The organism is Pantoea coffeiphila (genome assembly GCF_016909495.1).
Classification (GTDB): Bacteria; Pseudomonadota; Gammaproteobacteria; order Enterobacterales; family Enterobacteriaceae; genus Erwinia; species Erwinia coffeiphila.
The window spans coordinates 1-230,686 of the sequence record NZ_JAFBFW010000003.1 but is presented as its reverse complement, the minus strand read 5'-3'; the positions used below and the strand labels follow the sequence as shown (position 1 = coordinate 230,686).

Sequence of the window (230,686 nt, the reverse complement as noted above, 5' to 3'; positions counted from 1 at the left end):
TTCGGGCCGAAGATCTGGTTTTCCCGCATTCTGGTCACCTGGGGCATCATCACCATTCTGATGGCTTTCGTGCAGGGTCCATGGTCGTTTTACGCGCTGCGCTTTTTACTCGGCGTGGCCGAAGCCGGGTTCTATCCGGGTATTATCTACTTCATCACGAAATGGTTCCCGCCTTCGCGCTGCGGCCAGGTCATCGGCATCTTCTTCCTCGCCAATCCGCTGGCGCTGGTGATCGGTAGCCCGCTCTCGGGGCTGATTATGCAAATGGACGGCCTGTATCAGCTGGCGGGCTGGCAGTGGCTGTTTATTCTGATGGGCCTGCCGCCGGTGCTGCTGTCGCTGATTGTCCTGCGCTCGCTGCCGAACACGCCGCAGCAGGCGCACTGGCTGAACGACCAGGAGCGCAGCCAGATCGCCAGCGATATTCAGCAGGAGCAGCAGCAAAACGGCGTCACCGACGCGCCCGGTCCACACCAGCACCCGCTGCGGGTGATGAAGGATCGCCGCATCATGATGCTGATTGCCTTCCTGATGTGTTATCCGATTGTTGGCTATGGCCTGATGCTGTGGCTACCGAGCATTATCAATAAATTCAGCACCTCGGTGATGATGACCGGCCTGCTCTCTGCTCTGCCGTGGCTGGCGGCGGCCGTGGCGGTGATCGTGGTGCCGCGATCCGCAGCCAGGCACAATACGCCGTTTCTGCATATCGGCGTGACGCTGGCGCTTAGCGTGGCCGGCCTAATCCTCAGCGTGATATTTAACGATCCGCTGTGGCGCATGCTGGCACTGTGCCTGGCGGCCTTTGGCATCTTTGCCGGGCAGCCGATTTTCTGGAGCTTCCCGGCGCGACTGCTGAAAGGCACCGATGCGGCGGTGGGCATCGCCTGGATTAACGCCTTCGGCATTGTGGGTGGTTTTATCGGCCCGTACGGATTTGGCGTGGTGGCCCAGCTGACCGGCAGCAATGAAAACGGGCTGGTGTGGTTTATCGGCTGGGGCATTTACGGCCTGCTGATGCTCTACCCGCTGCGGCGGATGATGCGCCGCCAGCGCGGGATGAGCGGGGAAACGGCAGCGGTTCCACATCATCTGTAAACTCAAATGCCGCTGGCCAGCAGATCACTATTACGCGCTGAACGGCGGCAGAAGTCGGGTCGGTTGAACAAACGGCAGAATCGGCAGGGCCATCGCCCCTTCAGCTGCCTTCTCAACGACCGGCGAACATGGCGATCCGGCCATGCCCGGATCAGCCATTAAACCCCAGCTCGGCAGAGATGGCTCTGGCGGTAGCCACCACCGGCGCCATCAGCTTCTTCACCCCAACCTGCTGTAGCTTGGCGGTCGGCAACGACACCGAAACGGCAAACGGCACCCGCTGCTGGATATCAAACACCGGTGCCGCCAGGCAGGACACACCCAGCTCATTCTCTTCTCTGTCCATCGCGGTTTGCTGCTGGCGAATCACCTTCAGTTCGTCCAGCATTTCCGGCAGCGTGGTGATGGTATTTTTCGTCAGCTGCTGGATCGTATCCTGATGCGTTTCCCAGTAGTGCGCCGGATACTCTTCACTGCCCCAGGCCATAAAGATTTTACCCATCGCCGAGCAGTACAGCGGCATATGCTGGCCGATATACGCTCGGGTTCGCAGCATACCGGTCGTCGGCTCCAGCTTGTAAATCAGAATCACATGATCGTCTTCACGGCTGGAGAAATTTACCGTTTCACCCACTTCCAGATTGAGTTTTTCCAGATGCGGGGCCGCAACGTGAATGATGTTCAGCGACGACAGCGCCTTCTGCCCCACCGAAATAAACTTAGTGGTCAGCCGGTAGCTGCCGGGCGACGGCGCCTGGGTGACATAGCCGCTGCTGTGCAGCCCCTGCAACAGTCGGTGGACAGTACTCTTATTCATTCCGGACAGTTCTGACAGATTCGCCAGCGGGCAACCGTTGGGGTAATTACTCAATATCTCAATCAGCTGCAGGCCACGAAACAGACTCTGGGTGCCAGCCGGCTGATCCTTTTTATCATCCTTTGCGGTATCCGCCTTTACGCTCATTCACGCTTCCTCTTAATGTCCCGCACACCCTTTACGGGGCTTTGTCTGATGGTAACTCATGCCTCTGCGGCTGTGAATATGGAACGACGTTTCAACACTGACAATGCTCCATATTAGACGGTTAAAAGCGCAAAAGCGAAGTGAGCGATTCATCACAGATCTATAACATTAAAAATAAATTACTGATTTATATAAATAAATAAAACTTCCTCACCTTTGCTTTCCGTCCGCAGTAAGAATACTATTTTTGAAACTTGATTTCGCATGTTGGAACAAGCGGTGTTTTTATTAAGCTGTCGCCGCCGTTGATACTTGTCTGTTGTTGCAGGAGACTGTTATGCAGAATACACCCGGGGCAGCGGTTCTGACGCTGAGCCATATCACTAAACGCTTTGGCGGCAACATCGCCGTCAACGACGTCAGCCTGGAGGTTCATCCCGGTGAAGTCCTGGCGCTGCTGGGCGAAAACGGTGCCGGCAAATCCACGCTGATCAAAGTCCTCGCCGGAGTTTACCCACGCGACGGCGGCGATATCCGCTTCCACGACGACACCATTACCTCCGCCGCCGCGCTGAAAACCGCCCAGCGCCAGCCCATCGCCTTTATTCATCAGGATCTCGGACTGATCGAGTGGATGACGGTGGCCGAAAATATGGCGCTGGTGATGGGCTTTACCCGTCGGCTGGGGCTGATTGACTGGCGTGCGGTGCGCGAGCGCTCCCGCCAGGCGCTGGAAGAGGTCGGTATCGCCCTCGACCCGGACTCACGCGTGTTCGAACTGTCGCGCACCGAAAAGTCTCTACTGGCTATCGCCCGTGCGGTGGCCGTCAATGCCGAGGTGCTGGTGCTGGATGAGCCCACCGCTTCGCTGCCTGCCAACGACGTCCGCCATCTGTTCAGCGTTATCGAACGCCTGAAAAGTAAAAAAGTGGGAATGATTTACGTCACCCACCGCCTGGACGAAGTGATCGAAATTGCCGACCGCGTCTGCGTAATGCGCGACGGGAAACGCGTAGCGGGCGGCTTCACCCGCGACTACAGCCTGCGCAACCTGGTGGAAATGATCGTCGGCGAAGCGGTAGAGGGAAACCAGCGCGAGCCGCTGCCGGAAAAAGCCGATCCGGTTCTGGCCTTCGACAGCGTCTGCATTGATGAAGTGGGCCCCGTATCCTTCAACCTGCAGCCCGGCGAGATGCTGGCGCTGGCCGGGCTGCGCGGTGCCGGGCAGGAGGAGATTGGCCGACTGCTGTTCGGCCTGCGTCAGCGTACCGGCGGCAGCATTACCTTCCGCAAGCAACACTATCAGGCCAGCTCGCCGCAGCAGGCGATGGCGGCGGGCGTGTCGCTGGTGGCCGGGGATCGCACCGGCGAAAGTCTGGTGATGTCGATGAGCGTGCGTGAAAACCTGTTCATCAATCCCTGCGCCAGCGGCCATCGCCTGCTTTCCCACTACGGACGCCGTGCCGAACTGGGGGCCAGCTGGTGGAAAATGCAGCTGTTCGACGTCCGTCCGAAGGACGTCAGCCTGGATATCAGCGCCCTCTCCGGCGGCAACCAGCAAAAGGTGGTGATGGCGCGCTGGATGCACCTTAATGCGCCGCTGCTGATCCTGGAAGATCCGACTGCGGGCGTCGACGTGGGTGCACGTGAAGAGATCTATCACCTGCTGAACAAAGCGCTGGCTGAAGGCGTGGCGGTGCTGGTGATCTCCAGCGACTTCGAGGAGATCGCCCATATCTGCAACCGGGCGCTGGTCTTCAACCGCGGGCAGATCGTCGGCGAGTTGAAAAACGATCGCGTCAGCTTTGCCAACCTACTTGAGCTGGCCTCCGCCAGCAGCGAATCCACCGTCGCCACCGTGTGAAATTTAACGCCACCCCGCAGGCGGTGGCAGGAGAAGATCTATGTCTAAAACGTCCGTCAAATCGACCGCGCTGGAGCAGCGGGTCAGTCTCAGCCAGCACGGTGCAGGCCCGTGGTCGATGCAAATCGTCACCCGCTACGGCCTGCTGCTGCTGTGCGTGCTGCTGGTGGCGATGTTCTCGGCGCTGTCGCCGTCGTTCGCCAGCATGCTGACCCTCCAGGCGATCCTCTCCAGCAAGGCCAAGATCGCCCTGCTGGCGCTGGCCGCAACGATCCCGATGATCGTCGGCAAAATCGATCTTAACGTCGGTTTCGGGATCGTGCTGTGGCACATCCTCGCCATTACGTTACAGGTGCAGTACGGCTTCTCCTGGCAGATGGCGGTACTGACCGTGCTGGCCATCTCCGCACTGTACGGCCTGCTGAACGGCATTCTGGTGGCGCTGGCGGATATCGACAGCTTCGTCGCCACCCTGGGCTCCGGTACCGTGCTGTACGCCATCGCGCTGTGGCACTCCGGCGGCCGTCAGATCGTCGGCGATCTGCCCGACGCCTTCACGGCCCTGCACTACACCGAAATTTTCGGCATCCCGATTGGCGCGTTCTACGTGCTGGCGGTGGCCATTATCCTGTGGCTGATCACCGAACACACCCCGCTTGGCCGCTGCATGTACGCGGTGGGCGGTAACCCGGCGGCGGCACGGCTGAACGGCATTGCGGTGAATAAATTCACCATCGGCGCGTTTATCGCCTCCAGCGTGCTGACCGGCTTCAGCGGCGTATTGATCGCCGCCGAACAGGGCGTCGGCCAGGCCAGCGTGGGGATGGACTACCTGCTGCCCGCGCTGGTCGGGGCCTTCCTCGGCAGCACCACTATTCGTCCGGGACGGGTCAACGTCTGGGGTACGGTGGTCGGGATTGCCATTCTGGCGATTGGTATCGCCGGTATTCAGCAGTTTGGCGGTGAGTTCTGGGTTGAACCGCTGTTCAACGGTGCCACCCTGCTGCTCTCCATTAGTCTTGCCGGCTACGCCCAGCGCCGCCGGATGTTAAACCAGAAAGCCGTCGTTCGCAGCCAGAGCGCCCCGGCAACGCCTCCTGACAATAACCAAAACGCCACTACAGGAAGTCAGCTATGAAAATTCACGTTCTTGCCTTAACCCTCAGTACTCTGCTGGCCGCAGCCCTACCGGCACACGCCGACAGTTATCTCGACCAGGCCACAGCGGCAGTGACTAAAGCCACCGCCAGCGTGACCGAATGGGACGGCCCGACTACCGGCCCTAAGCTACAGGCGAATAAAAAGGTGATTTTCATCGCCTCCGACATGAAAAACGGCGGCGTGCAGGGCGTGCAGCAGGGGCTGAGCGAAGCCGCGAAGGCGGCAGGCTGGAAGCTCGATACCCTGGACGGCGGCGGCTCGGTAAAAGATCAGCTTGCCGCGCTGAATCAGGCGATTGCCCAGCGCCCGGACGGCATCGTGATCGGCGGCTGGAACCCGAACGTGGCGAAGGTGCTGCTGAAGAAGGCCGCGCAGCAAAAAATCGTGCTGATGGCCTGGCACGCGGTGCCGCAGCCGGGGCCGATTCCGCAGTACGGCGTCACCACCAACATCACCTCGGATTCAACCGAGGTGGCGCGTCTGACCGCACAGTATGCGGTGGTGCATTCCGGCGGCAAGGCCAGCGTGCTGATCTTTACCGACTCGCTGTATCAAATCGCGCTGGATAAAGCGAATACCATGAAGCAGGAGATCGAGAAGTGCAGCGGCTGTCAGGTCGTGGAGTTTATCGATACGCCGCTGGCCGACACCGCCAACCGCATGCCGTCAATGACCTTCAGCCTGCTGCAAAAATATGGCGATAAGTTCCAGTACGCGCTGGCGATTAACGATCTCTACTTCGACTTTATGGCCCCGGCGCTGAAAACCGCCGGTAAAGGCGGCAGCAACGCGCCGTTTAACGTCTCCGCCGGTGACGGATCGGTTTCCGCCTTCCAGCGCATTCGCAGCGGCGACAGCCAGATCGGCACCGTCGCCGAGCCGCTGAAGCTGCACGGCTGGCAGCTGCTGGACGAGTTTAACCGCACCTTTGCCGGGCAGCCGCCGTCAGGCTACGTCACCCCGGCGCACCTGATCACCAAAGAGAATATCGGCAGCGACGGCGGTCCACAGAACCATTACGACCCGCAGAACGACTACCAGGGCCACTACAAAACCATCTGGGGCGTGAAGTAACGGAGGCAGAACAATGGCAATCACCGACGATCTGGTTATTGAGACGCTTTGCTCCCCGGCGATCTGGGCGGAAGGGCCGGTATGGCTGCCGCAGCAGGATGCGGTGGTGTTCAGCGACGTTAAGGGCAACCGCATGTTTCGCTGGCAGCGCAACGGCGAGCTGGAGGTATGGCGTTCACCTTCCAACTTCGCCAACGGCAACGCACGGGATGCCGAGGGGCGGGTGATCAGCTGCGAGCACGGCCGGCGCGGCATCAGCCGTACCGAACACGACGGCAGTGTCACCATGCTGGTGGAGAAGGTGGACGGCAGGCGCTTTAACTCGCCTAACGACGTGGTGGTGCGCTCGGACGGCACCATCTGGTTTACCGATCCGCCGTACGGCATCACCAGCGATGACGAAGGCTATCACGCCCACAGTCAGGTGATCGGCTGCTATCTCTACTGCTTCGATCCGGTCAGCGGCAAACTGACCATCGCCGCCAGCGATTTGCAGCGCCCTAACGGGCTGGCTTTCTCGCCCGACGAAAGCCTGATGTACGTGGCGGATATGTCGGTGATTGATTTTCCCACTCTCGGTCGCCGCGAGCTGCGGGTGTACCAGGTCGAGGGAGATCGGCTGAGCCACGGCAGATGGTTTACCGAAGTCGCTCCCGGAATTCCGGACGGTTTCTGCGTTGACCGCCGGGGCAACGTCTGGTGCAGCTGTGCCGACGGGGTGATCGCCTTCGACAGCAGCGGCAACCGCATCGGCAAGATCCCGCTGCCGGAGTGCGTGTCTAACTGCACGTTCGGCGGCCCGGACGGCGACGAGCTGTATATCACCGCCACCCGTTCGCTGTACCGGGTACGTATCAGGCTGTAAGGGGGAAACGGTGGCGCTTACCGAATTACTGGCTGTACCGGACGCGCCGCAGACCTCAGTCATCATCACGTAGCCGACGGCAGAGGAAACTTTGCTGTCGGCTTTGCCATGCCCGTTTTTGACCGGGTGTGGCGACGATCACAGAAGCTGACATTAATTTTATCTATCTGTTTTTTAACACTAAATTCACCCCCCGTTTTTTTGACTTCATTCCGATAACCTCATAGGATTTATTTGGAACGACATTCCACATATTGAAATACACACCAGCGGGGAGTAACAGCAGCATGAGAATCAGCTACCAGCAGTTAAAGCAGGAGTTCCTGCGCGTTTTACTGGCGCGCGGCGTGGCGGCGGAGAAGGCCGAAGCCTGTGCCACCCTGTTTGCCGATACCAGTGAAAGCGGCGTTTACTCCCACGGCGTGAACCGCTTCCCCCGCTTTATTCAGCAGCTGGATGCCGGGCATATCGTGCCGACGGCAACCCCGGAAAAAATTCTCTCACTGGGCGCGATTGAACAGTGGGATGCACATCGTGCTATCGGCAACCTGACCGCCACCGAGATGATGGATCGCGCGATGGAGCTGGCCGACAGCCACGGCATCGGCCTGGTGGCACTGCGCAACGCAAACCACTGGATGCGCGGCGGCAGCTACGGCTGGCAGGCGGCAGAGAAAGGCTATGTTGGCATCTGCTGGACCAACTCGATTGCGGTAATGCCGCCGTGGGGCGCCAAAAACTGTGCAATCGGCACCAACCCGCTGATCGTTGCCGTACCGGGCGAGCCGATCACCATGGTAGATATGTCGATGTCGATGTTCTCCTACGGCATGCTGGAAATTAACCGTCTGGCGGGCAAAACCCTGCCGGTCGACGGCGGCTTTGATAACGACGGCAACTACACCCGCGACCCGGCCACCATTGAGGAAAACCGCCGCATTCTGCCGATGGGCTACTGGAAAGGCTCCGCGCTCTCCATCGTGCTGGATATGCTGGCCACCCTGCTCTCTAACGGCTCATCGGTCACCGAAGTGACCCAGGACAACGGCGACGAATTCGGTATTTCCCAGGTGTTTATCGCCATTGACGTCGACCGACTGATCGACGGCCCAACCCGCGACGCCAAGCTGGCTCGCATTATTGAATCCATCAGCGGTGCCGAACGCGCCAACGGCGAGCAGGCCATCCGCCTGCCGGGCCATAAATTCCCCGGCATCCGCGCTGAAAACCAGCAGCAGGGCATTCCGGTCGACGAGCGCGTCTGGGCACGTATTCAGGCGCTGTAACAGGAGCAACGCGATGATTTTTGGACATATCAACAATACCGAAGCGCACCACTATCCTGTCGCCGTTGCCCGTGCCGTGGACTATCTGGCCCGTCACGATCTGCGGGCGATGGCCGCCGGACGCTATCAGCACGATAAAACCGGCTGGGTAGTTCAGGTGCTGGATTTACAGACCGGTCCCCACAGCGAGAGCTTCCCGGAAGCCCATCGCCACTTTGTTGACGTGCAGTTTCTGGTGGACGGTGAGGAGCTGATTGGCGTGGCGACGGAGAAAGCCGAGCTGGCCATCCACCAGCCGTACAACGCCGATCGCGACATTATTTTCTATCGCGATGCGCCGAACGAAACCCTGTTGCTGATGAAGCCCGGCAATTTCGCCGTGTTCTTCCCGCAGGATCTCCATCGGCCAAACCTGATGATCGACGGCCCGCAGGCGATCCGCAAAGTGGTGGTCAAGATCCCTCTTACCGAGTTCGTTAATTCCGGGAGTACGCTATGAGCCTGACCTCAAGTTCTGTGGCATCCGGCGCGTCCATTCCTAACACGCGCTGGCTGCGTATTATTCCGCCGATCCTGATCACCTGCATTATCTCCTATATGGACCGCGTGAATATCGCCTTTGCTATGCCGGGCGGTATGGATGACGAGCTGGGGATCAGCGCCTCAATGGCCGGTCTGGCGGGCGGCATCTTCTTTATCGGTTATCTGTTCCTGCAGGTTCCCGGCGGCAAGCTGGCGGTCTACGGCAACGGTAAACGTTTTATCGGCTGGTCGCTGCTGGCCTGGGCGGTCATCTCCATCCTTACCGGTATGGCGACCAATCAGTATCAGCTGCTGGGACTGCGCTTCCTGCTGGGTGTGTCCGAAGGGGGCATGCTGCCGGTGGTGCTGACCATGATCGGCAACTGGTTCCCCGATTCTGAACGCGGCCGCGCCAACGCGATTGTGATCATGTTTGTGCCGATCGCCGGAATACTGACCGCTCCGCTCTCCGGCTGGATCATCAGCAGCTGGGACTGGCGCATGCTGTTCTTTGTGGAAGGTGTGCTGTCGCTGGTGGTAATGGCGCTGTGGTCCTTCACCATCAGCAACCGCCCGCAGGAGGCGAAGTGGATCTCGGAGGCCGAAAAGAACTATCTGATCAAAACGCTGCACGACGAACAGCTGCAAATCAAAGGTAAAAATAACCGTAAGGCCTCGCTGCGCCAGGTGATGCGTGAACCGGTGATGTGGCGGCTGATCATGGTTAACTTCTTCTATCAGACCGGGATCTACGGCTATACCCTGTGGCTGCCGACCATCCTGAAGGGGCTGACCAACGGCAACATCGAACAGGTGGGCTGGCTGGCGATCCTGCCGTACGTCGGTGCGATCTTCGGCATGTTTATCTTCTCGTCGCTGTCCGATGCCACCGGGCGCCGCAAGCTGTTTGTGGCGCTTCCGCTGGCCGGATTTGCCATCTGTATGGCGCTGTCGGTACTGCTGAAAGCGCATATCTGGTGGTCCTACGCCGCGCTGGTCGGCTGCGGGGTGTTTATTCAGTCGGCGGCCGGGGTGTTCTGGAGTATTCCGCCACGCCTGTTTAACGCTGAAGTGGCGGGCGGCGCACGCGGCGTGATTAACGCGCTGGGCAACCTTGGCGGCTTCTGCGGTCCGTATATGGTCGGCGTGCTGATTGCCGAATACAGCAAAGACGCCGGCGTTTACAGCCTGGCGATCTCACTGGCGATTGCTTCGGTACTGGCGCTGACGCTGCCCGCACGCTGCGATGCACCGCAGAAGGGGGCCGCATGAGTTACTGGCTGGGGCTGGACTGCGGCGGCACCTTTATTAAGGCCGGGCTGTATGACGCATCAGGCCGTGAACAGGCGGTGGCGCGGCAAAACCTTGCGGTGCTGGTGCCGGAACCGGGCCGGGCGGAACGCGATATGAACCAGCTGTGGCAGGTGGCTGCCACGGTGATTCGCCAGGTGCTGGAAAACGGCGGGATCGATGCAGCAGACGTGCGCGGTATGGGGATCTCCGCTCAGGGTAAGGGCCTGTTTATGCTGGATAAGCAGGGCCAGCCGCTGGGCAACGGCATACTCTCTTCCGACCGCCGCGCGCTGGAGCTGGTTCAGCGCTGGCAGCGTGAGGGCGTACCGCAGGCGCTCTATCCGGTGACTCGCCAGACGCTGTGGACCGGTCATCCGGTTTCGCTGCTGCGCTGGGTCAAGGATCACGAGCCGGAACGCTATGCGGCGATCGGCAGCGTGATGATGGCGCACGACTATCTGCGCTTTTGCCTGACCGGCGAACGGGCCTGCGAAGAAACCAATATTTCTGAATCCAATCTCTATGACATGCAGCAGGGCGACTGGTCGCCCGCGCTGGCGGAGATGCTGGAGATCGCGGAGATCCTGCCCGCCCTGCCGCCAATCGTCGGCTCGAGCGATGTTGCCGGGCACATTACGGCCGCCGCCGCCGCGCAGTGCGGGCTGGCGGAAGGCACGCCGGTGGTGGGCGGACTGTTTGACGTGGTGTCCACCGCGCTGTGCGCCGGGCTGTACGACGACACGCGGCTCAACGCGGTGATGGGCACCTGGTCGGTGACCAGCGGCATTACCGACCGCCTGAGCGATGAAGTGGACTATCCGTTCGTGTATGGCCGCTACGCCATTGACGGCCAGTACATCGTTCACGAAGCCAGCCCGACCTCCGCCGCTAATCTGGAATGGTTCTGCCAGCAGTGGGGCATTGACGACTACGCACAGCTGAATCAGTGGGTGGCGGAGCTGCCTCCGGCAGCCAGCTCGCTGCTGTTCGTGCCGTTCCTCTACGGCAACAACGCCGGGGCCAACCTGCACGCCAGTTTCTACGGTTTGCAGGCCGGCCACCAGCGCGGCCATCTGGTGCAGGCAATTTATGAAGGCGTGGTGTTCTCGCATCTGACCCACCTTAACCGCATTCTCAAACGCTTCCCCAACGTCAGCGCCCTGCGCCTGACCGGCGGGCCAACGCGCTCGGCCGAGTGGATGCAGATGTTTGCCGATATCAGCGGCCTGCCGGTGGAGATCCCGCAGATTGAAGAGAGCGGCTGCCTGGGAGCGGCGCTGGTGGCGATGACCGGAACCGGCGCGCAACCGTCGCTACAGCAGGCGCAGCGGGCGCTGGACCCGGCGATCGTCAGCTATCAGCCAAACGCCGAAAACCACGCGCTTTATCAGAAAAAATACCATCGCTATCAAAAACTTATTACGGCGCTGATTGCCGCCAACCAGGAGTAACTCATGAGCCGTACCTCTGTTCCTCAACTGCAGCTGGCGCTGGATCATACCCGGCTGGATGCCGCCCTTGATGCCGCCGATCGCCTGCACGAGCACGTCGATATCGTGGAAGCCGGCACCATTCTCTGCTTCAGCGCGGGCGTGGACGCGGTGCGCCAGCTGCGCCAGCGCCTGCCGGAGAAAACTCTGGTGGCCGATTTTAAGGTCGCCGATGCCGGATCGACGCTGGCCGAACTGGCGTTTGAGGCCGGGGCTAACTGGATGACGGTGATCTGTGCCGCGCCGCTGGCGACCTTTGCCAGTGCCCATGAGGTGGCGCAGCGCTACCAGGGCGAGATCCAGATTGAGCTGTTCGGCAACTGGACGATGGATGACGCCCGCAGCTGGCGCGCCCTCGGTCTGAAGCAGGCGATTTACCACCGTGGCCGCGATGCGCAGGCGCAGGGGCAGCGCTGGAGCCAGCAGGATCTCGACGCGATGCAGGCGCTTTCCGACCTTGGCTTCGGGCTGTCGGTGACCGGCGGCATCACCCCACAGGAGCTGCCGCAGTTCAAAGAGATCGACGTGCGCGCCTTTATCGTGGGCCGCGCGCTGACCGAAAGCGCCAACGGTCTGGCCACCGCCGCCGAGTTCCATCAGGCCATCGACAGCATCTGGGGGAAATAACATGCGTCAGCACCCGTTAGGTATTTATGAAAAAGCCCTGCCCGCGCACCTGAGCTGGCCGGAACGTCTGGCGCTGGCGAAGGCCTGCGGCTTTGACTTTGTTGAGATGTCGGTGGATGAAACCGATGCCCGCCTGGCGCGCCTGGACTGGACCAAAGCCCAGCGCCTGTCGCTGGTGGACGCGATGATTGAAACCGGGGTCAACATCCCATCGATGTGCCTGTCCGGCCATCGTCGCTTCCCGTTTGGCAGCCGCGACCCGGCCGTTCGCCAGCAGGCGTACGATCTGATGGATCGCGCCATCCAGCTGGCAAAGGACACCGGCATCCGCACCATCCAGCTGGCGGGCTACGACGTTTATTACGAATCGCACGATGAAGGCACCGTGACCCGCTTCGCCGAAGGGCTCGCCTGGGCAGTGGAACGCGCGGCGGCGGCACAGGTGATGCTGGCGGTGGAAATCATGGACACCGAGTTTATGAACTCCATCAGCAAGTGGAAGCACTGGGATCGCCAGTTGGCCTCGCCGTGGTTCACCGTCTACCCGGACGTCGGCAACCTCAGCGCCTGGGGCAACGACGTCAGCGCCGAGCTGGCACTGGGCATCGATCGCATCGCTGCGATCCATCTGAAGGACACCCTGCCGGTCACCCCTGATTCGCCGGGCCAGTTCCGTGACGTGCCGTTTGGCGAAGGCTGCGTCGATTTTGTCAGCGTGTTCCGCACGCTGAAGCAGATTAACTATCGCGGCGCGTTCCTGATTGAAATGTGGACCGAAAAAGCCGAAGAGCCGGTCGCCGAGATCGTGCAGGCGCGGCGCTGGATTGAACAAAAAATGCAGGAAGGAGGATTACTGTGAGCTTAACGACTCTGAAAGAACAGGTGTTCGAGGCCAACCTCGCCCTGCCGCGCCATAATCTGGTGACCTTTACCTGGGGCAACGTCAGCGCAATCGATCGCGCCAGCGGCCGCGTAGCGATCAAGCCTTCCGGCGTGGATTACGACGTGATGACGGTGGACGATATCGTGGTGGTGGATCTGGAGAGCGGCCGCGTGGTGGAAGGCAGCAAGAAGCCCTCTTCCGATACGGCAACGCATCTGGCGCTGTATCGCGCCTTTGAAACCATCGGCGGCATTGTGCATACCCACTCGCGCCACGCCACCATCTGGGCGCAGTCCGGGCTGGATCTGCCCGCCTGGGGCACCACCCATGCCGACTATTTCTACGGCAAAATTCCCTGCACGCGGCTGATGACGGCGCAGGAAATTGCCAGGGATTACGAGCACAATACCGGCGAAGTGATTATTGAAACCTTCCGCTCGCGCGATATCAGTCCGGCAGCCGTTCCGGCGGTGCTGGTCAACGCCCACGGTCCGTTTGCCTGGGGCAGCGATGCGGATAACGCGGTGCACAATGCGGTGGTGCTGGAGGAAGTCGCCTATATGGGTATCTTCTCGCGGCAGCTGACGCCGGGGATTACTGATATGCAGCAGGTGCTGTTGGATAAGCACTATTTACGTAAGCACGGGGCAAATGCGTATTACGGGCAGTGAGTGACGGTAGCAGGATCGTGCCCCGTTATACGTTACGGGGCACGATCGATTGAAGCACCGCTGTCAGATCAGCACGGCAAAGAGCAGGCGAATGTCAAAATCAGCACATTCCTTCGTTTCCTCATCCGACATCATGCCTGACGTTTCTGCGTATGCTCTGCCAGCTGCTGGTTGAAATGTACCGGCGTCCACTTCTCTCGCAGCGCCTGTAACAACAGGGCCTGCTGGGTCTGCGGCACCAGCCCGCCCAGCGGCGGATCGGTATCCAGATTGGTTGGAAATGAGTAGCCCTCCGCAGCAGATGCAATAACGGCACTGAGCTTATCTTCCGGCAGTTCGCGCTGAAGCAGGGCCGGATAAATACTTTGCAGCACCTTGATATGGTTAACCTTCTCCATCGTTTTGCCAAAGCTGGATGACACCTGCAGCAGGTTGGCGGTGCGCACGCGATCCTGCGTGACGTTATTGCCCGCCGCATGGAACAGCGCCGGGTTGAAGAACAGCCCGTCGCCTTTGTGCAGCGGCAGCTGGATGGCATGCTGCTGGAAATAAGCAATAAACTCCGGGTCCCGCCAGGCCAGATAGCCCGCCTGATACTGCTGTGACCACGGCAGCAGCTGGGTCGGTCCGGACTCAATCGGCATATCGGTGTGCGCCACCGCGCCCTGCAACGTCAGATACTGCGACAGAATTTGCAGCGGCAGCGGGAACTGTTCGACCACCTCATTACTCTGGAAGCCCAGATGGTAGTCACGATGCGGCTGCTGCGCCTTGCCGCCGGGGCGTACCTGGTTCACCTGGGCGGTCATCTCGTAGCCCGGCCCCAGCCAGCTTTCACAAATTATCGCCAGCAGCGGATTGTCGTAATAATCAATAAAGGCGTCGGCATCGCGCTCCGCGACTTTTTGCAGCGCGTTCCAGATGCGGCCATTGCTGCCCGCTTTGGCGAAGTGATCGCCACCGCCGCCCGCTGCGGCTTCATCTTTCAGGATCGCTTCAAACAGCTGGCTGCTGCGGTCCACCGCGGCCAGGTTGTCATACAGTCCTTTCACCACAAATACGCCGGGGCCGGAAGAGAGTGCGCGGTGCAGCTCGCTCAGTACCGCTTTCCGATCGTCACGCGCGGCGCTTAACAGCGAATCGGCGCGGTAAATCAGCACGTTCAGCTCACTGCTTGCCGCCAGTGGATAATCATCCTGGCGCAGCGTCTGGCGGCAAACCGCCGCAAACTCATCAACCTTCAGCTGCTTTTCCTGCAGATAGATAGCGTTCATATCGGCTCCTTACAGACTCAGCGGCTGCTGGGGTTTTGGCGCGCCGTCATCGCCGCAGCCGACTACGTTCTGATCGAAATCAATCACCGCGCCGGTCATCATCCCGGACTCTTCAGAGAGTAAAAACGCCACGCCGCGCGCCACTTCCCGCGGTTTCAGCAGGCGGCCAAATGGCTGTTCGCGCTCGGCTTTTTCCAGCCAGTCGTCGGAGGCCTGGTGATACTGCTTTTGAATATCATCTTCGTGCGGGGTGTCCATCCAGCCAATGTTCAGGCCGTTGACCCGGATGCGGTTGCGCATGGCGCTGAAGGCGACGTTTTTCGTCAGCGTCACCAGCGCCCCTTTGGAGGCGGCATAGGTGGTGAGGAAGCTCTGACCGCCGTGGGAGGTCATGGTGATGATATTAACGATGCTGCCTTCCGTGCCGTTCGCCACCATCAGTTTGATTGCCGCCTGCATCAGGAAGAACGGTGCGCGGACGTTAACGGCGAAAATGGCGTCAAACAGCTCCGGGGTGGTGTTGAGGATGGTGCCGCGATCGGACATCCCGGCGCAGTTGACCAGGCCATGCAGCACGCCAAAGCGGCTTTCCGCTGCGGCGATCACCTGCTCGCAGGCGTGCGGATCGGTCAGGTCGGCGGCGACAAAGCCGGCATCGCAGCCCAGCGCCCGCAGTTTTGCCACCTGCTCTTCACCTGCCCGCGCATTTCGACCGCAGATAATCAGGCCGCGCGCGCCGCGTTCTGCCAGCAGCTCGGCCACCGCCGCACCCAGGCCCTGGGTACCGCCGGTCACCACATACACTTTGTTCTTAAACTGATTGTTGAAATCTGAACTCATGATTAAGCGCCTTTCTTGTTTTTTGTCGGATACAGGGTGAGGAACATTTGCTCTTAACCACCTTATCACTTACATTTTTTTAACAACACGCACCGATAACCTCAAAAAGACCTCAAATAATGAAGTTCTCCATTAAACAGATTGCCGCGCAGTCGGGCGTCAGCAAGGCGACGGTGGATCGCGCGCTGCACAAACGCGGCAGCGTACATCCGCAAACCGATCGGCGGATTGCCGCCGCAATTCGCGATCTTGAGCTACAGCAGCGGGTGAATCTGGCGAGTGGCAGAACGCTGAATATTGACGTGGTGCTGCATACCCCCGAGCGCTTCAGCTCGCTGGTCAGCGCCGCCCTGCTCAGCCAGCTCGGCAGCCTGGCACCGTTCCGCCTGATGCTGCGTTTTCACGTCTTTGAACAGATCGATGCGAAGGCCCTCCAGCAGTTACTTTTGCGCTGCGGCAGCGACAGCTACGGCGTTATTCTCAAGGTCAGTGATGAGTCAGCGCTGAATGCCAGCGTGGAAGAACTGCTGCGCCAGCGGGTGCCGGTCGTCACGCTGGTCACCGATCTGCCCGACAGCGCGCGTATTCGCTATGTGGGCATGGATAACGGCAGCGCCGGGCGCACGGCGGCTTATCTGCTGTCACGCTGGCTGGGGCCGCAGCCCCACTCGGTGGCGGTGGTGCTGAGCAGCGCCGGATTTCGCGGCGAAGAGGAGCGGGTTGCGGGCTTTGCCGAAGGGCTGCACCAGCTTGCACCGCAGCATAAAGTGGTGCGCATCAGTGAAGGCTACGGCGTCGACAGCCTGACGTTTGAGCGGGTGAGCCAGGTGCTGGATCGCGATCCGGTTATCAGCGCAGTTTACTGTGTTGGCGGTGGTAATCGGGCCATCTTCCGCGCGTTTACCAGCCAGCAGCGCCCGTTGCGGGCGTTTATTGCCCACGATCTGGACGAGGAAAACCGTGAAATGCTGGCCGCACGGCAGCTGGATGCGGTTATCGATCACGATCTGCGCGCCGATGCCCGCAGTGCGTTACAGGCGATCCTGCGCTTTCACGGTTTTTTACCGCCGGAAGAGGAAATCGGGGAGTTTTCGCGGGTCAACGTGGTGACGCCTTTTAATCTGTAGGCGTCACCCGTAGGATTCAGTCTTTCAGACGTGCCATAAACAGTGCATCGACCTGCACACCGTTACGCACGCCAAAGCGTACGCCGCGCCCTTCGGTCACGAAGCCAAATTTCTCATACAGCGCAATGGCCGCCTGATTATCGGCGTAAACGGTAAGTTCAATGCGATCCACCTGTAGCCAGTTATCGCAGAGATCGACTATCGCCGTCATCATCGCCTTCGCCACGCCCTTGCCGCGATGGCGAATGTCCACGCCCAGGCCGAATGTCGCCGTATGGCGGCGGCGCGCCGGGGTATTCAGCGCCACGAAACACTGACCGACGATCTGGCTATCGATGCAGGCCACCAGCATATGCTGCCCGTCCGGCGTATTTTTTAGCTTCTCCTGCCAGCGCTGTAGTGAAGGGTAAGGGAGCTGAAGCGTATCGCTGTAGGTTTCCGGCTGGCTGTACATCTGATGCAGCGCCGCAGCGTCATCAGGCTCGGCGTGTCGAACGATAATTTCACTCACCTTTACTCTCCTTAGTGTTAGAAAACCTCTTTAAAATCAGGGTTTTTTATCATCAAATCAAGTAAAAAATAATCAGAAAAGAGCTTTACAAGTGCGAATGATAATGATTATTATTGCTATGCGTTTTCAGCAGAGCTCTGCTACTGGCTGAGAAGGCACGACATTGCTCACATTGCTTCCAGTGTTTCTTAGCCAGCTCGGGTGCTGGCTTTTTTTTTGCCTGCGTTTTGCCCGGCCCTCCAACTCTTCCCCAGTTATCCAGTTATCCAGTTATCCATTCCATCGTTTCACACCGATTACCCCACTGCTGCGATATCCACTGCCGCCGTGGCTACCGCGGTCATTTTTACCGTTGCGGGTGCCGCCCTCACTTTCAATATTGCTGTCACTTTTCTCCATGAAGCCTTTCCCTCCTGAAAGACCGGGTTGTCACGCTATCCCAATCTGACTGTTGTTACCGCCACCATTTATTCGAAAATTTTGAACAGAGGAGACAATTTTCTCCGCTATCAACGCGGGCTGTTCGGGCGCAGACTACGTTAAAACATTGAGGAGAATTGAATATGATTTACTTACGCAAAGCACAAGATCGTGGCCATGCAAACCATGGCTGGCTGGACAGTTATCACACCTTCTCTTTCGCTAACTATTATGATGCCAACTTTATGGGCTTCTCCGCGCTGCGGGTGATTAACGAAGACGTGATCGATGGCGGCCAGGGTTTTGGCACCCATCCGCATAAAGATATGGAAATCCTGACCTACGTGCTCTCCGGCACCGTGGAGCATCAGGACAGTATGGGTAACAAAGAGCAGATCCCGGCGGGTGAGTTCCAGATTATGAGTGCGGGCACCGGCGTACGTCACTCCGAGTACAACGGCAGCAAAGACGTGCCGCTGCACCTGTATCAGATCTGGATTATCCCAGAGAAAAACGGCATTGAGCCACGCTACGCACAGCGCCGCTTTGATGATGTCCAGGGCCGCCAGCTGGTGCTGTCGCCGGATGCCCGCGACGGTTCACTGAAGGTTTACCAGGATATGACGCTGTCCCGCTGGGCGTTTAAAGCAGGCGAACAGGGTACAGCAGAGGTCGCCGAAGGCCGCAAAATCTGGATTCAGGTAGTGAAAGGCGATGTCACCGTGAACGGTGAAGCCGCCACAACCAGCGACGCGTTTGCCATCTGGGATGAAGCGGCTCTGGAGATTACCGCCAGCAGCGACGCGGAGATCCTGCTGTTCGATCTGCCGCCGGTTTAAGCAGCGCGAAGATAGCTGCATCACACTTTGGGCGCGGGAAACCGCGCCCTTTCTCTTTTTCCCGCGCATATTTGTTACACTCAGCCGGATACCGTCCAACCAGCTGAAGCCAAATGAAGAAAAAAAGACCGGTACTTCAGGATGTTGCCGATCGTATCGGCATCACCAAAATGACCGTCAGCCGCTATCTGCGTAACCCCGAGCAGGTTTCCGCCGCGCTGCAGGGCAAAATTGCCGCCGCGCTGGATGAGCTGGGCTACATTCCCAACCGTGCGCCGGATATGCTCTCCAACGCCACCAGCCGGGCGATTGGCGTGCTGCTGCCGTCGCTGACCAACCAGGTGTTTGCCGACGTGCTGCGCGGCATTGAAACCGTCACCGATGCGGCGGGCTACCAGACGCTGGTCGGCCACTTCGGCTACAGCCCGGAGAAAGAGGAGCTGCAGCTGCGCTCCCTGCTGGGCTGGAATATCGACGGCCTGATCCTGACCGAACGCACCCACACCGCCGCCAGCCTGCGGATGATCGAAACCGCCGGCATTCCGGTGATTGAGATGATGGACAGCGTTTCCCCCTGCCTGGATATGGCGGTGGGATTCGATAACGTTGAGGCCGCGCGGCAGATGACCCAGGCCATTTTGCAGCGCGGCCATCGACACACGGTTTACCTCGGCGCACGGCTGGACGAACGAACGCTGCAAAAAGAGCGCGGCTATGCGCAGGCGATGCGCGAGGCCGGACTGGAGCCAAAAACCGTGATGATGGAAGCGGCCTCGTCGTTTACCGCCGGTGCGATGCTGCTGCGCGAGGCGCAGAAGCGCTATCCGCAGACCGACAGCCTGTTCTGTACCAACGATGACCTGGCGGTGGGCGCAATGTTTGAGTGCCAGCGGCAGGGGCTGCGGGTGCCGGAGCAGATGGCAATCGCCGGTTTTCACGGCCACGATATTTCCAAGGCCACTACCCCGCAGCTGGCTACCGTGCAGACCCCGCGTGAGCAGATGGGCCAGGAAGCGGCGTCAATGCTGCTGGCGCGTATTCGCGGTGAAGATGTCGATTGCGGACCGCTGGATATCGGCTTTACGCTCTCCATCGGCGAAAGTATTTAACCCCGACGGGCGCAATCGCGTCCGTTATCTCTTTGTGCCTCCCTCACGCTGTTTTTGCCGTTTTTTTGAAGCACCTCACATTTACCAGCTTTTCCCGCCGCAGCTGTTGCCATAATTTGTACAGCACCAGACAATGTTACCGATAACAAATTGCCGTTCACACCTGCTTATGACTCTGACGGAGCAAAAATAATGACCTCATCTACCCCGTCCAATCACGTATTCGTACTGATGGGCGTATCCGGCAGCGGCAAATCCGCCGTGGCCAATGCCGTTGCACATGAACTCAAAGCCGCTTTCCTTGACGGTGACTTCCTGCACCCGCGTGCCAACATTGAAAAAATGGCCGGTGGTCATCCGCTGGACGACGCCGACCGCAAGCCGTGGCTGAAGGCGATTAACGACGCCGCGTTCGCCATGCAGCGCACCAATGACGTGTCGCTGATCGTCTGCTCGGCGCTGAAAAAGCACTATCGCGACATCCTGCGCGAAGGGAATCAGAACCTCTCCTTCGTCTACCTGAAGGGCGATTTCGACACCATCGAATCCCGCCTGCGCGCGCGTAAAGGCCATTTCTTCAAGCCGCAGATGCTGGTTACCCAGTTCGCCACGCTGGAAGAACCGGGCAGCGAAGAGAAAGATGTGTTGGTTGTTGATATTAATCAGTCCCTTGATGACGTCATTGCCTCAACGCTGAAAACCATCGACGGTGCCATCAACAAGACGAAGTAAGTAGGGTGTAATGAGTACTGCAACACTGGTTTTGACCGCAGCAGGTTCGGTATTACTGCTGCTGTTTTTAGTGATGAAGGCGCGTATGCACGCCTTCGTGGCGCTGATGTTAGTGTCAATTGGTGCCGGTCTGTTCTCCGGCATGCCGCTGGATAAAATCGCCCAGACGATGGAAAAAGGGATGGGCGGCACGCTCGGCTTCCTCGCCATCGTCGTGGCGCTGGGGGCGATGTTTGGCAAGATCCTGCATGAAACCGGCGCGGTCGATCAGATCGCCATCCGCATGCTGAAAGCCTTCGGTGAAAGCCGTGCGCATTACGCGATGGGCATTGCCGGGCTGATCTGCGCGCTGCCGCTGTTCTTCGAAGTGGCGGTCGTACTGCTGATCAGCATCGCCTTCGCCGTGGCTCGCCGCACCGGGGATAACCTGGTGAAGCTGGTGATTCCGCTGTTTGCCGGGGTTGCGGCAGCGGCGGCGTTCCTGCTGCCGGGGCCTGCGCCGATGCTGCTGGCTTCGCAGATGCATGCCGATTTCGGCTGGATGATCCTGCTGGGGCTGTGTGCGGCGATCCCGGGCATGCTGATTGCCGGTCCGCTGTTTGGCCGCTTTATCAGCCAGCACGTGCAGTTCACGCCACCGGCGGAAAGCGAGCATCCCGAATTTGATGAGAGCAAGCTGCCATCGTTTGGTTTCAGCCTGTCGCTGATCCTCTTCCCGTTAGTGCTGGTGGGGCTGAAAACCATCGGCGCGCGCTTTACCGAACCCGGCTCCCGCCTGTATGAATGGCTGGAGTTTATCGGTCACCCGTTTACCGCAATTCTGCTGGCCTGCCTGGTGGCGATTTACGGCCTGGCTTACCGCCAGGGCATGGACAAAGAGCGCGTGATGCAGATCTGCGGAGCGGCCCTACAGCCAGCGGGAATTATCCTGCTGGTGATCGGTGCCGGTGGCGTATTTAAGCAGGTGCTGGTGGATTCCGGCGTCGGCCCGGCACTGGGCAACGCACTGACCGGCGCGGGGCTGCCGGTTGCGCTGGCCTGCTTCGTGCTCTCCGGCGCAGTGCGCATTATTCAGGGTTCGGCGACCGTCGCCTGCCTGACCGCTGTGGGGCTGATTATGCCGGTGATTGAACCGCTGCATTATTCCGGTGCCCAGCTGGCCGCGCTGTCGATCTGTATTGCCGGCGGCTCGATTATCTTCAGCCACGTCAACGACGCCGGTTTCTGGCTGTTTGGCCGCTTTACCGGCGCAACGGAAGGGCAAACGCTGAAGACCTGGACGATGATGGAAACCATCCTCGGCACGGTTGGCGCGGTGATTGGCATGATTGCGTTCGAACTGCTGTCGTAATAAATCAGAAGGGGCAGCGGAAACTGCCCTGCCCCTTCTTCGATTCTGTATATTACCGCTCTATGACGATGTTTCGGCTCCTGATACGCAAAACCCCCTATAATCATCGGTAAAACCCGCTTTAATCGCCAATTTAACAACGATAATAGGGCTGCCGCCGTTATCAGATACTCGCGTTAATCCTCCTGTTTCACACCGCCTGGCGTGGATTATTAGTCCTTCTGCTAAAAAAATTCTCTCAATCGATTTAATTCACTTGCCACTTTTGCTGCACCTTGTAGATTTGGACAGAGTACATTCCGGTGATTTTAACTGAATTACGGGCGTTATCAGTGCGGGCCCGAGGTAAAGGTAGATATGAAAACTGTAGGACTTGTCGGTTGGCGTGGCATGGTTGGTTCCGTGCTGATGCAGCGTATGATCGAAGAGCGTGACTTTGACGTTGTACGCCCGGTGTTTTTCTCCACTTCCCAGCACGGTCAGGCCGCGCCGGAGTTCGGCGGCCGCTCTGCCGGTACGCTGCAGGATGCGTTTGATATCGATGCGCTTAGCGCGCTGGATATCATCATCACCTGCCAGGGTGGCGATTACACCAGCGAAGTCTATCCAAAACTGCGTGCCGCTGGCTGGCAGGGTTACTGGATTGACGCTGCTTCCACGCTGCGCATGAAGGACGATGCGATTATCATCCTCGACCCGGTGAACCACCAGGTTATCCACGACGGCCTGAACAACGGCATTAAAACCTTCGTTGGCGGTAACTGCACCGTCAGCCTGATGCTGATGTCGCTGGGCGGTCTGTTTGCTAACGATCTGGTGGAGTGGGCTTCCGTTGCCACCTATCAGGCGGCGTCCGGCGGCGGCGCGCGCCATATGCGTGAACTGCTGGCTCAGATGGGCATGCTGCATGACCACGTAGCAAAAGAGCTGCACAACCCGGCATCGGCGATTCTGGATATCGAACGCCGCGTGACCGAGCTGACCCGCAGCGGCACCCTGCCAACCGATAACTTCGGTGTACCGCTGGCCGGTAGCCTGATCCCGTGGATCGATAAGCAGCTGGAAAACGGCCAGAGCCGCGAAGAGTGGAAAGGTCAGGCTGAAACCAACAAAATCCTGCGTACCGACAGCGTGATTCCGGTTGACGGTCTGTGCGTGCGCGTCGGTGCACTGCGCTGCCACAGCCAGGCGTTTACGCTGAAGCTGAAAAAAGACGTGCCGCTGGACGAAGTCACTCAGCTGCTGGCTTCCCACAACGAGTGGGTGAAAGTGGTGCCAAACGATCGTGAGCTGACCATGCGTGAGCTGACGCCTGCGGCGGTCACCGGCACGCTGAATACCCCGGTGGGCCGTCTGCGCAAGCTAAATATGGGGCCGGAATATCTTTCCGCCTTTACCGTTGGCGATCAGCTGCTGTGGGGTGCGGCTGAACCGCTGCGCCGTATGCTGCGCCTGCTGGTGGGCTAAACGGCTCGCTTTCCCCTGTCGCCTGCGGCAGGGGAAAGTATCTGTTTGTTATATTCTGATTCAGTAATTATCACTAACGGCATCACCCGCTATTACCCGTTTTTCTGAATACCCGATCCACCGTTTTGAGTTTTTCCGCCTGATTCGGGGCTTTTCCCAACTGGCGCTTAAGAAGCTTCTGACGTTCCTGCCTTATGCCCTAACAGCAGTACAGTTTGATGTGAAAGAAATATTTTTACGCTTTCGTACCCGGCTATTGTTGTCACCTGGCTATGCTTAAATCAGTCATTGTTCCATCAGCAAATAAAAGTTTCGCTTAAGGGTTTATTATCGCGTGCTGCGATGGTTTTTCCAGCGGATGGTCATATCCCCTGCAGCATGCCATTAAGCTCAATGAAGAGCAGAGCATGTCCGAAACGTTTTTAACGTTCGGTCATCGCCTGCCGTCTATCATGGGAAGAAAGTCATGTCAGAGCTTGCCGATCGCCGTGTGATTAATGCTTTACTTTCTGGTCACCTCGCTGACCCTTTTTCTCTGTTGGGTATGCATCAAACCGACAAGGGCCTGGTAGTTCGCGCGCTGCTGCCGGACGCCAGCGAAGTCTGGGTGATTGAAACCAGCACCGGGCGCAAATGCGCGCAGCTGGAGTGCCTGGACGGGCGCGGTTTTTTTCAGGGGGTGATCCCGCGGCGGAAAAACCTGTTTCGCTATCAGCTGGCTGTCACCTGGCACGGCCAGCAAAATCTGATCGATGATGCCTACCGTTTTGGCTCGCTGCTGCCCGAAATGGACAGCTGGCTGCTGGCGGAAGGTACGCATCTGCGGCCGTACGAAAAAATGGGCGCGCATGCCGATGTTATTGATAACGTCATCGGCACACGCTTTTCCGTCTGGGCACCGAATGCCCAGCGCGTTTCCGTCGTGGGCGAGTTTAACTATTGGGACGGCCGCCGCCATCCAATGCGCTTCCGTCGCGAACTGGGCGTATGGGAGCTGTTTATTCCGGCCGCCCGGCCCGGCCAGCTGTACAAGTTCGAAATCGTCGATGCTCACGGCCAGCTGCGGCTGAAAGCCGACCCGTATTCCTTTGAAGCCCAGATGCGCCCCCAGACGGCCTCGATGATCTGCGGCCTGCCGGAAAAAACCGAAATCGCCCCGGAGCGCCAGCGTGCCAACGGCTTTGATGTTCCTATCTCAATTTATGAGGTGCATCTGGGTTCCTGGCGTCGCCATACCGATAACAACTTCTGGCTGAGCTACAAAGAGCTGGAGGAACAGCTGGTCCCTTATGCCGTGGAGATGGGCTTTACCCATCTGGAGCTGATGCCGATTAATGAGCATCCGTTTGACGGCAGCTGGGGCTATCAGCCGCTGGGCCTCTACGCGCCAACGCGCCGTTTTGGTACGCGAGACGATTTCCGTTCGTTTATTGCGGCAGCGCACAACGCCGGGCTTAACGTGCTGCTCGACTGGGTGCCAGGCCACTTCCCCTCTGATGAATTTGGCCTGTCGAATTTTGACGGCACCAATCTGTATGAACACAGTGACCCGCGTGAAGGCTATCACCAGGACTGGAATACCCTGATTTACAACTTTGGCCGCCGGGAAGTGAGCAACTACCTGGCGGGCAATGCGCTGTACTGGATCGAACGCTTCGGCATTGACGGCCTGCGCGTGGATGCCGTGGCCTCGATGATTTATCGCGACTACAGCCGCGCCGAAGGCGAATGGGTGCCGAACTACTACGGCGGGCGGGAAAATCTGGAGGCGATCTCCTTCCTGCGCTACACCAACCGTACGCTGGGCCATGCCGCGCCGGGTTCGATTACCATCGCTGAAGAGTCCACGGATTTTAACGGTGTCTCGCGCCCGCCGGAAATGGGTGGCCTGGGCTTCTGGTTCAAGTGGAACCTTGGCTGGATGCACGACACGCTCGACTATATGAAACTGGACCCGGTGCATCGCCGCTATCATCACGATCTGATGACCTTCGGCATGATTTACAACTACACCGAGAATTTCGTGCTGCCGCTGTCGCACGATGAAGTGGTTCACGGTAAACGTTCGATTCTCGACCGCATGCCGGGAGACGCCTGGCAGAAATTTGCTAACCTGCGCGCCTACTACGGCTGGATGTTCGGTTTCCCCGGCAAGAAACTGCTGTTTATGGGGAACGAGTTTGCCCAGGGCCGCGAGTGGGATCACGACAGCAGCCTGGACTGGCACCTGCTGGAAGGGGGAGACAGCTGGCATAACGGCGTGCAGCGGCTGGTCCGCGACCTCAACCACACCTACCGCGCTCATCCCGCCCTGTATCAGCTCGACTTCGAACCCGCCGGTTTTGAGTGGCTGGTGGTGGATGACTTTGAAAACTCGGTGTTTGTCTACGTGCGCCGCGACCGCGACGGCAACGAGCTGATCGTCGCCAGTAATTTCACCCCGGTGCCGCGCTATGACTACCGTTTTGGCGTGTCGCAGGGCGGACGCTGGCGTGAAGTGCTGAACACCGATTCCGGCCACTATCACGGTGGCAATCTCGGTAACTGCGGCACTATCGATACCGACGACTGGGGAAGCCACGGCCGCAGCCACTCGCTGAGCCTGACGCTGCCACCCCTTTCCACTCTGTGGCTGGTTCGGGAGGCGTAATGGCACCGATACGTTCGGGTAAACCGCAGCCCCTCGGGGCCAGCTACGACGGCAAAGGCGTTAACTTTACGCTGTTCTCTCAGCATGCGGAGCGCGTAGAACTGTGTCTGTTTGATGAGAAAGGCCGCGAGAAACGTATCGATCTGCCCGCACGCAGCGGCGATATCTGGCACGGGTATCTGCCTGCCATCCATCCGGGCCAGCGCTACGGCTATCGGGTACACGGTCCGTGGGCACCGGCGCAGGGTAAACGTTTTAACCCTGCGAAGCTGCTGGTCGACCCCTGCGCGCATCAGGTAGAGGGTGAAGTCTGTGACGACCCGCGCTTCCAGTGCGGCGAAGCAGAACCGGACGCGGCGGATAACGCCAGCATCGCGCCTAAATGCGTGGTGCTGGCCGATGACTTCGACTGGGAAGACGACGCGGCACCGCGTGTTCCCTGGGGCAGCACGGTGATTTATGAGGCGCATGTTCGCGGCCTGACCTGCCAGCATCCCGATCTCCCGCCGGAAATTCGCGGCACCTACGCCGCGCTGGGGCATCCGGTGATGATTCGCTATTTTCAGCAGTTGGGTATCACCAGCCTTGAACTGCTGCCGGTGGCCTGCTTCGCCAGCGAACCGCGCCTGCTGCGCATGGGGCTGACCAACTACTGGGGCTATAACCCGCTGGCCTGCTACGCGCTGGATACCCGCTATGCGGCGAGTGACAATGCTCGGCAGGAGTTTCAGCAGGCGGTGAAAGCGCTGCATCAGGCGGGGATCGAGGTGATTCTGGACGTGGTGTTTAACCACACCGCAGAGCTGGAAGAAACCGGCCCGATGCTGTCGATGCGCGGCATTGATAACCAGAGTTATTACTGGCTGACGGAACAGGGTGAGTACCAGAACTGGACCGGCTGCGGCAATACGCAAAACCTCAGCCACCCGCAGGTGATGGCCTGGGCACTCGACTGCCTGCGCTACTGGGTGCAGGTGTGCCACGTTGACGGTTTCCGCTTCGATCTGGCCACGGTGCTGGGCCGCACGCCGGACTACCGGCGCGATGCGCCGCTGTTCCAGGCGATTGCCGCCGATCCGCTGCTGTCAAAATGCAAACTGATCGCCGAACCCTGGGATATCGGGCCGGGTGGCTATCAGGTGGGCGATTTCCCCTGGCCGTTTGCCGAATGGAACGATCACTTTCGCGATGCTGCCCGCCGCTACTGGCTGCATAGCGACCTTTCCAACGGTGAGTTTGCCCGGCGGTTTGCCGCTTCCAGCGATGTTTTTCAACGTGACGGGCGGCCACCTTCCAGCAGTATTAACCTGATCACCGCACACGACGGTTTTACCCTGCGCGACGTGGTCAGCTTTAACCAGAAACACAATGAGGCCAACGGTGAAGATAACCGTGACGGCAGCAGCAGCAATTTCAGCCATAACCACGGTGTGGAAGGGCTGCACGCACCGCTGTTGGTTACGGAACATCGCCGCCGCAGTGTGCATGCGCTGCTGACCACACTGTTGCTGGCGCAGGGAACGCCGATGCTGCTGGCAGGCGATGAGCACGGCCACAGCCAGCACGGAAATAATAATGCTTATTGCCAGGATAACCCGCTGACCTGGCTCGACTGGCTGCACTGTGATAGCGGGTTATTTTCCTTCACTGCCGCGTTAATCCATCTGCGCCGCCGCATCCCGGCGCTGCAAAGCGATCGCTGGTGGCAGGAAGGTGATGGGAACGTTGAATGGCTGAACCAGCAGGGTAAGCCGCTCAGCGCCAGTGAGTGGCAGCAGGGAGCGCATCGTTTGCAAATCCGGCTTTCGCAGCACTGGCTGATCGTGCTCAACGCCACCGAAGAAGTGTGTGACCTGATTTTACCTCAGGGAAATTGGCACGCCATTCCGCCCTTTGCCGGGGACGATAATCCGATCCGGTCAACTGTCTGGCATGGTGCAGCGCACGGTGTGTGCGTGTTCCAGGAAAAATAATACCAGGAGTATTGCATGGCCAAACTCAATAAGAACGACTCCCTGATGCTGGCAAGACAGCTGCCAACGCAAACCGTTGCGCTGATCCTTGCCGGTGGACGCGGTACCCGGTTACGCGATCTCACCGCCAAGCGCGCCAAACCGGCGGTTCACTTCGGCGGTAAGTTTCGTATTATCGACTTCGCACTCTCTAACTGCCTGAATTCAGGCATCCGCCGCATCGCGGTGATCACCCAGTATCAGTCGCACACGCTGGTGCAGCATATTCAGCGCGGCTGGTCGTTCCTGAATGAAGAGATGAATGAGTTCGTTGATCTTCTGCCTGCCCAGCAGCGGCTGTCGACCGAGCACTGGTATCGCGGGACTGCCGATGCGGTCACGCAGAACCTCGATATCATCCGGCGCTACCGCGCGCAGTACATCGTTATTCTGGCAGGCGATCACATCTATAAGATGGACTACTCCCGCATGCTAATCGATCACGTCGAAAACGACGCGCGCTGCACCATCGCCTGCCTGCCGGTACCGCTGGAAGAAGCCAGTTCGTTTGGCGTAATGAAAGTGGATGAAAATAACCGCGTGGTGGAATTTCTGGAGAAACCCGCCGATCCGCCGTCGATGCCCGGTGATGACAGCAAGGCGCTGGCCAGTATGGGCATCTACGTATTTGACGCGGACTATCTTTATCGCCTGCTGGAAGCCGACCAGGAACTGCCGGAGTCCGACCACGACTTCGGCAAAGATTTGCTGCCGAAGATTGTTGCCAGCGGTGAAGCACTGGCTCACTCCTTCAACCTGTCCTGCGTGCAAAGCGGGGAAGCCGTTGAGCCCTACTGGCGCGATGTCGGTACGCTGGAAGCCTACTGGAAGGCAAACCTCGATCTGGCTTCGGTCACCCCGGAGCTGGATATGTACGACAGTACCTGGCCAATTCGTACCCATATGGAGCCGCTGCCGCCGGCGAAATTCGTGCAGGACCGTTCCGGCAGCCATGGTATGACAATGAATTCACTGGTGTCGGGAGGCTGCATTATCTCCGGCTCGGTGGTAGTGAACTCGGTGCTGTTCTCCCGCGTTCGAATCAACTCCTTCTGCAATATTGAGTCGTCGGTATTACTGCCGGATGTGGAGGTAGGACGCTCCTGCCGCCTGCGCCGCTGCGTGATAGACCGCGCCTGCGTGCTGCCAGAAGGGACGGTGATTGGCGAAAACCCGGATGATGATGCCCGGCGTTTCCACCGATCGGAAGAGGGAATTGTTCTGGTCACAAGGACCATGCTGGCGAAGCTCGGCTGGATCAGCTAGGCGGAAAAACGTGATGACCTGACGGCATCACGTTCTGGCACTGTTTAGGAGCCGATAATGCAGGTGTTACATGTCTGTTCAGAGATTTTCCCGCTGCTAAAAACCGGCGGGCTTGCTGATGTTGTTGGGGCATTACCGGCGGCGCAGATTGCGGAAGGAATGGATACACGCGTATTACTTCCGTCATTCCCCGATTTGAAAAAGGGAATTACCGATGCGGTTGTGGTGGCGAAACTGCAAACTTTTGCCGGCTATGTCGAATTACTGTTTGGGCACTATGACGGCGTGGGGATCTATCTGATCGATGCGCCGGGTCTTTACGATCGCCCGGGCAGTCCGTATCACGATGAATCACAGTTCGCCTATACCGATAACTATCTGCGCTTCGCGCTGCTGGGCTGGATGGGCTGCGAAATGGCCTGCGGGCTGGACACCTTCTGGCGTCCGGATGTGGTTCATGCACACGACTGGCATGCCGGGCTGACCTGTGCCTATCTGGCCGCGCGCGGGCGTCCGGCAAAGTCGGTGTTTACCGTGCATAACCTGGCGTATCAGGGGCTGTTTAACGCGCACCACATGGAGCAGATCCAGCTGCCACGCTCGTTTTTCAATATGTACGGGCTGGAGTTTTACGGCCAGATCTCCTATCTGAAAGCGGGCCTGTACTACGCCGACCATATTACGGCGGTCAGCCCGACCTACGCCCAGGAGATTACTCAACCGGAGTTTGGCTACGGCATGGAAGACCTGCTTAAGCAGCGCCAGCTGGAAGGCAGGCTGAGCGGTATTCTTAACGGCGTCGACCCGGCCATCTGGGACCCGCAGCATGATCCGCTGCTGACGGCCCGCTATAACCGTGATGTTCTGGATACCAAAGTTGAGAACAAGCGCCAGCTGCAAATTGCGATGGGGCTAAAAATTGATGAAAAAGCGCCGATTTTTGCCGTGGTCAGCCGCCTGACCAAACAGAAAGGTTTGGATCTGGTGCTGGAAGCCCTGCCGGGCCTGCTGGAACAGGGGGGGCAGCTGGTGCTGCTGGGTGCCGGAGATGCGGTTCTTCAACAGGGATTCCTGGCCGCCGCCGCCGAGTATCCGGGCCAGGTCGGCGTGCAGATCGGCTACCACGAGGCGTTTTCCCACCGCATTATGGGCGGTGCAGATGTGATTCTCGTACCCAGCCGCTTTGAGCCCTGCGGCCTGACCCAGCTCTACGGCCTGAAATACGGCACCCTGCCGCTGGTGCGACGCACCGGTGGGCTGGCCGATACGGTAAATGATTGTTCGCTGGAAAACCTCGCAGACGGTATCGCCAGCGGTTTTGTGTTCGAAGATAGCAACGCGTGGTCACTGCTGCGCGCTATCCGACGTGCTTTCGTCCTCTGGTCCCGTCCTTCGCTCTGGCGCTATGTTCAGCGGCAGGCTATGGGGATGGATTTTAGCTGGCAGGTGGCTGCTGTTGCCTACCGCGATCTCTATCAACGTTTGTTGTAACCTGACGATGGGAAACTGATATGAACGCACCTTTCTCCTATGCCTCACCGACGCTCAGCGTGGATGCGCTTAAGCATTCAATAGCCTATAAGCTGATGTTTACCATTGGTAAAGATCCGTCCATTGCGAATAAACACGAGTGGCTGAACGCCACATTACTGGCGGTACGCGATCGTATGGTGGAGCGCTGGCTGCGTTCAAATCGTGCCCAGCTGTCGCAGGATGTCCGACAGGTTTACTACCTGTCGATGGAGTTTCTGGTTGGCCGCACCCTCTCCAATGCCCTGCTGGCAATGGGAATTTATGAGGATGCGCAGACGGCGCTGGAAGAGATGGGTTTCGACCTTGAGGAACTGATCGAAGAAGAGAACGACCCGGGGCTGGGCAACGGCGGCCTGGGGCGTCTGGCGGCCTGCTTCCTGGATTCCCTCGCCACGCTCGGCCTGCCGGGGCGCGGTTACGGCATCCGTTACGACTACGGTATGTTTAAGCAGAATATCGTCGACGGCCAGCAGGCGGAATCACCGGACTACTGGCTGGAATACGGCAACCCGTGGGAGTTTCAGCGCTTCAACACCCGCTATAAGGTGCGTTTCGGCGGCCGTATCCAGCAGGAAGGCAGCCGTGCACGCTGGGTGGAAACGGAAGAAGTGCTGGCGATGGCCTACGATCAGATCATTCCAGGGTTTGATACCGATGCCACCAACACCCTGAGGCTGTGGGGCGCTCAGGCCAGTAACGAAATCAACCTCGGTAAATTTAACCAGGGTGATTACTTCGCGGCGGTGGAAGATAAAAACCATTCCGAAAACGTGTCCCGCGTGCTGTATCCCGACGACTCGACCTATTCAGGGCGTGAGCTGCGCCTGCGTCAGGAGTACTTCCTGGTCTCATCCACGGTGCAGGATATCCTCCATCGCCACTGGGCGATGCACCAGACCTTTGACAATCTGGCGGATAAAATCGCCATCCACCTGAATGATACCCATCCGGTACTGGCGATCCCCGAGCTGATGCGGGTGCTGATCGATGAGAGCAAGTTTAGCTGGGATGACGCGTTTGGCGTGGCCTGCCAGGTATTTTCCTACACTAACCACACGCTAATGCAGGAAGCGCTGGAAACGTGGCCGGTGGATATGATTGGCAAAATCCTGCCGCGCCATCTGCAAATTATCTTTGAGATCAACGACTACTTCCTGAAAACCATCCAGGAGCAATATCCGGAAGACTGGGAACTGCTGTCGCGTATCTCGATCATTGATGAAAATAACGGCCGTAAGGTCCGTATGGCCTGGCTGGCGGTAGTGGTCAGCCACAAGGTTAATGGTGTATCGGAGCTGCACTCGAATCTGATGGTGCAGTCGCTGTTTGCTGATTTTGCCAGACTCTTCCCCGGCCGTTTCTGCAATAAAACGAACGGCGTTACGCCACGCCGCTGGCTGGCGCTGGCTAACCCGTCGTTATCCGGCGTGCTGGACGAAGCGATTGGCCGCACCTGGCGCACCCAGCTCAGCCAGCTGGATGAGCTGAAGCAGCATATTGATTATCCTAATTTTATTAGCAAAATTAGCGATGCCAAGCTGGCGAACAAGAAGCGTCTTGCTATCTACATCGCGCAGAAGCTGGATATTGTTGTCGATCCGAATGCGATGTTCGATGTGCAGATCAAGCGCATACACGAATACAAGCGCCAGTTGCTTAACGTCCTGCACGTGATCACCCGCTACAACCGCATCAAAGCCGACCCGGATGCTGAGTGGGTACCGCGCGTCTGCATCTTCGCCGGCAAAGCCGCCTCGGCCTACTATATGGCCAAACATATTATTCATCTGATTAACGATGTCGCAAAGGTGATCAACAGCGATCCGCAGGTGAAGAACCGGCTGAAAGTGGTGTTTATTCCCAACTATGGCGTCAGCCTTGCGCAGATTATTATTCCTGCGGCCGATCTCTCCGAGCAGATCTCGCTGGCCGGTACGGAAGCCTCCGGTACCAGTAATATGAAGTTCGCGCTGAACGGTGCGCTGACCATCGGTACGCTGGACGGTGCTAACGTTGAGATGCTGGAGCACGTGGGTAAAGAGAATATCTTTATCTTCGGCAACACCACGCCGCAGGTTGAAGAGCTGCGCAGCAACGGCTACAGCTCGCACAAATATTACGAGCAGGATGCCGAGCTGCATCAGGTATTGACGCAGATCGCCACCGGCGTGTTCAGCCCGCAGGAGCCTGGCCGCTACCGTAATATTTTTGATTCGCTGGTGAACCTGGGCGATCACTATCAGCTGCTGGCGGATTATCGCAGCTATGTTGATACGCAGGACAAGGTGGATAAGCTGTATCGTAACAAGGGCGAGTGGACGCGCCGCGCGTTGATTAATATTGCCAGCATGGGCTACTTCTCCTCGGATCGTACCATTCAGGAGTATGCGGACGAAATCTGGGGCATTCAGCCCATCCGCCTGTAGGCTATCCATGAAATTAAAAGGGCGACCGCTGTCTGGCGGTCGCCCTTTTGTTTGCGGCGATCAGGATGCCAGTGAAAGCACCGGTTTGGCATTCTGAACCAGCCACTCGGCAACACGCGCCTGCTGCTGCTCATTCAGCCACATACCCTCTTTGGTACGGCGCCAGATGGCATCTTCTTTCGTGCGAACCCACTCTTTCTGCACCAGATAACGCAGCTCGGCCTCGTAGAAATGGTGGCCAAACAGTTCACCTAAATCATCCAGGCTTTTCGCCTCTTTCAGGAACAGTTCACTGCTGCTGCCGTAAGTGCGGGCATAGTGGCGAGCCATATCTTCGGTGATAAACGGATAGCGGCGGCGCAGGCTGGCCGCGTAATCTTCGCGGCTTCCGGCAAAATCACCGCCCGGCAGCACGCAGGTTTTCGTCCATGCCGCGCCGATACCCGGATAATATTTGCTGAGTTTTTCCATCGCATGCTCGGCCAGCTTACGATAGGTGGTCAGCTTGCCGCCGAACACCGACAGCAGCGGTGCCTGACCCTGCTCGTCGTGCACGTCCAGCGTATAGTCGCGGGTAATCGCCTGCGGAGAGTCGGACTCGTCATCGCACAGCGGACGTACACCGGAATAGGTCCAGACGATGTCGTCCTTCGCCAGCGTTTTCTTGAAGTGGGTGTTATAGACATTCAGCAGATAGTCGATCTCTTTATCGTCAATCTTGACGTCTTTCGGATCGCCTTTGTACTCCACGTCGGTGGTGCCGATAATCGAGAACTCATCCATCCACGGAATAACAAACACAATACGGTGATCTTCGTTCTGCAGAATGTAGGCCTGCTTCTGGGTATGCACACGCGGCACGACGATATGGCTGCCTTTAATCAGGCGAATACCGTATGGGGATTTCAGCTTCAGTCCGTCATCAAACAGCTGCTTAACCCACGGACCTGCGGCATTGACCAGGCCTTTCGCCTGCCAGGTATACACTTTACCGCTGTCGATATCTTCGGCTTCAACGGTCCACAGGCCGTTTTCACGCCAGGCTTTGGTCACGCGGGTACGGGTGCGCACTTCGCCACCGCGCTTTTCAATTTCCTGAGCGTTAAGTACCACCAGGCGCGCATCGTCCACCCAGCAGTCGGAATATTCGAAACCGCGCACGATTTCAGGTTTAAGTACTGAGTCTGCGCCAAAACGCAAACCTTTACTTCCCGGCAGGCTGGTACGTTTGCCGAGATGATCGTACATAAACAGACCGATACGGATCATCCAGGCCGGGCGAAGATGCGGGCGGTGCGGCAGGCGGAAACGCATGGGGAAAGCAATATGCGGTGCCATTTTTAACAGCACTTCACGCTCGGCCAGCGCCTCGCTAACCAGGCGGAATTCGTAGTGTTCCAGATAGCGTAAGCCACCGTGGATTAATTTAGAACTGGCGGAAGAGGTGGCGCAGGCGAGGTCTTGAGCCTCCAGCATCAGCACCGACAATCCACGTCCGGCTGCATCGGCCGCAATACCAGCGCCGTTAATACCGCCGCCGATTACGATCAGGTCTTTGATTTCCACGTCATCTCCTCCGATGTTCGGAATCGTTCAATAATGTTCGTTTTCGAGCATTATACTAATCGTAAACCAACATTGATGCCAGCGTTAACCGGATAAAAACATTTATGCGTGATGCAGGTAACATATTTTCTTTAATCATTACGCAAATTACTCCGCCCAGCTCTGGTTAAACCCTACCCGCTTCAGGCTACAATAGGATTTAATTGACGACTTTTGACTGTTAACGAGACCCCACCATGGAACAATTTGAGTGTATCAACGTCCAGGAAGCCCGACAGAAACTGGCAGACGGGCAAACCCTGCTGGTTGATATCCGCGATCCGCAAAGCTTCTCTGCGGCTCATGCCACCGGTGCATTTCATCTGACCAATGACTCGCTGCCGGCCCTGATGGCCAGCGCTGACCTGAGCGGCTCGGTGCTGGTCATGTGCTACCACGGTAACAGCAGCAAAGGTGCAGCCCAGTATCTGCTGAACCAGGGGTTTGCAGCGGCCTACAGCATCGACGGCGGCTTTGATGCCTGGTACGCTGCATTCCCGCAGCAGGTAGAATCCGGCGCTCTCTGACCGGCGTACGGCAGTGGAAGCCTTTGATCCTGCAAGCTTCGATGTGACGGGGTATACTGCCGCTCTCGTTTTAATCTACAGGGAATCAGCCTTCTATTATGCGCATCACCCAATTTACCCATCTGCGCATGGCGCAGGCGTTTGTTGACTATATGGCGACGCGCGGCATTACGCTGCGTATTGAGCAGGAAGGCAACTACACGCTATGGCTGGATGATGAATCTCAGTTAAGCGTGGTCGAAAACGAACTTAACCAGTTTATACGCGAACCGGATCACCCGCGTTATCAGGCAGCCAGCTGGAAAACTGAAAATACCGACAGCGGCATCAAGTACGTCAGTCCTGCTGGCCCATCGCTAAAGGTAAGAATGAAGGAGATGGCCGGGCCACTGACGATAGGGGTCAGTATTGCTTCCATACTGGTCTACCTGCTGATTGCGCTGGGCGGTTATGCACAGGCGATTGCCTGGCTCGGCTGGCCGAAAGACAGCATGCAGCATTTCCAGGTGTGGCGCTGGTTCAGCCACGTGCTGATGAACTTCTCGCTGCTGGCACTGCTGATTAATCTGCTGTGGTGGTTTTATATTGGCGGGCGCATCGAAAAACAGCTCGGCAGCGGTAAGCTGTTTACCATCGCGCTGATCTCCGCGCTGCTGTGCGGTTTTGCGCAGTCCCGGTTTAACGGCTTCTGGTTCGGCGGGCTGTCTGGCGTTGACCATGCGCTGGTTGCGTATGCCTGGCTGCACGCGATGCGTGACGAGCGCAGTCCGCTGAATATTGGCGGCGGGCTGATGGGGATTTTTGTAGTGTGGGTGGTACTGGAAGCCACGGGCGTCTTCGGTGCGAACACCGGTCTGCCAAGCCACGTTGCCGGACTGCTGGTTGGCCTGGCCATGGCGTTTGTCGACACTCGCCAGAAAAAACGATAACAGGGGGAACTCTTTTGAAGCAGACACAGCGTCATGACGCGATTATCGATCTGGTTCGTCGCCAGGGATATGTCAGTACTGAAGAGCTGGTGGAGCATTTTGCGGTCAGTCCGCAAACCATCCGCCGCGATTTAAACGATCTGGCTGAGCAGAATAAAATTCATCGCCATCACGGTGGCGCAGCGCTGCCGTCCAGCTCGGAGAATACCGCCTGGCAGGACCGTAAAATGATGTGGTCTGCGGAAAAAGCGCGTATCGCCCAGCGGGTTGCCAGCCAGATTCCCGACGGGGCTTCACTGTTTATTGATATCGGCACCACGCCGGAAGCGGTTGCCCACGCGTTGATGAACCACAATAACCTGCGCATTGTGACCAACAATCTGAACGTAGCGGTGCTGCTCATGGCCAAGCCGGATTTCCGCCTGATCCTTGCCGGGGGAGAAGTACGCACCCGCGATGGCGGGATTATGGGCGAGGCCACGCTCGACTATATTTCTCAGTTCCGCCTGGATTACGGCATTCTGGGCATCAGCGGCATCGATCTGGATGGTTCACTGCTGGACTTCGACTACCACGAAGTGCGCACCAAGCGGGCAATTATTGAGAACTCTCGCTGTGTGATGCTGGTGGCAGACCATTCTAAGTTTGGCCGTAATGCGATGGTCAATCTGGGCAGCATGAGTCTGATTGACTATCTGTTTACTGATGAAGCGCCGCCGCCGGAAATTATGAAAACCATTGAGCAGCATGAGGTACATCTGGAACTGTGCTAACGGTTTTTACTGAGCAGCCAGGCGCGGAATCTACCACAGCCTGGCAAATCAGAAATAAATAGCAAAAAAATAACTATAAGCGTTTTTTATGCTTATTTTTCTTCATAGCGGATACAATTCAAAATTTAAATTTTGCTGCTAACTATTAGCATGAAAAGTTATTGTCCTCTGCTATCAAGGTCTGAAAAGAAAAATGAGTGAAGCCTGCGCGCCGGGAATTCCTTCCCCGCAAAATAACCCTATAAAATATAATAAATTATCCGATCGTCTCGATGCCCTACCCGCTACCGCCGGGCTGTGGCGTTTTATCGCCTTACTTTCGCTGGGCGGTTTCTTTGAACTCTATGATTTATTCCAGACGGGATATATTAGTTCAGGTTTAATCAGCGAGAACATATTTCATCTTGGTGAACTCGGCGTATTCGGAATATCTGACCAGGCCGCATTTGCCTCCGCCACCTTCCTTGGCCTGTTCCTCGGTGCCAGCCTGCTGGCGCCTCACGCCGATCGTTTTGGCCGCCGGATGACCTTTATGTTTGCACTGGCCTGGTACGGCTGCTTTTCCATGCTGATGGCGTTCCAGAACCAGGCAGAGTGGATTATTTTCTGCCGCTTTCTGGTGGGCGTCGGCCTGGGTATTGAACTGGTGACCATCGATACCTACCTCAGCGAATGCGTTCCGTCACGGCTGCGCAGTAAAGCCTTTGCTTTCGCCTTCTTTGTGCAGTTTCTTTCGGTGCCCGCCGTCGCGCTGATGTCCTGGTGGCTGGTGCCGCAGACCATTTTGGGCCTGACCGGCTGGCGCTGGGTGGTGATTGCCGGGGCCGTCTGCTCGATGGTTATCTGGCTGGTGCGAAAAAATCTGCCGGAGTCGCCGCGCTGGCTGGCACAGCAGGGTCGGCATCAGGAAGCCCATCAGGTGGTCAGCGGTCTGGAAATCCGCTGCGGCGTGCCGGTGACCGCCCCGAGTCTGGCAGAGATGGAAACGGCAGCCACGCAGAAACCGCAGGGGCGCTTCCGGGATATCTGGCGGCCGGAATATCGCCAGCGCACGCTGATGCTGGTGGTGATGAATATCTTTCAGGCAATCGGCTTCTTCGGCTTCGGTAACTGGCTGCCCGCGCTGCTTTCAGGTAAAGGTGCCAGCATCACCCACAGTCTGCTGTATGCCTTTTTTATCACCCTCGCCTACCCGCTGGGCTCGCTGATTTGCAGCCGCTACGCGGATAAAATCGAGAACAAATGGCAGATCGTCCTGTCGTCGCTGATGACGGTGATTTTCGGTACGCTGTTCGCCCTGCAGACCAATCCGCTGCTGTTAATCATCTGCGGCTTCTGCATCACCTACTCTAACGCCTGGCTAACCTTCAGCTATCACGCCTATCAGACCGAGGTGTTTCCTACCTTTATCCGTGCGCGCGCCGTTGGATTCTGCTATTCGTTCAGCCGCCTTTCAACGGTGTTCAGCAGCATTATTATCGGGATGATTTTGCAGGTGGCGGGCACCCAGGGTGTGGTGGCCTTTATCGTCGTCAGCATGCTGATTGTGATGCTGACCATCGGCATCTTCGGGCCGAAGACGCGCGGCATTAATCTGGATGATATCTGATACAGATGCAGGGGCGGCACGGTGTCACCCCTGACGTTCACCTGTGGATCAGAACTCTTTCAGGCGGTCTTCAGAGGGCTGCGGGCGGCCAAAATAGTAGCCCTGGAACAGCGTACAGCCCTCTTCCTTCAGTCGTTCAAACTGCTCGTTGCTCTCCACGCCTTCGGCGGTGATCTGAATATCCAGACTGCGGCTCATCCCGGTAATTGCCCGGATAATCGCCAGCGCCTCGCGGCTGTCTTTCATATCGTTAATAAACGATTTATCGATTTTGATCTTGTCGAACGGGAACGAGCGCAGATAGCTCAGCGATGAGTAGCCGGTGCCGAAATCATCCAGCGCGATACGCACGCCCAGCGCTTTGAGCTTCTGCAGGATATCGATATTCACCGAGGTATTATCCAGCAGTACCGACTCGGTGATCTCCACCTCCAGACGATGCGGTGCCAGGCCGGACTCTTTCAGCGCCGCTTCCACCACCGACACCAGAGCGCTGTTTTTAAACTGCATCGGCGACAGGTTCACCGCCACGCTCTGCCCGCCCTGCCAGCTGGCGGCTTCACGACAGGCCTCGTGCAGCGCATAAGCCCCCAGGCTGTGGATTAGCCCGGTTTCCTCGGCAATCGGAATAAAGTCCATCGGCATAATCATGCCTTTTTCCGGGTGGTGCCAGCGCATCAGTGCCTCATAGCCAATAATATGCTGATGCTGATTATTGGTAATCGGCTGATAGTAGAGCCTTAACTGGCGGCAGCTAATCGCTTCGCGCAGATCGTTTTCAATCATCCGCCGCTTCGCCGCCAGCTCGCCCATCTGCTCGGTAAAGTATTCGAAGCGGTTACGCCCGTTACGTTTGGCTTCATACAGCGCCATATCGGCACAGCGCAGCAGGTGCTCCGGCGTACTGATCCCGCGTTCGGCAATCGCAATGCCAATGCTCAGGCCGACGGAAAGATTATGCCCGTCAACGTTGAACGGCGGGCGAATGGTTTCGATCAGGCGGCTGGCCACGATTTCCGCCTCTTCCGCCTGCTTCAGGCCCGGCAGAACGATAGAAAACTCGTCCCCACCGGTACGCGCCAGCGTATCCTGCTCGCGCAGCACGCTGCGCAGCCGCACCGCCACCGTCCGCAGCAGATCGTCGCCCATCTGATGGCCCAGCGCATCGTTAACGTTTTTAAAATTATCCAGATCGAGGCACAGCGTAGCGGTGATTTTGCGCTCTTCGCGATCGCCGCGCAGCGCCTCATTGAGCCGCTGGCTGAACAGCACGCGATTTGGCAGGCTGGTCAGATTATCGTGATGCGCCATATGGTGAATACGCGCGTCGGCGGCGCGCTGATCGGTAACATCGTCGGCGATCAGCAGCACGTAGTTATGCGTAGCGTCGTTACCGCGAATAATCGAGGCCGTGGCGTTGATAATCCGATCGCGTCCGTGGCTGTCCAGCAGACGCTCGCTGCGGTGAATGCCCCCTTTACGCTGTGCGGCGTCGGAAAGCTGCATAAAATATTCGCCCATTTCCAGCGTCATACACTGCGAAAGCTTCTTGCCGACAAAGTCTTCCTGCACGCCGCCGAGCAGCTGCTGAGCCTTATTGTTGATCAGCAGAATTTCACGAGTAACCACGTCTTCCACAATCACACTGGACGGAATATTGGTCACGATAGTGTCGAGGAAGGTCGACAGCGCAGCCATTTTCTCACTGTGCCGCTCCGCCAGCTCGCGGGCTTCGCGCATCTGTTCTTCATACTCGCGCAGCTCGGTGCAGTCGCGGGTGATTTTCGCGAAGCCCAGCAGCTCACCGCTGTCGGTACGGATAGCATCAATCACCACGTGTGCCCAAAAGGCAGTGCCGTCTTTGCGATAGCGCCAGCCTTTACTTTCGTAACGACCGGTGTCGCGGGCGATGCCCAGTCCGTACTGTGGTAAACCCTTTTCCTGATCCTGGTGGCTGTAAAAACAGCTGAAATTTTTGCCGATGATCTCGTCCGGCAGATACCCTTTGGCCCGCTGGGCACCCGTATTCCAGTTCGCGACGGTACCGTCCGGTTTCAGCATATAAATGGCGTAGTCAACCACGCTCTGAACCAGAAGCCGATACATTACATCTGAGTTTTCATTCATTATTATTTTCACCCGGTTGCTGGCAGCTATTTCTCTTCAATGGAAAGATACTGCCGGCATGCAATCAATACGCCATTGGATGGCGCACACGCTGATCCTGCCCACATCCTGTGGGAACACAACTCCTGTCGTGCCTGTGACGGACAGTCTCCTGGGGAGAGACGAAAACCGCTGCGTGCTCAGGCAAGTTCGCCTGTCGCCCCGTCGGCGTTCATTATCTGCTTTGTTGAATAAACATTCAAAATGCAAATCGCGTTTTTTCGTTAATCTGACTTCATTTGTTAGTAAATAGTGGGCTTCAGGCAGGGAAAATAGAGTAGCCAGGCAAAAATTCAGCATAAACGATAATTTTTCGCCCTGAGAAACGGCCTGGAAATTAATGGAAACACTGTTAGCGAGATTCCTCACAAACAATCACGGTATAACCGTTACAAATTCGCGGTGGAGTTTCTATGTTTAAATCCTTTTTCCCCCGGCCTCTGCTGTTCTTCAGCAGCGCGGCGCTGTGGAGCCTGATGGCTATTTTGTTCTGGTTCGGTTTTGCCGGTAGCCACCTCGCGCACCTGATGCAGTTCTCTCCGGTTGCCCTCGGCCCGTTGCCGAACAACGCCCTGTGCTTTATTGCCCCTGCTGAGCTCGGCTTCTACAGCTACTACCTGCTGGCGGCGCTGCTTTTTGCCGGATTCTGGGCGCTGTTCAGCCCGCATCCCTGGCAGCGCTGGTCGGTACTCGGCAGCGCGCTGATTATTTTTGTCACCTGGTTTTCTGTGCAGGTTGGCGTGGCGATCAACCGCTGGTATGAACCCTTTTATGACCTCGTACAGCGGGCGATGGCGCATCCGAATACGGTAAAAATCGACACGCTCTATGGCCAGATTGGCGGCTTCCTCAGCATCGCGCTGATTGCCGTAGTGATTGATGTGCTGAATCTGTTTTTTATCAGCCACTACGTTTTCCGCTGGCGTTCAGCGATGAACCACTACTACATGTCCCACTGGCCGCGCCTGCGCGGTATTGAGGGTGCAGCGCAGCGCGTGCAGGAAGATACCATGCGCTTTGCCTCCACGCTGGAAGATATGGGGGTGAGCTTTATTAACGCGGTGATGACGCTGATCGCTTTCCTGCCGGTGCTGGTCGCCCTGTCGGTGCACGTCAAAACCGTGCCGATTATCGGCAGTGTCCCCTACGCGTTAGTGATTGCCGCCGTCACGTGGTCAATTCTCGGCACCGGCCTGCTGGCAGTCGTGGGTATCAAGCTGCCGGGGCTATCCTTCCGCAATCAGCGGGTGGAAGCGGCCTACCGTAAAGAGCTGGTGTATGGCGAAGACGACCCCCAGCGTGCGCAGCCACCTACGGTCAAGACATTGTTTCATAACGTGCGGGTCAATTACTTCCGCCTCTATTTCCATTATCTCTACTTTAATATCGTGCGTATTTTCTACATCCAGCTGGATGCGGTATTCAGTATTTTTGTCCTGTTCCCATCAATTGTCAGCGGAGCAATTACCCTCGGGCTGTTAACGCAGATCACCAACGTCTTCGACCAGGTTCGCGGTTCGTTCCAGTATCTGATTAACTCGTGGACAACGCTGGTTGAACTGCTGTCGATCTACAAACGTCTGCGCAGCTTTGAGCATACGCTGGATACGTTGCCAGAGACGGAAAGCAGCGCTATCTGATGGAATGCTGGAGTCTGGAGTCTGGAGTCTGGAGTCTGGAGTCTGGAGTCTGGAGTCTGGAGTCTGGAGTAATGGCCGCCGCCCGAGGCGGCCATCGTCAACAATCAGGCTATTTTCCGGCCAGCGCGGCGAACACTTTTTCTACCGCGTATGCGCCGGGATCTTTCACGCCGTCCAGGCTTTCTGCATTCAAATAGGAAGCGCGCCCTGCTCCGGCGCTGCGCATCAGACTGGTGCTCTCGGCCCCTTCACGTGCGGCTTGCGCAACAGCAGCCAGATCTTTCCCCTCAGCCAAAGCGTTAAACGCAGGGTCCAATGCATCAATCATCGTACGCTGCCCGACCCGCGCACCGCCGTAATGCTGCATACGCTCCAGACCGTATTGCAGCGCCTGCGGCAGCGGCTCGCCCTCTTCCAGGCGCTGACCGGCGGCAGTGAACATAATCGACATCAGCACGCCCGATGAGCCTCCCATCACCGTCGCCAGCTTTTCGCCAATAACGTTTAGCAACTGCCCGGTCCGATCGAGCGGCAGCGACTGCTCTTCGCAGGCCTTGAGGAGGCTTCTGGCTCCGGCGGCAAATGTTGAACCGGTATCGCCGTCGCCCACTTTCGCATCCAGATTGTTTAACTCGCTTTCCTGCGCAATCAGCGTCCGGCAAAGGGTGGTCAACAGTGCGGCCACTTTATCGTTAGAGGAAGGCGTAAAGGTCGGCTGTCGATCGAGGGTCTTCGCCGGTGCTTCCACCAGCGTTGACGGTGAGACAGCCTCTGTCCAGCCCGCCGCTTCCACTTTCGCCAGCAGCGCCTTCTCAAACTCATCATCCAGCCGCAGAACAGACAGCGAGAATCCCTTCATATCCAGCGCGCTGACCAGCGTTGCCGGCCCCAGCAGCAGCCGAGCCTGCCTGCCAATCGGCGAGCGCAGCACTTCCCGCGTCAGCACCGCCATCTCCAGCATCGAAAAACCGCCGAGGTTATTGATTAACAGTGCCAGCGGTCGATCGCCTGTGTGAGCGGTAAGGCGCTGCACCATCTGAGCGACGATCTCCACGCTGTTCTGGGTTTTCAACGTCGATGCGCCCGGCTCACCGTGAATCCCCATCCCTACCTCGCAGGTGCCCGGCTTGACGCGGTCATCACGGGCTTCTCCTGGAATATGACAGCTGCTGAAGGCAACACCGATGGAGGCGATCTGCTTGATGGCCCTCTGCGCTAATGCGGTGACATCGGCCAGGCTCTTCCCCTGTTCAGCGGCATAACCGGCAATTTTATGCACCAGCGCCGTACCCGCAATGCCACGAGGCTGAGGGTTGTCCGGCAGCGCGATATCATCCTGCACCATCACCATTTCCACCCGATACCCCAGCTGTTTGGCTTTCTCCGCCGCCAGACCAAAGTTCAGCCGATCGCCGGTGTAGTTCTTGACGATCAGCAGACAGCCAGCCTCACCGGTTACGTTAATAATGGCGTGCAGCACGGCATCCACACTGGGGGAAGCAAAAACATCGCCGCACACCGCGGCACTCAGCATTCCTTTGCCGACAAAGCCGATGTGGGCAGGTTCGTGGCCGGAACCGCCACCGGAAATCAGCGCAACTTTCGAACGGTCCCAGTCACTGCGCACGACAATACGCAAATCTGCTCCCAGCGCGAGACGGCTAAGATTATGAAAAGGCGTACTTAACAGCGAGCCTTCTATCGCCTCATTGACCAGATGTTGCTTGTCGTTCATAAAAAACTGACTCATCTTATCTCCTTATCTCGGGCATACACTCTGCACAGGCGGCAACCTGCACGATGCTATAACTGTAGTAAAAATCCCTAAATCAATCGTTACGCAAACGGCGCAATACGTTTCCAGCGCTTTAAAAGCATTGAAATAATTTTTTGTCTTCACCCGTTAGTAGAAAACTTATCAACTCTGATTAGTTATCTAAGTAATAATGCTGGCGTAAATTTAAATATCCTCATGGTAAGTTTATCCAGAATTACTTTATTCATAATTAATTACAATGTTTAACCAAAAATAAAGGCTAACAGATTGAAATGCATACGGGTGCGCACCTTATTCATCCTTATTCACTTTTTGCATACGCGAAATACCATTTGAAATTGCAGCATCAATCACAATTTCGGTTAATTAAGATGAAAAATAATCTAAAAGAGTCTACAAATAATGACAGGCGCCCGAATAAGATTGTTATCAACCTGGCAAATTATTTAACTAAGCCGCCGGTTTACCGCAAAAAAAGGCAGATAATATTCGGAAAGGGCATCGTATATAAACGCTAACACCAGGGTGTCAAAAGGGGCAGATGAAGCGATCTGTTCCTTTTTTTTTCGGCCTGTCACTTTTCAGCATCAGGTTGTCAGCTTTGCGTCGGTCAATACCGGCGATCCCCACGCAGAATAGAGCCTCTATCACAAGGAGGAATCACTATGCTGCAACAACCCAACGACAAATATCGCGCTTTTCCCCCGGTGGCACTGAACGATCGTCAGTGGCCAGGTAAAACGCTGACCCAGGCACCGCGCTGGCTCTCTACCGATCTGCGCGATGGCAACCAGTCGCTGGCCGAGCCAATGGATAGCACGCGTAAAAAGCTGTTCTGGCAGCTGCTGTTGCAGTGTGGTTTTAAGGAAATTGAAGTGGCTTTCCCTTCCGCTTCACAGACCGATTTCAATTTCGTTCGCGAGCTGATCGAACAGCGGATGATCCCGGATGACGTATCAATACAGGTGCTGACCCAGGCACGTAGCGATCTGATCGACCGCACTTTTTTATCCCTTGAAGGGGCGAAAAATGCCACGGTACACCTTTATAACGCCACCGCGCCGGTATTCCGTCGACTGGTATTCCGCCAGAGCAAAGAGCAGATTATCGAACTGGCGGTGAATGCGACCCGCCTGATCCGTCAGCGCAGCGAGGAACAGCCGCAGACTAACTGGACCTTTGAATATTCGCCGGAAACGTTCTGTTTTACCGAACTCGACTTCGCGCTGGAAATCTGCGAGGCGGTTGCCGCCGTCTGGCAGCCCTGCGCGGAAAGGCCGATGATCGTCAACCTGCCCGCTACGGTGGAAGTCAGCACGCCTAATGTCTATGCCGATCAGATTGAATACTTCTGTCGCCACTTCTCCTGGCGTCCTGAGGTTTGCATCAGCGTCCACCCACATAACGATCGCGGCACCGGCATCGCCGCGGCCGAACTGGCCCTGCTGGCCGGAGCAGACCGGGTGGAAGGCTGCCTGTTTGGCAACGGGGAACGCACCGGTAACGTCGATTTGGTGACCATGGCGCTGAACTTTTATACCCAGGGCATCAACCCTGGGCTTGATTTCAGCCAGCTGAAGCAGGTAGTAGACCTGGTTGAGCAGTGCAACCAGCTGCCGGTTCACCCACGCCATCCTTACGCCGGGGAGCTGGTGTTTACCGCCTTCTCCGGTTCACACCAGGATGCAATTAAGAAAGGCTTTGCTGCCCGCAAAGAGCAGCAGGATAACGTCTGGGAAGTGCCTTATCTGCCGCTGGACCCGGCGGACATCGGCTGTAACTATGAGGCGGTGATCCGCGTTAACAGCCAGTCAGGGAAAAGTGGGGCGGCCTGGATGATCGAGCAAAATCACGGACTGGTCCTGCCACGAGCACTTCAGCAGGATTTCAGCCAGCGGGTACAGCAGGTCACCGACGGCGAAGGCAAAGAGATGACCCAGGCCGCTATCTGGCAGCTGTTCCGCCAGGCGTATGGCCTGACCGCACCAGAGCTGCAGCTGGGGGAATACCGCAGCCAGAGCGACAGCCATGGACAGCTGCAGTTTGAGGCCAGCGTACAGCAGGATAACCGCCCCTACGCTGTGGCAGGTCGGGGGAACGGGCTGCTGTCGGCGGCGGTCGACGCGCTGCGCCAGGCGTTTGACGTCTCCTTTACCATTCAGGATTATCATGAGCACACTCTGGGTCAGCGCAGCGACAGCCGCTCCGTCGCCTATCTGCACTGCACCTTTGCCGGTAATCACAGCGCCTGGGGGGTGGGTATCGACAGTGACGTTTCCCGCGCTTCGCTGCAGGCGCTGCTGAATGCGCTGGCGCAGGGTCAGCTGGCGGGTGGGAAGTAGTCGCTGGGCGCCACGCCCATAATGCGGCGGAACATTGCGCTGAACGCACTCTGGCTTTCGTAGCCCAAATCGAGTGATACCGTCAGCACCGAGTCTCCCCGTGCTAAACGCGCCAGCGCTTCCATCAGCCTGGCGCGCCTTACCCAATCGCTGAACTGCAGCCCGGTTTCCTGATAAAAGCGGCGTGCAAGCGTACGGCTGCTGACGTTGATGCGCCGGGCGCTGTTCTCCAGCGTCCAGCTCTCTCCCGGCCTGGCCCTCAGGGCATCACACAGCGAAATCAGCGCCTCGCTCTGCGGCTCCGGCAGGCTGAACGGCAGTTCGGTCATCACGCGAATCTCATCCAGTATCAGCTCATAAATTCGCTCCGCCCGGCTGGCGGGAGCATAGGATTCCGGCAGTGCCAGCGCGCTGACTATCAGCTCGCGCAACAGCGGGGATACCTGCACCACCTGACAACTGGCTGGCAGATCGGCCCGCGCCAGCGGATCGACAAACAGCGTTCGCGCCGCCACGTTACCGGTCATTTGCAGCGCATGAGGCACGCCCGCAGGCAGCCAGACGCCGCGCCCCGGCGGCACAATCCAGTGGCCCAGGTCCGTTTCAATACGCACCACGCCGCTCAGCGTATGGACCAGCTGTGCGCAGTTATGATGATGCCTCGGCTCACTGTCGCCATGGCGATAATCATGCGCGTAAGGCACCAGCGGGCGGGTAGCAAACGAAAAATCAACGGAAGATGACATAGGATTCCCGAAGGTGAGCAGGAATTTAAGCTTAACAAAGACGCGGGCAGAAAGCGGGAAAAAGAGAAGGCGGGCGGAGAGGCAGCGGCGAACGAGGAAGGAAATCAGGCGGGCCGCGATCGGCCCGCCCGATAAGGACACTATCAGGAATGAACGGCTTTCAGCTGCGCCTCGTAGGCAGAGGCCTGCTTCGTATCAAACTGATGCTCCCACTTGGCGACAACCAGCACCGCCAGCGCATTACCCACTACGTTCAGTGCGGTACGCGCCATATCGAGGATACGGTCAACGCCGGCAATAAATGCCAGGCCTTCCAGAGGAATGCCGACACTGCCCAGCGTCGCCAGCAGCACCACGAAGGAGACGCCCGGTACGCCAGCGATCCCTTTCGACGTCACCATCAACGTCAGCACCAGAATGATTTCGTCGCCCAGCGACAGGTTGATGCCGTACAGCTGCGCGATAAAGATCGCCGCAATACTCTGGTACAGCGTTGAACCGTCGAGGTTAAACGAATAGCCGGTTGGTACGACGAAGCTGGTGATCGACTTCGGCGCGCCGTAGGCTTCCATCTTCTCCATAATACGCGGCAGTACGGTTTCCGAACTGGCGGTGGAGTAAGCCAGGATCAGCTCATCCTTCAGGATGCGGAACAGCACGGTGATACGCAGGTTGCAGATACGCGCGACGGCTCCCAGCACCACAAAGGCGAAGAAGGCGATAGCGGCGTACACCAGAATCACCAGCTTGGCCAGCGGCCACAGCGAAGCAAAACCAAAGTTAGCCACGGTCACCGAGATCAGCGCAAATACCCCAACCGGCGCATAACGCATAATCATGCTGGTCACTTTAAACATCGCTTCTGAGGTGGAACGGAACACTTTCACCAGCGGGTCGCGATGTTCAGACGGCAGCGACGAGAGGCCCAGACCAAACAGCACTGAGAAGAAGATAATCGGCAGCATGTCACCTTTGGCGATAGCAGCGAAAATATTCTGCGGAATCAGCGACAGAATGGTGGTGACCAGGCTGTGAGGCTGGCCCTGAACCTGTGCCGTTGTGGCTTCATATTTAGAGATGTCCACCGTTGCCAGCGTCGACATATCAATGCCGGAACCGGGTTGGAATACATTCGCCAGAGTAATACCTGTCACAATGGCAATGGTGGTAATCACTTCAAAATAAACAATCGTTTTAACGCCAATACGTCCGAGTTTCTTGGCATCCCCGACGCCGGCGATGCCAACAATCAGCGTGGAGATAACGATAGGTACAACAATCATCTTGATCAGGTGAATAAAGATGTCACCGGCAGGGCTGAGAATGTTAGTGACTAACCATTCACGTTCCCCGGGTTGATTATGCAGAACCGCCCCAACGACGATCCCCAGTACCAACGCAATCAATATTTGCCAGGCAAGGCTGAGTTTTATTGCTTTCATAACGAGTCTTTTCCTTAACATGACCTGCTTTCCGCGCGGAGCTTGCGGAGTGAATGACACTCAAGGGAGGCAGACCGAAACCGGTCAATTCACAGGTAATGGATGGTTGATACCTGTATTCAGGCGCGTAATCAGTACCATTTTAAGCGCCATTAATGCAAGCCTGAGAAATATGTATCTATTTTGTTAATTTTAGACAGAATAAAGCTCTATTTTTAATCACATTAAACTAAGTTATTGTTATAGTTAACAATATTAAATCATTAAAACAACATAACTATGCACGGTTCTGCTATTAGTCGTGGCAAACTAACGGTCTGCTTGCGCTTTTTTTGTACACTGCACCGCCGTAAATTCGCCTTTTTCCTGTCGCATCCCTCTCTTTATGACAATGTCTCCCCCCGGTTTCATTACGCTGGGTTATGGCGTGATCTGCCGCTCAAAAAGAAAACAAAGCCTTGCGGGCATCTTCACTTAACCATTGATTGACATATTATTAACATCTTCAAGGAGGCCAGCCATGAGCCAAATACATACGTACCCTGTTCCCGCGAATATTGCGGAAAATACCCTGATTAATGCTCAGCAGTACCAGTCGATGTACCAGCAATCAGTGCAGGACCCCGATGCATTCTGGGGTGAGCAAGGCAAAATACTTGACTGGATCAAGCCTTACCGTACGGTGAAAAATACCTCTTTCGCCCCGGGTAATATTTCGATTCGCTGGTTTGAAGATGGCACCCTGAATCTGGCTGCCAACTGCCTGGATCGCCACCTGCAAACGCGCGGTGACCATCCGGCCATCATCTGGGAAGGCGATGACGCCAGCGAAAGTAAAACCCTCACCTATCGTGAGCTGCATCGTGACGTGTGCCGCTTCGCCAACGTGCTGCAGGATCTGGGCATCAATAAAGGCGACGTCGTGGCGATTTATATGCCAATGGTGCCGGAAGCGGCGGTTGCCATGCTGGCCTGCGCGCGTATTGGCGCAATCCATTCAGTGATTTTCGGTGGCTTTTCACCAGAAGCCGTAGCGGGACGAATTATCGACAGTAACGCCAGACTGGTGATTACCGCCGATGAAGGTGTTCGTGCGGGTCGCAGCATCCCGCTGAAGAAAAACGTCGATGACGCGCTGAATAACCCTGCCGTTACCGGCGTGAAAAATGTGGTGGTATTTCGCCGTACCGGTCGCGATGGCGGCTGGAAAAGCGGACGCGATCTGTGGTGGCACGAACTGGTGGCTAATGCCAGCAGCGAGCACCAGCCGGTTGAAATGAACGCCGAAGATCCGCTGTTTATCCTCTACACCTCCGGCTCGACCGGCAAGCCGAAAGGCGTACTGCACACCACCGGTGGCTATCTGGTGTATGCCGCTACCACATTTAAGTACGTGTTTGATTACCATCCGGAAGATATTTACTGGTGTACCGCCGATGTTGGCTGGGTCACCGGCCACAGCTATCTGCTCTACGGGCCGCTGGCCTGCGGCGCAACGACGCTGATGTTCGAGGGCGTGCCAAACTGGCCAAAACCAAGTCGCATGGCGGAAGTGGTTGATAAGCATAAGGTGACGATTCTCTATACGGCACCGACGGCGGTCCGTGCGCTGATGGCCGAAGGTGATAAGGCGATTGAGGGTACCGATCGCTCCTCCCTGCGTATTCTGGGTTCAGTCGGCGAGCCGATTAACCCGGAAGCTTGGGAATGGTTCCACAAGAAAATTGGTAACGGGCGCTGCCCGATCTCCGATACCTGGTGGCAGACCGAAACCGGTGGCTTTATGATCACCCCACTGCCCGGAGCAACCACCCTGAAACCGGGTTCGGCCACCAAACCGTTCTTTGGCGTTCAGCCTGCGCTGGTCGACAACGAAGGCCACCCACAGGAAGGTGCAACCGAAGGCAATCTGGTGATAACCGATTCATGGCCGGGCCAGGCGCGAACGCTGTTCGGCGATCATGAACGTTTTGAACAGACCTATTTCTCAACGTTTAAGAATATGTATTTCAGCGGCGACGGCGCGCGCCGTGACGCCGACGGCGACTACTGGATCACTGGCCGCGTTGACGATGTGCTGAACGTTTCCGGCCACCGCCTGGGGACCGCCGAGATCGAATCCGCACTGGTATCGCACCCGAAAATTGCCGAAGCCGCCGTGGTTGGCATTCCTCACAGCCTGAAGGGCCAGGCGATTTATGCCTATATCACCCTGAACCACGGTGAAGAACCCACGCCGGAGCTGTATACCGAAGTGCGTAACTGGGTGCGTAAAGAGATTGGCCCAATTGCCACGCCGGATGTATTGCACTGGACCGATTCCCTGCCGAAAACCCGCTCCGGCAAGATCATGCGACGTATTCTGCGCAAAATCGCCACCGGGGATACCAGTAATCTCGGAGATACCTCAACGCTTGCCGATCCGGGCGTGGTGGAGAAACTGCTGGAAGAGAAACAAGCCATTAAAATGCCGTAAATCTGATGGGGGCCTCAGTGCCCCCATTGCGTAACTGCCGCAGAGCAGCCCGTCGTCTTTCGTCTTAATTTTCAGCACCATGAAGTTATAACAAGAAAACCAGGCCGTCGAAGCCATGCTTCTGCTATCCCGGTATAACTCTACCTCTGGAGACGCTGTGATGAACGATGTCATTTATCAACGCATAGAAAAAAGCGCCCGATTTAAAGAACTGGTCAGAAAACGCCAGAGCTTTGCCACCCTGCTGTCCCTGATTATGCTGGTGCTCTACGTCGGTTTTATCCTGCTGATTGCCTTTGCTCCCGGCTGGCTGGGCACGCCGCTGCATGACGGTACTAATGTCACGCGCGGTATCCCCATCGGCATCGGACTGATTGTTATCTCCTTCGTGCTCACCGGCGTTTACGTCTGGCGCGCTAACGGCGAGTTTGACCGCCTGACCCGTGAATTACTGAACGAGGTGAAAGGATGAAACTTCGCCGTCTAACGCTGGCTCTGCCAGCCCTGCTGCCTTTTGGTGCGCAGGCCGCCGATGCAATTACCGGTGCGGTTGAGCGCCAGCCCACCAACGTTGAAGCCATTGTCATGTTCCTGATTTTTGTGGCCGCCACGCTGGGCATTACCTACTGGGCTTCAAAACGCACCCGCTCCCGCAGTGATTACTACACCGCCGGCGGCAATATTACCGGTTTTCAAAACGGGCTGGCGATGGCCGGGGACTTTATGTCCGCCGCCTCGTTCCTGGGTATTTCCGCGCTGGTTTATACCTCCGGCTACGATGGCCTGATTTATTCACTCGGCTTCCTGGTCGGCTGGCCGATTATTCTGTTCCTGATCGCCGAGCGCCTGCGCAACCTGGGCCGCTACACCTTTGCCGACGTGGCCTCCTACCGCCTGAAGCAAAAACCTATTCGCACCCTCTCCGCCTGCGGTTCACTGGTGGTAGTGGCGCTGTACCTGATTGCGCAGATGGTCGGGGCCGGTAAGCTAATCCAGCTGCTGTTTGGGCTGGACTACCACGTTGCGGTCGTGCTGGTCGGCATTCTGATGGTGATGTATGTGCTGTTCGGCGGCATGCTGGCCACCACCTGGGTGCAGATCATCAAGGCCGTACTGCTGCTGTTCGGTGCCAGCTTTATGGCCATCATGGTGATGAAAACCGTCGGGTTCAGCTTCAATAACCTGTTTACCGAAGCGATGAAGGTCCACCCGAAAGGCATTGAGATTATGCGCCCCGGCGGGCTGGTGAAAGACCCGATATCCGCGCTGTCGCTCGGCCTGGGCCTGATGTTTGGTACCGCAGGCCTGCCGCATATTTTGATGCGCTTCTTTACCGTCAGCGATGCCCGCGAGGCGCGCAAAAGCGTCTTTTACGCCACCGGCTTTATGGGCTACTTCTACTTCCTGACCTTCATCATTGGTTTCGGTGCGATCCTGCTGGTCGGTGCTAATCCGGCCTTCAAAGACGCCGCCGGTGCGCTGATTGGCGGCAATAATATGGCGGCGGTGCATCTGGCCGACGCGGTCGGCGGCAGCCTGTTCCTTGGCTTTATCTCAGCGGTGGCCTTCGCCACGATTCTGGCGGTGGTAGCCGGGCTAACCCTCGCGGGCGCATCGGCGGTATCCCACGATCTGTACGCCAGCGTGTTCCGCAAAGGCCAGGCGACCGAGCGTGAAGAGCTGAGAGTATCCAAAATCACCGTGCTGGTGCTCGGCGTGGTGGCGATTGCGCTGGGCATACTGTTTGAGAAGCAAAATATTGCGTTTATGGTCGGGCTGGCCTTCTCGATTGCTGCCAGCTGTAACTTCCCGATTATCCTGCTATCAATGTACTGGTCAAAACTGACCACGCGCGGTGCGATGGTCGGCGGCTGGCTGGGGCTGATTACCGCCGTCGTCCTGATGATCCTCGGCCCGACCGTTTGGGTACAGGTGCTGGGGCACGAGAAGCCGGTTTATCCTTATGAATATCCGGCGCTGTTCTCTATGCTGGCAGCCTTTATCGGCACCTGGCTGTTCTCCGTCACCGATAACTCAGCGGAAGGTGCGCAGGAGCGTCTGCGCTTCCAGGCTCAGTTCGTCCGTTCACAAACCGGTGTCGGCATTGAAGGCGGCAAAGGGCATTAACCGATCGCGACAGGGGCGGGCCGGATGCCTGCCCCATCACGGATAAGCCACGGCCTGGATGGATGATTAATGATCCAATTTGGCGAGTTCATCTTCCGACAGGCCGGTAATGTCTGCTACCGTCTGCCGCTCGAATCCCTTCGCCAGCATTTTTCTCGCCAGCGATCTTGTTACATCCATCGCACCCTCAAGGCGGCCTTTTTTCAGTCCCCTTTCCATGCCTTGTTCAATCCCTTTTTCCTCTCCCTGTTCGAAAAAAAACTGGTTGCCGTTCTGCTCAAACCATTCTGCAAGCGTCATCATTCCCTCCTTGTATCCAGACGTTCGGCGAGACAGCTCCTGAGCAAAAGCATGCGGTGAGGGCGTCCTGCCAACCTGTAACATATAGTTGAACAGCGGTTTCAACTGCTCCTCGCCAGTGTAGCCAGTGAACATTAGCGTGACCAGCGGCTCCAGCAATTCCATGAGATCGCGCTGGCGAATATGCTTCTGCAGCAGTTCCAGTATCGCCATTCGGCGATGTTGCATGATTTCATCATCCGCAATAACCGTCACATCAACCAGTGGGAAGTCGCCACCGTAGAGCCGGGCGGCCCGCTGCGGATCGCTAAACGCCTGCAGCCAGCTCATCGAATAGGGGTAAGGCGTGACCCGACCGTGATAAAAAAGTATCGGCACCACCAGCGGCAGAGTCTCATTTCCGGCATCAAGATGGCGCTGCATGACGGCAATGGCATAACGCATTAATCGAAAGGCCATCAGCCTGTCGGGCGTACTTTGATGTTCAATCAGCGTGTAAATATAGCCCTCACCGTTGAGGGTTTTGACCGAATAGAGTACGTCGGAATAGTGAGCGCGGAGATCCTCTTCAATAAAGCTCCCTGATTCCAGTGCGAGGGTATCAAGACGGCACGCATTTAGCAGGTCCGCCGGTAGATAGATCTGTAAAAAGTCACGTGCGGTATCCACGTGGCCTAATATCTTTTTAAAAATCGCATCATGCGGCGTTGGCGTTTGAGTTCCTTTCATCACCGCAAGATGATTTATTTTTCATAAGCGGGAAAGGAGAATTTTTATTTATTCTCTGCGCCTGCGGCAGCCATTCCTTTTTTATGAAAACGGTATGCATTCGATAATAAAAAAACCGAGCGCTGTCTGAAATTTATCATTCCCTATTTCAGTTAAAACCGCCGGGAGGGTATTTTAAATTTAAAAGAACAGCAGAATAAACGGGACGAAAACAGGCTCAATGCCCGTTCTCACCCCGTTCCGCTTCAGCCGCGCAGGTTTGCGCGATTCGAAGTGTAAGCCTGGCCGATTAGAAGTGCAGCGCGGCACCCACGTACGGACCGTCGGCCACAACGTTGTCTTTACGACCGTCTTTGCCGTTCATGGTCATGTACTTGTAACCCACATTCACATCAATCAGCGAAATCGGCTGGAAGCTAACACCGGCAGAGGCTTCCTGGTAGTTATCGATGTGGCTGGAGAAGGAGTCAGGCGAGTAGAAGTACTGGCCGTAGACATTGAACATTTTGGTAACCGGCACCTTCACACCGCCGCCAACGGCAATCGCGTAGCCATCTTTGGTGTCTTTCGGGTTGGTGGACATGGCTTTGATGGTAGGGGAAAGCATTACATCGCCAATCGCTACGTTATAGCCCAGGCCCAGGCTGCTGACGTTGCCATCATGATCGCTGCGCAGCCAGTCACCGGATAAGGCAAAACCCGGAGTACTGGTGCCCAGGCCGACGTGTACGTCGGTGTAATCTTTGCCGACGCTCACGCCGCCATCAATCGCCTGAGCCGTTCCTGCCAGCGCCAGCAGCGCCAGGGCGCCGGTTGTCATTGCCACTTTTTTCATTGTTCTCTCCCAATTAATTTTACTCACGCCTGAAAACGGCGGTGGTGCAGCGTAAACCAACTGTTTTAAGAATTATATGAGAAAGAACTAAATGGTAATAAATTTGATTAATCTTACAAAAGAGTGAGTAACCAGATATTTCCGTCAGGCGCTGACCCACATTAAATGGCCGACTATCGGCGCAATAACTACCGTCAGCACCCCGGATAGCATCATTACCAGACTGGACACCACGCCCTCCTGCGGGCCGAGTTCGTAGGCTCGCGCGGTACCGGCACCGTGAGAGGCAGCGCCGAATCCTGCGCCTTTCGCCATGCCCTGCTTAATCGCCAGGCGCAGGAACAGCAGGTCACCGACCGCCATGCCGAAGACGCCGGTGATCACCACAAACAGCGCCACCAGATCGGGCTTACCGCCAAGCTGTTCAGCCGCCGCCAGCGCAAACGGCGTGGTGATCGAGCGCACCGCCAGGCTACGCTGGATCTCTTCCGGCAGCGTCAGCAGGCGCGCCAGCCACACCGAGCTGCAGATTGCCACCAGCGTGGCGGTAATCACCCCGGCAGTCAGCGACAGCCAGTGGCGGCGGATAATCGCCGTGTTTTCATAGACCGGTACCGCGAAAGCCAGCGTCGCCGGGCCGAGCAGCCACAGCAGCCAGCGGCTTTCGCCAATGTAGTCCTGCCAGCTGATATGGGTGACCACCAGCAGCGCCACCAGCACCATTGGAGTCATCACCAGCGGCATCAGCAGCAGGCGGTGCCAGCGGCGATACAGCCGTTTATTAGCAAAGTAAATCAGCAGGGTTGCGGCCAGGCACAGCACGCTCAGGACAAAATCATTCATGGTTCTGCCTCCTCTGCTGTTTACGCGCGGCCAGCCACAGCTCAAAACGGCTGACCCGATCGACGACGATGCTGGTTGCCGCCAGCACCAGCAGCGTGCTGAGGGTAATCACCAGCAGGATACGCCAGCCCTCAACGCGCAGCAGTTCGGAGTAGTTCACCACCGCTACGACCGCCGGAATGAAGAACAGCAGCATTTCGGCCAGCAGCCAGTTAGACCCGGCTTTCACCCAGCCAATGGGCAGGATACGCAGCATGATCATCGCCAACAGCAGCAGCATACCGACGATATTGGCCGGCAGCGGCAGGTGCAGCCAGCTCACCAGATGTTGTGAAAAAACAAACAAACCGACATACAGCATCACCTGTAGCGGAACCTGAACCCGTAGCAGCCAGCCCGTTTTCACCGGGTCTGTCATGGTGGCCATCGCTTTATTACCCCTTTGGCAGCAATTTTGCTGTGATTATTATAAAGGGGTAACAAAGGGTGAAAAAAATGACTTAATATTATTCTAACTATGCCAAACAGGAATGATTATGGACGTTCGCGCCCTGCGCTATTTTGTTGAGGTTGTCCGCCAGCAAAGCTTTACCCGGGCCGCCGAACAGCTGTATGTCACCCAGCCGACCATCAGCAAAATGCTGCGCCAGCTGGAGGATGAACTCGGCTGTACCCTGTTGATGCGCGAGGGCCGCAAGCTGCACCTGACCGATACCGGCCAGGCGGTCTATCAGCGCGGGCTGACCATTTTGCAGGAGTTCAAGCAGCTGGAGGCGGAAATCAGCGATCTTAACGAGCTGAAAACCGGCGAGCTGCGGCTGGGTATTCCGCCGATGGTCGGCATGCAGATCGCCGGGTCGATCTCCGCTTTCCGCCAGCGCTATCCCGGCGTGGAGCTGAAAATTTCCGAATTTGGCGGCCTGACCGTTCAGCAGGCGGTGCTGTCAGGCAGCCTGGATATAGCCATGACCGCCCTGCCGGTGGCCGACGATCTGCCGCTTAACGCACTGCCGCTGATGAGCCATCCGCTGTGCGTGCTGGTGCCGCGTACCGAAGCCTGGCTGCGGCGCACGCACCTCAAACTCAGCGAACTGGCCGGGCAGCCGATCCTGATCTACAACGAAGAGTTCTCCCTTAACCGCCAGCTGATGCGCGCTTTTCAGGCCAGCGGCTTCACGCCGCAGATCGCCGTCCGCAGCGGGCAGTGGGACTTTCTGGCGGCGATGGTACAGGCCGGAATGGGCGTAGCTATCCTGCCCGAGCCGATCTGCCAGCGGCTGGATAAAAGCCAGCTGCTGTGGCTGCCGCTGGAGTCGGACCTGGTGTGGAAGCTGGGGCTGATCTGGCGGGAGGGAAGCTATCTGTCGCGCAGCGCCCAGGCGTGGATTGCCTGCTGCCGCGAGTTCTGGCCGGACAGCACGCCCGGACTGGCAGTTTAACATCATAAAAAAGGGCGACCATTTCAACGGTCGCCCTGTGCAATATTACTCTTCTTTTTCGCTCAGCAGCGTTTCCAGCAGGTCAAGGTCGTGCAGCAGCTTGTGCATCGTTTCGTCGCTGATCTGTTGCGTAGCACGCAGGTGATACAACTCGCCACGCTCGGCACGCAGGCCGGTCAGGCGGAAGCGACGTTCCAGATTCTCCGCATACAGTGCGCGCTCCAGATCCTCTTTGCCATCCACCCGGCGGCGCAGATTGCCAATCACTCGCGAACTGACCTCTTTCAGCAGCTCAGGGTCGGAGGTCTCTTCGCTATCGGCCAGCAGGCGCTCTTGCATTTTGTACAGGCTTTCAATCGCCGTTCCGGCCATCACCGCCCGCGCCATCTGCACTTCACGGCGGTGACCCGTTTTATCGGTCCCTTCAATCCCACGCAGCAGCAGCGGTAGGATCACCACGCCCACCAGCAGGGAGAAGAGGATCACGCCGGTCGCGAGAAACACCAGCTCATAGCGTGCCGGGAAGTCGTTGCCGTTGCTTAGCAGCAGCGGAATCGACAGCACGCCGGCGAGGGTAATTGCACCGCGCACGCCAGCGAAGGAGGCGATCAGCAGCTCACGGGTGGTATAGCTGGAAAACTCCATCGGGTGCTTCTTCAGCATATGGCGACTGATGTAGCGCATACCCCACAGCCAGCCAAAGCGCACCAGCATCAGCGCGGCGTAAATGGTGACGACGGAAGCAAACAGCACCCACAGTTCGACGTTCGGATCGGCATCAGCCTGACGCACGGAAATCTCCAGAATGCCCGGCAGCTGCAGGCCCAGCATCAGGAATACCATGCCGTTAAAAACGAATTCCAGCATCTGCCAGGCACCGTTGGCGCGCAGGCGCATGGCCAGCGGTGCCTGACGGATAATGCCGGAGCGGGAGATGGTCATCCCCGCCGCGACCGAGGCCAGAATGCCGGAGACGCCAATGTGCTCCGCAATCAGATAGGAAGCAAACGGCAGCAGCAGCAGCAGCACGGTCTGCGTTGCCGGGTCGTCACCGCTCCAGCGGCTGAACAGGCGCAGGGATTTACCGTACAGCCAGCAGATAGCGATACCCGCCAGCAGGCCGCCAATCGCCACCTTGAGGAATTCCAGCGACGCGCCGGAAACGGTAAACACCATGGTACCCATCGCCACGGCGACGGCAAACTTCAGCGATACCAGGCCCGATGCGTCGTTCATCAACGCTTCGCCCTGCAGGATCGCCATAATCTTTTTCGGGATGCGCCCTTCCCCAACGATGCCGGACAGCGCCACGGCATCGGTCGGGGACAGCACCGCCGCCAGCGCAAATGCCGGGATCAGCGGGATGCCCGGAACCAGCCAGTAAATCAGGTAGCCAATCCCCACCACGGTAATCAGTACCAGCACCAGCGCCAGGCCGATAATCTCGCGCCCGTGGTGCAAAAATTCACTGGTGGGGGTTTTCCAGCCGTCGGCAAACAGCAGCGGCGGGATAAACAGCACTAAGAACAGTTCCGGGTCAAAATCGACATGCAAACCAAACGTCGGCCAGGCAAGCAGTGCGCCCACGGCGATTTGAACCAGCGGCAGGGGAATTTGAAATGGGATCATTCGCGCGGCGACGCCCGACAGCGAAACGACCAGCATCAGGATCAGGATGGTAAAGAAGATTTCCATGTTTTCCTTTATTTATCTTCCAGTTGTGTGCAGGTGAACGCCGGCAAGGCAAGAGCCATGCCCTATCCGGCAGCGCCGTAAGACACTGGTTATAGTAAAGCAAATAAATAAACTGATGAAAAACAGGATGTGCGTCGAGGGGAAAATTCAGTGACATCTGAAGGTGGGGCCGAAGATTTCGGCCCCGGAACAGGATTAAATCGCCCAGCCGCCCGCGTAGAAGGCAACCAGTATTACCGCGATAACCACGGTGCCGATATTCAGCTTGCGCCATTCACCGGCTACGATGCGGCCAATCACCAGCGAACCGAAACCGATCATAATGCCGGTCACAATGTTGCAGGTCAGCACGATAAATACCGCGGCCAGCAGGCCGGACATCGCATCAACGAAATCCTCGAAGTCGATTTTCGACACGTTGCTCAGCATCAGCAGGCCAACGTACATCAGCGCAGGCGCCGTCGCATAGCCCGGAACCAGATACGCCAGCGGCGACAGGAACAGGATCAGCAGGAACAGCACGCCAACCACCACCGCCGTCAGGCCGGTTTTACCGCCCGCCGCCGTACCGGCCGCAGACTCGATATACACCGCCGCAGGCGCTGCGCCCACCAGACCGGAGAAAATACTGCTCACCGAGTCGCTGGTCAGCGCTTTACCGCCGTCGATAATCTGATTGTTTTTATCCAGCAGGTTCGCCTGACCGGCAACGGCGCGAATGGTGCCGGTGGCATCAAACACCGCCGTCATCACCAGCGCCAGCACGCTTGGCAGTACCGCAGGCTGCAACGCACCAAGAATGTCCAGGCTGAACACCAGCGAGTTGCCCTGAGCATCGCTCAGACTCGGCATGGCAAACAGGCCCTGGTATTTCACCGAAGGATCAAAGATCAGCCCAATCACTGAAATTCCGATAATGGTCAACAGGATGCCACCGGGGACGCGGCGTTTTTCCAGACCAAAAATCACCGCCAGCCCCAGCAACGACATAATGACCGGGAAGGAGACGAAGTGACCCAGCGCTACCGGCAAGCCCGGAGCCGGGTTTTTTACGACCAGGCCAACGCCGTCGGCGGCAATCAGCAGCAGGAACAGACCGATACCTACGCCAGTACCGTGTGCGACGCCCATCGGTAAATTGCGCAGTATCCAGGCGCGAATCCCGGTTGCAGAGATGACGGTAAACAGGATGCCCATCAGGAACACCGCACCCAGCGCAACCGGCACGCTAATCTGCTGACCCAGCACCAGACTAAAGGCGGTGAATGCGGTCAGGGAGATGGCGCAGCCGATAGCCATCGGCAAATTCGCCCACAGCCCCATCAGCAATGAGCCAAATCCGGCAACCAGACAGGTGGCAACAAATACCGCCGTCGGTGAGAAACCGGCTTTGCCCAGCATGCTCGGCACCACAATGACCGAATACACCATGGCCAGAAAAGTGGTCAGACCGGCCAGAACTTCGGTACGCACGCTGCTACCGCGCGCGGATATTTTGAACCAGGTGTCTAACGTACCACCGGCCGGTTTAGAAGGAGTCGACATAGTAATCCCCTGAAATTTCTTATGAACTATTGCTGCGTGGCACCGTTGAAGCAAATGGACGTAAACGTTTGCGTCTCCGGTGCAATATTCACGATAAAAAGAATAAGGTTTCCTTTTTTCGTGTTTATAACCGCGTAATTTAGATGCTTAATTAAAAGGCAAACGATTATCCAGCGTTTAACGGTCTGTTTTCAACACCTGTTCACGGTTATCTTTATTTATTCCATAATCAGCAACTCGGTGATTCAACGCGAATCTCGAGCTAAGAGAAACTTTATAGAGATACACAGCACGGCAAAAATAGCGCTTTCTTATGAACAGGTGAAAGCAGCGAAAATCCGTCAGGAGAGCGTAATTTCGCCGCCCTTTTGCATCGCACGCTGCCAGGCACCGCGATGCTGAATTTTATCCAGCCAGTTTTGAATCGCCGGGCTGTCTGCACGACCACCGCGCGCGGTCAGCGCCAGCAGCGGAAAACTCATCTGCACGTCAGCAATGCTGAAGCGGCTACCGGCAAACCACGCATGCTGCGCCAGGTGCTGCTCGATGAACTGCCGATGGGTGGCCAGCTGCTTGTCCAGATACGCTTTCTGCACCCCTTTGCCAAACGCGCTGCCAATCGGCCTGAGTAGCCAGGGCACCGGCGCCTGGCCCATCCGACTGAATATCAGTTTCATTACCAGCAGCGGCATCAGCGATCCTTCGGCGTAGTGCAGCCAGTAGCGCGATTGCAGCTGCTCCTCTTCTTCAATCAAGGTCAGCCTTTCTTCGTCGTCATAGCGCGATTCAAGATATTCCAGGATCGCGCCGGACTCGGCAATCACCCGGTTTCCGTCGGTGATAACCGGAGATTTGCCCAACGGATGGATTTTTTTCAGCGCCTCGGGGGCCAGCATGCTGGGTTCACGCTGATAGCGTTTGATTTGATAAGGCACGTCCAGCTCTTCCAGCAGCCACAGTACGCGCTGCGAACGGGAGTTGTTCAGATGATGTACGGTGATCATGCTCGCTCCTGTCAACGCCAAACCTGAAGTATAGATTTAGCTCAGCTGCTTTTCACATCCAGCAGGATCGCACCGGTCCCCTGTTCGCTCAGTCGGTCATTCGGGTTACGCAGCGGGCAGTCCTCCATCGAAAGGCAGCCGCAGCCGATGCAGCCATCCAGATCGTCACGCAGGTGGGTGAGCATTTCGATACGGCTATCCAGCTCGTCGCGCCACTGCTTCGACAGCACCGCCCACTCTCTTGGTGACATGCGTTTTCCCGGCGGAAACTGCATTAAGTTGTCGCCGATTGTCGCCAGCGGAATACCGATGCGCTGGGCAATTTTGATAATCGCTACCCGGCGCAGCACGTCTCGCGTGTAACGGCGCTGATTCCCTGCGTTGCGATGGCTGCTGATTAATCCTTTGCTTTCATAGAAATGCAGCGCAGAAACTGCGACACCGCAGCGCTGCGCCACGTCGCCTGGGGTCAGTTCACGCTTGTTGGGGGAGTTGCCGCTTTTTTTCATTTAGCTCTTTACCTCAAGTTAACTTGAGGAATTATACTCAGCCTCCATTGAAAGGGCGAGATGCGTGTTCCATCGTGCCCATCCGTTTCTGATACGTCAGTTGTTATGGCGGCCAGATTTGACGCAGAACCAGGGAGAAAAATGTATGCATGATGACATCATCCGCACCCTTACCGACTGGATCGAAAGCAATCTTGATAAAACGCTGTCGATTGATGAAGTGGCGGCCAAATCGGGCTATTCGAAATGGCACCTGCAGCGCATGTTCCGCACCGTGACCAAGCAAACGCTGGGGGGCTATATTCGCGAGCGTCGTCTGACGCTGGCAGCAGAAGAACTGCGGAAAACCCAGCGCCCGGTGTTTGATATCGCCATGCAGTATGGCTACGACTCACAGCAGACTTTTTCCCGCGTGTTCCGCCGTCAGTTCTCGCAAACGCCGACCGCCTATCGCCACACCATGCGTCGCCAGGCACTCCAGCGCGGCAGCTGGAATTTCGACTGTAGCGACTTTGCGATGAGCGGCTTCTCGCGCAGCAGCAGTAAAGTCAGCACCGTCTGCAACTGACCCACCCGGGTCAGTAAGGTGCCGCCTCTCTCTCCGGTGGCACCCCGGGGGTCAGTTCCCAAAACGACGGGGACAAGAACCAGCCACCGCCCCGCTGTTTAATCTGATACATCGCACTGTCAGCCTGGGCAAGCAGCACCTCAGTACTCTGATGGTGCTTGCCTAAGGCAACGCCAATACTCAGCGTCTGAGGTAATAGCGTACCGTCACCCAGTTTTACAGGCTGCCGCATCTCGGCGGTGATATCCCGCGCCACCTGCGCCGCCTGCTCTTCGCGCTCGATCGACGTCAGCAGAATGGCAAACTCGTCGCCGCCGAGCCTCGCCACCAGATCGTCTTTACGCAGCCGGGCCCGCAGCCGCTGAGCGACAACCCTCAGCACCCTGTCGCCCGCCGCATGGCCGAACCGATCGTTGACCTCTTTGAAGCGGTTGCCGTCGATAAACAGTACGGCGATGCGCTGACGCTCCCGAAGATCCAACCAGCGTTTCTCCAGCTGATGGGAAAACGCCGCGCGATTGGGTAAACCGGTTAGCGTGTCGTGCAGCGCCTGATGGGCAAGCGTGTCATTCTCGCGCGTCAGGTGATGATGCCAGCGCTCCAGTTCCGCATTTAGCCGCCGGGTGAGGAAGCTGGCAATCAGCCCGCTGATCAACAGCGCCACGCTCAGCAGCAGCAACAGTGGCCATAGATAGAAAGGCAACTGCCCGCCCTGATGTGGTTTTTCCAGCGCCATTGCCAGCAATGAAATCAGCCCCGCCAGCAGGGCAACTGCCGCAATAATCAGATGGATGCGGTGGAATGATTTCCGCAGCGTCGGCAGCGTGCGCGACGGTGCAGCGGCAGGCAGGCTGTCATCCCGATCAATATTCATGTTTATGTCCTCCCTGAAAGCGGCCCTCAGGCCGGTTCCCGCAGCGCTTCGACCTGCGTGATACGCCCGTCGCTATCGTGATACACCCGCAGCATATCGCTGCCGCTCAGCAGGCTGACATCCTGCTGGCTGATGTCAAAACTGCGTGCCACCTCTACCGGCTCCAGTCCTGGCCTGCGCCGACGGCGCTCAGTGCGAAAACGCAGCTGGTTATACTTGGCCCAGCCGATCAGCAGCAGCGCATTAAACAGCCCGATGCCGATATACAGCGTCAGCGTACTCAGCCCGGAAACCAGCGGACGCGGGCCACTGAACGGCATGGTTTGCAGGACTTTGAGCAGCCCGGTGGTAAACAGCCAGATAAAGCCGCCCCAGCCAAACAGCGTCAGCACAAAATCGATAGCGCGCGGCACCCAGCCGCGCGGGGTGAAAATCAACGGATTCGCCATAGTGATTATCCTTTTTCGATGCCGCGATCGGGGCTTTCCCAACGGGCGCGCTGCTTTCTGGAGCGCAGCATCACTTTAGGGAACGCCACCAGCGTGGTGAACAGACTGAGCATCCAGTAGACCAGCGGATACCAGATGACCCAGAACAGAGAACCGGCCAGACGCGGCTCGTAGCGGCGTTCAATCAGCAGGCTGACGCTAAACTGCAGCAGACAGGTCACCGCCAGCACCATGCCGGTAAACTGCGGCGGGAACAGGTCGTAAACGCGGATGCTGTCCGGGATCGGCATCACCAGCCCCAGCAGGAACAGAATGACGCTTACCGCATAGGTGAAGGCCCAGATGGTTGACAGGCTGAATTCAAAGAACAGCGTCCACATCCGGCGATACTCCCACGACCAGATATGACGCAGATTTTTCAGGAACACCTCGGCTCCGCCCTGCGCCCAGCGCAGCCGCTGGCGCCACAGGCCTTTCAGCGTTTCCGGCATCAGTATCCAGCACAGCGCGCGCGGTTCAAAAAACACCGACCAGTGACGCAGCTGTAGCTTCCAGCTGATATCAATATCTTCGGTGATCATGTCGGGGCTCCAGTAGCCGATTTCCGCCAGCGCGCGGCGGCGAAACGCGGCGACCACGCCGGAAACGGTAAACACCTGGCCGTAAACCCGCTGCGTGCGCTTGATCAGGCCGATAATCGAGGAGAACTCACCCACCTGAATTCGACCAATCAGCGTCGAGCGGGTGCGGATACGCGGATTACCGGTCACCGCCCCCACGCGCGGATTATTCAGCAGCGGTGCCACCAGCCAGGCGGCGGCGTCCCTGTCCAGCAGCGCGTCGCCATCAATGCACACCAGGAAGTCGCTGCGCGCGGCGGCGGCGCCGGTCTGTAGTGCAATCGCTTTCCCCTGATTAGCCGCCAGGTGGATCACCCGCAGTTTGGGGTGGCTGACGGCCATCGCATCCAGCACGGCGGCGGTGTTGTCTTTGGAACCGTCGTTAACGGCGATCACTTCGATATTGCTGTAGCGCTGGCCCAGTGCCGCCAGCAGCGTCTCCTCGGCGTTGGCCTCTTCGTTGTAGCAGGGAACAATAATCGAAATCAGCGGATTCCCTTCCAGCTCGGGGGCCGCGACGTCTTTCCCCCATTTCCAGTGGCGTTCACGATAAAACCAGAAATAGAGTCCGCCGGTCATCCAGATGCCGGACATAAACAGCGGCCAGAAGAAAACAAAGTTCAGCATCACTTCACCGGTATAAATCACCGTAATACCGAACGGTATGCTCAGCACCAGGCAGAGCATCAGAAAGGCAAGAATACGATCGATCATGGCAGCGGATACCAGGTTGATGAAAACACGGGACGGATGTCGTTCAGCGCAGGGCTGTCGTTAAGGAAATCATCCGGGTAGTAGCCAAAGCTCTGCGCACCGCTGGTTTGCAGCTGTTTCATCCAGCTTGCCAGCTGTGCCGCCGGGATAGCGCCGTGCTGTTCCGGCTGACGCCAGTCGCGGGACTGTAGCTCAAAGACAGTCTTCTTCAGCGCGCCGGGGCGGCGACCCACTTCGGTCACCAGCTTGTCCAGCCAGGCGTTGCTTTCCGGCATCGGCACTTTTTCCATCAGCGGCATCGCCATCGGCGCAACCCAGTCATAGGCCTGCAGGAAGTCGTCAAGATTCTGCGCAAACCACGCTTCGCTCTGCGGTTCCAGGATCGGCAGGGCAAAGATATTGCGCGCGGTTTTCACCTGCGGCCCGCGAATAGCCCGCACGTCAGCGGTCAGCTGGCGGGTGAAGTCGATCAGCGTGCGGCTCTTGAAGCGCGTCCAGCGCTGGAAGGTGGCAGGATCGCGACGAATCTCGGCGATCGACGCCGGGAATCCGGCGGCCTGATAGGCGCGCATAGCATCCAGGCTGGCATCTTCATCATCGGCGAGCACCGCGTCATCGTGGTAGATGATCCCGCTGAACACCGCGTGACTGGCGAGATCCTGGTAGATCTCGCGAATACGATCGCGGGCCACTGCGCTGTACGGCGACAGGCGCTGATACTGCTGCGGGTCCACCCGGGTCTGCCCGGTTTTCAGATCGATTTTCTCCACGCGCGGCAGCGATTTATCCAGATCGAAGGCCAGCACCGGCATCCAGGCATACACCTCAGCGCTGGTGCGGGTGGCGATCTGCCACGCCACGCGGTTAAACAGATCCTCGCGTACCGGCAGCCAGCGGTTGGGGAAATAGAGCTCATGCACCCGCCCGTCGCCGTCCGGATCGGCGAAGGCCTGTAAGAAGACGGTGTTCGCCCCGGAGTCGGCCACGCGCTGGATCAGCTTGTCCAGATTGCGCGCCTGCTGCTTAGGATCGGCATCGTAGACGTAGTCGAGATCGACATGCATCACCCGCATATCGCTGGTTTCCTGCACCTCAACCACCCGCCGGGCAAAGCTTTCCAGGCTGGGGTTGTTAGCAATCAGCAGGCGCGGCACGTTGTCCAGCGCATCAACGGAAGCCAGCCCGTCATCCAGCGTCATCGCCATCTGATAGCCGTGCTGACGCACGATACTCAGCGCTTCACCGCCGGCGGCACCGTAAGGCCAGACCCAGACGCGCGGCGCTTTGCCGGTGGCCTCGGTAATACGCTGGGTGATTTTCTCCACGTCGGCATTCACCCGCTGGCGGTACTCGGCCCCGGTTTCATAACGCTGCTGTTTGGGGTCGTAGCGGCGGTTCACCGCATACGGCTCGCTGTTGCCCTGCGGGTTGGATACCTCGCCCTCGTGCTGGGCCCAGGTGTGCGCGCCGATTTCAACCAGCCCGGAGCGGGACATCTCGGCGATCTGTTGCCAGGTGGTGAAGCGATCGCGCGGCGTCATCAGCCCGCCAAAGTTCACCGGCTGCCCGGCGGGGGTATCGATCCAGCTGCCCACCGGGGCCAGCACCGCGTGCCAGCGGTACGCCTGTAACAGCGGCCAGACGCGGCGATAAAAGCTGCTGTAGCCGTCGTCGAAGCTGAGCAGCACCGCCTTCTCCGGCAGTGGTTTCCCCCCGGCTTTGGCGGTGAGGATCTCATCCACCGACACCGGGTGATAGCCGTTTTCCCGCAGCCAGGCGAACTGATCGTTCAGCGCGCTGCTGCGCACCGACAGGTAGCGCTGATCGGCGGACTCATCCTCCACGTCGTGATAGGCGAGGACAATAAAGTGATTTTTCGGCCACGGCTTTTCCGCCGCTGACAGCTGTCGGTCAGCAGGAGAGAGAAAGCGCGGGCGCTCGGCCTGGCTGCATCCGTTTAGCAGCAGCGCGACAGGCAACAATAGAAGAAGCATGAACAAACGCATCGTCTGATCCTCAGAATCGGTAGTTCATATCAAATGAAACAGAAAGGTTTTGCTCGCGGACGCCGTCATAGGGGCGTTTATCCCACGTCAGCTTGACGCCGGTATCCAGCACGTCGTTCCAGCGAACCCGCTGGCCGTAGCTGACCGTGGTCACCGCGCCGCTGCCCTGCCCCTGCTGCCAGTAGGCACCGGCACCCAGCTCAACCTGCTGACTCCATTCGGTCTGATAGTGGCGATACATCAGGTGATCGAGGCTCAGCGCAGGCACCACCGCCAGATCCTGCGACGGGCTGTAGTACGGCGTATCCGTTTTGCTGTTGTGGCTGCCGCTGATATTCGGCGTGAAGTCGAGGGTATAGCGCGCGCCCGAGGTCAGCCGCTCCGAGCCGTCAACCGACCACTCAACGCGGTTGTTGCCGTCCGAAAACCAGGACGGCGCGACGGAGACCTGCCATTCGCGGCGTTCGCTCTGCCGCCAGCGCGCCCAGAGATTACCGCCGTTGACGGTGATGCCGTTGCGCAGTGCCTGTAGCGGCGCTTCACGCATCAGCCGCTCCGCGCTGCCGCCGATGCGCCAGCTGTCGCTAAAATCGTGCCAGCCCGACAGCCGCGCACCGATTTTCTGCCCGCTGCCATAGCGCTGGCCGTTCAGCTCCGCTTCCGCCCAGTTGTCGCGCGCGCGGTACTCCACGCCGCCGCGTACGCTGCGGTTAATTCCCCTTCCTTCGCTGAACTCGCTGTCGGCAAACGACAGACCGGTGAAGACCCGCCAGTTCTCTTCGATGGGCGGACTGTAGAGCATCGCGTCGAGGGAAAGATCGTTAGCGCCGCTGACCGGGCTGTCAGAGTTGATGCCGTGTTCACCCTGCACGCGCAGCTCGGCGTAACGATGCACATCACGCAGGCGATCGAGCCGCTGCGTGCTGCGGCTTTCCGGCTGGCGCTCGATCACGTCATCCGCCAGCAGGTCGGCCTGCCGCCACTCCTGCAGCTCCAGCGCGGTCAGCCCCTGCTGCGTTTCCAGCCCCAGGCTGCGCGGCTCCATGCTTTCAACACGCTTCAGTTCGGCTTCGGCGCGGCGCGGCCAGCCGCGGGTCAGCCACAGGCTGGCTACGTCGATCTGTAATCCCTGATTGCCCGGCGCGGTGCGCGCCAGATGTTCGGCCTGCTGCTGTGCCGCAGGCAGATCGTCATGCAGCAGTGCCGACTGAACCTGTAACTGCTGCGCATCCAGCCAGTCGTCGTTAGGCACCCGTTCCGGTGAACCGAAAATATTGAGCAGATACGGGCTGGAGGCAACGAACCGATCGCTCTGCCGACGTGCTGCATCGGGCTGCTCATCCTCCGCCAGCGCATAGAACAGATCGCTCTGCTCGGTGCGGCTGAGCGGGCTGGATGAGGTTTCCGGCGACAGCGACTGATAAATCGCCACCGCGCGATCCGGCTGGCGCAGCCAGAGGAAGGCGGCCGCCACCCAGCGGCGGGCGTAGGTCGGGATCACCGTACCTTCCGCCGTCAGCCGCTGGTACTCATCCACCGCTTCCTGCATCCGGCTGCGGGCCACCAGCGCACCCAATCTGTCGATGCGCGCCTGCTGATAGTCAGAATGAGCGGCAGGGTCGTGCTGCCAGGCCGCCAGCAGCGGCTGATACTCGGCCAGCGCCCGATCGGCGACGGTAAAGCGTTCCGCTTCCGAGCGGCTGGGCGCAAAGGCAATACGTACTTTTTCCGCCGCGGCATCGCGCTGCAGTCTGCGCAGCTGCGCCGCATCGGGGTTTGCACGCGAAGCCTGAAGCAGCGCCGGGCCGCTGACCCGATTGAGGGAGAGCGCGTTCAGGTAGTTTTGTTCAATCTGCCGATCGCTGGCGAAGCGCAATTCCGCCTGGCTGGCGGACTGTAGCGCATCCTCTTTTTTCCCGGCGGCAAACTGAACGTAGGAGAGATCGAGCCAGCGACGCGCGTTAGCAGCCTGTGCGACACGCTGCTGCGCCAGCGGCAGGGCTTGCGCACTGCGCCCGGCATCGGCCAGGGTCATCAGATAACCGCTGTACAAATCGTCGTTGCCCGGCTCGCGAACCAGCACCCGCTGCCAGACCGCCAGCGATGGCTGCCACTGGTGCAGATTGCGCAGCGAACCGGCCACCGCCTGCAGGCCACGAACCGGCAGCGTCACCTGCCGATCGTAACGCTGCCAGACGGCCACCACCTGACGATCGTTCCCGGCCCAGTTGGCAATCTGCAACCAATCGGCTATTTCACTCGCACTCAGCGTTCGTCGTGCGGCTTCACCGTCGAAGAATCGCAGAGCAGGAGCATTGTTCCCCTCGCGAGCGGCAACGATCAGGGCGTCATAATTCTGCGCCGCTGCCAGCGATGGCAGGGTGCTGAATGTCAGTAATAACGCGACCGTTTTTTTCCGCTGGTGTGGGCGGCATTTCAACCTGGAAAAGCAACAAAATAACACGGCAACTCCTTTATTATTTTACTTATCCGTACAGGTGTATTGTTGGGTTTATTATTTATTTAATTTTTTAGGGTGAAGGAATCCCCACCCGAATTCGGGTTTCGGGAAAATGGGGAGACGTATCATTGGTGATGAAAATCCTACATAGCATTGACGAGCTGTACAACTTTTCAGGCTTAAGATTCCTCTTAAACCGTTGTAATCCAGGATTATTTTCTGAAATTTTAAAACAATAAATTATTTATTTTCAATAAATTACCAAACTCACCATACCAGTTGAAATAAGACTAATCCCGCCACTTTCTGCAATTTAGAAAAAGACGCTTGTTCAAAAAATGAAAAAAGAAATTCATATCAGAGTGATTAATCATTGTTGTCATGAATATTTAATCGTGAAAATGACAGCCACAAAACTCCAGTAATAAATGGATCTGATTTTCACCGCACGGCTTTAGCTGACTCACTGCCTTTCTGCAAAGTGAAAAAGCCTTTTTCGATGGGCAAATTTAATCACCGTGATAAATTTCATTCTTTTCGATTAAGAAAAACCCGGCAGGCCGCATAGCGACAGGGCACTTTCCGCGAGGAAAAAACGGCTATGGCATGCGTAAATTTCGTTCAACTTTTAAAAACCGATGATATAATGTGACCGTCGTCACACTTCCTTGACCTTTATGTCAGTCCGGAAAGAGCCTACCTGGCAGCTCTTGTTCCGCTTTCGGTGATGCCGCTTCCAGTCTGTCAGGACCGATCATCGTGGAGTTAAACATGGGTACGATTACTGCCAGCGTTATGCTGATGAGATGGGAACTGCTGAGTGCAGTAATGATGTTTATCGCCAGCACGTTTAACGTGCAGTGCCGTAAAGCCAGCCGCAACGCCATGGCGTTCGTCTTCACCGGCATCGGCATTGGCATGTCGTGCTGGTTTGTGACCGGCCTGCTGGGGATGACCCTGAGCATGGAGAATTTATACAACTTCTGGCATATCACTAAAGACGTGTTTATCAACGTCATGAGCCAGACGCCGCCGGACTGGCCGATGCCCTGATTTCCCTGCCCGATGAGTCAACGGGATTCATCGGGCAATGTTGTTTTCATTTCCCCCCTTCACTTCCCCTTCTTTGCTACTTTGTTAAAACAGCGTGGAATTACCGCCGGCTCTAAAATAACTTTCACCGCAACAATCCGAATTAGAATTTATTTTTAATTCCACAAGAATATTCCTAATCGCATATCGTGAAATACTGATATAAAATAGCCGAACTACCTCAGCACGAATTAACTCCAGTTATTATCGCCATATTATAGTTAAGAAAGGTAATAGCATTTATGAGAAAGTCACGATATACGGCAGAACAAATCAGCAGAGCAATTAAAGATTCAGAAGACGGTATTAAGGTTAAACAGATTTGTGAAAACCTTGGTATTTCTGAAGCAACGTTCTACAGTTGGAAAAAGAAGTACGCCGGATTAAATTCAGAACATGGAAGAAAAATCAAAGAATTAGAAGAGTCTCTGCACAGCCTGTCGCGCGAGCTGCAGCTGCTTTCTTCCGATAAAGAACTGCTTCAGAGTATTGTGAAGAACTTCTTCACCACCGGGGATAAACGCAAAGCGGTCACCTTCCTGCAGGATACCCACAACGTGGGAACCCGCCGCAGCTGCCGCCTGCTGAATATCAGCCGCAGCGTTTATCACTACCCTTGCAGCTGTGACAGTCAGTAGTCTGCTGACAACAGCAATTATTTATCACTCTTTAACATTAGCCACCGACCGGGCAAGTAATATGCGGTCGGTGCTAATGTTTTCGCTAAAGTTAACGCAGCATACTGTCTGATGATTATTCGTTCAGCGGCACAATCCGTGGCTGAGGCTTAATCCGCATCGCCACCACCACCCCGCTAATCAGGCAGATAATGCCGCAAAAAGTCAGCAAAGGTGGCCACGCCTGGCGCAGGGCAAAGGTATAGGCCAGCCCGGCCAGCGTTTCAAATACGATTAACGGCCCGAGCAGCACCGCAGGCAGGCGCTGGCTGGCTTCATTCCAGCACAGCGTCCCCAGCCACGAGCACAGCAGCCCGATAGCCAGCATAAGCGCGATAAATACTCCCGGCTGTGGGCCAAACGGCAGGGTAAACTCAGGCTGCGTCAGATGCAGCTGCCCCATCACCAGCAGATAGCCCAGCAGCGCCAGCGGCAGCGTTGCCAGCCCCTGCGCGGTTGCCCAGGTACCGGGGCGCAGCGCCGGATGCTGCCGCAGCCAGCGCGAGTTGCGCAGCGGATACCACGTCCAGCAGATAACCGCAGCCAGCGCCAGCGCAATACCGCTGAAATAGCGCCACGGGTCGAACTGCTGCCCGGCCCCGCTCATCTCAGCCACGTTAACGCAGGCCAGCCCGCAGACGATCAGCAGCAGTGCAGGAGCCAGGCTCCGCCAGCTGAGTCGGCCATCATCGCCGCCGTAAAACAGGTTGGCGCAGACCGCAATCACCACCGGCAGCGTGCCGATAATCATCGTGGAAACCGGCGCGCCGGTACGCTGGATAGCCGTCGCCAGAAAAGCGTAGTAAAGCAGATTCCCCACCAGCGTCAGCTTAAACGCTTCCCGCCAGTCATCCCCCGTCAGACCGCGCAGGCGCTGGCGATCCTGCCAGGCCAGCGGCAGCGCAATCAGCCCGAAGGCCAGATAGCGCCCCATGGACTGTAGGGTTCCCGGATAGCCCGGAACCAGCAGCGGTCCGACAAAGATCAATCCCCACATCAGCCCCGCTCCGAGGGCAAATAAAATTCCCGCTAACATCGTTCACTCCAGAAGGCACGCAAAAGCAATACCGTATTATGACGGGGGATGGCAAGACGGGGATTGTAGCAAATTGCGCTAACCGCTCTGGCGGACCTGCTTCTGATAGCGGGCGGGGGTGATGCCATAACGGGCGGCAAAACTGCGGGTCAGATGTGCCTGGTCGGTCAGCCCGACGGCGGCGGCAACCTCGGCTGAGGGCATGCCATCAATCAGCAGCTGACGGGCCTGATAGAGACGAAAAGCCATCAGCATCTGATGCGGGGTAACGTGATACTGCGCCTTGAACTGACGCTGGAAATGATAAGGGCTGAGCGACATCAGCGCGGAGAGATCGCCGAGAGTGATACGTTCCGCCAGATTATCGCGCAGATAGTCGCGTACCCGATCGAAGCGGTGGCGGGCCGGAGCCTCTGAGGGACAAACGTTACGGGCGTGGGGGCGCAGTACGTCACAGAGCGACAGCAACAGACCATCAATCGCCAGCGCATCGTTCGTCTGCCACAGTCGGGAGAGGATCTGCGAAACTTCGCGCGCGTGCTGCGGGTGATGGCGCACCGCGCGGTCAAACCACCAGCCCGATTCGCCGGTCAGCTCGGCCAGCCGCTGCGGTTCCAGATAAATCATACGATACTGCCAGCCGCCTTCGCTGGCGGATTCGCCGGTATGCAGCTCGTCCGGATTCATTAACACCAGCGAGTCGACCGGGGCCAGGTGCTGTTCACCGCGATAGCGAAACCGCTCGGCACCGATGTCGATCGTTCCGATGCCAAACGCTTCGTGGGTGTGTGGCTCAAAGGCATAGTGCGTGATGTGCGCACGATACAGCTCTACGCCCTGCACGCCGGGCAGATGGCGGAAGCTGGCGCGGTCCTGCTCGTAGCAAAACTGTTCCGGTACACCTTCCACTTTCGCCTCCTCGCTGAAAAATCGACCATCAGTTTACGACGTTCAGGTCGCGTCGAAAAGTGCTGATTAAACCCCGGTTAAACGGCTCACCTGTGCAGTAAAAGCCCTCGCACTCATTGTGACTCTATTTATCTGACACCTGCTCAAATACGGTTTTAACCAGCGGAAAAGGATAATCTGCTATGTCGGAAATTCTTCTTACTCCACGTACGAACAACGGCCTTGCGTTATTTTCAGCATTAATTGGCGGCCAGCTGGCGCCGGAAAAGCTGTGGCTTTCGCCCTCGTGGCGCGCCAAGTTTCTGCTGCGCTCCATGCTGACCCCCGTCAGCAGCTGGCAGCATATGCGCCATATCGCCGCCTTTGCGCCGATGCAGCAGATTTTGCCGCAGCAGCCCACGCTGCCGGGAAAAATCCACCGCCCTTACCTGCATCTTGGGTTGTCGGTCAGCCAGCGCGTGGCGGCGCTGCACGATCATTACCGCTTCGTCTCGCAGCTGGCGTGTGAAGAGCTGCGCCAGGCGATGCTTAGCGCGACAGATTTCACACTCGCCCGCTTCAGCGGGAAAGACGGTGAGGCCATAGCGATCACCATGATATGCAACGGTCGCTGCGAGCGCGAAGGGGAAGTGAATTTACTCCTCCACTGCGACGGCACTCTACTGGGGGTGCTGACGTTTGCCGTGACCGAGCGCAATGGCAAACCGCAGCTGATCATCGGCGGCCTGCAGGGCGCTCACCGCGATACGCCGCATGAATTTATTCGCCACGCCACCAAAGCGTGCCACGGGCTGTTCCCCAAAAGAGTGCTGCTGGAAGCGCTGATGCAGCTCGCCGTAACGATGGGCATTCAGCAGATTTATGCGGTGCGCGATGGCGGCCATGTGTTCTATAGCCTGCGCTATCGCCTGAAAAAAAGGGCGCTGTTTCACGCCTGCTATGATGAGTTCTGGCAGTCGGTTAATGCGACGGTGGCCTCGCGTCATTTATACCAGCTGCCGCTCAGCCTGGCGCAAAAACCGCTGGAGGAGATCGCCAGTAAAAAGCGCGCCGAGTACCGCCGCCGCTATGCGCTACTTGACCAGCTGCATCAGCAGCTGAGCCGCTTTACCCGATAAGATTAACCGGCTGGCGGCTGCGCGGTACCGGCGGCCGGTTCCAGCTGTACGTCGTCAATCTTCCAGCCGTCGCGTTCATGCACCAACGTGACCAGCAGATGCTGTTGGTCGGTCGGGTCGCGCCCGAGGGTCACATCGCCAAAGGCGCGATTGCCGTTCAGCGTGAAATCGCTGACGCTGACGTTATTCACCCAGCCGTCGCTGTAGTCCTGATCCTGCAGAAAGTAATCATCATCCATGCCTTCCGGGCTTTTAATCAGCAGATTGATTTTTTGCAGCAGCCGCTGGGTAACATACTCACTCAGCAGCGGATCGTGCTCATCGATCGGGCTTTCTTCTTTGCTCAGCGCCGTCAGATACCAGCTGTAGAAGGCCACGCTGGTGCTGTGCGGATCGGCATTATGCTCTGCCGCCATCGCCTGAAAGGCGAATATCGGGGCAATCAGCATCAATAACCACTTTTTCATTCCAACCATCCCGGATTAACCACGACTTGTTTTCCTCAATCAGCCCAGGCACTCCATGCCGCCTGTGATTGTATTGAATTTACGCGGCTAATCCAGTGTTCCCGGCGGTGTTCCCGGCTTTTTTTGGTAACTGTTTATCGGCGAGTGACGCATCGATTCATCCATTCGGTCAGGATCGCCGCCAGCCGCTGTGGCTGTTCAAGCGGCAGCATATGGCCGGAATCCTCCACCAGCCGGAATTCCGCATCAGGGATCGCCTCACACAGCGCCCGCGACTCCGCCAGGCTGCGCATGCGATCGTCTGCGGCAGCAATCACCAGCGTCGGGCAACGAATGTCGGCCAGCAGATGGCTGTCGCTGTTGCGCGCCATCTGCAGCTGACGAATCCAGGTTTCCCGCCCCAGCCGCAGGCTCATATCGAGGATCTGCTGCACCAGCTGCGGATCGTCTTCATGCTGCTGGCCCAGCGACAGCTTAATCGCCCGGTGGCTCAGCCCGCGGAATGGGCCGCTGTCCTGCTCAAGCTTCCCGGCGACCGTCGCTTTAAACTGCGACTGCATCACGCTGTCTGCTGCACTGGAGGTGGCAATCAGCACCAGCCCCCGTACGCGATGCGGCACCTGGCGAGCAATCTCGCGGGCGACAAAACCGCCCATCGAAAACCCCACCAGCACGAACTCCGGCGGGCAGCACTCCAGCACCCTGGCGGCCATCTCCTCAACCGATTTTCCCTGCGACAGATCGCCAAAGGTCAGCGGGCCTGTCGCCTCCAGCTGCGGCAACAACCCCTGCCACAGCCCGGCATCGCACATCAGTCCGGGCAGTAATACCAGTGCGGTCATCGGTTAGTGCTCCAGAACATTATTGGCCAACTTGAAAAACTCATACATAACGGCACAGCTGCCGAAATAGGCGGTCAGGCCAATGATTGCCCCCAGCAGGCGTGACGGTATTGCACGCGGCGCGTTCCACGGCGCGGCCAGCAGCCAGCACACCAGATGACCCGGCAGGCAGATAACGGGAACGCCGCGCTCGCGGATGCGCCACACCCCGCTGAGCACAATCAGCGCCAGCATGATTTCAAGCAGGCCCGCCAGCTCTGCCCGGTTCCCCAGCAGCTTCGGCAGGCCAAAATGCATCAGCACCAAAAAGAGGGCAACCACCAGGGCTGAGAGTATGCCTTCAATCAGCAGCCAGACGCCTAACGCAAACTGCCAGCGCCGCAGCGTCTGGAAAACCAGATCGTGGCCGTAGAGATAAAACAGGATCAGTACGCCGCTCAGCGTCAGCACCGGCCATGTGGGATGTGCCTCAACCGCGCTGCGGTTCATGACCACGCCCCAGAACAGCAGCAGATACACGCCAGCCCAGCTCAGGGCAACGTGCTTTTCCTGAAAGAACCGTTCCTGAAAGCACTTTTCCTGGCTGTACTGCAACACCATCGGGTTGATGCGGTCGGTCAGCTCGGGATAGCGGGTGCACAGTTCATCCACCTGCTTGCTCATATCGGCGAGAAAATTGGGGATCAGCCTTGCCCACAGCGGCATTTTCTCGTCGCTGCCGGCGATTAACGCCACCATCCGTTTTTTGCGCCAGGAATCTCCGGCGGAATGCAGCAGCGCCTGCCAGCTTGCCCCCATTGCCGTGCGGCGTGCGGCGCGGTTAAGCTTCCACACCAGGCGGCCCGATAACAGGCGGGTATCATCGTAGCCGTCCAGCCCCCAGCCAAGCGTTTCCGACAGGCGCATTAACAGCTCTTCGGTCAGTCCCGGTCGGTCAACCAGCGCCTGCGCCAGCTGCTGGTTGAACTGCTGCTGCTGCAACAGCGAGCCGTTAGCCGCGACCCGCAGCCAGGTTTCCTCCAACTGTTCCATGCCCTGCTCTGATGCCAGCAGCCGATCCGCCAGCCGGTTGATTTCTTTTATGCTGTAGGCGGGCGGCGGCAGAGGGATATCTTCTGCGTTATCTGACGTCTTGCCTGTGCGATTGGGCGAATTCTCAATGTCTTCCGGCAGCAGAATGCGATCGGCGGCATGTGCGCCCGCCTCCTCGTCGGTGATTGCAGCGCCATCACGCCGAACACCGTTACCGTTTCCGCTGCACTCCACGCCATCATCAAGCACCCGCGTTAAGCCAGCTTCCCCGGGCTGAACCTGGAAGCCAAAACCGGCCAGTTCGCCCGGCGCGCTGGCGGCATACTGCTTCGCCTGCTCCCACGCCTCTCGCAGCCGCTGATAGCCTTCAGGATCGCGATCCGGGCGGTGCTGCTTCAGCTGCTTCACATAGGCGCGGCGGATCTCACTCTCGTCGCGGGTCGGATCGATCCCCAGTACGCTCCATTCGTTCATGTTACTGGGTCCAGTTATCGTAGCGGGACAGCATCTGCTCCAGATGCTGACGGAAATCAGCAATCTGACGTACATCCTGGGTTTCCAGCAGCTGTTCGAACGCCGACAGCGCCGCATCAATCTGCTGCCGCTCTTCACCCAGCAGGAAGCGATAAAGCTCGTTGCAGCGGGTCAGCACCCGGCGGTTTTCCGGCCGATCGCGCGGATGCTGCTTCAGCGAGGCCAGCCGTTGCAGGCTCTGCTGGATTTCCTCCGCGCTCATCTGGCCCGGCACGTTTTCAATCACCAGCCGGCTGATGGTGTCCGATGCCGACGTGCGGCACTCCACTTCCAGAATGCCGTCCAGCGTATAGGTAAAGCGCACGTCGATGCTGACTTCACCCGCCTTGCGCGCCGGTACCTCAAGTTTAATGTCGCCCAGTTGGATATTGTCCTTCACCCGCCGCCCTTCCCCCTGGTAGATCTCAACTTCCACCAGGGTCTGATTGTCGACGGCGGTACACAGGGTTTTCTCCATGCTCACCGGCAGGAAGGTGTTGCGCTCAATCAGCGGCAGGAAGAAGCCCGCTTCCTGGCGGCCATGCTGCTCGCGCATTGTCGCCACGCCCAGCGAGTACGGCATCACGTCGGTGAGGATCACGTCTTCCACCGCGCTGTCCTCCATTACCATCCCGGCCTGCACGCCTGCGCCCAGCGCAACCGCCTGATCAGGATGCAGATCGTGGCGCGGGAAGCGGCCAAACAGGCGGGCCACGGTCTGACGGATCAGCGGCATACGCGTGGCACCGCCCACCAGCAGCACGTGATCCAGCTGATCGAGGGTGAAACGGGCATCCTGCAGCGCCTGGCTGACGGGCCGCTGGAGGCGGGCAATCAGCTCGCTGCAAATCTCGGCAAACTTCGCCTCGCTCAGCTCCCACTGCCAGCGCTTATCCTGCCATTCCAGCTCGGCGGTGGCGGGAGAGGACTGGGTGAGATCGCACTTCAGGCGTTCGGCCAGCTGGGTGAGGCTGGCGTAAAGTGCACCTTCCGCCTGATTCAGCTCGGGGAACTGCTGCTGCATCCAGCGCAGGATCGCCACGTTAAAGTCATCGCCGCCGAGGAACACGTCACCGCTGCTGGAACGCACTTCCACCACGCCGTCGAACATATCGATAATCGACACGTCAAAGGTGCCGCCGCCGAGGTCAAAGGTCAGGTACTTTTGCTGCTGGTTATTCAGCAGGCCAAAGGCCAGCGAGGCGGCGGTCGGTTCGTTCAGCAGCCTTTTCACTTCCAGTCCGGCCAGTTCACCGGCAGTTTTCACCGCCCGGCGCTGCACGTCGTTGAAATAGGCTGGAACAGTGATCACCGCGCAGGATACCGGCTGACCGAGGGCGTTTTCCGCATCCTCTTTCAGCTGACGCAGCAGGATCGCCGACAGCTCCTCGGCGCGGAAGCTCTGTGCGCCAAGCTTCACCGTGGTTTCACTGCCCATATGGCGCTTAAAGCTGGCGGCGGTGAGGTGAGGATGCGACTGTAACCGCGCCTTAGCGGGCTGGCCCACCAGCATATTGCCCGCATCGTCCACGCCGACGACCGAAGGCGTCAGAAAATCGCCAAAGCGGTTCGGCACCAGTTCTGAACGCCCGTTGCGCCACAGGCACAGCAGGCTGTTTGAGGTGCCAAGATCGATACCAATAACTAAATCGGTGGTCATTCACGCTGTCCTTGTTGACCCGCCCGCGCGGGTAAATGTTATGCCCAGTTCTTTTTCTTGCTGGTTTTGCCAATGCCCGGATTACAGCTGTTGGTCGGGTCAAGCTGATGAAAATGCTGCTCGTGCTCGCTGGAGGCGTGATACAGATGGCCGATATTATGCTCCGCCGGGTACTTCGCTCCGCGCCGATCGAGGTATTCCAGCACCGCATCTTTAAAGGCCGCGCCGTCCACACCGGGCTTCAGGATGTAATCCTGATGATTGACCAGGCAGAAGAAGTGGCCGCAGCAGGACCCTTCCAGCACCTGCGCCTGGAGTTCCGGCGGCAGCTGGATCATCCACTGCTCGTCGTTACGCCGCAGCGCCACGTCGAAGGCAATCAGCCGACGATCGGTATTGATGCCGTAGTAGTCGCAGTAAAAAACGGTGCAGGCACCGACGCCGAAACGCACCAGAAACGCATCGCCCTGCTCCGCTTCCGTACAGTGGAACCAGTCGCCGTTGCGCTCGGCAAAGAACGCGGTCAGCAGGCGGTTCATCGCGGCGGCTTCTTCGTGCGCGACCTTGATCATCAGATGATGCTCATAGCGGCGATGCCACGACAGCAGGCGCGGCGAAATCGTCGACGGCGTCAGCCTGTTGCCCAGCTGAATCAGCTTATCGATGGTGTTGGCGGGCAGCAGCTTGAGCTGCTTCACCCGCGCATCCCAGCGGGCTTTTTTTTGCATCAACCCCGGCAGCGCCGACGGCCCCAGCCGCTTAATCGACAGCAGCATATGGCGGGCATAGCGCAGCGTCAGGCGGAAGGCATTGCGATGAATGTATTCCGCCTGAATCGGCAGCTGTTCAAGGCTTTCAATCAGATAGCGGCGCAGCTCCAGCAGCACCTGCTCATCGTTGGTGCCAATATAGAAGGTGTCTTCCTGCGGCGTGGCGTCAAAGGTGGCGAGGCGCACGGCAAACACAATCACCTTTCCGGCGCAGCCCGCGCTGTCGTGCAGATACTGCGGATTGCCGTTAAAGCGCGTTGGCGTGACGGCATCCACGTCCTTAATTACCGAGGCGTAGTCGTCAGCCCAGATTTTCCCCTGCCAGTCGGCGGCGGTGCCGGTGGTGTAATCGCCGGATTCCAGCCGGGCAATCATCTGCTCCGGCTCGGTGCCCAGATCGATACCCAGATGGTTCACCAGCTCCAGCCGACCGTCGTCGGTAATGCGGGCAAACAGAGATTTTTCGGTAAACGCCGGGCCGCGCTGTAATAGCGATCCGCCGGAGTTGTTGCAGATGCCGCCCACGACGGAGGCACCAATGCAGGAGGAACCGATCACCGAGTGCGGTTCTTTGCCGTACGGCTTCAGGCTCTCTTCCAGTTCGGTCAGCGTGCTGCCGGGAAACGCCACGATCTGCTGCGCATTATCGATCACCTGCACCCCTTTGATTTTGCGGGTGCTGATAATGACCACCGGGCGATCGTAATCGTCTCCGTGCGGGGTCGATCCGCCGGTCACGCCGGTATTGGACGCCTGCATCAGAATAATCACGTCGTTTTGCTGGCAGACTTTAAGCGCCTGCCAGAGCTGAATCAGCGTTGCAGGCAGCACCACGGCCAGCGCGTCACCGTGGCCCACGCGAAATCCTTTGCAGTAGTACGCTTTCTGATAGCTGTCGGTAATCAGACCGTCGGCACCGACCACCTTGCCAAGCTGTTGTAGGGTATTGGCATGTTGCATAGCGGGTTGACCTCTCCCTGGAAGATTGATGTGCGCAAAGAGTGTACCTGACACTTTTCCGCCAGAGCTAGCACTGTTCGACAGAAAATGCCGCGGTTTATCGGCGGATAAATCCACAACATTGATAATGATTTCAGCCAGTTCGGGAATTTCAGAGAGATCTTCGGTGAAAGCGCATTATGCAGAGGCGATCGACTGGATGACTGGCCGTTCGTCCAGAAATAGCGCGACGCATTTTTATTCTGACCGTGGATTATTTTTCTGAAAAAAACGGCAGGAAAGGATGAATAAATAGTTAGCTTTTTAGCAGCCATAGGCAAAGTATTTTTATGCATATTTTATTCACACAAAATGCATAAAATTAATTTTTCCTCTGTTTTTCAGAAACTTGAATGTGATCAAAAAGTGAATAATTCCGAACTATTCTGTGTTGACATTGTTATCCCCCACGGCCAGCATTAGGCCACTCGCTCACCTCCCGCCAGCGGTTCTGGCCTGAGTGAAGGCCATACGGCGCTGTCCGTTTTCTCGTCGCGTAGTACGCCTGCCCCCCTTTTTCATCGGGACGGGATTGCTTTGCCTGCAAAAAATATTGAGAGGATGCCATGTCTGACCAAGCGGATGCGCAGCAAAATCTGCACCGGGGCCTGAGTTCCCGTCATATCCAGCTGATCGCCCTCGGCGGTGCCATCGGTACCGGGCTGTTTATGGGGGCAGGTAAAACCATTGCCGTTTCGGGAACCTCCATTCTGATTACCTACGTGGTGGTCGGATTCTTTATGTATATGACCATGCGGGCGATGGGTGAGCTGCTGCTGACCCGGCTGGACTATCGCTCGTTTGCCGACTTCGTGGCCGACTATCTGGGGCCGAAAGCCAGTTTCTACCTCGGCTGGTCCTACTGGCTGAGCTGGGTAGTCACCTGCATTGCCGATGTGGTGGTCTGCGGCGGCTACGTGCAGTACTGGCTGCCGGAACTGTCGCCGTGGATACCGGCGCTGTCGACACTGGCGCTGTTGTGCCTGCTTAACCTGCTGTCGGTAAAAATGTTTGGCGAGGCCGAGTTCTGGTTCGCCATTATCAAGGTGATTGCCATCGTGGCGCTGATCGTCACCGGGGGCTGGATGATCGCCAGCGGCTGGACCTCGCCGGATGGCGTGCAGGCGTCACTGAGCAACGTCACCAACCCGCAGGTGTTTATGCCCCACGGCATTGTCGGCTTCTTCGCCGGTTTCCAGATCGCCATCTTCTCCTACACCGGCATTGAGCTGCTCGGCACCATGAGCGCCGAAACCCGCTCGCCGGAACGCGTACTGCCGAAGGCGATTAAAGCCATTCCAATGCGCATTATCATTTTCTACGTGCTGTCGATGGTGGTGATTATTGCCGTGACTTCCTGGCAGCATATCGCGCCGGATACCAGCCCGTTCGTCACCCTGTTTGATAAAGCCGGGCTTCCGGCGGCGGCGGCGATTATCAACTTTGTCGCCCTTACCTCGGCAATGTCCTCCGCCAACAGCGGCGTTTACTCCAGCACCCGCATGCTCTACGGCCTGTCGGTTGACGATCACGCCCACTGGCAGTTCCGCATTCTGTCGCGCACCACCTCGATTCCGGTGCACAGCCTGCTGTTTACCTGCTTCTGTATGCTGATTGGCACGCTGCTGCTGTTCCTGGTGCCGGACGTGATGACGCTGTTCACCGTGGTTTCGACCCTGGCGGCGATTCTGGTGATCTACAGCTGGGCGATGATCCTGATTGCCTATCTGGTATACCGCAAACGTCGCCCGGACCTGCACCAGCGTTCCACCTTCAAGATGCCGGCGGGCATCGCCATGAGCTGGCTGACGCTGCTGTTCTTCCTGTTCTCACTGGTGGTGATGGTGTTTGATGCCGATACGCTGACGGCGCTGTGTACCATGCCGCTGTGGTTTATTCTGCTGGAGTGGGTCTGGCGGGTGAAGCAGCGCAAAGCGCAGGTTGAGTCAGAGGCGGTGTGAGCGCCTGAAAGAGTGGCCGTGTGCGTTGCTGCTGAAAAAACGTAAGCGTGTGGCCACATAATAAAACAGGCTCTGCCGGGTAACCGACAGAGCCTGTTTTGCAGAAGACGGTGTCTTTACGGATGCCGCCTGCTGATGCCGCCCGATGGGCACAACCGCCCACCGCAGACGACCTGAACGCTTACAGTACGCCCTGTGCCAGCATCGCATCGGCCACTTTAACGAAGCCAGCGATGTTCGCGCCGTGAACGTAATGGGTCTGCTTGCCTTCACCGCCGTGCTCAACGCAGGCGTGGTGAATATCCAGCATGATGTGCTGCAGGCGAATATCCACTTTCTCAGCCTTCCAGCTCATACGCGCGGCGTTCTGCGCCATTTCCAGACCTGACGTCGCCACGCCACCGGCGTTAGCCGCTTTGCCCGGTGCGAACAGTACGCCCGCATCCAGGAAGGCATCGGTTGCCGCAATGGTGGTTGGCATGTTTGCGCCTTCGGCAACGGCCTTCACGCCGTTAGCAATCAGCTGCTTAGCAGCTGGCAGATCCAGTTCGTTCTGCGTGGCGCACGGCAGTGCGATATCCACCGGCACGCTCCACGGCTGCTGGCCAGCGAGGTAAACCAGGTTGCGTTCACGGGCGTAGTCTTCCACGGTGCCGTAACGTACGTTTTTGATCTCGGCCAGATGCGCCAGCTTCTCGGTGGTGAAGCCTTCTTCATCCACCACGGTGCCGCCGGAATCGGAAGCGGTGATGACACGCGCACCCAGTTCCAGCGCTTTCTCGATGGCGTACTGCGCCACGTTACCGGCACCGGAAACGGAAACACGGCTGCCTTCAAAGCCCAGACCGTGGCGCTTCAGCATTGCATCGGTGAAGTACACCAGGCCATAACCGGTGGCTTCAGGACGGATCAGGCTGCCGCCAAACGTCAGACCTTTACCGGTGAACACACAGCTGGTGTTGTTGGACAGCTTTTTCATCATCCCGGACATAAAGCCCACTTCACGGCCGCCCACGCCGATATCGCCCGCCGGAACGTCGGTATCCGGGCCCAGGTGGCGATACAGTTCGGTCATCAGCGCCTGGCAGAAACGCATCACTTCCGCGTTACTTTTGCCTTTCGGATTGAAGTCAGAACCGCCTTTCCCTCCGCCCATCGGCAGTGTGGTCAGGGCGTTTTTAAAGGTTTGTTCAAAGCCGAGGAACTTCAGAATTGACAGGTTTACAGAAGGATGGAAACGCATACCGCCTTTATAAGGACCAATGGCAGAGCTGAACTGTACGCGCCATGCGCGGTTCACCTGTACCTGGCCACGGTCGTCGGTCCAGGCTACGCGAAACTGAATGGCTCGCTCTGGTTCCACCAAACGTTCCAGCAATCCCTGCTCCTGATACTGCGGGTTCTGTTCCAGAAACGGCCACAGAGAGGTAAAGACTTCACGTACCGCCTGCAGGTATTCCGGTTGATTAGGGTCACGCTGTTGGACGGAGGTTAGAAACGACTCCAGAGAGTTAAAACCTTTCATTACTAAATCCTTCTGACTGTGGGATGTCACTGGTGCTAATTAAGAGTTATTTGAATAGCCAGTGAGGTAATATTGTGCGTCAACGACTATATCATCGCTTTTCAAGCGCACAACAAAAAAGTTTTGCCCCTTTAATCGCCTGAAAACCTATATCGAGCGACAGGATGACGCACGAATTTCGTGACTCATCATCGCCCAGGGCACGGCTGGCGCGCTCTGCAAGGGATCGCGCTAAAATCAACCATGCCAGTACAAGCCATTTGGCACCATAACAAAAAGACCATAATTACATAAGGTTAAGACAATCTATAAGAAAAAATTATGACGAATAAATGCTAATTAAAGTTAATCATAAAGACACATAAAAATTAAAACCACGGCAACAACACCCGTTAATTCACATTTTTTATAATGGTATTAAATAACCAGAAATGATTATTAACTCTGATTAAAATTCGCAGGTAAAAACCATTTTTGATTGCACACTTATCACTAAAGGCATAAAGGCAATGCTCAAAACCTGGAGATAAAATAATCCGTTACTTAACGAAGTAATAGTTCAGATCACCGCAAAGCCCGACAAGATTTAGCCTCTGACGTCACATCACGAATTGTTATTATCCGCTTAAAACACCCTTATCTTCGCCGTTTAAAAAGCGCCATCCTTTTCTCCAGCAATACGATCTCTCACTTAACCAGTCATTCTTGCCACCGCCATTCCCGACAAATAGGCACTGTTTTTGAAGGGATTAATAAGTTGTACATATGTACACTTTTCTGTTTACATCCATTAATGAGAATGCATATCATAAACATCCTTATTAAAAAAATGCGCTTATCTTATGAAAACCACTACTTTTGTTGCGTTCAAACCTCTCAGGGTACTGATGCTTTTCGCGCTATACGGCATCCTGCCTCCCGCGTATTCCGCTGATGCGGATGGCGATAATCCACTAAAAAAAGAAGAGTCCGCTGAACAAACCTTATTCGTCACCGCCGAAGAGGAGATTAAACAGCAGCCGGGCGTGTCGGTAATTACCGCCGAAGACATCAGTAAACATCCTCCGGTTAACGATCTCTCAGATATTATTCGCAAAATGCCGGGCGTGAATCTCACCGGCAATAGCAGCACCGGCGCCAGGGGAAATAACCGGCAGATTGATATTCGCGGAATGGGCCCGGAAAACACGCTGATTCTGATCGATGGCAATCCGGTCACCTCTCGCAATGCTATTCGCTACGCGTGGGACGGCGAACGCGACACGCGCGGCGACAGCAACTGGGTACCGGCCGAAGAAGTTGAACGTATTGAAGTGATTAGAGGACCCGCAGCGGCACGTTACGGTTCCGGCGCAGCGGGCGGCGTGGTGAACATCATCACCAAACGGCCAACCAACGCCTGGCACGGCTCGCTGAGCTATTTCCTCAATCAGCCAGAAAGCAGCAGCGAGGGGAATACCAACCGGACCAACTTCAGCCTCAGCGGCCCGCTGGCGGATGAAGCATTAACGATGAGACTGTACGGCAGCTGGAATAAAACGAAAGCCGACAGCCCGTCGATTAATGGCACAGATAACAGTTCGGGTTTAACCCCTGCGGGACGTGAAGGCGTACGTAATAAAGATATTAACGCCGTGCTCTCCTGGAAACCGACCAATAATCAAACCCTTGATTTCGAAGCGGGCTACAGCAGGCAGGGAAATATTTACGCGGGTGATACTCAATTCAGCCTGGCTTCTGATGCCACGCAGGCGCTGGCGCAGTCCGGCGCGGAAACCAATAAGCTTTATCGGCAGAATTTCGGCATCACGCACAACGGCATCTGGGACTGGGGCCAGTCTAAGCTGGCATTTCAGTATGACGGAACGCGCAACAGCCGACTCGATGAAGGCCTGACCGGGCGCACGGAGGGGTCGATTAAAGACGGGGCCGGTTTCATCACCAGCCAGCTGCGGAACTACCGGGTGAACGGCGAGATTAACTTCCCCGTTGACTGGCTGCGTGAGCAGACCATTACCCTTGGCGCGGAGTGGAACCGCTCCGAGCTTGAGGCCCCGAATTCAGCTCTGCAAACGCTGATTTCCGGCGATGCCGTCAGCGGCGCGGCGGCAAACGGCAGCCATGTGAAGTCTCACTCCGATCTGAGCGGCATCTATTTCGAGGACAATATTCAGGCCACCGAAACCACCCAGGTGATACCGGGCCTGCGCATGGATTACGACAACCGCTTTGGCAGTAATTTCAGCCCCAGCCTGAATCTGTCACAGGCGCTGGGCGAATACTTTACTCTGAAGGCCGGTATTGCGCGGGCATTCAAAGCGCCAAACCTGTATCAATCCAGCCCCGACTATCTGCTTTATTCCCGGGGTAATGGTTGCCCGCTCACCGTGGGCTATGAACCCTGCTACCTGGCGGGCAATGACGATCTCAAACCGGAAGTCAGCGTGAATAAAGAGATCGGGCTGGAATTTAATCATCAGGGCTGGGCCGCGGGTATTACGTGGTTCAGAAATGACTATAAAAATAAAATTATCGCCGGTAATGATTTCCTTGGCGCAACGAATTCCGGTACCGCCATCCTGCGCTGGGAAAATACCGGAAAAGCGGTGGTGGAGGGTCTGGAAGCCAACGTCACCGTCCCGGTCAGCGATGCGCTGAACTTTAATACTAACGCCACTTATATGATTACCTCCGAGGATAAAACCACCGGAAATCCGCTGTCGATTATTCCTGAATACACCATTAACTCAACCCTCGACTGGAAAATCCGTCAGGACCTGTCGGCGAACGTCAGCTACACCTTCTACGGCCCGCAAAAGCCACGAAAATATGCCGTTAACCATACCGAGTTAAATAACGGTCTGGATCAGACCCGCGTAGGATCGTATGGACTGGTGGGTTTAAACCTGCAGTACCAGATGACGAAGAACCTCGATCTGAAAACCGGCATCAGCAATCTGTTTGACAAAGAGATTAAACGCCGTGCCGAAGGAGCCTCAACCTATAACGAACCGGGCCGGGCGTATTACTTCGGCGCTACCGTATCATTCTGAGGCGAGGAACAGAGATGTCAGTCAGTCGTCGTAAGTTTTTAATGGGCGCAGGATGCGGTATTGCCGGTGCAGCGGTGGGCTTTCCGGCGGGGGTGTTTACCGCCGCCCGCCCCGGGTACATTTCCGCTTCACAGATCCCGCGCGCTCAGGCAGTGTCAACCCGGGCGGATCTCCCGGTGGAAGCCGACGTGGTGGTGATTGGCGGCGGTATTGCCGGAATATCCACCGCGTTGTTCCTTAATGAAAAGAAACTGAACGTAGTGGTGCTGGAAAAAGGCGTCGTCGCAGGAGAACAGTCCAGCCGCGCATTCGGCTGGGTTTATTCCAACCACTGGGATTTGGGTAAGTATGAGTTAGCCAATCAGTCCAAACGTATCTGGTCGGGCTTTGCCAGCCGCTTTGATACCGACGTGGGGTTCAGAGCAACGGGCAACTACGTCATGATGCACACCGATGAAGAAATCTCAGCGGCAGAAGAGTGGCTGAAGCACGCCCGCGCGCGCGATCCGCAATGCGATGCCCGCATCGTTTCAGGTGCAGCGATGAACGCCGTTATTGCCGGTGCCGGGGACAAATATAAAGCGATGCTGTATCAGGCCAGCGACGGCACGGCAGAACCGGTCTGGTCCGTCTCTCGTATTGCCGAAGGTGCCATGCGGGAAGGGGTGAAGATTGTTGCGCCCTGCGCCGCACGCACCATCGAATACGCAGCGGGCCGGGTTGCGGGGGTCCATACCGAACAGGGCTTTATCAAATGCCAGAATGTGGTCCTGGCGGGAGGCGCCTGGTCGGCTCTGTTCGCCGAGAACGCTGGCTATCATCTGCCGCAGCTGTCGATTGACTCTTCCATGCTGCGCATCAGCAGCGCTGAAGGAACTTTACCCGGCGCGGGCTATGGCCCCGATTTTGTCTGGCGGCAGATGGCAAGTGGTGAAACCTCAATTGGGGTGATGCAGCATATCGCGCCGGTGACCAAAGCCAGCTTTAAGTACCTGACCGATTTCTTCCCCAGCCTGCGCTATTCGTCGGATCTGCTGAAGATAACGTTCACCCGTGATTTCTTCCATTCGCTGAATATGAAATCACGCTGGTCGGCACAGGATATTACGCCGTTTGAAGAGATCAGGATGCTGTCCGGCCAGGTTGACCACGCGGCAACGCAGGAGGCGCTGGCAAACCTTCGCCGTGCCTGGCCTGCCTATCAACAGACCACGGTGAAAGAGCAATGGGCCGGGATTATTGATGCCAGCCCGGACTCAACGCCCTACATTTCCGCCGTCGCCAACCGCAACGATATTTACGTGATAACCGGCTTTTCAGGAAATGGCCTGACGACCGGCCCGGCGGCTGGCCAGATGCTGGCGCAGTTGATAGCCGGTGAACAGACCACCTGTAATCCTCATATCTACCGCTTCAACCGCTTCAGCGACGGTTCGCCGTTCACCTTCCGCCACTGATCCTGCCGGTATTCCAGCCCGCGCCTCTTGATGCGCGGGCTGTTTTTATGCGTCTCTGACCTGCGTACAGAGCGCGATGGCTAACAGACCGCAGAGCAGAATACTCAACGCCAGGCTTAACGGGCCCTGTGGAAACAGGCTGATAAGATAGCCAATCAGCGATGAGATCAGATATTGCAGTGCCCCCATTACCGCCGCTGCCACCCCAGCGGAACTACCGGCATTCTGCATCACTAATGCCATAATATTTCCGTAAATCAGGCCTAATGACCCCATCGCAGCGGCCAGCATCACGGTAAAACCCACCGCCGTGACGCCATGCATCACCAGCACCACCGCCAGCAGTAAACCCATCGCAGCATGGAGCCCCAGACCGAGTATCGTCACCGCCCTGGCCGACATCCCCAGGTTCAACAGCCACACGCTAATAAAACCGGCAACGATGCTGACCAGCGCGTTGAGCGCAAAGATATAGCTGAACGCCTGAGGAGAGAGCGCATAGAAATGGGTGAAGATAAAAGACGAGGTTGCGATGTAGTTGAACAGTGAGCCCAACGCCACGCCGCTGGCAACGGTGTAGAGCATATAGCGACGGTTTTTGAATACTGCGGCATAGGCGCGCAGAATCGACCGGGGGTGCAGAGGTGTGCGTTTTGCCAGCGGCAGCGAATCAGGCAGCGATGCGGCACACCAGAAAAAACCCGCCGTCCCCAGCACGCCAAGCGTCATAAAAATAAGCCGCCAGTCGCCCAGACCCAGCACGTAGCCACCAACGACCGGGGCCACCACCGGCGCGATCATCATCACCTGCATCAAAATCGTAAAGATCTTTGCCGCCTCGCCGTCGCTGTAGCGATCGGAGACGATGGCTCGCGGACTGACCAGTCCGGCCGACGCGCCCAGCGCCTGAAAAAACCGCATCACCATCAGCATTTCAACGGAGGTCGCTGCCGCCGCGCCAAAGGACGCTGCGGAAAAAAGTGCCATTCCCGCCAGCACCGGCGTTCTGCGGCCGTACCGATCCAGCAGAGGACCATACAGCGCCTGCCCTATTGCCAGCCCGGCAAGAAAAATAGCCAGTGTCAGCTGCATGCGCCCCGCATCGGTATTAAACGCAACGGCCATATCCGGCATGCCGGGAAGGTACATATCGATTGCCATCGCATCAAGCGCCGTCAGCAACGAGAGCAGGACAATCAGCGCCGGGCTGATGCGGCCAGCATCATGTGTTTTTACGTCGGACATTCATTCACCCATAGTTTTTGCTAGTGAAAGTCAGGATTAACCGGTCACGATAAGAGACTGCGCCGGAAGAGGTGACAATCTTACTAAACATGTACATTTGTACAACTTTTTTTCGGGTGAATGCCTTGCTGGAAAAATAAAAAGACACCATTGCTGATGTCTTTTTATTTAAATCCTGTGAGAGGTCGAGTTAAATGACAAAATCATTTATGAAGCAGCAGATGAATGGCCGTGACTAAATTTTCTTCGTCAAAAAGAATACTGTCGGGTTCCAGCACGCTGCGCATCAGCAGCGAGTCAATCATCGAGGAGAGGAGCTTTGATTTGAGTAAATCTTCCGTGACGTATTTCAACATCATATCTTCGATAATCAGCAGCCAGCTGAGGCTGAGTGGACGAAGCGAAGGCCGCGATATCGCCGCAGCATACATCTCATATTCGTGATGGATAAGCTTCCTGTCCATTAGCGTGGTAATGAGGAATTTTATCACGATATCGGCAGGTGGCAGCTCAGCATGTTGAGAGAACCACTTCTCAGTTATTTCTTTAAAATCTGACAGATAAGACTGCATTGCTGCTTCTAACAGGTCGTCAAGGCTCTTAAAATAGTAGGTGGTCGACCCCAGTGGCACCCCGGCCTCTTCGGCAACGGCACGGTGATTGCACTGGTTTATACCCTGCTTGCGCAAAACTCTCATGGTTGCATCAATGATAATTTTCTTCTTCAATTTTGCCGCAGTTCGAGTTTCGCCAGCCATGCTAAATACACCCCGTTAAAAAACTTCACGGATCATAGCATTCCGTCGAAAATCTTACCAACGTTAATAAAAGTCGATATTATTACGGTGGGTGACAAATAAAATACAACGATCCCCCTGATGCAATAGCACACCAGAAAATAATATTTAATCATTGAATACAATTAATTTACGAAAAAATGAGATTTTGAAAAAATAACGGAATGTGCACATTAAACATCACATTCCGTCTTACTGGATTATTTCAGGTGATTCTTCAAATGGGATCGCCGGATGCGTATTTCACCTTTCCGCCACTCCCCTTGCGGCGTGGCCTGGTCATCAATCAACCGGTTCAGCGCTTCGGTAATCAGCAGATCAATACGCTGGCTGAACGTGGTCAACTGCCAGCCTTCGGCAGCGGCATCATCGATATCGTCAAAACCAACAATGCCGATTTCGCCCTGTCTCCCGGCCAGCCTCAGGGCTTCCAGCGCACCCAGCGCCAGAATATCGTTCTCACAAAACAGCGCGTCCACCCACTGCTCTGCGGGCACCGATTGCAGATAGTCGGCCATCGCCCGGTAGCCTGAATGCCGGTCGTAATGCCCGGCGGTCAGCAGCACGCCGACATCATGGCCCGCATCCTGCAACCGCGCACTGTAGCCTTCCATTCGCTGCAAATGATCGTTGCTGGTATCCGGTCCTTTCATGTAGCCGAAGCGATGATATCCCTGCTGCAACAGCAGGTTAGCGATATCGCGCCCTGCCTGGATGCCGTTGATATTCACCACATCGATATCATCCGCATCGTTATTGCGGCACACCTGCACCAGCGGAATATGCAGCATGTCGTGCGCTACGGCGATCAGTTCGTCGGTCAGCAGCGTACCGAGAAACAGAATCCCGTCCACCTGCAGCTGGTCGGCCATGGTCATCACCGAGGTGTAGTTTTCTCCCGGGGTGATATTCAGCGTCAGCGCCATGCAGCCGCGCCGCTGCAGCTGGCGAGTAACGGCGTCCAGCAGCATCATCAGATGCGGGTTTTTCAGTTCATCAATAACCACACCGATGATATTGGTTTTCTTCTTCGACAGGCTGCGCGCCAGCAGATTTGGCCGGTAGCCCAGCTCGCTTGCGGCGGCCAGCACCTTCTCTCGTGCCCGATCGGACACCGACGCCCCCGGCGTAAAAGCCCGTGAAACGGTCCATTTCGACACGCCGGCCCGCTTTGCCACGTCGTTGGCGGTGGTTTTATGGTGCAATTTAGTTTTTGTTGTCATAGCCCCTGCGTTTCAGAGTTTGCCCAATCTGCCCCCTGCATTGAACGCTAAACCCGGCGGAAAAGAAATCGAAAAACAAAATGCAATCGGGTGCAAAGTGTTAAATTTGTGTGATCAAACGCAGTGATTTTCACTTTCGGTGATTGACTAATTTTTAGCCGTGGAAGACATTTCCATCACTCCCCCGGCGAAAGCAAATTTCTTCTTCGGCGGAGTACCCCTCTGTTTGCACCCGGTTGCATTCGTAATGCGAATCAGCCGACAACCTTATGATATGGAATAAAAAAATGAAAAATATCAAAGTGCTGCTGTTGATGTTCTGCTCGCTGTTTATGTTCCAGGCCCAGGCCAAAAGCTATCAGGTCGGCGTGGCCCTGGCGAACTTCGATTTAAACTTCGTTTCCATTCTGCGCACGCAAATGATCGCCGAACTGAAAAACCAGGGGATGAACGGCCAGTTCTCCGATGCCAAAGGTGACGTGGCATTACAGATCCAGCAGGTGGATGATTTTATCAACCAGGGCGTGGATGCCATCATCCTCAATCCGGTGGATACCCAGGGGGTTAAACCGGCGATGGATGCCGCCAAACGCGCCGGTATTCCGCTGATCTTTGTGAACCGCAAGCCGGAAGTGAAGCTGGAAGGCATGCAGGCCTACGTCGGTTCCGACTCGGCGCTCAGCGGCAAAATGCAGATGGAAGAGCTGGCGAAAAAAATGAACTACAGGGGCAATGTGGCCATCCTGATGGGCGCACTTTCCACCGAGGAAGCCCGCGAGCGTACTCGCGCGGTTGAAGAAGTGATCGCCAAGCATAAGGACATGAAAGTTATCGAGAAACAGAGTGCAAAATGGCAGCGTAACGAGGCGGTTGACGTCACCTCCAGCTGGCTGCTGAACGGCACAGCGATCGACGGGATTGCCGCCAACAACGACGAAATGGCCATCGGGGCGATTATGGCGCTGAACCAGGCAAAACGCAGCAACATCGCGGTCGCGGGCATCGACGGTACGCCGGACGGGTTACAGTTTATCAAGAATGGCGAAATGGCAGTGACCATCTTCCAGGACGCCAAAGGCCAGGCCATCGGTTCGGTAAAAGTGACCAAAGCGATGCTGGAAAAACAGCCGACCGAAGCCTACAACTGGATCCCCTATGAAGTGGTGACAAAGCAGAACTACACCAGCTTCGCCGAGAAAAACGCGAAGTAAACTCCCGTATCTCCCTGTTTTTAACCCGGATAATGCCCATATCACAGCGGGTTTGCCTTCGGTAGATCCGTTTTTGCACCCGGGTGCATTTTGTTGAATTTTTGTGATCCGGATGGTGAATTTTGCATCAGGTCGATTGACTTAATCTTCGCCATCTCTAAAAGTGCAGCACATGACAAGCAACAGCAACACCGCTTATCACCGTCTGTGAAACCCGTATAACGTCCTTTTTTGCACCCGGGTGCAAAACAACATTCAGGAGTCAGATATGCTTAACGGCGAAAGAAAAATCCCTCGTCCTCTGCGCTGGGCCATGATCGGCGGCGGTCGCCTGAGCCAGGTCGGTTACAAGCACCGCAGCGGCGCGCTGCGCGATAACACCGCCTACCAGCTGGTGGCCTGCGCCTTCGATATCGATGCCGCACGCGGCCGCGATTTCGGCGTCAACCTCGGCGTGGCGGCAGAGCGCTGCTACGACACCTACCAGCAGCTGCTGGCGGAAGAAGCAAAGCGCGAAGACGGCATCGAAGTGGTGACCATCGCCACGCCAAACGGCACCCACTATGAGATCACCAAAGCCGCGCTGAACGCCGGTATTCACGTGATTTGTGAAAAACCGCTGTTCTTCACCACCGCAGAAGCACGTGAAATCAAAGCGCTGGCGGCGGAAAAAGGGCTGATCGTTGGCGTGACCTACGGCTTCTCCGGCCATCCGCTGCTGATGCAGATGCGGGCGATGATTGCCAACGGCGAAATCGGTGAGGTGCGCATGGTGGAGTTGCAATACACCCACGGCTTCAGCGCTAACGACAGCGCCGACAAATTCAGCGAAGCGCAGAAATGGCGCGTGGATCCGAAAATTGCCGGGCCAACGTTCGTGCTGGGCGACATCTCCACCCACACCTTCTACATCTCCCAGCTGGTGCTGCCGGAGCTGCATATCAAATCGCTGCTGTGCGACCGCCAGAGCTTTATCCCGTCGCGCGCGCCGCTGGAAGATAACGCCATGGTGCTGATGCACTACGAAGGCGGCGCGGTTGGCCGCATGTGGGCTTCCTCCATCAACGCCGGTTCCATGGACAGCCAGTTCATTCGCGTCATCGGTTCCAAAGCCAGCCTGCAGTGGAGCGACTACAACCCTGGCGAGCTGAAATATGAAATTCAGGGCCAGCCGACCCAGACCATGCACCACGGTATGCCGTACCTCGATGAAAGCGCGCTGGCCGACGAACGCCTTGGCGCACTGCACACCGAAGGGCTGGCCGAATCCTGGGCCAATATCTACCTGAAATTTGCCATCGCCATCAGCGCACAGCAGCGCGGCGATCGTCAGACGCTGGAAAACCTGATTTATCCCGATATCGACGCCGGTCTGGAAGGCGTTCGCTGGATTGAAAACTGTGTACGTTCTGCCGACAACGGCTCCACCTGGGTTAACTACGAGTAAGGCACCGTCATGAAATTATCATTCTGTACCGACAGCCTGGGCCACCTGCCCTTTGAAGCGATGCTGGATAAACTGCTGGAACTCGGCGTGACCGGCGTGGAGATGACCACCGGCGGCTGGTCTTCCGCCCCGCACCTGCGCACCGACGAGCTGCTGGCCAGCCCGGCTAAGCGCCAGCAGGTTCTTCAGGCTCTGGAAAGCCGCGGTATGCAGATCGCCGCGCTGAACGTGTCTGGCAACCCGCTCGATCCGGGCGAACTGGGCCAGCGCCACAAAAGCGATACCGATAAAGCGTTACAGCTGGCGGGCCACTTTGGCGTGAAGAAAATCGTGATGATGAGCGGCCTGCCGCCGGCCAGCCCGCAGGACACCATTCCAAACTGGATCACCTATACCGTCAGCTGGCCGCCAACGCTGAAAAACTGCCTCGACTACCAGTGGAATGAAGTCGCAATTCCTTACTGGCAGGGGCTGGTTGCCCGGGCGAAAGAGTGCGGCGTGGAGAAATTCGCGCTGGAAAACTTCAGCTCAATGCTGGTGTGGAACCCGGAAACGCTGTTCCGCCTTCGCGATGCCGTTGGCCCAACGGTCGGCCTGAACCTCGACCCGAGCCACCTGCTGTGGATGGGCGCCGACCCGATTGCCGCCGCCCGCGCCCTTGGTCCGGCGATCCATCATGTTCACGGCAAAGACGTGCGTATGGAACGCGGCCTGGTCGGCATCAACGGCCTGCTGGAAACCAAACCGGTGGAAGACGTTGCCAACCGCGCGTGGAACTACGTGGCGGTCGGCTGCGGCCAGGATCTGCAGTGGTGGAAGGAGTTCTTCTCGGTGGTGCGCATGATGGGCTACAACGACTGGGTTTCTCTGGAGATGGAAGATCTCACCATGTCGGTGGAAGCGGGCGTCACCTCCTCTATCGCCGCGCTGCAACAAACCATCAGCCAGTAGTTCTGCTTTCCGGTGGCCGCCGTGCGCGGCCACCCACATCCGTCATTTCAATCCCCGACTGGCCAATAACAACCACCACATAGCCCAGTCTTTATCCGGAGTGTGAATTTTGGAACATTACCTCTCTAAAAATCCGGCATCTGGCCCGAACAGTAAAACCAGGACCGAACCGCTAGTAAAAGTGATTACCGCCATCGCCACTCTCGGCGGCCTGCTGTTTGGTTACGATACCGGGGTGATCTCCGGTGCTTTACTGTTTATGGGGCCAGAACTGCAGTTAACGCCCTTTACCACCGGGTTGGTCACCAGTTCCCTGCTGGTCGGCGCGGCCACCGGCGCGCTGGTGTCCGGTAGCCTGGCCGATCGCCTCGGACGGCGGAAAATCATTCTGATCCTGGCGATTATCTTCGCGGTTGGCGCGCTCGGCACGGCGCTGGCCCCCAACCTGGAGGTGATGCTGATTTCCAGGGTAATTCTGGGCCTTGCCGTGGGCGGCGCGGGCACCACGGTGCCGGTGTACCTGGCCGAAATTGCCCCGGCCAACCGGCGCGGGCAGCTGGTGTCCATCAGCGAGCTGATGATCGTCACCGGGCAGATGCTGGCCTATATGTCCAACTTCGCCTTTAACGAAATCTGGGGCGGCGAGCATACCTGGCGCTGGATGCTGGGCATCGCCACGCTGCCCGCGGTGCTGCTGTGGTTCGGCATGCTGTATATGCCGGATACGCCGCGCTGGTACGCGCTGAAGGGCCGCTTTGCCGAAGCGCGCGACGTGCTGAACCGCACCCGGGCGAAGGAAGACGTGGACTGGGAGATGATGGAGATTGAAGAGACGATGACCGCCCAGGCGCAGGAGAAAGGTTCACTGCGCGACCTGCGGGTGCCGTGGATGCGGAAAGTGTTTCTGATCGGCGTGGGCTTCGCCTTCTTCCATGCGGCAACGGCGGTGAACAGCATTATGTATTACGCCCCGGTTATCCTGCAAAACACCGGCATGAGCACTAACGCCGCGCTGTTTGCCACCATCGCTAACGGCGTGGTGTCGGTGATTATGGTGATGATTGGCATTCTGCTGCTGGGCTACATTGGCCGCCGTAAGATGGCCGCGCTGGGGCAGATTGGCTGCACCTGCTGCCTGTTCCTGCTGGCGGCGATATCGGCGTTTATGCCGGAACATATCGGCAGTGAAGTGAATCTGCTGCGCAGCTATCTGATCTTAGGCTCAATGCTGCTGTTCCTCTGTTTTATGCAGGGTGCCTACGCGCCGGTTATCTGGTTGATGCTCTCCGAAATGTTCCCGGCGAAAATTCGCGGCATCTGCATGGGCGGCGCGGTGTTTGCCCTCTGGTGCTCCAACGTGATTATCGCCATGTCGTTCCCGGTGCTGCTGGCATCGTTCGGGCTGGCCAGCACCTTTGCGATATATGGTGCGGTGGGCATCGTCGGCATTATCTTCGTGCTGAAATATATCCCGGAAACCCGCAACCGCAGCCTGGAACAGATTGAACACTATCTGCGTGAGAAGTATGACGAAGAGCGTGTGATGAAAGCCCAGAAGCGCCAGAAAACGGCGCGCCAGGCGGGCTGATAATCAGTAAGGCGGCGGCAGAACGCCGCTGCCGGATTGCCAGGGCGGCTAATCACTCCCAGTAAACGCTTGCTGCCTGGTGTGCGGCTTTCTCCGGATCGATCGCTGTCCAGTCGAAATCCGGACCCGCAGAGGAAAATGCCCAGTATTTACGTTCCCTGCGGGCAATTCGCCCGCCGGTGCGTCTGGACAGGGTGAAATAAAAAGATAAAGTCCATTGAATATAGCGGCTATAGCTGATGAGTTTAATAAACATAATAATTTCATTAACGATGATGATAATCTGGAACGAACCCTGTTCCGCCGCACGGTGCGAAATTTAAGATATTAGTTAGCAATAAATCTAATAACCCGCACTCTTAATAAGGTTTTCGCGCAAATAATTACATGTCGTTATTGAATGTTCAATAAACTATTTAAACTTTGGCTGATGTCTTAGCTGAATGAGTGTTCGACAGCGGCAGAACGCCGCTGCCGGAATAGGATCAGATCCCCGCCTCGCGAATATCATGGGCGTTAATCGCGCCGATAATCATGCCATCTTCGCCCAGCACCGGCGCAGAGGAGATTTTGCGCTGCTGGAACAGCGCCAGCGCTTCGGCGGCATGCTGGGAAGCCAGCAGCGTAAAGCCCGGGGTACTCATCGCCTCCTTCACCGGGGCGGCAATCACCCCGCCCTTCAGCAGCCAGCGGCGCAGATCGCCATCGGTAAACACGCCGTTCAGCGCGCCGTCCTCACCCGTTACCGCCACCAGCCCCAGCCCGGTGCGGGTCAGCTCAAACAGTGCATCGGTAATCGTAGCGTCAACATTCACACGGGGGATTTTCTCCCCGGTACGCATAATATCGCCCACCAGGCACAGCAGGCGCGCGCCCAGGCTCCCCGCCGGATGGGTGCGGGCATAGTCCTGTTCGCTGAAGTTGCGGGCGCGCATCAGCGCAATCGCCATCGCATCGCCCATAATCAGCGTATTCACCGCCGACGAGGTCGGGGCCAGCCCCAGCGGACAGGCCTCTTTTTCCACGTGAATATTAATCCAGCGGTCGGCGGCCTGCGCCAGCGGCGAGGCGGCATTGCCGGTAAAAGCAATAATCCCCACCGGCAATGCCTTGAGCAGCGGGATAATGCGCACAAACTCGGCGGCGTGGCCGGAGTAGGAGATCAGGATCACCACGTCTCCGGCGGAAATCATCCCCAGATCGCCGTGCAGCGCTTCGGCAGGATGCACGTAAAACGCCGGGGTGCCGGTGCTGGCCAGGGTGGCGGCAATTTTTCTGCCGATATGGCCGGACTTGCCGATGCCGCTGACAATCACTTTGCCACCGCAGCCGTGCACCATCATGCAGGCCTGCACAAAATCGTCGTTCAGCCTGTCGGGCAGACTGGCGGCTTCCTGGAGTTCGGTGGCAATCGTTTCACGCGCCGCGTTTAATAAAATGTCCCGCACGGTTATTTCTCCCCGGCAATAATGACCTGAATCCCTTTTTCCCGCAGCTGGGCGACGGTTTCATCCGCTACTTCACTGTCGGTGATCAGCACGTCGACCGCATCCAGGCTGCACACCACGTTGGGGCTGCGGCGGCCAAATTTGGAGGAGTCGATCAGCAGCACAATCTTCTTCGCCGCGCGGCACATCGCCTGGCTGACGGCAAAGACTTCGTTAAAGGTGGTAACCCCTGCGGTAATTTCCACGCCGTCGGCACCGATAAACAAGGTATCAAAGCTGAAGTGGCTGAAGGCGGATTCCGCCAGGCTGCCGTGGAACGAGGCGGAGGTGCTGCGGTAGGTGCCGCCGGGCATCAGGATCACCTGATCGTTGTTCAGCTCCACCAGCTCGTTGACGATACCGAGGCTGTTAGTCATCACGGTGATATTATTGAAGCGCGCCAGGTGCGGCACCATTTGCAGCACGGTGCTCCCCGCGTCAAAAATCAGCGAGTCGCCCTCGTGGATCAGCCCTGCCGCCAGCGCGGCGATGCGCTTTTTCTTCTCTATGTTAATCAGCGTTTTTCTGTCGATGGGCTGATCGCCTTCATCGCGGTTCAGCATCACGCCGCCGTAGGTACGAATGACCGCGCCTTCCTGCTGAAGGCGGGCGAGATCCTTACGGATAGTGGTTCCCGTGGTATTGAAGTGCGCAATCAGCTCCTCCACGGTGGTGCGTCCCTTATCCTGAAGATAATCGAGAATTTGTGCCTGGCGCTGTACAGGTTTCATAAAACGGTCCTTTGCAATATCTGAACTGTTCCTCTTCACCCCGGACGGCATAACGCGTGATGCAAAGGATTAATCTTTCAGAATGAAAGGTATCACCGTTTATTTGAAATGGCTAATGTCAGCGCCTGCTGCGCGGATTTATTACGTGGAAACATGATCTCGGGACGGATTTCACTGACCAGTTTGCCGGTCAACGCCCCTTCACTCTGCGGCCGGGAAAACACCGTCAGCCCCTTCATCAGGAAGTTGCCGGTTACCCGACGATCGTCGTCCAGGCTCAGCACCACGATTACGCGAGGCTTAAAGCGCCCGGCGGAACGGCCAATGCTGATGTGGCCGTTATCGGCCATGTCGGCCAGCGCCTGGTTAAAGCGGCGGATTTGCATCCAGCCCAGCGCGATTTGCCCCAGCCAGGCCACCCCGGCCAGGCAGATTAAGCTATTAACAGGATCCATCGAATAACCTCCAAAACCGGCAGCCGAAGCTGCCGGGATTAAATCAGAACATCACCTGTCCGCCGGTGATATTCACCGATTGTCCGGTGCAGTAGGCGGCTTTATCGCTTGCGTAGAACAGCAGCACGTTGAGCACATCCTGATAGTCGCAGCCGCGCTTCAGCGGCACCTTATCAATGTAGTGCTGCTCCACTTCTTCCGGCTCGATGCCCAGCTTCTCGGCATACTGCGGCAGCAGCGACTGGAACATCGGCGACTTCAGCAGATTACCCAGCATCAGTGAATGCACGGTAATGCCGTATTCGGCCAGATCCAGCGCCAGCGACTGGGTCAGCCCCACGCCGCCAAATTTGGCCGCGCTGTAGCCGGAGTTGTGCTTGCTGCCCACTTTACCGGATTTGGAGTTGATCTGGATGATGCGGCCTTTAATACCGTCGCGGATCATCAGCTTAGAAAACTCTCTGGCACAGAGGAAATACCCCACCAGATTCACCTGCAGCGACAGGTCAAAATCGCTCAGCCCAAACTCGGTAATCGGTGCCGCCCGCGCCACGCCTGCGCTGTAGAGCAGCAGGTCGGAACGGCCAAAGGTTTCATCCACCGCCGCGGCCAGCGCCACCACGCTGGCTTCTTTCGTGGCATCCGCCTCGAAACCGGCAGCGCGCCCTTCCCCATAACGGCTGTTAATGGTGTCCGCAACGCGGCGGGCGTTCTGAATATTAAGGTCAGCAATCGCAACACGATAACCGGCTTCCGCCAGCCCTTCGCACAGGTAAGCACCCAGCGTCTGACCGCCACCGATGACTACAGCAACCTGATCCATGATTCTCTCCTGGTTATTCACTCAACATACGAAACTTCTGGCCCGCACCAATCGCCGACGGCGCAGCGCCGGAGACGTGGACGGTACCGGGAAACTCGGCTTCAGCCGCGCCGTCAAAACGCACGGTGATATGCCCGAGGTCGCGCAGATTTTCCCGCGCGACTTCACCGACTGCGGTCACCGGCCAGTGCTGCTCGCCGATAGCCAGCACCGACCCGGCGCCAAACATGCCGCCGTTGTTAATATCGGTGCGGTGGATAAAGCAGTACTCGGCGACATCCTCCGGCGCGCCTTCGCCGAAGGTGATAATAAAGTTGTCTTCCAGCGCCGACATGGCCTCTGCGCCGACGGCGACAAACGTGGATTCGTAAACGGTTTTCATACGTTCTCCCCTGTTACTGATAAATAAACCCGGACGCTGCCCAGGCAAGAAGGACCGCCGGTGCGCCGGTCAGGAAGCGTCCAACCAGCACCGAAGGCACCCCGACGCGAACCGTCTCCTGGCGCGCATCGGCCAGCGACAGGCCGACCGGAATAAAGTCACACGCGGCCTGCGAGTTGATGGCGAACAGCGCCGGTAAAGCCAGATGCGGTGGGATATTGCCAAGGCCGATCTGCACGCCAACCAGCACCCCGATCACCTGCGCAATCACCGCGCCCGGGCCGAGGAACGGCGACAGCAGCGGGAAGGAGCAGATCAGCGCCAGCGTTACCAGCCCGACCGGGCTGTTGGCCAGCGGCGTGAGTCCGTGCGCGATCAAATCCCCCAGCCCGGAAGCCATAATGATGCCGATCAGCGCTGAGACGAACGCCATAAACGGCAGGATGGTTTTCAGCACGGTATCGATGGTTTCACGACCCGCCTGGAAGAACACCGCTACCACCGAGCCCATGCCCATACCGACTTTCGCCAGCAGGCCGTCGCTCTGTTCGGTGATTTTTTTGCTGGTATCGTAGTCACGCGTGCCGGAAGCCGCCGGAGCTGAGCCGGTGCCAGCCGCTGATGCAGAGGCAGCAGCCGATGCTGGCGCTGAAGCTGAAACCGGGACACTAACCGCTGAGACGGTGGAACCCGCCGATGCCGACGCGCTGCCGGAACCTGTCGCATCCGCCTGAGCCGCCGCGCCCTCTGCCACAATGTTGATGTCGCCTGGGCGCACGCCGGAAACGTAAATATCCTCGACGATATACTGCGCCAGCGGGCCGGATTTGCCGGTGGCGTGAATGTTGACCGTGGGAATACGGCGCTTCGGATAGATACCGCAGCGCAGCGTGCCGCCGCAGTCGATCACCGCCACGCCGATCTCTTCCGCCGGTGGTTCACCTTCTTTAAAGCCGTCTACCGCTTCCCAGCCGGTGACTTCCCGCAGGCGGTCGACAATCGCCGGACGCGTTCCTGCGGTGATATAAACAATTTTTTTGCCTGGTGTAGCCGTCAGAGTCAGCGGGCCGCCCCAGCCGCTCTCGCCTTTTTTAATCTCAATCGTGTTAGCCATCGTTTACTCCGCGCTTATAAACGAACCTGACGGTCCAGTTGAATACGCATTTTTTTCTCAAAGATGGTGGTGGTCAGGTCGGTCACCCAGCCACGGAAGAAGTTCATGATCATGCCGACCAGCAGATAGCTGACCGCTAACGGACCCAGCGGCAGGTTCAGCGTGGTCAGCCCGTTGGCGATGCCGAGATAAACGAACAGTTCGCCGGGGTTGATATGCGGGAACAGGCCGTTCATTGAGTGGCAGCTGTAGGAAGCCGAGGCGTAATAGCTGGGCTTGTATTTTTCCGGCAGAAACTTGCCGAGGCTTAGCGTCATTGGATTACAGAAAACAAAGGTGCCGATCACCGGCAGGAACAGATAGCGGGATACCGGGTTCCCGGCACAGCGCTGCGCCAGCCGTTCGATGCGGCTCTGGCCGACAAAGACGATCAGCGCGTTCATAACCACCAGCAGGCTGATCAGCAGCGGCAGGATGCCGGTCACCATGCCGACAAACACTTCCCCGCCTTTCTGGAAGAGGCCGATAAACCACTCGGCCCCGAAGGTGATGCTTTCAATCATTTTTAACCCCTCGCGTAGAGAACAGATAAAACGTTCTTATTCACAGCGCTAAGAAGGTAGATCGAAAACAATTTAAAAAAAGCAATCTATGTCACAAAACGATTATAAAATCTTTCATTGTGAAAGAAACAATGAAAGGTAAAATCTTTCATTTGGGATGAGAAGTGGATGAAAAGCCGTTTAAGTTGTTTACAGGGTATGAGTTAGCGCTGGCTGGCAGTACCCCCGTTCGGGCGGTCCTCGCGCCGATTCGCGGTCCCCTCACTTTGTTCGTCAGCCTTCAGGACCGTCACAGACGGGCCGTCCTGGCCCGGCTGTGACTTTCGGCCGCGTCCATGCGGCCGAATCCTGGCTTCCTCTCTCCGTTCAGCGCTGCGGATTGCCCGCTCGGGGGCACTGTCAGCCTGCTTTCAAACATTTGAGTTGCCTGAAAACCCAAAAATAAGAAGCGATGAAATTGCCTGGAAGGGGCAGCCTCTGATGCTGCGTAAGGGCATCCGCAGCGCTGAGGTGAAGCCATTGCGCCAGGAGACGACAGCAGGGACGCTGGCGTCAGGCCGGGCTTGAACAGGGACGTTCAATCCTGGCCGATCCGTCGGCGCAATGGCGTAACCGAAGGCACCGCAACGCGGCGCGAGGACCGCCCTGGAGCAGCAGCAGAGGCTGAACCCCAGCTCCCACTTCACAAGCGTCTTATTCTTTAAAAAGCAAAAAGCGATGAAATGACTAAAAGGGGCAGCCTCTGCTGCTGCGCAAGGGCATCCGCAGCGCTGAGGTGAAGCCATTGCGCCAGGAGACGACAGCAGGGACGCTGGCGTCAGGCCGGGTTTGAACAGGGACGTTCAATCCTGGCCGACCCGTCGGCGCAATGGCGAAAACGAAGGGACCGCAACGCGGCGCGAGGACCACCCTGGAGCAGCAGCAGAGGCTGGAACCCAGCCCCACATTTCACAGCACCACCTTTATCCAAACTAAAAACGTTGAAAATGTAACAAGGGAACAGCCGCTTACGTTGACACGCTCAATCTGCATGCATGATTTTGAAAACCTGGGAAAAAAGGGATTAACAAGACTTGATGCTATTACCAGCAGGTTATATCATCACGGTATAACCTACAGGTTATATTTAATGCAAAAAGCGTTTCTACAAGCGCCTGATAAAAATTGCCGATACAGAGTATGCAATACATCTGAAAAGCCTGGAGGAGGAATAATGGCAACGTTCGAAGAACTGCTGGCACAGCGTACTCTCGAGAGTCGGGAACGCATTGCGGCACGGGCGGATGAAATTCGCCAGGAGAATACGCTGGCAAAGATTCGTGAAGAGCTTCAGCTATCCCAGGTGCAGATCGCGGATGCAATGGGAATCACACAGCCAGCAATCGTTAAGATGGAGAAGGTAGAAAACGATCCGAAGCTCTCTACGTTAAAGCGCTATGTAAAGGCACTCGGTGGTGAATTATCACTGGACGTTACGTTACCGAACGGTAAACGTATCGCACTGCATCTTTAATTCCCGAAAGTAAGCAGGACAGGCACACACCGCTAAAAGCTATTCATCCATATACAGCTGTTTTAACGCTTCCGAATTCATAATTAATATTTTTCCGTATTTAGCATCAATCCAACCCAGCTTCTGCCAGTCCACCAGCCGCTTATTAATCGTCTGCCGCGTGGTATTGATAATCGTGGCCATATCATCCTGTGTCAGATACAGACCGATCAAAATCCCCCGCTCGTGCGGTTCTCCGTAAGCCTCGGCCAGACTGATCAGTCGTTTTGCCAGCCTGGCCGATACCGACAGCAGCGTGGTGTCATTCAGCATGGTGAAAGCGTTTCTGACCACCCGGCACAGCAGCAGCGCGAGGAATTTATAAAAAATTGGATAGAGGTTAAGCAGCGTTTGCACATCACGGGAGGAGAGCACCAGCAGCAGGGTATTGTTGATCACGCGGGCATCGTGAGTTCTGGCGGATTTATCCAGCATGCCGATTTCGCCAAACCAGCTACCGGGCGCAAGGTAGCGAAAGACGCACTCTTTGCCATCGGCACCAAGGGAACTGACTTTTACCGCACCGGAGAGTACCGCATAGAGACCGCGTGAGGTGTCACCCTGGTAGTGGATCACGTCGCCATCTTCGTAGTTACGGATGCTGGACAGCTCCACGATTTTGGCGATCAGGTAGTCCGGCAGTTCGTTAAACCAGCTGCTGGTGGAGAGGATCGCCAGCAATTCCTGTTCTGACAGGGTGATGACATCGCCTTCTGGCTGGAGCAGGTACTGGCCGTTGTCGGATAATTTCACGTTGTTTACCTTTGCTGCCGGGTGGGGATGGGGATTTATAGCATTTAGCTGGGTGCAATGTTCACACTGACTCGCTGACTGAGCATTGTTTATTTGATGTCTGCTGAATTTGGCGATCGCGCTGACGGGGTTTGCCCCCGGCTGGGCTGGTCCTCGCGCCGCTTCGCGGTCCCTTCACATCGCGCGTCAGCCTTGCGGACCGCCGCAGACGTGCGTCCTGCACAGCTGCGCCTTTCGCCAGCGTCCCTGCTGGCGAATCCGGGCTTCCTTACTCCGTTCAGCGCTGCGGATGCTCCAGTCGGTGGCAAACCCCGTCCGCTTCTGAGCTTTCGCGTTGTCCGTTTTAAACCCTCGATTCCTGGTAATCAGGCAGGTTTCTCTTTCAGTTCAGCGCGGCGGATGACACTGTCGTGGAAGGAGCCACCACCTTTTTATCCATTCCCATACGGCGCAGCAGCAGGATCATCACGCCGCCGATAAAGGTCACCAGCGCGAGGAAGTACAGCCCCGCCCGGGCGGAGTGGAACGTCTGCTCGGCCCATACGCGGATGTTCGGCGCAACAAAACCGCCCAGGTTGCCCATCGAGTTAATCAGCGCAATCCCCGATGCCGCCGCCGTACCGCCTAAATAGGAAGACGGGAAGGTCCAGTACAGCGGCTGCATCGCCAGGTGACCCGCTGCGGCTACGCACAGTGCGGTAATAGCGATAACCGGGACGCTGTCGGCAAAACCGGAGATGGCAATGCCCGCTGCGCCCAGCATAAAGGTCACCGCCGCCACGATCCGCCGCTCGCCCAGCTTCTCGGAAATTCGCGGTACGTAATAGACGGCTATTGCCGCGCACAGAGGCGGAATGGCGGTGACAAAGCCCACCAGCAGACCCACTTTGGTGCCCATCAGCGTGGCGATCTGCGTCGGCAGGAAGAAGTAAATCCCGTAGCCGCAGACCTGCACGGTAAACCAGATCAGGCACAGATACAGCACCTTGATGTCCAGCAGTGCCGCCAGTGCGCCTTTTGGTCCGTGGGCAATTTTTTGTTCGTCTTCCGCTGTCAGCTTATCCGAAAGCGCTTTCTTCTCGCTGGCATTCAGCCATTTGGCTTTTTCCGGGCGATCGTCCAGGTAAAAAATCACCCACACCCCGACGATGGATGCCAGCAGCCCCTCAACGAGGAACATCATCTGCCAGCCGTGCAGACCAAAGGCAAACGGCGTGCCGTCCAGCGTCAGCAGCCCGCCCGAGAGCGGCCCGCCGATAATGAATGCCAGCGGCGCGCCGAACAGGAAATAACCGGTCACCCTGGCGCGGATATGCAGCGGGAACCAGAACGTCAGATACAGAATCACCCCCGGGAAGAAACCGGCCTCGCTCACGCCGAGTAAAAAACGCAGGAAGATAAAAACGTTCTCGGTATGGGCGAACATCATTGAGGCGGAAACCAGACCCCAGGTAATCATAATCCTGCCGAGCCATATTCTGGCTCCCACTTTATACAGCAGAATATTGCTGGGCACTTCAAATAGCGCGTAGCCGATAAAGAATATTCCCGCGCCAAACGCATAGGCGGCATCGCTTAGCCCGGTGTCATATTGAAACTGCTGTTTAGCAAAACCAATATTCGCCCGGTCCAGGTAGGCCAAAATAAACATAAGCGTCACCATCGGGATAATTCTTTTTATCGCTTTGCTGATGGCGACGGACAAATGATCGGGAGACGTTTTATCCATGACATTCCTCTGCTGATGTTATTTTAATTATCAATACAGTAATGAAATAAAGGGTACAGCCCTGAAATATTAAATCGGATTATCTGACGCTAAAGCGATCTAAAGCCTCCGGACGTAACGTGGTGCCCGCCCCCGGTTCGGTTGGCGTTTGATACACACCGTCCTTCACGACCACCGGATGAACGAAACAGTCCAGCGTCCACGGAATATACTCCAGCAGCGAACAGGCCGGGTGCGCCATCACCAGGTGGAGCTGCGCCTGCATCATATCGCCGTGATGCGGGGTGACCGGCAGATTAAATGCCATTCCCAGGTCAGCAATTTCCCACACCGCCGTCAGGCCGCCGCAGCGCGTGGCATCCGGTTGCAGGTAGTCGACCGCACCGGCCAGCACAAACTCTTTAAAGGAATCAAACTGATACAGCAGTTCACCAAGCGCAATCGGCGTAGTCATATGTTTTGCCAGCTCTTTATGGCTGGAGACATCATCATGCCACATCGGTTCTTCGAACCAGGTAATGTCATAGTCGGCCAGGCGCGGACCGTACTGCTTCGCCGTGCTGATATCCCATTTAGCATTGGCATCCACCATCAGCTGAGCACCGTCGCCAATCGCGTTTCTGACGGCTTCGATACGGCGTATATCCTCTTTCGGATCAGGCTTGCCGATCTTCATTTTGATGGCGTTAAAGCCCTCTTCGAAGATCATTTTCTTACAGTCGTCCACCAGCTCGGCGGTGTCGCGTACCAGCCATCCGCAGTCGGTATTGTAGGCCGACACTTTTGCCTGCTTCGATCCGCCAAACAGCTGCCACAGCGGCTGTCCCGCGTGTTTAGCCTTCAGATCCCACAGCGCGATATCAATCGCCGACAGGGCCATTTGCATCAATCCACCACGCCCCACCCAGATATTGGTTGAGCTACGAGATAACTTGCGGTGCAGGTGGCGTACTTCGGTGGGGTCTTCACCAATCAGCATTGGACCAAAGACGTCAGTAATAATAGTGGTGATCAGCCGGTCGGTGGTGATATCCGCATGGGTTCCGGTATGGCCGTAGCCCACCAGACCGCATTCGGTTTCAATCATCACCCCCGGCATTCCCCAGTGGGTAATGCTGTGAGTGGAGTCGCCAATGATATTTTTCGTCACCGGCACATGCATGATAAAAGGCGTGAGTTTCTTAATTTTCAGTGTGTTGGACATCGATTTCTACCTGACAATGTTAATGTGGGTATACTCTAGCAATGGCCAGGATCGATGACTGTCAAACGGCATACACATCCGCAGCGGCGGATAGATTTTGTTGGAAAGTTTGAGCTGGATCTGATTTTTCAGGAAATTATCCCGGCGGCATCAGCCTCAAACATCCAGAATAAAAACCTAATCCTCGCCATAAAAATGCATCATTAACCCTCGAGAAAACAATATTTAAAACCTTCATTTAATTATGAAACCAAATAACAGGAATATATAAAAACAACCATAACACCATTATCGATCAACGAATAAAACCGCAATAAAACACAAAGTAATCACGCCAGGCCAACGTATATTCACCCATCTTGAAAAATCCTTTAACGCATTAAAAGAAAATTATAAATATCAATATTCATTACCGAAACAAATAACTTAGAACCAACACCAGGGAGCGCGCATGTACGATATTATCGTTATGGGAAGTATTAATCTGGATGTGATTGTTAACTGCCATCATTTTCCTGCCAGCGGGGATAACACCTTCTGCGAATCAATTCGTTTAGCCGCGGGCGGTAAAGGCAACAACCAGGCAGTCAGCGCCGCCCGCTATGGCAAGAAGGTCTGCTTTCTGGGCTGCATTGGCGATGATTCCTCCGGCAGACAGCTGCGGCAAAACCTGCGGGAACGCAACATAGACGACGGCTGGCTGATGGTGAAAGAGGGCGTGGGCACCGGCTCCTGCGTGGGGATAGTGGAGCCGGATGGCGAAAACACGCTGCTGGTGAATCTCGGCGCGAATTTTGCTTTTGGCGCGGCGGAAATCAGCCAGCGTCTTAACTCGGTTGAGGGAAAAATCCTGCTGATTCAGATGGAAACCAGCAAAGAATCGGTGCTGGCGGCGATGCAAACAGCGCGCGAAAAAGGGATGCTGATCATTCTCGACCCCGCCCCGGTCCAGGGTATTAACCCGGAGTGCTTCCCGTATGCGGATATTATCGTGCCGAACAGTCATGAAACCGAGCGAATTACGGGCATCAGCGTAAATGATGAAACGTCGGCGCTGGCGGCGGCAAAAATAATCCATGGCATGGGGGTGAACAACGTCATTATCAAAATGGGCGGCAGCGGCTGCCTGCTTTATCGCGATGCGCGGTCGGTGTTCTTTCCGGCGCTACGGGTTGATGCGGTGGATACCGTCGGAGCCGGAGACTGCTTTGCCGGCGCGCTGGCAAACTACCTGATTGATTACCCGGAAAATCTGGAAGAGGCGATTCGTTTTGCCCAGGTGGTCGCCGGGATTAAAGTGTCCCGCCACGGTGGCCATGACGCGATCCCTTCTCTTCATGAGGTGAACGCCGAGCTGCGCAAAGGCAGGTGTACCTACCAACGTGCCGAACGCTGATACCAGGACACGCGTACCCGCAACGACCCCGAGTGCTGATAACGCGTAAATTCCATGGAAAAGGAAGAGCCGAACGATGTTTTCTGCAATGAATAGCGGGTTTACCGCTTTTATTTCGCTTGGTGCACCGGCGATGATGTTTTTTATCATCACGCTTCTGTCCTTGCTGTTCAGAGTCAAATTATCGAAAGCGCTGGAAGGTGGCATTCTGATAGCGCTGGCGCTCACCGGAATGGGTGCGGTGATTACGCTGTTAACCGGTGCTTTCGCCCCGGCATTGACCCAATTTGTTAAATCAACCGGCGTCAGCTTATCCATCGCCGATCTGGGCTGGGCACCGCTGGCGGTGATCACCTGGGGGTCGATGTATACGCTCTATTTCGCTGCCGTCTGTATTCTCCTCAATGTGATTTTACTGTCGTTAAATAAAGTAAAAACGCTCAACGTTGATCTGTTTAATATCTGGAATCTGTCGGTCATTGGCCTGCTGACGCTGTATTACTCGGAAAGCAATCTGGTGTTAACCACCTGTGTGGTTGGCGCGGTGTATATTCTGATGCTGATAAATTCAGACGTCATGCAGCCGCAGATCAAAGCGCTGCTGAAGTATGACCGCAGCAGCATTACCACCACCGCACACCCCTCACTGCTGATTTGTCCGCCGGTCTTAGCCATCAACGAACTGATTTCACGGTTTATTCCGTTTATTGATAAATACGATTTTGACGCGGAAAAGCTCAATCAAAAAATCGGCTTTTGGGGATCGAAATTCGCCATCGGCGTTTATCTCGGCTTCTTTGTCGGGCTACTCGGCAGACTGCCGGTTAGCGAGCTGTTTTCACTGGCCTTCACCGCCGGGATTTCACTGGAGCTGTTCGGCACCGTCGGTAACTGGTTTGGGCCGGCGATCAAGCCGCTGTCCGACGGTATCGCCAGCATGATGGAGAAGCGCATGAAGGGCCGCCAGATCTTTGTTGCCATCGACTGGCCGATCCTCGCCTCCCGCGCGGAACTGTGGGCCGTGGCCAATATCCTGGCCCCTGTCCTGCTGGTGATAGCCATTCTGCTACCAGGCAATAAGGTCCTGCCGCTCGGCGGCATATTGCTGACGGTGCTGGCCCCCGCGCTGCTGATCATTACTCAGGGAAAAGTGATCCGCATGACGCTGATCGGCACGGTGCTGATCCCGCTTTTCCTCTGGGCCGCGACGCTGATTGCTGAATTCGTGACGAAAACCTCCATCGCCATGCATAGTTTTCCACAGGGAATGGCGCAGGATCGGCTGTTCTCATCGGTGGATTCTGACCCGCTGGAAAAAATGCTGTCGATGCTGATCGCTAAAGCCAGCATCACGCTGAATCCGCAGATGCTGCTCCTGGCGGCGGTCGCCACCGTGGCCTATCTGGGCCTGTTTGCCTGGTACTTTAAGCGGATGAAAAAAATCAACGCCGCGCGATTTAGCGCTACGCCCGTTGCTGATGGCCCGCAGAACTGAAGATTCCGATCGGAGGCAATCTGAAAGCCATTAATGCCTTGTGAATAACTGACCGCGCGGGAATGGCAGGTAGCATGGCGTGATAAAGCAGCGCATCACAGCCAGCGGGAGTCCTGAGAATGTGCCCGAAACGCCAGATTCGGGCACAGAGCAAACCGTGCAGACGACATTCCTGCCGATTGCGGTCAGCCGGTTCCGGCCGCGTTAAAAATTATAATCCAGCATCAGCTTATACTCGGTGGTAATCGCATCGCCGTTGGTTACCCAGTTTCCGCTTTGCGCAATATCCGATCCGGTCACTTCCCCCGACACGGTAAAGCGTGAAGTGATCGGATAGTTGGCCGTCAGTTTGATGAAGTGATAGCGCCTGTCCTGGAAGACCTCGCTGTTGTCCTGCAGGGCGTTGTCCTTCTTAAAGTGGCCGTAGCCGCCGCTGAAGGTGGTGGAGAGCCTGCCCCAGTTGTGCCAGACGCCTGCCGAGGTGGTCCAGTCCTTGCTGTCGATATTGCCCCACTGCGCCCGCTCAAGAATGCCGGAGGAGAACGCCTGGCGGAACCAGACGCCGGTGGTGTTGTTGATAATATACTGCACGCCCGGCTCAATCTGGAACGAACGTACATCGCGGTCGTTTTGCGAGGCACCGCTGCGGCGATGGTCGATCTGCTGATACAGGTAGCCAAAGAACGACAGGCGATCGGTAGCACGCAGATCGGCAAAGAACTTGGCGCGCGCCTGCCAGCGATCGTCCTGCGAGGCGCTGCCGCCCATTACATCCCAGCCGAAGCGCAGCCGCTGGTAGAAATACTCATGGCCAACGATCACCTGCGTCCACTGATCCTGGCTAAGGTAGGTTTGGTTATCCCATGCGCCGTTATAGTTGGTGGTGCGGCCGTCGGAAAAGGCCAGATACCAGCCCGGCAGCGCATCGTGGCGCATCACGCCCTGCACAAAGGTGGCGGATTCGCTGCCGTTATGGAAGCTGCTGTGCCGCCAGTTGTTATCCTCAATGGCATACTTTACTTTCAGCTGGCCGTGAATTTTACCCCCGGCAGGATTGGAAGAGCGTGCCGAAGTCCACATCACTTCCTCATCCAGGTAGGACCAGGGATCGACCGCAATGACGTTTCCCGCCCGGTCTTTTGCCATGCTCATACTGGCATGGGTGACGCCGGGTAATATCAGTGCAATGAAAACCGCCAGGGCATGATAATTTTTCATAATTAGGTCCCGTTAAATCATTTCTTTAAATTTTAATTCGGCGTGAATGCCATCTTTTTGCGGCAGGCTGATGCTCCAGGGTTTATCTTCCATGGCATACATTCGCGCACTGAATGCGGCTTTATTATTGATATAGAACACCGCCATCGAATTCTGGATCAGCACCTTCAGCTCGACTTTCTCGCCCAGTGGAATATCGACCCAGGATTCGGCATTGGCCTGATTAATTGAGGCGAGCGGGGAATTAAAGAAATAGACCTTGCCTTTGCTTTTATTAAACACCACGTTGAGCCGTGCTTCGCCGACGTTGTTATTATTCACGCCAAAGCTCATTGCCATTCCGGCGGTTGGTATCTCCACGCTGGCGGTCAGCACACCGCGTTTCGGTAAGGCCGGATAGATAGCCGAGCGCAGCGGGCCGAACTGCGTAGCGGTCGCCACCTGCGCGGTGCTTTCCAGCGCCCGGGTTTTGCCGCCGTTAGCGTCGATTGCCGCCTGTAGCTCCTGCGGAATAACGCTGTTCAGCTGGCCGCTGGCTCCGGCGGTCAGCTCGTGCCCGACCAGATTCCCCGCCCAGTCAATGTTACCGCCGTCGCTGTTTCCGCCTTTGGTCGGTATCCAACCGAAGACAAACAGCCGGTCGTTTTTCATCACCAGCTTCCCGGCGTACAGCCCGGCACCATCAAATACGTAATTATCCGGCTTATGCCACGGCCCTTCGGGTTTATCCGCCACGCGGTACTGCGTCAGGCGCAGCGGCCACTGATCGCTAAAGCTCAGATACCAGCGTCCGTTGAAATACACCAGCGTCGGGCACTCCAGATTGGAATCCGGGGCAATCGTATCGTTGTCGAAGAAGACCCCGCGATCCTGCCAGGTTTTTAAATCCTTTGAACTGTAGCGAGCAATAATCCCCCGCCCGTTGCTGCGGGTGGTGATCAGCATCCAGTATTCTTGTTTTTCCTCCACCCACACCACGTGCGGATCGCGGAAGTCGTTACCGCGATAGTTCGCACCCGGTAGAATCGTATCCTGCGGATGCTTAACCCAGTGAATGCGATCCTGGCTGGTGGCGTGCATGATCGACTCCACCGGGAAAACATTGGCGTTGTGCGCCGTATACCAGGCGTGCCAGGTGTCACCGACCTTAATCATTGAGCCGGTGCCTAATAACAATTCCGGGCTGTCGACGTCATTCACATACGGAATGACTTCTGAGTGATTCTGATAGTGATATAAATCCGCACTGGAAAGTAAATGAATCGCATGAACGCCTAAATCGCCGCCGCCACGAATATCATTCAAATAAAAAATATTAAATTCACCGTTATCGTAAGCCGGCATCGGATCGCCAACGAACGATCCTTTAATTTTCGGAAAGAAGTCTTCAACGTGGGTGATTTTTTTATTTTCCAGCGTTTCTTTACCCATTTGTGAATAAGCAGGGATAGTACCGCCTGCCAACAGCAGCAGTGCGACCAGCGCCGCAGAGGTTAATTTTTTCATGATTACGTTGCCCGTCAGAAATTATAAACCGCGCCCACAACGGTGAACGGCGTCCAGGAGTAGCCTGCCGTGGTCCAGGCACCGGCCTCTTTGGTGAATTTCGCTTTAAATTCGCCGTACAGGCGCAGCTCATCCACAATCGGGTAGCTGAGAGTTCCGCCAACGTACTGATAGCGGCCATCGTAGAACAGCTCGTAGCTGTCGCTGGCGTTGGTGGTTTTCTTCTGGCCGACGCCGACGTACAGCGAAGTTAGCAGCGGATACCAGTTTTTCCACAACCCGGCGGACACCTTCCATTCACGTTCGATGATATCGCCCCACTGCTCGCGCTCCTGGCGGTTGTAGGAGTAGAACGGGCGCAGATACAGGCCGAGATCCGGGTTTACGCGGTACTGAAGCGCCGGTTCGGTTTCGAAAATCAGTTTCTCCAGATCGCCGTTGCCCGGCTCGGTGCCCTGCGGCTGGAACTCGCCGAAGGCGTAGCCCGCAATGCTCCAGCGGTCGGAGAGGCGCAGGTCCTGCCACAGCTTGAAGCGGCTTTTCCAGCGCTTGCCTGCCGATTCCGATCCGCCCATCACTTCCGCACCGATATTGCCGCGCCAGGTTTCAAAAATATGCCCGACAAACACTTCATTTATCGTATTGGTGCCGCTGTAGTGCTGATTGCTGAACTGGCCTTTATAGCTGTCTTCGCGGGCGTTGTAGAAACCGAAATACCAGTTCGGCATTTCGTCATGCCATAAAAAGGCCTGTAGCGTGGCGTATTTAAATTTCCCGCCGTTGTGTTCATTGTTGCTGCGGCGCGCATCATCAATTTCAATCTGCGTGCCGATATTGCCGTGCAGGCCTCCGGCTTCCATATTGCGGCCAACGCTGTTCCAGTGTACCGGCGGTTCGTCCTGGCGCAGGCGCAGTACGCTGACCTCGTTGGCCTGGCTGAGTAAGACGCCGCCTTTATCGGGAACGGAGCCTGGCGCTGCGGCAGGTGTTGTTGGGGCTTCTGCTGATGCCGTGGCCCCGTCAGAAGTGGCTGTGGCTGACGCTGCTGCCGCCGTTGCACCGCCAGATGCGGATGCGACAGAGGTTGCTGATGGCGTGTTGCCTGGTGTCGCCGCTTTACCTTCGGCTACAACAGCAGATTTAACCGCCGGTTTTGGCGTCTCTAAATCTTCATGGAAATAGCTTTGGTAGCCGCCAATATAATTATCGCTATTATCTTTTATTTCATCAGCCATAGCCGGAAGGCTTAACAGCGTCGCCATAATTAGCATGCCATTCCGGCCGTTAACCATTCCGCGTGGACTTATTACCCTATAACGGTGGAGAGAAGAGGTTATTGCTTTCATTTTATTATCCTCGTCATTCAGAGCACAACGATGCCTACCTGAGAAAGGCATTAATTCAGTAAAGGGTGGCCGCAATACGGAATGTACTGCGGCTAAGGTAAGATTATTTATCCAGCGACCAGTATCCCCCCTCTTTTAATACCGCGCTGCCGTTATTAGCGAACAGCAGCAGATCGCGCTGGTCAGCACGCGGATAGATGCGGCTGCTCAGGCAGGCTTCGCCGTCGTTGACGAATACTTCTACGGAGGAGCTATCGATAAACAGGCGCAGGGAGAGAATGCCGCCGGTCGGCAGCGCGATACTGCGGCTGCCCTCAACGCCGAATTCCGGGTAGCGGCGATCCAGCACCAGCCGCTGTGCCTGGTTATCCACGTAAATGCGCAGCCCGTCACCCAGCGCAATACCGTATTCTTCCGCCGCTGCCGGATGCTGTTCCCATTTGAGTTCAACTTCCACCGCCTCAGCATTCGCCAGTACCGGCACTTTCTGGTTTTTCAGGTGCTGCACCGGAATCGGATAGTGGCTGCCGCGCAGGGCGGTCACTTCCGCCGCAGGCTTCATCAGCAGGCGATTATCGTCGCTGAGGCTGACCTCACGCGGCAGGGAGAGCATCCCGGACCAGCCGTCCTGCTGCTCCGGCATCGGTGACTCCCACATCGCCAGCCAGGCGATCACAATACGGCGGCCGTCCGGGGTCAGGAAGCTCTGCGGGGCATAAAAATCGTGGCCGTGATCCATTTCCACAAAGCCCCCGTCGCGCACAAACGGCTGCCCCGGCTGCCAGTCGCCCAGCAGGTAGCCGCTCTGGAACAGGTTACGGTTGTGATAGCCGTCGGCGGCGATGCCCTGCGGTGAAAACATCAGCACGCGCTTGCCGTTAAGGGTGAAGACGTCCGGGCACTCCCACATATAGCCCATGCCCGCTTCCGCTTCATCGAAGATGCCTTCATCGTGCCACTGGTGCAGATCGGCGGAGCGATATAGCCGCACCTGGCCGATGTCGCCCACCCGAGCGCCGACGATCATGAACCAGTCATCCCCCTCGCGCCACACCTTCGGATCGCGGAAATGATGCAGCCCCGGCGGGGTGTCGATCACCATGCCGTGGCGTTCAAAGTGAATGCCGTCTCGGCTGGTGGCCAGGCACTGCACCTGGTAAAGGTTGTCGTCGCTGCCCGCATCACCGATAAAACGGTGCCCGGTGTAAATCAGCGCCAGCGTATCGCCGTTGACCACCGCAGAGCCGGAGAAGCAGCCGTCTTTATCGTCCGGCCCTTCGGGAGCCAGCGCCACCGGCAGGTGTTCCCAGTGAACCAGGTCTTTACTGCGCGCATGCCCCCAGTGCATCGGCCCCCACTGCGTGGAGTACGGATGGTGCTGATAAAACGCGTGATACCAACCGTCAAACCACACCAGACCATTTGGATCGTTGATCCACCCGGCGCGCGGAGCCAGGTGATAGCGCGGATACCAGCGCGTATTCACCTCAGCCTGTGCTGTTTCGAGTGTCTGTTCCGCTTGTTCTAACATTGACGTCATAATGTTTACTCTTGCTGAATTAAACCGCATTGGGCTGCGGAAAAGAGTGCTCTGTCGGCGTGCCGTTGGAGCGTAAAAGGAAGATGGAGATAAAGGTGGTGCAGAACACCATGATGCCCATGATCAGATACGACTGCGCGAAGCCGAACTTCTCGTAGCTGAATCCGGCCAGCGGCGACAGCACGGTGCCGATCACCGAACTGGTGCAGGCAAAGCCCACCAGGTAGAGGGTGGAAGACAAACGCTTATCAAAATTCAGGCTGTTGTATTTGAAGATGGCCACCAGCAGGATCGGCAGTTCCACCGCGTGCAGCAGCTTGGTAATGGAGATCAGCAGCGGCCCTTCCACCAGCCCGGAAGCGACCATGCGCAGCGCCATCACCATCCCGGCGAAGATCAGGCCGTTCTTGGCACCGATACGGTTAACCAGCCACGGGGCGCAGAACATGCCCGCCGCTTCAAGAAACACCTGGAACGAGTTCAGATAGCCAAACATGGCGTTACCTTCCCGCAGCGTCGGGAACTGCGAGGCGAAGTAGACCGGGAACTGCTGGTCGTAAACGCCGTAAATACAGGTGCCGATCACAAAGAACACCAGCGCCCAGAAGCGCGGTAGCGTCAGCAGGCGCAGCGCATCGTCGAGGGAGATCCTGCTGGCCGGTACGCCCTGTTCTGACGTCCCCGCCGGGAGGGAAACTTTCAGCCGGGTCAGCAGCCAGAAGAACACCAGCCCGGAAACGGAAGCGGCCATAAAGTTCAGATGCGGATTGAGGTTAAACAGCAGACCGGCGAAGAAGGTCGCCACCGCCCAGCCCAGCGAGCCCCACATTCTGGCGCGGCCAAACTCGAAGCCGTCACGCCGCGCGGCGCGTTCGGTGTAGCTTTCCAGCACGCCGATCCCGCCGTTGAAGGTCAGGCCGATAAAGAAGCCGCCGAAAATACTGCCGAGCAGAATGTTAATTTTCAGCAGGTAGCCAAACAGCATATAGGCCGGGCCGGAGAGGATCAGCATCAGAGTGATCACCCACAGCAGGTTCTTTCTCAGCCCCAGTTTGTCCTGAATAAAGCCATAACAGACCTGGGCAAACAGCGCAGAAACCGACAGCACCGAAAAGATAATCCCGGTATCCGCTGCCTTCAGGCCGACTTCCTGATGCAGCCAGATCGACAGCAGCGAGCTGGATGAAGACCAGGTCACAAAGAAAAAAAACAAAAGTGCGCTAAGAATCAAATAATTATGAGAGTGTTGTTGTTTCATAACGGCAAACTCCAGGGAAGGTATGCCGCAAATGGTAACGTTAACCAAATGAACTATTCATGCGGATTGCTTTCACTATATGATGTTAATCACACGAGTTAACGTTAACATTGCAGTTATGAGAGCTGGATCAAATTTATGTGCCGATCCGCCTGAAGCCGGTACGCATGCGCCTGGAATAGCGTAGTATTTTATACATCAACGAGTTAATTCGATTATCGCAGGGATAAAACAATGTCTTCACTAAAGGACGTGGCAAAACTGGCAAACGTCTCCCTGATGACCGTGTCGCGCGCCATCAACACGCCCGAGCGGCTTCGGCCGGAAACGCTGGAACACGTTCAGGCGGCCATTAAGCAGCTGAACTACGTGCCCGATCTGTCGGCGAAAAAAGTCCGCGGCGCGCGCGCCACGCCCAATGCGATCGGCGTGCTGGCGCTGGATACGGTGACCACGCCCTTCTCCGTTGATATCGCGCTGGCGATTGAAGAAACGGCCCGCGCCCACGGCTGGCACAGCTTCGTGATCAATATGTTCGAGCACGACAACGTCGATGACATTATGAATCTGCTGCTGTCGCACCGTCCTGCGGGGGTGATCTATACCACCATGGGTCTGCGCCACGTACAGGTGCCGAAAAAACTGCTTACCCTGCCCTGCGTGCTGGCCAACTGCGAAAGCAGCAATGCCCCGCTGGCCAGCTTTATTCCTGACGATGAAGAGGGCCAGTACGCGGGCACGCGGGCGCTGCTGGAGGCCGGTTATCGCCAGCCGCTGTGCCTGCATCTGCCCGAGCAGCGCGTGGCCAGCCACCGCCGCCGCAGCGGCCTGGAACGCGCCTGCCGCGAGCAGAACATCAACCCGGACGCCTTTACCCATCTGTATATGACCAGCGGCGACGAGCACTACCGCGACATTCCCGGCATGGTACTGGCGAATATTCAGCAGGGAAAACCGCAGTTTGATTCCGTTATCTGCGGCAACGATCGTATCGCTTTTATGGTGTATCAAACCCTGCTGGGCCAGGGCATCCGCATCCCGCAGGATGTGGCGGTGCTGGGCTACGACAATATGGTGGGCATCGGCGATCTGTTTCTTCCGCCTCTTTCCACCGTGCAGCTGCCGCACTACGATATTGGCCGCCTCAGCGCACTGCACATCATCAACGGCAACAGCCACTGCGACACGATTAAGGTCAACAGTCCGCTGCTGCTGCGCGACTCGCTGTAATCCTTCTCAAAGGGCGATGAAGCACCGTGCCGTGGCCACATTTGATGCCCCACGGCACGATGGCCTACTTCACACGTTCCCAGGGTACCAGCCTTTCCAGAACCAGCACCATGATGATGCCCATCAGCAAACCATTTCCCAGCAGCGGGCGAATCAGCACCGGCACATTCTGCAGATAAGCCGGCGGCAGCGCGAGGAGGAACAGCCCGGAGAAAATCGGCAAGGCAATCCGGTAGATATTCCGCGGATTCAGCGAGGTCTGAGAAAGGAAATAGAATGATGACCACAGCAAAGGCAGATAGGAGACCATCATGGCTGCGCTGCTGACCGGCAGAGGAATGGCGTTAAAAAAGCGGATGAGATCGGGCGTCAGCGCCACGATTAAAAACAGTATGCTGCCAATCAGGAAAGACCGTCGGCTTGAATCTCCGGTTTGGGTCAGTAAGCCAATCGAGGAAACAAACGGGCTAAAAGGCACGGTGCCGAGCGGAGCAAACAGCAGGGTAAAGAAACCCGTAGTGATAAAACTTCGGCGATAGATATCCCCCCGCTCCGGCCGGTCGGTATACAGATTATCCGTACCGCGCAGCGCCCCAAAGGTATTGGATGCATTCACAATCCCCAGCAGCACGCAGATAAAAATAATCCCGGAACGAAGATGAAAATCGCCGTGCGGAATAAACAGCCGCCAGCTTACGTCAGTGGGTAATGCCTCCTCGGCACCGTAGAGCAGAGAAAAGATCAACCAGCCAGCAACGACCCCAACCAGCACGGCATAACGCGCGAAACGCTGGGGTAAAAAAACGATACCTGACACGATCAGCATCACCGTCAGGAAGGCCACCGGCACCGTATGCCAGTGAATGGTTGCGACTTCGTTAGCCAGCCCAAACGGGATGCCGAGCATGCCCTTGAAAAAGATGCTGACCAGCTGTGCACCCAGTAAAAACATAAACACCACCATCACCGGCGGCGTAAAAAAGCCGGACAGCACGCGGCCAAATCCGGTCAGACCAATCAGTATGGTCATTGCTCCGGCAATGGCGATCCCGATGCAAAAGCTCATTGCAATATCGCCCAGCGGCGTTCCCTGAGACGATTCGGCATAGGTTACGCTCAGAATGGTTGCCCACCACAGCCCTCCCGGCCCTTCCATAATCGCCCGCCGATGGCCAAAGCAGACCTGAGCAATACAGGCCGCCGCCGCCCCGAGGAATGAGTATTGCGCGATGAGGTAGGTCTCTTCAGGGGAGAGATGAAAAACGGATTTGAGCGTGGGCGGTATCACCACCGTATTACAGAAAATAAAAAAGAACCACTGCAGGCCGGATAACCCGTCATTTCGGGAAAAACGTATATTAATCATTGTATTCAACCTGATAGATAAAAAACGACGTCGCTACCTGTTCACTATTAGCCACTATTGTTTATGAAAAGGGTCAGTGACTTTAACCAATAAAAGCAGTGCCCGTCTCTGTTGTACGGGCGGATGCATCCGACATACCACACCACAAAGTTACATTATGTTGACTTGAAAGTTGAGTGGGATAGCCAGAATCCACCCGACAATAGTTAATAATTGTGATCCACAGCTTGAATACGAAAATCAATATTATTAACTAACACTATGTTATAACTGATTTTAATGAGAATTTAACGCATATCTACCCAACAACCATCAGTTAATTTTAGTTGATTTTGTAGGGGCTTCGTTGTCAAATCATTCCCATATCGATTACAAAAGTGAACTGACTATGAATGTTGATGAAAACCTGCAGTCCCTTTCAGATTTCAAGGTGAACCTAACGGTGAAAGATCGCGAATTCATGCGCTCCTACTACCGCCTGGCCGACATGGTGGCCGATCTGATTGGGCCACACTGCGAAGTCGTTCTGCACTCTTTTGAAGATCTGGATACGTCCGTGGTGAAGATCGTCAACGGGCACCACACCGGACGCGGCGTCGGCTCCCCCATTACCGACATGGGGCTGAAAATGCTTCGGCAATTTTTGCAGACCGGCGAAGTTAACTCGAAAAGCTATTTTACCCGCAATAAAAATGGCGAGATTCTTAAATCCACCACCTCCGTAGTAGCCGGTGATGGGGAAAAACCCATCGGGCTGTTCTGCGTGAATATTAATTTATCGGTGCCCTTCCCCGAACTGATTAAAACGCTGATGCCTGACAGTTCGCCATTATCCGTGGTGATGGAAAACTTCAGCACCAATTCTCAGGATGTGATTTTCCAGTCCACGCAAAAAGCGATAAATGACGTGGATAGCGATGCGTCGATTAATAAAAAATTAAGAAATAAGTCGATTGTCTTCCAGCTTTTTGAAAACGGCATTTTTGAATTAAAAGAATCCGCCGGCATTGTTGCAGAGCAGCTCGGTATTTCCCGCCATGCGGTTTACAAATACCTGAGAGAATTTAAATCCACGCATATCGAAAAGGAGTAATCGAATGAAACAGTCCATTTTCACCAATAAGGCCCCCGCAGCGATTGGCCCCTATTCCCAGGGTGTTTCCTATGGCGATCTGGTGTTTACCTCCGGCCAGCTGCCGATCGATCCGGCCACCGCCACATTTCCGCCAGGGGGAATCAAAGAGCAAACGCGCCAGTCGCTGTTGAATGTCCAGGCGGTGCTGGAACAAAGCGGCGCATCGTTAAATTCGGTGATTAAAACCACCTGCTTCCTGGCAAACATGGATGATTTCGCGGAATTTAACGCCATTTACACCGACTTTTTCGGTACGGAGAATGCGCCAGCCCGCTCGTGCATTCAGGCCGCAAAATTACCGAAAGATGCCCTGGTCGAAGTCGAAGCGATTGCCCATAAGATCTGAGTTCAGGCTACGTTCCTGAGAGGAATCCGCATGTTGCGCATTACAGAAAACCCGTTCTATAACGGTGAAGCCGATCCGCTTTTTACCGTGGCGATTGCTGAAGAAGCGCATCGCTTCCACGCGAAGATCCCCGGATACGCGGAAACGCCGCTTGTTTCTCTGGATAAGCTGGCTGCAAAGCTGGGGGTGAAGGCGATTTATGTCAAGGACGAGTCCAAACGCTTCGGCCTCAACGCCTTTAAAGTGCTCGGCGGCTCCTATGCACTGGGCAAACTGCTTGCAGAGAAGCTGGATCTCAGCATCGCCGACATTGATTTCAGTAAAGTGTCTCAGCAGCTCCCGCAGCCCTTAACCTTTACGACAGCCACCGCCGGAAACCATGGGACAGGCGTGGCGTGGGCGGCCAGAGAGATGGGCCAGAAGGCCGTGGTATTTATGCCCAAAGGTGCCGCTGCTGCCAGCGTAAATCGCATTAAAGGGCTGGGCGCGGAGTGTATTGTCACCGACTGCAACTACGATGATACCGTCCGCCTGGCGTCGAAAACCGCTGAAGAGCAGGGCTGGACGCTGGTGCAGGACACGGCCTGGGAAGGCTATGAGCAGATCCCCACCTGGATCTCGCAGGGCTACACCACAATGGCTGCCGAAGCCGCCGCGCAGCTTCACGCTCTCGGCGTCGAAGCGCCAACGCATATCATGCTACAGGCCGGGGTCGGAGCCATGGCCGGCGGCGTGCTGGGCTTTTTCGCCAGTCTGTATGGTGCGGATCGATTCTGTTCAATGATTTCCGAACCTGATACCGCGGATTGCCTGTATCAATCCATTTCCTCGGCGAGCGGCGAACGGGTCGCGGTTGGGGGATCGCTGAACTCCATCATGGCCGGTCTGGCCTGCGGTGAAGTCAACCCGGTGACCTGGGGAGTGCTGCGCAACTGCGGTAACGCCTTTGTCAGGGTGAAAGATTCCGTCTCGGCTACCGGTATGCGCCTGCTGGGCAATCCGCTGAAGGGTGACCCGCAGATTATCAGCGGTGAATCCGGGGCGATTAATGCCGGTTTGCTATACGCACTGGCCACGTCATCGGATCAAGACGTTCGGGATGCAAAAGAGCGCCTTGGAATTAATGAAGAGGCGACAATTCTTATTTTCAGTACCGAGGGTGATACTAACGAAGATCGCTACCGGGATATTGTCTGGAACGGTGCCTGGCCGCTTTAATTATTACCGATATATATCAAGATAACTATTTATTATCTCATTCAGGCGAGATATCCCTGAGCATGTCTTTATTTTAATGACCGATATAAGAGGAAGATTATTATGCAACAGCAACATAATCACTCGCTCATTCTTGACGGGAAACGGCTTATTTCCCAAATTAACGAACTGGGTGAAACAGGGGCGGATACGATTAACGGCGGCCGTACCCGGGCAGCCTTAACCGATGATGAAAAGCGTGGCAGAGATCTGCTGGTCAAGTGGATGAAAGAACTCGACCTTGATATTCAAGTGGACAAGATTGGGAATATCTTCGGCACGCTGCCTGCCATCTCATCCGCCCCGGGCGATGCCAGCCGCCCGCTGATGATCGGCTCGCATATCGATACCGTCGTGAATGCCGGCGCGTTCGATGGCTGCTATGGCGTTCTGGCTGGCCTGGCGGTGGTCAGGGCGTTTCGACAGGCGGGCATCCAGCCTACCCGCCCGATTACCGTGGCCGCATTTACCAATGAAGAAGGCATCCGCTATCAGCCCGATATGATGGGATCGCTGGTCTATGCCGGTGGCGCACCGCTGGCGGCGATTCTGGACACCATCGGCACGGACGGCACGCGCCTGGGTGATGAGCTGGAACGCATTGGCTATGCCGGTGAGATGGAGCCAGGGGCGATTATCCCCCACGAGTATATTGAGCTGCATATTGAGCAGGGGCCGATTCTGGAAGCGGAAGGCATTCAGATTGGTGCCGTCGAGAATTTGCAGGGCATCTCCTGGCAGGAGATTACCATTACCGGCACCGCCAACCATGCGGGCACCACGCCGACGCGCCTGCGACATGATGCCGGGTATGCGGCGGCAAGCGTCATCACTTTCCTGCGGGACATTGCAGCAAACGGCACCACGCTGGCGACGATTGGCAGCATGCGTTTTGAGCCGAACGTCATCAATGTTATCCCGCGCCTGGCCCGGTTCACCGTCGACCTGCGCGACCCGGATGAAGCGCGCTTACAAGCCGCTGAACAGAAGCTGAAAGATTTCCTTGCTGCACTGGCCGAAAAAGAAGGCGTTCAAATTTCTTCCGAGCAGCTCGTTCGCTTCCAGCCGGTCATGTTCGACCAGGGTATCGTTGCGCAGATTATTCAATCCGCTGAAAGCGCTGGCCTGAGCTATCGCCGTATGACCTCCGGTGCCGGGCACGATGCACAGATGATCGCCCGTATCGCCCCTGCGGCGATGATTTTTGTCCCCAGCAAAGACGGCATCAGCCACAACCCGGCGGAATTTACCTCCGAAGAAGAACTGATTCGCGGGGCGAATTTGTTATTAGATGTGGTTAAACACCGGCTGCCTGACCACCAGAACTGATTTATACATTCATCATTTCAGCGCTGACTGGAATGATGAATTTAATAAAATACGGGGATAAATATGAGCGATTTAACCGCATTTCATCAACAGCTGACAGCGTGGCGGCACTATCTTCACACTGTTCCTGAAACAGAATTTGATTTGGTAAAAACGCCTGATTTCGTTGCGGAAAAATTGCAGGCAATGGGCATCACCGTCTATCGCGGCATTGGCAAAACCGGCCTGGTTGGCGTGCTGAAAAAAGGCACCAGCGATCGCAGCATCGGTTTGCGCGCGGATATGGATGCACTGGATATTCTTGAAACCAGCACGCACGACTATGTTTCAAAAACCAAAGGAAAAATGCACGCCTGCGGACACGATGGTCATACCGCGACGCTGCTTGGCGCGGCGCAGCTGCTGCAGGAAAAGTACGATTTTGACGGCACGGTGTATTTCGTTTTCCAGCCCGATGAAGAACACGGTCAGGGTGCGCGAGCGATGATCGCGGATGGGCTGTTCGAGCGATTTCCGATGCAGGAGATCTATGGCGCGCACAATATGCCGGGCATTCCGGTGGGCAAATTTGCCACCTGCGTCGGCGGGATCATGGGCAGTGAAGACAACTTCATCATCCGTATTCGTGGTAAAGGCACCCATGCGGCCAGGCCGCATATGGGTAAAGATCCGATGGTCATCGCGGCGGAGATCATCACCTCTCTGCAAACCATTGTCTCCAGAAATGTCGATCCCTCCCTTTCTGCGGTGATTTCATGCACTGAAATTCATACCGACGGCGTGCGCAACGTGATTCCGGCGAATGTCGAGATCCGAGGCGATACGCGCTCTTACGATCCGGAAGTACAGGCGCTGCTGGAAAAACGCATGCGGATTATCTGTAATTCAATTTGCGCGATGCACGAAGCGGAATGCGAATTTATCTATACCCATGAATATTCCCCGACGGTCAATCATGCCGAGGAAACCGCATACGCCGTTGAAGCCGCGAATCAGGTGTTTGGCAACGAGAATGTGGACCCCAATACCTTACCGATGATGACCTCCGAAGATTTCGGCGCATTTCTTGAAAAAGTACCCGGCGCGTTTGTCTTTATAGGTAATGGGTGTGAGAAAGACGGTAAAGGTTATTTACCTTTGCATAACTCATCCTACGACTTCAATGACGATATTCTTATTACGGGAGCAAAATTCTTTGCAGAGCTGGCAAGCCGTCGCCTGTTGAAAAATAGTCAGTAAATTAAAAAATAATATTAAAGATAAAACAGTTTTATCCGATAACTGAAGAAACACCGAATAATAAAAATCACAGCTATTTCCACACGGCATTTAAATAATACCGTGGGAATAGCTGCATCATCTTACCAATATTCTGTATGGTCAGTCATAAAATATAAGAGGCTCACTATGGAAATCCTACGTTCAATAAACGCCATTTTCTGGGGGTGGCTGGTCGCCGGTTTGCTGCTGGGAACCGGGGTATTTTTTGCCATCAGGCTGTCATTCCCACAGATTAAATATTTCACAAAAATCTTTAACGCCTTAATTAACAGCCGAAAGTCCGGTGACAAAAAAGGCGTTTCCGGGTTTGGTGCCCTGTGCGCGGCACTAAGCAGCCAGGTGGGAACGGGCAGCCTGGTGGGCGTGGCAACGGCGCTGGCCTCCGGCGGGCCTGGCGCGATTTTCTGGATGTGGGTCACCGCGCTGCTGGGAATGGGGATCAGCTTTAGCGAAGCGATACTCGCCATCCTGTTCCGCGAAAGCAACGGTGACGGCACCTATCGCGGCGGACCGGCCTATTACATCTCTAAAGGACTGAATTTTAAACCGCTGGCCGTCGCGTTTTCGATCAGCATGATTATCGGCATGGGCTTCTTCTACGCCATGGTTCAGGGCAATTCCGTTATCCTGGCAACGACAGGTATTTTCCACATTCACCCCGCCATTATTGGCCTGATTCTGGTGGTGTTTGTCTCGATTATTATATTTGGCGGCGTGAAGCGTATTAGTGATTTTGCTTCCGTCTTCGTTCCGTTCCTTGCCGTCAGCTATATTATTCTTTCCCTGTTTATCATTCTTTCCAATGTCGAAAAGCTTCCTGCCGTTATTTCGTTAATCATTACGCAGGCTTTTAATTTCGATTCTGCCGCTGGCGGTGCGGCGGGATACACCATCTATCTCGCCTTCCGATACGGCGTGGCTCGCGGGCTATTTTCAAACGATGCGGGTAACGGCACCACGCCAAGCATGCATGCGACGGCGATTGTCAGCCATCCGGTGACCCAGGGTTTCACCGCTATGTTCGGCACTTTCTTTACCACCATTATCGTCTGTAGCTGTACGGCCTTTACCATTCTGCTGACCGGCGCGCTGGACAGCGGGCAAACGGGTGTCGAACTGACTCAAAGTGCCTTTAGCCTTGGCGTCGGCTCATGGGGGAAAAATATTGTCTTTATCGCCATGCTGATGTTTGGCTTTAAATCGATCATTGCCAATATCTACTACGGGGAAGTGAATCTTCGCTGGCTCACCGGCAATAAAATCCTCCTGCAGGTCTACCGTCTGCTGTGCTGTACTCTGGTCGTGTTCTGCGGAATGATCCCGGTCGCCACAATCTGGGAGCTGGTTGACTTTGCGGCGGCCACGTTAATTATCTTCAATGCGCCTGCCCTGCTCATGCTGTCAAAATATGTCCTGTTTGCCCTGCGGGATTATGTTACGCAGAAGAAAAATGGCGTTGATGAACCCGAATGGGACTACAGCCTTGATGTGAAAGACAGGCTGAATAACATGAAGAAAAGCGCATTAGAACGTGAACAGCAAAGTTAAAGCAAAGCTCAAAATCCATTAACCCAAAAGATAAACCGCCTGTGGGAGGATTCACTCTCTGCCGCCACAGGCTGACCTGAAAATCAGGACCGATAATGTTCGGGCTACCCCAGACAGATTATTGGTCCTGCCCTTCGGCTGAACGCCGTACAACAGTCTACTGCTCCTGGTCGCCATTTAAAGTGACCATCATTAAACCTTCACACCCTGCCGCACAGGGTTATCTTTCGCGCAGTAAAATAGACGTAATAAAAAATATTAATTATTAATTTCAAAAAGATAATAATTATCTCACCGTTTTTTGCACATACGTGCAAAGAATTCGCAGAACTGTAACATTGCGCCGATATATTCCTGTCTGACCTTCACTGCCAGGGATAAATCCGTGTCCTACCCAACTGAAATACGCCACCGTCAGGCCGCGTGGCCCAGGTTCCGCCACCGGCTGTCGATTGTCAGCCATGAACCCGCCAACCTGCTGGCGGCCCTCCTTCTGATGCTGTTTAGCTGGATTATTCTTGCCCCGGTGGTGTCGGTGCTGCTGAATGCGGTGCTGGTTCAGAACGGAGATGAAGGCCGCACCGGAGCGACAGAGGGCACGATGACCGCGTATTACCTGCTGCGCACGCTGACCTCGCGAATGTCCGAGCTGCTGCTGTGGACGCCGATGCTGAATACGCTGGCGGTGGCGCTGAGCACCGTGGTGGGCGCGATGGTGGTGGGCGTTTCGCTGGCGTGGCTGATCAACCGTACCGATATCGCTGGTAGAAAGTGGTTTGCCACCCTGCTGATCGTGCCGTTTATGCTGCCGTCCTGGACCTTCGCGCTGGCGTGGAACACCATTTTCAAAAACCACGCCATCGGCGGGCAGCCGGGCTGGCTGGAGGCGATGGGCATTCAGACGCCGAACTGGATTGCCTACGGCTACTTCCCTATCGTGGTGATTATGGTGCTGCACTATGCGCCGCTGGTGATCCTGATTGTCGGCAACGCTCTGAAGCGCATGGACAGCCAGATGGAAGAGTGCGCCCGGGTGCTGGGTGCCTCACGCAACGTCATCGCCTTTAAAATCATTATTCCGCTGGTGCGCCCGGCGCTGCTTTCCGCCGCGCTGCTGATTTTTGCCGACTGCATCGGCGAATTTGCCCTGCCCTATATTCTCGGCCTGCCGGTGCATTTCGATACGCTCTCCACCGGGTTGTATCGCGCTATCGGCACGCGGCAGTCCGGCGTGGCGGCGGTGATCGCCACGGTGATCATGGTGATGGGTATGCTGACCCTGATGCTGGATATGAAAATGCTGCGCGAAGCCAAACGCTTCGTTACCGTCGGCGGCAAGGGCGTGATGGAGCGCCGCCGTAATCTGGGCCGCTGGCGCATCGCCGCCGGGGCAATGCCGCTGCTGTTCGTGCTGCTCGGCGTGGCGATCCCGCTGCTGACCCTGTTCCTGTCGACCATTATGATCCTGCCGGGGCGCTTTACCACCGACAACTTCACCCTCGCCTACTGGATTGGTCACGATCTGGATACGGTGGCGCTGCGCAGCGGCATTCTGCTGACCCCGGAGTTCTGGCATACGGTGGGCAACACGCTGCTGATCGTCGGCTCGGCTTCCGTCGCCTGCGGCGTGCTGGGACTGCTGGTCGGCTACGCGGTGATGCGATGCCATTTTCGCTGGATGGCCGCCTGCCTGCGCCAGCTCACCTTTCTGCCTTATCTGGTGCCGGGCATCGCCTTTGCCGCCGCGTTCCTGTCGCTGTTTGCGGTAGCCAGAGGCCCGGTTCCGGCGCTGTACGGCACGCCGCTGATTCTGGTGCTGGCGCTGATTGCGGAAAAAATGCCGTACGCCAGCCGCTCCGGCATCGCCGCGATGACCCAGCTGGGTAAAGAAGCCGAAGAAGCGGCGCGCATTGCCGGAGCGGGCTGGTTCGCCCGCATCCGCCGCATTGTGATCCCGATTCAGGCCGCGCCGCTGGCTACCGGCGTGCTGCTGCCGTTTATCTCAGGGATTAAGGGCGTCAGCCTGTTCGTCATCCTCGCCACCCCGGCAACCGACGTACTGACTACCTATTCACTGCGCCTGATTGACTACAACTACCAGCAGGCGGCCAACGCCGTGGTGCTGATGATTGCGCTGATTTCATGGGCTGGCACGGTGTTGATCCAAAGGATCACCGGTACCGGTCTGGCTGACGGACTGGAGAAATAAGATGCCGACGATTCATTTAAACAACCTCACCAAAACCTACCCCGGCAGCGATGCACCGGCGGTGAATAACATCAACCTGACGGTGAAAGACGGCGAGTTTATGTGCCTGCTGGGGCCGTCCGGCTGCGGGAAAACCACCATTCTGCGGATGATCGCCGGGATCGAGCACGCCAGCGGCGGCGAGATCCACATCGGCGATAAGATCGTTGATTCCATCTCGCAGGGCACCTGGGTACCGCCGGAAAAGCGCGGCATCGGCCTGGTGTTTCAGAGCTACGCGCTCTGGCCGCATATGACCGTGGAGCAGAACGTCGATTTCGGCCTGCGCCTGCAAAAAGTGCCAACCCGCGAGCGTATCGCCCGCTGCCAGGACGTGATGGAAAAGCTGCGCATTGCCGATTACGCCAAGCGCTATCCGGCACAGCTTTCCGGCGGCCAGCAGCAGCGCGTCGCCCTGGCCCGCATGCTGGCGGTGAACCCCGGCGTACTGCTGCTGGATGAACCGCTTTCCAACCTCGATGCCACTCTGCGGCTGGAGATGCGCGCCGAGCTGCGTCGCCTGCACGAAACCTTTGGCACGACCATCGTCTTCGTCAGCCACGATCAGTGGGAGGCAATGACCCTCGCCACCACCATTGCGGTGATGAGCGCCGGGCATATGCAGCAGGTCGGCACGCCGGATGAGATCTACGCCACCCCGGCCAACCGCTTTGTCGCCGAGTTTATCGGTACGCCACGGCTGAATATGATCCCACTGGATCAGCCGGTCAGCCCGCTGGCACAGCATCTTCAGCAGCGCTTTGACCTGCTCGATCGCAGCCTGCACTGCGGCATTCGCCCGGAGGAGATTGTGCTCAGCGAAGGGGCTGGCAACAACGGCATTACGATGACCATCGACAACATTATGCCCACCGGCGGTAGCTGGGTGATTGAACTGGTGGCCGGGGAAGATCGCCTGTTCCACTCCACGCAGCTGCGGCCGCGCTGGCAGGCGCGCCAGCAGGTGCACTGCCAGCTCCCGACTCACTCCCTGCACTTCTTTAACAGCAGCGGGCTGCGTCACGACGTTTACGCACGTTAATTCGTTTTTATCACTTTTAAGGGAACCACCATGAAGCGCAATTTGACCGCCGCCGTTGTCGCCAGCGCCCTGCTGGGCAGCACTTTTGCTCAGGCTGAAACGTTCGATCTTCAACAGCTGATCGCCGCCGCAAAGCAGGAACAGCCGATTACCGTGTATGCCTCCACCGGTAAAATCGTCCAGCAGGCGAAAGCCTTCAGCGAGCAGTACGGTTTACAGGCTAACGGCGTTAAAGCCGATGCGCCGCAGATCATTGAAATTATCAGCCGGGAAGCGCAGGCGAAAAACGTGCGGGCCGACGTCGCCATCGTTGAGGATGCTCCGGCGGGGATGACCCAGCTGCTGAATAAAGGCTATGTGCAGAGCTGGGTACCGGACGATCTTAAGAGCAGCATCCCCGCGCGCTATCAGGAACCGCTGACCGTGGTGCTGGCCCCGAACGTTTTTGCCTACAATACCGCTCATCACGCCACCTGCCCGGTGACTAACCTCTGGCAGCTGACCGAACCGGCCTGGCGCGGCCGCGTGGCGATGCAGGACCCGACCAGCAAACCGGCCTATACCGACTGGTTCAGCCAGATGGAAACCCACTACGATAAGCAGGTGCGCGAGGCCTATCAGCAGCAGTTCGGCAAACCGTTGCAAACTGATGAGAAGTCCGCCACCGCCGCCTTTGTGAAGGCGCTGGCGGGCAACGGCGTGCTGCTGACCCACTCCGACAACGATGCCGCCTCCGCCATCGGCGCGCCGGACGGTAAAACCGACTTCGTTGGCCTGGTGTCTACCGCCAAATTTCGCGACAACAAGCAGGGCATGAAGCTGGGCCTGTGCAGCGGCCTGAAGCCGTTTATCGGCTGGAATTACCCGAGCCTCGGCGTGGTGGCCACCGGCAGCAAAAGCCCGAACACCGCTAAACTGTTTATTCACTATCTGCTGACCGCCGAAGGCATCGCCCCGCAGGGTGTGGACGGCAAAATGTCCACTAATCCGGCGGTGAAACTGCCTGCCGATGAGGCCTCCGGCATCGAAAAATATCGCGGCGAACTGATGGAGTACCTGACCGCCACGGCGAAAGAAGACTGGAAAAGCCGCCAGGACTGGCAGGATATCTGGAGCCTGAACTACAAAAAATAACGCCCCGCGCAGCGACGGGGCAGTTCCTCTTTCACTCAGAACAGGCAGCATATTTTGACCACGATCGATATTGCACAGCGCGAAGCGGCGCTCAAACGCATTGTTACCGAAGCCGGGGATACCGCCCTGCGCTTCTTCCACTCCCGTAAAGCGGGGGAATATGAACTCAAGGGCCATCAGGACATTCTGACCGAAGCCGATACCTTCGTTGAGGGGATGATTTTACGGGCGATTGGCGATGCCTTCCCCGACGATCTGATCCTCGGCGAAGAGTCCGCCCGCCAGCCCGCCAGCGCGGAGAGCCTGTGGGTAGTCGATCCAATTGACGGCACCGCCAACTTTGCCCGCGGCATCGCCCATTTCTGCGTCTGCATTGCCTGGGTTCACCGGGGTGTAACCGAGCTGGGCGCGATTTATAACCCCTCAAGCCAGGAGCTGTATCTGGCGCGGCGCGGCCACTATGCGCTGAAAAACGACCGGCCGCTGCGCTGCACGGCGGTTAGCGACACGCAGCGTGCCGCCGTTGAACTGGGCTGGTCTGCCCGCCACGGCCAGCGCCGCTATCTGGAAGTGATGAGTTCGATCCTGAACCTCGGCACCAGCGTGCGGCGCGGCGGTTCCGGCGCGCTGGCGCTGGCGTGGGTGGCGGAAGGCCGCTCCGATGGCTACGTGGAAATTCATATGAACGCCTGGGACTGCCTGGCAGGAATGCTGCTGGTGCGTGAAGCGGGCGGCCGGATTGGCATTGCTCCACAGACGGCAGAAGGGATTTTCAACGGTCTGCCGGTGCTGGCCGTCGCCCCCGGCATCGCCAGCGAGCTGTCTCGTGCGGCGGGAATTCCGCTGGCGGAAGAACCGCAGGGGACGGATTATCACGCCAGCGGATCTGAGGCAGCGCCCGTCGCAGGCACAGCGATGAATGACGGTGAATCGGGCACCGCCCCGAAATCGGCCATCGTACCGGCGACGGATGCCGTTCAACCGGCCGTGCCGCACTATCCCCGCCCGCCGCTCAGCCTGATTGTGGAAGACTTTCCCGGCTGGGGAATGGATATCTATATCGGCGGTTCCGCCGGGGTGAGCGATGCCGCGCTGCTGGCTGAGCACGATATCGGCGTGGTGATTAACTGCGCGGTAAACCTTGATATCGACTGGGTAAACACGCCGGAAGCCAGCGCCGCCGCGCATCTGCTCCCGCACGGTGCCGGGCCGGTGCGCTACTACAAGCTGGGGCTGATCGACGGCGACGGCAACGCGCCGGAGATGCTGCACGCGGGCTATCAGCTGATGCGCTCTGCGCTGCTGCAACAGATCCCGGATAAAGCTTCCTACCGCAATCGCCGACGTGGCAACATCCTGGTCAACTGCCGCGGAGGCCGCAGCCGTTCGGTGTCGTTAGTGGCGCTGTTTATGCACCTGGAGTGCCCGGAGCGCTTCCCGACGCTTGATGCCGCGATTGCGTTAATCCGCGACCGCCGCCAGCTCCACCCGGATGAGTGGTTTGAAGCACCGAAGCCGTCGCTGACCCGGCTGGCGGAGCAGGCCATTGCGCGCGAACGGGCCATCGCCGCAGCGGAACAGCGTAATGAGCGATAGCAGCAAACAGGCCGGATTTGCCAGCGCCACCGAGGTGGCGCGCCTGGCGGGCGTCTCCCGCTCGGCGGTGTCGCGCACCTTTACCCCCGGCAGCAGCGTCTCGGCGGAAACCCGGCGCAAGGTGCTCGCCGCCGCAGAGGCGCTGAACTACCACGTTAATCATCTGGCGCGCGGCTTGTCGAAGGAGGCCAGCCGCCCGGTGTGTATTCTCGGCGGCAATCTGGCCTCGCCGTATCAGTCCAGCCTGCTGGAGCACCTGACCCGCCGCCTGAACCAGGCCGGGCGCGCGGTGATGGTGATCAACACCGACGACGGTGAAGCAAGCGCCAAAGAAGCCCTGCAGCAGACGCTGAACTACCGCTCCACCGCCACCATCGTGCTGTCGGGCAAACCGCCCGGCTCGCTGATTGAGATCTGCCTGCAAAGCGGGCAGCAGGTGATTCTGATTAACCGCATGGGCCAGTATGCCGGCGCGGACAATATTGACATCGATTACAGTTCGACGATGAAAGAGGCTTTTGACCACCTGATTGCCGCCGGATGCCAGCATCTTGCCGTGGTTTCCTCCACCGCACGTTCGCCCAGCATGGTGATCCGTGAAACCGGCTTTATGCAGGCCGCTGCCGACGCGGAGGCCGACGTTTCCCTGATCCGCCCAGGCAGTACCCGCTACCAGACCGGCGTCCTTGCCGCGCGTGAGCTGTTAAGCCAGCCGACACGGCCGGACGGCGTATTCTGCGTCACCGATCTGATCGCCTGCGGCTTTATCGATGCCGCACGCCATGAATTTGGCCTGCGCATCCCCGAAGATCTCTGCGTGATTGGCTTCGATGATATCGAACAGGCCAGCTGGCTGGGCTATCGGCTCACCACCTTCTCACAGCCGCTGGCGGAGATGGCGGAAGCAGCCTGCGAGCTGCTGCTTTCCCCGGACGCAGAACGGCCGGGAAGCCGGGTTTTTGATGCGCGTCTGGTGAAGCGAGGAACGCTGCGCTGAAGCGAAATCCAGCGCGAGTGCGATCGGCATCAGCATGTGAAAAATTCAGCGACTTTTGACTAAGAATCCCCCAAAAAGCAGTGGGATTTATCGTATACTGATTGCGCTATAAGAATAAATTCACCTCGCTGAACGTCCACCGCCCTCGAAGCCGTTGGTTACCGCACAGCACCCCGCCCACGCGCGGGGTTTTTGTATTACAAAGATAAAATGGACATACCGCGCGCTGCGGGATGCTGACCGGCATCAGAGAATAACAGGAGACTTCATGGCTAATCCCTATCGCGAACTGTTTGCCACACCCGGAGCACTGGGGCTGGCGGTCGCGAGTACTATTGTGCGCCTGCCGCAGGCGATGATCGGCATCGGCATTGTGACCATGCTGGTGCAGAAGACCGGACAGTACTGGCTGGCCGGTGCCGTAGCCGGGGTTTACACGCTGGCAAATGCGCTGGTTGGCCCGCAGATTTCCAAGGTGGTAGACCGACGTGGGCAAAGCCGGGTACTGCCTTACGTCACCGCCTACAGCATCGGTATGCTGATGGCGCTGATTGTCGCGGTGTATATGCAGGCCCCCGCTCCGCTGCTGTTTATTCTGGCGCTGCTGGCCGGTGCGATGCCGAGTATGCCCGCGATGATCCGCGCCCGCTGGCTACAGCTTTTTCGCGGCAGGCCGCAGCTGCACACCGCGTTCTCGCTGGATACGGTGATCACCGAGCTGGTGTTTACCATCGGCCCGCCGGTGGCCATCGTGCTCAGTACCAGCTTCTTCCCCGAGGCCGGGCCGCTGGTGGCGCTGCTGCTGCTGATCGTTGGCATCACCGCCTTTCTGATGCAGAAGCAGACCGAGCCGAAGGTGGTGGAAGGCCTGGGGAAACAGACCAGTTCCACCCTGCTGATTCCGGGCGTGCGTACCATCGTCTTCGCACTGCTGGCGCTGGGGGTGATTGCCGGTTCGGTTGAAGTGGCGGTGGTTGCCTTCGCCAATATGCAGGGCTGGCCATCTGCCGCCAGCTTTGTGCTGGCCGCCTATGCGCTGGGTTCAATGATCGCCGGACTACTGTTCGGTACGTTAAAAATCACCGCCCCGGTTGAGAAACAGTTCCTCTGCGGCGGCGTGGTGATGGCGGTAACGACACTGTTCCCGATTTTATCCCCCAGCGTGTACGTGCTGGCCGCCACGCTGTTCTTCGCGGGCGTGTCGTTTGCACCGACGATGGTTATCGTGATGAATATCGGCACCACGATTTTGCCGCCTTCCAGGATTACCGAAGGGCTGACGTGGATGACTACCGGCATCAGCCTCGGCGTGGCGCTGGGCAGCGTGCTGGCGGGTATGGTTATCGATCTCCACGGCGCTCGGGCCGGGTTCAGCGTGGCGATGGTCGCCGGGCTGGTGATGGTGCTTATCGTTCTGATGGGGCTGCGCGTGCTGCGATCTTCGTCTGCGGTATGTGTTGAGGTGCCGGGCCAGTAGTTTGCGCGGCAGGCGGGGCCAAAATCCCGCCAGATGCCCGGTGTTTATAATGGCGAAAAATGGCCTGAGATCAGCGTCTGCCTTTTACCTATTGGCCAGGTAACGAGCCTGGCTGAGAGGTTGGCATTCAATGCTGGGGTGCTGATTTTTTTAGCCATGCACGGGCCCTTCCTTTGCCCTCAATGCCGCTTCCATAACCTTTTCAGGTGCAGATACCAGAAGATCCTTGGGTTTTATATTACCAAGCCAGCTGTTTGGTGTGCCAAACCATACTGCCAGAGCCCATGACGTTTTGGTTTCCCCGAACAGCTCTATGATTTTCTTGATTAGCGGTAACGGCTGCCCGCCAATATCCAGCGCATAAGCCGGATACAGATCTCTGCCTTCAGAAGCGATAGCAAAAATCTTTTTGGCACGTTTCCAGCGATTAGGGAGCCCACTGGGATTTTTCACTGCACCACCGTTTCCTCCCCGACGAGAAACTTCCAGAGCAACCAGCCACTCACTGTCGTTCAGGATGGTTCTTTTTAGTTTTTCCAAACGTTCGGTGTTGGTCGTGCCAGCGGCTTTTCCCTGGTCCGTCGCCGGAGCCTTGAGTTCAACCTCATCTGTAACCGTGTTGAGTGGATCGGGAGAAGGATTTAGCGCCGCTAAAGTCCGTAACGCAGCCTCAAGCGCCACTTTAAAAATATCTTCATTAATGGAGGCCGGGCGTTTCAGGACATAATAACTTTCCATCGGACCGTCTTCGGCAGCATGCCAGCCAGGGACGGAAAGGGTGATATCTGTATTTTCATCCTCGGTTTTAAAGTAAGAGATTTTATCTACCGGGATGGCAATGACTTCAAAATTAACGTTTTTTTCTCGGGTAATCATGACCACCTCCGTCTTCATCAACGATATATTCGATATCTACAATATACTCATTATCGCCATTACGCACGATGGATTGATGAAAAAAACAGCTGCCCGTATTCTTCCGCAGGAGGAAAGCCAAAAAAAACCCTGCCGAAGCAGGGTCTTATGGACTGACTTGCGTTCTTGAAGCTTAGAACGGGATATCGTCATCAAAGTCCATTGGCGGTTCGTTGTTCGCCGGAGCGCTGTTCTGCTGTGGCTGCTGCGGGCGAGACTGCGCGCCGCCGCTGAACTGGTTGCCGCCCTGTGGCTGCTGTGGCTGGCCCCAGCCGTTGTTGTTGTTCTGGCCCTGGCCGCCGCCTGCCGGTGCGCCGCCGCCCTGTGCACGGCCGCCCAGCATCTGCATGGTGCCGCCAACGTTAACCACAACTTCGGTAGTGTATTTTTCTACACCGGCCTGGTCGGTCCATTTGCGGGTTTGCAGAGAGCCTTCGATATAAACCTGGGAACCTTTACGCAGGTATTCACCGGCCACTTCTGCCAGCTTGCCGAACAGCACAACGCGGTGCCACTCGGTCTTCTCTTTGGTTTCACCGGTCTGCTTGTCACGCCAGCTTTCGGACGTAGCCAGAGTAATGTTGGCAACGGCACCGCCATTTGGCATGTAGCGGACTTCCGGATCTTGCCCCAGATTCCCAACTAAAATAACTTTGTTTACGCCTCTGCTGGCCATGTTGCTGTCTCCGATAAATGTGTCTGACTAAGTCTAAGCGCAAAATTCTAACACGCACACCTCTTAATGACACGTGCAGAGATCCGCGTTTACGAGGCGGATCGAAAACTCTTTTTTAATACAAGGCATAACGATCGAAGGGGAAAACTGCAGCAGAAAGCGGATCGCCGCAGATGGCACCTGAGGCCAAAACACTGGTTATCCATTCAGGTTTTTTTGTGCCATAATGACGTGTTTCTTTTCTGGCCATGCCGGGCAGGCATGGTGAGGTTTGTGCTAATCCGGGAATTGTGAATGGATAAGATCGAAGTACGGGGTGCCCGCACCCACAATCTGAAAAATATTAACCTGATCATTCCGCGCGATAAACTGATCGTCGTTACCGGCCTGTCAGGTTCCGGGAAGTCCTCACTGGCGTTCGATACGCTGTATGCCGAGGGCCAGCGCCGCTACGTGGAGTCGCTCTCCGCCTATGCGCGTCAGTTCCTTTCGCTGATGGAAAAGCCGGACGTTGACCACATTGAGGGGCTGTCACCGGCGATCTCAATTGAGCAGAAGTCCACCTCGCACAACCCGCGTTCCACCGTCGGGACCATTACTGAAATTCACGACTACCTGCGCCTGCTGTTTGCCCGCGTTGGCGAGCCGCGCTGCCCGGATCACGATGTGACGCTGGCCGCACAGACCGTCAGCCAGATGGTGGACAACGTGCTGGCGCAGCCGGAAGGCCGCCGCCTGATGCTGCTGGCGCCAATTATTAAAGAGCGTAAGGGTGAGCACACCAAGACGCTGGAAAACCTCGCCAGCCAGGGCTATATCCGCGCGCGCATCGACGGCGAAGTCTGCGATCTTTCCGATCCACCGAAGCTGGAGCTGCAGAAGAAGCACACCATTGAAGTGGTGGTGGATCGCTTTAAGGTGCGTGAGGATCTGGCGCAGCGCCTGGCGGAGTCGTTTGAAACCGCGCTGGAGCTGTCCGGCGGCACCGCCGTGGTGGCCGACATGGACGATCCGAAGGCCGAAGAGCTGCTGTTTTCCGCCAACTTCGCCTGCCCGGTGTGCGGCTACAGCATGAGCGAGCTGGAACCGCGCCTGTTCTCCTTTAACAACCCCGCCGGTGCCTGCCCGACCTGCGACGGGCTGGGCGTGCAGCAGTATTTCGATCCGGACCGCGTGGTGCAGAACCCCGACCTGTCGCTGGCCGGTGGGGCCATTCGCGGCTGGGATCGCCGTAACTTCTACTACTTCCAGATGCTGCGTTCGCTGGCCGATCACCTCGGCTTCGACATTGAAGCGCCGTTCAGCTCGCTGAAAGAGTACGACCGTAAAGTGATCCTTTACGGCTCCGGCAAAGAGAATATCGAATTCAAATACGTGAACGATCGCGGCGATACCTCGGTGCGTCGGCATCCGTTTGAGGGCGTGCTGCACAATATGGAGCGCCGCTATAAAGAGACGGAATCCTCCGCCGTGCGTGAGGAGCTGGCGAAGTTTATCAGCAACCGCGCCTGTGCCAGCTGCAGCGGCACCCGCCTGCGTCGCGAAGCGCGCCACGTGTTTGTGGAAAACACCACGCTGCCGACCATCTCGGATATGAGCATCGGCCACGCGATGACCTTCTTCGAAAATATGAAGCTCAGCGGCCAGCGTGCCAAAATCGCCGAGAAGGTGCTGAAAGAGATTGGCGATCGCCTGCGCTTCCTCGTGAACGTCGGTCTGAACTACCTTTCCATGTCCCGTTCGGCGGAAACGCTCTCCGGCGGCGAGGCTCAGCGTATCCGCCTGGCCAGCCAGATCGGTGCCGGACTGGTTGGCGTGATGTACGTGCTGGATGAGCCGTCGATCGGCCTGCATCAGCGCGACAACGAGCGCCTGCTGGAAACGCTGGTCCACCTGCGCAATCTCGGTAATACGGTGATTGTGGTGGAGCATGATGAAGACGCGATCCGCGCCGCCGATCACGTGATCGATATCGGTCCGGGCGCGGGCGTGCACGGCGGGCAGATCGTCGCGGAAGGCACCGTGGACGACATTATGGCGGTTGAGGAATCCCTTACCGGCCAGTTCCTCAGCGGCAAGCGCGGCATTGCCATTCCCGCCGAGCGGGTGAAAGGCGATCCGGAGAAGGTGCTGAAGCTGACCGGGGCCAGCGGCAACAACCTGAAGGACGTGACGCTGACCCTGCCGGTCGGGCTGTTCACCTGCATTACCGGAGTTTCCGGCTCCGGTAAATCCACGCTGATCAACGATACGCTGTTCCCTATCGCCCAGCGTCAGCTGAACGGTGCCACCATTGCCGAACCGGCCCCGTACCGCGAAGTGAGCGGCATGGAGCACTTCGACAAGGTGATCGACATCGATCAGAGCCCGATTGGCCGTACGCCACGCTCTAACCCGGCGACCTATACCGGGATTTTCACCCCGGTGCGCGAGCTGTTTGCCGGGGTGCCGGAGTCGCGCACCCGCGGCTACACGCCGGGCCGCTTCAGCTTTAACGTGCGCGGCGGGCGCTGCGAAGCCTGCCAGGGCGACGGCGTGCTGAAGGTGGAGATGCACTTCCTGCCGGATATCTACGTGCCGTGCGACCAGTGTAAGGGCAAGCGCTATAACCGCGAGACGCTGGAAGTGAAGTACAAGGGCAAGAGCATCCACGAAGTGCTGGAGATGACCATTGAAGAAGCGCGCGAGTTCTTCGATGCCGTTCCGGCGCTGGCACGCAAGCTGCAAACGCTGATCGACGTGGGCCTGTCCTACATCCGCCTCGGCCAGTCGGCGACCACGCTTTCCGGTGGTGAGGCGCAGCGCGTTAAGCTGGCGCGCGAGCTGTCCAAACGCGGTACCGGCCAGACGCTGTATATCCTGGATGAGCCGACCACCGGCCTGCACTTTGCCGATATTCAGCAGCTGCTGGAAGTGCTGCACCAGCTGCGTGACCAGGGCAACACCATCGTGGTGATTGAGCACAACCTCGACGTAATCAAAACCGCCGACTGGATCGTTGACCTGGGGCCGGAAGGCGGCAGCGGCGGCGGCGAAATCCTGGTGTCCGGCACGCCGGAAACCGTGGCCGAGTGCGAGAAGTCCCACACCGCACGCTTCCTCAAGCCTCTGCTGGTGAAATAAATCGAGAGGGCGGCAGCGTGCCGCCCTCTTTGCTTTCCGCAGTTTTCATCCGTTTTATCGTTACTTTTCTGACATTCAGCGTTAAATCTTGCAGAAACAGGCAAGATTTAGCGACGTTTAGACATCCCCTCGTCATGCTTTCAGGACTATGCTTTACCCTCATCATTTGTGGAGGAAGGCCGCCTGTGTCATCGCCCTTCTCCCGCCATTAAGGCCCTGCGCCATCTCATCATTTACCGGAGAAACCCATGAACATTACGCATGCTTATGCCGCTCAGGACGCAAAATCCAAACTGGCTCCGTTCGAGTTCCAGCCGCGTGAACTGCGGGAACATGATGTGCAAATTGAAGTGCTGTACTGTGGCGTGTGCCACTCGGACCTGCACCAGGCGCGCAATGAATGGCGTAACACCATTTTCCCGGTCGTGCCGGGCCACGAAATCGTTGGGCGAGTGACCGCCGTTGGCGCACACGGCCATAAATACAAGGTTGGCGATCTGGTCGGCGTTGGCTGCCTGGTTGACTCCTGTCGTACCTGCGACAGCTGTAAAGAAGACCTGGAGCAGTACTGCGAAGAGGGCTTCGTCGGCACCTATAACGGCCAGGATCGCATCAGCGGCGACATTACCTACGGTGGCTACTCCACGCAGGTGATTGTGCATGAAGACTTCGTGCTGCGCGTGCCGGAAAACCTCGATCCTGCCGCCGCCGCGCCGCTGCTGTGCGCCGGTATCACCACCTTCTCGCCGCTGAACCACTGGGGCGTGGGTCCGGGTAAAAAAGTCGGCATCGTTGGCCTGGGCGGTCTGGGCCATATGGGCGTGAAGATTGCCCATGCGATGGGCGCGCACGTCGTGCTGTTTACCACTTCGCCGTCAAAAATCGAAGACGGTAAGCGCCTGGGCGCGGATGAAGTGGTGATCTCGAAAGATCCAGAGCAGATGGCGGCACATGCCAACAGCTTCGACTTCATCCTGAACACCGTGGCGGCACAGCACGATCTCAACCCGTTTATCACCCTGCTGCGCCGCGACGGCACCATGACGCTGGTTGGCGCGCCGGAACACGACCACCCGTCTCCGCAGGTGTTCAACCTGATCTTTAAACGCCGCAGCATTGCCGGTTCGCTGATTGGTGGCATTAAAGAAACCCAGGAGATGCTGGATTTCTGCGGTAAGCACAACATCACCTCCGATATTGAGCTGATCAACATCAATCAGATTAACGAGGCCTACGAGCGGATGCTGAAAAGCGACGTGAAGTATCGCTTCGTGATTGATATCGATACGCTGCGGGCGTAAAACACGCTCGCTCCGGGCAGACATTCTGCCCGGAGCGAGACTCTGCTACTGCAAACTCTTTTCTGCGGTTCAGCGTTGCCTACACCGCACATATCCCCAAAATCCAGGAAGAGATCTTTTCAGCCCCGGAGCATGGCTTGTTATGTTTTTGACTAACCCGGTCACGCGGCATCTAGCCCGGACCCAGTATCTCTTCAAGCGCCTTTAACCCCTCATTTTCTCAGCATCGAATCGCTACAACGCTAATTCCGCCCGTCGCTGTTGATATTTATACGGTTTTCTCACACTGGTCTTAATGCCGTAATTTAAAACGGGAAAAGTGAATATTATCGGTAATGCTTAATTAAAAAGAGATTGATCGCGTTTAATACGCCAGGTTAATAGCATTAAGCGGCCATAAAGGATAATCGGCAACATAATCAATGGCCGGACCACTCCGATTCACAATGGCATTACCCCTCCCGCAAGCAATGTATAACCCCATAAATTTATTGATAAAAAACCAAAAATACTCAATGATACCGGTGACTCTTTTGTGTAATTTTCACCGATTACGCTTTATTGTGAGTCAGGTAGACAATTCCAGCTATTTCCTTTGCCTGATTAAATATTTTCTATTTGAATAAAATCCGATGAACCGCCTTTCCATGGTGCACTGCGCCGGTAATATGCACCAACAAAGTGCGAAAATATTAATTAAACGCCCGTTTACAGGCAGTTATTGTCTGGCATTGCTCTTGCATATGCTTGTATATACATGGCTGGACAATCACCAGCTAAATCCCAAACGAAATACAGAAGGAACCGCTATGCATTCTCTCCGTGTATTGAAACGTTCGCTGGCCGCGCTGTGCTGTGCCGGGATGCTCTCCTCTCTGGCCGCTCCGGCTTTTTCCGCCGAAGCGGACACCGTCAAAATGGGCGTTGAACCCTGGCTGGGCTACGGTCAGTGGCATGTTGCGGCGGATCAGAAGCTGTTTGAAAAACAGGGCCTGAAGAAAGTCGACGTGATTAACTTTGCCGAAGACAAAGATATCAACGCCGCGCTGGCCAGCGGACAGATCGATGCCGCAAATATCGCCACCCATACCGCCATCGGGATGATCTCCGCCGGTCTGCCGATCAAAATCGTGATGGTGCTGGACCAGAGTAATACCGCCGATGCGATGCTGGTGACCAAAGATATCGCCACGCTGCAGGATCTGAAGGGCAAGCAGGTAGCCTATGAAGAAGGCACCACCAGCGATATTCTGCTGCGCAGTGCGCTGGCCTCTGCCGGGCTGAAGTTCTCCGATATTAAACCGGTACCCATGCCAGCAGCTTCAGCGGGCAGCAGCATTATCGCCGGACGCGTCCCGGTCGCCGTGACCTATGAACCGTATCTGACCGTGGCGATGAAAGGCGATCCGAGCCTGAAGATGCTGTACAGCGGCTCGTCCGATCCCGGCCTGATCAGTGATGTGCTGGTGGTTCACGATGATTTTATTAAAAAACACCCAGAAGCGATTAGCGCGCTGATCAAAACCTGGAACAGCTCACTGGATTACTACAACGCTCATACTACCGAAGCTCGCGCCATTATTTCCAAAGCGGTCGGTGCGTCGCCGGAAGATCTGCATACCGCGTTTGACGGCGTGAAATACTTCTCTCTGGCGGATAATAAAAAACTGTTATCCCATGATTTTAGTGAAAAAACCTTCCCTCACCTGCTTAAAGCGGCGACAGAGGCCGGTATTGTCAGCCAGCCGGTCACCCCGCAGCAGACCATTGATGCCAGCTTCGTTAATAACCAGTAGCCATCCCTCTTTCCTCCCGCCGCCTGACGGTGGGAGGAAAGATGTCAGGAGGAAATATGAGTGTGGTTGAGCAGCAAAAAACACCTCAACAATCAAAAAAGCGCCGCAGACGCAGTAACCTGCTCACTATCGGGAAAACGCCTTCACGCTCACAGTTCCTGAGCATCTCCATCGGCGTCTTTGCCCTGTTGATTTTTGTCTGGTGGCTGGCGACCTCAATGGGTGCCATTAAACCGATTTTCTTACCGGGAATTGAACGCGTCTGGCAGCGGATGGTCGCGCTGGCAGTAGACGGCACGTTACAGAGTGATATCGAGAGCAGCCTGTACCGCATTATTATCGCCTTTGCGATTTCATCGGTGATGGCGATTGTCATCGGCGTGCTGGCGGGCTGTTATGGCCTGGCGAAAGCCATCGTTGAGCCGCTGGTCGATTTCGTACGCTATATGCCGGTGGTGGCCTTTGTGCCGCTGACCATCCTGTGGACCGGCACCGACGATTTTCAGAAGTTCCTGGTGATCTGGATTGGCACTTTCTTCCAGCAGGTGCTGATGATGATCGACGCCGTGAAGCGCGTTCCACCCGACTTCATCGGCCTGGGCCGTACGCTGGGCATGTCGGACCGTAAGATCCTGCTGCGCATCGTGATCCCTTCCGCCCTGCCCGCAATCTGGGACGCCCTGCGCATCAGTATCGGCTGGGCCTGGACGTGGCTGGTGCTGGCCGAACTGGTGGCCTCCACCTCGGGCCTTGGCTACCGCATCGTAGTATCTCAGCGCTATTTCCAGACCGACACCATTATCGGTTACATCCTGCTGCTCGGCCTGCTGGGCCTGATCACCGACCAGATTATGCGTGCCCTGGAGCGCGTGCTGTTCCGCTATAACCGGAGACGTTCCTGATGGCGACGCTAACGCTAAACAAGCTGGAAAAAAGTTTTCCCCTCGGCAAGAGCTACCGCCGCGTGCTGCACGGCATTGACCTGACGCTGAACGACAATGAGTTCGTGTCGATCGTCGGCACCTCCGGCTGCGGTAAAAGTACCCTGCTGTCGATTGCCGCCGGGCTGGAAGATTTTGACGGCGGTGATGTACTGGTCGACGGTGTGCCGATTGAAGGCCCGGGGCTGGATCGCGGCGTGGTGTTTCAGTCTTACACCCTGCTGCCGTGGCTCACCGCGCGCGGCAATATCGAGTTTGCCCTCAAGGCGGCGGGCACCCCGGCCAGCGAATGTAGTGATATCGCCCAGCAGCATCTGGAACTGGTCAAGCTCGGCAATGCGGCCGACCGCTGGCCGGGTGAGCTGTCCGGCGGTATGAAGCAGCGCGTGGCCATCGCCCGTGCGCTGTCGTACCGACCGAAAATTTTGCTGATGGACGAGCCGTTTGGCGCGCTGGATGCGATGACTCGCCATCAGATGCAGCAGCTGCTGGTGGAGATTTGGGAAAAACATCGCCTGACGGTGATGTTTGTGACCCATGACATTGAGGAAGCGGTCTGGCTTTCCGACCGTATCGTGGTAATGGGCCAGGGGCATATTGATTCCACTTTCGACGTCAACCTGCCGCGCCCGCGCCATGAAAGCATTAACCGTACCCCGGAATTTATCGAGCTGCAGCACGACGTGCTGAGCCGCATTCAACAACACGCGATTGGCTAACTGAAAAAGGTAACACTATGTCTGTGACATTCCACGACCTGTCGGCTTCAACTGAATTACCCGCTGACCTTTTCAAACGCACTGAATCCGACCTGTCATTTTTCGTTGAGAAGGTGAAGCCGATTATTGCGGCGGTGAAGGAGGAAGGCGACAGCGCGCTGATCCGTTTCGCCCGTGAGTTTGACGGCGTGCAGCCGGAAAGCTTCTCCGTGCGTGCTGAAGAGCATGAGTTCGAAGAGGCCTTTGCGCGCGTTGATGCCGAAGTGATCGAGGCGATTCGCTTCTCGGTGGAGAACGTGCGCGCCTTCCACGAAGCGCAAAAGCCTGAAGAGATGTGGTGGAAAGAGATGCGCCCGGGCGCCTTCGCCGGCGACCGCCACGTGCCAATCGATGCGGTGGCCTGCTACGTGCCGCGCGGCAAAGGCTCGTTCCCCAGCGTGCTGATTATGACCACCGTGCCTGCCGTGGTGGCCGGAGTACCGCGCCCGGTGGTGATCACCCCGCCTGGCCCCGATGGCCGCGTGGATGATGCCACGCTGATCGCCGCACGACTGGTTGGCATCAAGGAAGTGTATAAATGCGGCGGTGCGCAGGGCGTGGCGGCGGTGGCTTACGGCACGCAATCGGTGCCGAAATGCCTGAAAATCGTCGGTCCGGGCAGCCCGTGGGTGGTGGCCGCCAAGCGCCAGCTGTCTAATCTGATCGACCCGGGTATTCCGGCAGGCCCGAGCGAAAGCCTGATCCTCGCCGACGGCTCCGTCAGCGGTGCGCTGGCGGCACTGGATCTGCTGATCGAATCCGAGCACGGCCCGGACTCGTCGGCGTATCTGGTCACCTCCAGCCGCCGCGTGGCGGAAGAAGCGATTGCCGCGCTGCCGGGCTACTGGGATACCATCGGTGAAAAACGTGCCGGGTTCTCACGCAGCGTGCTGGGCGGCACCCACGGCGGCGTGGTGCTGACCAAAGATTTCGCCACCGCCGTGGAGTTCGTTAATCAGTATGCGCCAGAGCATCTGGAGATCCTCGCCGAAGAACCGATGGCGGTGATGACGCAGATCCGCAACGCCGGGGAAATTCTGCTGGGCGAACACACGCCGATCACCCTGGGTAACTTCGTGCTGGGTCCGAATGCCGTCCTGCCGACCAATAGCGCCGCCAAAACCGCCGGGCCGCTGTCGGTGTTCGATTACATGAAGCGTATCTCGGTGGGCTACGTTACCCGCGCGGGCTATCAGCAGCTGGCCACCAAAGCCAAACGTTTTGCCGAGTACGAGGGCTTCCCGGGCCATGCCCTGGCCGTCTCTGAGCTGCGCGATAGCCTGCTGAAAGGAGAGAATCATGACTGAGCCGCTCGCGCCGTTAGCGGCGGAGGCACGCCGCCTGACGCAGCAGGGTGACTGGCAGCAGGCCAGCGAGAAGCTCAGCCAGCTGATTACCGAAGTCACCGGCGTGCAGGCCACCGGCCTGAACATCAACCGCGATCAGTACAGCCTGAACTCGCTCAACGGCCGCGTGACGCTGGCCGATGGCCGCACGCTGTTCTTTAAGTATCACCACGAAGAAGGCGAAGAGCACACCATTGAGGAGTACTACCGCGCCGAGCTGCTGCGCGAGCACGGCTTCCGCGTGGATGTGCCGATCTACGCCTGCGGCGAGCCGGGGCGTCAGATCCTGCTGTATGCCCTGCGCGATGAAAAGCGGCTGGCCGACGTCTGCCGCGAGATTGAAGCGAATGCCGACTGGCAGGGCATGGCCCCGGTGGTCGATGCCCAGCGACGCGCCGACGCGGAAATCCTCGCGCACACGCTGCCGACGCTGCAACAGGCGCAGGTCAGCCAGGTCGAGGCCGAGTCTATCCACCAGCTGTTCTGGAATCGTCTGGTTTCGCCGGGCCACACCGCCGGGCTGGGCGGACGGGTTGACGGCTTCTACGTCAATCAGGACTTCACCCTCGGTGAACTTACGCTGCCGTGGCAGAGCCTGAGCAACCTGCGGTGGCGCATCAACGGCGTGACCTATCAGCACACGCTGCGCCAGCTGTTCCTGGACGCCGGGCAGATCCTTGCGCCCGCCGCGCTGGCCCATCACGGCGTGGTGGTGGCGCACGGCGATGCGCACAATGCCAACGTCTGGTTTGATTCCCAGGACGGCGTGCCGCAGCTGGTCAGCTTCGATCCGGCCTTTGCCGGTAGCCATATTCCGGCGTTGCTGGCCGAGATCAAAGCCACCTTCCACAACATTTTTGCCCATCCCTGCTGGCTGTATGAACCGGCGCAGGCGGCGGAAATCTACCGGGTCAGCGTCCGCCGCGATGGCGATACGCTGGAGGTGGAGCACGACTGGCGGCTGACGCCGCTGCGCCAGGCGTTCCTTGATAGTAAAGGCGAGCTGTACTGGAAGCCGCTGCTGGCCGCGCTGAAAGCCAAAGGCTGGCTGCCCGCGAACTGGCAGCAAATTATGCGCCTGGCGCTGTTCTGCTGCCCGACGCTGGTGATGAGCCTGCGCGCCGGATCGGCCAGCCAGCATAATCCGGTCAGTTCAACGATTGGCCTGGCGATGGCCGTGATGCTGGGCAGCGGCGGCGATGATGATTTCTCCCGCTGGCTGGACAGCCTGCTGACGGAGGCATAAGCGATGAAAGCGGTACAGCTTTACGGCGTTGGCGATCTGCGGGTGGAAGAAAAATCACCGGCGGTGCTGGCGGCAGGTCAGGTGCGCATTCAGGTGCGGGCCGCCGGGATCTGCGGTTCCGACATCCACAACTATCGCACCGGGAAATGGATGGCCGCCCTGCCGGTCACGCCCGGCCACGAGCTGTTTGGCGTGGTCACCGAAGCGGCGGACGACACGGCAGGCTTCGCTCCCGGAACCCGCGTGGTGGCCGATTCCCGCGTCTGGTGCGGCACCTGCCCCGCCTGCCTGCGCGGTGCGCACAATCTCTGCACCTCGCTGGGCTTTGTCGGTGAGGTGTGCGACGGCGGTTTCGCCGAGCAGGTGGTGCTGCCGGTCAGCGGCCTGCTGCGGGTGCCGGACGAGGTGGCGGATGATATCGCCGTGCTCAGCGAACCGCTGGGCGTGGCGCTGCGGGTCGTTAATCAGCTGAATCCGTCGCCGGGCAGCCGGGTCCGCGTCGCCGGAGGCGGCACCATTGGCGGCCTGGTGGCGCTGCTGCTGCACCATACACGCCAGTGCCGGGTGCAGTTGAGCGAACCGAACGCGGCGCGCCGGGGGCGAATCGCCGCCCTGATCCCGCTGGCCGAAGACGGCGACTATGACTTCGCCGTGGAGGCCACCGGGATCGGCAGCGTGCTGCAGCAGCTGGTTGCTGGCATCACCTCCGGCGGGCGTGTGGCGCTGGTGGGGATTTTTCACCACGACGGCGAGCTGGACTTCAATCAGCTGGTTGAGCGGGAAATCTCCCTGACCGGCTGTAGCGTGTTTCAGAGCGAGCAGCAGGCCGCGCTGGAACTGATGGCCGATCTGGCCGACGGGCTGCGCACGCTGATCGGCCCGCCGGTGTCGCTGGACGACGTGCCGCAGGCCTACGAGATGCTGATCAAGGGCAAATCCTCCTATCTGAAGACGGTGGTCATACCATGAATGTGATGAACAGCTTTTCCCTGAGCGGCAGGCGGGCGCTGGTCACCGGGGCAACGCGTGGGATCGGCCTGGCGCTGGCCACCGCGCTGGCGCAGGCCGGGGCCAGCGTGATCGTCACCGGGCGGTCATCGGACACGGTGGATCGGGCCGTGGCGGAACTTCAGGCGCAGGGCTTTAGCGCTGAGGGCCATGTGCTGGATGTGACCCGTACCGCCGATATCCAGCGCTGTCTGGCGAAGATGGGTGATATCGACATCCTGATTAACAACGCCGGGACCGAGCAAATCTGCCCGTCACTGGATGCCGACGAAGCGCTGTGGGACACCATTATTGCCACCAACCTGAAGGGCGCGTTTTTCTGTGCGCAGGCGGCGGCACGCAGTATGACCCGGCGAGAAGGCGGAACCATTATTAACCTCTGTTCGCTGACCAGCGCGGTCGGCGTGCCGGGTGCCACCGCCTACGGCAGCTCTAAATCGGGGCTGACCGGCATGACCCGGGCATTAAGCACCGAGTGGGCACCGCTGGGTATCCGGGTGAATGGCATTGCGCCGGGGTATTTTGAAACGGAGATGACCCAGGCCTTTTATCAGGATGCGGCCTGGGTGGAGAGCATGCAGGCAAAAATTCCGCTGGGCCGCTTCGGCGAGCTGGAGGATCTTGCCGGGGCGGTCGTGTTCCTCTGCTCCCCGGCTGCCCGCTATATCACCGGGCAGATCCTCTACGTGGACGGCGGCTATCTGGCGGCGATTTAAGCTCAGACGCGGTGCAGCAGTCCGGCATGTAACTCTTTGACCGAACGGCAGCCCAGCTGCGCCAGCGTTCGGTCGATTTCCTGCTTCATCGTAGCGATTGTACTGGCCACCAGCGCTTCGCCACCGGCGGCAACGGCGTAGAGCAGCGGTCGGCCAAGCAGCACCGCATCGGCCCCCAGCGCCAGCGCTTTGACCACGTCGGTTCCGCGCCGGAAACCGCTGTCGATCAGCACGCTGAAGTCCGGCCCCACCGCCGCCCGTACCGCAGGCAGCACCAGCATCGGACTGTGCGTACCGTCCAGCTGTCGGCCACCGTGGTTCGACAGCACAATGCCCTCCGCCCCCAGCCGCTGCGCCGCCAGCGCGTCGTCAACCGTCATAATTCCCTTGATATACAGCGGCCCCTGCCAAATTTCACGAACCCAGGCGAGGGTCTCCCAGCTCAGTGCCGGGTCCATCTGGCTGGCAAAGTAGGCCGCACCGCCCGCCCCCCGCTGATATTCTGCCGGGATATAGGGTTTAAGATTGCCAAAGCCCGGCATCCCCTGTGGCATCAGCGTGCGCATCACCCAGCCTGGATGGGTAGCAATATTCGCCATCGCCGCGAGGGAGAGCTTCATTGGCCGCCGGTAGTGGCGCTTGTCGCGCTCGCGGTTGCCGAAATGCACCGCATCCACCGAAACCACCAGTGCCGTACAGCCCGCCTGGCGCGCGCGCTCCAGCAAACTGCGGGTGACATTACGATCTTTCAGCACGTAAAGCTGGAACCAGCGATCGCCGCTGGACGCCGCGGCAATCTCCTCCATGGAAGCGGTCGACACCGTACTCTGAATGTAGCCAATCCCCTGCCCGGCAGCCGCGCGGGCGATCATCTGGTCGGCCTGATGGCGCAGCATGCCGTTATAGCCGGTCGGCGCGACCAGCAGCGGTGCCGCCAGCCGGGTTTGCCCCACATTCGTGCCGGTGTCGCGGCTGGACGCATCCTGTAGCACCGCCGGGGCGAACATCCAGCGGCGGAAAACATCCATATTGTGTTGCAGCGTGGTTTCGTCTTCCGCTCCGCCGTCCACATAGCTAAAGGCGAAGGCGGGCAGCCTGCGCCGGGCTTCACGGCGCAGGTCAGCCGCATTGAGTAGCATACATACCCCTTAACGCATTGATAAAAATTAGGTTATCTTCCGGGCTACCGACGGAAACCCGCACCCAGTCAGTATAACCAGCTTCACGCCATGGCTTCACGATGATCCCGTGTTCGAGCAGTTTTTTTGCCAGATCGCGGCTGTCTCCGCCCGCGCGGAAAAACAGGAAGTTAGCCACGGAAGGGGCAACCTGATAGCCCAGCTCAATCAGCTGCTGACGCATCAATTCCCGCTGTCCGGCGATCAGCGCCACGCTGGCCGCAACGTGGGCCGGGTCCTGCAATGCGGCCAGCGCCGCCGCCTGCGCCGAACGGTTGATATTAAACGGCGTCCGCACGCGGTTGATCACCCCGGCCAGCGCTTCGTCGCTGGCAATACCGTAACCCACGCGCAGCCCCGCCAGCCCCCACGCCTTTGAGAAGGTGCGCAGCACAATCCACGGACGCGGCTGGGCTTGCAATACGCTCAGGCTGTCCGGGTAGTCGCTCAGGTGATGGCAGTATTCGTAGTAGGCTTCATCAATCACCAGAATGCAGTCCTGCGGTGCCTGTTCTATCAGCCGGGTAAAATCCTCGCAGCCCAGCATGCAGCCCACCGGGTTAGAAGGGTTGCTGAGGATCAGCATTTTGGTCGGCTGACTCAGCGCCTGCTGCCAGGCGGGCAGATCGAATTCCATCTGCTGATTCACCGGCACCAGTTCAACCTGTGCGCCCATCATCTGTGGATAGATCTGATGCAGCCCGAAGGACGGCTCCAGCGTCACCACCCGCTCGCCGGGATTGATAAAGGCCAGGCAGAGCAGCTTCAGCAGCTCCTCCGAACCGTTGCCAACCACAATACGTTCGGCCTCCGCCGAGGTCAGTTCCGCCAGCGCATGGCGCAGTTTCAGGCTGGCGGAGTCAGAGTAAATGCCGGTATGGCCCAGATCGGCGCGCAGCGCCGCCGCCACCAGCGGGCTGGCCCCAAGCGGATTCTCGTTGCTTCCCAGGCGGGTAATATGGTCGACCTGCCAGGTTTCACGCACCGCATCGTCCGACATCCCGGCGTTATAGACTCCCAGCTGCAGGGCCTCTTTTCTTGCCAGCTTTTCTATTTGAATCTGAGACATCTGAACTCCGCTCCGTTAATGGAAGATCGTTGCCGCCGCCCGAAGGCCACGGTTCAGGCCACTGCCGCAACAGCAGTGTGTGAGATTAATTTATCTGAAAAGTGTAGATGTATAATCTTGTATAGACAATTGCAATTCATATGCCAGCTGCGCAAAAAACGCGGCGTCAGGCGGCGCGGGTACTGCGGGGGAAAGAGCAGCAAAGCAAGAACGGGAAGCGCCAGCGAAAACGGCACCGTTTCAGTGCATGGCGATGGATGATGGTGCGCCGACGATCCCCTGGAAGAGCGATTATCGAATCAACCCGGGTTCCCATCAGGGCAGAGATTATCGAATGAGTAGTGCTTCCCAACGGTGTAGGGTGTATCCGCGCGATGGCATTAATCGGCAGGCATGTAAGAAGGCGGCTCATCGCGAGCCGCCTCTCAGTCAGACATCAGCGTGCGTTCTTTATCGCGGCGATTAATCGACGTAGGCCGCAGTATGGAAATCAATTTCCCACTGCAGCACCTCGCCGTACAGCGCCGACAGCGCCTGTTTTTCCGCTTCACTCAGCCCGTGGGCGCAGCGGTCCAGCTCTTCTTTCAGCCAGCAGGCCTGCTGATAGAACTCCTCTTCCGCATGCATCTCCACCCAGCGCCGCACGTCGGCATCCTGCTGGCTCTGCTCGCTCACCCGGCGGCACCAGTGGTAGTACATCCACTCGGCGCCGAACATCAGGGTGACGATTTGCGCATAGCTGCCCTGCTGGGCGGTATGCAGCATGCCGTCGCGGAAACGCCGAACGCCGGGGAGATCGTCCGGGTAGTCGGCGGGATCGACCCGGCGCTCCGCCAGCACCTGTTCAAACCAGGCGATTTGCGTATCGACCAGCGCGTTCAGCACGCCGATCAGCCAGCGCTGCTGGCGGATATCCGGTGCCTTACTGACGCCAAGGGCAAATATCGCGATCGCCGTTGCCACGAAGTTACCTTCAAACACCAGATAGCGGTTGAACACCGATTTCGGCAGGCGATCGTGTTCAATATCCAGCACAAAACGGTGCTGCTGCATCGCCCGCCAGGCATCCTGATGTTCACGCAGCAGCCTTTCGCTGAACGTTTCCATCACGCTTCCTCCAGCGCGGCCTGAGCAACGGACATAAAGTGTTTAACGCGGGCCAGATCTACATCGTTCCACCACACGCCGTCCACCTTCATGGTGCTGGCAACAATCACCCCCTGGGTGCGGCCAAGGATCTGACAAATGTTGGCGGGCGTGACGCCGGAACCGACCAGCAGCGGCAGCTCGGTAGCGGCGCGGATCTCGTCAATCTCCTCCATCGTGGCGCTGTCGCCGGTGCGCTGGCCGGTGGCGATGACCGCATCGGCTTCGAAGAAATCGACGTCGCGGGTCAGTTCCTGGATTGAGCGGTCGGCGACGATGGCGTGGCTGCCGTGTTTAACGTGGCTGTCGGCAAAGACGCGAATATGTTCGGCGCGCAGCTGGCTGCGATAGCGCAGTGCCTTCGCCGCCGCCCCTTCGATGAAACCTTCGTTAGCGATATAGGCATTGGCCCACTGATTGACGCGAATAAAATCGGCACCGCCCGCCAGCGCGGTGGCCATCGCCGGAATCGAAGCGTTGGCCAGTACGCTAATTCCCAGCGGCACGCCAAAACGTTCGCGCACCTTCTCGGTAATCACTGCCATCAGCGCCGACGTTTCGTGACCGATATCTTCAGGTTTAGAAAATGGAATATCACCGTGGTTTTCCACAATCAAACCGTGAACGCCGCCTGCGACATAATTTTCGGCATCACGCAGCGCACGCTCAATAATATCACGAACTGATTTACCACGATATTTTGGCGTACCGGGGAATGGGTCACAGTGAATAACACCCATAACGGCTTTTTTACGTGAAAAAATAGCTTGTATTGCATTCGTTTTTTCTGCTGATATAGCAACCATCTTTTCCATCCTATTTAAGGAAACACTATGCGTGTTTATGTCACCGGTAATATTACCGTCGATGAAACCTGGTCAATCGCGGATATTCCGCAAAAAGGCTCCTCGGTTCATGGTATTAAAGTCTCGCAGGATATTGGCGGAAAAGGCGCGAATCAGGCGATCATATTATCCCGCTGCGGAATAGAAACACGTTTAATTGCCGCCACGGGAAATGACAGCAACGGCGTGTGGATTCGCCAGCAAATAATAAATGAACCACTTAGCCTGTTACCGAATGCGTATTTCAACCAACATAGCGATACCTCAATAATTTTAAATAGCGCCGATGGCGATAATGCCATTATTACCACCACCGCCGCCGCAGATGCCTTTTGCCTGGAAGAGATTATTCCCCACCTGGCCGATGCCGCTGCCGGCGATATTCTGCTGCAGCAGGGTAACTTTTCCGTGGAAAAGACCCGTGCCCTGTTCCAACTGGCCAAAGCACGCGGCATGACCACGGTATTTAATCCTTCCCCGGTCAACCCCGACTTTGCTCATCTCTGGCCGCTGATTGATATTGCGGTGGTCAATGAGTCAGAAGCCGCAGAACTCCAGCCCCAGGGCCTTAAGACCTTAGTGATTACCCAGGGTGCTGCCGGTGCCTGGCTGGTCAGCGAAGGCCAGCGCCGGTTCTGCCCTGCGGTCGCCGCTGAAGCCGTAGACACCACCGGTGCAGGGGATACTTTCCTTGCGGTTATGCTGGCATCTGCCCTGCTGCGCGGTGTTTTGCCGGACCCCTTAGCGCTGACTCACGCCAGCCGGGCCGCCGCCATCACCGTCAGCCGCCGGGGAACGTTTAACGCGTTTCCCGGCCAGCAGGAACTCGCCGCCCTGCTAAGCACGGGCGGCGAGTAAGCCTTATTTAAACAGCGAACGGTAACCGTCTACGTTCGCTTTCGTGACTACCGTGGCCGGAACCAGAATGGTTTTCGACACGGTTTTACCGGAGGTAATCGCATTCAGCGCGTTTAGTGCTTCCACACCCATTTGTTTCGGGTCCTGCTGCAGCACGGCGGTGACATAGCCACCGTCAATACCGGTAATCGCCTTCGCTGTCAGATCCCAGCCGAAGACTTTAATGTCCTTCTGCCGACCCTGGTTCTCAACGGCCGCAATAGCCCCCAGCAGCGCCGGTTCGCCGGTGGCATAGATCGCCGTCAGGTCCGGGTTACCGGTGATCAGGTTTTCCGCCGCGGTCATCGCTTTATCCTGAACGTTCTGGCCGTCAACGATGTTTGCTACGGTGATTTTCGGATTGCTTTTCAGCGTCTCTTCGAAGCCCTTCTGCCGCTGGTTCTGGATCGCCGAGTTCAGCGCGCCCACAATGCCGACGCGCGCCTTACCACCCATTTCTTTCTGCACGTAATCCACGAAGAATTTACCAATGATTTTACCGCCTTCGATATTATCCACGCCGACCTGTGCCGCCTGCGGCCCGGCCGGTAATACCGCATCGATGGCGATAACCGGTATATTGGCTTTTGCCGCTTCTTTCACCGCAGGCATAATGCCGTTAACGTCGATGGCAGCGACCATAATTCCCTTCACGCCCTGCTGAATATAGTTCTCAATCGCGTCATTCTGAGCAACCGGGTTATCGTTGGAGTTGAAAATCACCACATCCTTACCGCTGGCTTTTGCCGCTTCCTGCGCGCCTTTATTCATCTGATTAAAAAACAATGCCTGCTGATTAATTTGAATCAGCGCATAGTCTGGGGTGGCGGCACTGGCAACAGAAATAAGGCTGCCCGATGCGATCAGAGCAGTTGCCAGAGCAATAAAACGCAGTTTTCCGGTGTTTAATAACATCATCATTATCCTCGTCGGGAATAGGCGATAGCCAGCAGGTTTCTGCGCGCAATGCAAACGCAGAAGGATTATTTTTTTGGCGGGCGAATATCGTGTGTATGGCTGAAACAGCAAAAAGCCGTTCAGCTAAGACCTGCTTTCTCACATTCCGGCAACCGGTCCGTTTCGGTGCGCGACTGGAATGGTTCGAGCGGGTTTGGGAATGAATTCCCGGATGATGCGGTAAACTGCTTATACAATTCTCCGCTGCTCAATTTTTGTCAAGCATTTATTTAACAATTTATTCACCAGAAAAATTGCTGTATTGCGCGCGCGTAACTGTGCTACAGATAGCCCTCTCTGGCAGAAACGGCGCAGAAAATGAGTGTAAAACGCGTATTGTTATCCGATGTGGCAAAGCAGGCGGGGCTGTCAAAAGCCACCGTATCACGCTATATGAATCGCAATATCGTGCTGCCGCAGGAGACGATTGACCGTATTGAAACCGCGATCCGCGACCTCGACTATCGTGGCAATAGCCTGGCGCGTCGCCTGAGTAAAGGCGGCAGCGAAACGCTGGGCCTGGTGCTGCCCGATATCACCAACCCCTTCTTTGCCGAACTGGCCGACGCCGCCGAAGAGGCCGCCTCCGCCAGCGGCTACAGCCTGGTGCTGTGCATCACCCGCAATAACCCGGACAAAGAGTGCCAGTTTATCCGCTGGCTGGATACCTGCCAGGTGGACGGCCTGCTGTTCACCACCAACCGCCCGGATAACGGTCTGCTGCGCAAAGAAATTAAGCGCCACCAGCGCATCGTACTGCTGGATGAGGATATTCCGGGCAGTAAAGTACCGAAAGTGTTTGCCGATAACGTGCAGGGCGGGCGCATCGCCACCGAAAAACTGATTGCCGCCGGGCACCGGCATATCGCGTTCGTTGGTGGCCCCGATGCGCTGATGAGTGTGCGCGAACGCTATCAGGGCTTTTGCACCGCCATGAAGCAGGCCGGACTGAGCTGGCCGCCGGAATGGGTGATGTACGGTGACTATCAGCGCGAGTTCGGCCAGCGGGCCTTGAAGCACCTGTTCAGCCAGCCCGTGCGCCCCACCGCCGTTTTTGCCGCCAGTGATTATCTGGTGCTGGGCCTGCTGGACGGCCTGCGCGCCAACGGGTTGCAGGCTCCTGCCGCGCTCTCGCTGGTCGGGTTTGACGATGCTAACTATGCCGATTTTACCCAGCCGCGTATTTCCACTATCCGCCAGCCCGCGCGCGAGCTGGGGCGCACTGCGGTGAGCATCATGCTGCGCCTGTTGAACAACGAAAAAGATATCCCCTCTGAAACCCGCCTGCCGGTTGAATGGATTGGTCGAGACTCCATCAGGATTTGTTAAGCGCGTCCCAAAATGGCGCAAAAGCGCCCAGTTTTGGCGCAAAAAGCGTTCAATTTAAATTCTCTTCGTTATAATCAGTAAACCGGTTTACCTTCGAATATTTAAAAAATTCGTTGTGTTACAGCGAGTTAAACCCACGGGCTGCTGTGTTTTTTTTGCCCTGGCATGGATGCTGCAAAGACTAACTGGCGAACAAATATCGTAATAGCGTTTGACCTGACCATGTTGGTGAAAGCTCCATTCCACAGGTAAACCGGTTTACAAGATGTAAACCGTGTTGGATGGATGACTTTCCCGCAGGCGGGCGAACATTTCCCGGCAACAGCGATGGGAGTTATCAGATGCAGCAGCCCCAGACTACCCCGCCACGGGTAGAGATGATCAACATCACCAAGACCTACGGGTCGATACGCTCACTGCGCGGCGTGAACCTGGAGATTGCTCCGGGTGAAGTGCTCGGACTGGTGGGCGATAACGGCGCAGGGAAATCCACCCTGACCAAAGTGCTTTCCGGCGCGGTGATTCCCACCAGCGGCACCATCCGCATCGACGGCGAAGCGCACCAGTTTGCTAACCCGGCGGATTCCCGCCGCTGCCATATCGAGATGGTCTATCAGGATCTGTCGCTGTGCGACACGGTCGATGTCGCCGGTAATTTGTTTATGGGCCGCGAGCCGATGAAATCGGTACTCGGTATCCCGTTCCTTGACGAAGCCAAAATGCACGCCGATGCGCGCGAGATGCTGAAGGGGCTGGGGATTTCCATTCCCGATACCCGGCTGCTGGTGCGCAATCTTTCCGGCGGTCAGCGCCAGGCCATCGCCATCGCCCGTGCGGCGGCGTTCGACCCGAAAGTGCTGATTATGGACGAGCCCACCGCCGCGCTGGCCGTGGCGGAAGTGGAAGCGGTGCTGGAGCTGATCCGCCGCGTTTCCGCCCGTGGAGTGAGCGTGATCCTGATTACCCACCGCCTGCAGGATCTGTTCCTGGTCTGTGACCGGATCATGGTGATGTATGAAGGCACCAACGTCGCTGAACGCCGGGTCGCGGACACCGATCTGAGCGATATCGTTAACCTGATTGTGGGCGAAAAATTCACCGCTCGCTCTGCCGCCGCACACTGAGGTAACAGGATGAGTATCATGAACTTAAGCAGCTCTCGCATGATCCAGCACTCGCTGCCGCGCCGCCTGCTGCATAACCACTCGGGCGTCGTCAGCATCGCACTGTTTTTCGTCTTCTGCTGCGTGGTGTTTTCGCTGATCACCAGTAACTTCCTCACCGGTACCAACTGGCTGAACATCGTTCGCCAGAGTGCGCCGCTGCTGATCGTCGCCACCGCCATGACGCTGGTGATCACCACCGGCGGGATCGACCTGTCGGTGGGGTCCACCCTCGCGCTGGTCGGTGCCCTTTCCGCTATCGCTCTGAATAACTGGGGGCTGCCGTGGCCGGTCGTCCTGCTGGGCGGCCTGCTGCTCGGCGGGCTGGTCGGCGCAATTAACGGCTTTTTCATCGCCTACGAAGGGATACCGGCGTTTATCGTCACCCTCGCCACCCTGGCGGTCGTACGCGGTATCGCGCTGTTGGTCACTCAGGGCTATTCGATTCCGGTGCCTGAAGACAGCCTGTTTACCCTGATGGGCCGCGCCTGGGTGCTGGGGATTCCGATGCCCGCACTGATCGCCATTATCGTGCTGATTGTCGGCCATTTCGTCCTCAATCATATGCGTTTTGGCCGCTACGTGACCGCCATCGGAGCCAACGCCGAGGGCGCGCGCCGCAGCGGGATCAACACCAAAGCCGCCACGATGAAGGTGTATATCATCAGCGGCATGGCCGCCGCACTGGCCGGAATGATTATCACCGCCCGCCTCGGCAGCGGTTCATCTAACCAGGGGGAAGGCTTTGAGTTACAGGTGATCGCCGCCGTGGTGCTCGGCAGCACCAGCCTGTTCGGCGGCTTCGGCACCATCATCGGCACGCTGCTGGGCGCGCTGTCGATTGCGGTGATCCAGAACGGGCTGATCCTCTCGCACATTTCACCGTTCTATACCCAGATCGCCACCGGCACCATCATCCTGCTGGCCATCTGGCTGAACACCCGCATCCTCAACCCCACGCGATCTGCGGCGAAAGGATAGCTGATGAAAGGATCAATTTTTCGCCATCAGCACCCGCTGCCGGTTGGCGTTAGCAGCGGCTATGTGATGACGGTGCTTGGCCCGCTGCCGATTGCGGAGATGGGCGTGACGCTGATGCATGAGCACATCCTGTTGGATGCCTCCGGTAAGTGGGTGCCGCCGTGCTGCTGTAGCGATCGTCATCTGGCCGAGATGCCGGTGAAGATGGAAAACCTCGGCGAGCTGTCGCTGAATCCGCTGATGAGCCGCGATAACTGCCAGCTGTTTGACGCCGATCTGGCGATTGAGGAGCTGACCAAATACCGCGCGCTCGGCGGGGAAACGGTGGTCGACCCGACCAATATCGGCATTGGCCGCGATCCGAAGGCGCTACAGCGCATCTCGCGCCTTACCGGGCTGAATATCGTGATGGGCACCGGGCTGTATCTGGAGCCGTCGCACCCCGAGTGGGTGAAAACCACCAGCGTGGAGCAGCTGACCGAAAAGCTGATCTACGACCTCGGCGGCGCGGAGGAGAAACCGGAGGTGATTGCCGGGCTGATCGGCGAAATCGGCATCTCCAGCCGCTTTACGCCGGATGAAGAGAAGTCGCTGCGCGCGGCGGGCCGTGCCAGCGCGGCCACCGGCGTGCCGATTGAGGTACATCTGCCGGGCTGGGAGCGGCTGGGGCATAAGGTGCTGGATATTCTCGAGCAGGAAGGGGCCGATCTGCGCCATACGGTGCTGTGCCATATGAACCCGAGTTTTGCCGACAAGCGCTATCAGCGCGAGCTGGCGCAGCGCGGCGCGTTCCTGGAGTACGACATGATCGGCATGAGCTACTACTACGCCGACGAATCGGCCCAGTCGCCGTCCGACGAGGAAAACGCCCGCGCCATTCGCGAGCTGATAGACGACGGCTTTATCCAGCAGATTTTGCTGTCGCAGGACGTGTTCCTGAAAACCATGCTGACCCGCTACGGCGGCCACGGCTATGGCTACATTCTCAAGCACTTTGTCCCGCGCCTTAAGCGCCACGGCGTCAGCGGTGAACAACTTGAAACCTTAATGATCGGTAATCCCCAGCGGGTATTTGGCGGATAAAAAGGAAAACAGATGAAGAAGAAAATTTTACTGGTGGGTGAATCCTGGACCAGCACCTCGGTACACGTGAAAGGCTTCGATCAGTTTGCGACTGCCACCTGGCACAACGGCGCAACCGACTTCCTGGCCGCGCTGGCGGACAGCAATTATGCCATCACCTATATGCCCGCCCACGCGGCGGCCACCGACTTCCCGCTAACGCAGGAAGGGCTGGCGGAGTGGGATGCGATTATCCTGTCGGATATCGGTGCCAACACGCTGCTGCTGCACCCGGATACCTGGCTGAAAAGCCGCCGTACCGCCAACCGCCTGACGCTGCTGCATGACTACGTGGCTAACGGCGGCTCGCTGATGATGATCGGCGGCTATTTCAGCTTCCAGGGGATCAACGGCGGTGCGCGCTACCGCAACACGGCGGTGGAGAAAGTGCTGCCGGTACGCTGCCTGGCCTGGGACGACCGCATCGAAACGCCGGAAGGCTGCTATGCCGAGGTCACCGAATCGCACCCGGTATTTAACGACATTCCGGGCGAATGGCCGTGGCTGCTGGGCTATAACGAAGTGGAGATGCACCCGGAGGGTAAACTGCTGGCGACCGTGTCCGGCAGCGGGCATCCTCTGCTGGCGGTGCGCGAATACCAGCAGGGCCGCTCGCTGGTGTGGACCAGCGACATGTCCGCCCACTGGCTGCCGGAAGAGTTTGCCAAATGGCCGGGCTATCGCCAGCTGTGGGTGAACTGCCTTGACTGGCTGACGGAACGCGGCTGATGGCGGCGGATACCACGCTTGAACTGGCCCGGCAACTGCTGGGCTTTAACACCATCAACCCGCCTGGCGATGAAGCCGACTGCATGCGCTTTTTTGCCGGGTGGCTCAGCGACCACGGTTTTGAGGTTTCCCTCTCGTCGTTCGGCGAGGGGCGCAGCAATCTGGTCGCCCGCCTGCCCGGTAACGCACCGGGCAGACCGCTGGCGTTTACCGGCCATCTGGATACCGTGCCGCTCGGCAACGCATCGTGGCAGTTCGATCCTTTTGGTTCGCAGATCGACGGCGATCGTCTCTACGGTCGGGGATCAAGCGACATGAAAGCGGCGGTGGCGTCGTTCGCCGTCGCCTGCGTTCAGCACCGTCAGAAAATCCTTCACGGGCGCGGCGCGGTGCTGCTGATCACCGGCGGCGAGGAAACCGGCTGTGACGGCGCGCGGGCGCTGATCGAAGCCGGGGATCTGCCGGAGATCGGCGCGCTGATCGTCGGTGAACCGACGGCCAACTACCCGGTTATCGGGCACAAAGGCGCACTGTGGCTGCGCTGCGAAACGCGGGGCAAAACCGCCCACGGCGCGATGCCGGAGCTGGGGATTAACGCCATTTATCTGGCGGCGGATGCGCTGGGCAAAATCCGCCACTTCTCGCCGGGTGCGCCGCACCCGCTGATGAAGCAGCCTACGCTGAACGTCGGGCGTATTGAGGGCGGTCTGAACATTAACTCGGTGCCGGACCGCACGCGTTTTGATGTCGATATCCGCAGCGCGCCGAATCTTCAGCACGCCACTATTCGCGAGCAGCTGGGTGCGCTGCTGGGCGAAAACGTCACCCTCACCACGCTGGTCGATCTGCCAGCAGTGCTGAGCGAAGAGCGCCACGCCTGGATTCGCCAGGTGTATCATCGCTGCCAGCCGCTGCACGATGCCCCGCTGACACCGCGCGTGGTGCCCTACTTTACCGATGCCTCGCTGCTGCTGCCCGCGCTCGGCAATCCGCCGTGCATTATTCTCGGCCCCGGCGAGCCGTCGATGGCGCACCAGACCGACGAATACTGCCTGCTCAGCCGACTGGCAGAAGCGGAGCAGCTGTACGCGGAAATCATTCAGGACTGGATGGATTAACACCGCCGCCGGGCCGTCCGGCAGCTTTTCAACTGCGCATGCGGGTTATCCCGGCAGAGAAGCCTGCCCGCACATCATCACGTCTTCGAAGCATCAGCAACAAATTAATCGGCCGCGAAGTCCTGCGCCTCGGTCGCCAGCAGCGCCCGATGCAGCGTCTCGGCAGTGACAGCAAACGGCAGTCCGCCCAGACTCTTCTGTGGGAAGCGGATATCGGCAGCGATCTGCGCAATGCGTGCCGCTCTGTCGCCTGCCAGCGCGGGCAGCCGCAGCGGGCTACGGTAGATTTTCAGCAGGGAGAGCAGCTGTACATCCGGCTGGCCGTGTTCCACCAGCGACTGAAGCAGCAGGCTGAACCCGACTTTTTCGCCGTGCAGCCAGTCGTGCAGCTCCGGCTGATGGGTCAGCGTATCGTGGATGACGTGCGCCAGCCCCGGCGTATCCAGCTCGCCGCGCACGCTGTTGGCTAAACCAGCCAGCACGATATTGGCCTCAATCACCTTTTCCAGCGCCTGCGTCACCTGGTGCCGTTCATTCGCCGCGACCGCCTCTTCGCCCCAGCGCAGGAACGCATCGTACGCCTGCCTGGCCGCTGAGACTTTTACATCCAGCGCCAGATGGTGCGGGTTGTGCCGCTGCCAGGGATCGAACTCTACCCATTTCGCCAGCGCATCAACGATGCCGGAGCGCAGATAGCGCACGTCGGCGCGGGCGATAATATCACTGTCGACCAGGATCAGCGCAGGCATAGCGTCCAGCGCCCGGCTGTCGAGATGGCCGCCCTCTTCGTTGTAGATAATTGCCAGCGGCGACCAGGCGGCGCAGGTGGCCGCCAGCGTCGGCAGCGCAAACAGCTGGCGATCGCCCAGCGCATCGTTAACGGCTTTCGCGGTATCCAGCACGCGCCCGCCGCCGATGGCCAGAATCCCTTCCGCCCCCTGCTCCAGCAGGTTGTGGCGGAACTGCGCAATCGCCGCATCGGTACATTCGCCGGTTAAATATTCCACCTGCCAGCGCAGGCCAGCGCGATTCAGGCTCTCTTCCAGCGCCGGGTTCACCGCCCGCCAGGCCTGCGGCGAGGTGAGAATGCGCAGATGGCCGACCAGCGGACGAATGCGCTCGCCGACCTGATGGATCAGGCCCGGCTGCTGAATATAGTTGCCCGGCGACTTGATGGTGAACTGCGCGGGCTGAAATTGTGGGTTTGCCAGACTCATAGCGTCCTCTTCACTCAAAAGAAAGTCTATCCTGCTCTTTGCCAACGCGCCGGGCGACAGCCACCTGGCAGCATGTCTGCTGTCGGCGGCATAGCGAAGAGCCCCATTACTCGCCGCTGAGATTGCTCGCCGCGAACTCCTGCTCTTCCGCGAAGGCCACAAACGTCGGCGGCAGCCAGGCGGTCACCTCAGGAAGCGGTTCATCAAAGCGGGCGATCTCCACGAAGCAGGTCTGCGCGGTGCTGCCCTGGCCGAGCCGGGAGCTGCCGATATCGGTGGTTAATACGTTCGGGTTGCCGTGTTTATCCAGCGAGCGGTTTTCCTGTGCGTTCAGCGGATCGTACCAGGCCCCGGTAGAGATCTGCACCACACCGGGCCGGATATCCTCGGTGAGATGCACCCCCGCCAGCAGCGCGCCGCGATCGTTAAACACCTTCACGATGTCCCGCTCGCCGATGCCGCGCGCGGCGGCGTCCTGCGGGTGCATCCACAGCGGCTCGCGGCCGTTAATTTTGGTCTGCTGACTGACCGAACCGTGATCGTACTGGCTGTGCAGTCGCGTGCGCGGCTGGCTGGAGAGCAGATGCAGCGGCCAGCGCTGGCGCTGTTCCTGCTGGGCATTCTGCTCATCGGTGTGCCAGTAGGCGTGGCCCGGCGCTTCGCGATAACCAAACGCGGCAACCGCTGCGGAAAACAACTCGATTTTCCCCGACGGCGTGGACAGCGGCGCGGCATCGGGATCGTCACGGAACGCCTTCAGCAGGATCTGCGGCACGTCGGGTGCGGCATATTCCAGCTTGCCCTGCGCCCAGAAGGCCTCGAAGTCGGGCAGCTGAATGCCGTCCTCTGCGGCTCGCGGCCGGGATTCGTGATAAATCCTCTCCAGCCAGCCGCGCACGCTGTGCCCTTCGGTAAACTGCGCGGCGAAATCCAGCTTTTCCGCCAGCGCGCTGAAGATGGCGTAATCATCACGCGCTTCCCCCTGCGGCGGCAGATGCTGGCGCATGGCGATCATAAAGCCGTCGTTGCTGGCGCTGCCGATATCTTCCCGCTCCAGTGAGGTGGTAGCGGGCAGCACGATATCGGCGAATTTGGCCTGGGCGGTCCAGTACTGTTCATGGACGATCACCGTTTCCGGTCGCCGCCAGCCGTCAATCAGCCGATTGAGATCCTGATGATGATGGAAGCTGTTGCCGCCCGCCCAGTAAACGAGGCGGATATCGGGATAGGTTAAGGTCTGACCGTCGAATTCGTAGTGTTCACCGGGGTGCAGCAGCATATCGGTAATACGCGCCACCGGAATGCGCACGCTGACCGCGTTGCGGCCCGCGGGCATGCGCGGGCCGGAGAAGCGCCGCCGTTCGGCTCCGGCGAGGTTGGTGGAGGCATAGCCGAAGCCGATGCCGCCGCCGGGGGTGCCAATCTGCCCAAGTAGTGCGGTGACCGCCACCAGCGCCCAGTAGGCCTGTTCACCCTGCCGCGCGCGCTGTACCGACCACGCCATATTGATCATCGTTTTCTTCTGTGCCATCTGCCGCGCCAGTTGACGGATGGCCTCCGCCTCCAGCCCGGTGAGGGTTGCCGCCCACTCGGGGGTCTTCGCTTCGCCGTCGTCCTCGCCCTGCACGTAGGCAGCAAAGCGCTCAAAACCGACCGTACAGCGGGCGATAAAGTCCTGGTTAACCAGACGTTCGGCAATCAGCACCTGGCACACCGCCAGCAGCAGCGCGGTATCGCTGCCGGGCCGGAGCGCCAGCCATTCGGCATCGCCGACGGCGGCCAGATCGTTGCGCACCGGGCTGACGTTGATAAAACGGCAGCCGTTGGCGCGCAGGGTTTGCAGCCAGTGGTCGAGGGCGTGATCGTTGGCCCCGCCGCCGTTCACCTGGGCATTTCTCAGCGGCAGGCCGCCGATGGCAACAAACAGTTCGCAGTGTTCAGCCAGTACCGGCCAGTGGGTGTGCTGGCGCTGAAGATCGTCGAGATCGCCGAGAATATGCGGTAAAACCCGCTCTCCGGCGGCGATACTGTACGTGTTAGTGCTGGCGGTATAGCCGCCAAACTGATTGAGGAAGCGGTGCAGCTGACTTTGCGCATGGTGGAAACGCCCGGCGCTCGACCAGCCGTAGGAACCACCGTAGATGGCCTGATTGCCGTGGGCGTCTTTCACCCGCCGCAGCTCGCCGGCCACCAGCGACAGCGCCTGCTCCCAGCTCACTTCCACAAAGGGTTCTTTACCGCGCCCCTCACGATTCGCCGGTTTTCCCTGCAAATAGCCGAGCCTGACCGCCGGTCGCCGCACGCGGCTGTTGCCCTGCACCGCGCCCGGCATCGAGAAACCAATCTTCGACGGATTGCGGTCCCACTCCACCGGCTCGACGGCGGTCAGCACGCCGTTATCGGTGGTCACCCGGTAGGTGCCCCAGTGGGTGACGGTCAGTCGTTTATCGGCTTCGGCCTGCTGGCTCATGGTGCGCTCCGGGAGTTAGTGCATGGTCATTCCGCCAGTGACGTTAATCGCCTGGCCGGTCATATAGGAGGACAGCGGGCTGGCGAGAAACAGCACCACGTTGGCGACATCTTCCGGCTGCGCGGTGCGGCCCAGCGGCACCTGCGAACAGTCTTCGGCATAGATATCCTCCGCCGTCAGCCCACGCAGTTTACCGCCCAGCTCCCGTTCGTGCCATTTCATCGGTGTTTCAACGATGCCGGGGCAGACGGCGTTAACGAGGATGTTGTCGCGGGCCAGCTCAATCGCCGCCACCTTGGTTAAACCCAGTACCGCATGTTTAGAGGCGACATACTGCCCCATCAGGCGATAGCCGTTTTTCCCCGCCTGCGAGGCGATATTGATAATGCGGCCGTAGCGCTGGGGCTTCATCAGTGCAATAGCGGCCTGCGAGGCGTAGCCAACGCCCTTGACGTTCACGTCGAGGATGCGCTGCCAGGCCGCCTCATCCAGCTCGTCGATGCGGCTCATCGCCGACACGCCGCAGCTGTTGACCAGGATATCCACGCGGCCAAACTGCTGCTGCGCCACGGCAATCAGCTCACCCGCCTGTTCAGGTCGGGCGATATCGCAGGGCAGCCACAGCCAGCGGTCGCCGGTTTCCCGTGCGGTGATGGCGATGTCGCCCACCACCACGCTGGCACCGGCCTGATGCAGCAGCTCGGCAATGGCCCGCCCGATTCCCTGCAGGCCGCCGGTGACCACCGCCGTCTGCCCCCGGAGATCGATGGCAACCATCAAACCACCTGACGGGAAAAGGCGTCAGTACTGATCCCGGCCGCCAGCACCTGGCGCGCATACTCTTTCGCCGAGAACAGCGAGTGATCGCGATAGTTGCCGCACTCCAGCGGCGTCACCGCCGGTACGTCGGTGGCATCAACCACCCGCTCCAGCACGCGGGTCAGCGCGGTAGCGATGGTTTTCGGATCGCGGTTATCCCACAGGATGAGATAGAAGCCGGTGCGGCAGCCCATCGGGGAAATGTCGATCACGCCGTCCAGCTCTTCACGCAGGCCAAAGGCCAGCAGGTGCTCCAGCGTGTGCAGCGCGGCGGTCGGGATGGCATCCGCATTCGGCTGCAGCAGGCGCAGGTCATATTTTTCCACCACGCTGCCCAGCGCGTGTTTTTCATTACCGGCCACCCGCACATACGGGGCGATGACTTTGTTGTGGTCGAGGGTAAAGCTCTCTACTACTGGCATACGGTTTCTCCTTACGATTATTCGCGACGTATCCGGCGCGCCAGACGCGTGCCGAAGGTCTGTAAAAGCTGCACGATAACGATCAGCACCAGCGCGGTGCTCAGCGTGGCAAAGGCATCAAAACGCTGGTAGCCGTAGGTGATGGCCAGGTCGCCGATGCCGCCGCCGCCAACGGTGCCCGCCATCGCGGTGGCACCCAGCAGGCCGATGGTGGCGGTGGTCAGCGCGAGGATCAGCGATGATGCGGCCTCCGGCAGCATAAAGTGCCAGATGGTCTGAAAGGTGCTGGCACCCATGGCGTTGGCGGATTCGAGAATGCCGTCACCCACCTCCAGCAACGAGCTTTCCACCAGCCGGGCAATATAGGGGGCGATAAACACCACCAGCGGCACAATCGCACCGGGGGTGCCGATGGTGGTGCCGACCAGCCAACGGGTGACCGGCAGAATGGTGATCAGCAGGATGATAAACGGCAGCGAGCGCAGGATATTCACCACTGGATTAAGGATCTGGTGCAGCGTGCCGTTCGGCAGAATGCCACCGGGGCGGCACAGCACCAGCACGATGCCCAGCGGGATGCCGAGCAGCGCGCCAAAGCCCAGCGAGACGCTGACCATGATCAGCGTGTCGTACAGCGCCAGCAGGAACTGATCGCCGGTGATGGCGGTATCAATAAATTCAAACATCGCTGATTTTCACTCCTGCGTCATGGAGGTAGCGGATCGCCGCGTCGATATCCGCCGCTTCTCCGCCGATCTGCACGATCATAAAGCCGAGAATGGTGCTCTGAATTTCAGACATGTTGGCAAACAGGATATTGACCTCCACCGGATACTCGCGGATCAGCCGGTTGACGATCGGCTGCTGCGCGGTCTGCCCCACGAATTCCAGCCGCAGCGCCCGGCTCTGCCTCTGCTGCTTGATGCGCGCCACGGTCTGCTCCGGCAGGCGATCGTGGATCACCGACTGCACAAAGCTGGCGGTGACAGAATCTTTCGGCTGCCCAAACAGCTCAAGCACGTTACCCTGCTCAACCACCTGCCCGTTGGCCATCACCGCGACTTTGTGGCAGATTTTCTGCACTACCGACATTTCATGGGTGATCAGCACGATAGTGATGCCGTAGCGGCGGTTAATTTCCTGCAGCAGCAGCAGGATCTGCACGGTGGTGTGCGGGTCCAGCGCCGAGGTGGCCTCATCACACAGCAGGATCGACGGGTTGGTGGCCAGCGCACGGGCAATACCCACGCGCTGCTTTTGCCCGCCGGAAAGTTCATCGGGATAGCTTTCGGCTTTATCGCTGAGGTTCACGAAGGCCAGCAGCTCGCTCACCCGTTCGCGGATAAAGGCTTTATCGCGGCCCTGTAAGATCAGCGGGATCGCCACGTTGTGAAATACCGTGCGCGAGTTCAGCAGGTTAAAGTGCTGAAAGATCATGCCGATATCTTTCTTCACCTGGTTCAGCTGTTTCTTACTGATGCCCTGCAGCGACAGATCGTTAATCAGCACATCGCCCTCGGTGGGCGCTTCCAGATGGTTAATCAGGCGCAGCAGCGTGCTTTTTCCCGCGCCGCTGGCACCGATAACGCCGAAGATATCGCCCTGATTAATCGTCAGGTTGACGTTATCCAGCGCAAGGAAGCTTTCTCCCTTGCGGGTAAACGTTTTGCTGACCGAGTTAAAGCGGATAACCGGCTGACTCATTTGAAATAGCTGGGCTGCAGGTAGCCGTCGTACTGCGAATGGGTGGTGATATAGGTTTTAAACTCGGCGGAGTGGTAGCCCGCCACGATGTCTTTGGCGAACTGCGCGTCTTTATTTTTACCGGCCACCGTCACCACGTTAATAAACTGGCTGGTTGGCGTTTCCAGCTTCAGCGCCGAACTTAATTTCATCCCGCTGGAAACGGCGAAGTTGCCCTGAATGAGGCCGAAATCCACGTCCGGCAGCGCGCGAACCTGCTGGGCGTTATCCATCTCTTTCAGCACGATTTTGTACGGGTTTTCACTGATGGCTTTCTGCGAGAAGGTCGCCGGGTCGATATCGGCCTTCAGTTTGACCCAGCCAAGGCTTTGCAGCACCAGCAGGGCGCGATATTCATTAGGCGCCTGGTTCGGCACCGAGATCACCGTACCCGGCTTCGGGGTATCCAGCGTGTTGAGCTTGCCGGCATAGAGTCCCATCGGCGGGGTTGGCACCTGCACAATGCCGACGTTATCAATACCCAGACGTTCGTTGACCGATTTTAAATATACCGGGTGCTGCATAATATTGGCTTCAATATTACCCCGCGCCACCGCATCGTTAACCTGAATACCGTCGCTGAAATCTTTATACTCGACTTTATATCCCTTCTTGATCAAAAATGGTGCAACGCCATTCTGGAACTGCTCTTTATAAGGGCCGGGGTTAAAACCCACACGAATTAATTTATCATCGGCATGCGCTGTCGAAATAACTACAGCAGAAGACAATAAGGCAACAACCAGTCCGCTAATCAATGACCTGCGCATAGAAATACTCTCTCCGGTGAAGTGCTGAATATAAAATAAATGATTCCAATATACTCAGGACTTTGCAGCGAAAGTGAATTCTGCTCAATATCTTTATTGTGCTAACCTTATCCATTATTCTTTATTGCATTTTTTGCATATCGATATCTTTTTTTATCTTTTTGTCGCCGGAAAATTTCATTTTATGCGCCGATAGGCTATGCGATAGTCCGGTTATTAATGGCTTTTATCGAGAAGTATTATGCCGGTATTTTCTGCTTCCCCCCTTTTAGATCAATTAGAAGAGAATCTGTTTAGCGCGCTGGAAAAAATGGCAGCGCAGATTGACACCTCGCAGCGTCCGCTGATTGACCTTTCTTCCGGCAGCCCGCGCCAGCCCACTCCGGCAGCGGTGGTCGCCACGCTGCAATCCGCCGCCGCGCAGCCGGAAAACCACGATTACCCGTCGTTCTGGGGCAAACCCGCGCTGCGCCAGGCGATCGCCCGCTTTTATCAGCGCCAGTACGGGGTAGAGCTGGACCCGGACAGCGAGATTGCCGTTTTCCACGGTTCACATATCGGCGTCACCGGCCTGCCGCGCGCGCTGCTCGCCCCCGGTCAGTATCTGATTTCGACCGATCCCTGCTACCCGATTTACCGTTCGGCCGCCGCACAGGCGCAGGCGCAGTTTTACGGCATCCCGCTGCACGCTAAAAACCAGTTTCTGCCGGACTTTACCGAAGTGCCGGAAGCGGTTTCCCGCGAGGCCGGTCTGCTGATGCTCAACTATCCGCATAACCCGACCGGGGCGGTGGCGACCCCGCAGCTGTTTGACGATGCGCTGGCGTTCGTCCAGCGGCTGAACGTTCCGCTGCTGCACGATTTCGCCTACTCGGCGATTGGCCGCCATGCGCAGGAAGCACCGCCCAGCCTGCTGTCGCAGCCGGAAGCTAAAGAGTGGGCTGTGGAAATCTATACGATGTCGAAAACCTTCCTGATGGCGGGCTGGCGCTTTGGTTTCGCCGTCGGCAACGCCTCGGTGATTAGCGCATTTAAAAAGCTGCACACCCACAGCTACAGCACAGTGTTTGGCGCGGTGCAGGATGCGGCGATTACCGCGCTGGATCTGCCGGAGAGCGCGGTGGCGGAGTTTGCCGCGCTTTACCATCGCCGCCGCGAGCGGGTCATCCGCGCGCTGGAAGCGATGCGCTGGCCGGTGGATGCCCGCCAGGGCACCTTCTTCCTCTGGCTGCCGGTGCCGACGGGTTACAGTTCGCAGCAGTTCACCGAACGCCTGCTGCACGAGGCGCAGGTACTGGTTGCCCCCGGCCACGGTTTCGGTACGGGCGGCAAAGGGTTTGTACGCCTGAGCCTGACCGCCAGCGACGAGGCGCTGGATGCATCGCTACAACGGATTGCGGCACTGAAATTGTTTAGCTGATGCAGCTGGATCGGCTGGCGGCATTTACAGTACCCCGTAACCCGGCAAGCTCTCCTACCCTGGTTTGAGCATAAAACTTATCGGCTTATGGGCCAGCGCTTAGCAGTCTGCATCATCGCCTCAGCGTAAAGCTCCTCTGCCAGCGGTCACCAGCCAGTCAGCGATGGGTGTGCTCACTCCCCCTGTAGCGTCGCCACTATCCGCCGCTCGCCGCCGTGAATACGGTGCTCGCCCAGATAAATCCCCTGCCAGGTGCCTAACAGCAGCCGCCCACGGCTGACCGGCAGCAGCAGCGACGTGCCGAGCAATGAGGATTTAATGTGCGCTGGCATATCGTCCGGGCCTTCGTAGTCATGCTTGTACGGCGCGTTTTCCGGCACGTGGCGCAGAAAGTGCTGCTCCATATCGCTGCGTACCGTGGGATCGCAGTTTTCATTCAACGTTAATGAGGCCGAGGTGTGCTGCAACAGCAGATGCAGCAGGCCGGTCTGCACATCGCTCAGGCGGCGCAGTTCTCCGAGGATCTCATCGGTGACGAGGTGAAAACCGCGCGGTTTGGCGTTCAGGGTGAGGGTTTGCTGATACCACATTGTCTGGCTCCTTAACGTAACTGATGCGATAAGTGTGCCGCATATGAGGCAAAGGTAAACCGGAAAGCGTTGAAACAGGGAACTCAGGGGGAAGAAGCTTGGTGCTCTGGTGCATTGAAGGGCTGAAGGGTTGAGGGAGCAGCAGATTGGCAAATGGTAGATAAGCCGATAAGCCGATAAGCCGATAAGCCGATAAGCAGGTAAGCAGATTGGCAGATTGGCAGATTGGCAGATTGGCAGATTGGCAGATTGGCAGATTGGCAGATTGGCAGATTGGCAGATAAGAATAACTGGCCGGGAGTTCCCGGCCAGCAGAACATCAGATTACCGCAGCGATAGCTTCGGCCACCTGACGCACGTTGTTATGGTTCAGACCGGCGATGCAGATACGGCCGCTGGCGATCAGGTAAACACCGAACTCGTTGCGCAGGCGATCAACCTGGGCCGCGCTCAGGCCGGTGTAGCTGAACATGCCGCGCTGCTTCAGCAGGTAGTCGAAGTTTTTACCCGGTACGGCCTCGCCCAGCACGTCCACCAGCGTCTGGCGCATTTCCTGGATGCGCACGCGCATCGCTTCCACTTCCGCCAGCCAGTTGGCCTTCAGATCGGCATCGTTCAGCACGCAGGAAACCACCTGGGCACCGAAGTTCGGCGGGCTGGAGTAGTTGCGGCGTACGGTGGCTTTCAGCTGGCCCAGCACACGAGAAGCTTCTTCCGCATCGTCACAGACGATTGACAGACCACCGACGCGCTCGCCGTACAGCGAGAAGATTTTCGAGAAGGAGTTGCTGACCAGCGCGGGCAGACCTGCCGCGGCGATAGCGCGGATCGCGTAGGCATCTTCTTCCATGCCGCCGCCAAAGCCCTGATAGGCGATGTCGAGGAACGGGATCAGCTCGCGCGCTTTCAGCACTTCGGTCACTTTATCCCACTGATCGTTATTCAGGTCCGCACCGGTCGGGTTGTGGCAGCACGGATGCAGCAGCACGATGCTCTGTGCAGGCAGGGAGTTCAGTTTTTCCAGCAGCGCATCAAACTTCACGCCGTTGGTTTCCGGGTCATACCACGGGTAGGTATTCACCGTGAAGCCGGCACCGGCAAAGATAGCCACGTGGTTTTCCCAGGTGGGATCGCTGACCCAGACCTGTGAATTCGGGAAGTAGTGTTTAAGGAAGTCAGCACCCACTTTCAATGCACCTGAACCACCCAGCGTCTGAATGGTGGCGATGCGGCCCGCTTTCAGCACAGGATGTTCCGCGCCAAACAGCAGAGGAGCCACCGCGCTACGGTAAGGCGGCAGACCTTCCATCGGCAGATACAGTGACGCCATCTGCGGCTTCGCGTTCAGCAGGGCTTCCGCTTTCGCCACGGCATCCATCTGCGGAATTGCACCCTGTGCGTCGTAATACAGGCCGATGCTCAGATTGACCTTGTGCGCACGATCGTCCTGCTTGAAGGTTTCCATCAGGGTGAGAATTGGATCGCCAGCATAGGCATCAACATTTTGAAACACGGTGCAGATCTCCATTTAATAATCAGTCATTCTGACGGCGGTTAACCCCGCGTCACATAGTCATCCAGAGGATATTACACGAAGTAACGGCCCGGGCGATGGTTCATGGCAATAATCAGGTTCAGGATCAGCGCGCCAATAATTGAGGCCACCAGCATTTCGCGGCTGACCACAAACAGCGAAGCCAGCACCACGCAGGTGTCGACGCCCATTTGCAGCTTACCGGCGCGGATGCCGTAGCGATCCTGCAGCCACAACGCGAGGATATTGATGCCCCCGAGGCTGGCCTTATGGCGGAATAACACTATAAACCCAATGCCCGTTACCACGTTACCGAACAATGTCGCATAAAATGGGTCCAGTGCCGCAAAATGAATAAACATCGGGTGCAGTTGGGAGAACAGTGACACCAGGCCGACCGCACAGAAGGTTTTGATGGTGAACGCCCAGCCCATACGTTTCACCGCCAGCCAGTAAAACGGCAGGTTGATGGCGAAGAAGGCCAGACCAAAGGTACTTTTGGTGATGTAGCTAATCAGGAAAGCGATCCCCGCCGTGCCGCCGGTCAGCGCACCGGCCTGCTTCATCAGCGTCACGCCGAAGGAGACCATCAGCGTGCCCAGCACGATCGCCATGATGTCTTCGACCAGGGTATGGGGGATTTTTGCGGGTTGTTCTACGACGTTATCCATCTTGTTTCTCGGGGGCTAAGTTGTGCGATTATCTCCCTGATAGTTAGCAAAAATCGCACCATTTCAGAGTGCGCGATGGCCCCTGAATCGTCCCGAAGAATTAACCCGTTGAATAAAATGCGCTTTAATTTTACATTTTGTGCGTAAAAATCGATTTTTGCCGTCATTTCGCGCACAGTTTGCGAGTTATGCGCACGATGCACGCATCAGCAATGATGCAATTGCACGAAAACAGTGCACCAGTTGCACCGTTTTCGTGCATCGCCCTCAGCTCTGCGCCAGCATGCCGTTCTCTTTCAGGCGGTCCAGCACCACCGAGGTTTTCACGTGTGCGACGCTTTTATGCCCGGCCACCAGCTGACTAATCAGTGCACTCAACCCCGCCAGATCGGCCACCGCCACCTTCAGCAGATAATCGGCATCGCCGGTGGTTTTGTAGGCGTCAACGATCGCCGACTGCTCCGCCACCATGCGGTGGAAGCTGTCAACGTACTCCTGGGTGTGGTTGATCAGGCGCACTTCAATCAGGCCAATCACCCCCATGCCCACCGCATCCGGCGACAGCCGCGCGTGATAACCGAGGATCAGGCCCGCCTGTTCAAGATTGATGCGGCGGCGGGAGCACTGAGAGGCGGATAGCCCGACCAGGTCACTCAGTTCCTGGTTGGTCAGCCGCCCGTTGCTTTCCAGTAAAGTCAGTATTTTAAAATCAAAATCATCGATCTGGGTCATCGTCATTCCATGCCGGTTCAGGGGACAGCTTACTGACAGATAACCGTATTTTTTGTCGTGTTGTCCAACACTATTTTTCGCGGGGGGATGAAACGCAGATCGATGCGGCGGGAACGGCGGCCCCATGCGAAGCCGCCCGTTTAACGTTGTAGATTACTCGTCGTCGTACTGCGGACCGGCGTAGTTATCGAAGCGCGACCACTGGCCGTTAAAGGTCAGGCGCACCGTACCGATAGGTCCGTTACGCTGTTTACCGAGGATGATTTCGGCCACGCCTTTGAGGTCACTGTTCTCGTGATACACCTCATCGCGGTAGATAAACATGATCAGGTCGGCATCCTGCTCGATGGAGCCGGACTCACGCAGGTCGGAGTTGACCGGGCGCTTATCCGCACGCTGCTCCAGCGATCGGTTCAGCTGCGACAGCGCCACTACCGGCACCTGCAGTTCTTTCGCCAGCGCCTTCAGCGAGCGGGAAATTTCGGCAATTTCCAGCGTACGGTTGTCCGACAGCGACGGCACGCGCATCAGCTGCAGGTAGTCGATCATAATCAGGCTGAGACCGCCGTGCTCGCGGAAGATGCGGCGGGCGCGGGAACGCACCTCGGTCGGGGTCAGACCGGATGAGTCATCGATAAACATGTTCTTCTTTTCCAGCAGGATCCCCATGGTGCTGGAAATACGCGCCCAGTCCTCATCATCGAGTTGGCCGGTACGAATTTTGGTCTGATCCACGCGCGACAGCGAGGCCAGCATACGCATCATGATCTGCTCGCCGGGCATCTCGAGGCTGAAAATCAGCACCGGCTTATCCTGCAGCATTGCGGCGTTTTCACACAGGTTCATCGCAAAGGTCGTTTTACCCATCGACGGACGCGCGGCGACGATAATCAGATCCGAGCGCTGAAGCCCGGCGGTTTTTTTATTGAGGTCCTGATAGCCGGTATCCACGCCGGTCACGCCATCGTGCGGCGTCTGATACAGCGATTCGATACGGCTGATGGTGGCTTCGAGGATCTGATCGACGCTTTTCGGCCCTTCATCTTTGTTGGCGCGGTTTTCAGCGATCTGGAATACGCGGGATTCCGCCAGATCGAGCAGATCTTCACTGCTGCGCCCCTGCGGATCGTAGCCCGCGTCGGCGATCTCATTGGCTACCGAGATCATTTCGCGCACAACCGCACGTTCGCGCACGATGTCGGCATAGGCACCGATATTCGCCGCACTTGGCGTGTTTTTCGACAGTTCGGCAAGATAGGCAAAGCCGCCTACCATGCTGAGTTCGCCTTTGGTTTCCATCGATTCGGAGAGCGTAATCAGGTCAATGGGCTTACCCATTTCCAGCAGGCGCTGCATTTCCGCGAAGATCATGCGGTGCGGACGGCTGAAGAAGTCCTGCGCCACCACGCGTTCAGAGACGTTATCCCAGCGTTCGTTATCCAGCATTAAACCGCCCAACACCGACTGCTCAGCTTCCAGCGAGTGCGGGGGCAGCTTCAGACCTTCCATCTGGCGATCGCGCGGCTCTCGGTTTTCGAAGGATTTGTTGGTGGGTTTATTTCCTGCCATAGTGATGTGCTACCAAAAATCTTGTGGGGGACGCGTAAGTATACTCGTTTGCGCCGCTGCCGTCCTCCTGCATTAAGTCCTAACCCACGGAGTGAACATGGCAAAACGTATACAAATCAGCCAGCACGGCGGGCCTGAGGTGATGCAGGCGATCGATTTCGATCCCACCGATCCGCTGGCCGGTGAAGTGCAGATTGAGAATAAGGCGATAGGCATTAACTATATTGATACCTATGTGCGCAGCGGTCTGTATCCCGCTTCCCTCCCGAGCGGGTTGGGCAGCGAAGCCGCCGGTATCGTCCGCCGCGTAGGCCCAGGCGTGACGGTGCTGAAGCCGGGCGATCGCGTGGTTTATGCTCAGGCAACGCTGGGTGCCTACAGCGAGGTGCACAACGTTGCGGTGGACAGAGTGGCGCTGCTACCCGATGCGATTTCGTTTGAGCAGGCCGCCGCCTCATTCCTTAAGGGCCTGACGGTCTATTATCTGCTGCGGCAAACCTACGTGGTGCAGCCCGACGAGCGTTTCCTGTTCCATGCTGCCGCCGGTGGCGTTGGGCTGATTGCCTGCCAGTGGGCGAAGGCGCTGGGCGCGCATCTGATCGGCACCGTAGGCTCCGCCGAAAAGGCGCAGCGCGCTAAAGATGCCGGAGCCTGGGCCACCATTAACTATCGTGAAGAGAATATTGCCGAGCGCGTCAGCGAGCTGACCCAGGGGAAAAAGCTGCGCGTGGTGTACGACTCGGTGGGTAAAGATACCTGGGAAGCGTCGCTCGACTGCCTGCAAAGGCGTGGGCTGATGGTCAGTTTTGGCAATGCTTCCGGCCCGGTGACCGGGGTGGATCTGGCTATTCTGAACCAGAAAGGATCGCTGTACGTCACCCGCCCTTCGCTGTACGGCTACATCACGACCCGCGATGCGCTGACCCAGGCCAGCAATGAGCTGTTCTCCCTGCTGGCCAGCGGCGCGATTAAGGTCGATGTGCCGGAATCGCAGAAGTTCGCACTGGTCGATGCCCGTCAGGCACATCAGGCGCTGGAAAGCCGTGTAACTCAGGGTTCCAGCCTGCTTATCCCATAAAAAAATGGGGCTTCCTTACGGAAGCCCCTTTTGTTTCTTTCTTTTTTTAGTTCGCGCTGGGTGTAGGGTCAGCGGCGATGAATACGCTTTGTTTCAATCCAGTCATCCTGACAGAATTTATAAGTAAAAAATATGTTTAATTGCGAATTGCTCTGAATAATGTTTCACGGTGTGATCCAGAGCGCATTAGCCCATTGGGGCTTCTCACAAGCCATTGATATCATCACAATAAACGGTTGCCGTTACCGCCAGGCTGTTTGATATAAGTCCGGTACAGCCATACCGCAGCGACCGCCAGCAGCAGCCAGGGCAACAATTTAATCACAATTGCGAACAACCCACCGACGAACATCACCAGCGTAGCGACGACCAGCGCAGCCACAATCCCCAGTATTGAAATACCGGTCAGCATCAGCATTAGAAAGAAACCGAGGACAAACAGAATCTCAATCATTGCACTCTCCCATCAATAATTACTGGATGAGACATTACAAGAAGCGTGCCATAACGAAGAAAGACGTAATTTATTGAATTATATCAGAAATGGTCGACCAGGCTAATGTTAACCTGGTCAATTTACTCAATCTATGGTCAAGCGTTAACCACGATCTTATCGGCAACCAGCGACAGCGCCTGTTCAACAACGTCAACGCCCGCACCGGCTTTATGCGCATTCTCGCTGAGGTAGCGACGCCACTGGCGCGCACCGGGAATGCCCTGGAACAGGCCCAGCATATGGCGGGTAACGTGGCCCAGATAAGTACCTGCAGCCAGTTCGCGCTCGATGTACGGATACATCGCCCGTACCACCGCAACCGTATCGACAAGCGGCTGCGTGCTGCCAAACAGCTCACCGTCAACGTGCGCCAGCAGGCCAGGATTCTGATAGGCTTCCCGCCCTACCATGACGCCGTCCAGATGCTGCAAATGGATCTTTGCTTCCGCCAGTGATTTCACGCCGCCGTTCAGCGACATTGTCAAATGCGGAAAATCACGCTTCAGCTGATACACGCGCTCGTAGTCCAGCGGCGGAATTTCGCGGTTCTCTTTCGGGCTGAGGCCGGAGAGCCAGGCTTTGCGCGCATGAATAATAAACGTCTCACAGCCACCGTCTTCCGATACCTTACGAATAAAATCGCAGAGGAATTCATAGCTGTCCTGGTCGTCGATTCCGATGCGAGTTTTTACCGTAACCGGGATCGCCACCACGTCGCGCATCGCTTTGATACAGTCGGCAACCAGCTGCGCTTCGCCCATCAGGCAGGCGCCAAAACGGCCGTTTTGCACGCGGTCAGAAGGGCAGCCGACGTTAAGATTGACTTCGTTATAGCCGCGCTCTTCCGCCAGCTTCGCGCACTGCGCCAGCGCGGCCGGATCGCTGCCGCCCAGCTGCAGCGCGACCGGCTGCTCTTCCTGGCTGTAGGCCAGATAGTCACCCTTACCGTGGATAATCGCGCCGGTGGTGACCATTTCGGTATAGAGCAGGCTCTGACGGGTCAGCTGGCGATGGAAGTAGCGACAGTGGCGATCGGTCCAGTCAAGCATCGGAGCGATGGAGAAGCGATGTGCAGGGAATTTTTCCAGCCCGTCAGCATTACCGATGTTCAAAGGCATGGATTGTGATTCTTGATTCTGATGCATTTATATTCTTTGGCGGAAAATGGACTAAAACATGTCCTACTATAACACAGTGCGGGTTCAGTGAGCAGAGGCGAAAATTTAGCCATTACTTCAACGGCTCAGATGGCTTTCAGCTGGTCAATAATCAAAGGGTTAGCCTGTAACAATAGAAGTAGCTTTCTTGGGGCACCGGTAGGCTGGCGCCGTTTCATTTCCCAGCTTTTGACCAAATCGTAGCTAACGCCCACAGCGGCAGCAAAATCTTGCTGCTTCAAACCGGTCACTTCTCGTATCGCTCTAACATCAATATCACTATAAGTATGAATATGCTCCGGCGATGGCGTTTCCACACCCTGCTCTATTCTTACCATCTCTTCTGCACTGGCCAGCAGATCGGCAAATAGTCCGTCTTTCATTTCTGTTTCGTCGACCTCTTACTGAAACCCGACAGCTCAATAAAAGTAAGCATGTCACTCCCTGAAGTTGATATCTCCTGCTAAACAGGCTATTCGGGAGCAGTACAATTATCAATCAGATCGAGTGTACGTGGTACATTTTTAATGATCCATTTTATTTTTCTGGAATGCGTCTCTAAAAACCTGAAGCGACGGCAAATTCGGCGTTTTGTGGCAGACGTGATAAAATATCACCTTGATCATGCCTGAGGAAAAACGATGAATATTACCAGTGCCGAAAGAATCCTGTCGCAGGCGGAAGTCATTTGTCAGCAGCGCAGCGTGCGGCTGACGCCACAGCGCATGGAAGTGTTGCGCCTGATGACCGAGCACAACGCTTCGATTAGCGCCTACGATTTACTGGATTTGCTGCGGGCATCGGAACCTCAGGCTAAGCCGCCTACCGTTTACCGGGCGCTGGATTTCCTGCTGGAGCAGGGCTTTATTCACCGCGTGGAATCCACCAACAGCTACGTGGTCTGCCATCACTTCGAAGAGCCGTCGCACACTTCCGCGATGCTGATCTGCGATCGCTGTGGTTCTGTTACTGAACAGCATGCCGATGGCGTTGAAGAGATCCTCAAAAAGCTGGCGCAGAAAACCGGCTTTACCCTGGCCCACAGCGTGATTGAGGCGCACGGCTTTTGCCAGAAATGCAGCGAAGTGGAAGCCTGTACCCATCAGGACGCCTGCGACCACGATCACAGCGTGCAGGGTAAGAAACGCGGGCGCTGAGGATAGTCTGTCTGCGGAAGCGAAAATCCCGCAAGACGGATATTCAGTCTGCGTCAGCGAAACTGATGCGCGCTAACGATGATACGTGGGCTAAAAACAGAGTTGGTTCAGCGGGTGGTAGCGTTCGGCGGGGGTGGAGATTTAACAGTGGCAGTAGTTGAAGCGCTTTGGTGGCACGTTCCTTGTGCCAGGGGGTAGGAGCTTCATCCTGAATACATATCATTACCAGCGGTGATTATTGCGGCTTTCCCAGTCGCTGAGTTCCTTCTCGGCCTGGTCTTTCTGGTAACCATAGCGTTCCTGAATTTTACCGACCAGCTGGTCGCGTTTACCTTCCACAACCGTCAGGTCGTCATCAGTGAGCTTGCCCCATTGCTCTTTCACTTTCCCTTTAAACTGCTTCCAGTTGCCGCTGATTTCATCGTTATTCATAACAGACTCCTTCTGGCTGAGATTAATGGTCTGGAATATTTCTATTTGTCACTCCGCTCAATAACCAGATAATTATCTGACTAAACGCCGAACTTACAGATAATTGTAGTGCAAATTTCGGAAGATGCTGCACACGGGCCAATCGGAGTGTCTTCAAAGCCTGAAATCCAACGCCAGAAATCAAAAAAAACCAGCCCGTTCAGCAAGCTGGCCGTTGTTCAGGGAGAAGTAAGCAAATATTTCTGTCAGCGCGACAGGGCAAACCAGGTGCCGTTACGCCAGTGCCGCTGCCAGATAAACCACAGGCTGATACCGCGCAACAGCAGGAAAACGGTCACCGCCAGCCACAGACCGTGATTGCCCAGCAGCGGAACGGTAAACAGCGTCAGCCCAAAGCCCGCTGCGGCCACCACCATGCTGTTACGCATTTCGCTGGCGCGGGTGGCACCGATAAACATGCCGTCCAGTAGATAGCAACCTACGCCAGCCAGCGGCATCACCACCTGCCACCATAAATAGCGATCGGCCAGTTCCCGAAGAGGCTCCAGAGAGGTCAGTAGCGCCACAATATGCTCGCCGCCGAAGGCGTAAATCAACGAGAACGCCATCGCAACAACGCCAGACTGGCGGCAGGCCGCGTGCCAGACGCTGAGCAGCTGCTGGCTGTTTCCCGCACCGAAGGCTTCTCCCGAGCAGGCTTCGACCGCATAAGCGAAACCATCCAGCGCGTAGGCGGTAAAAGTCAAAAACATCAGCAGAACCGCATTGACGGCAACAATGTCGCTGCCGAGCCGCGCGCCGAAAATCGTCAGTGAGGCAAAGCACACCTGCAACAGCAGCGAACGCAGCATAATGTCGCGGTTCAGCCTCAGCAGACGGGCCAGATTACCGCGCCATGCACTCAGCAGCAGACGCAGCGACAGGCCACGCATCACCATCACCCGCCACACCAGCAGCAGCCCGACCAGCAGGCTGACGTATTCCGCAATAGCGGTCGCCGCAGCAGCGCCCTGAACGCCCCATTTCAGGCCAATAACAAACCACAGATCCAGTAGGATGTTCACCAGGTTGCCCACCACCAGCAGTATCACCGGCGCACGGGCATACTGTACGCCCAGCAGCCAGCCGAGCAAGACCAAGTTTGCCAGCGTGGCGGGCGCGCTTAGCCAGCGGATCTGCATAAACAGATCGGCCTGGTGCAGCACGTCTTTACTGCCGCCGGTCAGCCCCAACGCCAGATGGGTCAGCGGTGCTTTAAGCACAATAAAGGTGATGCCGGCCAGCAGTGCCAGCAGCAGCGGCTGCATTAACGCGCGGGCCAGAGCAGGTTTGTCGTTCGCACCGAACGCCTGTGCGGTCAGCCCGGTAGTGCTCATGCGCAGGAACAGCAGCAGCATAAACAGGAAGCTGGTGATGGTAGTGCCAATCGCCACGCCGCCCAGATAGGTTGGGCTATCAAGATGTCCAATAACGGCGGTATCCACCAGTCCGAGGAGCGGCACGGTAATATTGGAGAGGATCATCGGCAGCGCCAGCCGCCAGAGGTTTTTATCGGCAGCCGTCAGCAGTCGCATGGTTTTCCAACCGGAAGCAGAGAGAGATGAGGGATCGCAAAAACGCGCCGCGGAGGGCGACGCGTCAGATTCAGCGGGAAATTACAGCCAGTTACCGTTGCGGATAACACCGACGGCAAGACCTTCAATGGTCAGCGTCTGCTGACGCAGGTCGACAACAATCGGCTGAAACTCGCTGTTTTCCGGCAGCAGGTGAACGATGTTACCCTGCTTCTTCAGACGCTTAACGGTCACTTCGTCATCAATACGCGCCACAACAACCTGTCCGTTACGCACGTCTTCCGTTTTATGCACCGCCAGCAGATCGCCATCCATAATGCCGATGTCCTTCATCGACATGCCGCTGACGCGCAGCAGGAAGTCCGCATTGGGTTTAAACAGGTCGGGGTCTACCGAGTAGTGGCCTTCGATATGCTGCTCGGCCAGCAGCGGTTCACCAGCGGCAACGCGGCCAATCAGCGGCAGGCCATCGACTTCTTCCATCATCAGGCGAATACCGCGTGATGCGCCGGAAACGATCTCAATGACGCCTTTTCTGGCCAGCGCCTTCAGGTGTTCTTCCGCAGCATTAGGGGAACGGAAGCCGAGCTGCGAGGCAATTTCTGCCCGCGTCGGTGGCATACCGGTCTGGTTAATGTGGTCGCGAATCAGGTCGTAAACCTGCTGCTGCCTTGCCGTTAGTGCTTTCATCCCGCCCCCTGGTTGTTTATACAGTCGACTGTGAGTATATACAGGTATTTGCGCGTTGGAAACCCAAAGCTGGCTAAAAAACAGCAGTTTGTTGAATTTCGGAAAACCTATCGCAAATGTGCAATCAATAGCATTGCCCACACAAAAATTGCCAATATTATGCTTAATAATACAGCGGCAGATCCCATATCTTTGGCACGCCCGGCCAGCGGATGAATTTCACTTCCGATACGGTCAACCACCGCTTCAATCGCACTATTAAGGATTTCAACAATAATCACCATCACTACGGAGCCAATCAGCAACACGCGGGTCACGGCATCCACATCCAGCCAGCAGGCGATCAGGATGGCGATGATGGCAGCAATCGCTTCCTGCCGGAATGCCGCTTCATGCTGCCAGGCAGCACGTATACCTTTCCAGGAATAGCCCGCTGCTTTTACAATTCGAGTCAGTCCGGTGGCGTTATTTGCCATAATCAGGGAACCCTTTGGGAAGTTTAACGTCAATGAGAGGGTGTAGCACATTTTGCAACACCACAGATTCTGTTAGCGCTTTCTGGTATGCTTGCGGCGCTTTGCTAACAAGAGGCTTCATGTTGTCTATGTCAGGTTGGCGTAATTTATATTACAAACTGTTGAATCTGCCAGTGAAATTCCTGGTAAAAAGTAAGGCAATCCCGGCCGAACCGGTTGCCGAGCTCGGGCTTGATACTTCTCGCCCTATTATGTATGTGCTGCCTTATGATTCAAAGGCCGATCTCCTTGCCCTGCGCGAACAGTGCCGCAAACAGGATCTCCCCGATCCTTTGCATCCGCTGGAGATCGACGGCACCGTGCTGCCCCGCTATGTGTTTATCCATGACGGTCCGCGCGTGTTCCCCTATTTCGTACCGAATCTTGAGTCGGTCAAGCTGTTCCATGACTATCTGGACCTGCACCGTAATCATCCCGATCTGGATGTGCAAATGGTGCCGGTATCGGTGATGTTTGGCCGTGCGCCGGGGCGCGAAGTACAGGGTGTCGAACAGCCGCATCTGCGGGTGCTGAACGGCATTCAGAAGTTCTTTGCGGTGATCTGGCTGGGTCGCGATAGCTTTGTGCGTTTCTCGCCTATCGTTTCTCTGCGCCGCATGGCGACAGAGCACGGTACCGATAAAACCATCGCGCAGAAGCTGGCGCGCGTGGCGCGTATGCACTTCGCCCGCCAGCGACTGGCAGCCATCGGCCCACGCCTGCCGGTGCGTCAGGACCTGTTCAATAAGCTCCTGCAGTCTAAAGCCATCGCCAAAGCGGTGGAAGATGAAGCGCGCAGCAAGAAAATATCCCATGAAAAGGCCCAGCAGAATGCCGTTGAGCTGATGGAAGAGATCGCGGCTAACTTCTCCTATGAAGCTATCCGCCTGACCGATCGCGTGATGGGCTGGACCTGGAGCAAGCTCTATCAGGGCCTGAACGTCAGCGGCGGCGAGCGCGTGCGCCAGCTGGCGCAGGACGGGCATGAGATTGTCTATGTGCCCTGCCACCGCAGCCATATGGACTACCTGCTGCTCTCCTACGTACTTTACCACCAGGGGCTGGTGCCGCCGCACATTGCTGCCGGTATCAACCTGAACTTCTGGCCAGCCGGCCCGATTTTCCGCCGCCTGGGTGCGTTCTTTATTCGCCGTACCTTTAAGGGCAACAAACTTTACTCAACGGTATTCCGTGAATATCTGGGTGAACTGTTTACCCGCGGCTATTCGGTTGAGTACTTTGTGGAAGGTGGCCGTTCGCGCACCGGACGCCTGCTCGACCCGAAAACCGGCACGCTGTCGATGACCATTCAGGCCATGCTGCGCGGCGGGAACCGCCCAATCACGCTGGTCCCCATCTACATCGGCTATGAACACGTGATGGAAGTAGGGACCTACGCGAAAGAGCTGCGCGGTGCGACCAAAGAGAAAGAAGGCTTTATGTCGATGGTTCGCGGCCTGCGTAAACTGCGCAACCTTGGCCAGGGCTACGTCAACTTTGGTGAACCTCTGCCGCTGGTGACCTACCTCAACCAGCGCGTGCCGGAATGGCGCGATTCTATCGATCCGATTGAAGCCCAGCGCCCGGCGTGGCTGACTCCGGCGGTCAACGATATTGCCCAGAAAGTGATGGTGCGTATCAACAACGCCGGTGCGGCCAATGCCATCAACCTGTGCGTTACGGCACTGCTGGCATCGCGCCAGCGTTCGATGACCCGCGAGCAGCTCACCGAGCAGCTGGATTGTTATCTACAGCTGCTGCGCAACGTGCCCTACTCCAGCGACTCTACGGTGCCGGACGTCAGCGCTGAAGCCCTGTTGGAACACGCGCTTGGCATGAATAAGTTTGAGCTGGAGCAGGACAGTATCGGTGAGATCGTCATTCTGCCGCGCGAGCAGGCGGTTCTGATGACCTACTATCGCAACAACATTCACCACATGCTGGTGATGCCGTCGCTGATCGCCGCCATTCTGATGCAGCATCGCGAACTGAGCCGCGAGGAGCTGCTGCGCCAGGTTAGCGTTATTTATCCGATGCTGAAGAGCGAACTGTTCCTGCGCTGGGAAATCAGCGAACTGCCTGCGGTACTGGATGCGCTGGTCGCCGAAATGGCGCGTCAGGGCCTGCTGCTGGCCGAAGAGAACAGTCTGCGTCTGACCCCGGGCCGCTTCCGTACGCTACAGGTGTTGGCCGCCGGCGTGCGTGAAACCCTGCAGCGCTATGCGATTACCTTCTCTATTCTTAGCGCTAACCCGGCGATTAACCGCGGTACGCTGGAGAAAGAGAGCCGCACCATGGCTCAGCGCCTGTCGGTGCTGCACGGTATCAATGCACCTGAGTTCTTTGATAAAGCCGTGTTTACCTCACTGGTGCTGACGCTGCGCGATGAAGGTTACATCAGTGACTCCGGTGATGCGCAGGTTGAGCAGACCCAGAAGGTTTATCAGCTGCTGGCAGATCTGGTGACGCAGGATGTTCGCATGACGATTGAGAGTGCGGTCGCCCACGACTGATAACACAGACGGGTTTGACACGAAAAAAAGGGGCGGACCGCAAGGTTCGCCCCTTTTCTATGTATCTGAAAGACTCTTGTGCGCGGCTTGGTACTCACCTGTGCCCGCCACATAGCGACACGGAATGATTACCGCTACGCCAGCGACCAGATGCTCAGTGCAATCCCGACAAACAGCGCCAGCCCAACATAGTTGTTATTAAGAAATGCCTGGAAGCACTTCTCACGCTGGCGGTCGGCAATCAGCTTCTGCTGGTGTACAAACAGCACGGCGGCCACTAAAAGCCCCCAGTAGAAGATGCCGCCTAAACCACTCAGCCAGCCGGTCAGCGCCAGCAGGGCGAGGGTTGCCAACTGCAGCAGTCCGATAATCAGCTTATCGTGGCGGCCAAACAGAATCGCCGTCGACTTCACGCCGATCTTCAGGTCGTCGTCGCGGTCAACCATCGCATACTGCGTGTCGTACGCCACCGTCCAGCAGATATTGGCCAGGAACAGCAGCCAGCAGGTTAACGGCAGGGTTTCGTTCACCGCCGCCCAGCCCATCGGAATGGCCCAGCCAAAGGCCGCGCCCAGTACCACCTGCGGCAGGTGGGTGTAGCGCTTCATAAACGGATACATCCATGCCAGCAGCAGCCCACCCAGCGACAGCCAGATGGTCATGCTGTTCATGGTCAGCACCAGCAGGAAGGAAACCAGCACAAGGCCGATAAACAACACCTTTGCCTCATTGCTGGTAACCGCGCCGCTCGGCAGCGGACGTCCTCGTGTGCGTTTAACATGACCGTCAATTTTGCGGTCGGCAAAATCATTGACCACGCAACCTGCCGCACGCATAAAAATCACGCCCAGCACGAAGACAATCAGCACGTTAAGCGGCGGCACCTTCATCCCCGCCAGCCACAGCGCCCACAGGGTCGGCCACAGCAGCAGCAGCGTGCCAATAGGTTTATCAACCCGCATCAGGCGGATAAAGGCAGAAAGCTTACTCATTTGCAGACTGTTCTCCACGCTACTGATTCTCCTCAACGTTCGGCCTGGCATACAGGGGAGATGCCGGTAAAAAAAGTTCCGTCAGCAGCAACGGTTTATCCGACAGGCGCAGGCGGGAACGCCTTCCCCACAGGTTTCCGCTGCGGCCAACATCAATAAAATCACGGGTTAACGTCGAGCTGGTAAATAGATAGCGCCCGAGCGGCACCGTACCCAGCTGCTGCAGCTTCTGCTCCGGACCGATCAGGGTCGATTCCGGCACCAGCGTACGTGCCACCAGCCAGGGAATGCCATCACCGCACAGTTCGATTTCCCGCAGCCAGAAACGGTGGTCAGCGGGCAGCAGTTCGGCATCGCTTCCAGCCTCCTGCGCGGTGATAAATCCTTCGCGCAGCAGGTTGACGGTCACCTGCTGACAGTGACGTTCAAAACGCCGGGTCATCGAGTCTTCTTCCATCAGCCAGTCGAGCAGGGAAGCGGTTAACAGGGGCGATGATTCGGGCAGCCAGTCGATAGCGCGCAACAGCGGCAGCGCGTTCTCAGCCATCGCATTTCTCCGCAAAAAAATTCAGAAGCAGAGTGTAACGCAGACACCGGAGCCAAACCTATCAAAGCGGGGCAATTACGCAGAAATTTATAGGTAGCACAGAAGGAAGGAAAAAAGGTGCGCCGCACGGCGCACCAGTCATGGAGCCAGCCCAGCAATATGGGGATGTTATCCCTTGCCTTTCACACTGCTGATAAAGGTTTGCCGCGCCGATGTGGAGCCCAGACGCTCGGCTTCGTTCATCAGACGCAGCGCTTTGTCGATATCCCCCGCCTTCGCCGCCTGGCGAATGCCCTGGTTGAAGTAGGTTTCGGTATCGCTGAGCATCGGCTCCGCTTTTGCCGCCGGGGCCGCTGGTGCAGGCGCAGCAGCGACCGCAGCCGGGGCCGCCGTACTGCCAACCACCACCGGTTGCGGCTGTGGCTGGTTAAACACCTGGCCGATCATCACGTTACCGCTGCCCTGCTCCGCTTTCACCTTCAGCGTAATCTGGCCGTCGCTCACGTGAGCGGCAACGGGATCGGGAATGGACGGCACGGCGTTACCCACGCCTTCGGCATAGGCCTTCGCCGGATTTTTCAGCTGAGTCGTGGTCGTCAGATCCTGGCGGGTGGTGTACACCAGCAGGTAAATTTGTTTTTGCCCCAGTGCAGGGGTCAGTTTCAGCGTCCCTTCCAGTCTGTCCTGCGAAACTACGCCGGGTTTCTGGTACGGGAAGTAGCTGCCGGGATAGAAGGCGGCCGGGCGCATTTGTTCATCCAGCACCAGCACGTTCGGCACATAGACGCGGCGATCTTTCACCACGCTGGTGAGAGTAATTTCCAGCGATCCGCGATCGGCGGGCAGGGTCACGGCCGCAACCGGACCGGTAATTTCCCCCTGGTTCAGGCTCTGGGAGGAAGCGTTCAGCGCAATGTCGTTACTGGCAGGTGGCGTGACCGGCAGCCAGGAGAGGCGCTGCAGCGCGGAGGCCGGAATGGCCGGAGCCACCGCGACGTTCTGTGGTGAAGTAAATGTTGCCGCCGTAGCGGGCAGGATTGATGCGGAAGTCAGTCCCGCAATCAGGCACAGTGACAGCAGATTTTTTTTCATTTTATGTTCCTTAAACGGGCCACCCCGATCCCGCCAGGCAATGCAGTTTCGGGGCTAAAGAGAGACGGGCGGGCCTGAGCTGGCCCACCCGCGACTGGCTGTTACCACCAGGCTTCCATCTGCACGCCGAAGCTGACTTCATCGTCGTTACCGCGGCTGAAGGTTTTAGCGCTGGTATCGCTGTAGGCGGTGCCGGAGGTGTATCCGGTATCATCAGAGGTGGCGTAGCCCCACTTCTCATCCCACTTCGCGTAGGTAGCAAACACGCGGATCGCCGGGCGCGACCAGATGCTGTCACCGGCCTGCCACTGCTGGGCCAGGGTCACTTTATACTGGCTGTTGCGCTCGCCGGTTTCCTGCGACTTGACGTTGTCGTAGCCCACTTCCAGCAGGGTGCTCATGATTGGCGTCCATTTGTACATTGGGCGCACACCCGCGGTGTACCAGGTGGTGCCGTTTTTATTGTCGCGATCCAGATCCTGGAACATGGCAACGTACATCAGGCCCCACTTGTCGTTAAAGTCCAGCGCACCATGGTCGATCACGCGAATCATATGGCCGTTGTTATCGATGCTCGAACCTTCTGAGCGGCCGTTACGCTGCGAAGTCAGCGCATCAGTGGCGTATTGCACGACAAACTTGTTGTAGCCGTTGTAGATAGTCTGAGTGTGCTCACCGGTCAGCATCCATCCATCTTTGGTGGCGCCGTCCGCCAGCGAATAGCCGTCCTGCACGTTGGCACGACCGTAGTCAACGCCCAGTTCCAGCACGCCGCCCGGGTTCACGTTCAGCTCGGCCACGCGCACGTCGAAGGTGTCGTTAACGGTTGGAACCTGCTTCTGCTGGTTATCGATAAAGCCGTAAGAGCCGCCCGCTTCACCGTTGCGGGTCACCGCCATGGACAGTTTACCCGCGCCCAGATCGATGTTTTCCACACCTGCACCCGGACCGGAAATGTCCCAGTAGTAGAAGTCGATCATGTGAACGTCATGACGCTGGTAGAAGCGCTTACCGGCCCACAGGGTAGAACCTGGCAGCCAGTCGATCAGGTTTTTACCCTGAATGTTCACCTCACGAAAGCCCGGGTCGACGCTTTCGAAATCTGAACGCTGAGAAACGGCATACGCCAGGTTGGTATCGAAGTAGAAGCTCTTGTCGCCCTCTTTCCACAGTTCCTGACCCAGTTTCAGTTCCGCATAGGTTTCACATTCGTTACCCAGACGGTATTTGCTGTTAGCACCGGTAGCCTGAAAACACTGCTGCTCGCCGCCGCTACCGGTCCAGCCGATACCCGAACGCGCATAGCCTTTAAAATCAACCGCTGCCGCCTGGCCGGAGATGGCCATCGCAATGGCCACTGCCAGAGGATATTTCAGCTTAATCATTATTGTGCTCCTGTTATCACTGCTTTAGCTGGAGTGCTTCTACACCCGGTTCCTGATGCAGCCGACGGCAGGCGCTTCCATCCTCACGGAACAGATGGCAGCGCTGCGGCGGCAGGCCGATGGCGTAATGGGCACCTTCTTCTACCAGCACCACGTCATTCTGGCGGTACACCAGGTTCTGACGCAGGGCGGGGATCTGGATATGGATCTGAGTTTCGTGGCCAAGCTGTTCGACAACCTGCACTACGCCGGAAAGACTGACGTCGGCGACGTCGCTGGGCAGCAGATGCTCGGGGCGAATACCGAGCGACATATTGCTGCCGGGCTGGACGTCAGCGCTGTCTACCGGCAGCCAGATCTGCTGGCGATTCGGCAGCTCAACCTGGACCTGATCGATAGCGGTAGCGGTCACTTTGACCGGCAGGAAATTCATCTTTGGCGAGCCGATAAAACCGGCGACGAAGCGATTGGCGGGATAGTGATACAGCTCCAGCGGTTTACCGACCTGAGCAATGCGTCCCCCTTCCAGCACCACGATTTTGTCGGCAAGGGTCATCGCCTCGACCTGATCGTGGGTAACGTAAATCATCGTGCGCTGCAGGCGCTTGTGCAGGCGGGAGATCTCGATGCGCATCTGCACACGCAGTGCGGCATCCAGGTTGGATAGCGGTTCATCGAGCAAAAATACCTGCGGCTCGGCCACCAGCGTGCGGCCAATCGCCACGCGCTGCCGCTGACCGCCGGAGAGCGCCTTCGGCTGCCGGTCCAGCAGGTGGGCCAGCTGCAGCACCTCGGCCACCTTATTGACCCGCTGCTGAATTTCCGCTTTCGCCACGCCGGCCAGCTTGAGGCCGAAGGACATATTTTCCGCCACGGTAAGATGGGGATAGAGGGCGTAGGACTGGAACACCATGCCAACACCGCGACCGGCGGGAGGCACATCATTCATCCGGCGATCGCCGATCAGCAGCTCACCCGAGGTGATCTCTTCCAGCCCGGCAATCATGCGCAGGAGCGTTGATTTACCGCAGCCCGACGGCCCCACGAACACCACGAACTCCCCTTCGGCAATCGTCAGGTCAATCGCATCTGATACCACCACGTCACCCCATGCTTTGGTGACATTATTCAGCACCACGCTGGCCATCCGCTTCTCCCGTCCACTGACTGTTGATGGCCGGAGTGTGCGGCAGCGCGCGGAAAGCTAACTCCTCCACCGCTGGATTTTTTATGGGGGAGGAGAAAGGAGGATGAGAAAAACGCACCCGACATCAACCATCGGGTCGGCGGGCGAATTTCGTGACGGCACTGGCAAAAATAACGGCTGTTTTTTGTGGTCGGGAGCGCAGAAATGGATTTTTTGTTAATTCGATCACAGAAAGTGATTGGGGGGAGTAGAGCCGGGGATGACGCAGTTCTCCTTGCTTAACAGCAGACTGCAACCACATCCCGGCTTCATACCCTTAGAGGAACGAATAATGGCGAAGTTCAGATTAGCGAGTAAAACACTGCTGCTGTGTACCCTTTCCAGCCTGTTGCTCCCTGCGCTGGCGCAGGCAAAAATAGAAGAAGGCAAGCTGGTTATCTGGATCAACGGCGACAAGGGTTATAACGGCCTGGCGGAAGTCGGTAAGAAATTTGAGCAGGATACCGGTATTAAAGTGTCGGTGGAGCACCCGGACAAGCTGGAAGAGAAATACCCGCAGGTGGCGGCCACCGGTGACGGCCCGGATATTATCTTCTGGGCACACGATCGCTTCGGCGGCTATGCCCAGTCCGGTCTGCTGGCCGAAGTGTCCCCGGATAAAGCCTTCCAGGACAAGCTCTATCCCTTCACCTGGGACGCCGTACGCTATAACGGCAAGCTGATTGGTTATCCGATTGCCGCTGAGGCGCTGTCGCTGATTTATAACAAGGACCTGCTGCCCGAGCCGCCAAAAACCTGGGAAGAGATCCCGGCGCTGGATAAAAAGCTGAAGGCGAAAGGCAAAAGCGCCATCATGTTTAACCTCCAGGAGCCGTACTTCACCTGGCCGCTCACCGCTGCCAATGGCGGTTACGCCTTTAAGAAACTCCCCGACGGCAGCTATGACCTGAAGGATGTTGGCGTGGCGAACAAAGGCTCGCAGGAAGGATTGCAGTTCCTCGTCGACCTGATTAAGAACAAACATCTGAATGCCGATACCGACTTTGCTATTGCCGAAGCCGCCTTTAACAAGGGCGAAACCGCGATGACCATTAACGGTCCGTGGGCGTGGGGCAATATCGACAGCGCGAAGATCAACTACGGCGTTACCCTGCTGCCAACCTTTAAAGGCCAGCCGTCGAAACCGTTCGTTGGCGTGCTGAGCGCGGGCATTAACGCCGCCAGCCCGAATAAAGAGCTGGCGAAAGAGTTCCTGGAAAACTACCTGCTGACCGATGACGGCCTGGCGAAGGTCAATGCCGATAAACCGCTGGGCGCGGTGGCTCTGAAGTCGATGCAGGAGAAGCTGGCAAAAGATCCGAAGATCGCCGCCACCATGGAGAACTCGCAGAAGGGTGAAGTGATGCCAAACGTACCGCAGATGAGCGCCTTCTGGTATGCGGAACGCACCGCGGTGCTGAATGCGATCAACGGCCGTCAGACGGTCGATGCCGCGCTGAAAGACGCCCAGGCGCGTATCACTAAATAATCCCCGTTGTCTGCCAGGCGGGCGGAAGCGCCCGCCGCTGCTGTAAGGAATTTCTATGGCGAACGTTGCCGGTAAGCATGGCCTGAAGTGGCTGATCGTTACCCTGTTTGCGCTGTTTACCGGCTACCTCGTGGTGCTGATGTATGCGCAGGGTGAAGTGTTGTTCGCCGCGCTGACGCTGATTGTACTCAGCGTTGGGCTGGTGATTTTTGCTCAGCGTCGGGCCACGGCCTGGCGTTATGTCTATCCGGGGCTGGCAGGGATGGCGCTGTTTGTCCTCTTCCCGCTGGCGGCGACCATCGCCATCTCCTTTACCAACTATAGCAGTACCAATCAGCTGACCTTTGAACGGGCGCAGACGGTGCTGCTGGACCGCCAGTATCAGGCGGGAGAACGCTATAACTTTAATCTGTGGCCGCAGGGCAGCCAGTGGGTCCTGCAGCTGACCGCCGACGGTAAGCCCGGCTTTCTCTCCGAACCGTTCAGCTTTGACGATAAAAATCCACAAACCCTGGCGCTGAAAGAGAGCGCTGAAGCCCCGCAGGGCGAGCGCGCGATGCTGCGCGTGGTGACGCAAAACCGCCAGGCGCTGGGTCTGATTACCGCCACCCTGCCCGACGGCAGCAGCGTGCGGATGAGCTCGCTGCGTCAGTTCTCCGGTACGCAGCCGCTGTATAAGCTGGCGGCGGACGGCAGCCTGACCAATCAGCAAACCGGCACGGTTTACTGGCCGAACGATGAGGTGGGTTTCTATCAGGCGAAAGATGCTAACCAGCAGTGGAGCGGCGAACGTCTCAGTCCGGGCTATACGGTAAGCATCGGCTGGAAAAACTTCCTGCGGGTGATGACCGACGACGGCATCCAGAAGCCGTTTATCGGCATCTTTATCTGGACGGTGGTATTCGCGCTGCTGACGGTGATCCTGACCACGGCTGTCGGGATGGTGCTGGCCTGTCTGATGCAGTGGGAGGCATTGAAGGGGCGTGCGGTGTATCGCCTGCTGCTGATCCTGCCCTACGCGGTACCGGCCTTTATCTCTATCCTGATTTTCAAGGGGCTGTTTAACCAAAGCTTCGGCGAAATCAATATCATGCTTAACGCCCTGTTTGGCCTGAAGCCGGCCTGGTTCAGCGACCCGACGCTGGCGCGCAGCATGCTGGTGGTGGTCAATACCTGGCTCGGTTATCCGTACATGATGATCCTCTGTATGGGGCTGCTGAAGGCGATACCGGACGATCTGTATGAGGCATCGGCGCTGGACGGTGCCACCACCGTGCAGAATTTCTTCCGCATCACGCTGCCGCTGCTGCTGAAGCCGCTGGCACCGCTGATGATCGCCAGCTTCGCCTTTAACTTTAATAACTTCGTGCTGATCCAGCTGCTGACCAACGGCGGGCCGGACCGTCTTGGCACCACCACGCCGGCGGGCTATACCGACCTGCTGGTCAGCTATACCTGGCGCATCGCCTTTGAGGGCGGCGGCGGGCAGGACTTCGGCCTGGCGGCGGCGATTGCCACGCTGATTTTCCTGCTGGTAGGCGGACTGGCCGTGCTGAATCTGAAAGCCACCCGCATCAAAGTCGACTGAGGTAAAACATGGCTATCGTACAACCTAAATCACAGAAGCTGCGCCTGCTGCTCAGCCATCTGCTGCTGCTGAGCTTTGTGGCCATCATTATGTATCCGCTGCTGATGGTGCTGGCCATCTCGCTGCGCCCGGGGAATTACGCGATCGGCTCGCTGCTGCCGGAGCATATTTCCTGGGATCACTGGAAGCTGGCGCTCGGCATCCCGGTGGTGCATGAAAATGGTAGCGTGACGCCGCCGCCGTTTCCGGTGCTGCTGTGGCTGTGGAATTCAATCAAGGTGGCAGCCATCAGCGCAGTAGGCATCGTTGCCCTTTCTACGACCTGCGCCTACGCCTTTGCCCGTATGCGCTTTCGCGGCAAGTCCAGCCTGCTGAAAGGGATGCTGATTTTCCAGATGTTTCCGGCGGTGCTGTCGCTGGTAGCGCTCTATGCGCTATTCGACAGGCTGGGGCAGTATCTGCCGTTTATCGGGCTGAATACCCACGCGGGGCTGATTTTCGCCTATCTCGGCGGCATTGCGCTGCACGTGTGGACGATTAAGGGCTATTTTGAAACGATTGACGGTTCGCTGGAAGAAGCTGCCGCGCTTGACGGTGCCACGCCGTGGCAGGCGTTCCGTCTAATCCTGCTGCCGCTGTCGGTGCCGATTCTGGCGGTGGTGTTTATTCTGTCGTTTATTGCGGCCGTTACCGAAGTGCCGGTGGCGTCGCTGCTGTTGCGCGACGTGAACAGCTACACGCTGGCAGTGGGAATGCAGCAGTATCTCAATCCGCAGAACTATTTATGGGGTGATTTTGCCGCGGCCGCCGTGCTGTCGGCGCTGCCGATTACTCTGGTGTTTATTATCGCCCAGCGCTGGCTGGTTAACGGTTTAACCGCCGGGGGCGTGAAGGGTTAGTCCGATTTATTTGCCACTGCTGCTGTTCTTGCTTCGTTATATCCTGTGTTTCAGGCGGCCAAACGGCCGCCTGTTTTTTTTATTCGCGCTTCAGGCGATTGCTGTTCGCCAGCCACAGGGTGATCACCAGAATCAGAATCGCCAGGCAGTAGGCCAGGGTATCAAACGGGTTTTTATGGTCAACGATGATCAGGCGGATAATCGCAGTAATGCCGATATAGACAAAGTAACGCAGCGGAAAATGGTAGCCCGACTGGAAGTACTTCACGATCAGCGCGATAAACTCGAAATAGAGAAAATAGATCACAATGCCTTCAATCAGCAGATACGAAGACGTCTGCTCCCCGGTGTTCAGCAGGACATTCGCCAGGTGAATCGTCTCCTTACCGAGAAAGATCACCAGGATAACGGCCAGCGCAATCAGACCGGCGTTCAGCACCATCTGCAGGGCAAAGGCCAGGCGGGTGGCCGGAGTATTTTTTACGGGGGGAGTCATGTTCACACCTCTAAATAGTTGTTATCTGTCGGATATGCCGACAGATAACACTATGCTTTAGTGTGATGTAGATCACAAGATACCGAGAACCGCTATCCCTTACTTCAGCGCAGCCAGCGCGCTGCGCAGTCGGGGTAAGGCGCTCTCAATCTGTTCAGGCAGCACGGCGCACACCGCAGCGCGGAACCAGCAGATTTGCCCAGACATGCCGAAGAAGCTGAACGGCACCAGGGCAAAGCCTGCCTCATCGATCAGATAGCGGCTGACTGCGGCTGCACTGTCCAGTCTCGTCCCCTGCGGCGTCACCCTGCCTATCACATTGAACTGAATGGACAGGTAAATCCCCCCCATCGGTTCGATCGAATCAACCGGTAGCCCTGCGCTTTTTAACTGCTGCACGCCCTGATGCAGCAGCTGTAGCGACTGCAGAATACGCGCTTTGAAAACATCAAGATGATCGAACAGCCGCCGATGATCGCTGAGCAGCGCCGCCGTCGCCAGCTGCTCCGCCTTGGGTGCGATGGCACCTATATGCTCAATCATCAGCGTGATTCTGTCGATCACGTCGGCCGGTCCCATTCCCCAGCCGACCCTGACGCCGGTGGCCGCAAAGGCTTTGGAGCCGCCGTCCACAATCAGCGTATACGGCTTCAGCTCGGGCCGAAGTTCTACCGGATGATGATGTTGCCGCGTTTGACAGGTCAGCATCCAGTACACCTGATCGAAGATGATAAACAGCGGCTTTTGCTGGCAGCGACGCCGACGTTCATTTTCTGCCATCGCGAGGTCGCAAATCGCCTCCAGCGCTTCGCGGGTAAACATGGTGCCGGGTGGGTTTTGCGGCGAGCAGAGTGAAAGCACGCGGGCATCGCTGAGATACGGCGCGAGTTCTTCCGCGGTCGGTAGAAACTGATTTTCCTGATGGGTTTCCACCGCAATTCCGTGCGCACCGCACAGCGTGGCGTAGTAGACGTTATTCCACGACGGGGCGGGATAGAGAACCTTCTCCCCCGGATCGGCCAGTGCCAGTAGCGCCAGATAGAGCAGCGGGCGCGATCCGCCTGACACGACAATTTCAGTGGCGGGATCGTAGTCACAGCCGAGATGCGTGTTAGCCAGCCGGGCCACCGCTTCGCGCAGCGGCAGCACGCCTTCAAGCGGTGGATAGTCATTTTGGCCGTCGTCATAGGCCTGATGTATCGCCCGTTTCAGTGCGGCGGGCAGCGGGAAATAGTGCGTATCGAAGTCACCAATAATCAGATCGCAAATGTCTTTACCGGCAGAGGTCTGCTGCTGAACGTAAGAGGCCAGCTTAATAATATCTGAATAATCGAGACGTTCAGCAACGCGGGAAAGGCGGTGCGATGATGCCGGATGTTCACCCGGCGGCGAAGGCTGCGCAGCCGATGTCACGGCGTCGTTTAGTGCGGCGTTCCAGGACATAAAATTGTACTCAGTAAGAGAAAAGATCAACCCCGGCGGGGAGGAATCACGGGGAGACAAATACGAAACCCGTATCAGGCCGGATGATCCACCGACACGTCCTCGATAAGCTTCGTCACCCGACGGACCTCCGCGATGGCGAAGTCGATTTCTTCTTCGGTGGTGTCACGACCGAGGCTGAAACGCAGAGTGGACTGCGCCAGCTCGTCAGATAATCCCAGAGCGGTTAAGACGTGGCTGGGGGACAGGCTGCTGGAGGTGCAGGCAGAGCCCGTACTGATCGTCAGCGTGTTCTTGAGTAACTTAAGGAGCTTGCCGCCGTCAACGTGGCGGAAAGAGAGGTTGGAAACGTGCGCCAGGCGTTGGCTACCTGCCCCGTTAACCTGAATATGACCCAGCGCCAGCAGGGCGTTTTCCAGGCGATCTCGCTGTCGCGCTGTCGTCGTCAGTCCCTGTTCAAGCTCCTGTGCTGCCAGCTCGGCGGCCTTACCAAAGCCCACAATGCCGGTCACATTCAGCGTGCCGCCACGCATGCCCTGCTCCCCGTGCCCGCCGGTGATCTGCGGCTGGATATCAATCACCTTTTTGCCGTGACGATGGCGCAGATAAAACAGCCCCACGCCTTTCGGGCCATAAATTTTATGTGCCGATCCGGTCAGGATATCAACAGGGATTTTTTGCAGGTTTATCGGCAGCTTACCGATGGCCTGAGTCGCATCGGACATCAACAGGATTTGATGTTGCCTGGCTACTGCCGATATTTCTTCAATCGGGTTGATCACTCCGGTTTCATTATTGGCATACATCACGCAAATCAGAATGGTTTCGGGTGAAATCAGCGCCCGCATCGCCTCGATATCAAAACTGCCGTTCGGCAGCGGCGGAATGAGAGAGACCCGGACGCCCTGCTTCTCCAGATCTTTCAGCGTTGCCAGCACCGCAGGGTGCTCGATTGAGGAGGAAATGATGTGGTTTCCCTGCTCACTCAGCGCGCTGTAGACGCTGCGCAGCGCCAGATTGTTACTCTCGGTGGCACCGGAGGTGAAGATAATTTCGCTGCTCTCTGCACCCAGCAGCGCGGCGATTCGATCGCGGCTTTTCTCTACCGCCTGGTGCGCTTTAAAACCGTGGTAGCTGGACAGGCTGGCTGCATTACCAAAGTTGCCGGAGAAATACGGCAGCATCTCATTGACGACCTCGGGATCGCAGGGCGTTGTCGCATTGTAGTCAAGATAGACGGGTGTTTTATGGGGGGGTATCATTATTTCTCTCCATCCGGTTACAGGGTAATTGAATTAATTATATTGCCGCTACGCCCATGGCATTTGATGTGGAGTGAATAAGAAAGTCATTTTCATCAAACGGGGAGAGAAATATATTGGTAATTTTCACCTCTTTCATCGCACTGTCATTTTGATGCAAAAATAATTTTGCCGCGACGCTGGCACCATTGATCACTTTGTTATAGTCGTCCGTTTCGGAAAAATCGATAATATGTACCGAATGTACCTGCGGATTTTGACCGATCACCTTATGGTAAACATCACTATAATGCTGAGCCATGATCACCGGACATTTTGCTATCCAGGTCTCTTTAGATTTTGACTCTGCAAGAAGGACACGCTGGTTTTTCTCATTGATGAAATAGATCTTTTCGGCCTGATTATCCGCTTCGATATCAAGATGTGAAAAAGGAGAAACCTGGTGCTGCATTAGGATTTTTCGTAGTGACTGTATCCCCCTATTTTTACAGGTCCGCTCCCCCTGCACAAAAAGTCGGTCGCGCTTAACAATGCGACTGGCGGCGAGAATACTTTCAATTCCTTCTGGAAGTTCACCGGCTAAACGCTGTTCGGTATCCATTTCAGATGGGAGGGGTGATATTTCACATACCTCTGCTCCACATTGTAAACCTAAATCGTCGATTAATATTCCCAACGCCACCTTAATGTCCTTTTTATGCTTGATAATAATATTATTAGCAATACCAATGGCCAGGCTAAGGGAATTTTTAGAAAAATCAGTCAGGCTATAACGGGGATCGAAATGCCCGCCCTCAAGATAGAACAGCGGTATTTCAGGATTCTGGTTGACGACATCAAGATTGATAATATCAATCAAGTGTTTTCCCACATTTCCGAGAGCAGCCTCAGTTAATTTCATGGTAATTACCTTTATCAATAACATTGATATAAAAAAGAGAATCCCATTCATCTTTCAATTAATAAATCCTGTAACGGATTTATCAAGAATATAAACCCTGACCTTAGGGGAGGGTCTATAGAACTAAATCCAATTTCTAAGGTGATTCTGGATAAAAAAAAGGGCCGTCTGATGACGGCCCTCGTTACGATCTCGTGTGCAACTAGTGGAAGTTGCGATCGCGATCGGTGGTCATATCGTACAGCTCGTATTTACGTCCCAGCTGCTGGCCGCCGTCACGCGTCAACGGTGTCCAGTTGATATTCGCGCGGCTGCGGGTTGGACGGATGCTGAACAGATCCATCGGCACCGAGATATAGAAGCCCTTGGTGAAGTCACCCTCGCCGTAGTCTTCTGACGATACGTTGGTCTTGGTGGCATAGACGCCCGCTCTGACGCCGCTGTCGAACTGTTTGGAAACATCCAGCGTCACGCCTTTATCCTCGGCGAGGTACTGGCCGACGCTGGCTTTCACCAGCACCTGATCCATAAACGTTGGCTGCCAGTAGACGGTGAGGTTGCCGACTTTCGCACTGTAGTCGGTAAACTTCATCATATTGTCCCAGTCACGCTGCTTAACGTAGTTGGCATCCACGCCCACCGCCCAGCTGGAGTCCAGCGGACGATACAGCAGCTCACCACCGGCACCGCCGAACATTGTTTCCAGATAACCACCGTACACCTGGCCGTAGAAATCACCGCCCAGGTAGTGCATGTAGTTAGCCTGCAGGTTGTTCACGTAAACGTCGTTTTCAACGTACTGACGAATCTGGGTACGTACGCGAGGCAGAGGTGAATTTCCACCAGACTGCGTATAGTTGAATCTGTCGTAGTTGTTCGCCACGTTAAAGAACAGGCTGCCGTCAAGCAGCAGGTGGTCGGTGACCCACAGATTGGCGCCGGCAGAGACCCCGATCTGATACATATAGAAGCTTTCCGGTCCACCAAACGACTGGTTAAGCACCGGTGACAGGCTGTAGTCAAAGCGACGACCGTCGATAAAGTAGCCCTGCTCGGTGCGTTCCGGCGCAACCGGGTTGATTCGCTGCTGCTGCAGCGTCTCTTCACGGCCCAGCGGGTAGCCTTCCAGCTGACGCTGCAGGCTGGCCACGTCGGTTTTGGTGGTCACCTGCGGCATATGATAGCGCTGTTCGGTCAGCTCAATGGTCTTCACGCCTTCCGGCAGATGATTGGCCAGAATGACGTTAGCGCGCTCAACCGCCTCCTGATTATCACGGTACTTCGTCTGCTCACCGCTGGCGTACAGCGTATCGCCCTTCAGCTGAATATGCGGTGCTTCAAAGCCGGCGTTGTACTTCAGGTCGGTCAGCTGGCTGGCGGTCACCGTCGAGTCGAGGAAGCGGCCCTGCGGCTGCGGCTCGTAGGTCTTCTTGGGCGTATCAAGGTGCGGCTGAGTCAGCTCGTTAAAATTGGTACGCAGGGTGAAGCCGGCCATAAAGGTATTGCCGCGCTCGTAGCTGACGTTAACGTCCGCCCAGTCGGTAATACGGTAGATGGCGCCGACGTTAACCTTGCTTCTCTGCTCCAGCTTGCCGGCAAAATCGCCCTGATAATCGTTACCTTCATACTCCATTTTCAGGCGCAGGGGCTGCCACGGCGTCTGGTATTCAATACCGCCGAACACCGCCATCGGGCCTTTAAAGGAATCGCCCAGGCTTAACGCGCCCGGCGTACGGTTGCCGTCGGAACGATAGCAGTATTTTTCACTGGCTTTACAGAACGGGTTGGTGACGTTGCCGCTGTTGCCGAGGTAGCCCCAGCCGACGCCGAGAGTGAAATCAAACGGCCCCCAGGCCTTGGTGCCCACCACGTATTCGCTGTCAAACAGGCCGGTGCCGCCGATATCGCGTTTACCCACCGACACTTCCGGCAGCCAGAAGCCCTCTTCCCACAGACGCAGCTTCAGATCGAAGGCTTTATCTTTATAGGTTTGGCTCCCGCTGAAGTCTTCGTACGAACTGTACTTGCGGGTACGCACATCGGTATAGCGGATGGTCGTTTCCAGCCACGGGAACAGCTGCAGCGAGGTGGAGTAAAAGCGGTACTGGTCGTTATAGCGGTAGTTCAGGCTGAACTCGCCCTCTTTGGCCATACGCGCCGTCGGCACCTGCAGCAGGCCAATGCCACCGAAATCGGACTGTGAAGGCCCAACCGGTTCGGGATAGGAAGCCGCCTGAACCTGGCAGGCACAGGCGACGGAAAATGAAAGCAGGCTGAGAAGATAACGTTTTTTCATCAGTCAGGGATCCGGTGCGTCAAAACAGAAACGATCTGCTGGTTAAGGTCGGCAAGGTCGCTCGGCAGCGCCCAGGATGAGAAACCAATAAAGATTGTGCTGCCCGCCGCCAGCTCGACGTGGCGACGATTCCAGTAGGCAACGGGAACCTCAGTCACCTCACCAGCAGGGGAGATCACCAGCGCCACATTGCGCTCTGCGCCGCTCTGATGGGCGCGTGAGTCGAGGTAATCCGCCACCGGGCGTCCGGCAACCCACGGCGTGGTGCCCGCGCCATCAACGGCACCGGCCAGCCTGACCGAGGTTGGCTTAGCCACGGTATAAACGCTGTATTCTCCCGCCAGACGACGATTGGCCTGTGGTTGGGTGCGTACCCAGTCAGGATCGAGGTTCACCAGCTGGCGGCCGGTCACCTTCAGCGAGGCAATCTGCTGGCGGACATTTTCTACCACCGCGGCTTCTGCCAGATCGTTATCGCTGCGCAGGTTATCGCGCCATGCCTGTAAGCGAGCGACCACCTCCTGCTGCTGACGCAGTGCGACCGCCGTGGCCAGCTTTTCACCGATGACCGTACCGGGCCACCAGGTTTTTCCCTGAAGGGCCGGGCTTTCCACCAGCTGCGCCAGATTTTCCGCATGGCTGACGACGGCAGTTTGCGACTGCCCCGGATAAAACACCGTGACCTGGCTGTCCGCCAGTGCCTGCAGCGACAGCGATGCCACTATCCCTGCGAGAAGAGTTGTGATTTTTTTCATGATTTCGCAGGCTTCAGAATAGTGGTTGCCACAGGGAAGTAGTCCGCTCCCAACATTTGCACGGCCTGGCGTACCTGTCCGCTGGAGGTATCCACCCAGAAGGTATTGCGCCAGGTTTTACCACTCTCCGTCAGCTCGACCTCTTCCTGCCAGACGCGGCTGGCAACCTGACGGCCGCCCAGTTGCAGAACTTCATCTTTCAGACGAGTGAAGTGGGAGACCGCCGTGCCGGTACGCAGCTGACCTTTTTCCGTCCAGCTGAGCACACGTGTCCAGCTGGCGCCGTCCGTCAGGCGCAGCGCATCGCGCAGCGGGTCCTGTTGCAGATTGGTCACCTCATTGAGGTTATCCGCCAGGCCCAGGGTTTTCACCAGACGACCATTTTCCGTCACCACCGTTGCGCGGTCCTGGGTGATCCATTTCTGCTGGCCATTCTCGTTAAAGCCCATCACAACGAAGATCTGCTGACCGCCGTTAAGGCGCAGATACATACTGGCGTAGGGGATATTGGCGATCTGTTGATTGGTTAACTGGATGTCGTCTTCGCCGAGAAAAGCCAGCTTAAAGGTTTCACCCAATCCCTTTTGAGTTTGTGTACAGGCCTGAAGCAACAGGCAAAGCAGCAGCAATGGTAGGTTTCGCACCAGTGGGATCCCTGAGCTAAAGAAAGCAATCTGAAAATAACCACACTTTCGTGTGGTTATGATTAATGGTGATACTTAGCGAGTGGTGCTGGTGGTCGTGGTGGTCGTGGTTCCAGTGTTGGAACCATCGCCGCCGCCTGACGCAGCCAGCGCAACACCTGCAAACGCCGCTACCGCACCGATACCGATGGCAGTAGATGCGCCCGCAGACAGTGCTGCCGCTTCAACACCAGCAGCAGTGCCGCCGGTGGTATCAGTAGCAGTTGTCGTTGCAGCAACATCGCCAGGAGCGGCGAAAGCAGCTGAAGCGGTTGCTAAGTACAGTATGGCTGCAGTAGCACATAAGACTTTTTTCATTACACTTTCCCTTCACTAATGAATGGACACCAGGGCCTGGATGGTTCCTGGCATCTTCATTATGGGGAAATAACTCCCAGAAATCAGCGCCCCTTCCAGGTATTGAAAAAATAGTTTTTTACACTTGGATTACAATTAAAAAGATATTTTCAATTATGCAACATGCCATCAAGTGCATATCACAGAATATAATTCTGGTTTGTAGTAAAAATCAGCATTATGCCGTTAAAACACGCGCATAGTGTAATATCGTATTTTCAAACACGACAAAGAGAAACAAAAATGTTTTAAATCATGGCGTTATTGTCATTTTTTTCTTATGAAATTCAGCGAAGTAATAGATTTTTACTCGATTTTTTTAGGATTAATCTCACCCACTAAAGATGAACTTTCAGTGTTTTCAGGAAAAACCTCAGGGTAGATGAGAGGTAAAAATCGAGGTTGTCGGCGTTACGGGTGGGTATGGCAGTAATGCCGGCGCAGAGCAGGCTGGCGATAAACAGTAAAAAAACCCCCGAACTATCGGGGGTTTCAGCTCTCAGAGCGAAAATTAACGCCAGGATTTATAGCGGTTAATCAGGCCATTAGTCGAACTGTCGTGGCTGTTAACGTCTTTACCATCTTCCAGCTCTGGCAGAATACGGTTCGCCAGCTGTTTACCCAGCTCCACGCCCCACTGATCGAAGCTGAAGATGTTCAGGATAGCGCCCTGAGTAAAGATCTTGTGCTCATACAGGGCAATTAGCGCACCCAGGCTGTACGGGGTGATTTCACGCAGCAGGATGGAGTTGGTTGGGCGGTTACCTTCAAACACTTTGAACGGAACCACATGCTCAACGGCGCTGGCGGCTTTACCGGCATCGGCGAACTCTTTCTCCACCACATCACGCGACTTACCAAACGCCAGCGCTTCGGTCTGTGCAAAGAAGTTAGACAGCAGCTTGCTGTGGTGATCGCCCAGTTTGTTATGCGAGATCGCCGGAGCGATAAAGTCACACGGAACAATCTTGGTGCCCTGGTGGATCAGCTGGTAGAACGCGTGCTGGCCGTTGGTACCCGGCTCGCCCCAGATAATTGGGCCGGTCTGGTAGGAAACCGGGTTACCGCTGCGGTCAACGTACTTACCGTTGGACTCCATATTGCCCTGCTGGAAGTAGGCAGCAAAACGGTGCATATACTGGTCGTACGGCAGAATCGCTTCGGTTTCAGCGCCGAAGAAGTTGTTGTACCAGATACCAATCAGCGCCAGCAGCACCGGCAGGTTTTTCTCCACCGGGGTATCGGCGAAGTGGCGGTCCATAGCGTGCGCACCGCTCAGCAGCTTCTCGAAGTTATCGAAGCCGATAGACAGCACAATCGACAGGCCGATCGCCGACCACAGTGAGTAGCGTCCGCCAACCCAGTCCCAGAACTCAAACATGTTGTCGGTATCAATACCGAACTCCGCCACCGCCTGGCCGTTAGTCGACAGCGCCGCGAAGTGCTTCGCCACGTCGCCCTGCTCGCCGGAAGTCAGGAACCAGTCGCGCGCGCTGTGGGCGTTGGTCATGGTTTCCTGGGTGGTGAAGGTTTTAGACGCCACGAGGAACAGCGTGGTTTCCGGGCTCAGGCCTTTCAGCGTTTCGGCGATATGCGTGCCGTCCACGTTGGAAACGAAGTGCATGGTCAGATGATTTTTATACGGACGCAGCGCTTCGGTCGCCATAAATGGCCCCAGGTCAGAACCGCCGATGCCGATATTCACCACGTCGGTGATCGCCTTACCGGTGAAGCCTTTCCACTCGCCACTAATAATGCGCTCGGAGAAGCTTTTCATCTTCGCCAGCACCGCGTTCACTTCCGGCATCACATCTTTGCCATCTACCACGATCGGGGTGTTGCTGCGGTTACGCAGGGCAACGTGCAGTACGGCGCGATCTTCGGTGCGGTTGATTTTCTCACCGGAGAACATCGATTTGATCGCGTCCTGCAGTTCGGTTTCTTTTGCCAGCGCCTGCAGCTTGCTGAGTGTTTCAGCGGTAATGCGGTTCTTGGAGAAGTCGACCAGCATCTGGTCGTCGAAGGTAGCGGAAAACGCGGCAAACCGGTTGTTGTCCCTGGCGAAAAGGTCAGCAATCTGAACGTCTTTCATTTGTTCAAAATGCTGCTGCAGTGCCTGCCAGGCAGCGGTTTGTGTCGGATTGATATTTTTCATAGCAACACACTCTTTTTATTTAAGAATCGTAAATCAGACCGGACAACATCGTACCTGTTTGCGGGGATCGACTCCCCCTTTTCCTGTAACAGGTTTCGGCTATCAACAGCGGAAAAACTGCGGTTTGCCCGGGCGCTATTTCGCATTCTGTCGGTGAGGATGATTCACACTAAGCATTTCAGTATGACGATGAAAGAAAAAAATTTACAGCCCGTACCGTGCTTATAAACATCGATGGTGCCAACAGGCGGCGTTTTTTTCGCCACGGATGATTAGTAAGATTGATACGACTGGGGTAATAAGGAAAATGAATAATCATCAGCCTCCCGGCGTTGACACCAGCGCCATAACCCGATATTTCTACACGCCTGAAAACGCGTGCATGTGCGCGCAAGCCAGAAGAGGCGCGTCGCCCAGGCAGTGTGTGTGAGGACCCGTATCCATTGATTACACATCAGGGGGAGCGACGCCGAGGTATTAACCACGCGGAGTGGGGCGTATCGACTGCAGGGGCTGAATCCTCTGAGTTGTCACCTGTAACGTTCGCAGTCGAACGTGCCGCAAGGTGGAGCGCTTCTGGGTGACTCGTAGTTGTCCCTTTCTACGTCTGACCCGTTTCTGCTCTTTCCTTGTGCCAAGGCTGAAAGTTAAAACCTGTCACGAGGTAGTCATAGTCATGTCCCAGAATTTAATTGTGGCAAAATTTGGCGGCACCAGCGTTGCCGACTTTGCCGCTATGAACCGCAGCGCCGATGTGGTGTTATCCAATCCTGACGTTCGTCTGGTGGTCCTTTCCGCCTCTGCGGGCGTAACCAATCTTTTAGTTGCTCTGGCTGAAGGCCAGCCGCTGGAGCAGCGCGCCGCGCTGTTGGACGATATTCGTCGTATTCAGTACGCCATTCTGGATGAACTGAAGCAGAGCCAGGTGATCCGTGAAGAGATCGACCGCATGCTGGACAATATTGCTACGCTGGCCGAAGGTGCCGCGCTGGCGACTTCTGCCGCTCTGACCGATGAGCTGGTCAGCCACGGCGAGCTGATGTCGACCCTGCTGTTCGTGGAAATTCTGCGTGAGCGTGAAGTCACCGCTCAGTGGTTTGACGTACGTAAAGTGATGCGTACCACCGACCGCTTTGGCCGCGCCGAACCGGAAGTGGCCACGCTTGCCGAGCTGGCAGCTGCACAACTTAAACCGCGTATTGCCGAAGCGCTGATCGTCACCCAGGGCTTTATCGGTAGCGAAGAAAAAGGCCGGACCACCACCCTGGGCCGCGGCGGCAGCGACTATACCGCTGCGCTGCTGGGCGAAGCGCTGCACGCTGGCCGCGTGGATATCTGGACCGACGTTCCGGGTATCTACACCACCGATCCGCGTGTGGTGCCCGCTGCGAAACGCATTGATGTGATTACCTTCGAAGAAGCCTCAGAGATGGCCACCTTCGGTGCGAAAATCCTGCATCCGGCCACGCTGCTGCCTGCGGTGCGCAGTGATATTCCGGTATTTGTTGGCTCCAGCAAAGATCCGTCCGCGGGCGGCACCATGGTGAGCAATAAAACCGAAAATCCACCGCTGTTCCGCGCGCTGGCGCTGCGCCGCAAGCAGACTCTGCTGACCCTGACCAGCCTGAATATGCTGCACGCACGCGGTTTCCTCGCCGAGGTGTTTAACATTCTGGCGCGTCACAATATCTCCGTTGATCTGATCACCACCTCAGAAGTGAGCGTGGCGCTGACGCTGGACACCACCGGTTCTACCTCAACCGGCGACAGCCTGCTGACGCAGGCGCTGCTGACCGAGCTTTCCTCGCTGTGCCGCGTGGAAGTGGAAGAGAATCTGGCCCTGGTGGCTATTATCGGTAACGAGCTGTCCAAAGCCTGCGGCGTCGGTAAAGACGTCTTCAGCGTGCTGGAACCGTTTAGCCTGCGCCTGATCTGCTACGGTGCCAGCAGCTATAACCTGTGCTTCCTGGTGCCGGGCCAGGACGCTGAACAAGTGGTGCAGGCGCTGCACCGCAATCTGTTCGAGTAACCTCTCATCGGGCCAGTCGCAGCTGGCCCGACACTCCTTTTTTTTGATGCTATGATGCGGCGGGTCGTAATTTCCTCGTTCCGGTAAATACGGCTGTGCTATGGCAAATTTTCAGTTAAATAACACAACATTAAACGCCCCACTCTCCTTTCAGCGACGGCTGGCGGAACATCGCTGCCGGTTTTTGAATCGGCTTATACCGCCAGAGCTGCTGTGGAGATCAAGGGGTTAAAAGGATGCTTTTCTATGCTTGCTACTGTTACCCGACTGTTCCCCCTCTGGGCAGTCCTGCTCTCCGTCGCCGCCTATTACACGCCGACCACCTTTACCGGCATCGGGCCTTACGTCACTTACCTGCTGATGCTGATTATGTTTGGTATGGGCGTGACGCTGAACGTGGATGATTTTAAGCGCGTGCTGACCCGCCCGGCACCGGTCATCGCCGGAACCTTCCTGCACTATCTGGTGATGCCGCTGGCGGCATGGGCGCTGGCAAAATTATTTAATATGCCACCCGATCTTTCTGCCGGGATGATCCTGGTGGGCAGCGTGGCGAGCGGTACGGCGTCAAACGTGATGATCTATCTGGCAAAGGGCGATGTGGCGCTGTCGGTAACCATCTCTTCCGTCTCCGCGCTGGTTGGCGTGTTTGCCACCCCGCTGCTGACCAAGTTCTACGTTGATACGCATATTCAGGTTGATGTCGTGGGCATGCTGCTCAGCATCGTGAAAATCGTGGTGGTGCCGATTGGCCTGGGTCTGATTATTCACCACACCATGAACAGATTAGTGAAGCGCGTGGAGCCGTACCTGCCGGCGTTTTCGATGGTCTGTATTCTGCTGATTATCAGCGCGGTGGTAGCGGGCAGCCAGAGCTTTATTGGTTCGGTCGGCCTGGTCGTGATTATCGCGGTGATCCTGCATAACGCCATTGGCCTGCTGGGCGGCTACTGGGGCGGCAAGCTGTTTGGCTTCGATGAGTCCACCTGCCGTACGCTGGCGCTGGAAGTGGGCATGCAGAACTCCGGCCTGGCGGCCACGCTCGGCAAGCTGTACTTCTCCCCGCTGGCAGCACTGCCGGGCGCGCTGTTCTCGGTCTGGCACAACCTGTCCGGTTCACTGCTGGCCGGTTACTGGTCGGGTAAGGCGATTAAGGATAAGAAGAAGCCGTAATTCGGCTTTGCATTGGTGGCCCGGAAGACCGTGGAGGGAGATTTAGTCGCTTCGCTTCCGTGCCCGGGCGACCGTTACGGTTTTTAACCTACAGCGCCTTCCTGATCCACGGGCAATCGGTGACGGGCGGGTTCGCGGACCGTTGAGCGCAGGGACGCGCGAATCGAGGCCACACGGACGTGTTCACGCCAAGTCCGCGAACCCGCCCGGCACCGATACGCCAGACGACGATATTCCCGCGACACCAACCCGGCACCGACTACGCTAGACACCAAACGTGCAGCGCTCCCAGACACCGATCGAGCAGCGATATCACTCATCGTCTTTATCATCATCCGCCTGTTCCAGCACGCTGTAGGCCACCGCACAGAACAGCGAGTTCAGTCGCTTCATATCGCCCAGCAGCCCCAGGTGCAGCGAACTGGTTTCGATACTCTGCACGTTATGCTGGTGCAGACGGTCGACGTGCGCATGGGAATAGCGGCGGTTGGTGATGCGGAAACGATGTTTAGATCGGCGCAGACGTTTAGCGCTGGTCAAATCGCGGGAGAGGAACACCGACAGGCTGAGGCGCAGATTGCTGGTGAGCAGTTCAAGCTGCGCGTCCAGCTCCTGCATCCCTTCAACGGAGAACGCCCGCCTCGCGGCAAGCGATTTATCCGCCACATCGCCACTCATACGTTCCAGAATATCCCCGGACTGTTCCAGGTTCAGCGCCATCTCAATGATTTCCGCCCAGCGCCGCGAATCCTCTTCCGGCAGGTCTTCCTTCGGCATCTGCGCCAGATAAAGCTTGATCGCCGTGTACAGCACGTCGACATCGTCATCCAGTCTGCGGATCTCCCGATCCTCTCGCAGCTCGCCGTGAATCACCTTGCCGAAGGTCGCCAGCATCTGCTCAAGTACATCCCCCATTCGCAGGGTTTCACGGGCGGCATTCGCCAGCGCCAGCGCCGGGGTATCCAGCGAGCTGGTATCAAGATGCTTCGGCTTCAGCCGCAGGTCGTTTTCAGGCTCTTCGCGGATCAGCCGTTTACAGAGTGCGGCCATCGGTTCGGCGAACGGCACCATAATCAGGCAGCGGATCAGGTTGTAGAAAACGTGGAAGAAAATCACCAGCTCTTCATCACTGACCGGCAGTTTCGCCAGCCACTCTGCCAGCAGATCGACAAACGGCAGCACCATCAGCGAGCCGATAAATTTAAACAGCAGGCTGCCGAGAGCCACGCGTTTCCCGGCGGCGTTTGAAGTACTGTTGTTCAGCATCGCCAGCAGCCCGCTGCCGAGGTTGGCCCCGATCACCAGGCACAGCGCCACCTTAAACGAAATCACGCCGGTGGCGGTCAGCGTGGCGGTGATCAGCACTGCCGCCAGGCTGGAGTAGCTGATAATGGCAAACACCGCGCCGATTAGCGCATCCAGCATCACATCACCGGTCAGCGAAGAGAACAGCACTTTCACCCCGGACGCCTGGGTGATCGGCGCGGCGGCGGCCACGATCAGCTGTAGCGCCAGCAGGATTAACCCAAGGCCAATGCTGGCACGGCCAAGTTGGCCGGCGCGAGTCTGCTTGCGGCCGAGGAAAAATACCACGCCAAAGAAGATAAACAGCGGTGACAGCCAGGAAAGATCGAAGGTCAGAATACGGGCCATCAGCGCCGTCCCGACGTCCGCGCCGAGAATGACCACCAGTGCAGGCGTCAGCCCAACAAGATTCTGGGCGACAAAGGACGTCACCAGCAGCGTGGTCGCATTGCTGCTCTGAACCAGCGCGGTGACGCCGATCCCGGCGAGAAACGCCATCGGTTTTTTTTCTACGCTACGGCTGAGCACCCGACGCAAATCGGCACCGTAAACGCGCATGATGCCGGTACGCACAATGTGGGTTCCCCACACCAGCAGCGCCACGGCAGAAAGAAGATTTAACAGGGTTAACACCGGATATCGACCTCACAACTTCTGTACCATTATCAAACGCAAAGCCGAGCTCACTTTGCATCTCACAGCGGTAAGTTTAGCCGATATACAGAAAAAATCTTTTTTATCAGCGTGATATCAGGCAACTTCCCGCATCGTATGCTTATCCAGCACCAGCCCCACCTGATAACCCGCCGGATGTAAATCGTCCACCGAGCGGTTCAGCACATCCACCAGCAGCTCAACGTCGCCGGCCTGAACCCGGTAGCGAATGACGTTGCCCAGCAGGCTATGACTGATAATCGATGCCGGTATCCCCTGGTCTGGCGGGCACAGCATCATCGATTCGGGGCGGATGGCCACCTGACCACTGAACCGCTGGCCGGTCAGCTGCAATGCCTGTTCGGGGCTGAGCAGATTGTAGTTGCCCATAAATCCGGCGGCGAACAGATCGGCGGGCTGGGTGTAAAGTGCCTCGGCGTTGCCGCTCTGCACAATTTTGCCTTTGTTCATCAGCACAATCCGGTCGGACATCGTCAGCGCCTCTTCCTGATCGTGGGTGACGAACAGCGTAGTCAGATTCAGCTCCTGCTGAATACGACGGATCTGATCGCGCAGATGGCGACGGATACGCGCATCCAGCGCAGACAGCGGTTCGTCCAGCAGCAGCAGGCGTGGACGCGTGACCAGCGAACGCGCCAGCGCCACACGCTGACACTGGCCGCCGGAGAGCTGATGCGGGTAGCGGCGGGCAAAATCCTTCAGCTCCACCAGCTCCAGCGCGTCCGCCACCCGCTGCTGGATCTCGGCGGCGGGCAGTTTTTGCATTTTCAGACCAAACGCGACGTTGCGCTCCACGGTCATATTCGGGAACAGCGCGTAGCTCTGGAACACCATGCCGATGGCCCGCTTCTGCGGCGTGACCGGCACAATATCCTCGCCCTTCAGCAGAATGCGGCCGCTGTCGACGCTGGTCAGCCCGGCGATGCAGCGCAGCAGCGTCGATTTACCACAGCCGCTGGGCCCCAGCAGCGTTACCAGTTCGCCCTCTTCCGCGCTGAATTCAATATCCTGAAAGATGCTGGTCGGGCCATAGCTCTTATTCAGTTGGGTCACAGTTAAATACGACATCTTCAGCCTCGTTCACGATTCAGGGTATTGGCCAGCCAGGTGACCAGCAGGACAACGACGAAATAGGAGATCACCAGCGCGCTACTGAAATGCCCACTGCTGTTGCGCACGTTATAGAGGTAAACCTGTAGCGTTTCATAGCTGGTACCGACCAGCAGGTTAGCGAAGACAAACTCACCGATCAGGAAGGAGAACGACAGCAGCACGGCAATCGTCGCCCCTTTGCGCAGGTTAGGCAGCACCACCAGCAGCGCGGCCTGCCAGGTGCTGGCACCCAGCAGATGCGCGGCATCGATCAGTTCGCGCAGGTTAATCGCCTGCATATTGTTGGCGATGGCGCGGTAGATAAACGGCAGCGCGATGGTGAAGTAGCAGCCAATCAGAATCCACGGCGTGCCGGTCAGCATGAGCGGCGGCGATGAGTAAAGCTGCAGCAGCCCAACCGAAGAGACTACCGGCGGAATAGCAAACGGCAGCAGGATCAGGATATTCATTACTGCGTCGAGTTTCGGGAAGTAGTAAGCGATCACAAACATCGTCGGCAGCACCAGCAGCAGCGAGAACAGCAGCGATCCCAGGCAAATCAGCAGCGAATGCCCAAGCGCGACGAGGAAACGCGGATCGCTCCACAGCTGAATCAGCCACTTGAGGGTTAAGCCGTCGGGCAGAATCGTTGCGCCCCAGCGGGTGGCCAGTGCGTAGAACAGTGTGGCCACCAGCGGCAGCGCGAGGATGATAAACACCAGCCAGACGATAATCCGGTGATAAACGTATTCACTTTTCGACATTGTTCCTCCTGCCTTAGCGCGCGTACTGGTAGCTGCGGCGCACCAGCCACTGATGAACCACGGTGATGATCGACATCAGCACCACCAGCAGCATCGCCAGCGCGCTGCCCATATTAGGGTCGAGCGAAACGTCGCCGGAGACCAGCGCCGCGATACGCACCGGAATAACGTTATAGTTGCCGGTGGTCAGCGCATAAATCGTAGCGTAGGCACCCAGGGCGTTCGCCAGCAGAATCACGAAGGTGCCCACCAGCGCCGGAGCCATTACCGGCAGGCCGATGTGCCGCCAGTAGCGCCAGCGGCTGGCACCGAGCAGCGCGGCCGACTCCTGCCACTCCTTTTTCAGCCCGTCAAACGCCGGATAGAGCAGCAGAATGCCCAGCGGGATCTGGAACCAGGTGTAAACCACAATCAGCCCGTCGGTGGAGTAGAGCTTAAAGCCCTGCATGATTTCGTATTTACGCATCAGCAGCGTCAGGCAGCCGTTCAGGCCGAGCAGGATCACGAAGGCAAACGCCAGCGGCACGCCGGCAAAGTTGCTGGTCATGTTGGTAAAGGACATCAGAAAACGGTGCAGCCTGCCGCCGCCGAGCTGGTGCAGCGAATAGCCGCCCAGCAGCGCGATGATCAGGCCATACACGCTCGACCAGAATGAGATATCCAGCGAGAAGCGTATCGCCTGCTGGTAAAACGTTGAGGTGAGGATGTCGGTATAGTTGGCCCATCCCCAGGCCTCGTTCATTTCGCTGTAGAAACTGTTAACCGCAATCCAGACCAGCGGTGCTATCTGAAACGCGATATAGAACACCGCAAACGGCAGCAGGCAAAGCAGCGCAAGCCCCTTTCCTTTCGTCATGCCAGCTCCCCCGAGCGCAGCAGCGGCGCACAGACCGGCTTATCGTGCTGCACGCCGAGGATCTGACACACCGTGCCGCACAGCTCGGTTTGCTTCGGCGCGGCGTCTTCACGCAGGGAAAACGCGGAACCGAAGACGAACAGCGGTACCTGCGTTTCTTCCGGCAGGGTGCCGCCGTGGCTGCGGTCATCGTTCATACCGTGGTCGGCGGTGACGATCACCTGATAGCCCTGGCGCAGCCACTCCGGCATCCACTGCGACAGATAGCCGTCGGCCATCCGCGCGCGGTTGCGGTACTGAGGGGAAGAGAAACCGTGCTTGTGCCCGGTGTCGTCAATGTTCATTGGGTGGATCAGCAGAAAGTCGGGCTGATGGTTCAGCCGCAGGCTTTCGGCGTCTTCAAACAGGTGCGAATCGGGATAAACGTCATCCGAGTAAAAGTGGCCATACTGAATCGGCAGATCGCTGTCTGCCGTATGGCGATCGCGGGCGGGGACAAACGGCGTGCGGTTGTACAGCTCGCTGACCCAGTGATAGGCGGCCGCCGCGGTGGTCAGGCCGCCCTCACGGGCATAGTGAAATATGCTTTGCTGCGTGCTCAGGCGACTGACGCCGTTGTGAATAATGCCGCTTTTCACCGGCGTAATGCCGGTGAGGATGCACTCATACAGCGGGCGCGAGAGCGACGGCAGCTCGCAGGTGATCTGGTAGCGCTGCCCGTTACCCTGCGCACATTCCGCATGAAGATAGCCCATTGCATCACGTGCAACCTGAAAATTCAGCCCGTCCAGCACTACCAGAATCGTTTTCATCTTGTGACCTTATTGCTTCATGTTAATGATGACGTTTTCCTGCCACATACGCGGCAGCGCTTTCGATGCGTTATCCCAGGCGGCCTGGTCGGCAATCGGATGCGCGTTTTTATACTCGCTTGACGGCAGCAGCTTGGCCTGCACGTCTTCCGGCAGGGTCAGATGCTCGGCGCGGATCGGGCGCGCGTAGCCGCGAGCCAGGTTGATCTGACCGGCGTCGGAGAAGATGTATTCACGCGCCAGCTTGGCGGCGTTCGGGTGTTTAGCGAATTTGTTGATGATGGTGGTGTAGCCGGAGGTGATGGAACCGTCGGACGGGATCACCACTTCAAAGCGGCTGCGGTCAATCTGGTCACGGTAGTTCAGACCGTTGAAGTCCCAGACCACGGCCACCTGAATTTCGCCTTTTTCGATATTGGCAATCACCGGATCGGTCACGCCCAGACGACCTTCTTTCGCCAGATCGCTGAAGAAGTCCAGCGCCGGTTTCAGGTTCTTCTCGTTACCGCCCAGCGCGTAGCTTGCCGCCAGCACGCCGTTCGCCGCCTGTGCCGCGATGCCGACGTCGCCGATGGTGACAACGTATTTGCCTTTTTTCAGGTCAGCCCAGCTGTGCGGGATATCCTTCACCTGGTCTTTATTGATGATGAAAGCGATGGTGCCGGTATAGGCCAGCGCCCAGTGGCCGTCTTTATCCTTCGCCCAGTCAGGGATTTGATCCCAGGTGCTCGGTTTGTACGGTTGGGTTACGCCCTTCTGCACGGCCAGCGGGCCAAATGAAGCGCCCACGTCACCGATATCGGCGCTGGCATTGCTTTTCTCAGCGGCGAATTTGGCAATTTCCTGCGCGGAAGACATGTCGGTGTCGCTGTGTTTAATCCCGTACTTGCTGGTGATATCTTCCCAGGTGCCTTTCCAGTTAGCCCAGCTGTCGGGCATACCGACGCTGTTGACCTGACCTTCCGCACGGGCGGATTTTTCAAGCGCCGCCAGATCGGCGTCGGCAGCCCAGCTGCTGGCCGAAAACGACACAACGATGGCACTGGCTAACACGGATGCGAACAAAGATTTCATACTAATGCTCCAGGTGATAGGGTTAATGGCCTTCTGGACTAGTCCAGCAAGAACCGAGCCAATCTAACCTGGTACAGTGAATGTTTTATGACAGCGCGCGCTGGCTGTGGACTAGACCAGCAACACCTGCCAGGATCGTAAGCGGTAAGGCAAGGCGGGTTACGCGCGATTTATGTGCAGACTCGCACTAATTTGAGGCTCTGATGTGATGAAATCATTAACTGTGGATGTCATTAGCCGGTCGCTGGCCGCCCGTATTCGCCAGGGCGACTTCGCCGACAGCGGACGCCTGCCCGCCGAGCGCATCCTGAGCGAGCAGTTCTCCACCACCCGCATTACGCTGCGTGAGGCGCTGGGCCAGCTAGAAGCAGAAGGGATGATTTATCGCGAACTGCGCCGGGGCTGGTTTATCGCCCCGCCCAGGCTGGCCTACGATCCGCTGCTGCGCAGCCACTTTCACGCGATGGCCGAACGCCAGGGGCGCAGCGCCCGTACCGAGGTGCTGGATGCACAGACGGTGGCAGCGGATGCAGGACTGGCGGCACGGCTGGAGATGCAGGAGGGGGAGGACGTTTACCGTATTCGCCGCCTGCGGCGGATTGATGGGCGCGCGGTGCTGTACGTGGAGCACTATCTGAATCCGCGCTATTTCCCGCAGCTGCTGGAGCACGATTTAACGCGCTCGCTGACCCAGCTTTATCAGGAAGAGTACGGCATTCGCTATGGTCGCGTGGGTTTCACCATGCTGCCCGCGCCGCTGCCGGACTTTGCCGCACCGGCGCTGAAAGTGGCGGCGGGCAGCCCGGCACTGTTTATCACCCGGCTGAACCGTGACCAGCACGACCGGGTGATAGACTGCGACTGCGAATACTGGCGCTATGACGCGCTGTATATTGCGGTAGAGGTGGACTAGTCCGCGTCGTAGCCCAGATTCGGTGCCAGCCAGCGCTCCACCTCGCTGACCGACATCCCTTTACGCTTCGCGTAGTCTTCAATCTGATCGCGCTGTAGCTGGGCCACGGCGAAGTACTTGCTGTCCGGGTGGCTGAAGTACCAGCCGGACACCGCAGCACCCGGCCACATGGCGAAGGATTCGGTGAGCTTCATACCGGTGCAAGCTTCCACATCCAGCAGCTGCCAGATCGTGGCTTTTTCAGTGTGCTCCGGGCAGGCCGGGTAGCCCGGTGCCGGGCGGATGCCCTGGTAGTTCTCGCGGATCAGCTCCTCGTTGCTCAGGTTCTCGGTGGCGGCAAAGCCCCAGATCACCTTACGCACCCGCTCATGCAGGTATTCGGCAAAGCCTTCCGCCAGGCGGTCGGCCAGCGCTTTAATCATAATTTTGTTGTAGTCATCGTGCTGCGCGTCATACGCCTCGGCCAGTGCATCCTCTTCCAGCCCGCCGGTGACCGCAAACGCACCAAGGTAATCGGCTTTTCCGCTGGACTTCGGCGCAACGTAATCAGCCAGGCAGTAGTTCGGGAAGTCCGTTTTCTCTGTCTGCTGACGTAAGTGATGACTCACTTGCAGAATCTCGGTACGTGATTCATCGCGGTAGATTTCAACGTCATCCCCCACGCGGTTAGCCGGGAAAATCCCCACCACGCCGCGCGGATTGAGCGTGCCGTCGGCGCTGAGCTGGTCCAGCATGGCGTTAGCGTCGGCAAACAGGCGCTTCGCCTCTTCACCCACCACTTCATCTTCCAGAATGCGCGGATATTTCCCCGCCAGCGACCAGGTCATAAAGAACGGCGTCCAGTCGATGTAGTTGCGCAGCGTTTCGATGTTAGCACTCACTTCGCTTACGCCCAGCCGGTGCGCTGGCGGTGGGGTGTAGTTTTCCCAGTCAAACGGAAATGCATTATCGCGTGCCGCCTGCAGGCTGACCGGCGGCGTGCGCGGTTTTTTACGCGCGTGCTGGATACGCACCGTGTCGTACTCTTTCCGCGTGCGGGCGACAAAATCGTCGTGCTGGGTCGCCGACAGCAGGGACGACACCACGCCAACGGTACGAGAGGCGTTCTGCACGTAGACCGTCGGGCCGCTGTAGTTCTGCTCGATTTTCACCGCCGTATGCGCCTTCGAGGTGGTCGCTCCGCCAATCAGCAGCGGCAGGGTAAAGCCCTGGCGTTCCATCTCCTTCGCCACGTTGACCATCTCATCCAGCGACGGCGTGATCAGCCCGGACAGGCCGATGATATCGGCGTTAACCTCGCGGGCGGTTTTCAGGATTTTGTCACTCGGCACCATCACGCCAAGATCGATAATTTCGTAGTTATTACACTGCAGCACCACGCCAACGATGTTTTTACCGATGTCGTGCACGTCGCCCTTCACCGTGGCCAGCACGATTTTACCGTTGGTGCTGCCCTTCTCTTTGCTGGCTTCGATATAAGGTTCCAGATAAGCCACCGCCTGCTTCATCACGCGGGCGGATTTCACCACCTGCGGCAGGAACATTTTTCCTTCGCCAAACAGATCGCCGACCACGTTCATCCCGGCCATCAACGGGCCTTCAATCACCTCAATCGGCCGGGTCGAGAGCTGGCGAGCGGCTTCGGTATCTTCTTCAATAAACTCGGTGATGCCTTTCACCAGCGAATATTCCAGACGCTTAGCCACTTCCCAGCCGCGCCACTCGGCCTGCTGCTTGTTGCTATCATCATCGGCTTTGCTGCCGCGGTATTTTTCCGCCAGCTCCAGCAGGCGCTCGGTGCCGTCGTCGCGGCGGTTCTGCACCACGTCCTCAACCGCTTCACGCAGGTCGGTGGGCAGGTCGTCATAAATCGCCAGCTGACCGGCGTTAACGATGCCCATATCCATGCCGTTACGGATGGCGTGATAGAGGAACACCGCATGAATGGCTTCGCGTACCGGATCATTGCCGCGGAAGGAGAACGACACGTTGGACACGCCGCCGGAGATCATCGCGTGCGGCAGTTCGCGCTTGATGTCCTCACAGGCCCCGATAAAGTCCACCGCGTAGTTGTTGTGCTCTTCAATGCCGGTCGCCACGGCGAAGATATTCGGGTCAAAGATAATGTCTTCCGGCGGGAAGCCGACCTCTTCGGTCAGCAGCTTATAGGCGCGGCGGCAGATTTCGATTTTGCGTGCGCGGGTATCCGCCTGGCCAACTTCATCAAACGCCATCACCACCATCGCGGCACCGTAACGGCGCACCAGCCGGGCGTGATGCAGGAACGGTTCAATGCCTTCCTTCATCGAGATGGAGTTAACGATGCCTTTGCCCTGGATGCACTTCAGCCCTTTCTCGATCACCTCCCACTTTGAGGAGTCGATCATGATCGGCACGCGGGCAATATCCGGCTCGCCGGCGATCAGGTTAAGAAAACGCACCATTGCCGCTTCGGCGTCGAGCATCCCTTCATCCATGTTGATGTCGATCACCTGCGCGCCGCTTTCCACCTGCTGACGGGCGACATCCAGCGCTTCGTTGTATTTTTCTTCTTTGATCAGCCGCTTAAACTTCGCCGAGCCGGTAACGTTGGTACGCTCGCCAACGTTAACAAACAGCGTATCGCCGCTGATATTCAGCGGCTCCAGCCCGGAAAGACGACAGGCCACCGGCACGGTCGGTAGCGGGCGCGGGGCCACGCCTTCGACCGCTGCCGCCATTGCAGCGATATGTTCCGGCGTGGTGCCGCAGCAGCCGCCAACGATATTCAGGAACCCGGCTCGCGCCCATTCGCCGATCTGCTCCGCCATAGTGCTGGCATCCAGATCGTATTCACCAAAGGCGTTAGGCAGCCCGGCGTTCGGGTGAGCGGTCACGTAGCCTTCGGCGATGCGCGACAGCTCGGCGACGTACTGGCGCAGCTCGTCCGGCCCCAGCGCGCAGTTAAGGCCGAAGGAGAGCGGCTCTGCGTGGCGCAGGGAGTTATAGAAGGCTTCCGTAGTCTGGCCGGAGAGCGTTCGGCCGGAGGCATCGGTAATGGTGCCGGAGATCATCAGCGGCAGCGTCACGCCCAACGCCTCGAATTCGGTTTGTACGGCGAATATCGCCGCTTTGGCGTTCAGGGTATCGAACACCGTTTCAATCATGATGATGTCTGCCCCGCCCTCCACCAGCGCGCGGGTCGATTCGCGGTAGGCTTCCACCAGTTGATCGAAGGTGACGTTACGGAACGCCGGGTCGTTAACATCCGGCGAAATCGAGCAGGTACGGTTAGTCGGGCCTAACACCCCGGCAACGTAGCGCGGGCGATCCGGCGTTTTTGCCGTCCATTCGTCGGCGCTGGCGCGCGCCAGCTTTGCCGCCACGAAGTTGATTTCTGCCGACAGCGATTCCATCTGGTAATCGGCCATGGCAATGGTGGTGGAGTTAAAGGTGTTGGTTTCAAGGATGTCGGCACCGGCGGCGAGATAGCCGTGATGGATCGCGCTAATCACCTCCGGTTTGGTCAGCACCAGCAGGTCGTTGTTGCCTTTCAGATCGCAGGGCCAGTCGGCAAAGCGCGTACCGCGAAAATCACCCTCTTCCAGCCGGTAGCTCTGGATCATGGTCCCCATGCCGCCGTCCAGCAGCATAATGCGTTTTGCCAGCTGCTGATGCAGCGCTTCAATTTTGTTGCTCACAACCCAGCCCCTTCACTCGTCACTGATGGCACCACTGCCTGCAGGTCATACTGGCACAACTTCTGTGCGGGTAACAGCGGCGGCTGATGAGACATTTTCAGCCAATCGGCAAACTGATCCGACCAGATCGCAACGCGTTGCATTATTAGCCAATAAAACGAAAATGATTTCCATATGGTGAAAAATAAAGGACTCAGATATGGCTACCCCCGTCCCGGTTAAACGCGGCAAAAAACCTCGTACTGCCAGCGCCCAGGCAGCACAACCTGCTGGCCAGGTTCAGTCGTTAACCCGCGGCCTGAAGCTGCTGGAGTTCATTGCCGAATCCCACGGCAGCGTGGCGCTGACCGAACTGGCCCAGCAGGCCGGGCTGCCCAACTCCACCACGCACCGATTACTGACCACCATGCAGCAGCAGGGATTTGTGCGCCAGGTGGGTGATTTAGGCCTGTGGACCATCGGCGCGCACGCGTTTGTGGTGGGCAGCAGCTTCCTGCAAAGCCGCAACCTGCTGGCGCTGGTGCATCCGATGCTGCGCAGGCTGATGGAGGAGTCCGGTGAAACGGTGAACCTGGCGGTGCTGGATCTCAGCGATCATCAGGCGGTGATTATCGATCAGGTGCAGTGTACCCAGCTAATGCGCATGTCGGCCCCGATCGGCGGTAAGCTGCCGATGCACGCTTCCGGCGCGGGCAAGGCGTTCCTCGCCAACCTCAATGAGAAGCAGGTGACCGAGCTGCTGCACCGTCAGGGGCTGCATCACTACACGCCGAAAACGCTGATGTCGCCGCAGAGCCTGAAAGATAACCTGGCGCAGACGCGTAAAGCGGGCTATTCCTTTGATGATGAAGAGCATGCGCTGGGATTACGCTGCGTTGCCGCCTGCATTTACGATGAGCACCGCGAACCGTTTGCCGCGCTGTCGATCTCCGGTCCGATTTCCCGTATCACCGACGATCGCGTCACCGAGATCGGTGCGATGGTGATCAAAGCGGCAAAAGAGATCACCCGCGAATACGGCGGCAGCCACTGACCGCATGCCAGACCGTCTATTGATTGTTTTTCAACGCCGAGGGTTTTAAATGGATAAGGATGTTCAGTACCAACCAATTTGTATGGACAAACTGCGACAGATACGGGTTTCCGCCCGCTCTTTGTCCTCTTCAGACAGCAGGAGAACGCTGAGCGATGCCTGAATCACGCTTATCCCTCGATTGCCGCCTGGTCAGTTCACTGCTGGTCACCGTCTGCCGCTTACTTACCGGCATCCGCTCCCGCTGGCACAGCAAGCCGGAGCCGGAAAAAACCCGCATCTACTATGCCAACCACAGCAGCCACCTCGACGGTTTGGTGATCTGGGCCAGCCTGCCACCGCAGATGCGCACCCGCGTTCACCCGGTAGCGGCGGCGGATTACTGGCTGGGTTCCCGCCTGCGGCGCTATCTGGCGCTGCGGATTTTCGGCGCTGTGCTGGTTGAGCGCCGCCCTGCCGGGGAGCGGGAGGCAAAACCGGCAGAGGATGCGATCCTGCCCATACCGGATTATGAGGCAGGCAGCCCTTCAACAAACAAAGACGTGCTGCTGCCGCTGAAGCAGGCTTTGGACGGCCAGCATTCGCTGATCCTGTTTCCCGAAGGTACGCGCGGCAGCGGCGAGCAGCTCAACAGCTTTAAGAGCGGCCTTTACCATCTCTCCAAAGCCTATCCGCAGGTTGAACTGGTGCCGGTGTGGCTGGATAACCTGAACCGGGTGCTGCCAAAAGGCTCGCGGCTGGTGGTGCCGATTATCTGTAGCGCCACCTTCGGCACGCCGCTGCCTGGCGTCACAGAAGGCGAAGATAAACAGGCCTTTCTGGCAAGGACCAAAGCCGCACTGGAGGCGATTGCACCATGAAAATCTGGGATTCTGAACTGAGCTGGCTGCTGTGCGGCCTGTTTGGCCTGCTGGTGGTGGCCAGCATCATCGGCGGCGTGCTGGCGAAGTTTAAGCAGAATGACACCATCGCCAATCTGAATGCCCGTATTCGCGCCTGGTGGGTGATGTGCATCATCTCCGTGCTGGCGATGACGCTTGGCCCTATCGGGTCGACGGTGCTGTTTATGCTGATGTCGTTCTATGCGCTGCGGGAGTGTGTCACCCTGCTGCCGACGCGCCGCAGCGATCATGAGGCGCTGTTCTGGTGCTTCTTTATCATCCTGCCGTTGCAGTATCTGCTGGTCGGTATCGAATGGTACGGCGTGTTCGTTATCCTGATCCCGGTTTATGCCTGGCTGTTTATTCCGGCCCGGCTGGCGCTGGCGGGGGATACCAGCCACTTCCTGGAGCGTGCGGCCAAAATTCAGTGGAGCATGATGATTGCCGTTTACTGCATCAGCCACGCTCCGGCCCTGCTGATGCTGCAGATCCCCGGCTATGAGCAGCAGAATATCAAGCTGCTGCTGTTCCTGATGATTGTGGTGCAGATTTCCGACGTGCTGCAGTATGTATTCGGCAAGCTGTGGGGCAAGCGCCCGATTGTGCCGAAGCTCAGCCCGAATAAAACGGTCGAAGGCTTTGTGGGCGGCATCCTCAGCGCCAGTCTGGTCGGTATGGGGCTGTGGTGGATAACGCCCTTCGCGCCGTGGCAGGCGTTTCTGATTTCGCTGCTGATCACCCTGCTGGGCTTCCTGGGCGGCCTGTGCATGTCGGCGATCAAGCGCGATCGCGGGGTGAAAGATTTCGGCGCGATGCTGGAGGGACACGGCGGCATGATGGATCGCATTGATTCACTCTGCTTCGCCGCGCCGGTATTTTTCCACGTGGTGCGCTACTTCTACACCTGATTTTCAACTTGCCTGTCCGAGCAGGCCGTCGCCGTAGCGCTGACAAAAGCGCTGCCGGCGGCGGTAGGCAAAGACATCTTCAATATGCCCGTTGCGTATCCGCTGCTGTAACCCGCGCCAGAAATCGGCGCGGAACAGTTCCGCGTGCATATCGTCAAACAATCGCGCTATCTTCGGGTCCGCGCAGAGGTAGTGGCGGAACTCCTCCGGGAAGACATCTTCCGGCGACACGCTGTACCACGGCTCGTGGCTCAGCTCGTCTTCCGGGTAGCGCGGCGGCGGGATGTCGCGGAAGTTCACTTCGGTCATATAACTGATTTCATCGTAGTCGTAGAACACCACGCGCCCGTGGCGGGTAACGCCGAAGTTTTTATACAGCATATCGCCGGGGAAAATATTGGCCGCCGCCAGCTGTTTTACCGCGTTGCCGTACTCTTCTATCGCATCGTGCCGCTGCTGGTCATCCGCCTGCTCCAGCCACAGGTTGAGTGGGGTCATGCGGCGTTCCATATACAAATGGCCGATGATCAACATCTCCCCCTGCTGCTGCAGTTTTTCCGGCACCTCGCGCCACAGGGCGGCCAGCAGATCCGGGCTGAGCCTTGCCTGCTCGATGGCGAAGTTTTCAAACTCCTGGGTGTCGGCCATGCGGCCCACGCGATCGTGCTCTTTGACCAGCTGGTAGCACTGGCGCACCCGCTGCGGCGTGACGTCTTTCTGCGGCGCGAAGGTATCTTTAATCACCTTAAACACCCGGTCGAATCCGGGCAGGGTAAACACCAGCATCACCAGCCCAGGCACGCCGGGGGCGATAACAAACTGCTCGCGGGTAGCGGACATGTAGTTAAGGTATTCCCGGTAGCTTTCCGTTTTGCCGTGTTTCTGGCAGCCAATCGCCATATACAGCTCGGCGGTGGTTTTCCCCGGCAGGATCTCCCGCAGCCACTCCACCAGCGCGGCGGGCAGCGGCGCATACACCATGAAATAGGAGCGGGCAAAGCCAAAGACGATACTGGCTTCGCGGTTGCGGGTCAGGCAGGTGTCAATAAACAGCTCGCCCGCGTCGCTGCGGTGAATCGGCAAAAGGAATGCGCAAACCCCTGACGGCATGCGCAGTTTGGCCACCAGCCACGCCGCTTTATTGCGGTAAAACAGCTCGTTGGCGACCTGCAGCGTTGCCTGCTGTAGATCGCTTTCGCTGAAGTTTTCCCGCAGGTGGCTGATGATAAAAGTGATATCCCTTGCCAGATCCTGCCACGGCAGACGCAGCGGGAGATCGTGCAGCAGACGGTTGAGAAGCGGCTGCCAGCCTGCCGAGGCGCTGAACTCTCGCGCCAGCGGCCGCGGGATCGTACGAAAGCGCCGCTCCGGCTGGGAGCTGAAAATAAACAGCCGTTCCGGCGTCAGCGCCTGATGGCTGAACAAACGACAGTAAACGGAGTTGAAAAAGCTTTCGGCAATTTCAAAGCGTGGATAGTCCGGCAGCAGGCCGGTGTAGATGCTTTTTACCTGCTGTAGAACATCACGGTCTTCCGACTGCGAGCCGGTAATACAGCGCAGCTGTTCAACGACCAGCCCGACGTGGTGATCGTAAAGATGGATACGCGCTTTCATCGCCTGCTGTACCGCCTGCCAGTCAGCCTGTTCGAAGCGCTGCTGGGCACCGGCGGTAATTTCCAGGAAGCGACCATACTGCGCATCGAACCCCTGCAGGATAGTCTGGGCTATCAGCGTTTCCCTCTCTGACATCGTGCACCTCATCAACCGGCTAAACATGTGTGGCGGGCCAGATAGCCCGCCCGTTTATCAGAACTGATCTTCTTCGGTCGAACCGGTCAGTGCGGTGACGGAAGAGCTGCCGCCCTGAATAATGGTGGTCACGCGGTCAAAGTAGCCGGTCCCGACTTCCTGCTGGTGGGAAGAGAAGGTGTAGCCCTTGTCGATGGCAGCAAATTCCGGCTGCTGTACTTTTTCCACGTAGTGGCGCATTCCCTCACCCTGCGCGTAGGCCTGCGCGAGGTCGAACATGTTGAACCACATGCTGTGAATGCCCGCCAGGGTGATGAACTGGTATTTGTAGCCCATGTCCGACAGCGCCTGCTGGAACTGAGCGATGGTGCGGTCATCGAGATTCTTCTTCCAGTTAAACGACGGCGAGCAGTTGTAGGCCAGCAGCTTGCCCGGGAAGCGGGCGTGGATGGCTTCGGCAAAACGGCGCGCCTGGTCGAGATCCGGTTTTGAGGTTTCGCACCACACCATATCGGCATACGGCGCATAGGCCAGCCCACGGCTAATCGCCTGCTCGATCCCGGCTCGGGTGCGATAGAAACCTTCCTGGGTGCGTTCGCCGGTGACGAATTCACGGTCGTACTCGTCACAGTCGGAGGTGATCAGGTCGGCGGCATCGGCATCGGTGCGGGCGATCAGCACCGTTGGCACGCCCATCACATCCGCAGCCAGCCGCGCGGCAACCAGCTTCTGCACCGCTTCCTGGGTTGGCACCAGCACCTTACCGCCCATATGGCCGCACTTCTTCACCGAGGCCAGCTGGTCTTCGAAGTGGACACCGGCCGCACCGGCCTGAATCATTGATTTCATCAGCTCGAAGGCGTTCAGCACGCCGCCAAAACCGGCTTCCGCATCGGCCACGATCGGCAGGAAATAATCCACGTAGCGCGGATCGCCCGGATCAATCTCGTTGGCCCACTGGATCTGATCCGCACGCTGGAAGCTGTTGTTAATCCGTTCCACCACCGACGGTACAGAGTTCACCGGATAGAGTGACTGGTCCGGATACATGCTGGAGGCCAGGTTCGCGTCGGCGGCCACCTGCCAGCCGGAGAGGTAAATCGCCTCGATGCCGGCTTTCGCCTGTTGCAGTGCCTGGCCGCCGGTCAGCGCGCCGAGGCTGTTAACGTAGCCTTTTTTCGCGCCGCCGTTGAGCAGCGCCCACAGTTTTTCAGCGCCGTTCTGCGCCAGCGTACAGGCCGGATTTACCGAGCCGCGCAGTTTCACCACTTCTTCCGCGCTGTAAGGGCGGGTAATGCCTTCCCAACGTGCATCGCGTCGGGATTGTTCGATTTGTTGGATCTGTTGGGTACGTGAGGTCATGGCAATGTTCCTTGTCAGGTTCAGGGAAGTAAGCGGTAGCCGGGTAAGGTCAGGAATTCAACCAGTTCGGATTCGGTCGTGATGCGCTCCATTAATGCGGCGGCCTCTTCAAAGCGGCCCTGCTCGAAGCGCTGGCCGCCGAGCTCTTCGCGGATAACCAGCATCTCTTCGGTCAGCATTTTGCGGAACAGTGCTTCGGTCACGACTTCACCGCTTTGCAGGGTTTTGCCGTGGCGTATCCACTGCCAGATGGAGGTGCGGGAAATTTCTGCCGTAGCGGCATCTTCCATCAACCCGTAGATCGGTACGCAGCCGTTGCCGTTAATCCAGGCCTCGATGTATTGCACCGCCACGCGAATATTGGCGCGCATTCCTTCTTCGGTGCGCTCGCCGTTACACGGGGCCAGCAGCTGTTCGGCGGTGATGGCGGCATCCTGTTCACGCGTCACGTGTAGCTGGTTGAGCTCGTCGCCCAGCGTCTGGTTAAAGACCGCCATCACCGTATCCGCCAGGCCGGGATGGGCAATCCAGGTACCGTCGTGGCCGTTGCTGGCTTCGCGCTGTTTGTCCGCTTTCACCTTGTTCAGCACCCACTCGTTCCGTTCCGCATCTTTGCTCGGAATAAAGGCCGCCATGCCCCCCATGGCGAATGCGCCACGGCGGTGACAGGTTCTGACCAGCAGCCGTGAATAGGCATCCAGGAAGCCCTGATCCATGGTGACCGACTGCCGATCGGGCAGCACGCGGTCAGGGTGATTTTTCAGCGTTTTGATGTAGCTGAAGATGTAATCCCAGCGCCCGCAGTTCAGACCTACGATGTGATCGCGCAGGCTCCAGAGGATCTCATCCATCTGAAAGACCGCCGGCAAGGTTTCGATCAGCAGAGTCGCCTTAATGGTGCCGCGCGGCAGATCGAAACGATCTTCGGCATAGCTGAATACCTCACTCCACCAGGCGGCTTCCTGATACGTCTGCGTTTTCGGCAGGTAAAAATAGGGGCCGCTGCCTTTCGCCAGCAGAGCCTCGACGTTGTGGAAGAAGTAGAGGGCGAAGTCAAACAGGCTGCCCGGGATCGGCTCTCCTCGCCAGGCGACGTGTTTTTCCGGCAGGTGCAGGCCACGCACGCGGCAGATCAGCACCGCCGGGTTCGGCTTCAGCTGGTAGATCTTTCCCGCTTCATTGCTGTAGCTGATGGTGCCGTTAACCGCATCGCGCAGGTTGATCTGCCCGGCGATCACTTTGTCCCAGCTCGGCGCCAGCGAATCTTCAAAGTCGGCCATAAACACGTTGACGTTGGCATTCAGGGCATTGATCACCATCTTGCGCTCAACGGGGCCGGTAATTTCCACCCGGCGGTTCTGTAAGTCCCGCGGGATGCCACGAATTTGCCAGTCATCATTTTTAATGGAAGTCGTTTCCGAAATAAAATCAGGCAGCTCACCGGCATCGATTTTACGCTGAGTTTTCGCGCGTTCCGCCAGCAGCGCATTGCGCTTTGGCGTGAAGCGCGTCACCAGCTCGGTAAGGAAATCGACCGCGGCATCCGTGAGAATTTCGCGTTCCTGCTGGCCAGGCTGGCGCTGGAAGGTGAGTTCCGCGCTGATTAGCTGTTGTGTCATACCCCTGCTCCTGTCAGTTTCGTCCGCCTGGCGTGACGATCGTTAAGTGGACAATCTTTAACCCGCAGGATCAAAATATAAACAGTTAATTTTCAAAATCAAAAACTATTTCCATTTTAATTACAAAATGAATTCAATTAATTGATTTATATGACAATAAAAATACTTAAAGATAAGAAGGTATTTTCATCATGATTTTTAGGTGTGATAACAGGGATCGATTCAGCAGATCGCAACTGGAGAGATTGGATTAAAGTTGGGGGAATGGCATAGAAATGAGGATGGAGATCCACCCGATCGCAGGAATCAGCTTAGCGTAGAGACGTGAGATCGGGCGAGGTAAAACTAGTCCAGCGTTGGGTTCATATGGCGCAGATCGAATGGTGTGATCTGGTAGACATAGTAGTTTAACCAATTTGAAAACAACAAGTTGCCGTGACTTCTCCAGCTCGCGCTGGGTGGAAGCTCGGGGTTGTCCTGCGGGAAGTAATTGTAGGGGATTTCAGGATTTAATCCCGCGTCGTAGTCGCGGTGATATTCACCCGAGAGCGTCAGCGCATCATATTCCGGGTGCCCGGTTACGAAGGCAAGGCGCTTATCCTTACTGGCAAACAAATAAGCACCGGTTTTTTCAGATTCGGCAAAGATTTCCAGATCGGTGTAATCACGCAGGATCTGCGCCGGGAAGTCGGCATAGCGTGAGTGAGGCGCCAGGAAGGTATCGTCAAAACCTCGCGTCAGCAGCGCATGCGGATGCAGGATCTGATGCTCGAATACGCCGGATAATTTGTTTTCCCGCGTCTGCTTCGGAATGCCGTAGAGGATGTTTAACGCGGCCTGTACCGCCCAACAGACAAACAGCGTGGAGGTCACGTGCTCCCGCGCCCAGTGCAGGACCTGCTGGATCTGCGGCCAGTAGGCAACATCGCAGAAATCGACCAGTCCGAGCGGTGCACCGGTGACGATCAGCCCATCATAGTTATCGTGTTTAATATCTTCGAAATTGCAGTAGAAGTTATTCAGGTGCTCGCTGGGCGTGTTGCGGGACTCACGGCTGTCGATGCGCAGCAGCTGAATATCAATCTGTAACGGCGAGTTGGAAAGCAGACGCAAAAACTGATTTTCAGTTTCGATCTTCTTCGGCATCAAATTTAGTACCAGCACCTTCAAGGGACGGATCATCTGAGTGCTGGCACGAGTTGACGTCATAACAAAGACGTTCTCATTGCGCAGAAAACTCACGGCTGGTAATTCATCAGGTACCCTGATCGGCATGGTCAACTTCCTCACTACATACGTTTATACGTTTAGACATCCAGATGCCTGAAGATAGCGTGATGCATAACAAAAGTCGAGTTGTTCATATGATAGTTGAAAATGTTTCAGGGTGAGGAGCAGCCAGCGGAGACCGTTGCGTATTATCACGACAGTGTGCGTTCAAAGCTGGCTGGAGGGGAAACTCAGAAGTCGTAGCTCAGGCGTACAAAGTTCACATCGCCCTGCCTGTCAGTGCTGGAGGTAAACATATGCTCATAGTCAACGCTGAAACCATAGGCAAAGGCCAGCAGGAGACCTAACCCGTTGTCGATGCGCTTATAGTTCCTGCCGCTGACGTATTCCAGCCGGTCGCCCATAAAGAACGGCTGTACGGTTTTCAGCCCTGCGCGATCGATATTAAAGTTGTAGCCGGCGTAATATTCAACGCCCCACGCATTGCCGGCAAAGTAGTTATCCGTTCGGCTGGATTCTGTTTGCAAGAAGTTTTTATACCAACCGCCACCGACGGCGAAGGTCCAGTTATCAGGCACCCAGCTAAGGGCAGCGCCCATAATATGCTGGTTATAGGTTTTATCATCGTCAGCGCCAGGATGCTTAATGGTTGCACGCGTTTCATTCCACGCCATGCCCAGGCTGAGATCGTCGGCGATATGGTAGTCAAAACCCAGCGATCCTCCGCCTTTACGGCGATAATGCGTGCCATCCCCCACGACATATTCGCTATCTGGAAATAACCAACCCGCATACAGATCGACGCTGCCGTAACTGTTTTTAAACTTCAGCTGTTTACGCGGGCGGTATGAACCGTCATAGGCCCCATTGATACCGACTCCTGATGCCTGGGCGAGCATATCATCGTCCCACAGGTCGGTTTTTGCCGCGACAACATCATAGTAGACGCTGGTTTGCTGGCCGATGGTTAACTCACCCATATCATCGGCTTTCAGCCCGGTAAAGAGCATGCGCCTGGTGGTATAGGTACTGCCTTTGTCGTAGTGGTTTTTCCAGTGAAACAGGGCGGGCGTGTTCAGGCCGAACTCATAGTAGGTATACCAGCTTACGCCATCACGCAGATAATAGTCCGCGGCAAAGCCAAAGCGGGTTTGATTATCGCCATCATCGAAGCCATTACGCTGATAGGAGCCTTTATCACTGTCGCCCATCACGTCATTGAACTGTGGACGGATGCTGCCGTTTACGGAGAGATTAAGCCGATTTAGCCAGTCCGGGTTGTCTCTGTCCTGCTGTAAAAGCGTAATTTCCGCGCAAATTTCGGAACTCCAGCAAGAAAAAATCAGCAGACCGGCACAGGCAACATATCTTTTTTTAGATGCGAACATGTATTCCTCAACTTCCCTTTTTGAGGTTGATTGTTATATGCAGTCTATTTTGGGTGAAAAGCGTGGGAATGTTGGGGATATTTTGTGCGCAGGCTGCGTCAGGAAGCATGTTCTGTGGTCCATCGATGTGCAAAAACTATTCGATTACTGCTGATATCTTCGCCGCAGTCACTATTCCCGGAGGGTTTCAATGAGTAGAGCGCCCCCTGTTTAAACAACACCGCTGAGGATGCTGGTTTTATTACTGAGAGCAGGATTATAGCGCTGGATAGCAGTACAGAGAATACAGACTACTGGATTGTAAAAGGGTCACTTCAGGTGGGATTCTGAACGGCGTAAACGCAAAAAGGCCATCCTTACGGATGGCCTTCTGCTTTATTTGATGCCTGGCAGTTCCCTACTCTCGCATGGGGAGGCCCCACACTACCATCGGCGCTACGGCGTTTCACTTCTGAGTTCGGCATGGGGTCAG

193 protein-coding genes, 1 rRNA gene and 1 riboswitch (1 of these 195 cut by a window edge) are annotated in these 230,686 nt (G+C 57.2%); of the genes, 89 read left to right on the top strand and 105 right to left on the bottom strand.

Features of this window, described 5'->3' with window-relative positions; genetic code table 11:
* Positions 1–1,098, top strand: partial view of an MFS transporter gene (locus JOE09_RS10785; RefSeq protein WP_205065780.1) — the 3' portion only. It extends 240 nt beyond the left edge of the window; 1,098 of the gene's 1,338 nt are visible here — the last part of the coding sequence; its start codon lies beyond the left edge, outside the window; it ends in the stop codon at positions 1,096–1,098.
* Between the two features lie 30 nt (positions 1,099–1,128).
* Here the strand turns inward: JOE09_RS10785 and JOE09_RS26300 are convergent, their stop codons facing one another.
* Both JOE09_RS26300 and JOE09_RS10780 read right to left on the bottom strand, forming a co-directional pair.
* On the bottom strand, positions 1,129–1,257 hold the full coding sequence (locus tag JOE09_RS26300) for a hypothetical protein (protein ID WP_275584425.1): 129 nt from the start codon (positions 1,255–1,257) through the stop codon (positions 1,129–1,131).
* Positions 1,250–2,062 (bottom strand): IclR family transcriptional regulator, encoded by an 813-nt coding sequence (locus JOE09_RS10780; RefSeq protein ID WP_105592160.1) that lies wholly within the window; start codon positions 2,060–2,062, stop codon positions 1,250–1,252. Before JOE09_RS10780 ends, JOE09_RS26300 begins: the two co-directional genes overlap by 8 nt.
* 337 nt (positions 2,063–2,399) lie before the next feature.
* On the opposite strand from JOE09_RS10780, the gene JOE09_RS10775 reads away from it, so the two are divergent.
* From JOE09_RS10775 to araD, 11 genes are all read left to right on the top strand, one after another.
* Positions 2,400–3,926, top strand: coding sequence for a sugar ABC transporter ATP-binding protein (locus JOE09_RS10775; RefSeq protein WP_200560542.1), 1,527 nt, complete (start codon positions 2,400–2,402; stop codon positions 3,924–3,926).
* 40 nt (positions 3,927–3,966) lie between these two features.
* Positions 3,967–5,064, top strand: a complete 1,098-nt coding sequence (locus tag JOE09_RS10770; protein WP_205065779.1) for an ABC transporter permease — start codon at positions 3,967–3,969, stop codon at positions 5,062–5,064.
* A complete protein-coding gene (locus JOE09_RS10765) occupies positions 5,061–6,161 on the top strand; it encodes an ABC transporter substrate-binding protein (protein WP_205065778.1) in 1,101 nt (366 codons plus the stop codon). Before JOE09_RS10770 ends, JOE09_RS10765 begins: the two co-directional genes overlap by 4 nt.
* A 13-nt stretch (positions 6,162–6,174) precedes the next feature.
* Positions 6,175–7,026: an SMP-30/gluconolactonase/LRE family protein gene (locus JOE09_RS10760; protein ID WP_200560540.1), complete on the top strand. Its 852-nt coding sequence runs from the start codon at positions 6,175–6,177 to the stop codon at positions 7,024–7,026.
* Positions 7,027–7,313: 287 nt separating this feature from the next.
* A complete protein-coding gene (gene yiaK / locus JOE09_RS10755; RefSeq protein WP_205065777.1) occupies positions 7,314–8,312 on the top strand; it encodes a 3-dehydro-L-gulonate 2-dehydrogenase in 999 nt (332 codons plus the stop codon).
* A gap of 13 nt (positions 8,313–8,325) precedes the next feature.
* Positions 8,326–8,811 carry a NanQ anomerase/TabA/YiaL family protein gene (locus tag JOE09_RS10750; RefSeq protein ID WP_105592166.1) on the top strand — a complete coding sequence of 162 codons (486 nt, stop codon included), beginning with the start codon at positions 8,326–8,328 and terminating at the stop codon, positions 8,809–8,811.
* Positions 8,808–10,106: an MFS transporter gene (locus JOE09_RS10745; protein WP_205065776.1), complete on the top strand. Its 1,299-nt coding sequence runs from the start codon at positions 8,808–8,810 to the stop codon at positions 10,104–10,106. The genes JOE09_RS10750 and JOE09_RS10745 overlap by 4 nt, the downstream gene beginning before the upstream one ends.
* Positions 10,103–11,578 (top strand): FGGY-family carbohydrate kinase, encoded by a 1,476-nt coding sequence (locus tag JOE09_RS10740; protein WP_205065775.1) that lies wholly within the window; start codon positions 10,103–10,105, stop codon positions 11,576–11,578. The genes JOE09_RS10745 and JOE09_RS10740 overlap by 4 nt, the downstream gene beginning before the upstream one ends.
* A 3-nt stretch (positions 11,579–11,581) precedes the next feature.
* Entirely contained in the window at positions 11,582–12,244 is a 663-nt protein-coding gene (ulaD, locus tag JOE09_RS10735; RefSeq protein WP_205065774.1) for a 3-keto-L-gulonate-6-phosphate decarboxylase UlaD, read from the top strand.
* Position 12,245: 1 nt separating this feature from the next.
* Complete coding sequence (locus JOE09_RS10730; protein WP_205065773.1) at positions 12,246–13,103, top strand: L-ribulose-5-phosphate 3-epimerase; 858 nt, start codon at positions 12,246–12,248, stop codon at positions 13,101–13,103.
* Positions 13,100–13,798: an L-ribulose-5-phosphate 4-epimerase gene (araD, locus tag JOE09_RS10725; protein ID WP_205065772.1), complete on the top strand. Its 699-nt coding sequence runs from the start codon at positions 13,100–13,102 to the stop codon at positions 13,796–13,798. The genes JOE09_RS10730 and araD overlap by 4 nt, the downstream gene beginning before the upstream one ends.
* A 131-nt stretch (positions 13,799–13,929) precedes the next feature.
* Here araD and JOE09_RS10720 read toward each other — a convergent pair whose 3' ends face one another.
* Together JOE09_RS10720 and JOE09_RS10715 are read right to left on the bottom strand one after the other, a co-directional pair.
* Positions 13,930–15,072, bottom strand: coding sequence for a phytanoyl-CoA dioxygenase family protein (locus tag JOE09_RS10720; RefSeq protein ID WP_205065771.1), 1,143 nt, complete (start codon positions 15,070–15,072; stop codon positions 13,930–13,932).
* A 9-nt stretch (positions 15,073–15,081) separates the two neighbouring features.
* Positions 15,082–15,912: an SDR family oxidoreductase gene (locus JOE09_RS10715; RefSeq protein WP_205065770.1), complete on the bottom strand. Its 831-nt coding sequence runs from the start codon at positions 15,910–15,912 to the stop codon at positions 15,082–15,084.
* Positions 15,913–16,031: 119 nt separating this feature from the next.
* Here JOE09_RS10715 and JOE09_RS10710 point away from each other — a divergent pair, with 119 nt between their 5' ends.
* The gene (locus tag JOE09_RS10710; protein ID WP_205065769.1) at positions 16,032–17,039 is read left to right on the top strand and encodes a LacI family DNA-binding transcriptional regulator; all 1,008 of its coding nucleotides are present in this window, start codon (positions 16,032–16,034) and stop codon (positions 17,037–17,039) included.
* A gap of 16 nt (positions 17,040–17,055) precedes the next feature.
* Here the strand turns inward: JOE09_RS10710 and JOE09_RS10705 are convergent, their stop codons facing one another.
* Positions 17,056–17,550, bottom strand: coding sequence for a GNAT family N-acetyltransferase (locus JOE09_RS10705; RefSeq protein WP_200543207.1), 495 nt, complete (start codon positions 17,548–17,550; stop codon positions 17,056–17,058).
* Between the two features lie 270 nt (positions 17,551–17,820).
* Positions 17,821–17,949: a hypothetical protein gene (locus tag JOE09_RS26295; RefSeq protein WP_275584424.1), complete on the bottom strand. Its 129-nt coding sequence runs from the start codon at positions 17,947–17,949 to the stop codon at positions 17,821–17,823.
* Positions 17,950–18,113: 164 nt separating this feature from the next.
* Between JOE09_RS26295 and JOE09_RS10700 the strand changes: the two genes are divergently transcribed.
* The 10 genes from JOE09_RS10700 (at position 18,114) to glgP (ending at position 33,355) form a co-directional block, all read left to right on the top strand.
* Complete coding sequence (locus tag JOE09_RS10700) at positions 18,114–18,809, top strand: pirin family protein (RefSeq protein WP_205065768.1); 696 nt, start codon at positions 18,114–18,116, stop codon at positions 18,807–18,809.
* A gap of 113 nt (positions 18,810–18,922) precedes the next feature.
* Complete coding sequence (gntR, locus tag JOE09_RS10695; RefSeq protein WP_205065767.1) at positions 18,923–19,918, top strand: gluconate operon transcriptional repressor GntR; 996 nt, start codon at positions 18,923–18,925, stop codon at positions 19,916–19,918.
* Positions 19,919–20,110: 192 nt separating this feature from the next.
* On the top strand, positions 20,111–20,650 hold the full coding sequence (gntK, locus tag JOE09_RS10690) for a gluconokinase (RefSeq protein ID WP_205065766.1): 540 nt from the start codon (positions 20,111–20,113) through the stop codon (positions 20,648–20,650).
* Positions 20,651–20,660: 10 nt separating this feature from the next.
* Positions 20,661–22,001, top strand: a complete 1,341-nt coding sequence (gntU, locus tag JOE09_RS10685) for a gluconate transporter (protein WP_105592179.1) — start codon at positions 20,661–20,663, stop codon at positions 21,999–22,001.
* A 357-nt stretch (positions 22,002–22,358) separates the two neighbouring features.
* On the top strand, positions 22,359–23,468 hold the full coding sequence (gene asd, locus JOE09_RS10680) for an aspartate-semialdehyde dehydrogenase (protein ID WP_105592180.1): 1,110 nt from the start codon (positions 22,359–22,361) through the stop codon (positions 23,466–23,468).
* A 466-nt stretch (positions 23,469–23,934) separates the two neighbouring features.
* On the top strand, positions 23,935–26,118 hold the full coding sequence (gene glgB, locus JOE09_RS10675; protein ID WP_205065765.1) for a 1,4-alpha-glucan branching enzyme: 2,184 nt from the start codon (positions 23,935–23,937) through the stop codon (positions 26,116–26,118).
* Positions 26,118–28,091 (top strand): glycogen debranching protein GlgX, encoded by a 1,974-nt coding sequence (gene glgX / locus JOE09_RS10670; RefSeq protein ID WP_205065764.1) that lies wholly within the window; start codon positions 26,118–26,120, stop codon positions 28,089–28,091. Before glgB ends, glgX begins: the two co-directional genes overlap by 1 nt.
* A 15-nt stretch (positions 28,092–28,106) precedes the next feature.
* Positions 28,107–29,396 carry a glucose-1-phosphate adenylyltransferase gene (glgC, locus tag JOE09_RS10665; protein WP_205065763.1) on the top strand — a complete coding sequence of 430 codons (1,290 nt, stop codon included), beginning with the start codon at positions 28,107–28,109 and terminating at the stop codon, positions 29,394–29,396.
* A 57-nt stretch (positions 29,397–29,453) separates the two neighbouring features.
* Entirely contained in the window at positions 29,454–30,887 is a 1,434-nt protein-coding gene (glgA, locus tag JOE09_RS10660; protein WP_205065762.1) for a glycogen synthase GlgA, read from the top strand.
* 20 nt (positions 30,888–30,907) lie between these two features.
* Entirely contained in the window at positions 30,908–33,355 is a 2,448-nt protein-coding gene (glgP, locus tag JOE09_RS10655; protein WP_205065761.1) for a glycogen phosphorylase, read from the top strand.
* A gap of 60 nt (positions 33,356–33,415) precedes the next feature.
* Here the strand turns inward: glgP and glpD are convergent, their stop codons facing one another.
* The gene (gene glpD / locus JOE09_RS10650; RefSeq protein ID WP_205065760.1) at positions 33,416–34,921 is read right to left on the bottom strand and encodes a glycerol-3-phosphate dehydrogenase; all 1,506 of its coding nucleotides are present in this window, start codon (positions 34,919–34,921) and stop codon (positions 33,416–33,418) included.
* A 236-nt stretch (positions 34,922–35,157) separates the two neighbouring features.
* Between glpD and glpE the strand changes: the two genes are divergently transcribed.
* From glpE to JOE09_RS10630, 4 genes are all read left to right on the top strand, one after another.
* Positions 35,158–35,487, top strand: coding sequence for a thiosulfate sulfurtransferase GlpE (gene glpE / locus JOE09_RS10645; protein ID WP_205065759.1), 330 nt, complete (start codon positions 35,158–35,160; stop codon positions 35,485–35,487).
* Positions 35,488–35,585: 98 nt separating this feature from the next.
* Positions 35,586–36,416 carry a rhomboid family intramembrane serine protease GlpG gene (gene glpG, locus JOE09_RS10640; RefSeq protein WP_200560528.1) on the top strand — a complete coding sequence of 277 codons (831 nt, stop codon included), beginning with the start codon at positions 35,586–35,588 and terminating at the stop codon, positions 36,414–36,416.
* Between the two features lie 14 nt (positions 36,417–36,430).
* Positions 36,431–37,189, top strand: coding sequence for a DeoR/GlpR family transcriptional regulator (locus JOE09_RS10635; protein WP_200543175.1), 759 nt, complete (start codon positions 36,431–36,433; stop codon positions 37,187–37,189).
* Between the two features lie 193 nt (positions 37,190–37,382).
* Positions 37,383–38,798 (top strand): MFS transporter, encoded by a 1,416-nt coding sequence (locus tag JOE09_RS10630; RefSeq protein WP_205065758.1) that lies wholly within the window; start codon positions 37,383–37,385, stop codon positions 38,796–38,798.
* Positions 38,799–38,846: 48 nt separating this feature from the next.
* On the opposite strand, the gene JOE09_RS10625 is transcribed toward JOE09_RS10630, so the two are convergent.
* The gene (locus JOE09_RS10625) at positions 38,847–40,925 is read right to left on the bottom strand and encodes a sensor domain-containing protein (RefSeq protein ID WP_205065757.1); all 2,079 of its coding nucleotides are present in this window, start codon (positions 40,923–40,925) and stop codon (positions 38,847–38,849) included.
* Between the two features lie 452 nt (positions 40,926–41,377).
* On the opposite strand from JOE09_RS10625, the gene sbmA reads away from it, so the two are divergent.
* A complete protein-coding gene (gene sbmA, locus JOE09_RS10620) occupies positions 41,378–42,604 on the top strand; it encodes a peptide antibiotic transporter SbmA (RefSeq protein ID WP_205065756.1) in 1,227 nt (408 codons plus the stop codon).
* Between the two features lie 109 nt (positions 42,605–42,713).
* On the opposite strand, the gene JOE09_RS10615 is transcribed toward sbmA, so the two are convergent.
* A complete protein-coding gene (locus JOE09_RS10615; protein WP_205065755.1) occupies positions 42,714–44,354 on the bottom strand; it encodes a dihydroxyacetone kinase subunit DhaK in 1,641 nt (546 codons plus the stop codon).
* 692 nt (positions 44,355–45,046) lie between these two features.
* On the opposite strand from JOE09_RS10615, the gene leuA reads away from it, so the two are divergent.
* The gene (gene leuA / locus JOE09_RS10610; protein ID WP_205065754.1) at positions 45,047–46,723 is read left to right on the top strand and encodes a 2-isopropylmalate synthase; all 1,677 of its coding nucleotides are present in this window, start codon (positions 45,047–45,049) and stop codon (positions 46,721–46,723) included.
* On the opposite strand, the gene JOE09_RS10605 is transcribed toward leuA, so the two are convergent.
* Entirely contained in the window at positions 46,702–47,469 is a 768-nt protein-coding gene (locus tag JOE09_RS10605; RefSeq protein ID WP_205065753.1) for an AraC family transcriptional regulator, read from the bottom strand. The two genes, leuA and JOE09_RS10605, sit on opposite strands and share 22 nt — an antisense overlap.
* A gap of 143 nt (positions 47,470–47,612) precedes the next feature.
* The gene (gltP, locus tag JOE09_RS10600; protein ID WP_205065752.1) at positions 47,613–48,911 is read right to left on the bottom strand and encodes a glutamate/aspartate:proton symporter GltP; all 1,299 of its coding nucleotides are present in this window, start codon (positions 48,909–48,911) and stop codon (positions 47,613–47,615) included.
* A gap of 520 nt (positions 48,912–49,431) precedes the next feature.
* Here gltP and acs point away from each other — a divergent pair.
* From acs to actP, 3 genes are all read left to right on the top strand, one after another.
* Positions 49,432–51,387, top strand: coding sequence for an acetate--CoA ligase (gene acs / locus JOE09_RS10595; RefSeq protein ID WP_205065751.1), 1,956 nt, complete (start codon positions 49,432–49,434; stop codon positions 51,385–51,387).
* A gap of 160 nt (positions 51,388–51,547) precedes the next feature.
* A complete protein-coding gene (locus JOE09_RS10590) occupies positions 51,548–51,859 on the top strand; it encodes a DUF485 domain-containing protein (protein WP_105592198.1) in 312 nt (103 codons plus the stop codon).
* Entirely contained in the window at positions 51,856–53,514 is a 1,659-nt protein-coding gene (actP, locus tag JOE09_RS10585) for a cation/acetate symporter ActP (RefSeq protein WP_205065750.1), read from the top strand. Before JOE09_RS10590 ends, actP begins: the two co-directional genes overlap by 4 nt.
* A gap of 66 nt (positions 53,515–53,580) precedes the next feature.
* On the opposite strand, the gene JOE09_RS10580 is transcribed toward actP, so the two are convergent.
* The 4 genes from JOE09_RS10580 to JOE09_RS10565 form a co-directional block, all read right to left on the bottom strand.
* Entirely contained in the window at positions 53,581–54,543 is a 963-nt protein-coding gene (locus tag JOE09_RS10580) for an Rpn family recombination-promoting nuclease/putative transposase (protein ID WP_205065749.1), read from the bottom strand.
* A gap of 289 nt (positions 54,544–54,832) precedes the next feature.
* Positions 54,833–55,378, bottom strand: a complete 546-nt coding sequence (locus tag JOE09_RS10575; protein WP_105592201.1) for a YfaZ family outer membrane protein — start codon at positions 55,376–55,378, stop codon at positions 54,833–54,835.
* A 144-nt stretch (positions 55,379–55,522) separates the two neighbouring features.
* Complete coding sequence (locus JOE09_RS10570) at positions 55,523–56,221, bottom strand: LrgB family protein (RefSeq protein ID WP_205065748.1); 699 nt, start codon at positions 56,219–56,221, stop codon at positions 55,523–55,525.
* Complete coding sequence (locus tag JOE09_RS10565) at positions 56,214–56,648, bottom strand: CidA/LrgA family protein (RefSeq protein WP_205065747.1); 435 nt, start codon at positions 56,646–56,648, stop codon at positions 56,214–56,216. Before JOE09_RS10565 ends, JOE09_RS10570 begins: the two co-directional genes overlap by 8 nt.
* 109 nt (positions 56,649–56,757) lie before the next feature.
* Between JOE09_RS10565 and JOE09_RS10560 the strand changes: the two genes are divergently transcribed.
* A complete protein-coding gene (locus JOE09_RS10560; RefSeq protein WP_205065746.1) occupies positions 56,758–57,660 on the top strand; it encodes a LysR family transcriptional regulator in 903 nt (300 codons plus the stop codon).
* A 45-nt stretch (positions 57,661–57,705) separates the two neighbouring features.
* Here JOE09_RS10560 and JOE09_RS10555 read toward each other — a convergent pair whose 3' ends face one another.
* The 4 genes from JOE09_RS10555 to soxR all read right to left on the bottom strand — a co-directional run bounded on the left by JOE09_RS10555 (position 57,706) and on the right by soxR (position 62,413).
* A complete protein-coding gene (locus JOE09_RS10555; RefSeq protein WP_105592204.1) occupies positions 57,706–59,355 on the bottom strand; it encodes a Na+/H+ antiporter in 1,650 nt (549 codons plus the stop codon).
* Positions 59,356–59,550: 195 nt separating this feature from the next.
* Complete coding sequence (locus tag JOE09_RS10550; RefSeq protein ID WP_205065745.1) at positions 59,551–60,900, bottom strand: NCS2 family permease; 1,350 nt, start codon at positions 60,898–60,900, stop codon at positions 59,551–59,553.
* Positions 60,901–61,241: 341 nt separating this feature from the next.
* Entirely contained in the window at positions 61,242–61,904 is a 663-nt protein-coding gene (locus JOE09_RS10545) for a glutathione S-transferase family protein (protein ID WP_205065744.1), read from the bottom strand.
* 41 nt (positions 61,905–61,945) lie between these two features.
* Positions 61,946–62,413 (bottom strand): redox-sensitive transcriptional activator SoxR, encoded by a 468-nt coding sequence (soxR, locus tag JOE09_RS10540; RefSeq protein ID WP_105592207.1) that lies wholly within the window; start codon positions 62,411–62,413, stop codon positions 61,946–61,948.
* Positions 62,414–62,558: 145 nt separating this feature from the next.
* Here soxR and soxS point away from each other — a divergent pair, with 145 nt between their 5' ends.
* Positions 62,559–62,981, top strand: coding sequence for a superoxide response transcriptional regulator SoxS (soxS, locus tag JOE09_RS10535; RefSeq protein ID WP_105592208.1), 423 nt, complete (start codon positions 62,559–62,561; stop codon positions 62,979–62,981).
* A 10-nt stretch (positions 62,982–62,991) separates the two neighbouring features.
* Here soxS and JOE09_RS10530 read toward each other — a convergent pair whose 3' ends face one another.
* From JOE09_RS10530 to pgaA, 5 genes are read right to left on the bottom strand one after another with little or no spacing between them, the layout of a single operon-like run.
* On the bottom strand, positions 62,992–63,855 hold the full coding sequence (locus tag JOE09_RS10530; RefSeq protein ID WP_205065743.1) for a GGDEF domain-containing protein: 864 nt from the start codon (positions 63,853–63,855) through the stop codon (positions 62,992–62,994).
* A 26-nt stretch (positions 63,856–63,881) separates the two neighbouring features.
* Entirely contained in the window at positions 63,882–64,304 is a 423-nt protein-coding gene (gene pgaD / locus JOE09_RS10525) for a poly-beta-1,6-N-acetyl-D-glucosamine biosynthesis protein PgaD (protein WP_205065742.1), read from the bottom strand.
* Positions 64,305–64,309: 5 nt separating this feature from the next.
* Positions 64,310–65,638, bottom strand: a complete 1,329-nt coding sequence (pgaC, locus tag JOE09_RS10520) for a poly-beta-1,6-N-acetyl-D-glucosamine synthase (RefSeq protein WP_200543119.1) — start codon at positions 65,636–65,638, stop codon at positions 64,310–64,312.
* The gene (pgaB, locus tag JOE09_RS10515) at positions 65,635–67,644 is read right to left on the bottom strand and encodes a poly-beta-1,6-N-acetyl-D-glucosamine N-deacetylase PgaB (RefSeq protein WP_205065741.1); all 2,010 of its coding nucleotides are present in this window, start codon (positions 67,642–67,644) and stop codon (positions 65,635–65,637) included. The genes pgaC and pgaB overlap by 4 nt, the downstream gene beginning before the upstream one ends.
* 10 nt (positions 67,645–67,654) lie before the next feature.
* Positions 67,655–70,108, bottom strand: coding sequence for a poly-beta-1,6 N-acetyl-D-glucosamine export porin PgaA (pgaA, locus tag JOE09_RS10510; protein WP_338049331.1), 2,454 nt, complete (start codon positions 70,106–70,108; stop codon positions 67,655–67,657).
* A 768-nt stretch (positions 70,109–70,876) separates the two neighbouring features.
* On the opposite strand from pgaA, the gene JOE09_RS10505 reads away from it, so the two are divergent.
* Positions 70,877–71,158 carry a YjcB family protein gene (locus tag JOE09_RS10505; RefSeq protein WP_123331848.1) on the top strand — a complete coding sequence of 94 codons (282 nt, stop codon included), beginning with the start codon at positions 70,877–70,879 and terminating at the stop codon, positions 71,156–71,158.
* 281 nt (positions 71,159–71,439) lie between these two features.
* Positions 71,440–71,835 carry a transposase gene (locus tag JOE09_RS10500; RefSeq protein WP_205065740.1) on the top strand — a complete coding sequence of 132 codons (396 nt, stop codon included), beginning with the start codon at positions 71,440–71,442 and terminating at the stop codon, positions 71,833–71,835.
* Positions 71,836–71,950: 115 nt separating this feature from the next.
* Here the strand turns inward: JOE09_RS10500 and JOE09_RS10495 are convergent, their stop codons facing one another.
* On the bottom strand, positions 71,951–72,910 hold the full coding sequence (locus tag JOE09_RS10495) for a DMT family transporter (RefSeq protein WP_205065739.1): 960 nt from the start codon (positions 72,908–72,910) through the stop codon (positions 71,951–71,953).
* Positions 72,911–72,988: 78 nt separating this feature from the next.
* Positions 72,989–73,819: an AraC family ligand binding domain-containing protein gene (locus JOE09_RS10490; RefSeq protein ID WP_205065738.1), complete on the bottom strand. Its 831-nt coding sequence runs from the start codon at positions 73,817–73,819 to the stop codon at positions 72,989–72,991.
* 182 nt (positions 73,820–74,001) lie between these two features.
* Between JOE09_RS10490 and JOE09_RS10485 the strand changes: the two genes are divergently transcribed.
* On the top strand, positions 74,002–74,937 hold the full coding sequence (locus tag JOE09_RS10485; protein WP_205065737.1) for a VirK/YbjX family protein: 936 nt from the start codon (positions 74,002–74,004) through the stop codon (positions 74,935–74,937).
* Between the two features lie 2 nt (positions 74,938–74,939).
* Here JOE09_RS10485 and JOE09_RS10480 read toward each other — a convergent pair whose 3' ends face one another.
* The 5 genes from JOE09_RS10480 to dld form a co-directional block, all read right to left on the bottom strand.
* On the bottom strand, positions 74,940–75,404 hold the full coding sequence (locus tag JOE09_RS10480; RefSeq protein WP_205065736.1) for a DUF3828 domain-containing protein: 465 nt from the start codon (positions 75,402–75,404) through the stop codon (positions 74,940–74,942).
* Between the two features lie 134 nt (positions 75,405–75,538).
* On the bottom strand, positions 75,539–76,246 hold the full coding sequence (locus tag JOE09_RS10475; protein WP_205065735.1) for an alpha/beta fold hydrolase: 708 nt from the start codon (positions 76,244–76,246) through the stop codon (positions 75,539–75,541).
* Positions 76,247–76,249: 3 nt separating this feature from the next.
* Positions 76,250–77,752, bottom strand: coding sequence for a J domain-containing protein (locus JOE09_RS26125; protein WP_239553035.1), 1,503 nt, complete (start codon positions 77,750–77,752; stop codon positions 76,250–76,252).
* Position 77,753: 1 nt separating this feature from the next.
* A complete protein-coding gene (locus JOE09_RS10465; RefSeq protein ID WP_205065734.1) occupies positions 77,754–79,451 on the bottom strand; it encodes an Hsp70 family protein in 1,698 nt (565 codons plus the stop codon).
* A 38-nt stretch (positions 79,452–79,489) separates the two neighbouring features.
* Complete coding sequence (gene dld / locus JOE09_RS10460) at positions 79,490–81,181, bottom strand: D-lactate dehydrogenase (RefSeq protein ID WP_200560507.1); 1,692 nt, start codon at positions 81,179–81,181, stop codon at positions 79,490–79,492.
* 605 nt (positions 81,182–81,786) lie between these two features.
* On the opposite strand from dld, the gene JOE09_RS10455 reads away from it, so the two are divergent.
* The gene (locus tag JOE09_RS10455) at positions 81,787–83,181 is read left to right on the top strand and encodes an amino acid permease (protein WP_200543109.1); all 1,395 of its coding nucleotides are present in this window, start codon (positions 81,787–81,789) and stop codon (positions 83,179–83,181) included.
* A gap of 181 nt (positions 83,182–83,362) precedes the next feature.
* Here the strand turns inward: JOE09_RS10455 and gdhA are convergent, their stop codons facing one another.
* Positions 83,363–84,706 carry an NADP-specific glutamate dehydrogenase gene (gene gdhA, locus JOE09_RS10450; RefSeq protein ID WP_205065733.1) on the bottom strand — a complete coding sequence of 448 codons (1,344 nt, stop codon included), beginning with the start codon at positions 84,704–84,706 and terminating at the stop codon, positions 83,363–83,365.
* Positions 84,707–85,593: 887 nt separating this feature from the next.
* Between gdhA and JOE09_RS10445 the strand changes: the two genes are divergently transcribed.
* Together JOE09_RS10445 and JOE09_RS10440 are read left to right on the top strand one after the other, a co-directional pair.
* Positions 85,594–87,759 carry a FepA family TonB-dependent siderophore receptor gene (locus JOE09_RS10445; RefSeq protein ID WP_205065732.1) on the top strand — a complete coding sequence of 722 codons (2,166 nt, stop codon included), beginning with the start codon at positions 85,594–85,596 and terminating at the stop codon, positions 87,757–87,759.
* 14 nt (positions 87,760–87,773) lie between these two features.
* Positions 87,774–89,216, top strand: a complete 1,443-nt coding sequence (locus JOE09_RS10440) for an NAD(P)/FAD-dependent oxidoreductase (RefSeq protein ID WP_205065731.1) — start codon at positions 87,774–87,776, stop codon at positions 89,214–89,216.
* Positions 89,217–89,261: 45 nt separating this feature from the next.
* On the opposite strand, the gene JOE09_RS10435 is transcribed toward JOE09_RS10440, so the two are convergent.
* The 3 genes from JOE09_RS10435 to JOE09_RS10425 all read right to left on the bottom strand — a co-directional run bounded on the left by JOE09_RS10435 (position 89,262) and on the right by JOE09_RS10425 (position 92,481).
* Entirely contained in the window at positions 89,262–90,461 is a 1,200-nt protein-coding gene (locus JOE09_RS10435) for a multidrug effflux MFS transporter (protein ID WP_205065730.1), read from the bottom strand.
* A 203-nt stretch (positions 90,462–90,664) separates the two neighbouring features.
* Positions 90,665–91,219, bottom strand: a complete 555-nt coding sequence (locus JOE09_RS10430; protein WP_105592228.1) for a TetR/AcrR family transcriptional regulator — start codon at positions 91,217–91,219, stop codon at positions 90,665–90,667.
* Between the two features lie 239 nt (positions 91,220–91,458).
* On the bottom strand, positions 91,459–92,481 hold the full coding sequence (locus JOE09_RS10425; RefSeq protein WP_205065729.1) for a LacI family DNA-binding transcriptional regulator: 1,023 nt from the start codon (positions 92,479–92,481) through the stop codon (positions 91,459–91,461).
* Positions 92,482–92,768: 287 nt separating this feature from the next.
* Here JOE09_RS10425 and JOE09_RS10420 point away from each other — a divergent pair, with 287 nt between their 5' ends.
* The 4 genes from JOE09_RS10420 to JOE09_RS10405 all read left to right on the top strand — a co-directional run bounded on the left by JOE09_RS10420 (position 92,769) and on the right by JOE09_RS10405 (position 97,678).
* Complete coding sequence (locus tag JOE09_RS10420) at positions 92,769–93,692, top strand: substrate-binding domain-containing protein (RefSeq protein ID WP_205065728.1); 924 nt, start codon at positions 92,769–92,771, stop codon at positions 93,690–93,692.
* A gap of 268 nt (positions 93,693–93,960) precedes the next feature.
* Complete coding sequence (locus JOE09_RS10415) at positions 93,961–95,139, top strand: Gfo/Idh/MocA family protein (protein ID WP_105592231.1); 1,179 nt, start codon at positions 93,961–93,963, stop codon at positions 95,137–95,139.
* Positions 95,140–95,148: 9 nt separating this feature from the next.
* A complete protein-coding gene (locus JOE09_RS10410; protein WP_123331882.1) occupies positions 95,149–96,090 on the top strand; it encodes a sugar phosphate isomerase/epimerase family protein in 942 nt (313 codons plus the stop codon).
* 109 nt (positions 96,091–96,199) lie between these two features.
* Entirely contained in the window at positions 96,200–97,678 is a 1,479-nt protein-coding gene (locus JOE09_RS10405; RefSeq protein WP_105592233.1) for a sugar porter family MFS transporter, read from the top strand.
* Between the two features lie 52 nt (positions 97,679–97,730).
* On the opposite strand, the gene JOE09_RS10400 is transcribed toward JOE09_RS10405, so the two are convergent.
* The 8 genes from JOE09_RS10400 to srlA all read right to left on the bottom strand — a co-directional run bounded on the left by JOE09_RS10400 (position 97,731) and on the right by srlA (position 103,233).
* Positions 97,731–97,934, bottom strand: a complete 204-nt coding sequence (locus tag JOE09_RS10400; RefSeq protein ID WP_205065727.1) for a hypothetical protein — start codon at positions 97,932–97,934, stop codon at positions 97,731–97,733.
* Positions 97,935–98,163: 229 nt separating this feature from the next.
* The gene (locus JOE09_RS10395; RefSeq protein ID WP_200543100.1) at positions 98,164–99,126 is read right to left on the bottom strand and encodes a KpsF/GutQ family sugar-phosphate isomerase; all 963 of its coding nucleotides are present in this window, start codon (positions 99,124–99,126) and stop codon (positions 98,164–98,166) included.
* 2 nt (positions 99,127–99,128) lie between these two features.
* Positions 99,129–99,896 carry a glucitol operon DNA-binding transcriptional repressor SrlR gene (gene srlR, locus JOE09_RS10390; protein WP_105592235.1) on the bottom strand — a complete coding sequence of 256 codons (768 nt, stop codon included), beginning with the start codon at positions 99,894–99,896 and terminating at the stop codon, positions 99,129–99,131.
* Positions 99,897–99,988: 92 nt separating this feature from the next.
* Positions 99,989–100,351, bottom strand: coding sequence for a transcriptional regulator GutM (gene gutM, locus JOE09_RS10385; RefSeq protein ID WP_205065726.1), 363 nt, complete (start codon positions 100,349–100,351; stop codon positions 99,989–99,991).
* Positions 100,352–100,394: 43 nt separating this feature from the next.
* On the bottom strand, positions 100,395–101,174 hold the full coding sequence (gene srlD, locus JOE09_RS10380) for a sorbitol-6-phosphate dehydrogenase (RefSeq protein ID WP_105592237.1): 780 nt from the start codon (positions 101,172–101,174) through the stop codon (positions 100,395–100,397).
* A gap of 13 nt (positions 101,175–101,187) precedes the next feature.
* A complete protein-coding gene (locus JOE09_RS10375; RefSeq protein ID WP_205065725.1) occupies positions 101,188–101,556 on the bottom strand; it encodes a PTS glucitol/sorbitol transporter subunit IIA in 369 nt (122 codons plus the stop codon).
* 13 nt (positions 101,557–101,569) lie between these two features.
* On the bottom strand, positions 101,570–102,670 hold the full coding sequence (srlE, locus tag JOE09_RS10370; RefSeq protein WP_205065724.1) for a PTS glucitol/sorbitol transporter subunit IIB: 1,101 nt from the start codon (positions 102,668–102,670) through the stop codon (positions 101,570–101,572).
* Between the two features lie 14 nt (positions 102,671–102,684).
* Entirely contained in the window at positions 102,685–103,233 is a 549-nt protein-coding gene (gene srlA, locus JOE09_RS10365; RefSeq protein WP_205065723.1) for a PTS glucitol/sorbitol transporter subunit IIC, read from the bottom strand.
* A 1,213-nt stretch (positions 103,234–104,446) separates the two neighbouring features.
* On the opposite strand from srlA, the gene JOE09_RS10360 reads away from it, so the two are divergent.
* A complete protein-coding gene (locus tag JOE09_RS10360; RefSeq protein ID WP_123331899.1) occupies positions 104,447–104,746 on the top strand; it encodes a helix-turn-helix domain-containing protein in 300 nt (99 codons plus the stop codon).
* Between the two features lie 39 nt (positions 104,747–104,785).
* Here the strand turns inward: JOE09_RS10360 and JOE09_RS10355 are convergent, their stop codons facing one another.
* The 3 genes from JOE09_RS10355 to JOE09_RS10345 form a co-directional block, all read right to left on the bottom strand.
* Positions 104,786–105,538, bottom strand: a complete 753-nt coding sequence (locus tag JOE09_RS10355; protein WP_338049329.1) for a Crp/Fnr family transcriptional regulator — start codon at positions 105,536–105,538, stop codon at positions 104,786–104,788.
* 382 nt (positions 105,539–105,920) lie between these two features.
* Positions 105,921–107,267 carry an MFS transporter gene (locus JOE09_RS10350; protein ID WP_205065722.1) on the bottom strand — a complete coding sequence of 449 codons (1,347 nt, stop codon included), beginning with the start codon at positions 107,265–107,267 and terminating at the stop codon, positions 105,921–105,923.
* 79 nt (positions 107,268–107,346) lie between these two features.
* The gene (locus tag JOE09_RS10345; RefSeq protein WP_234471960.1) at positions 107,347–108,471 is read right to left on the bottom strand and encodes a mandelate racemase/muconate lactonizing enzyme family protein; all 1,125 of its coding nucleotides are present in this window, start codon (positions 108,469–108,471) and stop codon (positions 107,347–107,349) included.
* A gap of 451 nt (positions 108,472–108,922) precedes the next feature.
* Between JOE09_RS10345 and JOE09_RS10340 the strand changes: the two genes are divergently transcribed.
* Both JOE09_RS10340 and JOE09_RS10335 read left to right on the top strand, forming a co-directional pair.
* Positions 108,923–109,867, top strand: a complete 945-nt coding sequence (locus JOE09_RS10340; protein ID WP_205065721.1) for a ribokinase — start codon at positions 108,923–108,925, stop codon at positions 109,865–109,867.
* A 76-nt stretch (positions 109,868–109,943) separates the two neighbouring features.
* The gene (locus JOE09_RS10335) at positions 109,944–111,362 is read left to right on the top strand and encodes a PTS transporter subunit IIC (protein WP_205065720.1); all 1,419 of its coding nucleotides are present in this window, start codon (positions 109,944–109,946) and stop codon (positions 111,360–111,362) included.
* A gap of 204 nt (positions 111,363–111,566) precedes the next feature.
* Here JOE09_RS10335 and JOE09_RS10330 read toward each other — a convergent pair whose 3' ends face one another.
* The 5 genes from JOE09_RS10330 to JOE09_RS10310 all read right to left on the bottom strand — a co-directional run bounded on the left by JOE09_RS10330 (position 111,567) and on the right by JOE09_RS10310 (position 118,230).
* Positions 111,567–112,580: an OmpG porin family protein gene (locus JOE09_RS10330; RefSeq protein ID WP_205065719.1), complete on the bottom strand. Its 1,014-nt coding sequence runs from the start codon at positions 112,578–112,580 to the stop codon at positions 111,567–111,569.
* 12 nt (positions 112,581–112,592) lie between these two features.
* The gene (locus tag JOE09_RS10325; protein ID WP_205065718.1) at positions 112,593–114,086 is read right to left on the bottom strand and encodes a glycoside hydrolase family 32 protein; all 1,494 of its coding nucleotides are present in this window, start codon (positions 114,084–114,086) and stop codon (positions 112,593–112,595) included.
* Positions 114,087–114,100: 14 nt separating this feature from the next.
* Positions 114,101–115,357, bottom strand: a complete 1,257-nt coding sequence (locus JOE09_RS10320) for an OmpG porin family protein (RefSeq protein ID WP_239553034.1) — start codon at positions 115,355–115,357, stop codon at positions 114,101–114,103.
* A 178-nt stretch (positions 115,358–115,535) separates the two neighbouring features.
* Complete coding sequence (locus tag JOE09_RS10315) at positions 115,536–116,972, bottom strand: glycoside hydrolase family 32 protein (protein WP_205065716.1); 1,437 nt, start codon at positions 116,970–116,972, stop codon at positions 115,536–115,538.
* A 19-nt stretch (positions 116,973–116,991) separates the two neighbouring features.
* Entirely contained in the window at positions 116,992–118,230 is a 1,239-nt protein-coding gene (locus tag JOE09_RS10310; protein WP_205065715.1) for an MFS transporter, read from the bottom strand.
* A 234-nt stretch (positions 118,231–118,464) separates the two neighbouring features.
* Here JOE09_RS10310 and JOE09_RS10305 point away from each other — a divergent pair, with 234 nt between their 5' ends.
* Positions 118,465–119,460: a LacI family DNA-binding transcriptional regulator gene (locus JOE09_RS10305; protein WP_200543078.1), complete on the top strand. Its 996-nt coding sequence runs from the start codon at positions 118,465–118,467 to the stop codon at positions 119,458–119,460.
* A gap of 64 nt (positions 119,461–119,524) precedes the next feature.
* On the opposite strand, the gene JOE09_RS10300 is transcribed toward JOE09_RS10305, so the two are convergent.
* Positions 119,525–120,826, bottom strand: coding sequence for a uracil/xanthine transporter (locus JOE09_RS10300; RefSeq protein ID WP_205065714.1), 1,302 nt, complete (start codon positions 120,824–120,826; stop codon positions 119,525–119,527).
* A gap of 442 nt (positions 120,827–121,268) precedes the next feature.
* Here JOE09_RS10300 and JOE09_RS10295 point away from each other — a divergent pair, with 442 nt between their 5' ends.
* From JOE09_RS10295 to JOE09_RS10240, 12 genes are all read left to right on the top strand, one after another.
* Positions 121,269–121,919 carry a helix-turn-helix transcriptional regulator gene (locus JOE09_RS10295; RefSeq protein WP_338049328.1) on the top strand — a complete coding sequence of 217 codons (651 nt, stop codon included), beginning with the start codon at positions 121,269–121,271 and terminating at the stop codon, positions 121,917–121,919.
* Positions 121,920–121,923: 4 nt separating this feature from the next.
* On the top strand, positions 121,924–122,307 hold the full coding sequence (locus JOE09_RS10290; protein WP_205065712.1) for a RidA family protein: 384 nt from the start codon (positions 121,924–121,926) through the stop codon (positions 122,305–122,307).
* A 30-nt stretch (positions 122,308–122,337) separates the two neighbouring features.
* Positions 122,338–123,525 (top strand): diaminopropionate ammonia-lyase, encoded by a 1,188-nt coding sequence (dpaL, locus tag JOE09_RS10285; protein WP_205065711.1) that lies wholly within the window; start codon positions 122,338–122,340, stop codon positions 123,523–123,525.
* A gap of 102 nt (positions 123,526–123,627) precedes the next feature.
* On the top strand, positions 123,628–124,893 hold the full coding sequence (locus JOE09_RS10280; protein ID WP_205065710.1) for a Zn-dependent hydrolase: 1,266 nt from the start codon (positions 123,628–123,630) through the stop codon (positions 124,891–124,893).
* Between the two features lie 63 nt (positions 124,894–124,956).
* Positions 124,957–126,132: a M20 aminoacylase family protein gene (locus JOE09_RS10275; RefSeq protein ID WP_205065709.1), complete on the top strand. Its 1,176-nt coding sequence runs from the start codon at positions 124,957–124,959 to the stop codon at positions 126,130–126,132.
* Positions 126,133–126,300: 168 nt separating this feature from the next.
* Positions 126,301–127,722: an alanine/glycine:cation symporter family protein gene (locus JOE09_RS10270; protein ID WP_205065708.1), complete on the top strand. Its 1,422-nt coding sequence runs from the start codon at positions 126,301–126,303 to the stop codon at positions 127,720–127,722.
* A 385-nt stretch (positions 127,723–128,107) separates the two neighbouring features.
* Positions 128,108–129,931, top strand: coding sequence for an ABC transporter permease subunit (locus JOE09_RS10265; RefSeq protein WP_205065707.1), 1,824 nt, complete (start codon positions 128,108–128,110; stop codon positions 129,929–129,931).
* A 1-nt stretch (position 129,932) separates the two neighbouring features.
* Complete coding sequence (locus JOE09_RS10260; RefSeq protein ID WP_205065706.1) at positions 129,933–131,012, top strand: ABC transporter ATP-binding protein; 1,080 nt, start codon at positions 129,933–129,935, stop codon at positions 131,010–131,012.
* Positions 131,013–131,042: 30 nt separating this feature from the next.
* Positions 131,043–132,146, top strand: coding sequence for an ABC transporter substrate-binding protein (locus tag JOE09_RS10255; RefSeq protein ID WP_205065705.1), 1,104 nt, complete (start codon positions 131,043–131,045; stop codon positions 132,144–132,146).
* Between the two features lie 54 nt (positions 132,147–132,200).
* Positions 132,201–133,742 (top strand): inositol monophosphatase family protein, encoded by a 1,542-nt coding sequence (locus tag JOE09_RS10250; RefSeq protein ID WP_205065704.1) that lies wholly within the window; start codon positions 132,201–132,203, stop codon positions 133,740–133,742.
* Positions 133,732–134,739, top strand: coding sequence for a LacI family DNA-binding transcriptional regulator (locus tag JOE09_RS10245; RefSeq protein WP_205065703.1), 1,008 nt, complete (start codon positions 133,732–133,734; stop codon positions 134,737–134,739). Before JOE09_RS10250 ends, JOE09_RS10245 begins: the two co-directional genes overlap by 11 nt.
* A gap of 268 nt (positions 134,740–135,007) precedes the next feature.
* A complete protein-coding gene (locus tag JOE09_RS10240; RefSeq protein WP_205065702.1) occupies positions 135,008–136,216 on the top strand; it encodes an MFS transporter in 1,209 nt (402 codons plus the stop codon).
* A 150-nt stretch (positions 136,217–136,366) separates the two neighbouring features.
* Here JOE09_RS10240 and JOE09_RS10235 read toward each other — a convergent pair whose 3' ends face one another.
* On the bottom strand, positions 136,367–137,092 hold the full coding sequence (locus JOE09_RS10235; protein ID WP_205065701.1) for a hypothetical protein: 726 nt from the start codon (positions 137,090–137,092) through the stop codon (positions 136,367–136,369).
* 172 nt (positions 137,093–137,264) lie between these two features.
* Positions 137,265–137,807: a single-stranded DNA-binding protein SSB1 gene (ssb1, locus tag JOE09_RS10230; RefSeq protein WP_205065700.1), complete on the bottom strand. Its 543-nt coding sequence runs from the start codon at positions 137,805–137,807 to the stop codon at positions 137,265–137,267.
* A gap of 294 nt (positions 137,808–138,101) precedes the next feature.
* Here ssb1 and uvrA point away from each other — a divergent pair, with 294 nt between their 5' ends.
* From uvrA to JOE09_RS10185, 9 genes are all read left to right on the top strand, one after another.
* Complete coding sequence (uvrA, locus tag JOE09_RS10225; protein ID WP_205065699.1) at positions 138,102–140,930, top strand: excinuclease ABC subunit UvrA; 2,829 nt, start codon at positions 138,102–138,104, stop codon at positions 140,928–140,930.
* 248 nt (positions 140,931–141,178) lie between these two features.
* Positions 141,179–142,231 (top strand): NAD(P)-dependent alcohol dehydrogenase, encoded by a 1,053-nt coding sequence (locus JOE09_RS10220; protein ID WP_205065698.1) that lies wholly within the window; start codon positions 141,179–141,181, stop codon positions 142,229–142,231.
* Between the two features lie 809 nt (positions 142,232–143,040).
* Entirely contained in the window at positions 143,041–144,027 is a 987-nt protein-coding gene (locus tag JOE09_RS10215) for an ABC transporter substrate-binding protein (protein ID WP_205065697.1), read from the top strand.
* 56 nt (positions 144,028–144,083) lie between these two features.
* Complete coding sequence (locus JOE09_RS10210) at positions 144,084–144,929, top strand: ABC transporter permease (RefSeq protein ID WP_205065696.1); 846 nt, start codon at positions 144,084–144,086, stop codon at positions 144,927–144,929.
* Positions 144,929–145,687 (top strand): ABC transporter ATP-binding protein, encoded by a 759-nt coding sequence (locus JOE09_RS10205; RefSeq protein WP_205065695.1) that lies wholly within the window; start codon positions 144,929–144,931, stop codon positions 145,685–145,687. The genes JOE09_RS10210 and JOE09_RS10205 overlap by 1 nt, the downstream gene beginning before the upstream one ends.
* 17 nt (positions 145,688–145,704) lie before the next feature.
* Complete coding sequence (gene hisD, locus JOE09_RS10200; RefSeq protein ID WP_205065694.1) at positions 145,705–147,033, top strand: histidinol dehydrogenase; 1,329 nt, start codon at positions 145,705–145,707, stop codon at positions 147,031–147,033.
* Positions 147,026–148,318 (top strand): hypothetical protein, encoded by a 1,293-nt coding sequence (locus JOE09_RS10195; RefSeq protein WP_205065693.1) that lies wholly within the window; start codon positions 147,026–147,028, stop codon positions 148,316–148,318. The genes hisD and JOE09_RS10195 overlap by 8 nt, the downstream gene beginning before the upstream one ends.
* A gap of 3 nt (positions 148,319–148,321) precedes the next feature.
* Complete coding sequence (locus JOE09_RS10190; protein ID WP_205065692.1) at positions 148,322–149,287, top strand: zinc-dependent alcohol dehydrogenase; 966 nt, start codon at positions 148,322–148,324, stop codon at positions 149,285–149,287.
* A complete protein-coding gene (locus tag JOE09_RS10185; protein WP_205065691.1) occupies positions 149,284–150,042 on the top strand; it encodes an SDR family NAD(P)-dependent oxidoreductase in 759 nt (252 codons plus the stop codon). The genes JOE09_RS10190 and JOE09_RS10185 overlap by 4 nt, the downstream gene beginning before the upstream one ends.
* A 2-nt stretch (positions 150,043–150,044) precedes the next feature.
* On the opposite strand, the gene JOE09_RS10180 is transcribed toward JOE09_RS10185, so the two are convergent.
* From JOE09_RS10180 to JOE09_RS10165, 4 genes are all read right to left on the bottom strand, one after another.
* Complete coding sequence (locus JOE09_RS10180; RefSeq protein WP_205065690.1) at positions 150,045–151,181, bottom strand: alpha-hydroxy acid oxidase; 1,137 nt, start codon at positions 151,179–151,181, stop codon at positions 150,045–150,047.
* Positions 151,162–152,289 carry a histidinol-phosphate transaminase gene (hisC, locus tag JOE09_RS10175; protein WP_205065689.1) on the bottom strand — a complete coding sequence of 376 codons (1,128 nt, stop codon included), beginning with the start codon at positions 152,287–152,289 and terminating at the stop codon, positions 151,162–151,164. Before hisC ends, JOE09_RS10180 begins: the two co-directional genes overlap by 20 nt.
* Positions 152,290–152,751: 462 nt before the next feature.
* Positions 152,752–153,396 carry a TenA family protein gene (locus JOE09_RS10170; RefSeq protein WP_205065688.1) on the bottom strand — a complete coding sequence of 215 codons (645 nt, stop codon included), beginning with the start codon at positions 153,394–153,396 and terminating at the stop codon, positions 152,752–152,754.
* Positions 153,396–154,241 carry a BtpA family protein gene (locus JOE09_RS10165; RefSeq protein ID WP_205065687.1) on the bottom strand — a complete coding sequence of 282 codons (846 nt, stop codon included), beginning with the start codon at positions 154,239–154,241 and terminating at the stop codon, positions 153,396–153,398. The genes JOE09_RS10170 and JOE09_RS10165 overlap by 1 nt, the downstream gene beginning before the upstream one ends.
* Before the next feature lie 27 nt (positions 154,242–154,268).
* Between JOE09_RS10165 and JOE09_RS10160 the strand changes: the two genes are divergently transcribed.
* A complete protein-coding gene (locus JOE09_RS10160; RefSeq protein WP_205065686.1) occupies positions 154,269–155,138 on the top strand; it encodes a ribokinase in 870 nt (289 codons plus the stop codon).
* A 3-nt stretch (positions 155,139–155,141) separates the two neighbouring features.
* On the opposite strand, the gene JOE09_RS10155 is transcribed toward JOE09_RS10160, so the two are convergent.
* Positions 155,142–156,095: an ABC transporter substrate-binding protein gene (locus JOE09_RS10155; RefSeq protein ID WP_205066135.1), complete on the bottom strand. Its 954-nt coding sequence runs from the start codon at positions 156,093–156,095 to the stop codon at positions 155,142–155,144.
* Between the two features lie 357 nt (positions 156,096–156,452).
* On the opposite strand from JOE09_RS10155, the gene JOE09_RS10150 reads away from it, so the two are divergent.
* The 6 genes from JOE09_RS10150 to JOE09_RS10125 all read left to right on the top strand — a co-directional run bounded on the left by JOE09_RS10150 (position 156,453) and on the right by JOE09_RS10125 (position 162,576).
* A complete protein-coding gene (locus JOE09_RS10150; RefSeq protein ID WP_205065685.1) occupies positions 156,453–157,463 on the top strand; it encodes a LacI family DNA-binding transcriptional regulator in 1,011 nt (336 codons plus the stop codon).
* A 377-nt stretch (positions 157,464–157,840) separates the two neighbouring features.
* Positions 157,841–158,587 carry an ATP-binding cassette domain-containing protein gene (locus tag JOE09_RS10145; protein WP_205066134.1) on the top strand — a complete coding sequence of 249 codons (747 nt, stop codon included), beginning with the start codon at positions 157,841–157,843 and terminating at the stop codon, positions 158,585–158,587.
* A gap of 18 nt (positions 158,588–158,605) precedes the next feature.
* Positions 158,606–159,607, top strand: a complete 1,002-nt coding sequence (locus tag JOE09_RS10140; protein ID WP_205065684.1) for an ABC transporter permease — start codon at positions 158,606–158,608, stop codon at positions 159,605–159,607.
* A 3-nt stretch (positions 159,608–159,610) separates the two neighbouring features.
* Positions 159,611–160,690, top strand: a complete 1,080-nt coding sequence (locus tag JOE09_RS10135; protein WP_205065683.1) for a phosphotriesterase family protein — start codon at positions 159,611–159,613, stop codon at positions 160,688–160,690.
* Positions 160,691–160,702: 12 nt separating this feature from the next.
* Positions 160,703–161,458 carry a glutamine amidotransferase gene (locus JOE09_RS10130; protein ID WP_205065682.1) on the top strand — a complete coding sequence of 252 codons (756 nt, stop codon included), beginning with the start codon at positions 160,703–160,705 and terminating at the stop codon, positions 161,456–161,458.
* A complete protein-coding gene (locus tag JOE09_RS10125) occupies positions 161,458–162,576 on the top strand; it encodes a M20 family metallopeptidase (protein ID WP_205065681.1) in 1,119 nt (372 codons plus the stop codon). Before JOE09_RS10130 ends, JOE09_RS10125 begins: the two co-directional genes overlap by 1 nt.
* Before the next feature lie 104 nt (positions 162,577–162,680).
* Here JOE09_RS10125 and JOE09_RS10120 read toward each other — a convergent pair whose 3' ends face one another.
* The 7 genes from JOE09_RS10120 to JOE09_RS10090 form a co-directional block, all read right to left on the bottom strand.
* Complete coding sequence (locus JOE09_RS10120; RefSeq protein ID WP_205065680.1) at positions 162,681–163,793, bottom strand: iron-containing alcohol dehydrogenase family protein; 1,113 nt, start codon at positions 163,791–163,793, stop codon at positions 162,681–162,683.
* A 106-nt stretch (positions 163,794–163,899) separates the two neighbouring features.
* Positions 163,900–166,263, bottom strand: a complete 2,364-nt coding sequence (locus JOE09_RS10115; protein ID WP_205065679.1) for a molybdopterin-dependent oxidoreductase — start codon at positions 166,261–166,263, stop codon at positions 163,900–163,902.
* Between the two features lie 15 nt (positions 166,264–166,278).
* On the bottom strand, positions 166,279–167,040 hold the full coding sequence (locus tag JOE09_RS10110; protein ID WP_205065678.1) for an SDR family NAD(P)-dependent oxidoreductase: 762 nt from the start codon (positions 167,038–167,040) through the stop codon (positions 166,279–166,281).
* A complete protein-coding gene (locus tag JOE09_RS10105) occupies positions 167,040–167,504 on the bottom strand; it encodes an S-ribosylhomocysteine lyase (RefSeq protein WP_200543043.1) in 465 nt (154 codons plus the stop codon). The genes JOE09_RS10110 and JOE09_RS10105 overlap by 1 nt, the downstream gene beginning before the upstream one ends.
* Positions 167,505–167,521: 17 nt before the next feature.
* Positions 167,522–168,190, bottom strand: coding sequence for a methionine ABC transporter permease (locus tag JOE09_RS10100; RefSeq protein WP_205065677.1), 669 nt, complete (start codon positions 168,188–168,190; stop codon positions 167,522–167,524).
* On the bottom strand, positions 168,183–169,208 hold the full coding sequence (locus JOE09_RS10095) for a methionine ABC transporter ATP-binding protein (RefSeq protein ID WP_205065676.1): 1,026 nt from the start codon (positions 169,206–169,208) through the stop codon (positions 168,183–168,185). Before JOE09_RS10095 ends, JOE09_RS10100 begins: the two co-directional genes overlap by 8 nt.
* Entirely contained in the window at positions 169,205–170,017 is an 813-nt protein-coding gene (locus JOE09_RS10090) for a MetQ/NlpA family ABC transporter substrate-binding protein (RefSeq protein WP_105592288.1), read from the bottom strand. The genes JOE09_RS10095 and JOE09_RS10090 overlap by 4 nt, the downstream gene beginning before the upstream one ends.
* 241 nt (positions 170,018–170,258) lie before the next feature.
* On the opposite strand from JOE09_RS10090, the gene JOE09_RS10085 reads away from it, so the two are divergent.
* A complete protein-coding gene (locus tag JOE09_RS10085) occupies positions 170,259–171,437 on the top strand; it encodes an aminotransferase class I/II-fold pyridoxal phosphate-dependent enzyme (RefSeq protein ID WP_205065675.1) in 1,179 nt (392 codons plus the stop codon).
* Positions 171,438–171,610: 173 nt separating this feature from the next.
* Here the strand turns inward: JOE09_RS10085 and JOE09_RS10080 are convergent, their stop codons facing one another.
* The 5 genes from JOE09_RS10080 to dnaB form a co-directional block, all read right to left on the bottom strand.
* Positions 171,611–172,027: a secondary thiamine-phosphate synthase enzyme YjbQ gene (locus JOE09_RS10080; protein ID WP_105592290.1), complete on the bottom strand. Its 417-nt coding sequence runs from the start codon at positions 172,025–172,027 to the stop codon at positions 171,611–171,613.
* A gap of 319 nt (positions 172,028–172,346) precedes the next feature.
* Positions 172,347–173,540, bottom strand: coding sequence for an amino acid aminotransferase (locus JOE09_RS10075; protein ID WP_172606572.1), 1,194 nt, complete (start codon positions 173,538–173,540; stop codon positions 172,347–172,349).
* A gap of 74 nt (positions 173,541–173,614) precedes the next feature.
* Positions 173,615–174,232 carry a YitT family protein gene (locus tag JOE09_RS10070; RefSeq protein ID WP_200543038.1) on the bottom strand — a complete coding sequence of 206 codons (618 nt, stop codon included), beginning with the start codon at positions 174,230–174,232 and terminating at the stop codon, positions 173,615–173,617.
* A gap of 267 nt (positions 174,233–174,499) precedes the next feature.
* Positions 174,500–174,964, bottom strand: coding sequence for an Lrp/AsnC family transcriptional regulator (locus JOE09_RS10065; RefSeq protein ID WP_205065674.1), 465 nt, complete (start codon positions 174,962–174,964; stop codon positions 174,500–174,502).
* A gap of 153 nt (positions 174,965–175,117) precedes the next feature.
* On the bottom strand, positions 175,118–176,533 hold the full coding sequence (gene dnaB, locus JOE09_RS10060) for a replicative DNA helicase (RefSeq protein ID WP_105592294.1): 1,416 nt from the start codon (positions 176,531–176,533) through the stop codon (positions 175,118–175,120).
* Between the two features lie 97 nt (positions 176,534–176,630).
* Here dnaB and JOE09_RS10055 point away from each other — a divergent pair, with 97 nt between their 5' ends.
* Entirely contained in the window at positions 176,631–177,611 is a 981-nt protein-coding gene (locus JOE09_RS10055; RefSeq protein WP_205065673.1) for a quinone oxidoreductase, read from the top strand.
* 223 nt (positions 177,612–177,834) lie between these two features.
* Here JOE09_RS10055 and pspG read toward each other — a convergent pair whose 3' ends face one another.
* The 3 genes from pspG to nadS form a co-directional block, all read right to left on the bottom strand.
* On the bottom strand, positions 177,835–178,065 hold the full coding sequence (gene pspG, locus JOE09_RS10050) for an envelope stress response protein PspG (RefSeq protein ID WP_239553033.1): 231 nt from the start codon (positions 178,063–178,065) through the stop codon (positions 177,835–177,837).
* A 137-nt stretch (positions 178,066–178,202) separates the two neighbouring features.
* Positions 178,203–179,252 (bottom strand): tRNA dihydrouridine(20/20a) synthase DusA, encoded by a 1,050-nt coding sequence (dusA, locus tag JOE09_RS10045; protein WP_205065672.1) that lies wholly within the window; start codon positions 179,250–179,252, stop codon positions 178,203–178,205.
* Positions 179,253–179,350: 98 nt separating this feature from the next.
* Positions 179,351–179,647, bottom strand: coding sequence for a NadS family protein (gene nadS / locus JOE09_RS10040; protein WP_205065671.1), 297 nt, complete (start codon positions 179,645–179,647; stop codon positions 179,351–179,353).
* Positions 179,648–179,911: 264 nt separating this feature from the next.
* Here nadS and zur point away from each other — a divergent pair, with 264 nt between their 5' ends.
* Complete coding sequence (gene zur, locus JOE09_RS10035) at positions 179,912–180,421, top strand: zinc uptake transcriptional repressor Zur (protein WP_205066132.1); 510 nt, start codon at positions 179,912–179,914, stop codon at positions 180,419–180,421.
* Positions 180,422–180,643: 222 nt separating this feature from the next.
* On the opposite strand, the gene JOE09_RS10030 is transcribed toward zur, so the two are convergent.
* The 4 genes from JOE09_RS10030 to JOE09_RS10015 form a co-directional block, all read right to left on the bottom strand.
* Positions 180,644–180,853, bottom strand: coding sequence for a CsbD family protein (locus tag JOE09_RS10030; protein ID WP_123332006.1), 210 nt, complete (start codon positions 180,851–180,853; stop codon positions 180,644–180,646).
* 245 nt (positions 180,854–181,098) lie between these two features.
* A complete protein-coding gene (dinF, locus tag JOE09_RS10025) occupies positions 181,099–182,427 on the bottom strand; it encodes an MATE family efflux transporter DinF (protein WP_205065670.1) in 1,329 nt (442 codons plus the stop codon).
* A gap of 81 nt (positions 182,428–182,508) precedes the next feature.
* Positions 182,509–183,117 (bottom strand): transcriptional repressor LexA, encoded by a 609-nt coding sequence (lexA, locus tag JOE09_RS10020; RefSeq protein WP_205065669.1) that lies wholly within the window; start codon positions 183,115–183,117, stop codon positions 182,509–182,511.
* 107 nt (positions 183,118–183,224) lie between these two features.
* Complete coding sequence (locus JOE09_RS10015) at positions 183,225–183,593, bottom strand: diacylglycerol kinase (RefSeq protein WP_200543031.1); 369 nt, start codon at positions 183,591–183,593, stop codon at positions 183,225–183,227.
* Positions 183,594–183,721: 128 nt separating this feature from the next.
* Between JOE09_RS10015 and plsB the strand changes: the two genes are divergently transcribed.
* Complete coding sequence (gene plsB, locus JOE09_RS10010; RefSeq protein WP_205066131.1) at positions 183,722–186,145, top strand: glycerol-3-phosphate 1-O-acyltransferase PlsB; 2,424 nt, start codon at positions 183,722–183,724, stop codon at positions 186,143–186,145.
* 134 nt (positions 186,146–186,279) lie between these two features.
* Here plsB and ubiA read toward each other — a convergent pair whose 3' ends face one another.
* The 5 genes from ubiA to malK all read right to left on the bottom strand — a co-directional run bounded on the left by ubiA (position 186,280) and on the right by malK (position 191,308).
* Positions 186,280–187,155, bottom strand: coding sequence for a 4-hydroxybenzoate octaprenyltransferase (gene ubiA, locus JOE09_RS10005; RefSeq protein WP_205065668.1), 876 nt, complete (start codon positions 187,153–187,155; stop codon positions 186,280–186,282).
* Position 187,156: 1 nt separating this feature from the next.
* A complete protein-coding gene (gene ubiC, locus JOE09_RS10000; protein WP_205065667.1) occupies positions 187,157–187,684 on the bottom strand; it encodes a chorismate lyase in 528 nt (175 codons plus the stop codon).
* 168 nt (positions 187,685–187,852) lie between these two features.
* A complete protein-coding gene (gene malM / locus JOE09_RS09995; RefSeq protein ID WP_205065666.1) occupies positions 187,853–188,776 on the bottom strand; it encodes a maltose operon protein MalM in 924 nt (307 codons plus the stop codon).
* A 101-nt stretch (positions 188,777–188,877) separates the two neighbouring features.
* Positions 188,878–190,161 carry a maltoporin gene (locus JOE09_RS09990; protein WP_105592308.1) on the bottom strand — a complete coding sequence of 428 codons (1,284 nt, stop codon included), beginning with the start codon at positions 190,159–190,161 and terminating at the stop codon, positions 188,878–188,880.
* A 16-nt stretch (positions 190,162–190,177) separates the two neighbouring features.
* On the bottom strand, positions 190,178–191,308 hold the full coding sequence (malK, locus tag JOE09_RS09985) for a maltose/maltodextrin ABC transporter ATP-binding protein MalK (protein WP_205065665.1): 1,131 nt from the start codon (positions 191,306–191,308) through the stop codon (positions 190,178–190,180).
* A 331-nt stretch (positions 191,309–191,639) separates the two neighbouring features.
* Here malK and malE point away from each other — a divergent pair, with 331 nt between their 5' ends.
* The 3 genes from malE to malG are packed head-to-tail and all read left to right on the top strand — an operon-like array spanning position 191,640 to position 195,323.
* A complete protein-coding gene (malE, locus tag JOE09_RS09980; RefSeq protein ID WP_105592310.1) occupies positions 191,640–192,836 on the top strand; it encodes a maltose/maltodextrin ABC transporter substrate-binding protein MalE in 1,197 nt (398 codons plus the stop codon).
* A gap of 55 nt (positions 192,837–192,891) precedes the next feature.
* Complete coding sequence (gene malF, locus JOE09_RS09975; RefSeq protein WP_205065664.1) at positions 192,892–194,424, top strand: maltose ABC transporter permease MalF; 1,533 nt, start codon at positions 192,892–192,894, stop codon at positions 194,422–194,424.
* An 8-nt stretch (positions 194,425–194,432) separates the two neighbouring features.
* Entirely contained in the window at positions 194,433–195,323 is an 891-nt protein-coding gene (gene malG, locus JOE09_RS09970) for a maltose ABC transporter permease MalG (RefSeq protein WP_105592312.1), read from the top strand.
* A 79-nt stretch (positions 195,324–195,402) separates the two neighbouring features.
* Here malG and psiE read toward each other — a convergent pair whose 3' ends face one another.
* From psiE to pgi, 9 genes are all read right to left on the bottom strand, one after another.
* A complete protein-coding gene (gene psiE / locus JOE09_RS09965) occupies positions 195,403–195,819 on the bottom strand; it encodes a phosphate-starvation-inducible protein PsiE (protein ID WP_105592313.1) in 417 nt (138 codons plus the stop codon).
* Between the two features lie 99 nt (positions 195,820–195,918).
* Positions 195,919–197,262 carry a pyridoxal phosphate-dependent aminotransferase gene (locus JOE09_RS09960; protein ID WP_205065663.1) on the bottom strand — a complete coding sequence of 448 codons (1,344 nt, stop codon included), beginning with the start codon at positions 197,260–197,262 and terminating at the stop codon, positions 195,919–195,921.
* Positions 197,263–197,336: 74 nt separating this feature from the next.
* Entirely contained in the window at positions 197,337–198,524 is a 1,188-nt protein-coding gene (locus JOE09_RS09955) for a cysteine desulfurase family protein (RefSeq protein ID WP_205065662.1), read from the bottom strand.
* 37 nt (positions 198,525–198,561) lie between these two features.
* Positions 198,562–199,425: a hypothetical protein gene (locus JOE09_RS09950; protein WP_205065661.1), complete on the bottom strand. Its 864-nt coding sequence runs from the start codon at positions 199,423–199,425 to the stop codon at positions 198,562–198,564.
* Positions 199,426–199,627: 202 nt separating this feature from the next.
* Positions 199,628–201,721: a YjbH domain-containing protein gene (locus tag JOE09_RS09945; protein WP_205065660.1), complete on the bottom strand. Its 2,094-nt coding sequence runs from the start codon at positions 201,719–201,721 to the stop codon at positions 199,628–199,630.
* A complete protein-coding gene (locus tag JOE09_RS09940; RefSeq protein WP_205065659.1) occupies positions 201,721–202,476 on the bottom strand; it encodes a capsule biosynthesis GfcC D2 domain-containing protein in 756 nt (251 codons plus the stop codon). Before JOE09_RS09940 ends, JOE09_RS09945 begins: the two co-directional genes overlap by 1 nt.
* Positions 202,473–203,120 (bottom strand): YjbF family lipoprotein, encoded by a 648-nt coding sequence (locus JOE09_RS09935; RefSeq protein WP_205065658.1) that lies wholly within the window; start codon positions 203,118–203,120, stop codon positions 202,473–202,475. Before JOE09_RS09935 ends, JOE09_RS09940 begins: the two co-directional genes overlap by 4 nt.
* Positions 203,121–203,195: 75 nt before the next feature.
* Positions 203,196–203,477, bottom strand: a complete 282-nt coding sequence (yjbE, locus tag JOE09_RS09930; protein ID WP_205065657.1) for an exopolysaccharide production protein YjbE — start codon at positions 203,475–203,477, stop codon at positions 203,196–203,198.
* A gap of 550 nt (positions 203,478–204,027) precedes the next feature.
* The gene (gene pgi, locus JOE09_RS09925) at positions 204,028–205,671 is read right to left on the bottom strand and encodes a glucose-6-phosphate isomerase (RefSeq protein WP_105595822.1); all 1,644 of its coding nucleotides are present in this window, start codon (positions 205,669–205,671) and stop codon (positions 204,028–204,030) included.
* 391 nt (positions 205,672–206,062) lie between these two features.
* Positions 206,063–206,255, top strand: a riboswitch (Lysine riboswitch).
* A 92-nt stretch (positions 206,256–206,347) separates the two neighbouring features.
* Between pgi and lysC the strand changes: the two genes are divergently transcribed.
* Both lysC and panS read left to right on the top strand, forming a co-directional pair.
* Positions 206,348–207,700: a lysine-sensitive aspartokinase 3 gene (lysC, locus tag JOE09_RS09920; protein ID WP_105595821.1), complete on the top strand. Its 1,353-nt coding sequence runs from the start codon at positions 206,348–206,350 to the stop codon at positions 207,698–207,700.
* Between the two features lie 246 nt (positions 207,701–207,946).
* On the top strand, positions 207,947–208,873 hold the full coding sequence (gene panS / locus JOE09_RS09915) for a ketopantoate/pantoate/pantothenate transporter PanS (protein ID WP_205065656.1): 927 nt from the start codon (positions 207,947–207,949) through the stop codon (positions 208,871–208,873).
* Positions 208,874–209,185: 312 nt separating this feature from the next.
* Here panS and JOE09_RS09910 read toward each other — a convergent pair whose 3' ends face one another.
* The 6 genes from JOE09_RS09910 to JOE09_RS09885 form a co-directional block, all read right to left on the bottom strand.
* A complete protein-coding gene (locus JOE09_RS09910; protein WP_205065655.1) occupies positions 209,186–210,811 on the bottom strand; it encodes a sodium-dependent inorganic phosphate transporter in 1,626 nt (541 codons plus the stop codon).
* Positions 210,812–210,928: 117 nt separating this feature from the next.
* Positions 210,929–211,921, bottom strand: coding sequence for an ABC transporter ATP-binding protein (locus JOE09_RS09905; RefSeq protein WP_205065654.1), 993 nt, complete (start codon positions 211,919–211,921; stop codon positions 210,929–210,931).
* 2 nt (positions 211,922–211,923) lie between these two features.
* Positions 211,924–212,709 (bottom strand): ABC transporter permease, encoded by a 786-nt coding sequence (locus JOE09_RS09900; protein ID WP_205065653.1) that lies wholly within the window; start codon positions 212,707–212,709, stop codon positions 211,924–211,926.
* 13 nt (positions 212,710–212,722) lie between these two features.
* The gene (locus JOE09_RS09895) at positions 212,723–213,565 is read right to left on the bottom strand and encodes an ABC transporter permease (protein ID WP_105595786.1); all 843 of its coding nucleotides are present in this window, start codon (positions 213,563–213,565) and stop codon (positions 212,723–212,725) included.
* Positions 213,562–214,377, bottom strand: a complete 816-nt coding sequence (locus JOE09_RS09890) for an alkaline phosphatase family protein (protein WP_205065652.1) — start codon at positions 214,375–214,377, stop codon at positions 213,562–213,564. Before JOE09_RS09890 ends, JOE09_RS09895 begins: the two co-directional genes overlap by 4 nt.
* A gap of 9 nt (positions 214,378–214,386) precedes the next feature.
* The gene (locus tag JOE09_RS09885; protein ID WP_205065651.1) at positions 214,387–215,451 is read right to left on the bottom strand and encodes an ABC transporter substrate-binding protein; all 1,065 of its coding nucleotides are present in this window, start codon (positions 215,449–215,451) and stop codon (positions 214,387–214,389) included.
* Positions 215,452–215,659: 208 nt separating this feature from the next.
* Here JOE09_RS09885 and JOE09_RS09880 point away from each other — a divergent pair, with 208 nt between their 5' ends.
* A complete protein-coding gene (locus tag JOE09_RS09880; RefSeq protein ID WP_205065650.1) occupies positions 215,660–216,364 on the top strand; it encodes a UTRA domain-containing protein in 705 nt (234 codons plus the stop codon).
* On the opposite strand, the gene metH is transcribed toward JOE09_RS09880, so the two are convergent.
* The gene (gene metH / locus JOE09_RS09875) at positions 216,361–220,044 is read right to left on the bottom strand and encodes a methionine synthase (protein ID WP_205065649.1); all 3,684 of its coding nucleotides are present in this window, start codon (positions 220,042–220,044) and stop codon (positions 216,361–216,363) included. The genes JOE09_RS09880 and metH overlap by 4 nt on opposite strands.
* A 199-nt stretch (positions 220,045–220,243) precedes the next feature.
* Between metH and iclR the strand changes: the two genes are divergently transcribed.
* The 3 genes from iclR to JOE09_RS09860 all read left to right on the top strand — a co-directional run bounded on the left by iclR (position 220,244) and on the right by JOE09_RS09860 (position 222,866).
* Entirely contained in the window at positions 220,244–221,077 is an 834-nt protein-coding gene (gene iclR / locus JOE09_RS09870) for a glyoxylate bypass operon transcriptional repressor IclR (protein WP_105595781.1), read from the top strand.
* Between the two features lie 155 nt (positions 221,078–221,232).
* On the top strand, positions 221,233–221,937 hold the full coding sequence (locus JOE09_RS09865) for a lysophospholipid acyltransferase family protein (RefSeq protein ID WP_205065648.1): 705 nt from the start codon (positions 221,233–221,235) through the stop codon (positions 221,935–221,937).
* Positions 221,934–222,866 (top strand): phosphatidate cytidylyltransferase, encoded by a 933-nt coding sequence (locus JOE09_RS09860; RefSeq protein ID WP_105595779.1) that lies wholly within the window; start codon positions 221,934–221,936, stop codon positions 222,864–222,866. Before JOE09_RS09865 ends, JOE09_RS09860 begins: the two co-directional genes overlap by 4 nt.
* Positions 222,867–222,869: 3 nt before the next feature.
* Here the strand turns inward: JOE09_RS09860 and aceK are convergent, their stop codons facing one another.
* From aceK to rrf, 6 genes are all read right to left on the bottom strand, one after another.
* On the bottom strand, positions 222,870–224,615 hold the full coding sequence (aceK, locus tag JOE09_RS09855; RefSeq protein WP_200543011.1) for a bifunctional isocitrate dehydrogenase kinase/phosphatase: 1,746 nt from the start codon (positions 224,613–224,615) through the stop codon (positions 222,870–222,872).
* Positions 224,616–224,672: 57 nt separating this feature from the next.
* On the bottom strand, positions 224,673–225,977 hold the full coding sequence (gene aceA, locus JOE09_RS09850) for an isocitrate lyase (RefSeq protein WP_205065647.1): 1,305 nt from the start codon (positions 225,975–225,977) through the stop codon (positions 224,673–224,675).
* A 20-nt stretch (positions 225,978–225,997) separates the two neighbouring features.
* A complete protein-coding gene (aceB, locus tag JOE09_RS09845) occupies positions 225,998–227,596 on the bottom strand; it encodes a malate synthase A (protein WP_205065646.1) in 1,599 nt (532 codons plus the stop codon).
* 345 nt (positions 227,597–227,941) lie between these two features.
* A complete protein-coding gene (gene metA / locus JOE09_RS09840; RefSeq protein ID WP_105595775.1) occupies positions 227,942–228,871 on the bottom strand; it encodes a homoserine O-acetyltransferase MetA in 930 nt (309 codons plus the stop codon).
* Between the two features lie 185 nt (positions 228,872–229,056).
* Positions 229,057–230,214 carry a porin gene (locus JOE09_RS09835; RefSeq protein WP_205065645.1) on the bottom strand — a complete coding sequence of 386 codons (1,158 nt, stop codon included), beginning with the start codon at positions 230,212–230,214 and terminating at the stop codon, positions 229,057–229,059.
* Between the two features lie 384 nt (positions 230,215–230,598).
* Positions 230,599–230,686 (bottom strand): 5S ribosomal RNA (gene rrf, locus JOE09_RS09830); the annotation flags it as partial.

What these genes read in the sequence shown, in the direction of transcription:
- JOE09_RS10615 (WP_205065755.1), bottom strand. Translation starts at nt 44,354, where the DNA reads ATGAGTCAGTTTTTTATGAACGACAAGCAACATCTGGTCAATGAGGCG.
- JOE09_RS10095 (WP_205065676.1), bottom strand. Translation starts at nt 169,208, where the DNA reads ATGAGTCAGCCGGTTATCCGCTTTAACTCGGTCAGCAAAACGTTTACC.
- JOE09_RS10760 (WP_200560540.1), top strand. Translation starts at nt 6,175, where the DNA reads ATGGCAATCACCGACGATCTGGTTATTGAGACGCTTTGCTCCCCGGCG.
- JOE09_RS26295 (WP_275584424.1), bottom strand. Translation starts at nt 17,949, where the DNA reads ATGGAGAAAAGTGACAGCAATATTGAAAGTGAGGGCGGCACCCGCAAC.
- leuA (WP_205065754.1), top strand. Translation starts at nt 45,047, where the DNA reads ATGCTGCAACAACCCAACGACAAATATCGCGCTTTTCCCCCGGTGGCA.
- JOE09_RS10740 (WP_205065775.1), top strand. Translation starts at nt 10,103, where the DNA reads ATGAGTTACTGGCTGGGGCTGGACTGCGGCGGCACCTTTATTAAGGCC.
- JOE09_RS09890 (WP_205065652.1), bottom strand. Translation starts at nt 214,377, where the DNA reads ATGAAAACGATTCTGGTAGTGCTGGACGGGCTGAATTTTCAGGTTGCA.
- gltP (WP_205065752.1), bottom strand. Translation starts at nt 48,911, where the DNA reads ATGAAAGCAATAAAACTCAGCCTTGCCTGGCAAATATTGATTGCGTTG.
- gntK (WP_205065766.1), top strand. Translation starts at nt 20,111, where the DNA reads ATGACCTCATCTACCCCGTCCAATCACGTATTCGTACTGATGGGCGTA.
- yiaK (WP_205065777.1), top strand. Translation starts at nt 7,314, where the DNA reads ATGAGAATCAGCTACCAGCAGTTAAAGCAGGAGTTCCTGCGCGTTTTA.
- JOE09_RS10140 (WP_205065684.1), top strand. Translation starts at nt 158,606, where the DNA reads ATGAACTTAAGCAGCTCTCGCATGATCCAGCACTCGCTGCCGCGCCGC.
- JOE09_RS10630 (WP_205065758.1), top strand. Translation starts at nt 37,383, where the DNA reads ATGAGTGAAGCCTGCGCGCCGGGAATTCCTTCCCCGCAAAATAACCCT.
- asd (WP_105592180.1), top strand. Translation starts at nt 22,359, where the DNA reads ATGAAAACTGTAGGACTTGTCGGTTGGCGTGGCATGGTTGGTTCCGTG.
- JOE09_RS10340 (WP_205065721.1), top strand. Translation starts at nt 108,923, where the DNA reads ATGTACGATATTATCGTTATGGGAAGTATTAATCTGGATGTGATTGTT.
- JOE09_RS10065 (WP_205065674.1), bottom strand. Translation starts at nt 174,964, where the DNA reads ATGACCCAGATCGATGATTTTGATTTTAAAATACTGACTTTACTGGAA.
- JOE09_RS10560 (WP_205065746.1), top strand. Translation starts at nt 56,758, where the DNA reads ATGGACGTTCGCGCCCTGCGCTATTTTGTTGAGGTTGTCCGCCAGCAA.
- glpE (WP_205065759.1), top strand. Translation starts at nt 35,158, where the DNA reads ATGGAACAATTTGAGTGTATCAACGTCCAGGAAGCCCGACAGAAACTG.
- glgA (WP_205065762.1), top strand. Translation starts at nt 29,454, where the DNA reads ATGCAGGTGTTACATGTCTGTTCAGAGATTTTCCCGCTGCTAAAAACC.
- JOE09_RS09955 (WP_205065662.1), bottom strand. Translation starts at nt 198,524, where the DNA reads ATGATACCCCCCCATAAAACACCCGTCTATCTTGACTACAATGCGACA.
- JOE09_RS09940 (WP_205065659.1), bottom strand. Translation starts at nt 202,476, where the DNA reads ATGAAAAAAATCACAACTCTTCTCGCAGGGATAGTGGCATCGCTGTCG.
- acs (WP_205065751.1), top strand. Translation starts at nt 49,432, where the DNA reads ATGAGCCAAATACATACGTACCCTGTTCCCGCGAATATTGCGGAAAAT.
- JOE09_RS10715 (WP_205065770.1), bottom strand. Translation starts at nt 15,912, where the DNA reads ATGAGTTCAGATTTCAACAATCAGTTTAAGAACAAAGTGTATGTGGTG.
- JOE09_RS10160 (WP_205065686.1), top strand. Translation starts at nt 154,269, where the DNA reads ATGCGTGTTTATGTCACCGGTAATATTACCGTCGATGAAACCTGGTCA.
- JOE09_RS10310 (WP_205065715.1), bottom strand. Translation starts at nt 118,230, where the DNA reads ATGAAACAACAACACTCTCATAATTATTTGATTCTTAGCGCACTTTTG.
- JOE09_RS10125 (WP_205065681.1), top strand. Translation starts at nt 161,458, where the DNA reads ATGGCGGCGGATACCACGCTTGAACTGGCCCGGCAACTGCTGGGCTTT.
- actP (WP_205065750.1), top strand. Translation starts at nt 51,856, where the DNA reads ATGAAACTTCGCCGTCTAACGCTGGCTCTGCCAGCCCTGCTGCCTTTT.
- JOE09_RS10575 (WP_105592201.1), bottom strand. Translation starts at nt 55,378, where the DNA reads ATGAAAAAAGTGGCAATGACAACCGGCGCCCTGGCGCTGCTGGCGCTG.
- pgi (WP_105595822.1), bottom strand. Translation starts at nt 205,671, where the DNA reads ATGAAAAATATCAATCCGACACAAACCGCTGCCTGGCAGGCACTGCAG.
- dnaB (WP_105592294.1), bottom strand. Translation starts at nt 176,533, where the DNA reads ATGGCAGGAAATAAACCCACCAACAAATCCTTCGAAAACCGAGAGCCG.
- JOE09_RS10130 (WP_205065682.1), top strand. Translation starts at nt 160,703, where the DNA reads ATGAAGAAGAAAATTTTACTGGTGGGTGAATCCTGGACCAGCACCTCG.
- JOE09_RS10150 (WP_205065685.1), top strand. Translation starts at nt 156,453, where the DNA reads ATGAGTGTAAAACGCGTATTGTTATCCGATGTGGCAAAGCAGGCGGGG.
- JOE09_RS10480 (WP_205065736.1), bottom strand. Translation starts at nt 75,404, where the DNA reads ATGAAAAAGTGGTTATTGATGCTGATTGCCCCGATATTCGCCTTTCAG.
- JOE09_RS10770 (WP_205065779.1), top strand. Translation starts at nt 3,967, where the DNA reads ATGTCTAAAACGTCCGTCAAATCGACCGCGCTGGAGCAGCGGGTCAGT.
- JOE09_RS09860 (WP_105595779.1), top strand. Translation starts at nt 221,934, where the DNA reads ATGAAAATCTGGGATTCTGAACTGAGCTGGCTGCTGTGCGGCCTGTTT.
- JOE09_RS10245 (WP_205065703.1), top strand. Translation starts at nt 133,732, where the DNA reads ATGAGCGATAGCAGCAAACAGGCCGGATTTGCCAGCGCCACCGAGGTG.
- JOE09_RS10085 (WP_205065675.1), top strand. Translation starts at nt 170,259, where the DNA reads ATGCCGGTATTTTCTGCTTCCCCCCTTTTAGATCAATTAGAAGAGAAT.
- JOE09_RS10580 (WP_205065749.1), bottom strand. Translation starts at nt 54,543, where the DNA reads ATGAAAGGAACTCAAACGCCAACGCCGCATGATGCGATTTTTAAAAAG.
- JOE09_RS10745 (WP_205065776.1), top strand. Translation starts at nt 8,808, where the DNA reads ATGAGCCTGACCTCAAGTTCTGTGGCATCCGGCGCGTCCATTCCTAAC.
- plsB (WP_205066131.1), top strand. Translation starts at nt 183,722, where the DNA reads ATGTCAGGTTGGCGTAATTTATATTACAAACTGTTGAATCTGCCAGTG.
- JOE09_RS10605 (WP_205065753.1), bottom strand. Translation starts at nt 47,469, where the DNA reads ATGTCATCTTCCGTTGATTTTTCGTTTGCTACCCGCCCGCTGGTGCCT.
- JOE09_RS10275 (WP_205065709.1), top strand. Translation starts at nt 124,957, where the DNA reads ATGAGCGATTTAACCGCATTTCATCAACAGCTGACAGCGTGGCGGCAC.
- nadS (WP_205065671.1), bottom strand. Translation starts at nt 179,647, where the DNA reads ATGAAAGACGGACTATTTGCCGATCTGCTGGCCAGTGCAGAAGAGATG.
- JOE09_RS10710 (WP_205065769.1), top strand. Translation starts at nt 16,032, where the DNA reads ATGAAGTTCTCCATTAAACAGATTGCCGCGCAGTCGGGCGTCAGCAAG.
- JOE09_RS10215 (WP_205065697.1), top strand. Translation starts at nt 143,041, where the DNA reads ATGCATTCTCTCCGTGTATTGAAACGTTCGCTGGCCGCGCTGTGCTGT.
- JOE09_RS10110 (WP_205065678.1), bottom strand. Translation starts at nt 167,040, where the DNA reads ATGGTTGCCATCGATCTCCGGGGGCAGACGGCGGTGGTCACCGGCGGC.
- JOE09_RS10545 (WP_205065744.1), bottom strand. Translation starts at nt 61,904, where the DNA reads ATGATCACCGTACATCATCTGAACAACTCCCGTTCGCAGCGCGTACTG.
- JOE09_RS10700 (WP_205065768.1), top strand. Translation starts at nt 18,114, where the DNA reads ATGATTTACTTACGCAAAGCACAAGATCGTGGCCATGCAAACCATGGC.
- JOE09_RS10080 (WP_105592290.1), bottom strand. Translation starts at nt 172,027, where the DNA reads ATGTGGTATCAGCAAACCCTCACCCTGAACGCCAAACCGCGCGGTTTT.
- JOE09_RS10565 (WP_205065747.1), bottom strand. Translation starts at nt 56,648, where the DNA reads ATGGCCACCATGACAGACCCGGTGAAAACGGGCTGGCTGCTACGGGTT.
- JOE09_RS10210 (WP_205065696.1), top strand. Translation starts at nt 144,084, where the DNA reads ATGAGTGTGGTTGAGCAGCAAAAAACACCTCAACAATCAAAAAAGCGC.
- srlD (WP_105592237.1), bottom strand. Translation starts at nt 101,174, where the DNA reads ATGGATCAGGTTGCTGTAGTCATCGGTGGCGGTCAGACGCTGGGTGCT.
- JOE09_RS10240 (WP_205065702.1), top strand. Translation starts at nt 135,008, where the DNA reads ATGGCTAATCCCTATCGCGAACTGTTTGCCACACCCGGAGCACTGGGG.
- malG (WP_105592312.1), top strand. Translation starts at nt 194,433, where the DNA reads ATGGCTATCGTACAACCTAAATCACAGAAGCTGCGCCTGCTGCTCAGC.
- JOE09_RS09865 (WP_205065648.1), top strand. Translation starts at nt 221,233, where the DNA reads ATGCCTGAATCACGCTTATCCCTCGATTGCCGCCTGGTCAGTTCACTG.
- gntU (WP_105592179.1), top strand. Translation starts at nt 20,661, where the DNA reads ATGAGTACTGCAACACTGGTTTTGACCGCAGCAGGTTCGGTATTACTG.
- JOE09_RS10750 (WP_105592166.1), top strand. Translation starts at nt 8,326, where the DNA reads ATGATTTTTGGACATATCAACAATACCGAAGCGCACCACTATCCTGTC.
- glgC (WP_205065763.1), top strand. Translation starts at nt 28,107, where the DNA reads ATGGCCAAACTCAATAAGAACGACTCCCTGATGCTGGCAAGACAGCTG.
- JOE09_RS10155 (WP_205066135.1), bottom strand. Translation starts at nt 156,095, where the DNA reads ATGATGTTATTAAACACCGGAAAACTGCGTTTTATTGCTCTGGCAACT.
- JOE09_RS10410 (WP_123331882.1), top strand. Translation starts at nt 95,149, where the DNA reads ATGAAATTATCATTCTGTACCGACAGCCTGGGCCACCTGCCCTTTGAA.
- JOE09_RS09895 (WP_105595786.1), bottom strand. Translation starts at nt 213,565, where the DNA reads ATGACGAAAGGAAAGGGGCTTGCGCTGCTTTGCCTGCTGCCGTTTGCG.
- JOE09_RS10430 (WP_105592228.1), bottom strand. Translation starts at nt 91,219, where the DNA reads ATGGCTGGCGAAACTCGAACTGCGGCAAAATTGAAGAAGAAAATTATC.
- JOE09_RS10255 (WP_205065705.1), top strand. Translation starts at nt 131,043, where the DNA reads ATGAAGCGCAATTTGACCGCCGCCGTTGTCGCCAGCGCCCTGCTGGGC.
- JOE09_RS10350 (WP_205065722.1), bottom strand. Translation starts at nt 107,267, where the DNA reads ATGGATAAAACGTCTCCCGATCATTTGTCCGTCGCCATCAGCAAAGCG.
- JOE09_RS10195 (WP_205065693.1), top strand. Translation starts at nt 147,026, where the DNA reads ATGACTGAGCCGCTCGCGCCGTTAGCGGCGGAGGCACGCCGCCTGACG.
- JOE09_RS09880 (WP_205065650.1), top strand. Translation starts at nt 215,660, where the DNA reads ATGAAATCATTAACTGTGGATGTCATTAGCCGGTCGCTGGCCGCCCGT.
- JOE09_RS10320 (WP_239553034.1), bottom strand. Translation starts at nt 115,357, where the DNA reads ATGCTAATTATGGCGACGCTGTTAAGCCTTCCGGCTATGGCTGATGAA.
- JOE09_RS09950 (WP_205065661.1), bottom strand. Translation starts at nt 199,425, where the DNA reads ATGAAATTAACTGAGGCTGCTCTCGGAAATGTGGGAAAACACTTGATT.
- lexA (WP_205065669.1), bottom strand. Translation starts at nt 183,117, where the DNA reads ATGAAAGCACTAACGGCAAGGCAGCAGCAGGTTTACGACCTGATTCGC.
- JOE09_RS10720 (WP_205065771.1), bottom strand. Translation starts at nt 15,072, where the DNA reads ATGAACGCTATCTATCTGCAGGAAAAGCAGCTGAAGGTTGATGAGTTT.
- soxS (WP_105592208.1), top strand. Translation starts at nt 62,559, where the DNA reads ATGCATGATGACATCATCCGCACCCTTACCGACTGGATCGAAAGCAAT.
- JOE09_RS10485 (WP_205065737.1), top strand. Translation starts at nt 74,002, where the DNA reads ATGTCGGAAATTCTTCTTACTCCACGTACGAACAACGGCCTTGCGTTA.
- JOE09_RS10220 (WP_205065698.1), top strand. Translation starts at nt 141,179, where the DNA reads ATGAACATTACGCATGCTTATGCCGCTCAGGACGCAAAATCCAAACTG.
- glgB (WP_205065765.1), top strand. Translation starts at nt 23,935, where the DNA reads ATGTCAGAGCTTGCCGATCGCCGTGTGATTAATGCTTTACTTTCTGGT.
- JOE09_RS10135 (WP_205065683.1), top strand. Translation starts at nt 159,611, where the DNA reads ATGAAAGGATCAATTTTTCGCCATCAGCACCCGCTGCCGGTTGGCGTT.
- JOE09_RS10550 (WP_205065745.1), bottom strand. Translation starts at nt 60,900, where the DNA reads ATGTCGACTCCTTCTAAACCGGCCGGTGGTACGTTAGACACCTGGTTC.
- ubiC (WP_205065667.1), bottom strand. Translation starts at nt 187,684, where the DNA reads ATGGCTGAGAACGCGCTGCCGCTGTTGCGCGCTATCGACTGGCTGCCC.
- JOE09_RS09960 (WP_205065663.1), bottom strand. Translation starts at nt 197,262, where the DNA reads ATGTCCTGGAACGCCGCACTAAACGACGCCGTGACATCGGCTGCGCAG.
- gdhA (WP_205065733.1), bottom strand. Translation starts at nt 84,706, where the DNA reads ATGAAAGGTTTTAACTCTCTGGAGTCGTTTCTAACCTCCGTCCAACAG.
- uvrA (WP_205065699.1), top strand. Translation starts at nt 138,102, where the DNA reads ATGGATAAGATCGAAGTACGGGGTGCCCGCACCCACAATCTGAAAAAT.
- JOE09_RS10270 (WP_205065708.1), top strand. Translation starts at nt 126,301, where the DNA reads ATGGAAATCCTACGTTCAATAAACGCCATTTTCTGGGGGTGGCTGGTC.
- JOE09_RS10530 (WP_205065743.1), bottom strand. Translation starts at nt 63,855, where the DNA reads ATGAATATTGATCGGGATGACAGCCTGCCTGCCGCTGCACCGTCGCGC.
- JOE09_RS10300 (WP_205065714.1), bottom strand. Translation starts at nt 120,826, where the DNA reads ATGATTAATATACGTTTTTCCCGAAATGACGGGTTATCCGGCCTGCAG.
- JOE09_RS10345 (WP_234471960.1), bottom strand. Translation starts at nt 108,471, where the DNA reads ATGTCCAACACACTGAAAATTAAGAAACTCACGCCTTTTATCATGCAT.
- JOE09_RS10180 (WP_205065690.1), bottom strand. Translation starts at nt 151,181, where the DNA reads ATGCTACTCAATGCGGCTGACCTGCGCCGTGAAGCCCGGCGCAGGCTG.
- JOE09_RS10100 (WP_205065677.1), bottom strand. Translation starts at nt 168,190, where the DNA reads ATGTTTGAATTTATTGATACCGCCATCACCGGCGATCAGTTCCTGCTG.
- JOE09_RS10425 (WP_205065729.1), bottom strand. Translation starts at nt 92,481, where the DNA reads ATGACAACAAAAACTAAATTGCACCATAAAACCACCGCCAACGACGTG.
- JOE09_RS10420 (WP_205065728.1), top strand. Translation starts at nt 92,769, where the DNA reads ATGAAAAATATCAAAGTGCTGCTGTTGATGTTCTGCTCGCTGTTTATG.
- JOE09_RS10115 (WP_205065679.1), bottom strand. Translation starts at nt 166,263, where the DNA reads ATGAGCCAGCAGGCCGAAGCCGATAAACGACTGACCGTCACCCACTGG.
- glgP (WP_205065761.1), top strand. Translation starts at nt 30,908, where the DNA reads ATGAACGCACCTTTCTCCTATGCCTCACCGACGCTCAGCGTGGATGCG.
- malM (WP_205065666.1), bottom strand. Translation starts at nt 188,776, where the DNA reads ATGAAAAAAAATCTGCTGTCACTGTGCCTGATTGCGGGACTGACTTCC.
- JOE09_RS10780 (WP_105592160.1), bottom strand. Translation starts at nt 2,062, where the DNA reads ATGAGCGTAAAGGCGGATACCGCAAAGGATGATAAAAAGGATCAGCCG.
- ulaD (WP_205065774.1), top strand. Translation starts at nt 11,582, where the DNA reads ATGAGCCGTACCTCTGTTCCTCAACTGCAGCTGGCGCTGGATCATACC.
- JOE09_RS10465 (WP_205065734.1), bottom strand. Translation starts at nt 79,451, where the DNA reads ATGACCACCGATTTAGTTATTGGTATCGATCTTGGCACCTCAAACAGC.
- hisC (WP_205065689.1), bottom strand. Translation starts at nt 152,289, where the DNA reads ATGTCTCAGATTCAAATAGAAAAGCTGGCAAGAAAAGAGGCCCTGCAG.
- ssb1 (WP_205065700.1), bottom strand. Translation starts at nt 137,807, where the DNA reads ATGGCCAGCAGAGGCGTAAACAAAGTTATTTTAGTTGGGAATCTGGGG.
- dld (WP_200560507.1), bottom strand. Translation starts at nt 81,181, where the DNA reads ATGCAACATGCCAATACCCTACAACAGCTTGGCAAGGTGGTCGGTGCC.
- JOE09_RS10500 (WP_205065740.1), top strand. Translation starts at nt 71,440, where the DNA reads ATGAGAAAGTCACGATATACGGCAGAACAAATCAGCAGAGCAATTAAA.
- gutM (WP_205065726.1), bottom strand. Translation starts at nt 100,351, where the DNA reads ATGGATCCTGTTAATAGCTTAATCTGCCTGGCCGGGGTGGCCTGGCTG.
- metA (WP_105595775.1), bottom strand. Translation starts at nt 228,871, where the DNA reads ATGCCGATCAGGGTACCTGATGAATTACCAGCCGTGAGTTTTCTGCGC.
- JOE09_RS10570 (WP_205065748.1), bottom strand. Translation starts at nt 56,221, where the DNA reads ATGAATGATTTTGTCCTGAGCGTGCTGTGCCTGGCCGCAACCCTGCTG.
- malE (WP_105592310.1), top strand. Translation starts at nt 191,640, where the DNA reads ATGGCGAAGTTCAGATTAGCGAGTAAAACACTGCTGCTGTGTACCCTT.
- yjbE (WP_205065657.1), bottom strand. Translation starts at nt 203,477, where the DNA reads ATGAAAAAAGTCTTATGTGCTACTGCAGCCATACTGTACTTAGCAACC.
- JOE09_RS26125 (WP_239553035.1), bottom strand. Translation starts at nt 77,752, where the DNA reads ATGAACGAATGGAGCGTACTGGGGATCGATCCGACCCGCGACGAGAGT.
- JOE09_RS10335 (WP_205065720.1), top strand. Translation starts at nt 109,944, where the DNA reads ATGTTTTCTGCAATGAATAGCGGGTTTACCGCTTTTATTTCGCTTGGT.
- dusA (WP_205065672.1), bottom strand. Translation starts at nt 179,252, where the DNA reads ATGCATCAGAATCAAGAATCACAATCCATGCCTTTGAACATCGGTAAT.
- JOE09_RS10375 (WP_205065725.1), bottom strand. Translation starts at nt 101,556, where the DNA reads ATGAAAACCGTTTACGAATCCACGTTTGTCGCCGTCGGCGCAGAGGCC.
- JOE09_RS10170 (WP_205065688.1), bottom strand. Translation starts at nt 153,396, where the DNA reads ATGGAAACGTTCAGCGAAAGGCTGCTGCGTGAACATCAGGATGCCTGG.
- srlR (WP_105592235.1), bottom strand. Translation starts at nt 99,896, where the DNA reads ATGAAACCTGTACAGCGCCAGGCACAAATTCTCGATTATCTTCAGGAT.
- JOE09_RS10120 (WP_205065680.1), bottom strand. Translation starts at nt 163,793, where the DNA reads ATGAGTCTGGCAAACCCACAATTTCAGCCCGCGCAGTTCACCATCAAG.
- JOE09_RS10205 (WP_205065695.1), top strand. Translation starts at nt 144,929, where the DNA reads ATGGCGACGCTAACGCTAAACAAGCTGGAAAAAAGTTTTCCCCTCGGC.
- glpG (WP_200560528.1), top strand. Translation starts at nt 35,586, where the DNA reads ATGCGCATCACCCAATTTACCCATCTGCGCATGGCGCAGGCGTTTGTT.
- gntR (WP_205065767.1), top strand. Translation starts at nt 18,923, where the DNA reads ATGAAGAAAAAAAGACCGGTACTTCAGGATGTTGCCGATCGTATCGGC.
- pspG (WP_239553033.1), bottom strand. Translation starts at nt 178,065, where the DNA reads ATGATTGAGATTCTGTTTGTCCTCGGTTTCTTTCTAATGCTGATGCTG.
- JOE09_RS10315 (WP_205065716.1), bottom strand. Translation starts at nt 116,972, where the DNA reads ATGACGTCAATGTTAGAACAAGCGGAACAGACACTCGAAACAGCACAG.
- JOE09_RS10055 (WP_205065673.1), top strand. Translation starts at nt 176,631, where the DNA reads ATGGCAAAACGTATACAAATCAGCCAGCACGGCGGGCCTGAGGTGATG.
- pgaC (WP_200543119.1), bottom strand. Translation starts at nt 65,638, where the DNA reads ATGATCGATCGTATTCTTGCCTTTCTGATGCTCTGCCTGGTGCTGAGC.
- JOE09_RS10260 (WP_205065706.1), top strand. Translation starts at nt 129,933, where the DNA reads ATGCCGACGATTCATTTAAACAACCTCACCAAAACCTACCCCGGCAGC.
- panS (WP_205065656.1), top strand. Translation starts at nt 207,947, where the DNA reads ATGCTTGCTACTGTTACCCGACTGTTCCCCCTCTGGGCAGTCCTGCTC.
- JOE09_RS10030 (WP_123332006.1), bottom strand. Translation starts at nt 180,853, where the DNA reads ATGAATAACGATGAAATCAGCGGCAACTGGAAGCAGTTTAAAGGGAAA.
- hisD (WP_205065694.1), top strand. Translation starts at nt 145,705, where the DNA reads ATGTCTGTGACATTCCACGACCTGTCGGCTTCAACTGAATTACCCGCT.
- JOE09_RS26300 (WP_275584425.1), bottom strand. Translation starts at nt 1,257, where the DNA reads ATGGCTGATCCGGGCATGGCCGGATCGCCATGTTCGCCGGTCGTTGAG.
- sbmA (WP_205065756.1), top strand. Translation starts at nt 41,378, where the DNA reads ATGTTTAAATCCTTTTTCCCCCGGCCTCTGCTGTTCTTCAGCAGCGCG.
- JOE09_RS09900 (WP_205065653.1), bottom strand. Translation starts at nt 212,709, where the DNA reads ATGTCGAAAAGTGAATACGTTTATCACCGGATTATCGTCTGGCTGGTG.
- JOE09_RS10305 (WP_200543078.1), top strand. Translation starts at nt 118,465, where the DNA reads ATGTCTTCACTAAAGGACGTGGCAAAACTGGCAAACGTCTCCCTGATG.
- JOE09_RS10190 (WP_205065692.1), top strand. Translation starts at nt 148,322, where the DNA reads ATGAAAGCGGTACAGCTTTACGGCGTTGGCGATCTGCGGGTGGAAGAA.
- dinF (WP_205065670.1), bottom strand. Translation starts at nt 182,427, where the DNA reads ATGCGACTGCTGACGGCTGCCGATAAAAACCTCTGGCGGCTGGCGCTG.
- dpaL (WP_205065711.1), top strand. Translation starts at nt 122,338, where the DNA reads ATGTTGCGCATTACAGAAAACCCGTTCTATAACGGTGAAGCCGATCCG.
- srlA (WP_205065723.1), bottom strand. Translation starts at nt 103,233, where the DNA reads ATGATTGAAAGCATCACCTTCGGGGCCGAGTGGTTTATCGGCCTCTTC.
- JOE09_RS10330 (WP_205065719.1), bottom strand. Translation starts at nt 112,580, where the DNA reads ATGAAAAATTATCATGCCCTGGCGGTTTTCATTGCACTGATATTACCC.
- JOE09_RS10165 (WP_205065687.1), bottom strand. Translation starts at nt 154,241, where the DNA reads ATGGTTGCTATATCAGCAGAAAAAACGAATGCAATACAAGCTATTTTT.
- JOE09_RS10555 (WP_105592204.1), bottom strand. Translation starts at nt 59,355, where the DNA reads ATGGAAATCTTCTTTACCATCCTGATCCTGATGCTGGTCGTTTCGCTG.
- JOE09_RS10290 (WP_205065712.1), top strand. Translation starts at nt 121,924, where the DNA reads ATGAAACAGTCCATTTTCACCAATAAGGCCCCCGCAGCGATTGGCCCC.
- pgaD (WP_205065742.1), bottom strand. Translation starts at nt 64,304, where the DNA reads ATGGCGAATCCGTTGATTTTCACCCCGCGCGGCTGGGTGCCGCGCGCT.
- JOE09_RS10730 (WP_205065773.1), top strand. Translation starts at nt 12,246, where the DNA reads ATGCGTCAGCACCCGTTAGGTATTTATGAAAAAGCCCTGCCCGCGCAC.
- JOE09_RS10105 (WP_200543043.1), bottom strand. Translation starts at nt 167,504, where the DNA reads ATGCCAGTAGTAGAGAGCTTTACCCTCGACCACAACAAAGTCATCGCC.
- JOE09_RS10455 (WP_200543109.1), top strand. Translation starts at nt 81,787, where the DNA reads ATGTCTGACCAAGCGGATGCGCAGCAAAATCTGCACCGGGGCCTGAGT.
- JOE09_RS10625 (WP_205065757.1), bottom strand. Translation starts at nt 40,925, where the DNA reads ATGAATGAAAACTCAGATGTAATGTATCGGCTTCTGGTTCAGAGCGTG.
- JOE09_RS09905 (WP_205065654.1), bottom strand. Translation starts at nt 211,921, where the DNA reads ATGTCGTATTTAACTGTGACCCAACTGAATAAGAGCTATGGCCCGACC.
- JOE09_RS10325 (WP_205065718.1), bottom strand. Translation starts at nt 114,086, where the DNA reads ATGAAAAAATTAACCTCTGCGGCGCTGGTCGCACTGCTGCTGTTGGCA.
- JOE09_RS10495 (WP_205065739.1), bottom strand. Translation starts at nt 72,910, where the DNA reads ATGTTAGCGGGAATTTTATTTGCCCTCGGAGCGGGGCTGATGTGGGGA.
- JOE09_RS10400 (WP_205065727.1), bottom strand. Translation starts at nt 97,934, where the DNA reads ATGTTTATTAAACTCATCAGCTATAGCCGCTATATTCAATGGACTTTA.
- JOE09_RS10185 (WP_205065691.1), top strand. Translation starts at nt 149,284, where the DNA reads ATGAATGTGATGAACAGCTTTTCCCTGAGCGGCAGGCGGGCGCTGGTC.
- soxR (WP_105592207.1), bottom strand. Translation starts at nt 62,413, where the DNA reads ATGAAAAAAAGCGGCAACTCCCCCAACAAGCGTGAACTGACCCCAGGC.
- JOE09_RS10015 (WP_200543031.1), bottom strand. Translation starts at nt 183,593, where the DNA reads ATGGCAAATAACGCCACCGGACTGACTCGAATTGTAAAAGCAGCGGGC.
- JOE09_RS10440 (WP_205065731.1), top strand. Translation starts at nt 87,774, where the DNA reads ATGTCAGTCAGTCGTCGTAAGTTTTTAATGGGCGCAGGATGCGGTATT.
- lysC (WP_105595821.1), top strand. Translation starts at nt 206,348, where the DNA reads ATGTCCCAGAATTTAATTGTGGCAAAATTTGGCGGCACCAGCGTTGCC.
- malF (WP_205065664.1), top strand. Translation starts at nt 192,892, where the DNA reads ATGGCGAACGTTGCCGGTAAGCATGGCCTGAAGTGGCTGATCGTTACC.
- JOE09_RS10775 (WP_200560542.1), top strand. Translation starts at nt 2,400, where the DNA reads ATGCAGAATACACCCGGGGCAGCGGTTCTGACGCTGAGCCATATCACT.
- JOE09_RS10590 (WP_105592198.1), top strand. Translation starts at nt 51,548, where the DNA reads ATGAACGATGTCATTTATCAACGCATAGAAAAAAGCGCCCGATTTAAA.
- malK (WP_205065665.1), bottom strand. Translation starts at nt 191,308, where the DNA reads ATGGCCAGCGTGGTGCTGAATAATGTCACCAAAGCATGGGGTGACGTG.
- JOE09_RS10145 (WP_205066134.1), top strand. Translation starts at nt 157,841, where the DNA reads ATGATCAACATCACCAAGACCTACGGGTCGATACGCTCACTGCGCGGC.
- iclR (WP_105595781.1), top strand. Translation starts at nt 220,244, where the DNA reads ATGGCTACCCCCGTCCCGGTTAAACGCGGCAAAAAACCTCGTACTGCC.
- glgX (WP_205065764.1), top strand. Translation starts at nt 26,118, where the DNA reads ATGGCACCGATACGTTCGGGTAAACCGCAGCCCCTCGGGGCCAGCTAC.
- JOE09_RS10765 (WP_205065778.1), top strand. Translation starts at nt 5,061, where the DNA reads ATGAAAATTCACGTTCTTGCCTTAACCCTCAGTACTCTGCTGGCCGCA.
- psiE (WP_105592313.1), bottom strand. Translation starts at nt 195,819, where the DNA reads ATGACTCCCCCCGTAAAAAATACTCCGGCCACCCGCCTGGCCTTTGCC.
- JOE09_RS10435 (WP_205065730.1), bottom strand. Translation starts at nt 90,461, where the DNA reads ATGTCCGACGTAAAAACACATGATGCTGGCCGCATCAGCCCGGCGCTG.
- aceB (WP_205065646.1), bottom strand. Translation starts at nt 227,596, where the DNA reads ATGACACAACAGCTAATCAGCGCGGAACTCACCTTCCAGCGCCAGCCT.
- JOE09_RS10505 (WP_123331848.1), top strand. Translation starts at nt 70,877, where the DNA reads ATGGGTACGATTACTGCCAGCGTTATGCTGATGAGATGGGAACTGCTG.
- JOE09_RS10415 (WP_105592231.1), top strand. Translation starts at nt 93,961, where the DNA reads ATGCTTAACGGCGAAAGAAAAATCCCTCGTCCTCTGCGCTGGGCCATG.
- JOE09_RS10280 (WP_205065710.1), top strand. Translation starts at nt 123,628, where the DNA reads ATGCAACAGCAACATAATCACTCGCTCATTCTTGACGGGAAACGGCTT.
- aceA (WP_205065647.1), bottom strand. Translation starts at nt 225,977, where the DNA reads ATGACCTCACGTACCCAACAGATCCAACAAATCGAACAATCCCGACGC.
- JOE09_RS10445 (WP_205065732.1), top strand. Translation starts at nt 85,594, where the DNA reads ATGCTTTTCGCGCTATACGGCATCCTGCCTCCCGCGTATTCCGCTGAT.
- JOE09_RS10070 (WP_200543038.1), bottom strand. Translation starts at nt 174,232, where the DNA reads ATGGATAACGTCGTAGAACAACCCGCAAAAATCCCCCATACCCTGGTC.
- JOE09_RS10475 (WP_205065735.1), bottom strand. Translation starts at nt 76,246, where the DNA reads ATGACCGCACTGGTATTACTGCCCGGACTGATGTGCGATGCCGGGCTG.
- JOE09_RS09945 (WP_205065660.1), bottom strand. Translation starts at nt 201,721, where the DNA reads ATGAAAAAACGTTATCTTCTCAGCCTGCTTTCATTTTCCGTCGCCTGT.
- JOE09_RS10360 (WP_123331899.1), top strand. Translation starts at nt 104,447, where the DNA reads ATGGCAACGTTCGAAGAACTGCTGGCACAGCGTACTCTCGAGAGTCGG.
- JOE09_RS09990 (WP_105592308.1), bottom strand. Translation starts at nt 190,161, where the DNA reads ATGATTAAGCTGAAATATCCTCTGGCAGTGGCCATTGCGATGGCCATC.
- JOE09_RS10090 (WP_105592288.1), bottom strand. Translation starts at nt 170,017, where the DNA reads ATGCGCAGGTCATTGATTAGCGGACTGGTTGTTGCCTTATTGTCTTCT.
- JOE09_RS09885 (WP_205065651.1), bottom strand. Translation starts at nt 215,451, where the DNA reads ATGAAATCTTTGTTCGCATCCGTGTTAGCCAGTGCCATCGTTGTGTCG.
- pgaB (WP_205065741.1), bottom strand. Translation starts at nt 67,644, where the DNA reads ATGCGTTTGTTCATGCTTCTTCTATTGTTGCCTGTCGCGCTGCTGCTA.
- JOE09_RS09835 (WP_205065645.1), bottom strand. Translation starts at nt 230,214, where the DNA reads ATGTTCGCATCTAAAAAAAGATATGTTGCCTGTGCCGGTCTGCTGATT.
- srlE (WP_205065724.1), bottom strand. Translation starts at nt 102,670, where the DNA reads ATGGCTAACACGATTGAGATTAAAAAAGGCGAGAGCGGCTGGGGCGGC.
- aceK (WP_200543011.1), bottom strand. Translation starts at nt 224,615, where the DNA reads ATGTCAGAGAGGGAAACGCTGATAGCCCAGACTATCCTGCAGGGGTTC.
- JOE09_RS10235 (WP_205065701.1), bottom strand. Translation starts at nt 137,092, where the DNA reads ATGATTACCCGAGAAAAAAACGTTAATTTTGAAGTCATTGCCATCCCG.